This window comes from Geomicrobium sp. JSM 1781026 (genome assembly GCF_041949955.1).
Classification (GTDB): Bacteria; Bacillota; Bacilli; order Bacillales; family Marinococcaceae; genus Geomicrobium_A.
Window position 1 is genome coordinate 1 of the sequence record NZ_JBHFQF010000008.1, and the last position, 210,051, is coordinate 210,051.

215 protein-coding genes, 4 tRNA genes, 1 pseudogene and 2 riboswitches are annotated in these 210,051 nt (G+C 44.9%); of the genes and pseudogenes, 71 read left to right on the forward strand and 149 right to left on the reverse strand.

The genetic code is table 11. The annotated features are described in order from the left end of the window. Window positions 1-831 precede the first annotated feature (831 nt). The 6 genes from ACE1TF_RS14420 to ACE1TF_RS14445 all read right to left on the reverse strand — a co-directional run bounded on the left by ACE1TF_RS14420 (window position 832) and on the right by ACE1TF_RS14445 (window position 5,210). The gene (locus ACE1TF_RS14420) at window positions 832-1,548 is read right to left on the reverse strand and encodes a 3-ketoacyl-ACP reductase (protein ID WP_375017758.1); all 717 of its coding nucleotides are present in this window, start codon (window positions 1,546-1,548) and stop codon (window positions 832-834) included. A 72-nt stretch (window positions 1,549-1,620) separates the two neighbouring features. Further along, window positions 1,621-2,337 (reverse strand): 3-ketoacyl-ACP reductase, encoded by a 717-nt coding sequence (locus ACE1TF_RS14425; protein WP_042398218.1) that lies wholly within the window; start codon window positions 2,335-2,337, stop codon window positions 1,621-1,623. Between the two features lie 48 nt (window positions 2,338-2,385). Next, window positions 2,386-2,565 (reverse strand): hypothetical protein, encoded by a 180-nt coding sequence (locus ACE1TF_RS14430; protein ID WP_042398215.1) that lies wholly within the window; start codon window positions 2,563-2,565, stop codon window positions 2,386-2,388. Window positions 2,566-2,575: 10 nt separating this feature from the next. After that, window positions 2,576-3,457, reverse strand: coding sequence for an NAD(P)-dependent oxidoreductase (locus ACE1TF_RS14435; RefSeq protein ID WP_375018100.1), 882 nt, complete (start codon window positions 3,455-3,457; stop codon window positions 2,576-2,578). 51 nt (window positions 3,458-3,508) lie between these two features. Beyond that, window positions 3,509-4,252 (reverse strand): type I methionyl aminopeptidase, encoded by a 744-nt coding sequence (map, locus tag ACE1TF_RS14440; RefSeq protein WP_042398212.1) that lies wholly within the window; start codon window positions 4,250-4,252, stop codon window positions 3,509-3,511. A 118-nt stretch (window positions 4,253-4,370) separates the two neighbouring features. Next, window positions 4,371-5,210, reverse strand: a complete 840-nt coding sequence (locus tag ACE1TF_RS14445) for an aldo/keto reductase (protein ID WP_375017760.1) — start codon at window positions 5,208-5,210, stop codon at window positions 4,371-4,373. A 122-nt stretch (window positions 5,211-5,332) separates the two neighbouring features. On the opposite strand from ACE1TF_RS14445, the gene ACE1TF_RS14450 reads away from it, so the two are divergent. Further along, the gene (locus ACE1TF_RS14450; RefSeq protein ID WP_375017762.1) at window positions 5,333-6,415 is read left to right on the forward strand and encodes a DUF3500 domain-containing protein; all 1,083 of its coding nucleotides are present in this window, start codon (window positions 5,333-5,335) and stop codon (window positions 6,413-6,415) included. Here the strand turns inward: ACE1TF_RS14450 and ACE1TF_RS14455 are convergent. Beyond that, window positions 6,345-6,938 (reverse strand): histidine phosphatase family protein, encoded by a 594-nt coding sequence (locus ACE1TF_RS14455; protein WP_375017764.1) that lies wholly within the window; start codon window positions 6,936-6,938, stop codon window positions 6,345-6,347. The genes ACE1TF_RS14450 and ACE1TF_RS14455 overlap by 71 nt on opposite strands. Window positions 6,939-7,016: 78 nt before the next feature. On the opposite strand from ACE1TF_RS14455, the gene ACE1TF_RS14460 reads away from it, so the two are divergent. Continuing rightward, complete coding sequence (locus tag ACE1TF_RS14460; RefSeq protein ID WP_375017766.1) at window positions 7,017-7,964, forward strand: MBL fold metallo-hydrolase; 948 nt, start codon at window positions 7,017-7,019, stop codon at window positions 7,962-7,964. Between the two features lie 107 nt (window positions 7,965-8,071). Here the strand turns inward: ACE1TF_RS14460 and ACE1TF_RS14465 are convergent, their stop codons facing one another. Next, complete coding sequence (locus ACE1TF_RS14465) at window positions 8,072-8,590, reverse strand: type 1 glutamine amidotransferase domain-containing protein (protein WP_042398207.1); 519 nt, start codon at window positions 8,588-8,590, stop codon at window positions 8,072-8,074. Window positions 8,591-8,870: 280 nt separating this feature from the next. Here ACE1TF_RS14465 and ACE1TF_RS14470 point away from each other — a divergent pair, with 280 nt between their 5' ends. From ACE1TF_RS14470 to ACE1TF_RS14500, 7 genes are all read left to right on the forward strand, one after another. Beyond that, complete coding sequence (locus ACE1TF_RS14470; RefSeq protein ID WP_042398204.1) at window positions 8,871-9,803, forward strand: ABC transporter permease; 933 nt, start codon at window positions 8,871-8,873, stop codon at window positions 9,801-9,803. A gap of 1 nt (window position 9,804) precedes the next feature. After that, window positions 9,805-10,749: an ABC transporter permease gene (locus ACE1TF_RS14475; protein WP_042398201.1), complete on the forward strand. Its 945-nt coding sequence runs from the start codon at window positions 9,805-9,807 to the stop codon at window positions 10,747-10,749. A 4-nt stretch (window positions 10,750-10,753) separates the two neighbouring features. After that, window positions 10,754-11,779 carry an ABC transporter ATP-binding protein gene (locus ACE1TF_RS14480; RefSeq protein ID WP_042398198.1) on the forward strand — a complete coding sequence of 342 codons (1,026 nt, stop codon included), beginning with the start codon at window positions 10,754-10,756 and terminating at the stop codon, window positions 11,777-11,779. Window positions 11,780-11,795: 16 nt separating this feature from the next. Further along, window positions 11,796-13,460 carry a peptide ABC transporter substrate-binding protein gene (locus ACE1TF_RS14485; protein WP_375017769.1) on the forward strand — a complete coding sequence of 555 codons (1,665 nt, stop codon included), beginning with the start codon at window positions 11,796-11,798 and terminating at the stop codon, window positions 13,458-13,460. Window positions 13,461-13,550: 90 nt separating this feature from the next. Next, entirely contained in the window at window positions 13,551-14,528 is a 978-nt protein-coding gene (locus ACE1TF_RS14490) for an ABC transporter ATP-binding protein (protein WP_375017771.1), read from the forward strand. Then, window positions 14,518-15,969 carry an amidase family protein gene (locus ACE1TF_RS14495; protein ID WP_042398196.1) on the forward strand — a complete coding sequence of 484 codons (1,452 nt, stop codon included), beginning with the start codon at window positions 14,518-14,520 and terminating at the stop codon, window positions 15,967-15,969. The genes ACE1TF_RS14490 and ACE1TF_RS14495 overlap by 11 nt, the downstream gene beginning before the upstream one ends. Window positions 15,970-16,093: 124 nt before the next feature. Next, the gene (locus ACE1TF_RS14500) at window positions 16,094-17,368 is read left to right on the forward strand and encodes an S-layer homology domain-containing protein (protein ID WP_375017773.1); all 1,275 of its coding nucleotides are present in this window, start codon (window positions 16,094-16,096) and stop codon (window positions 17,366-17,368) included. Between the two features lie 233 nt (window positions 17,369-17,601). Here the strand turns inward: ACE1TF_RS14500 and mscL are convergent, their stop codons facing one another. The 4 genes from mscL to ACE1TF_RS14520 are packed head-to-tail and all read right to left on the reverse strand — an operon-like array spanning window position 17,602 to window position 20,120. Then, complete coding sequence (gene mscL / locus ACE1TF_RS14505; RefSeq protein ID WP_081829042.1) at window positions 17,602-18,084, reverse strand: large-conductance mechanosensitive channel protein MscL; 483 nt, start codon at window positions 18,082-18,084, stop codon at window positions 17,602-17,604. A gap of 41 nt (window positions 18,085-18,125) precedes the next feature. Further along, window positions 18,126-18,542 carry a PaaI family thioesterase gene (locus tag ACE1TF_RS14510; protein WP_304412686.1) on the reverse strand — a complete coding sequence of 139 codons (417 nt, stop codon included), beginning with the start codon at window positions 18,540-18,542 and terminating at the stop codon, window positions 18,126-18,128. Between the two features lie 16 nt (window positions 18,543-18,558). Beyond that, window positions 18,559-19,866: an acetamidase/formamidase family protein gene (locus ACE1TF_RS14515; protein ID WP_042398184.1), complete on the reverse strand. Its 1,308-nt coding sequence runs from the start codon at window positions 19,864-19,866 to the stop codon at window positions 18,559-18,561. A 17-nt stretch (window positions 19,867-19,883) separates the two neighbouring features. Beyond that, on the reverse strand, window positions 19,884-20,120 hold the full coding sequence (locus ACE1TF_RS14520; RefSeq protein ID WP_042398182.1) for a hypothetical protein: 237 nt from the start codon (window positions 20,118-20,120) through the stop codon (window positions 19,884-19,886). A gap of 224 nt (window positions 20,121-20,344) precedes the next feature. Between ACE1TF_RS14520 and cls (ACE1TF_RS14525) the strand changes: the two genes are divergently transcribed. Further along, a complete protein-coding gene (gene cls / locus ACE1TF_RS14525; protein ID WP_042398179.1) occupies window positions 20,345-21,787 on the forward strand; it encodes a cardiolipin synthase in 1,443 nt (480 codons plus the stop codon). Between the two features lie 19 nt (window positions 21,788-21,806). On the opposite strand, the gene ACE1TF_RS14530 is transcribed toward cls (ACE1TF_RS14525), so the two are convergent. From ACE1TF_RS14530 to ACE1TF_RS14590, 13 genes are all read right to left on the reverse strand, one after another. Continuing rightward, complete coding sequence (locus tag ACE1TF_RS14530) at window positions 21,807-22,619, reverse strand: carbohydrate ABC transporter permease (protein WP_042398176.1); 813 nt, start codon at window positions 22,617-22,619, stop codon at window positions 21,807-21,809. A gap of 17 nt (window positions 22,620-22,636) precedes the next feature. Then, window positions 22,637-23,569, reverse strand: coding sequence for a carbohydrate ABC transporter permease (locus ACE1TF_RS14535; protein WP_375017777.1), 933 nt, complete (start codon window positions 23,567-23,569; stop codon window positions 22,637-22,639). Further along, entirely contained in the window at window positions 23,570-24,832 is a 1,263-nt protein-coding gene (locus ACE1TF_RS14540; protein ID WP_375017779.1) for an ABC transporter substrate-binding protein, read from the reverse strand. A 21-nt stretch (window positions 24,833-24,853) separates the two neighbouring features. Then, window positions 24,854-25,816 carry a Gfo/Idh/MocA family protein gene (locus ACE1TF_RS14545; RefSeq protein WP_375017781.1) on the reverse strand — a complete coding sequence of 321 codons (963 nt, stop codon included), beginning with the start codon at window positions 25,814-25,816 and terminating at the stop codon, window positions 24,854-24,856. 15 nt (window positions 25,817-25,831) lie between these two features. Continuing rightward, a complete protein-coding gene (locus ACE1TF_RS14550) occupies window positions 25,832-26,653 on the reverse strand; it encodes a sugar phosphate isomerase/epimerase family protein (RefSeq protein WP_375017783.1) in 822 nt (273 codons plus the stop codon). A 14-nt stretch (window positions 26,654-26,667) separates the two neighbouring features. Continuing rightward, window positions 26,668-27,636 carry a Gfo/Idh/MocA family protein gene (locus ACE1TF_RS14555; protein WP_375017785.1) on the reverse strand — a complete coding sequence of 323 codons (969 nt, stop codon included), beginning with the start codon at window positions 27,634-27,636 and terminating at the stop codon, window positions 26,668-26,670. After that, entirely contained in the window at window positions 27,633-28,655 is a 1,023-nt protein-coding gene (locus tag ACE1TF_RS14560; protein WP_375017787.1) for a Gfo/Idh/MocA family protein, read from the reverse strand. Before ACE1TF_RS14560 ends, ACE1TF_RS14555 begins: the two co-directional genes overlap by 4 nt. Before the next feature lie 26 nt (window positions 28,656-28,681). Further along, window positions 28,682-29,848, reverse strand: coding sequence for an ROK family protein (locus ACE1TF_RS14565; RefSeq protein ID WP_375017789.1), 1,167 nt, complete (start codon window positions 29,846-29,848; stop codon window positions 28,682-28,684). A gap of 204 nt (window positions 29,849-30,052) precedes the next feature. Further along, window positions 30,053-30,505, reverse strand: coding sequence for an ASCH domain-containing protein (locus tag ACE1TF_RS14570; RefSeq protein WP_375017791.1), 453 nt, complete (start codon window positions 30,503-30,505; stop codon window positions 30,053-30,055). Between the two features lie 14 nt (window positions 30,506-30,519). Continuing rightward, the gene (gene thrC / locus ACE1TF_RS14575; RefSeq protein ID WP_375017793.1) at window positions 30,520-31,773 is read right to left on the reverse strand and encodes a threonine synthase; all 1,254 of its coding nucleotides are present in this window, start codon (window positions 31,771-31,773) and stop codon (window positions 30,520-30,522) included. Window positions 31,774-31,861: 88 nt separating this feature from the next. After that, window positions 31,862-31,990, reverse strand: a complete 129-nt coding sequence (locus ACE1TF_RS14580; protein ID WP_255357839.1) for a hypothetical protein — start codon at window positions 31,988-31,990, stop codon at window positions 31,862-31,864. Between the two features lie 182 nt (window positions 31,991-32,172). Next, window positions 32,173-33,873, reverse strand: a complete 1,701-nt coding sequence (locus ACE1TF_RS14585; protein WP_375018102.1) for a BCCT family transporter — start codon at window positions 33,871-33,873, stop codon at window positions 32,173-32,175. Window positions 33,874-34,223: 350 nt separating this feature from the next. Further along, window positions 34,224-35,099, reverse strand: coding sequence for a cation diffusion facilitator family transporter (locus tag ACE1TF_RS14590; RefSeq protein ID WP_375017796.1), 876 nt, complete (start codon window positions 35,097-35,099; stop codon window positions 34,224-34,226). Window positions 35,100-35,334: 235 nt separating this feature from the next. On the opposite strand from ACE1TF_RS14590, the gene ACE1TF_RS14595 reads away from it, so the two are divergent. Continuing rightward, window positions 35,335-35,640 (forward strand): hypothetical protein, encoded by a 306-nt coding sequence (locus ACE1TF_RS14595; protein WP_042398154.1) that lies wholly within the window; start codon window positions 35,335-35,337, stop codon window positions 35,638-35,640. 1,518 nt (window positions 35,641-37,158) lie between these two features. On the opposite strand, the gene ACE1TF_RS14600 is transcribed toward ACE1TF_RS14595, so the two are convergent. Next, window positions 37,159-37,527: a DnaJ family domain-containing protein gene (locus ACE1TF_RS14600; RefSeq protein ID WP_042398153.1), complete on the reverse strand. Its 369-nt coding sequence runs from the start codon at window positions 37,525-37,527 to the stop codon at window positions 37,159-37,161. Window positions 37,528-37,542: 15 nt separating this feature from the next. After that, window positions 37,543-38,304: a sulfite exporter TauE/SafE family protein gene (locus ACE1TF_RS14605; protein ID WP_375017799.1), complete on the reverse strand. Its 762-nt coding sequence runs from the start codon at window positions 38,302-38,304 to the stop codon at window positions 37,543-37,545. Window positions 38,305-38,427: 123 nt separating this feature from the next. Between ACE1TF_RS14605 and ACE1TF_RS14610 the strand changes: the two genes are divergently transcribed. The 5 genes from ACE1TF_RS14610 (at window position 38,428) to ACE1TF_RS14630 (ending at window position 41,695) form a co-directional block, all read left to right on the forward strand. Beyond that, the gene (locus ACE1TF_RS14610; RefSeq protein ID WP_375017801.1) at window positions 38,428-38,781 is read left to right on the forward strand and encodes a YojF family protein; all 354 of its coding nucleotides are present in this window, start codon (window positions 38,428-38,430) and stop codon (window positions 38,779-38,781) included. 13 nt (window positions 38,782-38,794) lie between these two features. Further along, a complete protein-coding gene (gene bshB2 / locus ACE1TF_RS14615; protein ID WP_375017803.1) occupies window positions 38,795-39,451 on the forward strand; it encodes a bacillithiol biosynthesis deacetylase BshB2 in 657 nt (218 codons plus the stop codon). A 208-nt stretch (window positions 39,452-39,659) separates the two neighbouring features. After that, complete coding sequence (locus tag ACE1TF_RS14620; protein ID WP_375017805.1) at window positions 39,660-40,115, forward strand: hypothetical protein; 456 nt, start codon at window positions 39,660-39,662, stop codon at window positions 40,113-40,115. Window positions 40,116-40,223: 108 nt separating this feature from the next. After that, window positions 40,224-40,574: a hypothetical protein gene (locus ACE1TF_RS14625; protein ID WP_375017807.1), complete on the forward strand. Its 351-nt coding sequence runs from the start codon at window positions 40,224-40,226 to the stop codon at window positions 40,572-40,574. Between the two features lie 53 nt (window positions 40,575-40,627). Then, entirely contained in the window at window positions 40,628-41,695 is a 1,068-nt protein-coding gene (locus tag ACE1TF_RS14630) for a DUF3900 domain-containing protein (protein WP_375017809.1), read from the forward strand. Window positions 41,696-42,835: 1,140 nt separating this feature from the next. Here ACE1TF_RS14630 and ACE1TF_RS14635 read toward each other — a convergent pair. Continuing rightward, window positions 42,836-43,273 (reverse strand): GNAT family N-acetyltransferase, encoded by a 438-nt coding sequence (locus ACE1TF_RS14635; protein WP_042403848.1) that lies wholly within the window; start codon window positions 43,271-43,273, stop codon window positions 42,836-42,838. A 270-nt stretch (window positions 43,274-43,543) separates the two neighbouring features. On the opposite strand from ACE1TF_RS14635, the gene ACE1TF_RS14640 reads away from it, so the two are divergent. Next, window positions 43,544-43,927, forward strand: a complete 384-nt coding sequence (locus ACE1TF_RS14640; protein ID WP_042403845.1) for a hypothetical protein — start codon at window positions 43,544-43,546, stop codon at window positions 43,925-43,927. On the opposite strand, the gene ACE1TF_RS14645 is transcribed toward ACE1TF_RS14640, so the two are convergent. Then, window positions 43,912-44,646 carry a MerR family transcriptional regulator gene (locus tag ACE1TF_RS14645; RefSeq protein ID WP_375017811.1) on the reverse strand — a complete coding sequence of 245 codons (735 nt, stop codon included), beginning with the start codon at window positions 44,644-44,646 and terminating at the stop codon, window positions 43,912-43,914. The genes ACE1TF_RS14640 and ACE1TF_RS14645 overlap by 16 nt on opposite strands. A gap of 165 nt (window positions 44,647-44,811) precedes the next feature. Between ACE1TF_RS14645 and ACE1TF_RS14650 the strand changes: the two genes are divergently transcribed. The 3 genes from ACE1TF_RS14650 to ACE1TF_RS14660 all read left to right on the forward strand — a co-directional run bounded on the left by ACE1TF_RS14650 (window position 44,812) and on the right by ACE1TF_RS14660 (window position 47,180). Beyond that, the gene (locus ACE1TF_RS14650) at window positions 44,812-46,068 is read left to right on the forward strand and encodes a transferase family protein (RefSeq protein WP_042403844.1); all 1,257 of its coding nucleotides are present in this window, start codon (window positions 44,812-44,814) and stop codon (window positions 46,066-46,068) included. Window positions 46,069-46,139: 71 nt separating this feature from the next. After that, on the forward strand, window positions 46,140-46,730 hold the full coding sequence (locus tag ACE1TF_RS14655) for a DUF6320 domain-containing protein (protein WP_375017813.1): 591 nt from the start codon (window positions 46,140-46,142) through the stop codon (window positions 46,728-46,730). Window positions 46,731-46,742: 12 nt separating this feature from the next. Beyond that, window positions 46,743-47,180, forward strand: coding sequence for a GNAT family N-acetyltransferase (locus tag ACE1TF_RS14660; protein ID WP_052364093.1), 438 nt, complete (start codon window positions 46,743-46,745; stop codon window positions 47,178-47,180). A 44-nt stretch (window positions 47,181-47,224) separates the two neighbouring features. Here the strand turns inward: ACE1TF_RS14660 and ACE1TF_RS14665 are convergent, their stop codons facing one another. The 4 genes from ACE1TF_RS14665 to ACE1TF_RS14680 all read right to left on the reverse strand — a co-directional run bounded on the left by ACE1TF_RS14665 (window position 47,225) and on the right by ACE1TF_RS14680 (window position 52,932). After that, window positions 47,225-49,489 (reverse strand): alpha-amylase family glycosyl hydrolase, encoded by a 2,265-nt coding sequence (locus tag ACE1TF_RS14665; protein ID WP_375017815.1) that lies wholly within the window; start codon window positions 49,487-49,489, stop codon window positions 47,225-47,227. A gap of 20 nt (window positions 49,490-49,509) precedes the next feature. Continuing rightward, window positions 49,510-50,778 (reverse strand): extracellular solute-binding protein, encoded by a 1,269-nt coding sequence (locus tag ACE1TF_RS14670; protein WP_375017817.1) that lies wholly within the window; start codon window positions 50,776-50,778, stop codon window positions 49,510-49,512. A 248-nt stretch (window positions 50,779-51,026) separates the two neighbouring features. Then, window positions 51,027-51,572, reverse strand: coding sequence for a GNAT family N-acetyltransferase (locus ACE1TF_RS14675; protein ID WP_375017819.1), 546 nt, complete (start codon window positions 51,570-51,572; stop codon window positions 51,027-51,029). A 142-nt stretch (window positions 51,573-51,714) separates the two neighbouring features. Further along, window positions 51,715-52,932 carry a DUF418 domain-containing protein gene (locus tag ACE1TF_RS14680; protein WP_375017821.1) on the reverse strand — a complete coding sequence of 406 codons (1,218 nt, stop codon included), beginning with the start codon at window positions 52,930-52,932 and terminating at the stop codon, window positions 51,715-51,717. Window positions 52,933-53,067: 135 nt separating this feature from the next. On the opposite strand from ACE1TF_RS14680, the gene ACE1TF_RS14685 reads away from it, so the two are divergent. The 4 genes from ACE1TF_RS14685 to ACE1TF_RS14700 all read left to right on the forward strand — a co-directional run bounded on the left by ACE1TF_RS14685 (window position 53,068) and on the right by ACE1TF_RS14700 (window position 54,403). Next, window positions 53,068-53,295, forward strand: coding sequence for a VOC family protein (locus ACE1TF_RS14685; RefSeq protein ID WP_375017823.1), 228 nt, complete (start codon window positions 53,068-53,070; stop codon window positions 53,293-53,295). A gap of 66 nt (window positions 53,296-53,361) precedes the next feature. Further along, the gene (locus tag ACE1TF_RS14690) at window positions 53,362-53,604 is read left to right on the forward strand and encodes a (4Fe-4S)-binding protein (RefSeq protein WP_375017825.1); all 243 of its coding nucleotides are present in this window, start codon (window positions 53,362-53,364) and stop codon (window positions 53,602-53,604) included. After that, window positions 53,604-53,885: a GNAT family N-acetyltransferase gene (locus ACE1TF_RS14695; RefSeq protein ID WP_375017827.1), complete on the forward strand. Its 282-nt coding sequence runs from the start codon at window positions 53,604-53,606 to the stop codon at window positions 53,883-53,885. The genes ACE1TF_RS14690 and ACE1TF_RS14695 overlap by 1 nt, the downstream gene beginning before the upstream one ends. A gap of 17 nt (window positions 53,886-53,902) precedes the next feature. Next, window positions 53,903-54,403 carry a GNAT family N-acetyltransferase gene (locus ACE1TF_RS14700; RefSeq protein WP_375017829.1) on the forward strand — a complete coding sequence of 167 codons (501 nt, stop codon included), beginning with the start codon at window positions 53,903-53,905 and terminating at the stop codon, window positions 54,401-54,403. Between the two features lie 46 nt (window positions 54,404-54,449). On the opposite strand, the gene ACE1TF_RS14705 is transcribed toward ACE1TF_RS14700, so the two are convergent. From ACE1TF_RS14705 to ACE1TF_RS14740, 8 genes are all read right to left on the reverse strand, one after another. After that, complete coding sequence (locus ACE1TF_RS14705) at window positions 54,450-56,705, reverse strand: hypothetical protein (protein ID WP_375017831.1); 2,256 nt, start codon at window positions 56,703-56,705, stop codon at window positions 54,450-54,452. Between the two features lie 44 nt (window positions 56,706-56,749). Continuing rightward, window positions 56,750-58,132 (reverse strand): hypothetical protein, encoded by a 1,383-nt coding sequence (locus tag ACE1TF_RS14710; RefSeq protein ID WP_375017833.1) that lies wholly within the window; start codon window positions 58,130-58,132, stop codon window positions 56,750-56,752. A 66-nt stretch (window positions 58,133-58,198) separates the two neighbouring features. Continuing rightward, window positions 58,199-59,569, reverse strand: a complete 1,371-nt coding sequence (locus ACE1TF_RS14715) for an ABC transporter substrate-binding protein (RefSeq protein ID WP_375017835.1) — start codon at window positions 59,567-59,569, stop codon at window positions 58,199-58,201. Window positions 59,570-59,590: 21 nt separating this feature from the next. After that, window positions 59,591-60,424 carry a carbohydrate ABC transporter permease gene (locus tag ACE1TF_RS14720; protein ID WP_042422840.1) on the reverse strand — a complete coding sequence of 278 codons (834 nt, stop codon included), beginning with the start codon at window positions 60,422-60,424 and terminating at the stop codon, window positions 59,591-59,593. 12 nt (window positions 60,425-60,436) lie between these two features. Further along, complete coding sequence (locus ACE1TF_RS14725; RefSeq protein WP_375017838.1) at window positions 60,437-61,324, reverse strand: carbohydrate ABC transporter permease; 888 nt, start codon at window positions 61,322-61,324, stop codon at window positions 60,437-60,439. A gap of 86 nt (window positions 61,325-61,410) precedes the next feature. Then, window positions 61,411-62,151, reverse strand: a complete 741-nt coding sequence (locus ACE1TF_RS14730; protein WP_375017840.1) for a sugar phosphate isomerase/epimerase family protein — start codon at window positions 62,149-62,151, stop codon at window positions 61,411-61,413. A 13-nt stretch (window positions 62,152-62,164) separates the two neighbouring features. Further along, entirely contained in the window at window positions 62,165-63,163 is a 999-nt protein-coding gene (locus tag ACE1TF_RS14735) for a hydroxyacid dehydrogenase (protein ID WP_375017842.1), read from the reverse strand. 87 nt (window positions 63,164-63,250) lie between these two features. Continuing rightward, complete coding sequence (locus tag ACE1TF_RS14740) at window positions 63,251-64,033, reverse strand: AraC family transcriptional regulator (protein ID WP_375017844.1); 783 nt, start codon at window positions 64,031-64,033, stop codon at window positions 63,251-63,253. Window positions 64,034-64,157: 124 nt separating this feature from the next. Between ACE1TF_RS14740 and ACE1TF_RS14745 the strand changes: the two genes are divergently transcribed. Then, a complete protein-coding gene (locus ACE1TF_RS14745; protein ID WP_375017846.1) occupies window positions 64,158-64,787 on the forward strand; it encodes an alpha/beta hydrolase in 630 nt (209 codons plus the stop codon). Between the two features lie 1,034 nt (window positions 64,788-65,821). Here ACE1TF_RS14745 and ACE1TF_RS14750 read toward each other — a convergent pair. Genes ACE1TF_RS14750 through dhaK form a run of 4 tightly spaced genes read right to left on the reverse strand, consistent with a single transcriptional unit; the run spans window position 65,822 to window position 68,307 of the window. Beyond that, window positions 65,822-66,337, reverse strand: coding sequence for a GNAT family N-acetyltransferase (locus ACE1TF_RS14750; RefSeq protein ID WP_375017848.1), 516 nt, complete (start codon window positions 66,335-66,337; stop codon window positions 65,822-65,824). Between the two features lie 5 nt (window positions 66,338-66,342). Next, the gene (dhaM, locus tag ACE1TF_RS14755; RefSeq protein ID WP_375017850.1) at window positions 66,343-66,726 is read right to left on the reverse strand and encodes a dihydroxyacetone kinase phosphoryl donor subunit DhaM; all 384 of its coding nucleotides are present in this window, start codon (window positions 66,724-66,726) and stop codon (window positions 66,343-66,345) included. Continuing rightward, the gene (gene dhaL / locus ACE1TF_RS14760) at window positions 66,726-67,325 is read right to left on the reverse strand and encodes a dihydroxyacetone kinase subunit DhaL (RefSeq protein WP_375017852.1); all 600 of its coding nucleotides are present in this window, start codon (window positions 67,323-67,325) and stop codon (window positions 66,726-66,728) included. The genes dhaM and dhaL overlap by 1 nt, the downstream gene beginning before the upstream one ends. Then, window positions 67,315-68,307 carry a dihydroxyacetone kinase subunit DhaK gene (gene dhaK, locus ACE1TF_RS14765; protein WP_375017854.1) on the reverse strand — a complete coding sequence of 331 codons (993 nt, stop codon included), beginning with the start codon at window positions 68,305-68,307 and terminating at the stop codon, window positions 67,315-67,317. Before dhaK ends, dhaL begins: the two co-directional genes overlap by 11 nt. A 133-nt stretch (window positions 68,308-68,440) precedes the next feature. Between dhaK and ACE1TF_RS14770 the strand changes: the two genes are divergently transcribed. Beyond that, window positions 68,441-68,938: a histidine phosphatase family protein gene (locus tag ACE1TF_RS14770; RefSeq protein WP_375017856.1), complete on the forward strand. Its 498-nt coding sequence runs from the start codon at window positions 68,441-68,443 to the stop codon at window positions 68,936-68,938. Here ACE1TF_RS14770 and ACE1TF_RS14775 read toward each other — a convergent pair. Then, window positions 68,900-69,445 carry a GNAT family N-acetyltransferase gene (locus ACE1TF_RS14775; protein WP_375017858.1) on the reverse strand — a complete coding sequence of 182 codons (546 nt, stop codon included), beginning with the start codon at window positions 69,443-69,445 and terminating at the stop codon, window positions 68,900-68,902. The two genes, ACE1TF_RS14770 and ACE1TF_RS14775, sit on opposite strands and share 39 nt — an antisense overlap. A gap of 37 nt (window positions 69,446-69,482) precedes the next feature. After that, window positions 69,483-69,710, reverse strand: coding sequence for a hypothetical protein (locus tag ACE1TF_RS14780; RefSeq protein ID WP_375017860.1), 228 nt, complete (start codon window positions 69,708-69,710; stop codon window positions 69,483-69,485). 83 nt (window positions 69,711-69,793) lie between these two features. Beyond that, window positions 69,794-69,895, forward strand: a riboswitch (TPP riboswitch). An 89-nt stretch (window positions 69,896-69,984) separates the two neighbouring features. Between ACE1TF_RS14780 and ACE1TF_RS14785 the strand changes: the two genes are divergently transcribed. Genes ACE1TF_RS14785 through ACE1TF_RS14805 form a run of 5 tightly spaced genes read left to right on the forward strand, consistent with a single transcriptional unit; the run spans window position 69,985 to window position 73,663 of the window. Then, window positions 69,985-70,611 carry a thiamine phosphate synthase gene (locus tag ACE1TF_RS14785; RefSeq protein ID WP_375017862.1) on the forward strand — a complete coding sequence of 209 codons (627 nt, stop codon included), beginning with the start codon at window positions 69,985-69,987 and terminating at the stop codon, window positions 70,609-70,611. Beyond that, on the forward strand, window positions 70,592-71,710 hold the full coding sequence (gene thiO / locus ACE1TF_RS14790) for a glycine oxidase ThiO (protein ID WP_375017864.1): 1,119 nt from the start codon (window positions 70,592-70,594) through the stop codon (window positions 71,708-71,710). Before ACE1TF_RS14785 ends, thiO begins: the two co-directional genes overlap by 20 nt. Next, entirely contained in the window at window positions 71,679-71,882 is a 204-nt protein-coding gene (gene thiS, locus ACE1TF_RS14795; protein WP_238544818.1) for a sulfur carrier protein ThiS, read from the forward strand. The genes thiO and thiS overlap by 32 nt, the downstream gene beginning before the upstream one ends. A 3-nt stretch (window positions 71,883-71,885) precedes the next feature. Further along, window positions 71,886-72,650 (forward strand): thiazole synthase, encoded by a 765-nt coding sequence (locus tag ACE1TF_RS14800; RefSeq protein WP_375017866.1) that lies wholly within the window; start codon window positions 71,886-71,888, stop codon window positions 72,648-72,650. Beyond that, entirely contained in the window at window positions 72,647-73,663 is a 1,017-nt protein-coding gene (locus tag ACE1TF_RS14805; RefSeq protein WP_375017868.1) for a ThiF family adenylyltransferase, read from the forward strand. Before ACE1TF_RS14800 ends, ACE1TF_RS14805 begins: the two co-directional genes overlap by 4 nt. A 101-nt stretch (window positions 73,664-73,764) precedes the next feature. Here ACE1TF_RS14805 and ACE1TF_RS14810 read toward each other — a convergent pair whose 3' ends face one another. The 8 genes and pseudogenes from ACE1TF_RS14810 to ACE1TF_RS14845 form a co-directional block, all read right to left on the reverse strand. Continuing rightward, a complete protein-coding gene (locus tag ACE1TF_RS14810; RefSeq protein WP_375017870.1) occupies window positions 73,765-74,658 on the reverse strand; it encodes a hypothetical protein in 894 nt (297 codons plus the stop codon). Between the two features lie 136 nt (window positions 74,659-74,794). Continuing rightward, window positions 74,795-74,938: pseudogene (locus ACE1TF_RS14815) on the reverse strand (SDR family oxidoreductase); the annotation flags it as partial. A 238-nt stretch (window positions 74,939-75,176) separates the two neighbouring features. Further along, complete coding sequence (locus ACE1TF_RS14820; protein ID WP_375017872.1) at window positions 75,177-76,343, reverse strand: chromate transporter; 1,167 nt, start codon at window positions 76,341-76,343, stop codon at window positions 75,177-75,179. A gap of 109 nt (window positions 76,344-76,452) precedes the next feature. After that, on the reverse strand, window positions 76,453-76,959 hold the full coding sequence (locus tag ACE1TF_RS14825; RefSeq protein WP_375017874.1) for a hypothetical protein: 507 nt from the start codon (window positions 76,957-76,959) through the stop codon (window positions 76,453-76,455). Continuing rightward, complete coding sequence (locus ACE1TF_RS14830) at window positions 76,946-77,863, reverse strand: DUF2207 domain-containing protein (protein ID WP_375017876.1); 918 nt, start codon at window positions 77,861-77,863, stop codon at window positions 76,946-76,948. The genes ACE1TF_RS14825 and ACE1TF_RS14830 overlap by 14 nt, the downstream gene beginning before the upstream one ends. Window positions 77,864-77,877: 14 nt before the next feature. Further along, a complete protein-coding gene (locus ACE1TF_RS14835) occupies window positions 77,878-78,702 on the reverse strand; it encodes an ABC transporter permease (RefSeq protein ID WP_375017880.1) in 825 nt (274 codons plus the stop codon). Window positions 78,703-78,717: 15 nt separating this feature from the next. Next, the gene (locus tag ACE1TF_RS14840) at window positions 78,718-79,632 is read right to left on the reverse strand and encodes an ATP-binding cassette domain-containing protein (RefSeq protein WP_375017882.1); all 915 of its coding nucleotides are present in this window, start codon (window positions 79,630-79,632) and stop codon (window positions 78,718-78,720) included. Further along, window positions 79,625-80,701, reverse strand: a complete 1,077-nt coding sequence (locus ACE1TF_RS14845) for a C45 family autoproteolytic acyltransferase/hydrolase (RefSeq protein WP_375017884.1) — start codon at window positions 80,699-80,701, stop codon at window positions 79,625-79,627. Before ACE1TF_RS14845 ends, ACE1TF_RS14840 begins: the two co-directional genes overlap by 8 nt. Window positions 80,702-80,836: 135 nt before the next feature. On the opposite strand from ACE1TF_RS14845, the gene ACE1TF_RS14850 reads away from it, so the two are divergent. From ACE1TF_RS14850 to ACE1TF_RS14860, 3 genes are all read left to right on the forward strand, one after another. Continuing rightward, complete coding sequence (locus tag ACE1TF_RS14850; protein ID WP_375017886.1) at window positions 80,837-81,778, forward strand: glycine betaine ABC transporter substrate-binding protein; 942 nt, start codon at window positions 80,837-80,839, stop codon at window positions 81,776-81,778. Window positions 81,779-82,249: 471 nt separating this feature from the next. Then, a complete protein-coding gene (locus ACE1TF_RS14855; protein WP_375017888.1) occupies window positions 82,250-82,513 on the forward strand; it encodes a hypothetical protein in 264 nt (87 codons plus the stop codon). A 25-nt stretch (window positions 82,514-82,538) separates the two neighbouring features. Then, on the forward strand, window positions 82,539-82,823 hold the full coding sequence (locus ACE1TF_RS14860) for a hypothetical protein (protein ID WP_375017890.1): 285 nt from the start codon (window positions 82,539-82,541) through the stop codon (window positions 82,821-82,823). Window positions 82,824-82,841: 18 nt separating this feature from the next. Here ACE1TF_RS14860 and ACE1TF_RS14865 read toward each other — a convergent pair whose 3' ends face one another. The 3 genes from ACE1TF_RS14865 to ACE1TF_RS14875 all read right to left on the reverse strand — a co-directional run bounded on the left by ACE1TF_RS14865 (window position 82,842) and on the right by ACE1TF_RS14875 (window position 84,217). Continuing rightward, window positions 82,842-83,237: a hypothetical protein gene (locus tag ACE1TF_RS14865; RefSeq protein WP_375017892.1), complete on the reverse strand. Its 396-nt coding sequence runs from the start codon at window positions 83,235-83,237 to the stop codon at window positions 82,842-82,844. Between the two features lie 28 nt (window positions 83,238-83,265). Continuing rightward, complete coding sequence (locus ACE1TF_RS14870; protein WP_375017894.1) at window positions 83,266-83,658, reverse strand: VOC family protein; 393 nt, start codon at window positions 83,656-83,658, stop codon at window positions 83,266-83,268. A gap of 124 nt (window positions 83,659-83,782) precedes the next feature. Beyond that, window positions 83,783-84,217: a MarR family winged helix-turn-helix transcriptional regulator gene (locus ACE1TF_RS14875; protein WP_375017896.1), complete on the reverse strand. Its 435-nt coding sequence runs from the start codon at window positions 84,215-84,217 to the stop codon at window positions 83,783-83,785. Between the two features lie 110 nt (window positions 84,218-84,327). Here ACE1TF_RS14875 and ACE1TF_RS14880 point away from each other — a divergent pair, with 110 nt between their 5' ends. After that, window positions 84,328-85,371, forward strand: coding sequence for an NADH:flavin oxidoreductase/NADH oxidase (locus tag ACE1TF_RS14880; RefSeq protein WP_375017898.1), 1,044 nt, complete (start codon window positions 84,328-84,330; stop codon window positions 85,369-85,371). 62 nt (window positions 85,372-85,433) lie between these two features. Here the strand turns inward: ACE1TF_RS14880 and ACE1TF_RS14885 are convergent, their stop codons facing one another. The 8 genes from ACE1TF_RS14885 to ACE1TF_RS14920 all read right to left on the reverse strand — a co-directional run bounded on the left by ACE1TF_RS14885 (window position 85,434) and on the right by ACE1TF_RS14920 (window position 90,851). After that, window positions 85,434-86,213 (reverse strand): SDR family oxidoreductase, encoded by a 780-nt coding sequence (locus ACE1TF_RS14885; RefSeq protein ID WP_375017899.1) that lies wholly within the window; start codon window positions 86,211-86,213, stop codon window positions 85,434-85,436. Between the two features lie 247 nt (window positions 86,214-86,460). Beyond that, the gene (locus ACE1TF_RS14890) at window positions 86,461-87,330 is read right to left on the reverse strand and encodes a GNAT family N-acetyltransferase (protein WP_238544726.1); all 870 of its coding nucleotides are present in this window, start codon (window positions 87,328-87,330) and stop codon (window positions 86,461-86,463) included. Between the two features lie 11 nt (window positions 87,331-87,341). After that, window positions 87,342-87,665 carry a YqfO family protein gene (locus tag ACE1TF_RS14895; protein ID WP_375017901.1) on the reverse strand — a complete coding sequence of 108 codons (324 nt, stop codon included), beginning with the start codon at window positions 87,663-87,665 and terminating at the stop codon, window positions 87,342-87,344. A 13-nt stretch (window positions 87,666-87,678) separates the two neighbouring features. After that, window positions 87,679-88,560, reverse strand: coding sequence for a YitT family protein (locus ACE1TF_RS14900; protein ID WP_375017903.1), 882 nt, complete (start codon window positions 88,558-88,560; stop codon window positions 87,679-87,681). A gap of 194 nt (window positions 88,561-88,754) precedes the next feature. Beyond that, window positions 88,755-89,354, reverse strand: coding sequence for a CHRD domain-containing protein (locus ACE1TF_RS14905; protein ID WP_375017905.1), 600 nt, complete (start codon window positions 89,352-89,354; stop codon window positions 88,755-88,757). A gap of 368 nt (window positions 89,355-89,722) precedes the next feature. Then, the gene (gene hepT / locus ACE1TF_RS14910) at window positions 89,723-90,130 is read right to left on the reverse strand and encodes a type VII toxin-antitoxin system HepT family RNase toxin (RefSeq protein WP_375017907.1); all 408 of its coding nucleotides are present in this window, start codon (window positions 90,128-90,130) and stop codon (window positions 89,723-89,725) included. Next, on the reverse strand, window positions 90,120-90,530 hold the full coding sequence (gene mntA, locus ACE1TF_RS14915) for a type VII toxin-antitoxin system MntA family adenylyltransferase antitoxin (protein WP_375017909.1): 411 nt from the start codon (window positions 90,528-90,530) through the stop codon (window positions 90,120-90,122). Before mntA ends, hepT begins: the two co-directional genes overlap by 11 nt. A gap of 99 nt (window positions 90,531-90,629) precedes the next feature. Continuing rightward, complete coding sequence (locus ACE1TF_RS14920) at window positions 90,630-90,851, reverse strand: hypothetical protein (protein WP_375017911.1); 222 nt, start codon at window positions 90,849-90,851, stop codon at window positions 90,630-90,632. A gap of 110 nt (window positions 90,852-90,961) precedes the next feature. Here ACE1TF_RS14920 and ACE1TF_RS14925 point away from each other — a divergent pair, with 110 nt between their 5' ends. After that, the gene (locus ACE1TF_RS14925; protein WP_375017913.1) at window positions 90,962-91,420 is read left to right on the forward strand and encodes a hypothetical protein; all 459 of its coding nucleotides are present in this window, start codon (window positions 90,962-90,964) and stop codon (window positions 91,418-91,420) included. 20 nt (window positions 91,421-91,440) lie between these two features. Here ACE1TF_RS14925 and ACE1TF_RS14930 read toward each other — a convergent pair whose 3' ends face one another. From ACE1TF_RS14930 to ACE1TF_RS14950, 5 genes are all read right to left on the reverse strand, one after another. Beyond that, window positions 91,441-93,090: a YndJ family protein gene (locus ACE1TF_RS14930; protein ID WP_375017915.1), complete on the reverse strand. Its 1,650-nt coding sequence runs from the start codon at window positions 93,088-93,090 to the stop codon at window positions 91,441-91,443. After that, complete coding sequence (locus ACE1TF_RS14935) at window positions 93,087-93,503, reverse strand: GNAT family N-acetyltransferase (RefSeq protein WP_375017917.1); 417 nt, start codon at window positions 93,501-93,503, stop codon at window positions 93,087-93,089. The genes ACE1TF_RS14930 and ACE1TF_RS14935 overlap by 4 nt, the downstream gene beginning before the upstream one ends. A gap of 10 nt (window positions 93,504-93,513) precedes the next feature. Continuing rightward, on the reverse strand, window positions 93,514-94,710 hold the full coding sequence (locus tag ACE1TF_RS14940) for a class I SAM-dependent rRNA methyltransferase (RefSeq protein WP_375017919.1): 1,197 nt from the start codon (window positions 94,708-94,710) through the stop codon (window positions 93,514-93,516). Between the two features lie 1,182 nt (window positions 94,711-95,892). Continuing rightward, entirely contained in the window at window positions 95,893-96,447 is a 555-nt protein-coding gene (locus ACE1TF_RS14945; RefSeq protein ID WP_238544725.1) for a class D sortase, read from the reverse strand. A 23-nt stretch (window positions 96,448-96,470) separates the two neighbouring features. Next, window positions 96,471-97,430, reverse strand: coding sequence for a hypothetical protein (locus ACE1TF_RS14950; protein ID WP_375017921.1), 960 nt, complete (start codon window positions 97,428-97,430; stop codon window positions 96,471-96,473). A 200-nt stretch (window positions 97,431-97,630) separates the two neighbouring features. Between ACE1TF_RS14950 and ACE1TF_RS14955 the strand changes: the two genes are divergently transcribed. Next, a complete protein-coding gene (locus tag ACE1TF_RS14955) occupies window positions 97,631-98,593 on the forward strand; it encodes an NADP-dependent oxidoreductase (RefSeq protein WP_375017923.1) in 963 nt (320 codons plus the stop codon). Between the two features lie 22 nt (window positions 98,594-98,615). Here the strand turns inward: ACE1TF_RS14955 and ACE1TF_RS14960 are convergent, their stop codons facing one another. The 12 genes from ACE1TF_RS14960 to ACE1TF_RS15010 all read right to left on the reverse strand — a co-directional run bounded on the left by ACE1TF_RS14960 (window position 98,616) and on the right by ACE1TF_RS15010 (window position 107,129). After that, the gene (locus tag ACE1TF_RS14960) at window positions 98,616-99,179 is read right to left on the reverse strand and encodes a beta-class carbonic anhydrase (protein ID WP_375017925.1); all 564 of its coding nucleotides are present in this window, start codon (window positions 99,177-99,179) and stop codon (window positions 98,616-98,618) included. A 56-nt stretch (window positions 99,180-99,235) separates the two neighbouring features. Next, the gene (locus tag ACE1TF_RS14965; protein WP_375017927.1) at window positions 99,236-101,299 is read right to left on the reverse strand and encodes an ATP-dependent helicase; all 2,064 of its coding nucleotides are present in this window, start codon (window positions 101,297-101,299) and stop codon (window positions 99,236-99,238) included. Beyond that, window positions 101,283-102,137 (reverse strand): aminoglycoside 6-adenylyltransferase, encoded by an 855-nt coding sequence (locus ACE1TF_RS14970; protein WP_375017929.1) that lies wholly within the window; start codon window positions 102,135-102,137, stop codon window positions 101,283-101,285. Before ACE1TF_RS14970 ends, ACE1TF_RS14965 begins: the two co-directional genes overlap by 17 nt. A gap of 52 nt (window positions 102,138-102,189) precedes the next feature. After that, window positions 102,190-102,360, reverse strand: a complete 171-nt coding sequence (locus ACE1TF_RS14975; protein WP_193744102.1) for a hypothetical protein — start codon at window positions 102,358-102,360, stop codon at window positions 102,190-102,192. Window positions 102,361-102,382: 22 nt separating this feature from the next. After that, entirely contained in the window at window positions 102,383-102,583 is a 201-nt protein-coding gene (locus tag ACE1TF_RS20470) for a hypothetical protein (protein WP_483867163.1), read from the reverse strand. 3 nt (window positions 102,584-102,586) lie between these two features. After that, on the reverse strand, window positions 102,587-103,111 hold the full coding sequence (locus tag ACE1TF_RS14980; RefSeq protein ID WP_483867164.1) for a cytochrome c biogenesis CcdA family protein: 525 nt from the start codon (window positions 103,109-103,111) through the stop codon (window positions 102,587-102,589). 509 nt (window positions 103,112-103,620) lie between these two features. Beyond that, window positions 103,621-104,292, reverse strand: a complete 672-nt coding sequence (locus ACE1TF_RS14985; RefSeq protein WP_375017931.1) for an AIM24 family protein — start codon at window positions 104,290-104,292, stop codon at window positions 103,621-103,623. An 89-nt stretch (window positions 104,293-104,381) separates the two neighbouring features. Further along, window positions 104,382-104,759, reverse strand: coding sequence for a hypothetical protein (locus tag ACE1TF_RS14990; RefSeq protein WP_375017933.1), 378 nt, complete (start codon window positions 104,757-104,759; stop codon window positions 104,382-104,384). 3 nt (window positions 104,760-104,762) lie between these two features. Then, complete coding sequence (locus ACE1TF_RS14995) at window positions 104,763-105,968, reverse strand: MFS transporter (protein WP_375017935.1); 1,206 nt, start codon at window positions 105,966-105,968, stop codon at window positions 104,763-104,765. Next, on the reverse strand, window positions 105,944-106,213 hold the full coding sequence (locus ACE1TF_RS15000; RefSeq protein WP_375017937.1) for a hypothetical protein: 270 nt from the start codon (window positions 106,211-106,213) through the stop codon (window positions 105,944-105,946). Before ACE1TF_RS15000 ends, ACE1TF_RS14995 begins: the two co-directional genes overlap by 25 nt. After that, entirely contained in the window at window positions 106,210-106,533 is a 324-nt protein-coding gene (locus tag ACE1TF_RS15005; protein WP_375017939.1) for a CHY zinc finger protein, read from the reverse strand. Before ACE1TF_RS15005 ends, ACE1TF_RS15000 begins: the two co-directional genes overlap by 4 nt. Continuing rightward, window positions 106,530-107,129, reverse strand: a complete 600-nt coding sequence (locus ACE1TF_RS15010) for a hypothetical protein (RefSeq protein ID WP_375017941.1) — start codon at window positions 107,127-107,129, stop codon at window positions 106,530-106,532. Before ACE1TF_RS15010 ends, ACE1TF_RS15005 begins: the two co-directional genes overlap by 4 nt. Window positions 107,130-107,299: 170 nt before the next feature. On the opposite strand from ACE1TF_RS15010, the gene ACE1TF_RS15015 reads away from it, so the two are divergent. Both ACE1TF_RS15015 and ACE1TF_RS15020 read left to right on the forward strand, forming a co-directional pair. Continuing rightward, window positions 107,300-107,875, forward strand: a complete 576-nt coding sequence (locus ACE1TF_RS15015) for a TetR/AcrR family transcriptional regulator (protein ID WP_375017943.1) — start codon at window positions 107,300-107,302, stop codon at window positions 107,873-107,875. 75 nt (window positions 107,876-107,950) lie between these two features. Next, the gene (locus ACE1TF_RS15020; protein ID WP_375017945.1) at window positions 107,951-110,221 is read left to right on the forward strand and encodes a YhgE/Pip family protein; all 2,271 of its coding nucleotides are present in this window, start codon (window positions 107,951-107,953) and stop codon (window positions 110,219-110,221) included. Between the two features lie 773 nt (window positions 110,222-110,994). Here ACE1TF_RS15020 and ACE1TF_RS15025 read toward each other — a convergent pair. Further along, on the reverse strand, window positions 110,995-111,684 hold the full coding sequence (locus ACE1TF_RS15025) for a cyclase family protein (protein WP_375017947.1): 690 nt from the start codon (window positions 111,682-111,684) through the stop codon (window positions 110,995-110,997). Window positions 111,685-111,869: 185 nt separating this feature from the next. On the opposite strand from ACE1TF_RS15025, the gene ACE1TF_RS15030 reads away from it, so the two are divergent. The 8 genes from ACE1TF_RS15030 (at window position 111,870) to katG (ending at window position 120,615) form a co-directional block, all read left to right on the forward strand. After that, window positions 111,870-112,604 carry a GntR family transcriptional regulator gene (locus ACE1TF_RS15030; protein ID WP_375017949.1) on the forward strand — a complete coding sequence of 245 codons (735 nt, stop codon included), beginning with the start codon at window positions 111,870-111,872 and terminating at the stop codon, window positions 112,602-112,604. Continuing rightward, window positions 112,601-113,761, forward strand: a complete 1,161-nt coding sequence (locus tag ACE1TF_RS15035) for an iron-containing alcohol dehydrogenase family protein (protein ID WP_375017951.1) — start codon at window positions 112,601-112,603, stop codon at window positions 113,759-113,761. Before ACE1TF_RS15030 ends, ACE1TF_RS15035 begins: the two co-directional genes overlap by 4 nt. Next, the gene (locus tag ACE1TF_RS15040) at window positions 113,754-115,502 is read left to right on the forward strand and encodes a thiamine pyrophosphate-binding protein (protein ID WP_375017953.1); all 1,749 of its coding nucleotides are present in this window, start codon (window positions 113,754-113,756) and stop codon (window positions 115,500-115,502) included. The genes ACE1TF_RS15035 and ACE1TF_RS15040 overlap by 8 nt, the downstream gene beginning before the upstream one ends. After that, on the forward strand, window positions 115,499-116,422 hold the full coding sequence (locus ACE1TF_RS15045) for a bile acid:sodium symporter family protein (protein WP_375017955.1): 924 nt from the start codon (window positions 115,499-115,501) through the stop codon (window positions 116,420-116,422). The genes ACE1TF_RS15040 and ACE1TF_RS15045 overlap by 4 nt, the downstream gene beginning before the upstream one ends. Next, entirely contained in the window at window positions 116,419-117,375 is a 957-nt protein-coding gene (locus tag ACE1TF_RS15050; RefSeq protein ID WP_375017957.1) for an SDR family oxidoreductase, read from the forward strand. The genes ACE1TF_RS15045 and ACE1TF_RS15050 overlap by 4 nt, the downstream gene beginning before the upstream one ends. Before the next feature lie 102 nt (window positions 117,376-117,477). Beyond that, the gene (locus ACE1TF_RS15055) at window positions 117,478-117,624 is read left to right on the forward strand and encodes a hypothetical protein (RefSeq protein WP_375017959.1); all 147 of its coding nucleotides are present in this window, start codon (window positions 117,478-117,480) and stop codon (window positions 117,622-117,624) included. Between the two features lie 153 nt (window positions 117,625-117,777). Beyond that, the gene (locus ACE1TF_RS15060; RefSeq protein ID WP_375017961.1) at window positions 117,778-118,197 is read left to right on the forward strand and encodes a hypothetical protein; all 420 of its coding nucleotides are present in this window, start codon (window positions 117,778-117,780) and stop codon (window positions 118,195-118,197) included. A 201-nt stretch (window positions 118,198-118,398) separates the two neighbouring features. Continuing rightward, window positions 118,399-120,615: a catalase/peroxidase HPI gene (katG, locus tag ACE1TF_RS15065; RefSeq protein WP_375017963.1), complete on the forward strand. Its 2,217-nt coding sequence runs from the start codon at window positions 118,399-118,401 to the stop codon at window positions 120,613-120,615. Between the two features lie 188 nt (window positions 120,616-120,803). On the opposite strand, the gene ACE1TF_RS15070 is transcribed toward katG, so the two are convergent. Beyond that, complete coding sequence (locus ACE1TF_RS15070; RefSeq protein ID WP_375017965.1) at window positions 120,804-121,373, reverse strand: GNAT family N-acetyltransferase; 570 nt, start codon at window positions 121,371-121,373, stop codon at window positions 120,804-120,806. A gap of 158 nt (window positions 121,374-121,531) precedes the next feature. On the opposite strand from ACE1TF_RS15070, the gene ACE1TF_RS15075 reads away from it, so the two are divergent. The 3 genes from ACE1TF_RS15075 to ACE1TF_RS15085 are packed head-to-tail and all read left to right on the forward strand — an operon-like array spanning window position 121,532 to window position 124,793. Then, window positions 121,532-122,707, forward strand: a complete 1,176-nt coding sequence (locus ACE1TF_RS15075; RefSeq protein WP_375017967.1) for an MFS transporter — start codon at window positions 121,532-121,534, stop codon at window positions 122,705-122,707. Window positions 122,708-122,731: 24 nt separating this feature from the next. Continuing rightward, window positions 122,732-123,640 carry an AhlS family quorum-quenching N-acyl homoserine lactonase gene (gene ahlS / locus ACE1TF_RS15080; RefSeq protein WP_483867165.1) on the forward strand — a complete coding sequence of 303 codons (909 nt, stop codon included), beginning with the start codon at window positions 122,732-122,734 and terminating at the stop codon, window positions 123,638-123,640. 13 nt (window positions 123,641-123,653) lie between these two features. Beyond that, window positions 123,654-124,793 (forward strand): zinc-dependent alcohol dehydrogenase family protein, encoded by a 1,140-nt coding sequence (locus ACE1TF_RS15085; RefSeq protein ID WP_375017969.1) that lies wholly within the window; start codon window positions 123,654-123,656, stop codon window positions 124,791-124,793. A 297-nt stretch (window positions 124,794-125,090) separates the two neighbouring features. On the opposite strand, the gene ACE1TF_RS15090 is transcribed toward ACE1TF_RS15085, so the two are convergent. The 11 genes from ACE1TF_RS15090 to ACE1TF_RS15140 all read right to left on the reverse strand — a co-directional run bounded on the left by ACE1TF_RS15090 (window position 125,091) and on the right by ACE1TF_RS15140 (window position 135,612). Then, a complete protein-coding gene (locus tag ACE1TF_RS15090; protein WP_375017971.1) occupies window positions 125,091-126,497 on the reverse strand; it encodes an amidohydrolase family protein in 1,407 nt (468 codons plus the stop codon). Continuing rightward, window positions 126,487-128,340: a TRAP transporter permease gene (locus ACE1TF_RS15095; protein ID WP_375017973.1), complete on the reverse strand. Its 1,854-nt coding sequence runs from the start codon at window positions 128,338-128,340 to the stop codon at window positions 126,487-126,489. Before ACE1TF_RS15095 ends, ACE1TF_RS15090 begins: the two co-directional genes overlap by 11 nt. A 13-nt stretch (window positions 128,341-128,353) precedes the next feature. After that, window positions 128,354-129,373, reverse strand: coding sequence for a TAXI family TRAP transporter solute-binding subunit (locus ACE1TF_RS15100; RefSeq protein ID WP_375017975.1), 1,020 nt, complete (start codon window positions 129,371-129,373; stop codon window positions 128,354-128,356). A gap of 63 nt (window positions 129,374-129,436) precedes the next feature. After that, on the reverse strand, window positions 129,437-130,720 hold the full coding sequence (locus tag ACE1TF_RS15105; protein WP_375017977.1) for a hypothetical protein: 1,284 nt from the start codon (window positions 130,718-130,720) through the stop codon (window positions 129,437-129,439). A gap of 62 nt (window positions 130,721-130,782) precedes the next feature. Next, on the reverse strand, window positions 130,783-131,403 hold the full coding sequence (locus ACE1TF_RS15110; RefSeq protein WP_375017979.1) for a DJ-1/PfpI family protein: 621 nt from the start codon (window positions 131,401-131,403) through the stop codon (window positions 130,783-130,785). A gap of 62 nt (window positions 131,404-131,465) precedes the next feature. Beyond that, complete coding sequence (locus ACE1TF_RS15115) at window positions 131,466-131,756, reverse strand: DUF5316 family protein (RefSeq protein WP_375017981.1); 291 nt, start codon at window positions 131,754-131,756, stop codon at window positions 131,466-131,468. A 20-nt stretch (window positions 131,757-131,776) separates the two neighbouring features. Next, a complete protein-coding gene (locus ACE1TF_RS15120) occupies window positions 131,777-132,091 on the reverse strand; it encodes a hypothetical protein (RefSeq protein WP_042401821.1) in 315 nt (104 codons plus the stop codon). A 58-nt stretch (window positions 132,092-132,149) separates the two neighbouring features. Further along, a complete protein-coding gene (locus ACE1TF_RS15125; protein WP_375017983.1) occupies window positions 132,150-132,950 on the reverse strand; it encodes a nucleotidyltransferase domain-containing protein in 801 nt (266 codons plus the stop codon). A 13-nt stretch (window positions 132,951-132,963) separates the two neighbouring features. After that, a complete protein-coding gene (locus ACE1TF_RS15130; protein ID WP_375017985.1) occupies window positions 132,964-133,671 on the reverse strand; it encodes a class I SAM-dependent methyltransferase in 708 nt (235 codons plus the stop codon). 13 nt (window positions 133,672-133,684) lie between these two features. Then, complete coding sequence (locus tag ACE1TF_RS15135; protein WP_375017987.1) at window positions 133,685-134,359, reverse strand: type 1 glutamine amidotransferase; 675 nt, start codon at window positions 134,357-134,359, stop codon at window positions 133,685-133,687. Window positions 134,360-134,637: 278 nt separating this feature from the next. Continuing rightward, window positions 134,638-135,612: a tRNA dihydrouridine synthase gene (locus tag ACE1TF_RS15140; RefSeq protein ID WP_375017989.1), complete on the reverse strand. Its 975-nt coding sequence runs from the start codon at window positions 135,610-135,612 to the stop codon at window positions 134,638-134,640. A gap of 251 nt (window positions 135,613-135,863) precedes the next feature. Between ACE1TF_RS15140 and ACE1TF_RS15145 the strand changes: the two genes are divergently transcribed. Both ACE1TF_RS15145 and ACE1TF_RS15150 read left to right on the forward strand, forming a co-directional pair. After that, a complete protein-coding gene (locus ACE1TF_RS15145; protein WP_375017991.1) occupies window positions 135,864-136,943 on the forward strand; it encodes a tetratricopeptide repeat protein in 1,080 nt (359 codons plus the stop codon). Then, a complete protein-coding gene (locus ACE1TF_RS15150; protein WP_375017993.1) occupies window positions 136,940-137,449 on the forward strand; it encodes a TolB-like translocation protein in 510 nt (169 codons plus the stop codon). The genes ACE1TF_RS15145 and ACE1TF_RS15150 overlap by 4 nt, the downstream gene beginning before the upstream one ends. 260 nt (window positions 137,450-137,709) lie before the next feature. On the opposite strand, the gene ACE1TF_RS15155 is transcribed toward ACE1TF_RS15150, so the two are convergent. Beyond that, a complete protein-coding gene (locus ACE1TF_RS15155) occupies window positions 137,710-137,994 on the reverse strand; it encodes a hypothetical protein (protein WP_375017995.1) in 285 nt (94 codons plus the stop codon). 155 nt (window positions 137,995-138,149) lie between these two features. On the opposite strand from ACE1TF_RS15155, the gene ACE1TF_RS15160 reads away from it, so the two are divergent. Both ACE1TF_RS15160 and ACE1TF_RS15165 read left to right on the forward strand, forming a co-directional pair. After that, window positions 138,150-138,692, forward strand: coding sequence for a PadR family transcriptional regulator (locus ACE1TF_RS15160; protein ID WP_375017997.1), 543 nt, complete (start codon window positions 138,150-138,152; stop codon window positions 138,690-138,692). Next, the gene (locus ACE1TF_RS15165; protein ID WP_375017999.1) at window positions 138,685-139,503 is read left to right on the forward strand and encodes an SDR family oxidoreductase; all 819 of its coding nucleotides are present in this window, start codon (window positions 138,685-138,687) and stop codon (window positions 139,501-139,503) included. Before ACE1TF_RS15160 ends, ACE1TF_RS15165 begins: the two co-directional genes overlap by 8 nt. Window positions 139,504-139,539: 36 nt before the next feature. On the opposite strand, the gene ACE1TF_RS15170 is transcribed toward ACE1TF_RS15165, so the two are convergent. Further along, window positions 139,540-139,782, reverse strand: coding sequence for a hypothetical protein (locus tag ACE1TF_RS15170; protein ID WP_375018001.1), 243 nt, complete (start codon window positions 139,780-139,782; stop codon window positions 139,540-139,542). Window positions 139,783-139,870: 88 nt separating this feature from the next. Then, complete coding sequence (locus tag ACE1TF_RS15175) at window positions 139,871-140,437, reverse strand: flavodoxin family protein (RefSeq protein WP_375018002.1); 567 nt, start codon at window positions 140,435-140,437, stop codon at window positions 139,871-139,873. Window positions 140,438-140,549: 112 nt separating this feature from the next. Between ACE1TF_RS15175 and ACE1TF_RS15180 the strand changes: the two genes are divergently transcribed. Continuing rightward, complete coding sequence (locus ACE1TF_RS15180; protein WP_375018004.1) at window positions 140,550-141,434, forward strand: LysR family transcriptional regulator; 885 nt, start codon at window positions 140,550-140,552, stop codon at window positions 141,432-141,434. A gap of 891 nt (window positions 141,435-142,325) precedes the next feature. Here ACE1TF_RS15180 and ACE1TF_RS15185 read toward each other — a convergent pair. Both ACE1TF_RS15185 and ACE1TF_RS15190 read right to left on the reverse strand, forming a co-directional pair. Then, window positions 142,326-142,454: a hypothetical protein gene (locus ACE1TF_RS15185; RefSeq protein ID WP_255343595.1), complete on the reverse strand. Its 129-nt coding sequence runs from the start codon at window positions 142,452-142,454 to the stop codon at window positions 142,326-142,328. 1 nt (window position 142,455) lies between these two features. After that, window positions 142,456-143,550, reverse strand: coding sequence for a tetratricopeptide repeat protein (locus ACE1TF_RS15190; protein WP_375018006.1), 1,095 nt, complete (start codon window positions 143,548-143,550; stop codon window positions 142,456-142,458). Between the two features lie 237 nt (window positions 143,551-143,787). Between ACE1TF_RS15190 and ACE1TF_RS15195 the strand changes: the two genes are divergently transcribed. After that, window positions 143,788-144,177, forward strand: a complete 390-nt coding sequence (locus tag ACE1TF_RS15195) for a nucleoside 2-deoxyribosyltransferase (protein WP_375018008.1) — start codon at window positions 143,788-143,790, stop codon at window positions 144,175-144,177. A gap of 265 nt (window positions 144,178-144,442) precedes the next feature. Further along, window positions 144,443-144,679 carry a hypothetical protein gene (locus ACE1TF_RS15200; protein WP_375018010.1) on the forward strand — a complete coding sequence of 79 codons (237 nt, stop codon included), beginning with the start codon at window positions 144,443-144,445 and terminating at the stop codon, window positions 144,677-144,679. Between the two features lie 62 nt (window positions 144,680-144,741). On the opposite strand, the gene ACE1TF_RS15205 is transcribed toward ACE1TF_RS15200, so the two are convergent. The 3 genes from ACE1TF_RS15205 to ACE1TF_RS15215 form a co-directional block, all read right to left on the reverse strand. Further along, window positions 144,742-145,056 carry a hypothetical protein gene (locus tag ACE1TF_RS15205; protein WP_375018012.1) on the reverse strand — a complete coding sequence of 105 codons (315 nt, stop codon included), beginning with the start codon at window positions 145,054-145,056 and terminating at the stop codon, window positions 144,742-144,744. Beyond that, on the reverse strand, window positions 145,046-145,606 hold the full coding sequence (locus tag ACE1TF_RS15210; RefSeq protein WP_375018014.1) for an RNA polymerase sigma factor: 561 nt from the start codon (window positions 145,604-145,606) through the stop codon (window positions 145,046-145,048). Before ACE1TF_RS15210 ends, ACE1TF_RS15205 begins: the two co-directional genes overlap by 11 nt. Before the next feature lie 113 nt (window positions 145,607-145,719). Continuing rightward, complete coding sequence (locus ACE1TF_RS15215; protein WP_375018016.1) at window positions 145,720-146,190, reverse strand: immunoglobulin domain-containing protein; 471 nt, start codon at window positions 146,188-146,190, stop codon at window positions 145,720-145,722. 215 nt (window positions 146,191-146,405) lie between these two features. On the opposite strand from ACE1TF_RS15215, the gene ACE1TF_RS15220 reads away from it, so the two are divergent. The 3 genes from ACE1TF_RS15220 to ACE1TF_RS15230 all read left to right on the forward strand — a co-directional run bounded on the left by ACE1TF_RS15220 (window position 146,406) and on the right by ACE1TF_RS15230 (window position 148,240). Then, complete coding sequence (locus tag ACE1TF_RS15220; RefSeq protein ID WP_375018018.1) at window positions 146,406-146,717, forward strand: hypothetical protein; 312 nt, start codon at window positions 146,406-146,408, stop codon at window positions 146,715-146,717. Window positions 146,718-146,984: 267 nt separating this feature from the next. Beyond that, window positions 146,985-148,079, forward strand: coding sequence for a tetratricopeptide repeat protein (locus ACE1TF_RS15225; RefSeq protein ID WP_375018020.1), 1,095 nt, complete (start codon window positions 146,985-146,987; stop codon window positions 148,077-148,079). A gap of 2 nt (window positions 148,080-148,081) precedes the next feature. Further along, window positions 148,082-148,240: a hypothetical protein gene (locus ACE1TF_RS15230; RefSeq protein WP_193744098.1), complete on the forward strand. Its 159-nt coding sequence runs from the start codon at window positions 148,082-148,084 to the stop codon at window positions 148,238-148,240. A gap of 136 nt (window positions 148,241-148,376) precedes the next feature. Here the strand turns inward: ACE1TF_RS15230 and ACE1TF_RS15235 are convergent, their stop codons facing one another. Beyond that, window positions 148,377-148,652: a hypothetical protein gene (locus ACE1TF_RS15235; RefSeq protein ID WP_375018022.1), complete on the reverse strand. Its 276-nt coding sequence runs from the start codon at window positions 148,650-148,652 to the stop codon at window positions 148,377-148,379. A gap of 462 nt (window positions 148,653-149,114) precedes the next feature. On the opposite strand from ACE1TF_RS15235, the gene ACE1TF_RS15240 reads away from it, so the two are divergent. After that, on the forward strand, window positions 149,115-149,414 hold the full coding sequence (locus tag ACE1TF_RS15240) for a hypothetical protein (protein ID WP_375018024.1): 300 nt from the start codon (window positions 149,115-149,117) through the stop codon (window positions 149,412-149,414). A gap of 131 nt (window positions 149,415-149,545) precedes the next feature. On the opposite strand, the gene glmS is transcribed toward ACE1TF_RS15240, so the two are convergent. The 11 genes from glmS to ACE1TF_RS15295 all read right to left on the reverse strand — a co-directional run bounded on the left by glmS (window position 149,546) and on the right by ACE1TF_RS15295 (window position 159,349). Continuing rightward, on the reverse strand, window positions 149,546-151,348 hold the full coding sequence (gene glmS, locus ACE1TF_RS15245) for a glutamine--fructose-6-phosphate transaminase (isomerizing) (RefSeq protein ID WP_375018026.1): 1,803 nt from the start codon (window positions 151,346-151,348) through the stop codon (window positions 149,546-149,548). 366 nt (window positions 151,349-151,714) lie between these two features. Next, window positions 151,715-153,061, reverse strand: coding sequence for a phosphoglucosamine mutase (glmM, locus tag ACE1TF_RS15250; protein WP_042401776.1), 1,347 nt, complete (start codon window positions 153,059-153,061; stop codon window positions 151,715-151,717). A gap of 44 nt (window positions 153,062-153,105) precedes the next feature. After that, on the reverse strand, window positions 153,106-154,344 hold the full coding sequence (locus ACE1TF_RS15255; RefSeq protein WP_042401774.1) for a CdaR family protein: 1,239 nt from the start codon (window positions 154,342-154,344) through the stop codon (window positions 153,106-153,108). Further along, the gene (cdaA, locus tag ACE1TF_RS15260) at window positions 154,337-155,158 is read right to left on the reverse strand and encodes a diadenylate cyclase CdaA (protein ID WP_042401772.1); all 822 of its coding nucleotides are present in this window, start codon (window positions 155,156-155,158) and stop codon (window positions 154,337-154,339) included. The genes ACE1TF_RS15255 and cdaA overlap by 8 nt, the downstream gene beginning before the upstream one ends. A 396-nt stretch (window positions 155,159-155,554) precedes the next feature. Continuing rightward, the gene (locus ACE1TF_RS15265; RefSeq protein WP_375018029.1) at window positions 155,555-156,178 is read right to left on the reverse strand and encodes an anti-sigma factor family protein; all 624 of its coding nucleotides are present in this window, start codon (window positions 156,176-156,178) and stop codon (window positions 155,555-155,557) included. A 17-nt stretch (window positions 156,179-156,195) separates the two neighbouring features. Next, window positions 156,196-156,759 carry an RNA polymerase sigma factor SigW gene (gene sigW / locus ACE1TF_RS15270; protein ID WP_042401767.1) on the reverse strand — a complete coding sequence of 188 codons (564 nt, stop codon included), beginning with the start codon at window positions 156,757-156,759 and terminating at the stop codon, window positions 156,196-156,198. A 256-nt stretch (window positions 156,760-157,015) separates the two neighbouring features. Beyond that, window positions 157,016-157,089 (reverse strand) — tRNA-Gly (locus tag ACE1TF_RS15275). A 47-nt stretch (window positions 157,090-157,136) separates the two neighbouring features. Then, a tRNA-Gly gene (locus ACE1TF_RS15280) sits at window positions 157,137-157,211 on the reverse strand. 8 nt (window positions 157,212-157,219) lie between these two features. Further along, a tRNA-Tyr gene (locus tag ACE1TF_RS15285) sits at window positions 157,220-157,304 on the reverse strand. 72 nt (window positions 157,305-157,376) lie between these two features. After that, window positions 157,377-157,451 (reverse strand) — tRNA-Glu (locus tag ACE1TF_RS15290). Between the two features lie 1,370 nt (window positions 157,452-158,821). Next, entirely contained in the window at window positions 158,822-159,349 is a 528-nt protein-coding gene (locus ACE1TF_RS15295; RefSeq protein ID WP_375018032.1) for a GNAT family N-acetyltransferase, read from the reverse strand. Between the two features lie 106 nt (window positions 159,350-159,455). On the opposite strand from ACE1TF_RS15295, the gene ACE1TF_RS15300 reads away from it, so the two are divergent. Next, window positions 159,456-160,193, forward strand: coding sequence for a phosphorylase family protein (locus ACE1TF_RS15300; RefSeq protein WP_375018034.1), 738 nt, complete (start codon window positions 159,456-159,458; stop codon window positions 160,191-160,193). Between the two features lie 51 nt (window positions 160,194-160,244). Continuing rightward, window positions 160,245-161,273, forward strand: a complete 1,029-nt coding sequence (locus tag ACE1TF_RS15305) for an enoyl-CoA hydratase/isomerase family protein (RefSeq protein WP_375018036.1) — start codon at window positions 160,245-160,247, stop codon at window positions 161,271-161,273. A 516-nt stretch (window positions 161,274-161,789) separates the two neighbouring features. On the opposite strand, the gene ACE1TF_RS15310 is transcribed toward ACE1TF_RS15305, so the two are convergent. The 12 genes from ACE1TF_RS15310 to ACE1TF_RS15365 form a co-directional block, all read right to left on the reverse strand. After that, window positions 161,790-162,362, reverse strand: a complete 573-nt coding sequence (locus tag ACE1TF_RS15310) for a TetR/AcrR family transcriptional regulator (RefSeq protein WP_375018038.1) — start codon at window positions 162,360-162,362, stop codon at window positions 161,790-161,792. Continuing rightward, window positions 162,359-162,985, reverse strand: coding sequence for a GNAT family N-acetyltransferase (locus ACE1TF_RS15315; protein WP_375018040.1), 627 nt, complete (start codon window positions 162,983-162,985; stop codon window positions 162,359-162,361). The genes ACE1TF_RS15310 and ACE1TF_RS15315 overlap by 4 nt, the downstream gene beginning before the upstream one ends. Before the next feature lie 157 nt (window positions 162,986-163,142). Next, window positions 163,143-164,600 (reverse strand): CoA-acylating methylmalonate-semialdehyde dehydrogenase, encoded by a 1,458-nt coding sequence (locus ACE1TF_RS15320; RefSeq protein ID WP_375018042.1) that lies wholly within the window; start codon window positions 164,598-164,600, stop codon window positions 163,143-163,145. Next, complete coding sequence (locus ACE1TF_RS15325; protein ID WP_483867166.1) at window positions 164,597-165,502, reverse strand: NAD(P)-dependent oxidoreductase; 906 nt, start codon at window positions 165,500-165,502, stop codon at window positions 164,597-164,599. The genes ACE1TF_RS15320 and ACE1TF_RS15325 overlap by 4 nt, the downstream gene beginning before the upstream one ends. Window positions 165,503-165,518: 16 nt before the next feature. Further along, window positions 165,519-167,177 carry an acyl-CoA dehydrogenase family protein gene (locus tag ACE1TF_RS15330; protein ID WP_375018044.1) on the reverse strand — a complete coding sequence of 553 codons (1,659 nt, stop codon included), beginning with the start codon at window positions 167,175-167,177 and terminating at the stop codon, window positions 165,519-165,521. A 483-nt stretch (window positions 167,178-167,660) separates the two neighbouring features. Further along, the gene (locus ACE1TF_RS15335; protein ID WP_375018046.1) at window positions 167,661-169,418 is read right to left on the reverse strand and encodes a sigma 54-interacting transcriptional regulator; all 1,758 of its coding nucleotides are present in this window, start codon (window positions 169,416-169,418) and stop codon (window positions 167,661-167,663) included. A gap of 5 nt (window positions 169,419-169,423) precedes the next feature. Beyond that, the gene (locus ACE1TF_RS15340; RefSeq protein ID WP_375018048.1) at window positions 169,424-170,998 is read right to left on the reverse strand and encodes an acetate--CoA ligase; all 1,575 of its coding nucleotides are present in this window, start codon (window positions 170,996-170,998) and stop codon (window positions 169,424-169,426) included. 1,234 nt (window positions 170,999-172,232) lie between these two features. Further along, on the reverse strand, window positions 172,233-173,054 hold the full coding sequence (locus tag ACE1TF_RS15345; RefSeq protein ID WP_375018050.1) for a DODA-type extradiol aromatic ring-opening family dioxygenase: 822 nt from the start codon (window positions 173,052-173,054) through the stop codon (window positions 172,233-172,235). Continuing rightward, a complete protein-coding gene (locus ACE1TF_RS15350) occupies window positions 173,055-173,258 on the reverse strand; it encodes a 4-oxalocrotonate tautomerase (protein ID WP_042403432.1) in 204 nt (67 codons plus the stop codon). A 10-nt stretch (window positions 173,259-173,268) separates the two neighbouring features. Beyond that, window positions 173,269-174,057 (reverse strand): 2-keto-4-pentenoate hydratase, encoded by a 789-nt coding sequence (locus ACE1TF_RS15355; protein WP_042403430.1) that lies wholly within the window; start codon window positions 174,055-174,057, stop codon window positions 173,269-173,271. Window positions 174,058-174,069: 12 nt separating this feature from the next. Next, complete coding sequence (locus ACE1TF_RS15360) at window positions 174,070-174,846, reverse strand: 2-keto-4-pentenoate hydratase (RefSeq protein WP_375018053.1); 777 nt, start codon at window positions 174,844-174,846, stop codon at window positions 174,070-174,072. Between the two features lie 16 nt (window positions 174,847-174,862). Next, on the reverse strand, window positions 174,863-176,335 hold the full coding sequence (locus ACE1TF_RS15365) for an aldehyde dehydrogenase (protein ID WP_375018055.1): 1,473 nt from the start codon (window positions 176,333-176,335) through the stop codon (window positions 174,863-174,865). Window positions 176,336-176,513: 178 nt separating this feature from the next. On the opposite strand from ACE1TF_RS15365, the gene ACE1TF_RS15370 reads away from it, so the two are divergent. Together ACE1TF_RS15370 and ACE1TF_RS15375 are read left to right on the forward strand one after the other, a co-directional pair. After that, entirely contained in the window at window positions 176,514-177,302 is a 789-nt protein-coding gene (locus ACE1TF_RS15370) for an IclR family transcriptional regulator (protein ID WP_042403427.1), read from the forward strand. A gap of 25 nt (window positions 177,303-177,327) precedes the next feature. Further along, entirely contained in the window at window positions 177,328-178,248 is a 921-nt protein-coding gene (locus ACE1TF_RS15375) for an amidohydrolase family protein (RefSeq protein ID WP_375018057.1), read from the forward strand. Between the two features lie 48 nt (window positions 178,249-178,296). Here ACE1TF_RS15375 and ACE1TF_RS15380 read toward each other — a convergent pair whose 3' ends face one another. Genes ACE1TF_RS15380 through ACE1TF_RS15405 form a run of 6 tightly spaced genes read right to left on the reverse strand, consistent with a single transcriptional unit; the run spans window position 178,297 to window position 185,709 of the window. After that, window positions 178,297-179,508, reverse strand: a complete 1,212-nt coding sequence (locus ACE1TF_RS15380) for a 4-hydroxybenzoate 3-monooxygenase (RefSeq protein ID WP_375018059.1) — start codon at window positions 179,506-179,508, stop codon at window positions 178,297-178,299. Window positions 179,509-179,538: 30 nt separating this feature from the next. Next, on the reverse strand, window positions 179,539-180,999 hold the full coding sequence (locus ACE1TF_RS15385) for an aldehyde dehydrogenase family protein (RefSeq protein WP_042403424.1): 1,461 nt from the start codon (window positions 180,997-180,999) through the stop codon (window positions 179,539-179,541). A gap of 28 nt (window positions 181,000-181,027) precedes the next feature. After that, complete coding sequence (locus tag ACE1TF_RS15390; RefSeq protein WP_375018062.1) at window positions 181,028-182,332, reverse strand: TRAP transporter large permease; 1,305 nt, start codon at window positions 182,330-182,332, stop codon at window positions 181,028-181,030. Further along, window positions 182,322-182,825: a TRAP transporter small permease subunit gene (locus tag ACE1TF_RS15395; protein ID WP_375018064.1), complete on the reverse strand. Its 504-nt coding sequence runs from the start codon at window positions 182,823-182,825 to the stop codon at window positions 182,322-182,324. Before ACE1TF_RS15395 ends, ACE1TF_RS15390 begins: the two co-directional genes overlap by 11 nt. Before the next feature lies 1 nt (window position 182,826). Then, window positions 182,827-183,939 (reverse strand): TRAP transporter substrate-binding protein, encoded by a 1,113-nt coding sequence (locus ACE1TF_RS15400; RefSeq protein WP_375018066.1) that lies wholly within the window; start codon window positions 183,937-183,939, stop codon window positions 182,827-182,829. A gap of 33 nt (window positions 183,940-183,972) precedes the next feature. Further along, window positions 183,973-185,709, reverse strand: coding sequence for a thiamine pyrophosphate-requiring protein (locus ACE1TF_RS15405; RefSeq protein ID WP_375018068.1), 1,737 nt, complete (start codon window positions 185,707-185,709; stop codon window positions 183,973-183,975). A gap of 110 nt (window positions 185,710-185,819) precedes the next feature. On the opposite strand from ACE1TF_RS15405, the gene ACE1TF_RS15410 reads away from it, so the two are divergent. Further along, the gene (locus ACE1TF_RS15410; protein ID WP_375018070.1) at window positions 185,820-186,701 is read left to right on the forward strand and encodes a LysR family transcriptional regulator; all 882 of its coding nucleotides are present in this window, start codon (window positions 185,820-185,822) and stop codon (window positions 186,699-186,701) included. A 631-nt stretch (window positions 186,702-187,332) separates the two neighbouring features. Here ACE1TF_RS15410 and ACE1TF_RS15415 read toward each other — a convergent pair. From ACE1TF_RS15415 to nagA, 7 genes are all read right to left on the reverse strand, one after another. Then, window positions 187,333-188,331: an NADP-dependent oxidoreductase gene (locus tag ACE1TF_RS15415; RefSeq protein WP_042403417.1), complete on the reverse strand. Its 999-nt coding sequence runs from the start codon at window positions 188,329-188,331 to the stop codon at window positions 187,333-187,335. A gap of 397 nt (window positions 188,332-188,728) precedes the next feature. Further along, entirely contained in the window at window positions 188,729-189,958 is a 1,230-nt protein-coding gene (locus tag ACE1TF_RS15420) for a D-alanine--D-alanine ligase family protein (RefSeq protein ID WP_375018072.1), read from the reverse strand. Window positions 189,959-189,979: 21 nt separating this feature from the next. Then, entirely contained in the window at window positions 189,980-191,578 is a 1,599-nt protein-coding gene (locus tag ACE1TF_RS15425) for a Mur ligase family protein (RefSeq protein ID WP_375018074.1), read from the reverse strand. 4 nt (window positions 191,579-191,582) lie between these two features. Beyond that, window positions 191,583-192,353 carry an alpha/beta fold hydrolase gene (locus tag ACE1TF_RS15430; RefSeq protein WP_375018076.1) on the reverse strand — a complete coding sequence of 257 codons (771 nt, stop codon included), beginning with the start codon at window positions 192,351-192,353 and terminating at the stop codon, window positions 191,583-191,585. A gap of 232 nt (window positions 192,354-192,585) precedes the next feature. Further along, complete coding sequence (locus ACE1TF_RS15435; protein WP_375018078.1) at window positions 192,586-193,305, reverse strand: GntR family transcriptional regulator; 720 nt, start codon at window positions 193,303-193,305, stop codon at window positions 192,586-192,588. Next, entirely contained in the window at window positions 193,305-194,051 is a 747-nt protein-coding gene (nagB, locus tag ACE1TF_RS15440) for a glucosamine-6-phosphate deaminase (RefSeq protein WP_375018080.1), read from the reverse strand. The genes ACE1TF_RS15435 and nagB overlap by 1 nt, the downstream gene beginning before the upstream one ends. Then, window positions 194,048-195,217: an N-acetylglucosamine-6-phosphate deacetylase gene (nagA, locus tag ACE1TF_RS15445; RefSeq protein WP_052364023.1), complete on the reverse strand. Its 1,170-nt coding sequence runs from the start codon at window positions 195,215-195,217 to the stop codon at window positions 194,048-194,050. The genes nagB and nagA overlap by 4 nt, the downstream gene beginning before the upstream one ends. Before the next feature lie 126 nt (window positions 195,218-195,343). On the opposite strand from nagA, the gene ACE1TF_RS15450 reads away from it, so the two are divergent. Both ACE1TF_RS15450 and ACE1TF_RS15455 read left to right on the forward strand, forming a co-directional pair. Next, window positions 195,344-195,622: a hypothetical protein gene (locus ACE1TF_RS15450; protein ID WP_375018082.1), complete on the forward strand. Its 279-nt coding sequence runs from the start codon at window positions 195,344-195,346 to the stop codon at window positions 195,620-195,622. Window positions 195,623-196,470: 848 nt separating this feature from the next. Continuing rightward, window positions 196,471-197,844, forward strand: a complete 1,374-nt coding sequence (locus ACE1TF_RS15455) for an MFS transporter (protein WP_375018084.1) — start codon at window positions 196,471-196,473, stop codon at window positions 197,842-197,844. Here ACE1TF_RS15455 and ACE1TF_RS15460 read toward each other — a convergent pair. Together ACE1TF_RS15460 and thiD are read right to left on the reverse strand one after the other, a co-directional pair. After that, a complete protein-coding gene (locus ACE1TF_RS15460) occupies window positions 197,825-198,886 on the reverse strand; it encodes a DNA glycosylase AlkZ-like family protein (RefSeq protein ID WP_375018086.1) in 1,062 nt (353 codons plus the stop codon). The two genes, ACE1TF_RS15455 and ACE1TF_RS15460, sit on opposite strands and share 20 nt — an antisense overlap. A gap of 66 nt (window positions 198,887-198,952) precedes the next feature. After that, the gene (gene thiD, locus ACE1TF_RS15465; RefSeq protein ID WP_042430169.1) at window positions 198,953-199,780 is read right to left on the reverse strand and encodes a bifunctional hydroxymethylpyrimidine kinase/phosphomethylpyrimidine kinase; all 828 of its coding nucleotides are present in this window, start codon (window positions 199,778-199,780) and stop codon (window positions 198,953-198,955) included. A 74-nt stretch (window positions 199,781-199,854) separates the two neighbouring features. Further along, a riboswitch (TPP riboswitch) is annotated at window positions 199,855-199,956 on the reverse strand. Window positions 199,957-200,045: 89 nt separating this feature from the next. Between thiD and cls (ACE1TF_RS15470) the strand changes: the two genes are divergently transcribed. Next, window positions 200,046-201,494: a cardiolipin synthase gene (gene cls, locus ACE1TF_RS15470; protein ID WP_042404287.1), complete on the forward strand. Its 1,449-nt coding sequence runs from the start codon at window positions 200,046-200,048 to the stop codon at window positions 201,492-201,494. A gap of 9 nt (window positions 201,495-201,503) precedes the next feature. On the opposite strand, the gene ACE1TF_RS15475 is transcribed toward cls (ACE1TF_RS15470), so the two are convergent. From ACE1TF_RS15475 to ACE1TF_RS15485, 3 genes are all read right to left on the reverse strand, one after another. Continuing rightward, window positions 201,504-202,742: a DNA polymerase IV gene (locus ACE1TF_RS15475; protein WP_375018089.1), complete on the reverse strand. Its 1,239-nt coding sequence runs from the start codon at window positions 202,740-202,742 to the stop codon at window positions 201,504-201,506. Between the two features lie 816 nt (window positions 202,743-203,558). After that, entirely contained in the window at window positions 203,559-204,677 is a 1,119-nt protein-coding gene (locus ACE1TF_RS15480) for an ABC transporter permease (RefSeq protein WP_375018091.1), read from the reverse strand. Next, the gene (locus tag ACE1TF_RS15485; RefSeq protein WP_042404285.1) at window positions 204,674-205,423 is read right to left on the reverse strand and encodes an ABC transporter ATP-binding protein; all 750 of its coding nucleotides are present in this window, start codon (window positions 205,421-205,423) and stop codon (window positions 204,674-204,676) included. The genes ACE1TF_RS15480 and ACE1TF_RS15485 overlap by 4 nt, the downstream gene beginning before the upstream one ends. A 138-nt stretch (window positions 205,424-205,561) precedes the next feature. Here ACE1TF_RS15485 and ACE1TF_RS15490 point away from each other — a divergent pair, with 138 nt between their 5' ends. Together ACE1TF_RS15490 and ACE1TF_RS15495 are read left to right on the forward strand one after the other, a co-directional pair. Continuing rightward, window positions 205,562-206,269: a LytR/AlgR family response regulator transcription factor gene (locus ACE1TF_RS15490; RefSeq protein ID WP_042404284.1), complete on the forward strand. Its 708-nt coding sequence runs from the start codon at window positions 205,562-205,564 to the stop codon at window positions 206,267-206,269. A gap of 10 nt (window positions 206,270-206,279) precedes the next feature. Continuing rightward, window positions 206,280-206,990, forward strand: coding sequence for a GHKL domain-containing protein (locus ACE1TF_RS15495; protein WP_375018094.1), 711 nt, complete (start codon window positions 206,280-206,282; stop codon window positions 206,988-206,990). A 412-nt stretch (window positions 206,991-207,402) separates the two neighbouring features. On the opposite strand, the gene ACE1TF_RS15500 is transcribed toward ACE1TF_RS15495, so the two are convergent. The 3 genes from ACE1TF_RS15500 to ACE1TF_RS15510 form a co-directional block, all read right to left on the reverse strand. Then, on the reverse strand, window positions 207,403-207,666 hold the full coding sequence (locus ACE1TF_RS15500) for an IS30 family transposase (RefSeq protein WP_483867167.1): 264 nt from the start codon (window positions 207,664-207,666) through the stop codon (window positions 207,403-207,405). 328 nt (window positions 207,667-207,994) lie between these two features. Beyond that, a complete protein-coding gene (locus ACE1TF_RS15505) occupies window positions 207,995-208,330 on the reverse strand; it encodes a helix-turn-helix domain-containing protein (protein WP_375018096.1) in 336 nt (111 codons plus the stop codon). Window positions 208,331-209,104: 774 nt separating this feature from the next. Beyond that, the gene (locus tag ACE1TF_RS15510; protein WP_375018098.1) at window positions 209,105-209,938 is read right to left on the reverse strand and encodes a hypothetical protein; all 834 of its coding nucleotides are present in this window, start codon (window positions 209,936-209,938) and stop codon (window positions 209,105-209,107) included. Window positions 209,939-210,051: the final 113 nt, after the last annotated feature.

A 210,051-nucleotide genomic window follows, 5' to 3' on the forward strand; every position in this document is an offset into this window, starting at 1 on the left:
AAAGGTTTATATCCGTCGACGCCTTCTAGATACTCTCGGACGACACGCGCTTTTAAATCATCACTATATTTAGTCATAGGAACACCCCAAACGTTAGTTTTAGCTCTAACTTTTGGGGTGCAGCACCTCAAAAATCTCCCGCCGTGTTTTCTATGTAGTCCAGACGATAAGGGCGACATCGGTTCGGTGCTGCCTCCTGGCTACGGTGTGTGGAAAGAAGTCCAAATGCCCCATATATTCATTTAAGTGACATTTGAGAAAGAAAAATCATGTTTTTAAACGTGAATGCGCACATAAACAGTGTCAACTGTCACAAATATTGCGATTTGTGACAGTTGCGTGCCGAAAGTGCCCAGTATGATGGCTGAATTGTCACATACTTGACCAGCCATCACATGCTTGTGCGAGGTGGTGAGCCTCGGTCACGACCTTTTACCCTTCGGTAAACGTTTTTCGTGTTGCCCGCAACCCTTGAAGTGACGAACAACGAAGTTGTCAAAGTGATATGCACTTCAACAGTCAATAGGTAGGCGTTTGCCTGCAAAGACCGATCTCGGTCATCCGATTCAGTGAATTTCTTTCGTTCCACTTATAGAGAAGTATTTCTGAACAAACGCTACTCCAAGATCGGTAGAGAACTTCTACACGCTCTCCTCCGTGTAAATCCAACACCGTAAGCAGGAGTCAGAAAAGAATAAATCTCCAGATCCCTAATATTCCGGTCCAAGAACCCGAACGATAGCGAAAAATGTCTCCACCTCTACCCCGTTGCGTAATTAAAAAAGCGGATGTCTACTATGAGACATCCGCTCCTTTGATGGGGCTCTTTCTTTACGGGTTGGTTGCCCATAACCCTGCTGTTTTCACAAATACTCTTGGGTGCAATTTCAACTGCGCAGTAATTAGCTCCGCTAAGTCCTCTGGCTGCATCGCTTTTTCTGGATTCCCATCGGTAAGATTGTTTTCTATGGCTAAGTCAGTAGCAACTGTACTCGGTGTGAGCGCGGATACACGAACGTTATGCTTTCGCACTTCGAGCATGAGTGATTCGGTGAGTCCCATGACTGCATACTTAGAGGCGCTATACGCACTCGTCGCTGGTGCACCTTTCGTACCTGCTGTTGAGGAAATGTTGATGATGTCTCCTGCTTGTTTCTCGATCATATCTGGAAGCACAATGCGCGTCGCATTGTATACACCTTTCAAGTTCACGTCAATGATCTCTTGCCATTCTTCTGGAGTAAGGTCTAAAAAGCCACCAAACTTTCCAATTCCAGCATTATTAATAAGAATATCAATCGTCCCGAGATCATTTTTAATGTGCGAAAAGGCTTCTTCCATTGCGTTTAGGTCACTCACATCGGCTGAGGCGGCAGAAACGTTAACGTCGTATTGCTTTAGTTCTTCAGCCGTTTTTTCTAAGTTTTCAAGAGAGCGCCCAATTAACCCTACATGGATGCCTTCTTTTGCAAAAGCAATCGCAGTTGCACGGCCAATGCCTCGTCCTGCCCCTGTAATCACTGCTGTTTTATTCGTTAATGTTTGCATTGTTTCAACCCCTTTGTATTTCTTGCGAACCACAGTGTACCCTAGTTTTGGCGGTTTTGTCTAAAATCATGCTTACCGTGGGTTCGTTGCCCATAGCTCGGATTGTTTCACGAACATGCGAGGATGTAACATGAGCTGAGTAACAATCACATCGGCTACATCTTCGGCTTGCATAAATGCGTCCTCTGTATTTTCCTCAGGCTCACTGCCGCCAAATCCAGTAATGACTTTACTCGGATTGATCGTTTGTACACGAATGTTGTGTGGACGCATCTCTTGCATTAACGCTTCTGACAACCCTCTTAATGCGAATTTAGATGCACTGTATACACTTGATCCTTTCGTTCCCCGTAGACCAGACGTTGACGCAATGTTGACAATGTCCCCACGGTTCTTCTCAATCATGCCTGGCAGTACCGCTTGTGTTACCCGGAATACACCTTTCACATTAACATTTAAAATGTCTTCCCAATCTGACTCGGTCAGTTCAAGAAACGGGGATGATTTTCCTGCGCCTGCATTGTTAATGAGAATATCGACGTCGCCAATGCTTGCTTTAATGCGAGCAACAGCGGCTTCAACGGACGTTGCTTCGCCAACATCCATGACTTCTGTTACAACGTTCACTTCATAAGTTTCGAGCAAAGAAGCGGTTTTAAGCAGCTTGTCCTCTGTTCGTCCAACTAGAACAACGTGAACCCCTTCTTCAGCAAGCCGTTTTGCAACGGCTTGCCCAATCCCTGAACCTGCTCCTGTGATGAGTGCTTTTCTTCCTTGTAAGCTTTGCATGAAACTCTCCTCCTTAAAATGAAAAGGCTTGCGGAGTTCGCAAGCCTTTTATGATTGTACGTGCTTCATGATTCGGTACATGCCGAGAAATAGATTGATTTGCGCCAAACTGAAGAAGATAATCCACAATAGGCTTCCGAAATACATGATGACTGCTGAGACAATCGTCAACATCACGGCTGTTATAAATGGCAGTAGTACCGTTTTATCTTTAAAAATCTCTTTCATTTTGTTCTCCTTATTGCCATAGCTTGTACACAGCTTGTGTACCGCTGTTTTCTTCCCCTTTCAAAGCGAGCTCGTCATAGAGACGCTTCGCAAGTCGAAGTCCCGGTAAGTCATGGTCCATGGACTCTAGCTCTTCAAGTGCTACGTCCATATCTTTAATGAAATGCTTCACATAAAAGCCAGGCTCAAAATCTCCATTCAGCATTCGTGGGGCTAGGTTGTTTAGCGTCCAACTGCCACCAGCCCCCGAAGAGATGGTGGAAAGTACCTTTTGTTCATCCAGACCTGCTTGCTTTGCATAACCAAGCGCTTCAGCCGCACCAATCATACTTGCAGCAACCGCAATTTGGTTGCACATTTTCGCATGTTGGCCGCTCCCTGCCGGACCGTGTCGTTGAATGTTGCTGCCCATCACTTCAAAGAGAGGAAGAGAAGCGTCATACACGTCTTCATCGCCACCGACCATAATTGTAAGTGCGCCATTTCTCGCACCCACGTCACCACCAGATACAGGTGCATCCAGAGCAGCACACCCTCGCTCCTTTGCCGCTTTTTCAATTTTAACAGCTAATGATGGTTTGGAGGTAGTCATATCAATGAACGTTGTGTGTGCATTAGCTGAATTCAACAACCCTTCTGTGCCAAAATAAATATCTTCGACATCTTTAGGGTACCCAATCATCGTAATGACAACATCAACATCTTGGGCCAGTGCTTGGACAGAATCTTTCCAAGTTGCACCACCATTAACGAGCTCGTCTGCTTTTGACGGCGTCCGAGTGTAAACACTTACGTCAAAACCCGCATCCATCAAGTGTTTTGTCATGCTTTTACCCATCACACCGATTCCGATAAATCCAACCTTCTTCATGCTACCCCTCCGATTATTCAGTAGATTACGACGATTGCGTTGTTGAGCGCGCCCGAACCCGGGCGCGCTTCCTTACGTGACAATGATCGGTTCATCTTGTGTAACGATAATCGTATGTTCTTTTTGAGCGACGTATCCTCGTTCTTTTGTAAGCAACGTCCATCCATCGTCTTTTTCATAGATCTCTTCAGCCTTAGTCGATACAAACGGTTCATAAGCGATAACAGAACCATTCGTGAAAACTTCTTTATCCCACGGTATATAGTAGTTAAAAATATGATCAGGTTCATCGCGCAAGGAAGAACCTACACCGTGACCCGTGAGGTTTTTGATCACTGTATACCCAAGTTTTTTTGCTGTACGGTGAACAGCGCGACCTACACCGTTCATTTTCGCTCCAGCTTTAAACTTCTGAAGACCCGCATCAAATACAACATCCGTCGCCTTCAGCAGCTGTTCCAACTCTTCACTCTTCGTCTCCCCAGCAATCAATGACTTTCCAGTATCCACCCAATAGTCGTTATACGCTCCGGACACGTCGATATTTACGAGCTCTCCGTCTTGGATGACTCGATCACCAGGAATGCCATGAGCCACTTCTTCATTTACACAGATGCACGTGTAGCCTGGGAAGTTGTACGTACTGATCGGTGCAGAAATGGCACCGTACTTTTTGAACATTCGCTCGGCTATTTCATCTAACTGTTTTGTCGTGATGCCTGGTTTAGTGTGGGCAATCATTTCATCTCTAATTTCTGAGATGACTTTCCCTGCTTCTTTTAGTCCGTGTATATCTTTCTTAGATGTCGCAATCATCGACCGGTCTCCTTTATTCATCGCTGTGGACTATTGTATCCTATCCGTTCATTTGCAAACAACTGATGCGATTACAAACGATACACATGTCACCAACGATGAATCTTTTGTATTCGATTTAGATTCTCTCGTACACTTCGTCAGGGTCCGGTCCTCTTCTCGCATCTTGATTTAGTGCATCGATGCGATGCATGTCTTGTTCTGTTAATTGAAAGTCGTAAATGTTCGTATTTTCATAAATTCGTGTTGGCGTCACTGATTTCGGAATGATGACCGAGTCTTGTTGCAAATGCCAGCGTAATGCCACTTGTGCGGCGGATTTATTGTGATTCTTTGCAATCTCTTGAAGAACGGGATCTTCAAGGACAATTCCCCGTCCGATTGGACTCCACGCTTCAAACACAATATCTTGCTCATCCATGTAATCTTTTAGTGCGTATTGCGTCAAGTATGGGTGGCATTCCACTTGGTTAATCATCGGTTTGACGTTTGCTTTCGTAGCTAACCGTTCCAAGTGATCAACTTGATAGTTGCATACGCCAATGGCTCTTACTGTACCTTCATCATACAATCGCTCTAGTGCTTTCCACGTATCGAACAGATGCTGTCTACTCGGCCAATGCACGAGTAAAAGATCTAAACGATCCAGCTGCATCTCATTCATCGAACGTTCAAACGACTGGAGCGTGTTGTCATACCCTTGATGGTCATTGTGAATTTTCGTTGTCATAAATAAGTCGTGTATAGACGGTGATGTTCCTCTTAGTTGCTCAGCAATTAGCCGTTCATTCTCATAGAGTTGAGCCGTATCAAAAGATCGGTACCCAGCATCAATGGCTGTTGTAATCGCGGTCTCTGCCTCCGAAGGTTCATTAATGAGATAAACCCCAAAACCGTGCTGCGGCATCATGACGCCGTTATGAAAACGAACAACATCTTTCATTGATTCATTCGACATTAATCAACCCTCCTCTAATCATCGATATACTTTTCATTATATCTTTCTTCGCCTTTAGATTCCAAGCATGTTGTTCTCAATTTTTGGAAATACTAACATTAAATCTTTTAGGAGGCATGGTCATGTTTAAACCGATCTTGTTCACCGCTACTCTATTACTCACCACAATTGTCACAACACACGACAATGACGACAATGGCGTTTCCATACATAAGGCACAATCAGAAGAAACCGCACAATTGATCGAAATGATTGACGGTTCTTTTGAACAACCTGTTCCTGATTCCCCATCAAAAGCAGCTAAGGCTTTTCTTTCAACCCTCTCACTTGAAGACCAGCATCGTGTTCAGCTTGATTTCAAGGAAGAGACAGCGATGAATTGGGATAATGCCCCTATTCATGAACAAACGAGAAATGGCGCTTCTTTTGAAGAGCTAAATGCAGAAAATATTCGTGCCGCATTACAGCTCATTCGTTCCACACAAAGTGAAGACGGGTACAAACAGCTTACAGACGTAATGAAAGCCGATGCGTTTTTGCACACCGACAATACCGATGATACTCTCGGTGCCGGGCTTTATTCGATTTCCATACATGGAACCCCTTCTGATGATGATGTTTGGATGCTTCAATTTAGCGGTCATCATCTTGCAAAAAACATCGTTATTCACGAGAACGTCGCTCATGTTACCCCTCAATTTCTCGGGGTAGAACCCGGTCAGTTTACGTGGTGGGATGGGGAAACTTATGAACCCCTTCACGATGAAAAAAACAGCTTACAGACGTTATTTGATTCTTTAAGTGAGGAGCAAATCGATGCGGCAAAACTCGGAGAGCTACATGAAGATATTGTTCTAGGTCCAGAGAAAGACAACAGCTTCCCAGAAAAAATGGGAATCGCATACAGCGCGCTTTCCGCTCAGCAGCAGGAACTCTTTAAAGACGTAGTGACTACTTGGACAGCTGCTTCTCCTGAAAGCGAAACCGTACATGCTTACCTCGAGGAAGATGCGCTTAATGAAACAACTATTGCTTGGTCTGGTCACTCTGACATGAATGAACCTAGTGCTTACGCAAGAATTGATGGTCCAAGAGTATGGCTAGAATGGTCTGCAAAAGAAGGAGCTTCTAACGCTAGCGATTCTCATTTCCACACGGTTTGGCGGGATAAACAGTTTGACTATGGTGGAGCATTTGTGGACTAATCGTCCAAGCACCTTCAGCTTTGTCTAAACGATACAATGCCGGCATTGGCATGTTCAGCCAATGTCGGTAATTGTATGCCCGATCGAAAGAATAGAGCAACAGGGTGAGAATGTTTCCGTGTGTTGAAATGAGTGTCGAACCCGTTTGTGCGTGTGCAAAAAAACCATCAACAATACGACTTGTGCCTACTTTATTGGATTCACCGTCAGGAAATGAGAATGATGGTTCTGCCCACATCTGCTTGACTACTTCAGTAAAATTTTCAATATAGCCTTTTCTGATGAGACGTTCTCGAAACCGCTCATCGTAAGTAATCGGCAACCCTTTCTTTTCCGCAACAGTTTCAACCGTTTGAACCGCTCTTCGGTAAGGGCTAGACACAATCGCTGTAATTGAAATCCCTTCAAAATAATCATCGAGGAGCTGGCGCTCTTTCATTCCTCTTTCCGATAATTCACGCGTTCGTTCATCGGCTTGATAATTAGCATGCGCATGACGAACAAGGTAGATTGTCTGATCCATTTCTATGCCTCCATAGCGATATTCATGATAGAATATACTGTATATTTCGCTTTCATTGATTGCAAGGAGGAACTTCTTTTGATTTTGATACACCCGATCTATTCAACAACCAAGTCTTCATTAAAAAGCATTAACTTTTACATCATTGAGACGGATCGGGATCTTTTACTGCTCGATGCGGGCTATCCTACAGAAACATGTTGGGATGATTTGCAAAGTGAATTACATCACTTAGGACACGAAGTTACGGATTTGAGTGCAATTCTACTTACTCACCACCACCCTGATCATGTCGGACTCGTAAATAGCATTAGAGACAAAGTGGAAATTCCTTTATATGTCCATGAAAAGTCTACATCTCGATTGCGGCGTGAGCCGAGCTTTATGGACATGCGCATCGCTTTCTATGAACAACTCTATCGTGAATCTGGTTGTGGTGACGTTGGCAAGGAGCAAATTCAACATCTGCTCGCGTCATTAGATGCAAATGCCGGTAAAGCCATTGACGGGGAATTGACGTATGTGGATGTGGAGCAATCACTTTTTGGATTTGAGGTGTTAGAAGTGCCAGGTCATGCACCCGATCAGATTGCCTTTCAATATCGCGATTTGCTCATCAGTGGTGATTTGCTCATTGGCCATATATCCAGTAATGCGATTGTTGAACCAAACGAGGATGGAGAACGGATCCAAGCACTCAGTCAACACGTGCAGTCATTGCAAAAAATTGCAAACACCAATGTGAATACGGTTCATCCCGGTCATGGTTCAGTAATCACTGACCCTAAAGCGCTCATTCACGAACGGCTTGAAGGGGTCAAAAGAAAAACTGACGCCATTCGCGATTTGCTTTACACATCACAACAAACAGCTAGTGACGTGGCAAAGCAAATGTACGAGAAGCGTTACAAGAGCCAATTCCCCCTCGTCATGTCAGAAATCATTGGTCATTTGGATTATATGGAGCAATTGCACATGGTTGATAAGGAGTATAAGCACGGTGTGTACATGTACTCTGCCCGTTAATCAATTCAAAGCTTGTCAACGTATCGGCTTTAGCTAGGCTGAAAGTTTTTACTTTCGAAATGCAAATGCCCTGCCGCCTGTTATTCAGGGGGCAGGGCATTTATTATTTAAGATTCGAGCACTTTTAATGACTCCCGGTTAAATGCGGGTAAATCATCTGGTGTTCGACTCGTGACAAGATTTCCTTGGCAAACGACAACTTCTTCATCTTTAAAGTTTGCGCCTGCATTTTTTAAGTCCGGTACGATCGGTTTCACACCAGTTACAGTTCTTCCTTTTAATACGTCTGCATTAATGAGCAGTTGTGGACCGTGGCAAATGGCCATAATCGGTTTTCCTGCATCTGCGAATGCTTTCGTAAAATCAACAAAACGGTCATCGCCACGCAAGATGTCTGGTGAAAATCCTCCAGGTAAGAGCAACGCATCAAATTGCTCTGGCGAAACGTCGTCAATGCCTTTGTCGATTGTCACTTTCGTTCCATCTTTCTTGCCAGTCACTTCATTGCCTGCTTTTTTCTCTATCGTTACAATTTCATGTCCTGCTTGTTCAAGGTTTTTGGCTGGATCTGTAAACTCACTGTCTTCAAAAAGATCTGTGATGAGTACTGCTACTTTCTTTGCCATTGTATAATCAACCTTTCTATGCATGATCGGTTAAAGGCTACTGCCTTATTAGTCATGTCCTTCCCTGAACATACAACTCTTAAACAATTGATTTATCAAAAGTAAATTGATAACGTTTCATTATACATGGATAGCAAATCTATCATGAAAGTTAGCAATATTCACTGAAAATGAATTGACTTGGGCGTCTACTTCCATTATTGTAATACTATCAAGACGCCATTTTCTCAATATTCTCATTAAAAACACACTCCATGACGAGAAAGGAGGAAACAATGACTTGCTTCAATTTATAGGAAAGCGCTTTCTTTGGCTACTCGTGACATTATGGGTCATCATTACAATTACTTTTGTTCTGATGCAACTAGCACCCGGCAGCCCACTAGATGTTGATGATGTCGGCATGTCGGAACAAGCTCGTGAGAATATGATGGCACATTATAACTTAGACCAACCCGTGATTATGCAATACTTTACGTACTTAACGAACGCCGTCACGTTTGATTTCGGACCGTCGATGGTCACGCGTTCAAGAGAAGTCAACGATATGCTCATTAGCGGTTTTCCTGCATCGTTGCAGCTCGGGTTTGTGACGTTAATGTTTGCGGTGATTTCAGGCATCATTCTTGGTGTTCTCGCTGCGCTTCGACACAACCGAATGATAGATTATGCAACCATGTTTATTGCAATTATTGGAATATCAATTCCGAACTTTATTCAAGCTATGTTATTCATCCAGTACATAAGCACACAATTTGACTTCTTTCCAACCGCTCAGTGGGGTACGTGGCGGCATATGATTTTACCCGCACTTGCACTTTCTTCTGGACCGATGGCCATTATTGCCCGGATGACTCGTTCCAATATGCTCGAAGTGTTAACCGAAGATTACATTCGTACGGCAAAGGCGAAGGGCTTATCTGCTTGGCAAATCGTCGTAAAGCATGCGTTAAGGAATGCTTTACTTCCCGTCATCACCATTCTTGGTGTACTTGTAGCGAGTATTTTCACAGGAAGTTTTGTAGTTGAAAGAATTTTTGCAATTCCGGGCGTAGGTCAATATTTTGTCGACAGCATTACGAACCGAGATTATCCGATGATTATGGCGACAACGATTATTTACAGTACGATTTTTATCGTCATGATGTTTATCGTTGATGTTGTTTACGGCATTATCGACCCAAGAATACAACTTCATAAGAAGGAGGAATAACATGGAATCAAAGCGTAAGGAAACAAGCCCTTCTCGCGTTCCTGATGACTTGTTTGTTCCTCTTCCGAAAGAACAACAGGTCGATACTAGGCAGCAAAAAGGCGATAGTTATTGGCGAGATGTAATGGGACGGTTATTTTCAAACAAACTGGCGACACTCGGTTTAATTCTCATTATCCTTCTCTCCATTATGGCAATTATTGGTCCGTGGCTAACGGAACATACTTATCGCTCTCAATCCATTTTGGAATCGAATACTTCACCTAATGGCACGTATTGGTTCGGTACTGACGAGCTAGGGCGAGATGTGTTTACGCGGGTTTGGTACGGTGCACGTGTGTCCTTATTTATTGGACTCGCCGCTGCCGTCATCGAATTTATTATCGGTGTTACGTACGGAGGAATTTCAGGCTACCGCGGTGGACGTGTAGACAATGTCATGATGCGTATTGTTGATGTGCTTTACGGGCTACCGTACTTGCTCGTTGTTGTACTTCTCATGGTTGTGATGGGTCCTGGATTGTTTACAATTATTGTCGCCCTTTCTATTACTGGCTGGATCGGGATGGCTCGACTCGTCAGAGGGCAAGTGTTGCAACTCAAATCATCTGAATACGTCCTTGCATCAAGGGTACTCGGCGGTAGCAACTCAAGGATTATTCGCAAGCACCTCTTGCCGAATACGTCCGGCCCGATTATCGTTTCGATGACCCTCACGATTCCATCAGCGATTTTTGCTGAAGCGTTTCTTAGCTTTTTAGGTTTAGGCGTTCAAGCACCTGTAGCAAGTTGGGGGACGATGGCCAATGATGCATTAGGGGTCATTCAAACCGGTTATTGGTGGCGATTGTTTTTCCCGGCCTTCTTTATATCATTAACGATGTTTGCGTTTAACGTATTCGGTGACGGATTACGTGATGCACTCGACCCTAAGATGAGGAAGTGAAACTATGGCTGATCGAACGAATCCGGAATTGCTTCTAGAAGTAGACAACCTACACGTTTCCTTCTCCACAAAGCGCGGGGAGGTCCAAGCGGTTAGAGGCGTTAGTTTTTCCCTATCAAAGGGCGAAACACTTGCTATCGTTGGCGAATCAGGCTGTGGTAAAAGCGTCACCGCGCAGAGCATCATGCGCTTGATCGCACAACCTCCAGGCAAATATAAAGAGGGAAGCATTCGATACAAAGGCAAAGAATTGACAACATTGTCGGAGAAAGAAATGCAAAAACTTCGTGGACTCGAAATGGGCATGATTTTTCAAGATCCGATGACTTCCTTAAACCCGGTCATTACCGTCGGTGAGCAAATCCGTGAAGGGCTTATGAGACACCAAAAGATCTCTAAAGCAGATGCAACGAAAGAAGCCATTGAAATGCTTCAACTCGTCGGCATTGCTGACCCAGAAAAACGAATGAAACAGCACCCTCATCAATTTAGCGGTGGGATGAGGCAGCGCCTCATGATTGCGATGGCGCTTGTTTGTAAGCCAGATATCCTCATTGCTGATGAACCGACAACCGCGTTGGATGTCACCATCCAAGCACAGATCATTGATCTTTTCAAAGAAATACAACGTAAAACTGGCGTTGCGATCATTATTATTACTCATGATCTAGGGGTTGTTGCGCAAATTGCCGATCGCATTTGCGTCATGTACGCTGGCAAGATTGCTGAGACCGGGACGAGTGCTACTGTTTTCCAGCAACACCAACATCCATACACTGAAGGCATCTTAAAATCGGTCCCCCGTCTTGACGGTGACCGAGACCAGCCGCTAATTCCAGTGCCGGGCACCCCACCAAACCTCATGAATCCACCAGAAGGTTGTCCGTTTTATTTTCGTTGTGAGTATGCCATGAAAGTGTGTAAAGAGCACGCTCCACCAGAGTCAGACCTCGGGCATGATCATTATGTCCACTGTTGGTTGCAAGATGCGCGCGCTCACTCTATACAAGCAAGTCGTCAACACACATAACTAAGGGGGAATTTGTATGAAAAGGAAATGGTTTGTTTTACTATTCGCAATGCTTCTCAGCATGGTACTTCTTCTCGCTGCATGTTCAGGTGAGGAAACCGATTCTGACGGAGACGATACGTCAACAGACGATGGCGAATCAGAGGCTGATGATGCCGCTGATGATGTTGGCGACAATGTGCTCGTCATGAACAATGGTCAAGAGCCAACGTCTCTTGATCCACCGATTGGTAACGATGAGTATTCTTATACGATCCTCAACAACACAGGTGAAGGCCTCACCCGCCTGGCACAAGACGAAGCTGTTCCTGAACCTGCGATGGCAGAAGATTGGGATGTATCAGATGATGGATTAACGTATACATTCTATATTCGCGACGGGGTCGAGTGGTCAAACGGTGAACCTGTAACTGCCCACGACTTTGAATATTCGTTTAAGCGTTTAGCTGACCCTGACACAGCGTCTGGGGCTGCCCAACATTCTTACTGGATTGCCGGTGCTGAAGCATTTAACGCTGGAGAAGGTGACGAAGAAGACGTTCAAGTAACAGCGATTGACGAACAAACGTTGGAAGTTGTAATGGAAAACCCTACTGACTTCTTCCCTTCAATCACTGCGATGCCACAACTTTTCCCTGTACATCAAGAGACGGTTGAAGATGATGCAAACTGGGCAGGAAGCATCGATACGATCGTAACAAACGGTCCGTTCAACATGGTAGAGTGGGACCACGACGTTCGAATTGTACTTGAAAAAAATGAAAACTATTGGGATGCAGACAGTGTAAACCTTGACGGTGTGCAGTTTGAAATGGTCGATGATTCTTCCACTGCTTACCAACTCTACGAGGATGGCACATTAGATATTGTCGACATTCCAGCAGACATGATGGAGACGCTTGTTGATAGTGAGGATTCATTCGTAGCCCCTCGTGCTGGAATCGAGTTCCAACGATTTGATGTGAATGAAGAACCGTTCCATAACAAAAAAATTCGCCAAGCGTTTAACTATGCGATTGATAGTCAAGTGATTGTTGATCAGATTATCCAAGGGAATGAAAACGTTGCTCACGGGTTTGTGGCGTACGGCTTCTTAACGCCCGATGGCGATGACTACCGTGATCATGTTGAAGATTTCTATGCGTATGACCCAGAACGTGCGGTACAACTTTTGGAAGAAGGTATGGCGGAAGAAGGCTATGACGAGTTGCCAACGGTTACGCTTTCTTACAACACTTCTGACCAACACAGTATCGTATCTCAAGCGATGCAAGAGATGTTGTTAACGAACTTAGACATTGATATTGAGCTAGAGAATAGTGAGTGGTCTGTATTCCTAGAAGCTCAACAAAATGTGGACTTACAATACTCTCGCTCTTCGTTCCTCGGTGGTTATAATGATCCGATTAACTTCTTAGACGTATTCACAACGAACAATCCGATGAACCGGACCGATTTCTCAAACGAAGAATACGACGCACTTATCAATGAAAGCTACACAGAAGAAGACCCAGATGCTCGTTTTGAATTGCTTTATGAAGCGGAAGCGATTCTTATGGAAGAAGCTCCAATTGTACCTCTGTACTTCTATAACCATACGTTCTTGTATAAACCTGAAGTAAACGATGTTGTCCGTCATGCTGTAGGGTTCGTAGAACTAAAATGGGCGAGCTTAGACTAATCCTTCATAGGGTGTCCGCATGCGGGCACCCATGCTTTATCCTTCCGTCGGTTTTGTAGATACAAAGAGACTAGGTTAGCAGGTGAAAACATGACAGCGGAAAAACTACTGGAAGTCAAAAATTTAAAAAAGCATTTTCACGTCGGTAAAAATCAAGTTCTAAAAGCCGTGGATGACATTTCCTTTGACATTTATAAAGGAGAGACATTTGGTCTTGTCGGTGAATCTGGTTGTGGTAAGTCAACGACCGGAAGAACAATCATTAACTTGTACAACAGCAGTGAAGGTCATGTGCAATTTAACGGTCAAGAAGTGGCTCATATCCGTGGCCGGAAACGAAAAGATTTCAATCAAAAGGTGCAAATGATCTTTCAAGATCCATACGCTTCCCTAAACCCTAGGATGAATGTTGCGATGTGTATCGGTGAAGGCATGGACATCCATAAGTTGTACCCGGGCAAAAAACGTGAGAAGAGAATTCACGAATTACTAGAAACAGTAGGACTGCAAAAAGAACATGCGAGCCGTTATCCACACGAATTTAGTGGTGGGCAACGACAACGGATCGGAATCGCACGTTCTCTTGCTGTAAATCCTGAATTCATCATCGCTGATGAGCCGATCTCAGCGTTGGATGTTTCAGTCCAAGCCCAAGTCGTTAACCTTATGAAAAACTTGCAAAAAGAGCATAACCTGACATATTTGTTTATTGCGCATGATTTAGCAATGGTTAAACATATTAGTGACCGAATTGGTGTGATGTATCTTGGTAATCTCGTGGAAATGACGACGAGTGAAGATTTATATCGAGAGCCATTGCACCCGTATACGAACATCTTGCTATCAGCCATTCCAGTACCTGACCCTTCTATTGAACAAACACGAGATCGAATTATCGTAAAAGGCGAGGTACCGAGTCCTGTCAATCCACCAAGCGGTTGCGTATTCCGTACCCGCTGCCCAGAAGCTATGGACATCTGTTCACAAATGAAACCGGTGTGGCAAGAAGCAAAACCTGGACATTTTGTCGCTTGTCATCTGTATGAGGAGACATCACATGCTCGCTAACTACTGGCACGAAGAAACAACGATCCATGATATTCATGAAGCTTTTCTCGCGGGCACGCTTACAGCTCAGAAGTTAACGATGTACTATATGGAGAGAATTGCACTGTTTGACCAAGATGGACCGTGCATTAACGCTGTGCTTGATATTGCACCAGACGCCCTCACCATTGCAAAAACGTTGGATCAAAAGTTCAAACAATCCGGTCTTACGGGTCCATTGCATGGCATTCCTATACTCGTTAAAGACAACATCCAAACCGGCGATGCGTTGTCTACAAGTGCAGGGACAACTGCACTCAAAGATTGGAAAGCCGCCAATGATGCGTTTCTCGTTAAAAAGCTTCGCAATGCCGGTGCTATCATCCTCGGCAAAGCGAACATGACTGAGCTCGCACACCGCATCGGTAAAGAAGGTATGCCAAACAGCTTTAGTAGCCGGGCAGGGCTTGTTCTTGCCCCTTACGGACCAGATACTTTTGATGTTGGCGGAAGTTCTTCTGGTTCTGCCGCTGCAATCGCCAGCAATTTCGCCGCTGTGAGCATTGGTACAGAAACGTCTGGTTCACTACTCAATCCAGCAGCTAGAAATGCTCTAGTAACCATTAAACCTACGTATGGTCTCATCAGTCGCTCTGGCATCATCCCGCTGTCTTATTCACAAGATGTAGCGGGCCCACTAACACGGACCGTTGCCGATGCAGCGATCGTTCTCGACACGATCGCCGGTGTGGACGTAGATGATCCGACGACGCACGGCGTTCCAGGTTCACCGACAAAATATAGTGAGCACTTGGACGAAGACGGATTGAAAGATAAGCGAATCGGCATCTACCGAGGAGCCATCCCTGAAGATATGACCCCTCATGTGAACGATGTCCTTTATGAATCCATCGTTCAAACGGTTGAATCACTTGGGGCAGAAATCGTTGAAAACATTGATATTCCCGATATTCATAAGCAGATTCCGTCACTACTTCGTTATGAAATTAAACATTCACTCACTACATTTTTTCAAACAGCAACACCACCAACAAACTTTCAAAACTTCGATGAACTGCTCGCTTATTATTTTGAACATGCTTCTGAGCAACCGTATGGGTTTGACAGCTTACTATCCGGTACCGATCGAAAAGAAGAGCTCGCAAACCGGGAATGGCTCTTACAAAAAATCAAGAACGAAGGGTTACATGATGAAGAGAGCATCGAAAACACGATCGCACACTACAACCTGGATGCGATTTTGTTCCCTAGTGCCACTGGATTTGCAGTTGGCGCTCGTGCTGGTCTCCCGTCCGTAGCGATTCCGGCTGGCTTCATGCCAAATGGTCAACCTTTTGGAGTAACCTTTACAGGACGAGCATTTCATGAGCGCACCTTGATTGAAATTGGATCTAGCCTGGAACAGGCGACCCGACTACGTAAGCCACCTGTATTTTCATAACGCATATATCTCTAGACCTTTCTATTGGTCTAGAGTTTTTCGTTCATTAATTTAAAGAAAATTATAAGAACTTATGGCATAATAGAGATATATGCTTTTATACCTACATGTGAGGAGCAATGTGATGAAAAGAACCGTAACAGCCGCCATGGCAATGAGTGCTCTAGCTCTCGTGCCACAAATGACAATTGCCGCAGAATCCCCGACGTTTTTAGATGTGAATGAAAACCACACTCATTATGGAGCAATTGAGAGAGTTGCAGAGTACGGATTTATTAATGGATACTCCGACGGTACATACCAACCTCAAGCGTCCATAAGCCGAGGTCACGTTGCCGTGATTATTGCAAGAGCATTGCAACTTGATCTACCAGATCAAAACACACTGCCAGACAACCTTTTTGCAGACGTTACGAACGAACACCCGCACGCTGCAGCAATTTATGCCGTTCAAGAAGCGGGCATTATGAATGGTCGTGAAGGAAACACAATATTCGCACCTCATCAAGACATATCTCGGGAACAAATGGCTTCGGTTCTCGTGCGAGCTTTTGAACTAGAGCTCATTGTTGAAGGAGGGAATCAGGAACCAATTACCGATATTGACCGAGCAAGCGAAGCCCATCAAGCAAATATCGGAATCCTCTCCCAACACGAGATTACACGAACGAGTGATGGAAACTTCCGACCTCGAGAAAATGTGAGCCGTGGACAATTTGCTACGTTTATTGACCGTTCACTGAGCGTTCAATACACGGAAGCTCTCGGCATTACAAGAGTTCAGCAAATCGACCGAAACACATTTGATGTCCACTATACCGAAACAATTGAGAACTTATCTCCGGATAACTTCTCCTTCACGAACGATCTCGACATATTGGATGCCACACCGATGGAGGACATTGCAGTCATTCGCTTAGTGACGACAGACGATACGTTTGGCATTGAATACACACTCTATTATCAAGAAGGTAGGTTGAGTTTTTCGTTTATTGGTAATGGTGGTAGTGACGTCGAAGGCATGATGCCGGTCGGTACATTGATCAGCGATGTAAAAAAGGTAAAAGGCACCCCACGAGTGGAAGATTGGTTTATGGGAGGAGCTTACATCTTCTATGACCAAAATGGCTATTTCTATGACGGACTAGCAAACAACCCTACAGTCAATGGTTATTGGATCGGTAACCCAACGACCGATATTTTCGGAGCACATATTGGCATGACTCCTACTGAATTGAATCAACATTTCGGCACAGTTTCAGAAGGTGTGAGGCTAGATAGTGAAGGCGGGATGTACGCCTATAACTATGAAACAGAAGATTATGCACTTACGTTTTACGCAGATGAGCGTGGCGGGAAAACTACAGACGCCATTATTCAAAGTAAAGAACACCGCTAAAGCTAGGTTGTTTCTCTGACCGATGCTTACTCGAGTAAAAACCTTCCTAAAGCACTGTCTATGGGAAGGTTTTTGTTGGTTTACGAGGTGTGCGAAAAACACATCATCGAAATTGGAAATCTTACTATTGAAGATTTCACCTAAAAAATGGCTCGTTTCTAATTAAATCAGCTTAAATAAGTTCAAACGCCAATGACACACACCAATGTCAAAAACGAGCGTCGACCGTTTGGTCAGCGCTCGTCTTTTGGTTGTTCCTCGGCAGTTTCAATCTCGTGATCTTCTGAACTAGCTGGCTCGACATTCTCATCCTTAGTTGATGTTTGTTTTTCTTCTTGCTCAGCATGGAGAAGATCGCGAATTTCTTTGAGATACAGCTCAGTAGCCGTTGGTTCTTCTGGTGCTGGCTCCTCTTCTTCATTAGCGCGCTTCTTCATAAGTTTAGTAGCCACTTTTACAAAAATAAAGATGGCCATAGCGATAATAAAGAAGTCTACAATCGCTTGAATGAACAGGCCGTACTCCACTTGTGCTTCTCCAACACCGATGACGAGTGTCGAAAAGTCCACACCACCAAGAATGACTCCGACGAGTGGCATAATGATATTGTCCACAAGTGCGCTAACAATTTGTTGAAATGCGGTACCGATAACGACAGCGACCGCCAAGTCAATCACATTTCCTTGAGCGATAAAAGCTTTAAATTCTTTCCACATACACGTCTATTTCCTCCACAGCATTTGATTCAGTGTTTATTCTACTCTTTTTTATCGATCACTGCCATTGTACAACGGGATGTGCAGATGAGTTTATCTTGTTCATCGGTAATTTTGATTTCCCAAATCATCGTTGTTCGACCTTTATGTACAGGAATTGCCGTCGCATACACTTCCCCTTCCTGCTTACTGCGAACATGATTTGCATTAATCTCTAACCCGACGGGTATTTTTTTTGACAAGTCGATGTTGATTGCCGTCCCGACCGAAGCAGCTGTTTCGGCCAAAACGACTGACACCCCGCCGTGAAGAATTCCAGCCGGCTGATGCGTTGCTTTTGTAATTGGCATCTTCAAGACGAGCCGGTCAGGATCGGTTTCAATAAACTCGATATTCAAATGGTCAATAATCGTGCCCGAAATACGCCCGTCGATATTTTCAAAATAGTCTTGTCCCACTTTCATTACCACCTTGTTATAATGTGTACTGCTCCGTAACATAGTTGAGAATTCCTGTGCGCTCTAGTTTCTCAACCGGGTAGAGAAACGTTACCGTGACGACCCCTGGGTGTCGGCCAATTTCAATGGAACCGTTCACTGTCGCTCGGTTCATCACCTCGGGGACTGTAATGCCTAAAAACTCGGCAGCACGAGCTAAACCGTTTTCTGTAGCCACATTCAGATCTTCGCCTGTACCGATAAATGAAATGGGCAGACTCTCTTCGAGCTGTTGAGGAATGTTCCACTCCAACGCTAACGCTTCGGCACGCGCCCGCTCGGCTTCATTGATCGGTTTTGCCAAATAAGGCAAATCTTCTTCCACTGGAAGAAGGATGGGGCCAGATGTGTGTACCCCTTTTATCACTTCCACTTGTAATGTAACGATGCCTGAAACATCGGTCGTATGCCCAGCAATCTCCCCATCCCCTTGCATTGCATGCATGTCACCAAGATACACGCCACCACCAGGAACTTTAACAGGGCAAATAATTGTGGCGCCTGCGCGCAACCGGTTTATGTCGAGATGTCCATCGGTACGTTCTTCGAGTTGTTCCTTCGTCACACTGTATTCGTGGGGAGCGTCTACGAGAAAACTGCCAAAGTCACCCGCATTATGTGAATCTGGTAACACTCTTGACGGAGTGGTCCCTAGCTGCCCAAGAAATGGTCGTAATCTGGCAATCATTCCGACAATATCATGAGGAGCAAAAGTGACGACGGGGTTTTGAACGGAATTTTCAGGTTTAGCCATATAGTGCTCACCTTCTCGTGCAATTCTCTCCGCCACTTCCTTATTAACAGTAATTCCGATATCTTTTGTATCATTAAACGTCATCGTATATCCATTCGTAAAGGTGAACGGGGTGACATCTTCACCGCATTCTACGCAACGAATCGCCCCATTGCCAATGCCATCAATCTTCGTGTCTGGGTGGTCCGTACCACAGCCAGGACATTTCGCTGCGACAAAAGGATCACCTAAAAATCGCCCCTCAACTGTCTGATCATTCCCAGAAGATGTGGCAATTGATGTCGGGTGAATTGAAACAATACGAATCGCAATGGCATCACCTACATCCGCTCCTTCTACGTACACCGGCTCGGTCACTTCGTGCCCACCACGTAAGCTCGGTGTAATCATCGGACCCCAACAGCCAGGCGCTGTGTTCGCAACGATATATCCACCACTTTTTACTGGACCGAGCATCTCATTCGACGGATCCAAAAGACCATTTGTGAATGTGTTGACATAAACGGTTTGATGCGCATTCGTATCCTTCATGAATGAACCCTCCTGTTTTATGTTACGTATTCTATCGTATTGGTCACATCTTCGACATGAAGCACTTGCCCTGTTTCATCAATCGTCTCAACCGTTCCTTCAATGTCTTCGGAAAGGGGTGAAGTTGCGGTCTCGTAGTATCCGAATACAGTCGTACCTTGCTTTTCTTTTGTATCGGAATCGGTATACGTGAGTTGAGTAACTGAACTAAGCGCAAGTAATGAAGTAATCATTCCTGTTGTCATTTTATTCATGGTCAACCATCCCCTTCTAAAGGTTATACGTTCACTGTACAAGAACGATCTGAAGTTCGTCTGAAGTTGAGGTGAAAAACCATGAAGATTATGTGAAAATAAGCAACTGGAGTGATTCTTACTAAACTATTCGACAAAACTCGTGATTTCCCTTGCACGATTGTGATTAAAAACGATCCACACAGGGAAATGTTGAAACAGTGAGGGAAAGGGTGAAAAGAAGCATGTCTTGGCCTGCAATTGTTTTTTTAAGCATCTTACTTTTAAATATTATTTTTGGCCTTATTATTATTTTTCGAGAACAAAAAAGTGCTCAGGCAACATGGGCATGGTTAATGGTTTTATTTTTTATCCCTGTCATCGGGTTAATCCTTTACTTTATCTTTGGCCGTGAATTAAGAAATAGTTCTTGGAATGAGAATGCGTTGTTCAAAACAAACAGCTTACTTCTCCATCAAAGAGAGGCATTTCAAGAAGACACATTGTACCGGAAGTCACCGAGCATGGACGGCCTGGAAAGCCTTATCTATATGCATCTTACGCACAGTCATGCACCGCTGACATACGCGCAGTCCGTCGACCTTTTGACTGACGGTGACCAAAAGTTCGCTTCCCTTTTCCAAGATATTAAAGACGCGACGAACTACATTCATTTGCAATATTTCTCCATTAATACAGATGAGCTTGGCGATACGCTCATTTCACTGCTCACTGACAAAGCAAAACAAGGCGTACAAGTCATGTTGTTGTACGATGGACTCGGTTCATACAAGATTACGAAGCGCTATTTGCGTGACTATTTAGAAGCAGGCGGTAGGGCACGCGCGTTTTTCCCGCCGCGCTCGATGTTCACGTACGGCAGTTTAAATCACCGAAATCACCGAAAGCTCGGAATTATCGACGGAAAAGTGGGGTACCTTGGCGGATTTAATATCGGGGATAAGTACAACACGGAAGATAGCGCGCTCGGCTATTGGCGAGATTCTCATTTGCGCATGACCGGAAGCGCCGTTCACCATCTGCACGATCAATTTATTTCGGATTGGAATAAAGGAAAGAAGTACAGGTCAAAAGCTTTTGAAGATTATGCCGTTCCGGTCTCCTCATCATTAAAAGGCGGTGTACCGATGCAAATTGTTGCAAGCGGGCCTGGCTTTGAGACCGATCAAGTGAAAAATGGCTTCATCCAAATGATCCAGAATGCGAAGAAATACATTTACATTCAGACGCCCTATTTCATTCCCGATATTGGTTTACTTGATAATTTACGGGTCGCGATTTTAAGTGGGATTGACGTTCGCATCATGATTCCTAACAAGCCCGATCATCCGTTCATTTATTGGGCAACGTACTTTCATATCGGTGAATTACTTCGTCTCGGTGCAACGATTTATATTTATGATCGCGGCTTCCTGCATGCAAAAACGATGGTCGTCGATGACCGAATTAGTACAATTGGAACGACGAACATGGACGTACGCAGTGTGAGTCTTAATTTCGAGGTGAATACGTTTATGTATGACGAAGACATGGCCATAAAAATGAAGTCAACGTTTCAAGATGACATCATCGACTGCCATGAATTAACATTGGAAGAATATGAACAACGCTCCAATTGGGTTCGAATTAAAGAGAACATTGCCAGGCTGCTGTCTCCGTTATTATAAACGAGCAGCAGCCTGATGTTTATCTGCGCACACCACCGAGTGAAATGCCGGCGATCAAATGTTTTTGTAAGAAGATAAACATGATGAGCATCGGAATGGTAGAGAGGAAAGCCGCTGCCATCAGAAGTGGAAAGTCTGTACTATACTGGCCTTGGAAAGAAGCAATTCCGACCGACAACACCCGCATGCTTTCCGAGTTGGTCATGACGAGCGGCCAAAGGAAGTCATTCCAAGAGTTTAAGATCGTAAAAATGGCGAGCGCCACAAGCGCCGGTTTGGCATTTGGTAAGATGATTCGCCAATAGATTCCCCAATGGGAACAGCCATCTATAAGAGCAGCCTCATCCAACTCTTTTGGAATGCCCATAAAGAATTGCCGAAGCAAGAACACCCCAAATGCGCTAAACATGCCTGGTACAATCAATGCGTAAAACGTATCTACCCAACCAAATTCTGTGAGAAGTGCATAGTTAGGAATTAAAATGACTTGCATCGGTACCATTAAGACAGACAAAATGAGAATGAAAATCGTATTCTTAAATGGAAACACAAGACGGGCAAACGCATAAGCCGCCATTGAACAGAGAAGCAGTTGTGCGAGTGTGCGCCCAGCTGTCATTAAAAACGTATTTATATAATAGAGAAAGAAGTCCGCACTTTCGAAAACGGCTAGATAATTTGAAAACTGCGGATCACTCGGCAATATTGTTGGAGGTATTTGAACCGATTCCACATACGTTTTTAAAGATGTAGAGATCATCCAAAAGAAAGGAACAACCATGATAACCGCGCCAACAATCAAAATTAAATGAATCCAGATTTTACTTTTCATGGTTCGTACCCCCTTGTTTACGCATCATAATGCACCCATTTTTTCTGTCCCCAGAACTGAATAATTGTGAAGAGGAGAATCATAAGGAATAAAATGAAGGCTTGAGCGGATGCATACCCCATTTGACTTAACATAAATCCAGATTCATACACGCCGTACACAATCGTCCGAATCGGATTGACGATCGCAGGTGTGTCACCGATCATGACGAAAATTAGGTCAAACACTTGTAAAGACGTAATCATTGAAGTAACCGTCACAAAAAAGAGTGTAGGTGTAATTAACGGAAGGGTAATCTTAAAGAAATGATTCATTTTTGACGCCCCGTCAATTTTGCTCGCCTCGTAATAGGTTGTGGATACCCCTTGTAAACCGGCGAGAATCAAAATGACACTGTTACCGACCGTCATCCATACGTAGACGGCAATAACCGAAAGAAGGGCGATGTTTGGATTAAAGAGCCACTCTGGTTCAGGTAAACCGATGATTCCAAGTACATAGTTAATCAGACCAAACTCGGTGTTATAAAGCCACAACCAGACCATTCCTACCGCTACAGGCATCGTCACGACGGGCAAGAAATACAATGTTCGATAAATGATCATGCCTTTAATTCGTTGATTGAGCAAAACCGCAATCATCGTAGCCAACGTTACGGTGACAGGGACAGCCACCCCTGTAAAAATGATGGTGTTTACGAGCGAACGCATGAAGATATCACTATTAAAAAGAGCGATGATGTTATCTAACCCTGCAAAAGATGGGTCAGTGAGCCCGTCCCAAAACGTAAAGGCGAGTCCAAATGAAGCAAGGGCAGGCATCATGTAGAAAGTGAACAGCCCGAGAAACACTGGACCGACGAACAACACTGCCCATAACCTATGGTCGTGCAACTTCTTTTTCTTCGTGTGCCGAGTACTTGTACGGTGCTCCGTTGCCACGTTCGCCATCTACTCATCCCCCTCTTCCTCGACATCAATACCTTCTTGAAGTATTTGATCCATTTCGTTGGCAACCGTTTCTAACGCTTCTTCAATCGTCTTCTGACCTAAGAAAGCGCCTTGAATCTCGGTTTGTTCGACACGTTGCCACTCGGCTGTATTGTTTGACACCGGGTAAGGAGCACCGGTTTCTTGTGCCTCAAGAAATACTTCTAAATTGACCGATGGGGTGGACTCCAACCATCGTTCTCCTTGTGAAATCATCGCCGGTGTGGAAAAACCGCTGTCGGCAATTTCTGCATTTCCAGTTTCGCTTGTCAACTCACGTAACAAGTCCCAGACAACATCAGGGTCAACGACATCTTCGTTCATCGCCCATCCAATGCCATGGATGATGGAAGCATCTTCTTTATGACTGGGCAAAGGAGCCACTTCGACTTTATCTCCAAGTGTCTCAACGACCTCACCGAGCATTGGTGACAACTCTGGGTACATCGCGACCATCTCAGATTGAAAAAGCTGTGTCATTGCTGATTCAATTTGCATGCGTACGCCAGGCGAGATTCCTTCTTCAATGAGGTGCTCTGAAAATTGCAACGCTTCTAAGGCAGCCTCTGTACCAAAGCCTGAATACAGTCCATCATCACTCACAATTTGGCCACCTGCCTGATGAATGAGGTTGTAATACCCTCTTTGATTACTCGTAATGGTTGCCCCGTAGCCGTAAACTCCTGCTTCTTCGTCTGTTAATGCTGCCCCGGCTTCTTCTAAGTCATCCCACGTCCATGTTTCATCTGGATAGTCGACACCTGCTTCATCAAACATTTCCTTGTTGTAAACGAGCGCAATCGCATCGACAAAATAAGGTGCGGCATATAAAGAGTCTTCATAGCTATATAATTCAACAGCATTCTCATAGTAGTCTTCTTTATCGTACTCAGCGTCCGCTTCAACGAATGGATCGAGATCTTTAATTAACCCAGAATCTGCATAGCGATGAAAGTTGACGGCATTCATCCAAAAGAGGTCTGGACCACTGCCTGCACCCATGCTTGTACTTAGATTCGTCCAATATTGTGCGAATGGGGTATATGTAACTTGCACATCAATGTCTGGGTGAATCTCATTAAAGGAAGCGATGGCGGCTGTTACCGCATCATCGGCATCCTCATCCCACAGGGCAATTTGCAACGTATCTTGCGTGCGTTCTTCACCTGAACAAGAAACGAGCAACACGCTAGCTGCACACGCCAACCCGATTTTCTTACGCATATCCACCCTCCTTATAATTGACTAGATGTGTATCATTTTGCCGGTCTGAAAGGATTGATTCGCTGCAAGTGTGACGGCAAGTGTGTCTACACCTTCTTGATACGAAGCTTTGACGAGTGTCTGATCTCCTTGCCGCACGGCTTCGATGAACGCTTGATCCTGGGCTTTATAGAAATCTTCATACGATGAAATCGTCTTCGTATCATCTGCGGTGACATAGGTTAACGTACGACCGCTTACTTCAATGCGAAATCCGTTCCCGAGAAGCTCAATGCCCATGCGATGATCCGGCTGCGTAAATGTACTCGTTAGATTGGCGATGGCTCCTGAGTGAAGGCGCATGTTTACTGAACTCACATCTGGAATATCCAATCCTTCAATGTGTTTGGAAACCGTTAGCGCCATGTCAGCACTGACGGTTTTAACGTCTCCTGCGAGGTAGCGAACAAGGTCAACAATGTGCGTGGACTGTTCAACTAATTGCCCCCCGGACTTTTCTTGATGCCGATACCACGGTGTGTTAACAAACGAACTCAAGTATTGACCTCTGACCATCGCAACTGTTTGATTACCGAGTAGCTCTTTCGCCTTCGCTACGAGATCCCAATACCTTAAACAATATCCCGAGGCATTAATAATCCCTGAAGATTCAATCATTTTTGCTTTTTCTTTTGCCCGAGACAATTCGAGTTCTACCGGCTTTTCTACCATCAGATGGATGTTACGAGCGACAACTTTTTCTTCCAATTCACTGTGCGCAAACGGTGGTACACAAAGAAAAATTGCGTCCAAGTTCTCGTTATCCATCATCTGCTCAGCATCTGCATACGCTCGCGCATTGTATTCAGAAGCTGCTCTTTTTGCAGCTTCTGTTTGAATATCGGTAACCGCAACAATCTTGGCATGTTCAATATCGGCAATGTTTTTCATGTGCACACGTGCAACACCACCTGCACCGATAAAACCAATTCCAAGTCTGTTCATACAATCCTCCTTAACTCACTGACCAAAAATGACATCCATATGATGGGCCGTGTCTATCGCCAACGCTTTGGCTGATGTGTCATACGGGCTAAGTTCTGCCACGATCGTGCTGTCATAACCAATTTCTCTAAGAGCATTCGCCACCTTTTTCCAATCCACATCTCCAGATAACAGGTTGGTAAACCCTGTAATGTTCCCCGTACTCGTCTTAAAATCTTTAACGTGTACTTTCAAAATGCGCTCATTCAAAATTTCAATCCACTGCTCTGGATAACCAAACTGCAATACATTACCGACGTCAAAATATGCACCGACAAATGGGGATTCACAACCGTCAATAAACGCTGCCATCTCCAATGGAGACAGTAAGAAGCGATTCCATACATTTTCTACACCGATGGAAGTATTCGATCGTTCAGCGTAAGGTGCCAACTCTCGTAAGGCCGTTTGGGAACGCTCATAACAGTCACGATAGGATACATCTTTTGTAACAACGCCTGGGACGACGAGGATCGTCTCCATCTCCATCACGTCAGCCAAGGCCAACATCTTTCTCACGACCTCTTTGCCTTCTTCACGAAGGTTTCCATCATTTGCTGATAATGGAGTTTTCCATAAAAGTGCGGTCGATAAGCTCCGCAATTGAATAGCATAACGATCCGCCAACCGTTTGATGGCCGTCGCTTCTTCGGCTGTCGTTTCCATTGTTAGGCCGACTCCGCCTGGCTCTCCAACATTCAGCTCCACAACACCCATGCCGGCTTCTTTCGTCCATAAAAACACATCTTCAAGCGGTGTACCTTCTGGAAAACACCATTGATTGAGTCCCGTTTGCATGTCAGATGCCTCCTTTACGTAATGGCTATAGGTCGTTTTTGTTTGCTTGATTCATAAGCCGCCAATGCGACTTCTACCGTGCGTAGCCCATCCTCCCCTGTGATGGAAGGTGCAAGGTCTTCACGAACTGCACCGACAAAATCCTTAACAAGTGCTGCATCCATATCATCGCCCCAAAACGTCCATTGGAGTCCATTGCTGTGATACACATCGAATTTCTGAGCAAAAGCATCGACAAATAACGTTCCATCCGTTCCTATAAATTCAATTGTGACATCACCCCACGTCGGAAAATTACTCGGACGTGACCAACTGCAATCCAGCGTCGCAAAAGATCCGTCCTCCAACGTCATCGTTAAGATGCCACTGTCGTCGATCGCGCTCTTCGCAGATTGTTCAATTTCGGCATACACGTGTGTAAATTCTTTCTCTGTAATCCAGCGGATAATATCTGCGACGTGTACGGTATGGTCCATTACAGCTCCGCCGCCGGAAGACGATTTGTCAACAAACCAACCGCCTGGGTTTTTGCCGCGATTCGTCCCCTTAATGGCGACAATCTCTCCTATTTTACCTTCTTGAATGACATTTCTAGCACGCTTAATCGCTTCATTAAAACGAACAGGGAACGCGGTTTGCAATAAGACCCCTGCCTCTTTACAAGCGTTAATCATCGCTTTCGCGTCTTCTGCTGTAGGAGCAAGCGGCTTCTCGCAAAGCACGGCCACACCTGCCAAAGCTGCCGCTTCTACATGCTCACGATGACGGCTGTTTTCTGAAGTGATGATCACAGCATTGACGCTCGCCTTTAACAATGCATCGTAGGAAGAAAAGTACTCTGTTTTAAAACGATCAGCCGCCGCTCGGCCACGCTCACGGTCATCATCTGCAATTCCGACAAGTTCAACTTCTGCCATATTTACGAGCGCATCGGCATATGCATTCGCATGCCCATGAGCAAAGCTTATAATTCCTACTCTCATGACGACTTCACTCCTTCTGCAGTAATTTCCACAACGTCACCATCGGCAATAGATGCAAGTGCAGCATGCGAAATCACGACGGCTTCATACGCATCTTCAGCAGTGACGACCGGTTCGGAACCGGTTTCAATGCAGGATATAAAATGTCTAAGTTCTCGGTCATACGGGGAGAGTTGTAACGGGCTTTCTGGGACAGCAACTCCAGCACCACTCCCTTCAGTCTGGTGAATTTCTGTTATGACGGCTTTTTGTTTTTGACTATCGTAATCAATGACTCCATCGGTACCGGAGAACTCAAAAGCCGTGGAAAACTGGCGATGCGCCCACGTTCCTTCCACATGAGCGATGACGCCACTTGCAAACCGCAATGTCACCAATGCATAGTCCCGTTTTTTCTCATTTACGCCTTTGGCTCCAGCAATGCTCTTTGCATACACCCGTGTAACATCTCCAAAACACCAGCGTAAAAAGTCAAAGTCGTGGATAATTGTATCGAGAACAAGTCCACCGCTCCTTGAGTAGTCACTGTACCAATCACTCGGTACTTGCGGGAATGCACCACCACGCCTTGTCCGAACAACGTTGATCTTGCCAATCGCTCCTGAATCAATCACTTGCTTTGCTTCAACGTACTCTTGGAAAAAGCGGACGACATGTCCAACAAATAATTGAACCTTCTTTGCTTTGCAATAATCAATTAACTCTCTCGCTAATTCTGGTGTTCTTGCGATCGGCTTCTCACAAATCACATGAATGCCCGCATCAGCGGCTTGCTTGACGTATTCTGGGTGCTCATCGGTCGGTAGACAAATGGAGACCACATCAATACGTTCGTTTAATTGTGTGAGCGCTTCTTGAAATGTTTCATAATTATTTGTTTCATAACGTTCTGAAAACTGTTGGCGCTTTTCTAGATTACGGTCCACGACTCCAACAAGTTCTGCGTCAGGCATCTCATAGATCGCTTTCGTATGAACCGAACCCATCGTTCCTAATCCGATAACAAGTGTACGTTGCATACGTTCCCCTCCTAATAATTGATTTGCTATTGAGCTAATGGAATTTGATCAGAACAAGCGACAGATAGTGCCCCAAAGAGTTCAACTTCCTCACTCAAAGACGTAAGTTTAATATTCGTTTTGCTAGCTAGCGCCGGCAACTTCCTCTCTTCTACAATTTGTTGAACTCTCGTGACCAACTGATCATTCCCTTGTACGACTTTGCCGCTTAATACAATCGTATCCGGGCTTAACAAGTGAAGAACATTAATAAACGCGGTTGCCACATATTCCGCGACTTCATTGTTAATGACAATGGAAAGAGGATCGTCGTTTTGCACGGCTCGAATAAACATTTCCGGTGTAATCTTCTCATATTGATCATCCACCCATTCATGTAGGCACGTCTCTGATCTTCTTGCCATTAATAAGGAAATGATTCGGCCTCGTATAGCCGGCCAACTCACATAGCTTTCTAAACAACCACGGTTGTTGCATGAGCACAACACCCCATTTTGAACGACGGTCATATGTCCAATTTCTCCTGCCGCACCGTGTTGACCTCGATGAATGGAGCCGTTGACGAGTAAGCCTCCACCCACACCATCGCCAATCGTAACGTAGAGCATATTCTCTTCATGCAAAGCGCCCATGTAACGCTCCGCTGTAACAAATGAATTCGTATCGTTCTCGATATAAATAGGGACCGCGTAAAGCTGTTGAAGCGATTGCTTTAATGGGTACTCATAAATTTTAAGTTGTGCGTTGTACAGCACTACACCACGATCGGCTTCAATGACACCTGGCAAAATGACCGAAATCGCCATACAATCGTCCAAATGAGCGATAAATTGGTCGAGCTGTTGTAAAAAATTCTGAATGTACGCTTCCCCAGTTAACGACTGCACACTGCTCGTAAATCGATCAAGAACAATGCCTCCAAGCGACACTTTAGCAAACGTCATCGTATGATCTTTTAAAGAAGCACAGATCACATATCGAATATCATCATTCACTTTATAAAGCAGCGGCTTTCTTCCACCTGTCGAGTGACCGATGCCATCTTCTTGAATGAAATTGTTTTCTAATAGGTTTTGAACGACCGTATTTACTGTCGTTGCACTCACATCATTTTGTACACTGATGAGGTTTTTTGATGCTTTTCTCTGTAAACGAATAGTATGAAACACTTGCGATGCAATTCGATTCAGCATGCGAACACGTATCCACTCCTTTCCCGATCTTTTAACATTAACTTTAAAAAGTATAGTACAGGAAGTCGGTTTAACTGTCTAGTATTTTTCTGAATAGCATAAAATTTCGGTGCTAATGACGACCTAAGACCCAACTTCCAACAGACACAATAAAAAGTACATAATAAAAACGTCACAAGGGGGTTCCTTGCGACGCTAATGATCTTACCTAGTCATACACAACTCAAATCGTTCACATACGATTAACATCGTTGGGTCAAACGTTCGACCATACGTTTCAAGTAGATTAGAAAAATATCGAACATGTCCATCATGCCAATACGAGTAACTTAAATCACCTTCTCCTTCAGCGCGAGCAAATTCTTCGTCAACTTCGTTAAATGGGATGAATTCAACAGATGTCTGACGGGTAATGACGTGCGGCTCCCCCGCTCCATTGAGAATGATATTGTACCCTCCCACTTCTGGGATTGCCTCATCATCAATTTCATATAAAACATGAAGTGAGCAAGTTGCTGTCTTTTTGCCTGCAAGTACAAGTCCTAACAATTCATCGGCCATATCTGCCCCACTGCCAAAACTCCACGCTTCTGGAAGGTTTTCAGGCGCATTCGGGTTTTGCTTCTTGTACTCGTTCCAAAATTGTTCAATCATCATTGATTCATTTCTCTCTATAGTTCTGCTGCGATTTCTTCTTTTGTTAGTAGCGTCTCAACAATCGGGTTGCTAAACACATGTTGTTCGGTATGATATTTCTTTAAGACGTCTGTATCTTTCAACATATTTCCAGTTAGAATACATAACGCCTGCTCTTCTTTATCAATAGCTTGGTGATCGACGAGCTTTTTGAGACCGGCAACTGTCGCCGCAGATGCGGGTTCGCACCCTATACCACTTTGGTCAATGACAGCTTTTGCATTGAGAATTTCTTCATCGGTAACTGCAACGGTTACTCCGTCAGTTTCCTTTAGCACCCGCGCTGCTTTTTTCCAGCTCGGCGGGTTGCCAATATTTAACGCACTGGCAACGGTATTTGGCTCACGTTCAGGCTCATATGGTGAACCTGTCGCCATCATCCGGTGAAAAGGGCTTGCCCCCTCCGCTTGCACAATTGCCACTCGTGGCAGTTTGTCGATAAATCCTAGTTCGTATAAGTCTTGCAAGCCTTTGCCTAGAGCTGTACTATTGCTAAGTGCTCCGCCTGGAACAACGATCCAGTCAGGCAACTTCCAATTTAAATATTGGGCGATCTCAAAGACAATGCTTTTTTGGCCTTCGATGCGAAACGGATTAATGGAGTTGCATACATAAAGACCAAGTTCCTCACTGTATTGCTGCAAAAACTCAATACCTTCATCGTATTTACCCTCTGTACTAAATACTTTCGCCCCGTAAGCGATCGTTTGCATCACTTTGTTCATCGAGATGTTCTTATTCGGGACGAACACGTATGATTTACATCCTGCCATTGAACTGTACATCGCAAGCGATGATGAAGTATTGCCTGTAGACGTACACGTAAATTTATTATATCCAAGGCTTCTTCCGTGAGAAACTGCAACCGCCATGCCATTATCTTTAAAGGAACCACTTGGATTTTCACTTTGAGCTTTAAGTAAGACGTTTTCTTTCATCCCTGTATACGTACGCACCTGTGCAGACTGATATAGCCCGGTATTCCCTTCGTACTTCGTCACCATGTGTTCCTCTTGTACTTCAGGGAAAATCAGTTCTTTGTAGCGCCACACTCCGCTTGCTAATGGCGTCATTCGCTCAGCTAACCGTTCTTGGAACGTATGTTTTAATTTTTCTGTATCCACACCATTAAAGTTATGGACGATGTCAAAAAGCCCGCCACATTCACATTGGTATTGAAAATCATCCATTGAGTATGTATTTTTGCAATCGACACATTGTAATTTCATGTTGAGCAGACGCCACCTTTGCTTTTGCTAGTTCCTTCTAGCATAAGAAAGGTTGTTTCATAAAGCAATGGATATTTTCAGAATTGGATTATTGTTTTAATTCGATAACTTCGGATGGTTGCTTGTTATTCACATTGTTTTGATTTGCTTCGACACTGCAACTGGCCGCCATTGCAATTAGCAAAGAAAATGCAATGAACCATTTATTCTTTCTCATCCGTCAGAGCTCCTTTGTTCTTCCTAGTGGGTCTGTCGCTCTCTGCGGGTAAGGGTTACACTTTTTTCCAATAAATAATGAAAACAACGTGTCAAATAAAAAAAGCGTGCAAGGAGTTAAGATCATCCTTACACGCTTTTTATTAATCAACCAGATACCGACTGAACGTACTAGCTGGCACGTTATTTCTTATCTTCGGATTCATCCTCGTCGGTTTCTTCATTTTCTTCTTTTGCTTCTTCGTCTGCTTCATTTAATTCTTCTTCTGTATCGTCGACCATCTCTTCGGGCATTCCTTGCTCAAACTCTTCACGTTTTTCTTTGAGCTCTTCTTTTGACTCCTCAAGGAATGTCGGTTCATATTCTTTATGCTTACTCTCAAGCCTTAGAATGTCGTACTCGCCACTCAATGCTTTGAGTAAGGACACCGCCATCAGCAAGACGACAAATGTGAACGGGAAGGCGGCAATTAACATCGCCATCTCTAATGCTTGCAATCCACCTGACAGAAGCAATGCAGCCGCTGTAGCAGAAAGGATCACACCCCAGATTACTTTAACTTTAACTTGAGGATTTAGTCGACCACCGGTCGTTAACATCCCTAAAACAAAAGTCGCTGCATCTGCCGATGTAATAAAGAATGAGGAAACAAGCAAAATCGCGACACCCATAATGACAGGGCTCCACGGATATTGCTCTAAGAAAGCAAAGAGGGCAACTTCATTCCCTTGATCGCTAATGATGTCGTACAATCCACCACCGAGTGCATTGTCCATCTCAATAGCTGCAACGCCAAAGATGGAGAACCATACGGCACTAAACAACACAGGCACGGCGGTTACACCGATAACAAACTCGCGAATCGTCCGCCCTCTAGAAACGCGGGCGATAAATGTACCTACAAACGGAGACCAACCGATCCACCAAGCCCAATAGAACAAGGTCCAGTCATTTAAAAACTCACGATCCCCTTCAAAAGCATTCATTCCAAGCGTCATGCTAGGTATATTCTGAATGTAACTTCCTAGCGTCGTTGTGAAGGATTCCATCATCTGAATAGATGAGCCTAAGATGAATACTAATAGCATTAAGGCAATCGCAACTACGATGTTCATCCAACTTAAGTAACGAATACCTTTATCAACACCGGTCGTTGCTGAAACGATAAAGATGACAGTCACAACGAGAATAACGATCATCGTCGTCGTCGTTGTATTATTAATGCCGTCAAATGTGTAACTTAGACCGGCGGTAATTTGCGATGCACCTAGACCTAATGAAGTCGCAATACCAAAGATCGTCGCAAACACTGCAAGTATATCAATACTATGTCCAAGGCCACCTTGAGCGCGCTGACCAATAAGTGGTGTAAATGCCGAACTAATGAGTGCAGGTGCTTGATGACGGAACTTGAAATACGCAAGAGTCAAGGCAACAATGGCGTATGTAGCCCATGGATGGAAACCCCAATGAAAAAGTGTGTACCTTGTTGATTCTTCCACAGCAGCCATCGACGCCGGATCGACTGAAGGCGGATTATGGAAGTGGGTAAGTGGTTCTGAAATTCCGAAGAATACAAGTCCTACACCCATCCCTGCTGTAAAGAGAAATGCAAACCACGTAAAATAACTGTATTCCGGCTTTTCATCCGGCTTTCCTAATCGAATTCTCCCGTAAGGGCCGAATACGAGAAACAACGCAAGGAGCACAAATAACGTCGTCCCGATAATGTATACCCAACCAAAATTACTTGCTAAAAATCCATCAATAAATCCTAATACTGCCTCTACATTGTCAGGAAGGAAAACTCCCCAAAGAATAAAAACGCCAGCAATCGCTAGAGAGACCCAAAAGACAATACTTAATTTGCTATTTTTCACAATAAACCTCCTCTAGATCGTCTTTGGAATATTATTAACCAATTTGGATTGAAAAAAGACGGTAAATTATGTACAACCCAAACGAGTATGTCGTTCATATCCTCTCCTTTTTACGTGAAAGTATGAAACAACAGTTATAGGTGTTTCCCTTTTTTCAACCGACTTTAAACCTATATTCGACAAATCTTTCCATATGTCAATGAGCACAAGCGACATTTTCTCACATGTTTGTGAAGTTGTAAACATGCGAATCTTGCTGTAAACACTTACATCCTTGCCCTGTATATTCATTTATTTTTTCATAGACCCCGAAGTCATTACTTCATCTATTGAATACGCTTTTCCGTTGTTCGTTACTTTTTACGTTTAGGTTCGACATGCACATTTGTATGATCAATTTCATGTTCATTTTTTAAGTTGTTTTCAATCTGAGTAGCGATTTCATGACTATCTTCTACACTCAGGTGGGGTTCGACCTCAATAACGACGTCAGCGTGGATCGAGCTACCTAGCTTTCGTGCCCGAATCATCTTCAATCCATGTACATGTTCTAATTCTTCAATCGTCGCACGGTACGGCGTTAAATCTTCTTCGTGAAACCCATCTGACAGTGAGTGGGCCGCATCACGAAAAATGTGCCAAGCTGTATAACAAATCACAAGACCGATGATGAGTGCAGCTAATGAATCGACCCATCCTAAATGAAAATACGCCGCAATAATCCCAATAAATGCCCCAACGCTAACAAATGCATCCACGCGATTGTCTTTTGATACAGCAAGTAGCCCTTGGCTATTAATCTTCTTGGCGAGACGTTTGTTATACCACGATACGGCAAACATTATCGCTGCCGCTCCGATCGCTACCCAGGCTGCAATGAGGTTCGGTGATTCAGTCCTCGTCTCTCCAAATAATGATGTTCCTGCCCCCCATAAGACTTGGAAGCCAACAACCATAATGATAAACGCTGCAAGTAGTGCTGCAATGCTCTCAGCGCGAAAATGCCCGTAAGGATGGTCCTGGTCTGGAGGCTTTTGCGAAATCCGAAGCCCAATGAGGACAGCAATTGAAACGACGATATCTGCCGCATTGTTATAGCCATCTGCTATTAACGCTTGAGAGAAAAACATGTAGCCAATTGTGAGTTTCACTCCAGCTAGACCAAGGTACGTAGCAATGCTTAACCAAGCACCTTTCTCCCCTTCTCGCAATCGTTCATATCGTCCCATTAGTCATCCTCCTCCAACAGACTATGTATATGCATCGTAGCAATCGCTATATGAGTGGGTCTACAGCAACGTTCTTCGCTACCCGCAGACAAGTTGATGCACATATATATTGTTGCAAGTGGGCAAAAAACTATGCACCGTTTTTGTACTCTTACATCATCATAGCTTCCATTCCGTGTTTTTATTTGAAATAATCTAAATTATATATTCTTACGGTGCATAAGGAGGGGTTACAATGTATCATCTCATTATGATCATAAACGTCATCATTACTTGCATCGTTTCACTATTATTTAGTTCTTGGTTCGCTGCAGGATTTATTTCTGAGAGCAACAGTCCGGAAACCTTTGTCGCACCGGAATTTTTCTTCATCATGGCTGTATGGGCAATTGGTTTGGGCTTGTACGTTGTTAGAGCTATCGTAAAGAGTAATTCTCCGGCGTTAAAGCTTAGCTTAACCATCACGTCTTTACTGCTTATGTGGGGCGCACTGCCGATTGGAGCGGAGTTGGTCACAACGATTCTTTTACCTTTACGCTGAATTCGATGCATCATTTTTTACGCAATATACGGTAGGTGTCGAGCGTAGTTTGTCGCATTTGTTGTAAGCCAACAGAATTTTGACATCAACATACGATAAACTAGAGATATTCATCACGAGCCTAATGGTAAACGAGCGGTTAACGCTAAAAGCTCAACGTCACCGACGATCGATGTTCATCGTTCACCGTAGATGTAGCAAAGAATGGCTTCTATGACTGGTCGTAGTGTCCAAATTTTATAAATTCCGTTCAGTTTCACCATTGAGGACCTCTAGTCCGAAAACGTCGCCTATTCAGTACCGTTGATTGGAATGAACGGCGGTGACGCTTGCGAAAGAAGCTCCAAGGCTAGACCCCGCAGCTCGTAAGAAGTTCACTGAAAAAAGGAAATGGAAAAATGTATAACAGTGTTTTGTTTGCTAAAAATAGAAAATCCCACGTAGACCCTGTCTATGATGGAATTTACTTCAATGAGGAACAATTTTTATCAGAAATCCCCACATAGAAAGGCGATATTCCCACATAGACGGTTCTATGATGGGATAATTTGCGATTGCAACGCTCCATGAATATAGAATGAACTAAACAATTTCCTAAATGTACAATTGTTGCTTTCTACTGCAGGTGAATGCACTCCAAAGCATAAGGGGACATCGGCGCTGTGTCTACTTTGGATGGAGGCTCGATATTGGTAATTTCTAGGAGATCGGTGATCTAGACCACGCCCAAAATGGTCTAGATCACGGTTAAAAGGTCGATTTCCACAAATACTTGACGATCTTTATAGAATGAACTTAAGATTTTCTTCACTTGCACTGTTGGGTTGGAGGGTTGGAGGGGTAGCGCGGTGCCATTCTGCGCGCTAGTTTCCCCCATCTACGCGCAAGTTTGCGCTTTTCACCGATTTTAGCGCCGATATCATCAAACTTGCGCGCAGTTTGTTCTAACTTGCGCGCAGATTCCAAGCTAAGTGCCAACGACACGTCGGCCCCGCCGGGGGCCGAAACGCAACCGCACTAGGTTCGGCGCGAACCGCGCCGACGTCTTGTGGGTACTTCGGTTCGGGGATGTGCACATGACTTTGTGAACTGTTCCCTAGTTTATGAGAATACACCGCTTTTCCTGCGAATTTCTTCAACTTGAGAACAGCTCGGTCCCAACTTGAGCACAGTTTCCACTTTACCAAGCTACCCATTGATTCTAAAAGAAATTCTTTAGTTCAACCTATCTAGTTGAAATCCCCACACGAGCCGGACCCGCTGGTTCGCGTTAACGAGTAACTTAGGGAGTGAAACGCTTTTGTTCAGTGACCTTGCCGTAAGACCGAGGAGTTTAGGCTGGTCTTCCTGTAGTTGAAATCAAAAACTCAATAGCCCACATCAGGAAATTCTCTAGAGTCCATCCTAGATCGTATCTGTAATTAAATTTGTCTAACGCCTACGAAACATATCATCCCTTGCAAACTCCAGATTAGAATAAACACTAAAAAAGGCCGCCCACGTATCGGACCGCCTCACCTATTTCCATTTTTCATATTGACGTTCCATTGATTCGGCGAAGATTCTCATCTTCTGCAGTGACGGAACGGGTACCATTCGGTTGTACTTTTTAATCTTTTCGTTTACTTCACCGAGCCGTTGCTCCTTTTGCGACTCTGTGAGCACTTTCTGCTCGTCAATGACTGCTTTAATATCGTCGCGAATCTCATGCTGAAACTCGAGCCAAGGCGGGACATAGTTGGCATTTTTCAAGATCCCGTTTAACGTATCGCCCTTTAAATACTCGTCTGACAATGGTTTTCCGTGCCCTTTTAGCTTGTGGAAATCTTCTTGCTCTTTTGCTTGGCGAATTGAAGATTCGACTTTTCGATCCCACTTATCCGACATCTGTACACCCCACTTTTAAACTAGTGCTTCATAAAGTAAACGTGCAGCCATGACTAGAACCGTAGCAAATAAAATCCACTTAATCCATTTCGTTTGTGAACTCATAATAATCTGGCTTCCAATCCACGCGCCCGTTGCATTTCCTAATGCCAGTACGAGGCCGAGCCACCAGTTCACTTCTCCATTTAAGCCAAAAACGAGCAGTGACACGAATATGTACGCACCCGTTACTAACACTTTAACACTGTTCGCATGAATAAACGACAATTGAAAAATAAACATCGCTGTAAGTACGATATAAAACCCTGCACCAACTTGAATGAATCCACCATAAAACCCAATCGCTAAAAATAACAAGGCGCCTAACGCTTTACGGTTTAGCGAGAGGTTCATTTCTTTTCCCGACCGTTTTGTCGGGTCCCAAACGATAAAAAATATCGTGACGACCATCGTGATCGCTAAGATGATTTGAAACAATCCATCGCTAATATTTACCGCTGCCATCGATCCAAGAATGGATCCAACGATTGCAGGCAACACCACGAGAGAACTCACTTTCGTTTCAAGCTTCCCGCGCTTTTTAAAGGCTAACACCGATGTGATGCTTTGCACGACGATGGCTACACGATTTGTTCCGTTCGCTTCCGATGATGGTAATCCTAAAAAAATCAACATTGGCAACGTTAGGAGTGACCCACCAGCAGAAACCGTATTAATCACCCCGGCTACAATGCCGACAATAAATATAATGAGATACGACCACAATTGTAAATCCACATACATCCCTCATATCTTCGCTGTTCGTTTACTATATCACACAAATCTCAAGCTCAGAATTGGGATTTTGTCCGCACAACGTATATAATACACGAAAGAACTGTTTAGACTGGAGGCAATACTGTGAAACCAATCAATGCTAAAGACGTTCAGCGTCTCATTGAAGAATACGCTGAAAAAGATCTTTACTTGCACTTGGAAACGACGAACGGCGCGTATGCTTCGCACTTTGATCAATCATTTTTCTCCGCTAGTGCATACATTCGCAATGCCAACGTTCAGTACAAGCAAGGAAAAATACGCGGCGATGGTCCTTACCGCGTCGGTTTAGAACTGCCAATTGGCTGGATCTACGGCGAGGGGCTCACCCACTACGAAGTTAATGAAAACGGACAATTCATTCTTGCCGGCCTCAATCAAGACGGAAAAATTGCGGTCACACTTGAATTGTCTGAGCAACCGTTTCAATATGACTAAGGAGGAATTGAACATGCACGATGAAACACATGTCCTTGTCATTTTTCCACATCCGGACGACGAAGCTTTCGGGGTGTCCGGGACGATGGCAGGACAAGTTGCCACAGGAACACCGCTCACTTACGCTTGCCTTACTCTCGGTGAGATGGGGAGGAACGTTGGGAATCCGCCAATCGCAAACCGTGAATCACTTCGCGAGATTCGCGAGCGGGAGTTACTTGCAGCGGGAAAAGCGATGGGACTCACCGACCTACGAATGATGGGTTTTCGTGATAAAACATTGGAGTTTCTTGAAGATGGCGTATTGGAAAGGGTTGTAACGGACCTTGTACAAGAATTAAACCCTTCCGTCGTCATCTCATTTTATCCCGAACACGGTGTGCACCCTGACCATGATGCAACAGCGGAAGCTGTTAAAAATGCTCTAGCTGCAATGCCAAAAGAAACACGCCCACGGTTTTGGGGCGTGGCGATCACAAAGGACAACCCAGATGTGGTTTACTCGATCAAACCGTATATCGAACAAAAAATTCAAACGTTAAAAGCTCATTACTCGCAGTTCGGCGCGACATTTCCTGAGCATGAGCGGTTATATCGCGAAGGAAATAAAGAGGCCGTGGAACGTCTTGAGAATGAACGATTTCACACGTATACGTTTGATGATGAATAAATTCTAAAAGCGAGAAGCTGTCATTATTTTGACGGTTTCTCGCTTTTTTGTCGAATTCTACTTTCTATGAAAACCTTCTCCCCGATAGACATTTCGCGTTTTGCGACCGTGCAATGCTAGAAACCGTCGATTTGTGTAAAAACTTATTTAGAGGGGATGTTCAGTTCTTGGAGAAATGTGTAATAACAAGAGAGGGAAGGTGAGAGGATTGCTGAAATGGGTACCGTTAAAAGAACAAAATTCGTACGAACGTAAACTTCTGAAGACGATGAAACGACTAAAAATTAAAGATTTCCAATTTAACTGGGACCGAATTGGCTGTTCGATTGATTTCCGGTATCAGCAAAATTCCTATCGAATGGAACATTCTGTGCAGAAAGCACGACGCAAAGGCATCATTTTAAGCAATGGCCTTGACTGTCTAGCTGAACTCACCCAATCGCTGACGATGCTAGCAGAAATTATTGAACGAGGAAACTATGATCTCGAGACTTGGATTAGGGGAATGCAAGTCGTTACTGAAGAGGAATCTTCTGATTACGATGAAGAGTTCCATGTTCGGTATCGACCGTTAGACCAAGATACTCTTGCTCCATTTAATGCTAGTACGAATCTAACCAACTTTGAACGAAACCAAGCGGTTCGTGATGCCGCTCGCCACTAACAACACAATCATTTATGGCTGTTCAACAAAGCGTTGAACAGCCAAACGTTTACACCTCACGTTTGAACTCCTCCACAAATGGAAAAACCATTTCTAGGAGGTTTTTTAATGAGAGCGATTACTGTGACTGGCGCCATTCTTATGATTACTGGATGGTTTGCCCTCGTTGAATTTGATACATTTTCGGAAGAACAACGCAAAGAAATTCTTCAAAAAATTAAAACAAGCCCGTCCCTCATTTTACTCATCGGTCTAATGCCTCTCGGTATACTCATCAACATTGGAGGAGCATTTCTCGGTTCAATATTTTTGACGGTCAGTGGCGCTACGCTAATTTTCATCCAAGGGATGATCGTCTCCACTCTCATCCTTAGACGGAAACGTTGGAAAGGAATTCTACTTCTTTCTGTCATTTCATTGCTTGGGATCTTTATTTATATTCCATTATTCATCCATTGATTTGTCCCTTTTCTGTGCGTATACTTGTTGCGTACATCAAGAGGTGGGATTAAATGGAGTTTAATGTGAAGTTTCTATCATTTTATGTGATTGAAGTTGAGGGTAGTGGCGATGACGCGAGCCGTTACTATAAACATTACCAAACCTTAGACCAAGACCAGTTTGACGAAAGTGAACTGAAGGACTTTCTCGACGGTGAGTTAAAGAAAATTGTCAAACGAAAAGCAGAGCACCATCCGAAGTCTGATCAAGTACCAACGAAAATTGGGCGGTTTCTAACAGAGGCCGACTATCCTCTTGATTCGAACCCGAATTACGCGTTGTTTCAAAAGACGATCCGTGCAGAAACGAGCGACGTTTTCACCGAACATAGCAACGCCTTCGCAAAACTATACACGGAGACTGCTGCGGTTCGTGGCGGTGTATTTCTCGTCGCTTCCGCTGTGCCTAAAAAGTATTTTTCCGACGAGTTCGTTTTCATCTTAAAATGTGATTTCGAACCAAAAGTGGCGTCCATTAGCGATGAATCGACGCTTTTGCGAAAGATCGAGTACGCCATCACTACGAAAAATATGAAGTCGATTCAATATCCGTTCATGATTGAAGAAGGAATGGTTCAACCTGCGGAGCTGAAGATTCACCAAGCCTCTCATGCTCGTTACTTCCAAGACTTCCTCGCATTTGTTGAGTACGGAGACAGCGTCCCCGTCATGATGAGAGAACAGGTGAAGGAAATGATGACCGAGCACATTTCAGAGAGCTTTACAGAAGAAAGCGAAGAGAAAGTGAACTGGGAGCGCTCCCTCGATGAGTGGGAAACGAGCGATAAGCGTGAAATCAATGAGCACCTTGAAACCCATCAAGTCGTCGAAGCATCCGCGCAAATCGTTGAACAAACCCCTGAAGCCCGGATTCAGGTAAAGCTCGGTGAAACTGAAGTTAAAGGCTTGCTTGCCGACTTTGGCGAAAGCTTACACATCGCAAAACTAAACGGACGATATGTACTCATCGCCGAAGCCGATGAGCTTACATTCGAAAAAGGCGCTACACCCGTCGAGTTTTACAAACCTGAAGACATCTATTCCTTAATTAAAAAGATGAATGACCGCTCTGCCGACTAAGTCTATAAAGAATAAACGTAACATTTTCCTAATTACTCAGTTTGTTGTTGCTTTCCACTGCAGGCGGATGGTTGCAGTCCGGAGTACAAGGGCAACATCGGAGGTCAAAAGGCGACCACCGTGTTTTCTAGGCAGTCCAGACTATAAGCGCAACATCGGTGGCTAAAAGACAGCCACCGTGTTTTCTTTACACTCCAAAGCACAAGTGCAACATCGGTGGCCAAAAAACAGCCACCGTGTTTTCTATGTACTCCAGACTATAAGTGTAACATGGTGCAGCCTGTGTCTACTTTGGATGGACACTAAGTATTGGTATTTTCTAGGAGATCGGCGATCTAGATCATGCCCAAAATGGTCTAGATCACGGTAAAAAGGTCGATTTTACCAAATACTTGACGATCTATATGGAATGAACTTAGCATTTTCTTGATTTGCACTGTTGGGTGGGGGGTAGCTCGGTGCTATTTTGCGCAGTTTGTTCCAACTGGAGCGCAGATTCCAGTCTGAAGTGCCAACGACACGTCGGCCCCAGCGGGGCCGAAGCCAAATCGAACTCGGTTCGGCGCGGCTCGCGCCGACAGGATGCTCGGTACTTTGGGGCGGGGATGTACACGTGACCCGGTAATCTATTCCCAAGTTTGCTCATTCTACTCCCTATTTTATGAGAATAAACTGCTTTTCCTGCTATTTTTACCAACTTGAGAACAGTTCTGCCTCAATTCGAGAACAGTTCCACTTTCAGAAGCTTACTATGGGTTCTTGAAGAAATTCTTTCGTTTAACTTAACTAGCTCGCCGTTCTCCTAAAAATCCACAAACGGTGTACAACCAAGCGTTTATGTGAGTAAAAACCACCTCAACCTATGTAGAGAACAGAACCAAGCCCAAATTCCTCCATATACTTGAATGTCGGGGTTTGCCTCTATCATGGCCCGCTCAAATCGATGCGGAAACAAACGTGACGGTTCATGTAATTTAAATGATTTGCCAGTGTAAAGTTCAATCCAACAGAGAACATTTGTTATTCTCTGGAGAAGAAGCCTTTTTGGCGCTCTCTAACGGACTGCCCGTTTTCTGCCAAGCACTAGAAACCCTTCTTTACCTAACATAACCGGGCAGACCCCACCGTACTTGCACCCAGTTACTCGACTACCGAAAGTCTAAGACGTTCGGTGAAATCTCCTACTTCAACGACATTAAATCCGTGTTTTTTGTATAAAGGAATGGCTTCGCTTCCTTTGAACACGTGCAGTGTGAGGTTTCGCCCATTCTTTCTCTGCTCACGGATAATTCGCTTTAATACGTCTGTTCCGTACCCATAACCTTGGAACTTTGGGTACAGATAAAAGTGCTTGAGCTCATCTTCCCCACCTTCACCTGGTTGTACTGAAACACAACCAATTTCATCATTTTCAATCATCAGTATCGATGTGTATTGCGGCTGAAAAGCTTTGGCGAAATAATACTTCGTTCGATCTACATCAATTTCGTGTCGCTTGAAATCTTCAGCCATCACTGTCGTCCGCAGTGCTAATAGCTTATCAAAATCATCTGCCGTCGCCTGCACATATGTAATCATGAAACCCCTCCTCATCCCTTTTATCTATTTCCCCTACAACCTCGGTCATACACATTATTCATGGTTTAGTTTTTATCCAGATAAATCTGTAGTTTGTCCTCTACACAATCAATAACCGAACATTTATAATAGTCAGTGAGTCACCTTCGCACGACTTACTTACCTCAAGCTGTTACTTCTTCAAACCCTCAACTTTGCGATCCTTTATCCCCAACCTTTTGCCCTTTATGCACACCTGTCCTTGGAATACGAAAAAGACGAGGTGATTATTTGGGATTAGATATGTATTTAGTCGTTGAAAAGAGAAATGATTTTGATGGTGTATACCATGAAGAGATTGCTTATTGGCGCAAAGCCAATCACATTCATCGCTGGTTTGTTGAGAACGTTCAAAATGAACAAGATGACTGCAAGATGTACCCTGTCAGCCGAGAACAACTTGAACACTTACTTCACGTATGCTCGGAGACGTTAAATGACCCCTCCACTTCCCATTACACGTTGCCCGCCCTAGCTGGTCCTTTTTTTGGAGAGACTTCCTATGACGAATGGTATTACCAAGATGTTTCGTATACGGCACAAGTGTGCAAAACCATCTTAGCTTTGTTTAACTTTAAAAGCGATGCTCGGCTACTTTATTACAGTTGGTGGTGAGGCTTGTCCCTCACATGCATAGCAGCAGTAATGAATTCCACAACCTCTTTAGTCATTGGATAGAACAGGATACTTTCACTCTCATTGGCAATCATGTCCCACGTTTTGCCAAGGAATTGCTCATCCTCACCATACATCTCGTACGTGCCCTCTAGCCAACGGTCAAGCAATTGCTGAGCTACGTTAGAAGTCGGCAATTCGTGAAGATTAGAACGAATGTCTTGAATAAGCGCGAGCCATTGCTCTTCCGACTGTTGATCATAACTTATAGAAAGCATTCTTTCTTTTTCCTCATTATTAAGGTATTGGTTCAATGTATCGTCCGCAGGCATCACCCCTTCTTGATAAAGATTCATCACTTGAAAAATGACAGCCCAGTTTACGTCATGTTCAACTTTCACTGAGTAGAGCACACTGCGAATCGCTGTTTCAATTTGGGTTAGCCGTTCTTTTTGTTGTTGCACCATTCGCATTTGCCTGGATAATTCAGCTTCCCACGTGGTTGTTCGTTCATTCATGAACGTCTGTATCGTCTCGAGCGACAGCCCTAAAAATTTCAGCGAGAGTATTTTCTCTAGTCTGAACACTTCTTCATCACTATATAAACGATGCCCTCCCTCTGTTTTGTTATGAGGAGATAGTAAGCCAATCTGGTCGTAATAATCTAACGTACGGATGGTGACTCCCGTTTTTTTGGACAGTGTGCCGATCGTGTACATTGAATTCACCCCTGTTTTAACCTTTACTCATTCCCTATCATTGTACAAAACGTGTCAAATTGAATTGATCAGCTCTTTTGTTTGACTATTTTTTCTCGAAATGTGAATGTTGTTAGCGAGTTGGAAATGCTATGATAACAATAAACACATTCGGGGGAGTGCATGATGGACCAGTGGTATAAAATTGATAATGCCGGGAAAGTCTTTCATGCTGTATCTGAACGTGCGAATTCATCTGTGTTTCGCATTGCGATGATCATGAACGAACACGTACAACCGGACAAGCTGCAAACCTCATTGGATCATGTAATGAAGCGATTTCCGATGTTCGCAGTGAAATTAGGTCGTGGCGTGTTTTGGGATTTTCTCGTTGAGAACGACAAGAAATTATTCGTTAAAGAAGAATCGACATTTCCGTGCTCACCTGTCGACCCGATTGAGACGAACGGGTATTTATTTCGCGTGCTCTATTACAAAAAGCGAATCTCTGTAGAGTTCTTTCATTCGGTAACGGACGGTACAGGAGCACTTGAGTTTCTAAAAGCACTCGTCTTTGACTACTTGAATCAAACGGGTGAACAACCGAACAATGACGGTACAGTCATTGATGTATCGGGTACACCTAGCGAGTATGAGCTTGATGATAGTTATCAGAACTACAAGTCTAGCGATTCATCGAAACGAACGAAGGAAGAAAACGCCTACCAAATAAAAGGAAAACCGATTGAAGAGACCGTAGTGATTCACGGGGTGATGAGTGCACTTGAACTACGAAAAGCAGCGAAAACAATAAATGGTACAATCACTACCTACCTTACTTCGGTCTTAATTATGAGTATTTATCGTGAAAAGCTCCGATTTCGAAACCGTAGTGAACCAATAAAAATTGCCATCCCCGTGAATTTACGGTCGATTTTCCCTTCCAAGTCATTGCGTAATTTTTTTGCGGTCGTGAATGTTGGAATGGAAGTGACCGAAGAAACATCACTGGAAATGATTCATACAGAAGTTGTAGAACAATTAAAGAAAAAAACAGAGCAAGAGAAGTTGCAGCAAGGTTTGAACCACCATGTGAAATTGCAAAACATGCTCACCGCACGGTTCGTGCCAGCGATATTGAAATATCAAGCCATTCGCTACGGCTACAAAAGTTACGGGGAGCGAACGAAAACGCTCACGCTCACGAACATCGGCAACATTTCTTTGCCAAAAGACGTGAGCACAGCGATTGAACAGATGGAAATGGTGATGTATCCAACGAGAAAAAGCCCCATAAACGGGGGAATATGCTCAATTAACGACCGCTTTGTTATTTCTTTCGCTCGGTCGATTGAGGAAAGCGATGTGATCCGTGCTTTCTTCACGCAACTTGTGGAAATATCAGGGATCGATGTCGAAGTTTACTCAAATGACGGAGGATGATTTCCTTGCAGCATTGCGAACACTGTCAAGTGCAAACTCAACAGCAAGTCTGCCCACTATGCAGCCGGAAATTGACTGAAGAAGAACAACTCGCCGATCATTATCCGGTCTACCATAATCGCTCAAAACAACGATACATGAAACAGAAAGTCACACTATTTATCGCTCTTTTAATCATTAGCGGCTCTCTGTTAATTAACCTGCTCACAACACCGGACGTGCTCTGGGTATTTTATATTGTTGGACCTGTGCTGTACGTACTTCTTCTCGTCAATCACACGATACTCTCCCGTGCACACGCAGGTTCAAAAATTATATTTCAAGTGCTCGCACTATCGGCGATGCTCATTGTACTCGATACTGCTGCAGGTGCGACCCGTTGGTCGATCCACTACGTCATCCCTTTTCTCGTCATCAGTGCAACATTAATCGTTACGATTATCATTCTAAACAAACCGATGAAGTGGCGAGAATACTTAGGGTACATGATGACGATGATCGTTCTTGGCTTTATGCCTGTTTTATTGTTCTTAAGCTCTCTGTCGCTCGTCTTATGGCCGAGCGCAATCACTGCACTTTATGCGCTGCTTACCCTTATTGGCATGGCACTATTCGCAAATCGTACGATGCGTAATGAATTCGTCCGACGGTTTCATATTTAAGGAGTGCTTTTAATGAATGTACGTCTAGCAACAGCAGATGACGCTTGTTACCTAGCTGATTTGATGACCCAATTAGGCTACCTAACGAACACTTCACGTATGGAACGACGTTTACAAAAATTCTCCACACACCCTGATTATCGAACTTATGTAACTCACGAACACCACTCCAAAGAAATACTCGGCATGATTGGCCTACATGCGAGCATGTATTATGAAAAAGACGCGACATATGTTCGTATCGTCACCTTAGTCACCGATGAGAACCATCGCGGAAAAGGTATAGCTTCTAAGCTCTTATGTGCTGCAGAGGATTGGGGCAAAAGCTTCGGGGCAGACCAGCTTTTTGTCAATACAGGCAACCGCAACGAGCGTCTGCCTGCACAACAGTTTTATGAGTCACAACAGTTCATACAAATCGCCAATGGTTGGGGAAGAGCGCTAAATTAAAAAAGCAGCAGGTTTTGTATACCTGCTGCTTTTTTATTTATTGATTAGTTTCGAAAGACATCCGTTTCAGTAAATTTAACATCTGAGAAATTTGAAGGAGTATCGAGCGTACGATTTGTGCCACTTTCCCAAATAACATCACCTTGCTCGTTCTTCTTAATAAACTTATATTCAATTTCTTCATTTATCGGTACGCTTACCGGTAAAAACCAGTAAGGATGTTCAGGATTAAGAAACGCCTCAGTCGATCGATCCGCATCCCAACTTCCTAGTTCTGGTATGTTTCCAACTACATGAATTGTCTCCCCAAAATTCGTGTTCGCTTCAATATTAAAGACAACTTGGGTTTGTTCACCACTTAACTTATGGAAAGTAAAAGCATTACTTGTTGTTGCTCCAGATTGAAGGGTAATGGATACATCACCCGCATCTAATCCTGTTGGCACTAGAGTGACCAATTCTTGATCACCTCGATCAATAACTTCTGCTTCTACGTCACCGAACCAAACACTCGCTTCTGAGAGGTTTTCTCCATATAAGTGAACACGGTCTCCTGCCACGCCCATTGTAGAAATGACATCCCCAATCATCGGTTGCTCACTTGAATGATTGTTATAAGACCATACAACAGAAGCTCCACCTGATAATTCAAAACTTGGCAATTGGCCGTCACTGACTTCAACACTTTGTCCATCTAACAACCCACTTAGAACATCTTCATAAGTGTCATTAGGCAATTGAGTCGGAACTGAGGGCACGTTAAACGCTTCATCTGGATGGCGGTTAATGGCTACAACGACTGTATAATCATAGAAACTACGCTCATAAACGAGTACGTGTTCGCTACTATAGCGTATGTTCGTCAAACCGTAAGCAATCGCTGGGTTCTGCTGTCGAAGTTCAGCTAGAGATGAAATGGTTTGAAATGCTACTGTATTTTCATTAAATTCTGTTTCTCTTTCCATGAACACTCGACCCGCAATATCACTTGCATCATCGGAGTCCAGATATTGTTCTGTGCCATAGTAAATATTAGGAACACCTCTACTCGTCATTAAAGCGACGATCCCTGCGTGATAAGGCCTATCATTTTGTTGTGTATACCTAAATCTAGTCACATCATGATTATCAAGAAATGTTACAGCTTGATTTTCATAAGAATAATCTTGTTCTGTTTTCACAAGCATATCTCCAAAATCACTCATAGATTCCGAGAAATTTCCGAAAGCATTGGCGGATGCTCGATACCATTCAAAATCGAGGTTGTTCACGCCAGTACGATCTGGAAAGCTAACGTACTCATCATATTTTTGATCCGGTCTACCAATAAAAAATTCCCCAAATTGTGTTATTGGACCGTTGTTATTTGAATCAATTCTCTGCTTAAATCCCTTCATAAAAGCAGGGTTTAAATGAAGCGTTGCATCGTGTCGAATACCATCAATCCCGGTGTTAGCCCAAAACTGCACTGCATCATCTAAATGTTGAATTACCGCAGGATTCTCATGATTGAAACTTGCTAATGAACCAAGATCTTTGTAACGGAATCCGTATCTAGATTCATCATTACCTCGATCACCAATTCGGTAAAACCAATTAGCGTTTAAACTGCCATTTGGATCAGCTAACAGCTGTTCTGTCCTCCCGTTAACGACAGTTGGTTCACCGTCATCATCAAACATATACCTCCCATTTTCGTCCCGATTTGGTTCGAATAGCTGCCCATCTTCAGGTACGTTACCGATGGTAGGATTTTGCCAACGACTTGTATGGTTAGAAACAAAATCTAGTACCACTTTAATTCCGTTGTTTTGCAACTCATTTTTCATATCCATAAAATCTCTCATAGATCCAAAATGCTGATTCGTTTCAAAGAAATTTCGGGCGTGATAGCCGTGGAAGCTCGTCCAGCGATCAATGCTTCCATCGGATTGATAGTCCAATATTTCTGTATCTCGATTACTGTATGGCGCGGAAATCCAAACAGCAGTAATGCCCATTTCCTTTAAATAAGGTATTTTTTCAACGATTCCTGCAAAGTCTCCACCTTGGTAAAGCTTTAAATCCTCTCCCGTCCCATCAAATAATGTCGGATCAAAACCTTCTGGCACATTGTTGTTCGAATCTCCATCAACAAACCGATCCGTTACGATTTGATAGATTGTATCCCTTGAGGTAACAGGTCCAAGATTGTCTCCGACAGGTGCATTAGGTGAAGAGATTGCTGCTTGCCCAACGTCTACCAGGGTTATTGTAGTAACCAGGAAAACTACAGTGATACATTTCATAAGTTGAATAAGTCGTTTCATCGATTAGCTCCTCTTATGATTTAATTCATCGTGTCAATATCTTGTTGAATTTGCTCCACTGCCTCCGTCATAATCTCTTCTGCATCTTCACCATCTGCTAAGAACAACATCGCATCCCCCATTGCCCCAAATACTGGATCAATCTCAGGTACATTTGGCATCGGCTCTCCATTTACAATTTGCTCTGCAAAACCTGACATCAATTCGTCATCCGCTATTTCTGGTGCCTCTAATAACGTTGATACGGCAGGCATTTCGCCAGTAGCTATATAATAAGACATGTTCTGCTCATCTGACGTAAGGTGAAGCATAAGGTCTTGCGCCCAATATTGATGTTCAGAATAAGGGGATAAGAGCCATGACTTAAACCCAACAAGTGACGAAGCTGGCTCTCCATTTTCTAAAACAGGAAGTGGAGCTGAGCGCAAGTTCTCCTCACCAATGGCTTCACCATAAGGGTTGATATTCCAAGGACCTGTGTGCGAAACGCCAATCTTGCCTTCTGCAAATAACCCATCTTGAATTTCAGGGTTGATCGATGACGGAATCAAACCATCTTCAAACAGAGACTGAAATCGCTTGGCGCCTTCAATAGCACCATCATTTGCTAAGCCAACGTCTCCAACATCGTAACCGCTTTCATTTTCTCCAAATATATAACCACCGTAACCTGTAATAAATGAATGAGAGTAATAATAGATGGGAACAGTCAGGAACCCATATTCATCGTTCCCTGCGTCTGTCAGCTCTTCAGCGATCAGTAACAAATCTTCAATCGTCTCAGGAGCTTCTTCAACGAGCTCCACATTGTATAATAAAGCTGCCGTTTCTGAGACAAATGGTAAACCGTATAATTCCCCTTCATAGGTCATCGCCTGTAAGCTCTCTGGAGTGAATCGTTCGAGTTGCTCTTCATCCAAATCTAGAGGCTCTGCGAGACTTTGCACAGCAAGTTCACCGGTATAATCATGGGGCTTAAAGTATATGTCAGGCCCTGTGCCTGCTGGTCCATCTAGCGCAATGTTCTCGGCTTGGTCATCATAATTCATCCGTGTCAACTGAACTTCAATACCTGTAGCTTCGGTATACTCACTTGCCATGTCTTCAATGGCATTGGCTTGCTCATCATTGTCATGAATCCACATATGTAGCTGATCTGGTTTATCAGGTTCTGCACCTTCACTTTCAGTATTGTCTCGGTCTTCAACACTCGCTTCTTCTTCACGATCCGGGGCACATGCCATGAGCAATAAGCAGCCCGTCGCAATCAAACCGTAGTGATACTTCATATGAATCTCCTCCCTTTTTTCGTGCAAACGATTGCAAAAAATTCAAAATGTTATAACTCATTTTATTAGACCATACATATTATCCTTTGTCTATCTATATATGGTAGCGCTTGCAATAAGAATGATTCAAACAACTATAATGCAATTCCTCAATTCATTAAGCTCCTGAGGAATTGCAAAATAAAAGCAGCTAAAAATTCCCCAGCCCTTAAATAAGTGCGCTGAGCTAACCTCAAGTACAAAACAATTTATCCACCCAACCACCGTTTTGCATTCATACTATATAAAACATGTTTAGACAATCGGTGCGTAGGTGCGATGTTTGGGTGTTGGAATGTCTTCTCAAAGGCAAAATTCAAGCGTTCCATCACGCGTATGGACGGTTCGTTCGTACACGCTGTGAAGCTGTAAACATCTGTAAAGCCTAGCTCACTGAAGCCATTGTTTAAGCACGCGGTTGCCCCTTCAGTAGCTAGCCCTCTTCCCCAAGCCTTTGGGGATAAGCGCCAGCCAATTTCAATACACGGGGTGAAATCAGCGGGGAAGGTGGCGTGATGAAAGCCGATAAATCCAATGAATTGTCCGGTTTCTTTCCAGTCTACGGCATACAATCCGTAGCCGTATTCGCTCATTTCTTCAATGATACGTTTTTGTAGATTTGCTGACTCTTCCACTGATAGCGTGCTCGGGAAATGTTCCATCACCTTCGGGTCACTGTTGATCGAGTAAAAAGGATCGGTGTCCCCGTCTTCCCAATCACGTAACCGTATTCTAGGTGTTTCAATATGAATCACTCCGATCCCTCCTTCATGTTTCGTCATGGCCAAACTTTATATTCTGCGCTCTAGTTCGAGAAATAAGTGGTCTTATAAATACAACCTTGCGAACTTGCGCGCACAACCCGTAAACTAGAGCGCAGATTTCGGTCACAAGTCGTTACCCGTTGCTGCGTCCATACGTCCACTTTCTCCACACGTATTCCATTGGACCTTGGTTGAATTTCTTTAAATACAGTGTGCTGAGGATAACTTGAACGACAAACAGTCCAACACCGATGAGAAATCCTACTCCTTCGCCTACTTGACCGTACAGCCCAAAGCCAAAGCCATAAAAAACGAAAACGAGTACGATGCTTTGCAGAAGGTAATTGGTGAGTGCCATTCGGCCGGCGTTTGCGAATGGCTTCAACATTCGTTGCCATGTTTCTTTTTGGGTGAGAAGCACGAGCGATGAGACGTAGAACAACATGAGAATCGGCCCTGCCAACATATTTAACCCTTGGGCTAATCCAAATCCAACTGCACTCGGTAGCGGCGTGAAATTGTGGATGAGTGCGGTAACGACAATTGTTCCTAACAAACCTGCCCACAAGCTATGCACCCAAATCTTCTTCCACACCCGAGCGTACTCCTGAGCGTTTTTAAACATCCCCTTCTTCCCAAAATATAAACCGAGCAGGAAAAGAGGAAGAATGCCTGGGATGCCCATTAACGCATTAAAGAACATGAGCAAAATGTCTGGCAAGCGCGCCAACCACACTTCCGCATAACCGCCGCCGGCCATCTGCTCTGCTAATGCTACGTCGTATGCTTTCATTTCAGAAAGCGATGTTAGCCCTGCGGATTTGGAAATCTGTATTCCAAATCCCCCGAGGACATTTAGTAATGTGAACAGAACCGTCGCACTAACAAGGATGCTAACCGCCCAAATTAAAATGGTCCTTGGCGTTCTTGACACGAAAGCTAGGAGCAAGAACCCTGTCACTCCGTATGTAAACAAAATATCTCCGGACCAGATCATGACGAGGTGAACGAGTCCGATGACGATGAGAAAGACGAGGCGTCGCACGAAGACGCGCGTTGCATTCACATCTTTTTGAAGCAACCGATGATAAAAGATATAAAACCCAAGCCCGAACAACAAACTAAACATCGGGTAAAATTTTCCGTCAATAAATGCGGTCGTAAATAAACGTGCTGCCGCATCAAACCCACCATCTGGCAACACATACCCTTGCACTAACATTAACTCACTCGTAATACCTTGTGACTTGAAATACGACATGTTGGCTAAAACGATTCCCAGAAGTGCAATCCCCCGAATGATGTCGAGTGATTGAATTCGTTCGTTCGCTGCTAATCCTTGTTGTTTCATGAAATACTCTCCTCTCTATGTATCTATACTATATCTTGCTCACCAATAAAAAATCCGAATCTTAAGCTTTTTTTAATAGAGGAATTTGTGGACGAATCTCGAATGAGTAATCATTAGACAGGAGCGTGAAACATTATGTTAGAACGTGTCGATACGATTTGTGTTACCGTCAAAGACCTCCAAGCGTCCATACGCTGGTACCATGAAAAACTACAGTTCACGCTGTTGCACCAGGGTGAACAATATGCAATCTTAGGCTTTGGCGATCATTCAGCGCCTTTCACAATTGAAGAAGATGCGGATCAGCGATTTTTCACATTTTATGATCCTGACGACAACAAAATGCAAGCTTGTTTCTATTAACCCGGTGTCGTTTACCTCTCAATCAAGAAGGGTAAAAAGTATACTAAAAGTAGGAGGTATGAAAACATGAAAAGTACAGACCTTAAAGAACGTGGCTTTAAAGAATACTATGGTGAAAAGATCAATGTCTACTTTAATAAAGACATGTGCGAACACGCGGCAGAATGTGTCGGAAACTCACCAGACGTTTTTGATACAGAGCGACGACCTTGGATTCTTCCCGACAAAGAGAACCCTGAACAAGTCGAACATACGGTCAAATTATGCCCAAGCGGTGCCCTCCAATACATTCATAAGGAGTCTTCATAATGGAAATCAAGCGACAAGAACGAAAGCATGTGATTGAGAATACAGACGGGGAGATGCTTGCTGAGATCACTTTTGTTCCTTCAGGCAGTTCTATGGTCATTATTGACCATACGTATGTATCTGACGAAATGCGTGGAAAGGGGACGGCTTCTAAGCTAGTCGCTTCCGTGGTGGATGAAATGAGGCAGCAAGGGAAGAAGATCATGCCACTATGTCCGTTTGCTAAAGCAGAGTTTGAACGACACGCAGAATACGAAGATGTGCTACACAAAAAAGATTAAATTCAGGGAGTCGAATCATGTCAATTATTCAATTGGATGCACGTTATAGTAACATATACCGTTCGTTACGATTAGAGTCATTAGAACAATGTCCAGAATGCTTTGCATCAAGCGTTGACGAAGAAAAGAGCCTGAATTTAGAAGCGTTCCAAAACCATTTGTTTCGGGATGACCTTGCCACTTTTGGTGCTTTCGATCACGAGAAACTTGTTGGCATGACAACCCTTGCAATGAATGAGCAACAAAAGCTGACACATAAAGCGACCTTGCTTGCCGTCTATGTTACACCTGAGTACAGAGGAAAAGGATACGGCGCACGTCTGTTGGAAAGCGCCATTGACTTGGCGCGAGAAAAAGTCGCTATTGAACAAATACATGTCACGTTAGCAACGAATAACGAAGCCGCCCTTAACATTTACCATCGTTTAGGTTTTGAACAATACGGAAAGATGAGTCGTTCTATGAAGCTAGGACCCGACGTATATTGTGATGAATTACAACTCGTTTTACATCTATAAATCAAGCGCTTGGCCCCATCGACCTTGATGGGGCCAAGCATATTGCCTAAACGGTAGGACGGTGATTGATGACTCGTTTTCTTAGAAGGTTTGCACCTGTAAATCCAGACGCAAAGTACAACTCGTTATGCTCATTAACGGTCATAAGGTGAACGTCGTTTTCAATGAGGCGGTGATGCAACGTTTCTGGATCAATTACTGTCAACTTCCTGCCTGCCGTCGTATAGATGAGTCCGTCCGGAGCAAATCGCAAATGAAATGGGCGCCATTTGCTTGCACTGAAATTACTTGAGTAGATGACTCTACTTTTCACAATTTCAAGCGTGTCAGGATTCATTGCAAACACCGTTCCATCCATTAGCCCCCAAATGAAACCGTCTGGACCGACCGCAAGTTCTCCGATCATTTTTGGTCGCATATCGCTGCCAGAAACGTTCGGGGTGAGTACCGTCTCGACTTCGCCTTTCTCGACATCCCAAACAAACAGCTTCGCATGATCTTCGGTCGGCACTGACCCATCTCCACCCCAAATTGATGTACCTCCGTACACCTTTCCATTTAGATACGCTAGACCAACAATGCTCTGGTTTTGTACGACATGACGGTGAACGTCCCAACGATCATTTGTTTCATCATAGATTGATAGCGCACCACCAAGCTGACCGTAATCTGGAATGGTTCCGACGAATAAATGATCGTCCCCAGACGTTAACGTAAACGGGCGGTCTTGGGCTTCACCAATCGCTTTGAACATTTCTGGATTCGTACCAAACTCAAACGGTTCGGAAGGGTTGTATCGATAGATTCGCGCTTGCCCATACGTACCGAAATATACGTTACCATTCATAAAGCCAATGCCTTCAGATTGTTGCATATTCTCCACGCTATGAAGAATCTCTTCAGCAACAGGGTCATAAATCGTCATTCCCCGATGATAACCACCCATATACACGTTGCCATCAAACCCGATTTCTATCGAATGAATAGGCACCCCTGTCGGAGCGGCGTCAATCGTCAAAAATTGAAATTCACCGGATCCAGGCTTATATTCAAACGCTTCTGCAAGACGATTTAATCCGATGAGAACGTACTCGTCTTCTTTCTTCAACCAGCCGAGAGACCGCATATCCGCATCAGACAAGTTGCTCACATTAGAAACAGCATGCTCTTTGTTTTCTTCCATATTGTAATAGTACAATCTCGTCCCTCTCGTATAATAAAGATCACGCTCATTATTAGGGTTTGGAGGGGAGATTTCATTTCTGTATCGTAACGTTTGCAGCAGTTCATGGGTCTGTTCATCAATGACGAACACTGTACAACAGCCGGAACGAATGAACAGCTTGCCTGCGTACACTTCAATGTTCGCAATAATGCCTTCTTGTCCGGCATTAGGAATCGGTACTTCATCGCGGTCTCCTGTTTCACGATCAATTCTCACGACACCCGCTGTCATACCAATACCTGCATAAATGTAGCGATCCGTCGCACCAATGCCACGAACATACTGATCTGTTTCACTCATACGGCCAAGATTCGTAAACGTTCCACTGGCAATGTCGTATTCAAACACCATAGCGCTCGTCATCGTTCCTCCGTAAATTTTCCCATCCTCTGTTGCGGCTAAATCCCATACCCATGGCTCAGAAGGGTTGGTTCCTAAATTTTCAATGCGTTGTTCTACGCGATCGTACCGATACAACATGCGGTTGCTCGTGCCGGAGAAATACACGTTCTCATCTGACCCGATGGCAATGCCCCAAGCCGTATCAATACCTGGGATGCGTTCGTCAAAGATACGCTCACCTGTGTATAAATCAATCACTTGAAAAAGCGCAGGATCTCCATTCGTTGCAAAGAACAACTCACCGTACTCATTTTGAACAGCATTGGATGTAATCGTGCTCAGAACCATATCCCCCAAATCTTGTTTATCCTCGGTATCCAGTTGCAATTGACTCTCCCAGCGAATGTTCAAGTTACGCAAATTCGCCGCCGCTGCCACTCCTGCCGTGATGGACAAAGAAGCGGTCACGGCGTTTTCTGGTGCTCGGCCGTACACATACACGCCCATTCCTTCTCTAGCATCAATATTCGCACTTCGAAATGGCGTGCTTGCGGATTCTACCGTCGTTCCTTCTTCATCAAAATAGTTCATCTCCAGTTCTACAGAACCGCTTTCCATAACAAGGTCGGCACCTAAGCGGTAAAGCTCATGGGCACTAACCTTTGCTTGCTCACTTGTGAGCGTAACTTCTCCGTCTATAAAATCAACGGATACGATGTGTAATGACTCACTCATGCTAATCACTCCTTTTCTCATAAAGAGTGATACGTCGTTTATTTTCAACGATCGGTCTTACTCATTTTTAAAAGACGGGTCCATGAAGCTTGCAATGTGTTGAGGCGCTCGTGTAAATATTCCATGTACGCTTCCTCATAGGTATCATTTATATCAGCGATCTGCTGCTTGGCGATGTGCAACTGCTCAATGACGCGCTCGGCGAGTGCCTCATTTTCAATGGTTACGGGCGGATCAACGACACGGTGCGGGAACAGCGGGACGTTGAATGCTGTGAATGCGCTCAAAATGTGTTCGAGTTCGGCGTTCATAACGTTGAATGTCCGTACGTCTGTTTCGCCCCACACCGCCCGTGAGAACGCGTAACTATTTTGCGCTTGCAAGTCGTACCATTTCTTGTTGTAAAATGGATCATCCCCCGAATACGGAACGACAAGATTAAGCATTCCTTGTACACCCACGGCGTGATACTCGGCTGCATCTTTTTCGATACGTTTTGGGAGCGGGGGGAACAGGTCGGTTTGCATGAAATGATCGCTATAGTATTCAAATACGGTAACATCATTCGTGGCAAGCCAGTTCGATAACGCTCGGTCCCCGCGCTCGTCTGGTGCTGCGTTCATATGATAATCACGCCCCCAGTAGGCGAATAACGTCGGTAGTTCACTCGATGTGCTCGCGCGTTTCTCTAGCAACCGCCAATCCAACCCGGCATTATACGCAATATGCTCGACAGGGATATCGAGGGCCTCATCCATTCGTTCACAAAAGCGAATATAATGCGCGAGATCGACCGCACCCGCAATATCCCGTGGCCACAACGATACCTTTGAAATGAGCGGGTTGTCTTTTACATACATTTGTAGCTGCTCAATAAACGCTTGCTCGTACTCGAGATCCCCGACTTCACCGTACAATGAAAACTTCTGATTCAAATAATCGATGCTATGTCCACCTAACGTTACCCGGAGTCCACGGCGCTGTAACTCTGGAGCTGCTCGTTCTTTTACTTCGTCCCATACGAGAAACGTAAAAAACAGCTCGTTTAGTTTTTGTTTCGCTGCCCAATCAATGGAAGCGACAATATAATCGGCATCAAAGTTCACTTCAAATACGAGACCGCGACGTCGGAACTTAGGATGGGAGTGAATGCGAACATCACTCAGTTGCGCGGTCGGACCTACAAACTGCGCGCCTCGATTTGGGTATGGCCACTCCACGCCTAGCACGAGCCGCAAAAAATCGTATACCCCGTATAGTAGGGCCCGCTCACTACCTGCTGTCAGCGTCCACTGTTGGGCACCGGATTGGATCAGAATTTGTTCTGTTTCAAACCGATCGTCTAATTTCATCCGCAAATCCGGTAACGCATACATTGCTTTCATGCGTTTCAACTCTTCTTCAGCAAACGTCCGAGGTGTTGTCATCTTTTCTTCACCCTTTCATGCAAAAATGACCGAGACGACGTTGGTTCGTCTCGGCCAAAACTTCCATTAGCGATCTTCTAACCATTGCTCACTTTCTGCTTGGGCATTTTCTAATGCGTCCTCAGGCTCTGTCCCTCCGGTGAGTGCATCTTCAACCGCCGTTTGCAAAATATACCTTGGTTGCGACGACGACCATGGATAACGAGGCGTCCAAGGACTCGCTGCTGCCTCTAGTACCCCTTCCATCAATTCGAGCTCTTGAATGCTCGCCCAGTCACTTGCGGCTTCAACGACGGGCACGCCGCTATGTTGTTCCCACATGAACTCTTGGAAAAAGTCACTTGCCGTAAATTTTAGAAACTCAAAGGCGATGTCTTGGTTTTCACTATCTGCGGCAATGGAAAGTGGACTGCCTGCGAACATACCACCAATGCCCTCATCGTTTTTAAACTCTTGCACGACATGAATTCTGTCTTCTAACCCTTGGGCTTGCACTTGTTGTATGATCTCGGCGGATTCGGCGTGAAGACGAATGGCGATGTTGTTGTTTTCGGTCATCCATTGCTCATTGCCTTGAGCACTCATGTTGCCATCGGGTGTGAATTCATTGATGTCAACTAACCACTCTAATCCAGTGACCATCTCATCTGAGTTAAAGGCGAATTCAATCTCTGACCATTCATACCCTTCTCCCCACTGCCCGTTTTGACCTTCTGCGGCATTGACGAGCTGGAACAACGTACTGTGCTCTCCAGAGAACCAAGCGCCGTAATTTTGTTCACCGGTCACTGGATTTTCTCCTGTCATCTGTTCCGCTTTTTCAAGAATTTCTTCCATATCTGGGTAATCGGACAGCGGTTCTACTCCCCATTCTTCAAACAATTGCCCGTCGTAGGCAACAAATCGAGAGTCACCAAAGGCAGGCAAACCGTAAATGGCTAAGTCATCATCATCTGGACCTTGGGTGAGCCAACCTTCTACTTGATTATCGATATACACATTCAAATCAAAACCGTCTTCATCAATGAGCGGTTGGAGTGGTTCTAACATGCCTTGGGCTGCGAAATCATTAATGCCTGGCATCTGATAAATATCGGCTTCACCACTGCTCATCATCGCTTGAGTGTTTGCCACGTGATTGCTCCACGGCATAACGATAAACTCGACTTCAATATCAGGGTTTTGCGACTCAAATTCGTCTTTAATGACTTCTAACCCTTCGACTGTTTCCCCTGTAATCGGGTCCGTTGTCGAAGACATTTCATAACCGCCTATGAGCGCTACCCGTAGGGTATCCGCGTCTCCTGAGGACGAACTTTCACCATCCCCCGTTGCATCATTTCCTGAGCCAGCGTCTTCTTCACCGTTGCAAGCAGCAAGCGTGAGTGCGGCTACAGCGCCAACCATCCCTACCTTTCTCATCCAACGTTTGTTCACAATAAACCCTCCCCTAAGTTTTTATTCTTTGATTCCGCTAAGTGCAATGCTTTGAATAATGTATCGTTGTAAAAAGAGAAACAACACAATAATGGGTAATACACTCATCGTCGCCAGCGCCATCGTCATCCCTGCGATTTGCGTCTGATTTTGTTGTGAGAAACTGGCTAAAAAGAGAGGGATCGTCTGTAAGCTCTCCGAATTGATGACAACGAGCGGCCAGAGGAATTCATTCCAATTGGACATGAATGACAAAATCACGAGAGTGGCAGTAATCGGACCTGCGAGCGGCAAGTAAACTCGGAAAAATGTTTTAAACTCTCCTGCTCCATCAATGCGAGCTGCTTCTCGCAACGTGTCTGGCAATTGATCGAAATACTGCTTGCATAAGAAGATACCTAAACCGTACAAAATAGTCGGTAAAATTAATGGCCAAAACGTATTAATGAGATTCACTTGATTAAACATTTGGTAAAGCGGTATTAAACGCGCTTCAATCGGTACCATCATCGTGGCGAGCACGAGGATGAATAGAATTCGTTTCCCTTTAAACCGGCCTTTGGAAAACGCATAACCCCCAAGAAGCGCTGCGGATGCTTGAATCGCGACCGACACAAACGTGACAAAAGCTGAATTCATGTAGGCACGAAAAATTCTTCCATTCTCAAACACGAGTTCATAGTTGAAGAGCGCCGGTTCGTCCGGAATGAGAGATGGAGGAAACGGAATTTGTATATTGGCAAGCCGGTCAAAGCTGACCGTAATCATCCAAATAAAAGGAGCAATAACGATGAGCCCAAAAACGAATAGAAACACCGTGATAAGAGCGTTTATGATTTTACGTCGTTTAGCCACCGGTCTCCCCCCTTACATTCTCACACGTGCTAATCGAAGGTTGATGAGCGTAAGCACAAGTATGATGATAAAAAGAATCACTGTTGCTGCTGAAGCGATTCCAAATTCAAAGCCACTGAATCCTCGTTCGTAGATGAACAGCACCATCGTCTGCAAGGAGCGACTCGGACTTCCTGACGCACCACCAAAAACGAACACTTCGTTGAAACGTTGCAGTCCAGCGATCCAACCGATGACGAGTAAGAACGCAAATGTTCCTCCCATATTCGGAATTGTAATGAAGAACCATTTCTGCAAACCACTCGCCCCGTCAATGTCAGCCGCTTCATACAACTCTGAAGAAATCGCTTGTAAGTTCGCGAGACAAATGATGATTACGAACCCGAGCCAATGCCAGACGGTGAGGAGAACGACGCCACCTTTGGCACTATCAGGGTGAGATAACCATGAAGATGTCGGTAACCCGAGTGAATCAAGAAAGTAATTGAACAACCCCATTTCCGGGTGCAACACAAAGGAAAAGATCATTGCTGCTGCGACCATTGAAGTCACGTGCGGCAGGAAAAATACTGATTTAAAAAAATTTTGAAATCTCGTAATGCTATTAATTAATGACGCGATAATAAACCCGAGCGGAATGGCAATAAGCAATTGGAAAAACGCAATATAAAACGTGTTGTACACCGAATTCCAAAACGATGACGAAGTCAGTACTCGTTCGTAATTGCTGAATGCGACCCACGTTTCACTCGTCCCAGATGACCGAAAGAAACTAAGTCGAAACGATTCATATACCGGGTAGAGAATGAAAAGCACAATCCCAACAATCGTCGGTAGTAAAAACAGATACCATATGTAGGATTGGCCTGATTTCTTCTTTTTAGGCACCGTTGCCGTCATCTCCATCCCCCCTTAGTTGTCTAATCGTTATACATGATTGTAAAGAATGAGCCTGGCATTGTCTTACTAGTTTCGGCTTACAGTTCTCATTTTCGGCTAAGCCATTTCTTCAATACACGAGCATCATCTAAAAATTGTTGATCATCGTTGCCCCGCACAAATTCCAATAAAAAATATCGGTCAGCACCGGCAAGTTGATCAATGTAACGTTGCCAATTTTCGGCACCGTCTCGAAGCGGGAGACGTGTCGTATCCTTCCAGTGAAAGACGTGTACGTGACGGGTCCAAGTGTGCAACTGTTCAATCGACGCCATCCGCTCTTCGTAGGAAATACTTTCTGCTGGTTGCCAATACAAGCGGACATTTTCGTGATTCGTTTCATTCATTAATCGCTCGGCGCTTTTGGGTGTGTCAGTCAGTGTCCCTTTATGATATTCAACATCCACTCGTATCCTGGAAGCACAGGCCCTTTCCCCAATGTTTATAAGGTCTTCAGTCACAATTCTCCGTTCTTCCTCACTCATCGTGTCAGAGCCTTTGGCCCCTGCCCATACTCGAACGGAAGGTGCTCCTAATGCACGTGCGGTATCTACTATTGGCTGAACGTCTTCGCCTTTTCCGACAACATAATAGGAGCCGTAAGAGCTAACCTCTAACTTCGCCGCCTCGGTCTTTTGTTTGACTTGTTGTGCGTGCAGAATGTCTCCAGGCTTCACATGCACATCCGCTCCCCATTCAATTGCATCTAGGCATACTGATTTTGCAATCTCGATAACTTCATCCACTGTTTTATGGCGAAATGTAATGGAACAAACTCCGATTTTCATACGACGGTCTCCTTTATGCTTGAATATGGGACTGGGCTCGGGTGACTTCATGTTCCAGTGGCACGCCCGCTTGATAACGTAAGTATTCTTCAACCATAAGCGCGCCCATCCGTTCACATTCTCGTTCTTCACTGCCTGCGATGTGCGGCGTCACAATCACATTGTCTAACTTCCACAACGGATCATTACGTAAGGGAGGTTCTGGGTCTGTCACATCCAGCACGGCAGTCAAGTCTCGCCGTTCACCGAACACACGCACGAGATCCTGCTGACGAATAATTTCACCCCGTGCCGTATTAATAAAACTGGCATTGGCTTTCATAGATTGGAAGTGGTCACCGTGAATCATGCCTTTCGTTTCCTCAAGCAGCGGTGCGTGTAAAGATACAACATCAGATTCTGCGAAAATCGCCGCTAACGTCGCGCGCGTAGCCCCTGCAGCTCTAATCTGTTCATCGGTTGCATATGGATCATACACTTGAACATTCACATCAAACGGTTTGAGTCGCTCGCATACGAGCTTTCCGACTTTACTTAAAGAGATGATGCCAACGGTTGAACCGTATGCACCTGCAATTTCACGGTACGGTTTAGGCGGAAACGATTGATATTCCTTTACACGTCGGGTCATCGACCATCCTTGTTTTAGAGCAAATAGAATTTGTGAAAGCGTATATTCTGCGACAGGAATCGCATTTACGGAGTTTGCAGATGAAAATTGAATACCTCGTTCCCAAGCCGCTTCTGTCACGATCGTGCGCAAGGAACCAGCAGCATAAAAAAACGCTTTCAGTTTTGGGGTTGCCTGCAGAAACTGCTCATCGAGCGTCGGGCCACCCCATCCTGAGAAGATGACTTCCACCTGTTTCAGCGCTATTTCATGTTTATAAACATCCGCAGCGTCCATCGGTGCACGAAGCACGTGGCTTGTTATGTTAATGCGGTCACGGTCAGATTGGGCGTATACTCGCTTTAAAGACGATAAATTCATAATGTACAGACTATTAATCATACAATCTCTCCTATCTATACACAGTTAAACAAATCAATTGTGTACTGTCTTACTGAATTAAGAAACGTTTCTTATTTTCAGAACGTATTATTGATAGATCTTGTCGTTCTGATGACGGTACGCATTCGGAGGCATACCTACGGCATTCTTAAAGATTCGATAAAACGTTGACACCGATTCAAACCCTACTTCAAAACAGATTGAAATAATATCTTTATCCGTATTTAACAATAGATTTTTGACGACGCGGATGCGAATTTCCGTTAAGTACTGCATTGGAGTTCGGTCATACCGATCTTTAAAAATCGTTTGGATGTAGCGTTTGCTCACATTCATCATGCTCGCCATATCTTCAGCACTTTCAATATCAAAATAACGCTTATCAATATACTCTTTTAAACGTTCAGCAAGACCGGTGTCCGATTGTTTCCGCTGATCATCTGTTGTTCGTATGATAAGCACAAGAATCTCCATTAAATGTGCCTGGATAATTAAAGACTGAAGTTCATCGCCATAACGCTTTTCATAGAGCATTTTCCGAAGCAATTGTTTAAAGTCATTGCACTCGTACACGTTCAGATTCAGAACAGCTGATGTTAAAAACGCTTGGGGTAACAAGATATTACGACCATTCTCCTCGAGATCGAGTTCCGTAAAGTCTAGAACAAGGTTCGTCATTTTCGTTTCCGCATGAATGGAATGTAACTGACGTGGAGCGATGAGAATCAAGCTGTCCTTTTTAATCAGTTGCCGCTCATGTTGGAAACCACAAACACCTGAACCTTCTAACACGTACAAGATCTGAAAGCGATCGTGCGAGTGTTCTTTAACCGAATCGCGTTCCTTATGATTGCTTTCATAGATGTTCAAGAAACTCACCCTTTCTATTTGTCCATAAAAAGCAACGACACTAAAAAACTTACCCTTGTTCTTTTTCTTCGTCTAAAGGTAACGTATACTACAATTAAAGACGTCAACAAAGGAGTCGGTAAACGTGAAGAAGCTATCTGTCCAAACAAAAGCAGAACGCTCCATCGACTACACGCACGTACAAAATGGCATGAAAGGCATCTGTTTTATGTTTTCAGGGCTTGGTTATACGTATGACAAACCCCTGTTTCACTATGCCTCTATGCTCATGAAACAAAAGCAAATCGACTTTGTTCATATCGAATATTCATATAGTCCAGAATTATTCGAATCGGATTTCGAGACGATTTTAGAAGAGATGATGAACGACGTCTCCCCTGTTGTTGATGACATTCTGCGGGAAGGTCATTACCAAGAAACCATTTTCCTCGGTAAGTCCATTGGTACAATTCCGCTCATCGGCGGACTGTTAGAAGATGAACGATTCCACAATGCCAAGTGGATTGCCCTTACCCCGCTCGTGAAACTTGAACCTTTAAAGGAGTCATTACTCGCCACGAAAAACCGAAGTCTACTCGTCATTGGCGACCAAGACCCACATTACGATGAAAAGATTGTGCAGCAGTTACAAGGATCGCATCAAGTCAACGTCGTTTCCCACGCCGATCACTCACTTGAAGTGGAAGATACAGCCACGTCCCTCCAAATTCTGAGTGATACCGTACAAACAATAGCGGATTGGGTGAACACATAAAAATGAGGGCACGGCTCATTGCCGTGCCCTCATTTTTATACGTTTTAGAAGGGGCGGGAAAGTGGACTTTTAGTTCAGAGGTTCATCACTCTACTGTTATTTCTTTAAGCATCTGTAAGTGTAGCCCAAGCCTCCGATGAGACGGTTGAAGCTGGGGATGTTAGAGCGTCGTCCATAAAACCGTCACGTTCGCTTCCGCATCGAGTTGCCCGAGCAACCCTTGCATCAGAGTATACACAGATGTTTGATTTTACTGTATACCGAAGTTGAGGAGGTATTTGCTCACAAAAACCGCTAATTGTATAACCGTTAGGGAATTTTAGCAGATCAGTGATCTATATAGAATGAACTTAACATTTTCCTAATTGCACAGTTTGTTGCTTTCCACTGCACGCGGATGCTTACACTTCAGAGCATAACGACGAAACGGTTCACGTTTCGGCCTACTGGTCACGGTGTGGAAAGATGCCCAAATGTCCCATATATTCATTAATGTGACACTTGAGAAGGAAAAATCATCATTTTAAACGTGGATGCGCACATAAATGGATTCAACGGTCACAAATCCCGATATATGTGACCGTTGAGGGCCGAAAGCCGCCGGTTTGAGGGCTGAATTGTCACATAAGTGACAGGAGATCACATGCTTGTGCCAGGTGGTGACCCTAGGTCACAACTTTTTACCCTTCGGCAAACGTTTTCCGTGTTGCCAGCAACCCTTGCAGTGACGAACAACCATCGGCACCGAAGGTGCCGATGGTAGACTGAATTGTCCTCGGCATGACTCATGCCGACAGCTTGTTGGCGTTTGAACGAAATCGAGAGGGGTAACTTGGCAGAAGCTTTTTCATACCTAGTATGTGCTGTTAGCAGTAACCGGATAAGCGCAAGTATGCCTCGCTAGGTATCACAATCTAAAGACAGGCGTCTCTAAATACCGGGTATCCCTGCACCTGGCGCTAGATCTAAGGGAAAGACAAAAATACTCTGAAACTTTAGGGCACTGTGCTCAGCACAGTGCCCTAAAGTTTGTTTTACGTTTGCCATTCATGACGGAGCATGCCGTATACAACATGGTTGTGGTAGGTTCCGTTGACGTTTTCTACTTCTCTTAGTGTTCCTTCAGCGGTAAAGCCTAGCCTTTTAGGGATGGCTTGGCTCTTGTCATTCCCTTCGGCTGCTCGTATGTCGACTTTATGCATGGCCAATGTTGAGAAGGCACGGTCAACTAATGTTCTTGCTGCTTCGGTCATTAACCCTTTTCCTTGATGCACCTCACCGAGCCAGTATCCGATGTATGCCGTTTTGTTCTGCCAATCAATGATGTTGAAGCTGATGACACCCACAACTTGATCTTTTTCTAAAATCACATACGTCTCGCCTTTTTTATCGTTCATGGCGCGCAGTGAGCTTTCAATAAACCCTTCAGTATGTGATACGTTTGTCGTTCGGTCCACCCACGGTAACCACGTGCGCAAGTACTCTCTGCCCGTGTGAGTGAGCGCAAATAATTGTGGGGCGTCTAATAGGGTGATTTTTCGGAGTGTCACAGTTGTCAACGCCCTTTCTTATACCCAGCTTCTGCTTTTTCTTTCACTTCTTGCAAGTTGGAACCAAGCCCTGCGGTGATGACCGCCACATATCCTGCTTCGATCAGCGGAGCGTCACTAATTTCAATCGTGCGATCAGGGTACATTTCTTGGACAATTTCTGCGTTCATCTTGGCACTACCGATATCGTAAAAGACGAGAACCTCTTTCTGTTCATCGATTCGCTCAATCACCGGTGTGATGCGGTCAACACTTGTGCCAATTTCTCCATCTTCGAGGCCACCGACAGCGATGACCTCCACTTCGGCATTCGCTTCTGATAGTAGTCTAGACGCTCCTCGTGCCAGTTCTTCAACGTGAGAAAGTAGTAGAATGGTTACGTTCGACATTAATCATCGGCTCCTTTCATAACCCGAGCCAGTGCTTGAAAAAGATAATAGCTTGAGACCGCGCCAGGATCAAGGTGTCCAACTGAACGCTCACCGAGTAAAGCCCCTCTGCCACGTTTCGCTTCTAACGCTTTCGTGCGCTCCATTGCATCGCGAGAAACGTCAGCTACTCGGTCCCAATCAAGCCCATGCTCACGAACCGATTCACCAACAGCCGACCACACATCAAGCAATGTTGCTTCTCCAACTTCAGCCTTACCGCGCTTAGCGATTCCTTCTGATGCACTCTCCAAACCGTTGCCCCAGTTTACTTCGTCCTTAAACGAGGCGCTTAGTCGCATAAAGCCCGTCCCGAGCAATGGTCCTGATGCCCCTCCAACTTTTGAAATGAGCGTCATCCCGATTTTTTGAAGTGTCGTGGCGAATGTCTCGCCTTCCCAGTTTGGGAGTTCCTCGACAACCGTCTGAAAGCCACGGTTCATGTTCGTACCATGATCCCCATCACCTACTGCCTGATCGAGTGCGGATAGTTCTTCTTTATTGTTTTGAATCAACTCGTATGTTTCTTTCATCCATTCGTGCAATTGTTCAGTCGTCATTGCCCGCCTCCGTCCATGTCGTTGTTTTTGCTCGTGCATACAATAGTTGCAAGAGTTCGTCATCGACAGTAAGCAACGTTAGCGACACACCAGCCATATCCAAACTCGTCATATAGTCTCCAACATACATTTTCTTCAACGTGACCTTTCGTTTCTCAAGTTGCTCACGAACATCTTTTGCGAATACATATTGTTCCAGTAAAGGTGTACTGCCCATGCCATTAATAAGTGCCACGTACGATCCGTTCTCATCAAGCTCTTCTAACGTATGTTCGGTAAGCAGTTGCGCGATCTCCGCTGATCGCATCACTTCCCGTCTTTCCATCCCTTGTTCTCCGTGAATGCCAATGCCAACTTCGATTTCGTCAGTCGCAAGCGAAAAGCTCGGTGTCGAAGATGACGGCAATGTGCATGCTGACAATGCCACGCTCATACTCCTCATCTGCTGAATTGCCTTCTCCCCAAGCTGTTTTACTTCTACCAATGATTTTCCAGCTTCTGCTGCAGCACCGGTAATTTTATGCACAAGAACGGTTCCAGCAATTCCTCTCCTTTTCGCAAGATCATCGACGGCTACATCATCATTTACGATAATCATCTCGGTCTGAATACCTTCTGCATCCGCCATTTCTTGAGCCATTTCAGCATTCATAACATCGCCGTTGTAATTTTTGATCACAAGTAACACACCGCTTCCACTGTCCGCTGCCTGTATTGCGGCGAGAAACTGATCGGCACCAGGTGACGTGAACACCTCACCCGCGATTGCTGCATCTAACATGCCTGGACCAACATAACCCGCATGAGCCGGCTCATGGCCACTGCCGCCCCCACTAATGATGCCAACTTTGTTTTTGGCCTGATCAATACGTGTGACCACATTTGTGCCATCAATTCTCGTTAACGAATCACCGTGAACGGCGATAAACCCTTGCAAAAACTCCTCTACAATTTGCTCGGAATCATTCATTAGTTTTTTCATGAATGGCGAGACCACCTTTCGTTTTCGTAAATTATCTCATTAGATGCTAGACCCGTAAACGATATGCAAAACATTTCGAAACTTCGCTTCGGATCAATTCGTAGTAAGGACAAACACTCAAGGAGGCCATTTCATGATTTATCTCGTTCGACATTGTCGTGCAACCGGGCAAGAGCCCGATGCACCGCTCACCAAAGAAGGTGAACAACAGGCGAAGAATCTTGCTGCATTCTTTCATAAAAAAGAAGTGTCTCGCATTGTAAGTAGCCCTTACGCGCGGGCGACGGCGACGATTGCACCGTTTAGTGCTGCGAGCGGCGTTCCGGTTCAAATCGATGAGCGACTCAAAGAGCGGGTACTGAGCAAAGAACCGATGGACAACTGGCTCACCCCGTTGGAGCAGAGTTTTCTAGATCCCGACTACGCGTGCGTTGGTGGTGAATCGGCTAGAGACGCGCTCACGAGAGGACGGGCTGTGCTGGACAGCCTTCCAAAGCACACGGTTGTTGTGAGCCACGGCAATCTGTTGGCCCTTCTATTAGGGTTCGGTTTTGAAGAGTGGAAGCAAATGAAAAACCCAGATGTGTTTGTGTTAGATGCGGGTCGTGTCGAGCGAGTAATCCCGTTTTAATAGACTCATCTGCACAATATCAAAATACTCTCCATTTCGATAGACGGCTTCGCGCTTTATGCCTTCTCGTGTGAAGCCGAGCTTTTCATATAGTTGTAATGCGGCAGTATTAAATTCAAACACTTGCAAATTCAAACGATGCAGGTTCATTTCCAAAAAGCTATACGCTAGGAGGAGACCGAATGCTTCACGTCCATACCCTTTGCCCCAGTAGTCTTTGTCACCAATATCAATGATGCATTCTGCGTTACGGTTTTTCATATCAATTCCGATCAGTGATGTGACACCGATCGCCTCATTACTCTCGCGATCAACAATGATATAACTCTTTGAGTGGGGCGAACCTAGCATGACTTTTTCAACAAACTTTTCGGTTTCCTCAAGCGTATACACATCTAAATAAGGATTCGTCGTTTTCATTACATCCAGATCGTTGCGCCAGCGGTGATACTGTTTGGCGTCGTCGATTGTCATCTTCCGCAGTCTCACTCGTTCAGACTTTAACATGCGACCCGCTCCTTTTCTGTCACTAAGTGTAGGTACATTATTTCTTTGGCATCTGATAAGTGAGCCGATTTGGCGTTTCACTGCTCAGGCGCTCAAATATATGACTCACCACTTCTTGTGCTCGCTCCGTTGTTTCGTACTTCCCGAGCATACTGCTCCATTCTGAAAACGAACCTTTACCGAGTACGCCTTCTACATATTTTCCTTTGGTAGTGATTTGTTGTACATGAAGAATGGATTTCTTATTTTGAGACTGGATCCACATGTCTTTTCTCCTCTCTCTCTACGTGACGTTTGACGAACAATTGTCTTCATTGATAAGATAACATAAAGATACTTGATTTATAAAAAAGCTACTAGGGGTGCCCGCATACGGGCTGAGATGAGGAAACTCAAACTCTTGAACCTGAACTGGTTGATACCAGCGGAGGAAAGTAGAATGTGTGACCATGCATGGGTACCTACTATGTGACATTCGTCGATCTTTTCTCCAAAGAGGTCGGCTTTTTTGTGTATACAAAAGTAGGAGCGTGAGACCGATGTCTTGGCACTTAGTAACTGACGCACAACTTCCATTTCATATGCAAATACGCATTCTTAAACAATGCGTTCCTCATATTACGACGATTCACGTGAGGGACAAACAAGCCTCATTGCAACGTTTGAAACAACAGATTGACCATATGCTTCGCTTAGGGCTTAGAACAGACCAAATGATCTTGAACACACATGCCGAAGCTGCTGCAGCTTGGGGGCTAAAAGGGGTGCACTTGCCCGCAAACAGCGGCTATCGCATTCAGGAGCTTAAAGCGAAACATCCAGATTTGATGATTGGTGTGTCTGTCCACTCTAAAGACGAAGCACTCACGCAGGCTGAAGAAGGGGCAGACTACCTCTACTTCGGTCACGTCTTCGAAACGAACAGCAAATCGGGAATCACCCCACGAGGGTTGGCACAGCTAGAAGATATCACACAACACATGAGCGTACCTGTCTATGCGATTGGTGGGATTACACCTGAAAACTTACGAGACGTACAAAAAGCTGGAGCCTCTGGTGTTGCCATCATGTCCGGAGTATGGTCATCCGAAAACCCTCGAGTGGCTTCCCAAACTTATGAACAGTACGGGAAGGATCGTGCGACCCATGAAGCATCCAACGTATGACCTGCTTATTGTCGGTGCAGGCATCATTGGCTTATCCACCGCTTATTATGCAGCCAATCACGGGCTGAAAACGGCGATCATCGACCGAGCTCAGCCGGGTTCTGGCACAACAGCTGCCGCAGCCGGAATGCTCGGAGTGCAAGCAGAGTTAGAAGGGCCGTCCGAACTTTATCCGCTAGCCAAACAGAGCCGCGAACTATACGCGCACCTGAAAGATGAATTGGCTGAACTTACCGGTACAGACATTGGTTGGACACGCTCAGGCGCACTCAAACTTGCCTTTGATCAAACCGAAATGAGTCACCTAAAGAACATCCAATCGTGGCAAAAGCGCGAAGGGGAACACGTTGAGTATGTGGACCAAGAAACATTGCAACGCATCGCACCCGCTGTTTCGCCTGAAGCGATCGGCGGATTGCACTTCCCGAACGAGGCGCATATCCAACCCGTTCAAACCGCGCGGGCGCTCACACAAGCCATCGTCTCGAAAGGCGTCGACCTGTACTTGGACACAACTGTAATCAAACCACTCATTAATGGTGTAGAGACGACATCAGGCACCTTGCACGCCGACCAGCTCGTCATCGCCACAGGCGTAGACACCTTGCCAGAACTGGATGCTCTTTGGGACGTGCATCCGATAAAAGGGGAAATTGTGAAGGTAATGACCGATCGAGCAGCCGTGCAACAGACGCTCTTCTATAAAGGAATGTACGTTGTTCCAAAGCCAGATGGGGAGCTAATTCTCGGGGCGACGTCCGAAGCCTCGCGCAACCGAGACGTCACGGTGCACGGCGTTCAACAATTGCTCAGTCAAATCACAACGCTCATCCCTTCTCTAAAGCATGCGAAAATTACGAACATGTGGGCAGGACTTAGGCCACAATCGACAACAGGCCTTCCTTTCATCGGTCCACACCCCGCTCAACAAAACTGTTGGCTTGCTGGCGGACACGGGCGCAACGGCATTCTACTCGCACCGATCACCGGCAAGCAAATCGTACAACAAATCATGCAAGATTCTGTTGCGTTGCCAACATTTCAACCGAAATATGGAGGGATCCCACATGGAAGTCACCATCAACCAACAAAAGCGTGAACTGCCAAACCACGTGACCACTATTGAGCAGTTGCGTGAACATTTCGGACTGCAAAACACGGTCGTCATGATCGAGCATAACGGCGCGGCACTATCTGTCGACGAGCAAAACGATACGCATATTACTGCAGGTGACCAGATTGAGATGGTTCGCTTTGTAGGAGGAGGATAAACGATGTTAACGATCGGAAACTACACATTCACGTCGCGTTTATTATTAGGTACAGGGAAATATCCAAATGCCGATATTCAAAGGGAAGCCGTCAAAGCATCTGAAACGAACGTGCTCACATTTGCGCTAAGCCGCATTGACCTAGACAATATCGGACCTGATCCGATTGAACAATTGGACCGGAATGACTTTACACTTTTGCCAAACACCGCAGGCGCAAAAACAGCTGAAGAGGCGGTTCGATTAGCTCGCCTCGCGAGGTCTTCAGGCATTTGTGACATGATTAAAGTCGAAGTGATTGGTGACCCGCCAACGCTTTTGCCCGACCCCGTTGAAACGTTAAAAGCTACCGAGATTTTGCTAGCCGAAGGATTTACCGTACTCCCGTATCTGTCAGATGACCCGATGCTCGCACTTCGAGCTGAACAACTCGGTGCACATGCAATCATGCCAGGCGCTTCGCCAATTGGGAGTGGCCTTGGCATCACCAACCCGTACAACTTGCAACTGATCATCGAAAAAGCAAACGTTCCGGTCATCGTTGATGCCGGCGTCGGCGCCCCACATGATGCGGCCGAAGCGATGCAATACGGAGCGGATGCGGTGCTGTTGAACAGTGCGGTGTCAAAAGCGAATGACCCGGTTAAAATGGCTGAAGCGATGAAGCTTGCCATTCAAGCTGGACGCCTCGGCTTTGAAGCTGGACGCATCCCCGCACAAAAGTATGCAAGTGCGAGCAGTCCCCAGGAAAGCTGGGCGAAGAAATGACACGCTATAGTCGTCAAGAACGCTTTAAGCCCATCGGTGAACAAGGGCAGCACAAAATCCGAGCGTCTCACGTCTTAATCGTTGGCGCCGGAGCCCTCGGTACAGCTGCGGCTTCGACCCTTGTACGCTCCGGCATCGGCACGTTAACACTCGTGGACGGAGACTTTGTTGAACTTCACAACCTTCAGCGTCAACAATTATTCACCGAACAAGACGCCGACGATCATCGTGCTAAAGTGAAAGCCGCCGCAGAGCGGCTCAGACAAATTAATTCATCGGTTCTTATACACGAAGCTTTTGCCGAACTAAATGCAGCAAATGTCGACGAGCATATCCAAAACGTCGATGTGATTGTGGATGCAACAGACAACTTTGCAACGAGAATGCTCATTAACGATGCGGCGAGGAAGAACCGAATTCCTTGGGTGTACGGAGGTGTATCGGGGAGCTATGGCGTTTCAATGCCTTTCTACCCTGACCAGTCTCCGTGTTTTCGCTGTTTATCTCCTTATATTGGAGAAGATGAGGATTGTGACACGAACGGGGTGTTAGCGACGGGCATCCAAATTGTCGCCGCTCATCAGGCGACACAAGTGCTGCGAATGCTCGTCGGAGATGTGCAGACGCCGAAGTTGTACACGTTTGACGTGTGGAAGGCGGAGTCTTCTTACGTTGCAGTTGCGAAGTTGGCGATGATTTCATGCGAAACGTGCGGCCCGGAGCCTTCGTACCCTGCGCTCCGTGAGCGCCCTCGGGAGAAGCATATTCAATGGATGTGCGCGCGGACGGGGGTGCAAGTCCGCCCTGCTCAGGCTTTACAACTAGATTTCCCGGATAATCTAAATGCGGACAAATGGCAGTATAAGCGCTTTCCTGATCTATCGACATTCCGTAAAGACGGACGGCAAGTCATCTTGTTCAAAGATGGAAGGGCGATGATTCGGGGGGTGCAAGATACGGAGGAAGCGGAAGCCATTTATGATGAAGTAGTGGGGCTAACTATACCTTCTTGAAATATCCATGCCGTGTACAGTCGACTACTCATTATAAAGGACTGCCTCCCTTTTAGGCAGTCCTTATACTTTAAGCCAATTTTCTTATTGCGATTATATATTTATAATTGGGTAAGTGCCGCAATCCATGGAGTTAAATTTAAGCTCACATCACTCGTGCTTAATATTTCTCCACCAACGAGAGGGTTGGATACGTTCTGTTCTCTAAAGTTTATTGGTGGTCCTTCAACAACCGACCCATAACCAGCGGTGAATCCTCCATATGCAGAACCGTTGTCTTCATCTTTAATAATAAGATAATACGGTGTATCTACTTGCATTAAATACGGAGTTACTAACGGCAACACGAACAAACCGCCTGGTAATTGCTCTGTAAAGTTCGCTGTTGTTGCAACAACTTGAGCCGTAGCATTTGACGTAGGCAAGGCAATCGCTAATTGGAACTGCCCGGGTACTCCCGATTGCGTAATATAACAAGCGAGACGGTCAACAACGACAGGGTCTTCACTGTTGTATATAATTCCTCCTAGCAATTCATTATTCCCAGCCCCTACGTTAAACGGAATTTGTGTGTTGACTGTTCCGAGTGTAGTTGTTTGTAAAAAAACCGAACCACTGCCCCCACCACCCGTCGGGCCCGTGCCGGGTGCTCCTGTCGGACCCGTTGCTCCGGTTGGGCCCGTGCCAGGTGCTCCTGTCGGACCCGTTGCTCCGGTTGGGCCCGTGCCAGGTGCTCCTGTCGGACCCGTTGGTCCGGTTGGGCCCGTGCCGGGTGCTCCTGTCGGACCCGTTGGACCGGTTGGGCCCGTGCCAGGTGCTCCTGTCGGTACGGTTGGACCTGTAATTCCCGTTGTTCCCGTTGGAAATGTTGGTGTTGTTGGCGTTGTCGGGACCAATCCACCTGTACTTACACCTAATGACCCATTGATTAAGTTGTTATTTATTCGAATAGAGGACTTTGAATGATTTCCTAAGTGACAGTCTTTTTCTTTCATGAATATCCTCCTATGCTGAACTTAATAACAGGATATGTAATGGTATGGCTTTTGTTAGCTTCTAAGCATTATACTTTATTCTTAGACATTAAAAACTAGCCAAATTATCGTATAGATTTGGCTAGTTTTTGTTCCTTTATTTCGCAGTATAACCATCGTCAACAGCTAGTTGAGCTCCTGTAATGAATTGTGCTTCATCGGAAGCGAGAAACAAAACGGTGTTTGCCACGTCAATGTGTCCACCTTGAAGACCAATGGAATGTTTGGCGCCTATTTTATTTTTATAACTTCCAAGCCCTCCTTTCCCCGAGCCCCAAGTTCTTTCACTAGCGGAGTGAGAACCGTTCCAAGATGTACTGAATTCACACGAATTCGGTCCGGTCCATAGCTAATAGCGTCTTCATGTAGTGGGAATGAGGATGTCGAAGGCGCTTGTTCGCGTTCTGCGTCCACGTTCATTTAATATATACTGGAATTTGGTGATCTAGATCACTTCCTACCAACTGTTACTCCTCCATCTATAACAAAACTGCCCCTCCTATAGCTCCGGTTAAAACGATCAGCCACGGCGGCAATTTCCAGTAAACGAGCATAAAGAACAGAATAGCCGCAAATGCGAATTCGAGAGGGCCAACGATTGCGCTTGTCCATATTGGTGTATAAAACGCAGCGATAAGTATGCCGACAACTGCGGCGTTCACACCCATTAACGCTGCGCGCGCCGCGTCGTTATGGCGCAGTGTATTCCAAAATGGTAACGCCCCTAGAATAAGCAGAAAAGCGGGTAAGAAGATTGCCGCCGTTGCGACGAGTCCCCCCGCCCATCCTCCGAGATCTGCTCCAATGTAGGCGGCGAATGTGAACAATGGTCCCGGCACAGCCTGAGCCGCACCATAACCCGCCAGAAAGCTTTCTGCACTAATGAGACCCGTCGGAACGAACTCTCTTTCTAAAAGAGGTAAAACGACATGTCCACCACCAAAAACGAGCGCGCCTGCACGGTAGAAGCTATCGACGACGCCGATCCACATGTTCGTGCTTAGCTGGCTGAGCATAGGTAAGCCAAGGAGCAGCACGACAAACAATGCTAGGCAGATCGCACCAAACCGGCGTGATAGTGGAAGCGATAAGTTCACCGTCTCTTCTTTTGCTAACCGCTCCCCTCGATATAGACAAAAGCCGACGACTGCAGCAGTGATGATCACGACGATCTGAATCATAAAGTGAGGAATTAAAAGTGTGAGTACGAGTGCACCGAGAGCGATCGCTTTACAAGTCATGTCTGGTGTTAAGTTGCCAGCCATGCCTAGAATCGCATGAGCAACGACGACAACAGCTACAATTTTTAAGCCTTGAATAAATCCAGCATCAAGCACTCCGTAAGATTGGGCAATGTACGCGAACACGATGAGCAACACGACAGAAGGCAGTGTAAAACCAACAAAAGAAACAAACCCACCGACAATTCCCCCTCGTGCAACGCCGATGCCGATTCCTACTTGACTACTTGCAGGTCCTGGTAAGAACTGACTTAACGCAACGAGGTCAGCGTAGCTTTTCTCATCCATCCACTGCCGCCTTCTCACATATTCTTCATGGAAATAGCCCAAGTGAGCAACGGGCCCTCCAAACGATGTTAATCCGAGTCGAAAAGATACAATTAAAATTTCTAAAAGCTGGCGCACAATCTGTCTCCTTTTACGCAATATAATACAAACGGTAAACGACGCTTCGCCCCCGATCAATTCTTTCTAGAAATCTTAACAAAAGCTTTACATCTTGCCGGCCTCATAATTAATGATTCGAAATTTTAAGCAAATAGTAGACAGTCACAAGAGGATACACAAGACCTATGATAGGTGCAACCGCAAACAGGTAAACGTTCACACCGAGGCTGACGAGCAGAAATTCGATGAAGATTGGCAACGGAAGTAATGCCGTGATGAATGCGAGCCATGCCATAAGGTGGCGCAAACTCCGGTAAATCGGCTCAGCATTCTCTTTAGTAACAGGCGTTGGGATGTTCGTCCATTTGGTATACGGATTTAACCACCTTCGCAACATGAGTAACAAAAGAGCAAGGACTGTAAACGTAACACTCATCCATAAATTGGAACTGGGCGCTCCGTAACTGTACCCATTGATCCCCCAATGAACGACGACAGGGCCGGAGAACACGAGCCACATCCAGATCGAGCCTCCCCATAATAAAAGGAGGCTGCCCACCACACCGGCAGTCAACCTTCTTTCAATTGGGCGGATTACATAGTTTTGATCTAGTTGCTTCTTAGCGCTTAGCACCCGTCCCACCTCCATAAAAATCAAACATATCGGGATCGACGTTTACATGAGCAGGGGCTTCGTGCGCGCGCCCAGCCGCTCTTAAAAAGATGTACGTTTGCTCATTCTCGATCGTTTCGCTGTGCCCGCGCTCATAAAGCAGCGCTTTCCCTAGAATGTATTCTTTTTTGCCTGATTCACTCAGTACGTTTTGTTGGATGAGGTACCCCCACATGACAAGTGCTGATACGATTAAGCCCGCACCTGCGAAGGCAAATCCATTGCTTTGTGCAAAAAAGAAGACGACGCCGACGGATGCAAAAGCAATATTTGCGAGTGTATTGGCGATGACGACTGGGCTTTGCCGGTTGAACCAGCCGCGACGAAGAAATCGCTCTTGATATAATTTCCCTTGTTCTAAATAGGCACGTTTGAAGCGCTCTTGAAAGGCTTTGTCCTGTTTTATTCGGGATTTGACTCGCTCCGGTTCAAATGTACCTGGTGTCTCACTCAATTTGGTGAACACGAGCTGAACGAACGGTTTTTCGTAATCGAAAAGCCCTTCGTCATGAACGAGAACAAAAACCCCGTCCCGTTCCTCGACATGGCCACGCCGAATGAGGTCGACGAAGAGCGCGTGTTGTACGTTCGGGGTAAACAACGCTTTTCGTTTCGTGATGAGCGCCAGCTCTACCGGATTACGTTCGTTAAGTGCTTCAGCGGCTCCGGTATAGTTTTTCGATTCACGGGGCGTTCGCTTAAATTGGAAAAGCGCCACGAGTAAGTAGATGAAATAGAGTGGAACGGTGATGAGCACAAGCGTCGTCATCGACGCGTCCTGAAAGCCATCAGCCGCAGCTTGCGCCCCAGGAACGCAGCCACTGGCGAGCACAATGAAACTTAGCGGTACAATTCGTTTACTCAAGAATATCGTCCTTTCTAAGAGTTAGATCGGCTAAAGCTAAATGTAGCAAGAATGATGAGAATGGTCGTAAATCCAACAATGAAAAGAATCTCTCCTGCTGGTGTTACAGGGATGCCAAAGAAATCCAGGTTTAACCCCATTTCTTCATACACTTCTGCACTCAAGTTCTCCACATCAATCATAATATGTTTCATTAAGTCTACGCCGTATGTAACCGGGTTTAGTGTGACGAGAAAATCGACCCATGCCGGCATATTGTTTAATGGAAATAATGCCCCTGACAAAAAGATCATCGGCATCACGAGCGCATTAACGACGAGTTGAAACGCTTGTGTTGATTTTAAAATGCTCGCCACGAGTAATCCTAATGACGCAAACGTACACGCCAGCAAAAACATGACTGGCAAGACGAGGAAAAACGAAACTAAATCAATACTTACGCCGAGTACTGGCATGAGAATAAATAGCATCAACCCTTGCATAAACGCGACCGTTGCTGAGCCGAGCATCTTCCCAATCGCGATGTTCACCCGGGAAACGGGCGAGACAAGTATTTCTCGCATGTACCCAAAATCCCGATCTTGAATGATCGATAGTGATGAAAACACCGACGTCATGAGTAACGTCATGGAAACGATGCCGGGAAAGATAAACTCGACATAATTAAACTCAAGGTCCCCGCCGACAGCTGAACTCATCAACGATTCCATAGAGCCGCCCATACCGACACCGAACACGATGAGCAATAAGACCGGCATCGTCATCGAACCGAACAGTCGGGCTCGATCTTTAAAAAACTTCAAGACGTCACGCTGCCATATGGCAATCATTCCTTCCATATGCTCCCCCTCCTTCTAGTCTCTAATCGCTCTTCCGGTAAATGATAGAAACACATCATTGAGCGTCGGCTTGCGGATGTCCAAACCGGTCAGTGGTGTTTCTAGTTGCTTTATGAAGTCCGACACGAATGCGTCACTATTTTCGACTTTGCAATGAATCGTATCTTCAACAATCGTAGCGTCAACCACATCAAACTTTGTTTGAATTTCTTCAAGAGCACGCGCATTATCCGCTGTCGTGAGCTCAATAATATCTCCACCAAGCTGCTGTTTTAACGCTTTAGGCGTGTCTATTGTAATGATCTCACCGCGATCCATGATCGCCACCCGGTCACTAATTTCCGCCTCATCAAGATAGTGGGTCGTAAGAAACATCGTAATGTTCTCTTTCTCTTTAAGTTTGAGAATGTAATCCCAAATGTGAGCTCTCGTCTGTGGGTCGAGGCCAACCGATGGTTCGTCAAGAAACAATACTTTCGGATAGTGCAATAACCCTCTTGCGATTTCTAACCGGCGCTTCATCCCTCCGGAGAATTTCTCAACGGTACTGTTTAGGCTATCGGTCAAGTCAACGATCTCTAACACTTCATCAATCCGTGCCTTTCGTTTTGACCTCGGCACACGGTACAACTTGCAATGAAGCATCAAGTTCTCTTTAGCCGTTAATTTTTCATCGAGTGTATTCTCTTGAAAAATAATTCCAATGCTCTCGCGAACTTTGTTTTTATGTTTAGTCACATCATACCCATTGATAATGACAGAACCGCCAGTCGGCTTGAGCATCGTTGAGAGAATGTTAATCGTCGTGCTCTTCCCTGCCCCATTCGGTCCGAGAAATCCGAAGATTTCCCCTTTATCCACTGTAAATGTACTGTCTTTGACCGCCTGAAAGTCTTTATATGATTTGCTTAAGTTCTTTACTTCAATCACGACGCTCACCCTTTCTGCGGAACCAATCTGCATTCTCATCCATATGAACAAATGGTAGGTCGGTATCAACAACTCCGTGCACCTTTGCGCCTTCTGCATCGGTCCCGAACAACCACGATTCAAAGTCAAATTTCTTCGGTGTCTGATTCCCTCCAATGCCAATCCAAGCACACATCTTCTCCGGCTCATAAAGGGATGTGTGAATCGTCCCTGACCAACTGCTATATTTTAGGGAAAAAATGTCTTCTTCAGGTGAGTTTAATAGTGCGAACGCATCTTCAGCTGTTTGCACATCCGCCTGTTTCATTAGATCTAGACGCCGGTGGGAATCATCTAAGTTAAACCGGTTCTCTTCGGTTAACCGTTCGAAATGGTTCGTACACGCATCTGCAGACCGGGCTTCTACACCTCGCGGTGAACTTTCGATAACGACCATTCCGTCGGTCTGGTCGTAGACGATATAGCTAAACGAGTGGCGATGAGGCATGGCACGTACACATTCTACCGCTTCGGTTACATCTGCACACGTCTCAAGAATGATGCGACCAATCATCGTGCAGATGAACCCGTCCCCTGGCTTCTTTCGGTTCGTCAAGTTATAGCCCATCGCCAGTCCTTTTTCATTCATGCCATCCATTCTACCGGTAATTCGTTGACTCGGTCCAATCGTTGCGTAGCCCCCATCTGTCGGCTGGTAAAGCACATAACGGCCATCATACGTTTTTGGATGATAGTCGTAATTACGTACAAGATATGTATCACCAGACAGGATGGAACATCCGGAGCGCTCATCGTTCACCCGGTAGCCGCCAAACTCTTGCAACACTTTTTCCATCGACCAATCCAAGCTGTCGCGAAGACCGTTCAGCTCTTCCCAAATGTGTGGCGCCAATTTCATGAATACTTCTTTCGTCTCTTCGACATCAATTTGAAACCTAGGTTGCCGGACTTTCCATTGATTCTCGCGATTCACAAGCGTGAGTGAACGCCTGAGTTTCTCACCTTGCAGCACTCCAAAATCATAGTGACTGCCACGGTATTGAATGAGATCACTATATACTTCCTTCATTTGATTTCCTCGCTTTGTGTGTCGTTCTCTCTATTGTAGAGCATTTACCTTGATAGCTGAAATATATCGAATTACTTGTAATTCTCTTCCAATCTAGTATGATTTAAAGATACAAAAATATCATTGGGGGTCAAAATGAAAAAATTACAAACCATTCTAGCAGTTGGTGCTACCGCAGTTCTACTCACTGCATGTGGAGACGACACAGACGAGACAACTGAAGAAAATGATGGCGCAGAAACTGAAGAGAATGGCGAGGACAACGTTGAGGCAAGTGATAGTGAACCTGCAGGTGGTCCAATTTCTATCAGCCATAACAACTACGCAGAAGGTATTGTAAAAGCCGAATTTTTCCGACAAGTTCTTGAAGAAATTGGTTACGAACCGACAACCTCTCTTGTAGAGAAAGCATTCTTGTTCTCTGGCTTAGAAAACGAGGAGATTGATTTAGGGATCTCTGCTTGGCTACCACACACGGATCAACAATTCCTCTCTCTTGACTCTGACAATATTGATACGTACGAAGAGGGTGTCATGTATGAAGGTACAGAAATGGGACTCGTTGTACCCGAGTATATGGAAGACTTAAATACAATTGAAGATTTGAACGACTACGTGGATGAACTAGATGGCATTATTACCGGTATCGACCCTGGCGCCTCCCTTTCCGACATTACACAAAACGAAATTCTTGATCACTACAACTTGGACGATTTCACATTACAAACCTCTTCAGAACAAGCCATGATTGCAGAATTAAACAGTAAATACAACAATGAAGAGCCGATCGTCGTTACCCTTTGGAGCCCACACTGGACATTCGGGGAATACGACATGAAATATTTAGAAGACCCTGATCTCATTTACGGAGAAGGCGACAACATGTACTACATGACCCGCCCTGGTCTTGGCGATGAAGACCCAGGATTAATTGAATTCATGAACCGCGTCATCTTTACCGATGACCAACTGTCAGAAATGCTCGTCCTGTTTGCCGAACTTGACGACGAACAAGCCGCCGCCGAGCAATGGATCGAAGATAACCGCGATCTCGTTGATGAGTGGATCGAAGGCTAAAGTATTTGGAGAACCCAATTTGAGTCACCATTCTCCTAAGTAAATTCAAAACCGATTCACCCATCGGCACCTGGGGTGCCGAAACAAAACCGCCTCTTACATGTCAACATGTAAGAGGTTTTTCAATTAGGGGGGCGGGCTAGGCGTCGGGGTGATCTAGATCATGATACTCCTAAATTATCCCAGGGAGGTGACGGGCAGAGGGTGTATTGATTTTGTGTACCGATTTTCGGTACTATGCTTCCAGCATTTGGATTCCTGATGCCGGTACCTGGCTCTTTTCGGTACTACACTTCCAGTATTTGGTTTACTAATGCTGGTACCTGGCTTTTTTCAGCACTACGCTTCCAGCATTTGGATAACCAGTGCCGAAATATATACTGCCCATATTCAGTGGGGAAGGGGATGAACAATTCCCCGAGTTAAGGGAGACGTGATGCAAATGTTTGTATAGCTTGTAGTAGGGTATTGATGAGTAGAATACGTATTCTAGGAGGGATTTCCTTGCATTACGGAGAGCACGCCATCCACGCACATTACATGACGATCTTAATTTTTTTCTTTTTAGGCATCATGTTCTTGTTACTGTATCCACTATTGAAAGAACGGAGCAAAGCGCTAGGTTATACCGCACTCACGAGCGGACTTGTAATAATGCTTTGCAGTCTGTATTTCGTCATTAAACATATGAGTGGCAGCGGCGAAGAGGTATTGCGATTATTCCGTATTTTCTAAGCGGGAACGCTAAGGTGGGGATCGGATGAAATCATTAAAATGGAGTGCAGTTACGCTATTTATTGTCTTATGCATTCTTACAGTGATTAAGCTTTATCAAACGTTTACGTACGAATACGGTGACCCGATCGATTCTTGGGTAAACGTGGCATTTTCGCTCGTTGCTGCGCCTACGTCTTTCCTCGCCATCTTGCATGCGTACGTAAATCCTGCAGATCGGATGAACAAAGGATGGTTTATTGCTTTTTGCCTCATACCCGCGGTATTTTTAATTAGTGGAATTCATTCGTTAGTGCTGATGCTGAATTGAAGGCACGTTATTAACCCCTCATTTCAGCACATGGTACGATTTCATCTCTTTGACTACACCTTTATTGGAGGCACTTGAAAAGGTAAGCACTTCACAAAAATAAAGAGCAGAATCGTCTTGATAATGGACAATACCATCAATGGATGCAAATTTCCCGTGGGTAATGACAAATGAAACCTGAACGTCAGTTAACTGTTGATCGTTCTCATCCAAGCGGCTCACAATCTGGTCGACGCCACGTAACTCTTCACTCGTTGCAATGTTGATCCAAACAGCCGATTCGCTCACATTCGTACGAATCGTATCCTCGTCCTTCGCTAAGAAAGCTACGATCAAGTCAATGACAATCTTTTTTCGTGGGGCATTATCGCACCCCTTCGGAATGGTCATTGTGACATTCGTTAATGGATCCAAACCCAGATCACCTCCACAAATCGCATGGTTATGACGGACTAAGCTCGCTCCATACGTCGAATTTATTCCCATTTGGATCAAAGAACACAAAGTTTCGTCCAGCATGACCCCGGTTTTCAATGTGTCTAACCTTAATATCATTCTCTTTAAATTCTTTATGCAAAGTTTTTAACGATTCCAATCCGTTTACTTCAAATGTTAAAGAAAAGCATTCCTCACCATAAACATCAATAAAATTAGACGTTTGGCCTTCACTTGACTTAACTAAGAACATACTTTGGTTAGCAAGGTTTAATATCGCTTTATCCCCATCTATATATGTGAGGTTTGCGCCTAATTTAACCGTATACCACCGGGCTGATGATTCAACATTGGCTACGGGAATGTACGTCGTTCCAACTCTTACTAATTTTTCGTCCAAAATTGTTACCTCCACTTGTAGTATTCCTTGCTCCGTTTGCCTTTAAGTGAATCCGATCTTCTTTATGTTCAACATATTAAGGCTACAGTCCACCAATCATGCAACTCTCTCCACACACGGCCCATCACGGTTTGCTTAACGAAAGAACATGCGCCAAGTCTTCTTCCGTTAACGAGTGATTTAGCTTTTGTTCTAACGTGCTATGAAGTTGCATTAATAGCTCTTTCCCCGTTTTTGTTAGGCGAATCGCATATCCTCTTTTATCATGATCTAGGGAATGCTTTTCAATAATGTTCAATTGCTTGTATTTAATCAACCGCACAATCATTCTAGACAGCGCACTTGGGCTTAGTTCCATCAATGTTTGCAATTGCGATTGTTGCAATTCTCCTTCGTCAGCTTCTCCAAGGAAGTAAAGCAAGTAAAAATCATTCATTCCTAATTGATACTCTTCCATTAAAGTGTGATTCATTGCTTTTAAAATTCTCGTATGAAATTTCGAATAGTTCATCCAAGCATCAATAATGTTAATTTCCTCCACCTCCATTCTTAAACTCATGTGCTAGCCATATAGACCGCTATACTTACAAAAATATAATGATTGTTTATAATTCTATCATACGGGTATATATTTGCATGCGCAAACAAATAAATAACAGGAGTGATTGAATGTCTCTAATACAAACACCTTATACACTAAAAGGTCTAAAGCTAAAAAACCGGATTGTTATGCCTCCGATGTGCCAGTATTCGGTAGAAGCCGAAGATGGGGCTCCTAATGATTGGCACTTTGTACACTACGTATCCCGAGCTGTCGGTGGTACAGGTCTTATGATTATGGAAATGACGGGTGTAGAGCCTGACGGACGAATTACGGATCAAGATTTAGGCTTATGGGACGATGCTCAAATTCCTGCGTACGAACGAATCATTACGGAAGTTCATAAGCATGGCACGAAAATGGGTATTCAAATTGCACATGCAGGCCGGAAAGCCGAAGATGCTCCTCAACCCGTTAGCCCATCGAGCATTCCAGTTGACGTTATTCCAGAAGAAACGAAGAATGGCACATTAACTCCTCCAAGAGCATTGGAGACACATGAAGTAAAACGGATCATATCAAGTTTTAAAGAAGCGGCAGAGCGTGCCGTAAAAGCAGGGTTTGATACGATTGAGTTGCACGGTGCCCATGGGTATTTGATTCACCAATTCATGTCACCTAGTATTAACAACCGTACAGATGAATACGGAAACTTATCCAAGTTTGGTGTGGACATTATAAAAGCTGTAAAATCCGTTATGCCAGAACAGATGCCCTTAATTATGCGGATTTCAGCCATTGAGTATATTGATGGCGGGTATGACGTCGATCATTCCATAAAAATAGCAAAAGAGTATCAAACCGCAGGCGTAGACCTCTTCCACATCTCTACAGGCGGTGAAGGGCTGCCAGGGAAAAAGAAACCATTGAATACCCCTGCTTATCAAGTGCCTTATGCTAGGAAATTTAAAGACAACCTGAATGTACCGGTCATCGCAGTAGGAAGGTTAGAAAACCCACAAGTGGCAGAGTCTGTTCTTTCAAACGGGGATGCTGAATTAGTAGCCATTGCCCGCGGGATGCTGAATGACCCTTATTGGGCGATGCACGCCATTAAAGACATTCATAAAGACGTCACCCCTCCAAAACAGTATGGTCGGGCAATTCGATAAACACATACGGGAGCAAGCATCATTTGCTCCCGTATCATTTTTTGTAAAGAAGCACCCAGAGCCTACTTCCCTAAAAAACCACCTTCACAGCGGATTGTTTGTCCGGTTAACCAATATGAATCATCACTCGTTAAAAAGGCAATCACTTTTGCTACATCTTCAGGTTTTCCTAATCTGCCGGCAGGAAATTGAGCGAGCAGATGACTTTTCGTGTCTTCGTTCATCCACCCCGAATCCGTCGGGCCAGGATTGATCGAATTCACAGTGATTCCTATTGGAAGAAGTGCTACAGATAGGGGCTCAGTAATGGCAATGGTCATTCCCTTCGTCGCAATGTATGCTAAATTGTTAGGGTCTGGCCCTCCAGAAACAAGGTTAATAATTCTACCTTCGTGCTTGTTCTGAAATGATTTTTCATATTGTTTTGCAAACTCAACAGATAACATCAATGTTCCTCGATTATTCACTTGGTAATGTTTATCTAAAAGATCCGTATTCAAAGTACGGAAATCCGTTGGCGATTCATACGTCGCATTATTAGCTAGGATGCTCGGAGGTCCTAGCGTTTCTTTCACTTCGTTTAACAGTGTTGCGGGTGCCTTGTCTACACGTAAATCAAGAGACATATGTTCTGCTCTTACGCCAAAACTTTTAAGCTGGTCACATAATTTATCAGGGAAATCACGCTCTTCCCCATTTCCCTCTATCCGATCAAATGCCGTCCAATGTGTAAAAAATACGTCAACTCCTGCTTTTGCAAGAGAAAGGCAAACGGCCGTACCAATGCCGCTTGCGCGACTCGCACCCGTCACAATGGCTACTTTTCTATTCATTGATTGCATAACGAACCCCCTTAAAATTGGGACGAGCAACTAGGCACGTCTAAAAGTGAATTTTCCCTTTTTACATCGTTATCGAATCGTTGCCATATAAATTCTCCTTTGAGTTTCAATATTTAATACATTTTCATCATTTGAGTATCCTTTTTGGTGCCGCCTCTACCTTCCAATAGGCACTAAATAGAGTGCAGTGAGATTTTTATTGTCAGGTAAAGAAAGTACCACCACACATCTCATTCACGTAGGAGTACTACCCAAAGATTTGTGCTGCAATGGCATACAGTTGACCGTTTCTTTGGGGCATTTGGTCAGCATTGTTGATCATGAGTTCAGGGGTTCTCACCTTCTTAAATCCACTTTGTTGCAGTGATTCTTTGATATGATCAATCGTGTTTGCCGGCACGTCAATCCTTAAATTCCCTTTATGGAGACGCGCAAGTTCATGGATTAACCGGATTGCCGTAATTGAATCAGCCGCAACAATGGGGCCAATCGACAAATTCTCTGACCCTAGAATAGATAGGCCGAACCCTACCTTTTCACCTTGTTCATTTCTTGCTACTAAAGATTGTTCGGCTTGGTTGATTCTAGTCATGAGAAATTGACCTCTTTGATCTCCAAAAGCCGCGGCGTCTAATTGAATAATTTCTTCTAAATCTCGCTCTTCAACATTCTCAATCGTTATATTTTCTGCATTTGCTATTTTTAGTGGAACATACTTATTGCTTATATACTTATGCACAAAATCAACCGTCTTAAATTCTAAACGCTCATACAATGGCTTTCCTTCATCCGTGGAAATAAGCATAACCTTCGTATGTTGAGCTGTTAAATCCATACACCGTTTCGTAACCTCTTTTGCTAGTCCAATCCCTCTATAGTTAGGGTTCACAATGACCATACCGATTGAAGCTATGTAAGAATCATAAGTAATGATTGCAGCGCTTGAAACAATCGTTCCGGTCACGTTTTTGTGCCCGAAAATGGCTCCAGACGCTAAAACTGTATCAATTTCTCTCCTGTCATAATCCCAGCCAACAGATTCAGAAAGATCAATTAAACCTTGAATATCTGATCTGTCAAATCTACATATCTCTAGATGATCTTGAATAGAAATCACCTCCCTACTTGTTAGATTGTGAATAACGGCAAAACATGAATAACTGGTTCCTCATACGGGTGAATATCTTTTATAACTCTCTTCGCTACCCCAACACGATCAGCTTTACACGTAAATTCTACTCGACACTCTTCTCCAAAAGAAACTTTTCCTTTCGTGCCACGATAAGGAGTCGATGATTCTAACGGACGCCAATAGCCTTTTACATGAACATAAGACAGTACATGATCATAATGACCAACATTTAAAAGACCCGCATCGTTTAATTCATCCCGCAGCTTTATAATATACTGCTCAGGGATTAATACTTCAAATTTTACGTACGTAAATTCCATGATTCATCTCCTCTTACTCAGTTTTGTTTCCTTGATCTTCTTGGCTCTCTTCTACTTGAAGCTCGGGCTCGGGCTCTTTATTAACAAAAAACGTACCCCCAGACACGTCCTTCACATTATTAACGACGACAAAGGCATCGCTATCAACTTCACTAATGATCTTCCTTAACTTTACAACTGTATAATTTTTGACGATGATATAGAGAATATTATGTTCATTATTCGTATAAACGCCTGACCCCTTAATGTATGTTGCACTTGAAGAAAGTTCTTCGGTCACTCTTTGAGCAATTTCTTCGTTTTTCGGTGAGATGATGTTGAACGCCTTTTTAGAATCAACACCCCCGATAATATAATCGGTCGTCAGCTTACCGACAAACAACCCAATAATCGTATAAAGTGTGTTCAGTACGCCGATAATTATAACACCAGCTAATACAACGACCACATCAGAGATAAAGGTAACCAGTACAACATTCCAACCGAATTTCTTTTTCAATACAAGGGCAATCGTCGACCCCCCACCGATGGAACTGCCTGCATAAAGAATAATCGCAAACCCAATCCCCATAAAAAATCCATAAAAAATCCCGCCTACCAATCCATCTCCCACCGGCTCACCAAACGACTCAGTCAAAAAGGTGAAGAAGGAAACCAAAACGACCGTGAGTGAACTTTTCATTAATACTGACTTCGAAAGATGCTTATAACTAACGAGCAGAATAATGATAAAGCCGAGGAAATTAACGACTGCAGGCGAAAAAGAAAAAGCATGATAAAGAAGAAGGGCGATCCCTATGAGCCCGCCATCGGCAATTCCATTTGGCATCCCGAGAAATGAAATGCTAATAGCAATTACAATTGATCCTAATAAAATAAGCAAAATATTTTTCATAAAAATCCTCCTGATGTAATGACGTGTCTACATAGCGGAACCTCTTGCGTGGACGGATTCCTCCTTTCCATTTTAACAGAAACGAAAATGATACCTTGCCGCTCCCGATGAGAACGTCCGCAAAATAAAAAAACGCAGCTGCCAGGAAGCTAGTGCTTCCTGGCAGCTGCGTTTCATTCATGTGTTGTTCTTGATTAGTTAAACAAGAACCCTGTAATATTCGCCCAGATAGACGCGAACCAGTTTCCTGAGCTTGATCCGCCCATCCCCGTTTGCGGCATATCTGTCGGCATGTTCGCTTTCTCCATTGCCGCGTCTTGTGCATACTCATCTAACTGTCCGCGAATCTCACCTTCTGGGTATTCTTCTGTATGAAGGTTCGCATAAACTTCACCAGCGACGAGCGCCATTGAGAACTCTTCCCACGTTAAATCTCCGACTAAGTCGTCAGCATATAACGTACCTGAAGCCACGTCACCGTTGTAATCCATCGGCTCATCGTTCTCAAAAAGGAATAATTCTACCGGTCCATCTTCACCCGCAGCACCACTATGCAAGTGACCCGCCGTTGCTCCGTACAAATGTTCCGCGTGAATCCAGTATTCTAACGAATCTCCGTCTTCACTGACCTCAAAATGCGCCTCTCCCATTGCGTCGCTTTCAACGTCCATCACTTCATTCTCAGGGCTAAGTTCAACTAAAAACTCTCGGCCTTCGTGATCGGCTGAAGCTGTTCCAGCAAATCCAGTGACAGCTAAAACGCCAGCCAATGGAAACACCATTGCTTTTTTCATCGTAATATCGCTCCTTTTGAATTTAGTGAAATCACACTCGGCTAATCGCACACATCCACCAGCCAATATGTAACCTCTTACCTAGATAACGAACGATTCACGACAATGGATCACTCATTCAAGAAAAAAGTTGTAAATTTTTGGGATACGTACGTAAGCGGAGGGGAGAGGGGGCGGGGTTGTCGAAAGTGTGCACTTTCGTGTCGAATATGTGCACAATTTTGTCGAATGCGTGCACATCGTTGTCAAAAACGTGCACTTCGCTGTCGAAAGTGTGCACAACCTAACTTCTGGCCTATGTAACAGACGTTTAAGCCCCACTCCGAATCCAAAGAAACGTCGGCACTACAGGTGCCGACGCCTATGTTTCACAAGCCTTTTACAATTTGTTTTGTATATTGAATGAAGTCTTCCATATGGTGCTCTATGATGCTTTGCATAATATCCAGGTTTAACTTTTGGTAGTCATGAATTGCTACATTCCTAAACCCAATCATTGATTTCATGTCTTTTGCAGTCTGTGCGTGAATATATTCATGCTTTTCTAATAGATCAAATGCTTCCCGGCTCGTTTGCGGCAAACCAAGTTTGTGTATTGATACGATGTGCATGGCTAAATCAATTGACGCTTCACACGCACGCTGTATATTTAGAATAATAGAATCTTGCTTCGTAAAATCAAATAAGCTTTTGGGGTTATCTTCATATACTTCTTTAACTCTCTTCATGCACCGCTCAATCGTTGTTACTTTATTCAGCACCACATCACTGCTCATATATGGACCCACTTTCACGTATTCTTTTTATAATTTCATAACGTTCTTCGTTGAGCTTCACATACATACTTAGTGCAGTCATTTGTTGTTGCTCAAAAAAGTCTTGTTCCTCCACATACACCGACTGAGCAGAAGTATACACTTCAGCTCTAAAAACCGTTGATGCAGATTGAAGATCGATGATGTCAACGTCACGATCAATAATTTGGGCGAATTCCTGTGCGATCATGAATACATCATAGGAAGAAAGCGTACTGTCCACTTTAGGATAGTATGCAATATCTAGATCACTCTCATTACGGTCCGTCCCCTTTGCCGTTGAGCCAAAAACGAGAATAAACCGAGCATCTAGCCTTTCAACCAAGTGCTCCCGGATCGTCTGGATTAAATGCATATCCATGAGCCGCAGCCCCTTTCCTTCTTCAATTATACCAAAATTATTTTACCATTAAACGATAAGACTAAAAAAGCCCACCATAAGTGGGCTTTTTACGTAATCTTAACTAATTAACAAATAGTAGGTCGTGAACAACAGTCCAACCGCAAATAAGATGATGGATAACCAACAAAGCGCGCGTCCGAGTCTTACAGCTAGGTCATCCGTCTTAAAATAGATTAATCCTACGATACCGAGTATGATCCCTAACGGCAAAAACATGATGCTTGCGATACCGAGTAAAACAATGATCACCCGGTCTTTGGCAACCGTTTGTATCGTCATCGACTCCCCACCTTTTTTTATTATGAGTCCCTTTCTGGTTAATTTTTCCTATATGCATTCATATGATTTAACGAGTGGAAGTATACAACTTGTCGGTAGGAGGGAGTCCATTGCATCACTTAAAAAGAAAACCCTTGTCGTATATTGTGATATCTTTTATCGCTCTCATCACCATCATGCTTGTTGCCTCTTTCATCGTTTCTTCGCAAACAGAAGCTTCTTTAAACCTTCACGGGGATTATGCAGAGCATGAAGACCATAGCGCTATACTCGGAATTGAGCCACTTCAAAGTGATCAGTCGGAAGTTGATACGTTCAGAGTGTACAGAAATGTCGGCACGTACTCGCTAGAATTTTTAATTGATGTGTCCACTGTAGACGAGCAAATTATTGATGCTTATGAATTGAATTACAGAATTTTAGGGGGCACATTCGGAGACGCTGAAGTTGTTGCTAGTGATCAACGAGCATCTTTTCAATCAACCATTCAGGTGTTAGGAGGGCTCGGTAGCCACGACACTTCTTTGCATGTGGACATTCAAGATGATGAATTAATTGTTACGTACTAACCGATGAAAAAAACGAGCCATTACGCTTCTTCAGCAGAAGCGTTGATGGCTCGTTTTTCGTGTAATCGGTAGTGAATTGTCAGAAAGCGTATGCCGAATAGTTTGAGTTGTTGTTTGGCTTGCAGTCTATTTTCTTCAAGTGCTTGAACGTGAAATGTCTCATATAATGGTGTGCGGACGGTGAGTGGTCCGAACGTCAAATAGATGCCTTCTTCGCCTTCAACGGGTCGGCTAGATAGGATGAATCCGTCTGTGTTGTCGTTCGCTGGTCGCAATATACCGGTCATTGTCCCGAAGGGTAAGGGCAGAGCGATGTTCATAAATGAATGGTTTGCCCGGTGTTGCATGCTGTATACAGCAGTGAAAATGGCCTCTTCGGTTGCCGCATTTCGACGGAGCCATGCACTCGCATAGGGTCGACCGTCTTCTGTTGGATCAATCGGAAGTACACGACCGGTCATTTCCACTCCACCAGAAGGAACGTTCAATTGCCCCATGCGCCGAGTGATGGCGTGAACCATTGGTTTTAATGGGCGAATCCAGCCTGCCCACTGAACATCGGCGTGCATGTTGTACGATTGCGGGTCGGCATAGAATTTCTGAATGTTCGGGTGCATCGTTTCTGAATCCCCAACGAAACGATGCCAGTCGTGAACGAGCTTCGCGCGATGTGTTCCAGGAGGCCAATCGCCGTTTCGAATCGGTTTGTCGCCGACATATCCACGGGTTCGCAGTCGACTGACTTCGATCGTATGCACATCTGGACGAGCGTGTGTTTGCCAGATAACGAGCACCGTTAAGAGTGAAAATACGGTCGCATTGATTGCCCCGTGCCAAGTCACCATCCACGGGATGTCCACAATCATTGTACCGGTGTATAATCCGTAACTGTACAGCACACTAAAACTAGACGTACATAAAAATACGAGTGCAGCAATTGCCATTACGACGCGAACCCACCCGGTCAAATCTGTTCGACGTGTTGCATCAATGAACCACCAGACCGAGAATCCAGCGAGTGCGAGCCAATAAAAGACGACCAGATAAAATTCCAGTGGTGGCCCTTGATCAATACCGATCGCGATTAGCACCGGACCGATGGCGAGCATACTTGCAAGAGGCGGCCAAACGATCGGGACGGATCGCTTTTGTCGCAAGTGTCTGACGTACAGTCCGGCAATGATCAACAATAAAAAGGATGCATAATGAAAATGGACAGCTGTGAGCCACACAATCACGTCAGAGTACGGCAACCATGACGACGCTCCAGATACGGATAACACGAGCCAACCGCCACCAACCGGCAAGTAAACGAGTGCAAGATTGATGAGCATTTCCTCGCTCCGGAACAATCCGTAGCGAAGTTGTCGTACAAATCCAAGTACGCCAATCACGAGTGTGAACACGAGCCAAATTCCAGCAAGAATTGTGCTCTCGAGCACAACAGCGAGACCTCCAGCGACGGCAAATAGCAATGACCAGCGCCCCGCCTGATTGAGCCACCGATCCGCCGATATGCCGGTGGACATAGGGACGATGTAGTGGAGAAGAACAGGTACCCATACAAATATTGCGAGCAATAACGCCAGCTCAATGAGAGAAACGGAGAACAGTACAGAGAACCCGAATACGAGAATTAGACCGATAATCGCTCTTATGCCTACACTCATAACTGTTTTCTAAGCATAATCATCACTTCTCCCTCTTGATTTAGGTGGGTGCCATAAATCATAAAGCCTGACTGGATGTTGAGGATGAGCATCCCCTGCCATTTGTTCATCGTTTTCGTTTCTACTGTCGTATACTTGTGTTGTTTTACGTATTCGTGTTGGGCTTTCATAAGTTCCTTCCCAATGCCTTGCCCACGGCTTCGTTTATCTACACCGCCAAGCCAGCTATAAAATGTACGGTCATTTTGTGGATAACCGATTTTGTACCCGACAACCCGATCACCGATCGTAGCTACGGTCGTGATTGTTGCGGGCTTTTTTGACAAACGATCTTGTAAACAGTCTCCGAATATTTGTTCGTGCAGTTCTAGCACCCCGACTTCTGGTTCGTTGGCTGTATGGTAAATGTTCACGTGTTTCCCCCTATTTCTTTTGTATGAATAGGACTTTCAAGTAGTTGCCTGCAGGGTATGCGCCGCTCGTCTTAAAATCTTCAGGCACACCGCGCGTTTCCAGTAGTTCATAGGCTTGGTTGCTGTTTTTAAACGCTTCCTGCACAAATCCTTTGAATTTCTTCAACGACACGTTGCTTGCGTTCGTGGATGCAACAATGACCCCGTTTGGGGACGTAATTGCAATCACTTCTTCCAGCATGGCTCGGTAATCTTTGGCCGCACGGAACGTTTTCTTTTTTGAGCGCGCAAAGCTCGGCGGATCAATAACGACGACGTCAAAGTTGAGTGATTTCTTCTTTGCGTATGACATGTAACGAAAAACATCCATCACGACAATGTTCTGATCATCGGTCGGAATGCCATTAACGAGAAACTGCTCTTCTGTTTTCTCGAGGCTTCGATTCGCGAGGTCAACACTCGTCGTTTTCGTTGCCCCGCCTAGAGCAGCGGCGACAGAAAATGCGCCGGTGTATGAGAACAAGTTCAATACATGTTTGTCGTAAGCATAATGATCGCGAATTCGCTTTCGGACTTCACGCTGGTCGAGAAAGATTCCTGTCATCGGGCCATCGTTTAGGTTCACGGCAAAGTGCATACCGCTCTCCTTCACGAGCATCGGAAATTCTGCCGGCGTACCCGCAACAAAATCATCTTCCCCGGTATATTTGCCGTCTGTCGCAAAACGCTTTTTCTCATAAATGCCGTTCACATCATCGAGTGTGAGTAAAGATTCAATCACCCAATCTTTGAATGTATACATGCCTTCACTAAAAAACGTCACGACGTAGTGATGGTTATACCGATCAATCGTGAGTCCACCAATTCCGTCCCCTTCCCCGTTAAATACGCGAAAAGCGGTCGTCTCTTCATCTTCATACGAACGTTTTCGAAGACGGACAGCTTCTTCAATTTTACTTTGAAAAAATGATGCGGTGATGTCTTCTCCCTCGTCCAATGAGAGTACCCAGCCGATCCCAACATTTTGCTTCCCGTAATACGCACGGGCTACAAACTTCCCCCGGTCGTCGGTGATGTGGATCACATCCCCTTCAGTTAACGCATGGTTCGTTGCTTCAAAGTCTTCTTTATGTAGTAGCGGATTTCCGCTTTTTAATCGTTGAATAACCGTTTCATCCACGGTTAGCTTTTGATCTTTTCGATTCATGTGCTCACCTCACCGCACATTATAGCACGGTTGAAAAGAGACTGCTCGGTGTTGTCGAAAGGAATAGCGAATGCACTTCGTGATGATACCCTCATAGGGATACAGTGGTTGTTGTAAAAATAACGTCTCAAATTCTTCGATGCTTATTATTGCGGTTATCACTGTATTGATCATCGCGCACATCAAAGCTCTCATCATAGAAATCGTCTAAATAGGGTGAACTGCTGTTGAGTCTTCAGCACGAGGGGCAGCGCGGTGCTGGGGGCCATGTTGCGAGGTAGTTTGCCTAGTTTAACGATTGATGCAGGATGCTCCAACTCCTCTGAACATATAATGCTAAGAAACAAGCAACCAGTCGGCCCCAGCGGGGCCGAAACGAAGCCGGTATCCGTTCGGCGCGGCTCGCGCCGACGTGTTGCTGGAACCATGAGCAGGCAGCAGGGCTAAAATCTTCCCATAAAATCTCCTATGGAATGATTTTTCTTCTTTTTCGCGCTTTGTTGGTTCAAACCCTACCATAGAAACGAAGAATCTTACCATAAACAAAACAGTGGTAAGATTTCAGCTAAACCGGCTCTCAAATTGGAGGAAATCCAACCAAAGCCGGGAGACTTTTAAACGAAACCTTGAGTAAATCCAAGCGAGCACTGAAAAAACGCTTCACTCTTTGCGCTAGTCATTAACGCAAATCACAGAGACCGATTTATGTGGGGGATTTCACTAATACGGAGAGTTGCGATCGCGCATTTTCCTATCATAGAAAGCGTGAGGCCAGGAGGGCTGTGCGGTACAAAACGCAGAGACCACGGAATTTTGTGCCGGAGAGAGGGGCTGTACGGTACAAAACGCAGAGCCCACGGAATTTGGTGCCGGCGGGCGCAAAAAAATAACGTCTCTCTTCCTAAATTAATCGTTAACGCGACGTATTGGGTCCGATCTATGTGGGAATTTCACTAATACGGAGCGTTGCGATCGGTAAGAATTCCATCATATCACCGTCTATGTGGGGATCTAGACTTTCTATGTGGGGATTTCAACAAAAAATGGTTCTCTATTAAAGAAAATCCCATCATAGACTGCTTCTATGTGGGATTTTCGATTGATTATAAACGAAACACGGTTATACGTTTCCAGTGAGCTAACAAGCAACCAAATAGGGGCAATGCGCCACCTGCCCTTACCTTAATTCGGCTCTTTCACTGGCTTCGCATAAATTACATAGCGCTCCGGTGCTGCACCAAGTAGTTGAAACGGATAACATGTGGACAGCACGAGCACTTCTTCCCCCATATTGCGGATGACCGTCGTATCGTCTTTGTCGACGATTTCATGGTCGACCATCTCATATTGAAACGTGCCGTACGAGAGCTCCACGATGAATTCATCACCATTTTGGAGTTCACCGAAATTGCGAAAGGCTGTATCTCGATGGCCAGATAACAAGATCTGCTCTCCTTGCCCAGGCCATACCGTTGATGTCATATGACCGACGCCTTGTGCAAGCATCTCTTCTTCGGTGCCTTCTACAATTGGAAGGGTAACGTCAAGAGTGGGTATACGAAGTACACCAACAGATTCGCCTAACTGTGGGCTGAATTCCACGGCTAGTTCTTCATCGAGTTGTCCCTTACTTTTTTCTAAATTCTGTACTGCCGCCCCTAGTGCTTGGTCTGTATTCACCTTCGTTGAGGCCCAGTCATAAGCTGAAACCCCGACGAGCAAGAGACCCGCAATCAAAAGCGTCGTCCCGAAAAGTTTCCTCACGAAGCGCTTACGCGACGGAATCTAAGCATAGCGCCAAGGAGCAATGCTAACAATCCCGCAAAGCCAAAGTTGTATATATTCGTCGATGTATCCGGAAGTCTTTCCCCACCAGACTCTACAGTGGAGTCTACTGATTTTACGATTTCAGGCGTGTAGGCAACTGGTTGTGATTGAACAGGCTTGGATTCTTTTACAGGTGACGCACCTCCGTCAACCGGCGCGCCTCCTTCATCCCAACAGTCTTCGTCCCAATCCCAATCAATGTCATCTAAATCATAATACCACCATAACATCTCTAAAAAGTAGTCCAGCCAATCTTCACTTAAATGCAAGAACCAAAGGGTTAACTCTTCTTCACTTAATGATTCCCAGTAGGCAATCCAACGTTCTGCTTCTGCCTCTGTCCAACTGTCTGGCGCTGGGCCTGTTGGAATCCATAAGTCATAATCAACCTCGATCAGTTCCCAGTCCCCATGAAAAGGTGGGGTTGGCTCACTTGGTGCTGGAGCACCTGAGTCAACATTCTCTTCTTGATCTTCTTCGACAGGCGTCACTGGTTCAGGCTCTTCAACAACAGGTTCGCTTACTTCAACCTCTTCTTCAACACCTTCTAAAACCTGATCTTCTTCCTCAAGAACATCCTCTTCAACGACCGGTTCCTGATCTGTTTCTGGCTCTACGAATTCGGGTTCATCAACAACGAACTCAAATTCCTCCTCCACGACTTCTTGCTCAATAACCGGAGATTCCTCTAGAGTTTCTTCAACGTCAACAATGCCCGCTTCTTCTTCCGCTGCGATTGCATCCAGGGTATCGGATTCTGCATTCGCATAACCGTCTGTAAGCATGAACGGTACGATTGCACAAGCCGCAAGTGCGGATACTGTGTTCCATCGACGTCGTTTTCTTTCCCCTCTCTTATGTAATCCCCTACCGTGAAGACTGACTTTCCTCATCTTCTTTTTCCTTCTTCCCATTGTGTAATAAGAACGGCTTCATATGAAGCTGATCTTATTATAATGAATTTCCAGAAAAAGTCACTACTTTTCAGAAAAAATATTTAAATATTTTTTCTTCCTACGAAAAATTCTGGATGTTCGCCTATACGTGTAAGTATCCAAAAAGGTGGGTAGACCCTAATTAGGAGGTTTTACACATGAAAGGAATTGGCATTCATCAATACGGAGACGAACGCGAACTTACAGTCGTCGATATGCCCGAACGGGATGTTGGCGCAAATGAAGTTCGCATATCAATACGCGCAAGCGGAGTGAACCCGATCGATTGGAAACTTCGTGAAGGATATTTAAAAGATGCACTCTCATTCACCCCGCCGCTCACGCTCGGTTGGGACGGTGCAGGAGTAGTCGTTGAGACAGGTGAGTCAGTGAACAAATGGCAAACAGGTGATGAAGTCTACTTTCGACCAGAGCTTACCGAATACGGAACGTACGCTGAAGAAATTATTGTAGAAGAAGCATTACTTCAGCAAAAGCCTACTGAACTGTCGTTTGCTGAAGCCGCTTCACTTCCGCTCGTTGGCCTCACATCCATCGAAGCCCTCATGAATATTGCCCGTGTTCAAAAAGGTGATTCTGTGCTCATTCTCGGCGGTAGTGGCGGTGTCGGAACGGTAGCCATTCAAATTGCCAAAGCAATTGGAGCTACTGTGACGGCGACATCCAGTGACAAGAACCGTGCGTTCACAACTGCCCGTGGTGCTGATCACGTGATCGCTTATGATCAGGATGAAGTCATTGATGGTGAGTTCGACGTGTTGTTTGACGCTGTTGGCGGTGAGCCTTACAAAAAAGCGATCAGCCACGTAAAAAATGGCGGTGTCGCTGTGAGCATTGCAGGTGGTGTCAGCCAAGACGAAGAAACCATTAAAATTGAGCAACAAAAGCTCATTCAAGTGAACGAAATGTTCATGCAACCCGATCAAGAAAAAATGAAGCAATTAAACGATTTCGTTACCGCACACCAAGTAAGCCCGGTGCTTTCCCATACGTATCCGATGACCGTCGAAGGAGCTAGAGACGCTCATCAGGATAGCGCAACGAACCGGACGAAAGGGAAAATCGTGCTCGTTCGAGACGAAAATACACCCGTGCAATAAAGAATGAAGAAATCCGCCAAATTTATTCGGCGGATTTCTTTTCGCCGTTTACGACGAGTTCGAGTTTGCCTGTGCCCGGGTCAATAACGAGACCATGCACGGGGATTCGCTCTTCGAGCAACGGGTGATTTTTAATCATGCTTACGCTGTTTCGCACACTGTCTTCGACGCTATCAAACCCAGTGAGCCACGTTTTTAACTCAATGCCCGCGTTCTCTAATGTGGCGACCGTTGACTTCTCGGCGTTTGCTTTCTCTAGCAATTCTTCTGCATTGAGGCTTGCCATCCCACAATCATGGTGCCCAACGACGTATACTTCCTCTGCGCCAAGACTATGAATGGCGACAAGTATGCTTCGCATAATCGAACCGAACGGATGGGACACGACTGCTCCAGCATTTTTGACGATCGCCGCGTCTCCGTGTGCGACGTTCATAGCTTGCGGCAACATTTCAACGAGGCGCGTGTCCATACACGTTAATATGACAATCTTCTTATCTGGATATTTCGTCGTATTATAGGAAAGGTACTCCTCTCCATCGACGAATTCACGGTTAAATTCCATTACTTTTTCGAGGTGTGACATGGACGTTTCCGCCTCCTTATATTTTTTATAAGCGTACAATGAATTTGAGCGTTTGGCTATGCTTTTTGCAAGATCGCACGCTCAATGCAAAACTGTTTGAGGAACTCTTTCTCGCCATGTTCGTGGAAGTCAATGCGGACGCTTTCCTTCGTGTAATCAATGATGGTGCCTCTGCCGAATTTATTATGGATTACTTCGGTATTCACTTCGAAATCCCCATGATTCAACGCCCCTGCGGGAACGTCTATAATCGACTTCAACTGTGAAAAGAACGATGAGGGTGTGCCTGATGAGAGTAGCTCCAAATGCTCCCGGGCTCTCGTAATTCCAACATAAAATAATCGAACCGCTTCTTCCATCAAGGCAGGGTCATTGGCATCTTCTTTCGTTGGCAGCACATCTTTATTTACGTCCACAACATACACGCAGTCGAATTCCAACCCTTTCGACCGGTGCAATGTCGAGAGAGTGAGCACCTCATCGTGCTTTTTGAACTTGGATTCTTTCATGATCTGCTCAAGTCGTTGCAGTCGATTGGCAAAGGCTTTTAATGTCGGCAATCCTTTTGCAATTTGCTTGAGCGCGTCCAATACTTCCGTCGCCCGCTCAAGGTTAAATCCTAGCGCTTCTGACGTTTTTGCCATCGTCTTTCGATAGCCAAGTTCTTGTTCAATGATCTTAATCGCCGCTTCAGGTGACAGCTTGTTTACTTGATCAAAATGGCTTTTCGCTTCTTTTAGCCGCTTCACTTGATACTGTTCTGGGCTGTTTTGAAGCAAGCGATCAAACGCACACGCTCCCGAGCCTTCCGCTTTTAACTTCTGCATCTGCACCTTTTTAATATAGCCGTTAAATTTCATATAAATCTTCTCCAGCACATCGACACGGCCGGTATGGTAGGAGAAACGCATGAAATTCAGAACATCTTGCGTCACCCAATGCCGGAGGAACTTCGTATCCACTTCCTTCATATAGAAAGGAATGTGATTGCGTTCCAACATATCGACAATCGCAACAGCCGATAAGTTGTTCCGATAGAGGATGGCGAGCTCTTTATGATTGTCATTGTCTGTCACAGCCCGCTCGAGGTGTGAAATCTGAACTTGTCTTTCTTTGAAATGATGAAAAGAAATCGGTGCGGCTTCTACATTCTCAGTGTACATGTTCTTTTCATAACGGTTTTCGTTTCTTTTAATAAACGTGTTCGCTGCTTTAACAATTTGCGAAGAGGAGCGATAATTTCGGTTCATCGTAAGAACCGTTGCGTCTGGGTACGTGTGCTTGAAATCGAGCAAACGACTCACATCAGACCCTCGCCACATAAACACAGACTGATCGTCATCCGCAACGACACACAAGTTGTTATGAGGCTTGGCGATGATTTCGACAATCGAATGTTGAATAAGAGAATTGTCTTGGCTTTCATCGGTGAGTACGTAAGCATACTGCTTCTGATAGCGCGTCCGAATGTCACGATCTACGTGCAAGACTTCATACGCATACACGAGCATGTCATCAAAATCGAGCAGCAACGTTTCCGCTTCATTTTTTTTGAAAGATTCATAGGCAAGGTACACGTCTTTCGCCGCGTCCACGCTGCACTTGACTGCCGATAGCTCTGCTTTTGGGGTCATGCGATTCTTCACATACGTAATGTATGTCGCAAGCGACTCCATCTCATCTTCGGTAAGCTTTTTCCCCGTCACCTTCGTATACAGCTGAGCGAGTAGCCGTTTTTTTTCATACATTCCTTCGGTTTTACCTTCGATCACCTGAAACGATTGGCGTTGTTTCTGAAAGTATTCACGAACGATCCGAAATGCGAAGCTATGAATCGTTGAAAAGTGAACCCGGTCGCGCGTCATGTTGGAGAAAAACTGGTCAAAGCGATCCGACATGTCTTCAGCACCAGCACGACTAAATGTAACCGCCATGATGGATGAGGGCGCGACTTGCTTCTCCAGTAGCAAATAACCGATCTTCATGTTCAACGTCGTCGTCTTTCCAGAACCTGGGGTGGCGAGTAAGAGAAGCGGACCATCCGTCTCATACACCGCTTGCTTTTGGACGTCGTTTAATTCAACCCCCGTTGCTTGTCGCATTCTAGCGAAGAAATCCACGGTTACCCCTCCTTACATACGCCTCGACACGTTCACCTTCATCGGTGTGACGTGAATAATAATTTTGTTTCGCTACCCGGTCCGATAGTGCGCTAAATAAAACGAAACTTCGCTCCAGCGCGCGCCACACATCCGCTTTTTCACCCGTAGCATACGTTTCGACGAGTCCTGCCCATTCTTCTTCATCGGCATACTGTTGGATGTACTTTCCACTTTTTCCGACATTCACTCGATACGCATAATCATGACCGATTCGCCACACGAGCATTTGCATCAACACGACCCGTAGCTTATGCAAGTGATCGTGGGCATAGAGAATCTCATCACGCCAAAGCCCCTTCGCCACATACGTACTTAACCAATAAAACTCATTACAACAGTCACCGTAAGAGCGCACAGTTGGGGGTGTGACCCAGTACATCCGCTCTGATGGAGCAGGAAGCGTACCGATACGCTCATCTTTATCGAGGAGCATGACGGTTAGCGTGTCCTCATCCACATACGCTTCCAACTCCGAGGCGGGGGTAATCGTCAAATCAATTCTCGTCCCATCTGTAAATAGCATGAGAAACGAATAACGCCCTTCAAGCTCTTGGGGGTATAGCTCCATATCTTCAGGTGTCTGCATAATGAGGCGCTCACCAAATACGTGAAGCCAATCGTGCTTCTTCGTATACGCGTTCATCTCCGTGACAAAGTAGACGATATCATAGTCTTGAAATCGATCGGTTGGCGCGTTCGGGTTCGTCCTCGAACCGTTCATCCCGACCGCTCGAATGCCTGAATCCTCTTCAGCCACCTGTATAATCATGTTCATCATCTGTTCAACTGATCGCATCCGTGTACCACGTCCGTTCTGTTCAATGCCTCTAGTATAACATCGAACACTTTTAAGACGGTGGAGGATTCTCTTGGGATTTTTCCATTGTCTTGTGCATGTCGTGTAGCTTCAGTAGAATGAGTCCGAGCATAATAAACGTTACAAACTCAGCCGTGAAAAGTGCCACGATCGCAAGCGCAATCATGACGATAATCTCGATCGCACGATTGTTTGAAAACATCATAAAACCTCCAATTTACAATTTATAACCAGCCTGGTGAAATGCGTGCGAGGAAGTTGGAGAGATGTTGGAATTGTCCGGTAAACAATAACACCCCTAGCACGACAAGTAGGCCGCCGCTCACTTTTTGAATGCCAGGTAACCAGCGATTCATGCTGCTTAACCGATTAATCGATTGCGAGAAGACGAGGGACACAACAAAAAACGGAATGCCTAGCCCCATTGATTAGAGCAACAGCATGCCCATGCCTGCCGCCATCTCACCCGCTAACTGACTAGAAGCAATACTTAGCACCGAAGCGAGCACAATGCCGACACACGGCGTCCACCCCGACGCAAATACAAGCCCAAATCCAAATGAACCTAAAAAACTAGATGAACGTTTCGGTTTACCGAACCGCTTTTCCGTGAACAACGCACGAATTGAAATGACGCCTGTCATTTGCAACCCGAAAATAATAATTAAAATGCCGCCGATCTGCTCCAACACCCCTGAATACATCGAGAAACCTTGGCCAATAAACGTCGTAGATGCCCCGAGCAACAAAAAAATGACGGTAAAACCCATAATAAATCCAGAACTTCGAACCATTATCGTACGTCGATCCGTATGTACAGCACCATCGGCAATCGTCCCGCCCGTCAATTGCGCAATGTACGCGGGCACAAGTGGAAAAATACACGGCGAGAAAAACGAAACCACACCCGCCACAAACGCCAGCCCCGCCAACCCGAATGTAATCTCATCCATCCACGCACACCCCGTTTCATTATTCTTAATTTAAAGACTACACGTCCACAACTCAATGTTCAATGCATGAACTATGACGAAAGGATGACGTTTCAGCAGGGGGGAGGAGGAGATCGGTGCTCGCATCGTACTGGGGAGTCGAAACGCCAACATGGTTTGGGCACCGATGGTTTCTAATTGCCTAGGATTTTTGTAGGGAAAACTTGAACCGTATGTTCCAGGGTGATCCTTTGGGGTTCAAGGGAGATGTCCTTTTAAGTGACAATCCGCCCCTCAAACAGGGCGCTTTCAGGTGGAACTGGCCCATTTTTTTGTGAACGTTCGCGAGGTTAATGGAATCATTCAGATATCGCTCGACCAATCGTCTCAAAAATTTGTTTATGAGGCGGTGAGAGGCCCCCATCAAATGTATGCCTATATGGTGAAGATCCTATCGTTCTACTGACCGGATTCGTTCTGCCTATACAAAAAAAGACGCTGTCTATTTCGACAACGCCTCGCTTTTACTCTTATTCTTCTGCTGATTGAACGATTACGAACCCGTCCCCTTTAAATGACATCTGGAACGATTCGCCACTACCGCGGCCAATGAACGTTCTGAAGTTAATATCGGTACGTATGTCTGGCTCTAAGTGACCGGACCAGGCGACGGTTGTGCTTGGGTCGGTCATGACTGGTTTGTCTTCGTTCACGCGAATGGTGAGTGGTTCGTAATGTGATGTAATCGCAACGAGCCCGCTACCTTGTAAAACGACATAAAAGAGACCATTCGACATCATGCCCGCAACCCGGCGCATCATTTTGATGTCCCACTCTACTGACGGCTCAAACGCAAGCAAATCATTGCTATTAACGGCGATCGTGTCATCATTTAGTTCCAAGATGGTGACTCGTTTTCCTTTGTCTGCAAGGTACAACTGCCCCTGGCCTGTCGCTTTCATAAGCGTGCCGCCTTCGCTCGTAAATGCTTTTTTAAACATTCGACTAGTGCCGTGTTCCATCATGCGTTCACGCTCAAACTTAATGGAACCGTTGTACGACACCATCGATCCAAGCTTCGCCCACACCATTTCTTCCAAGTTCACTTCCAAGATTCTCGGCGTTTCCAGTTGAAAATAATCATTACTTTCATTCTCTTGTTCTGTCTGTTCAATGAATTCTTTAATCGAATATTTACTCAACTCAACCACTCCTCAATTACTTTGTATATACCACACTGAGAGTGGTTTTACACCTGATTTTGGTTTCCCTTATCACTTCCATCTTCCCCCTACTCCCGATTCTGAAAGAACCCGGCCATAATGAGCAGGCCGCTCGCAACGAGAAGAAATGCGGATGTGCCTTCTAAATGAAAATAAGTGCTGTTTGGCAAAAATCCGACATATGGCATGAGGTAAATGGCAATAAAGACGAGCGCTCCCGACCAGGCGATGTAAGAAAATGGACGGATCTTGAACTTTCGAACGTCGATAAAGATCAGACTTAAGAAGACGCCTATGAACAGTTGTAAAATTGAAGCGGTTGTCAGGAGTCCAACCACATCAAAGCTTATTTCTGATTGCTCTCTTACGGAAGCTAAGATTTCGGTGTACACAGCTAAGAAAATGATGATGAGCACGAGTACACCTACACTATACAGATGTCGCATAATTTAACTCCTCCTCATTTGATAATGTAAAACGAAAAACAAGATGGACACAATCGCCATAAGTGTGGCTAATGTGAACCAAGCGACTTGGAAACTGCCGGTCACATCGGTGATGAGTCCGAATAGTGGTGGACCAAGGATCACTCCCCAAGCTCCGAAGCTTGTCGTAAACCCACTTGCTAAGCCGCTTTGTTCTTTCGGTACAACTTCGGTTGCGGCATTGAGCCAGATGCCGTTATAGCCTGCGATTGAAAAGCCGAACAGGATAACTGTAGTGACGAGCAGTATAACCGGAGGTTCTGCAGGCAACATTCCCATAACGAGGGCACAGCCAGCTGAAATGATCGCGATGACACAAAGGATAATGAAGCGATTGCCATGAAAGATTTTGTCGCTAACGATTCCCCAGATGATGCGACCCGAGGAGCCACTAATCTCTGATATGACGAGCAACATGCCGGCAAGAACGAGTGGGATGAGCAAAACTTGATTCGTATATAAGATGAGATAGGTGTTCAGTGACATTTGACCCGCACTCAATGTGCCTGCACCAACTGTGATAAGTAACAAATGACGGTTCTTCCCGACAGCAACCATCTGTTTCCACATTCCTGCGCTCGTGGTGAATTTCTCTTTAGGTGGATCTCGATAAAATAAATAAGCAATCGTGCCTCCGATGATTAAAACTGCGGCAGAAATGAACAGCACCGGTCGCCAACCGAACTGATCAGAAAGCGGGACGAGAAGGAATGCAGCGAGTGCAGAACCGGCGGTCACGCCCATTTGCTTAATGCCCATCGCTGTGCCGCGATTGGTCGTTTCAAACCAATCGAGTATTCCACGGGTCGAAACGGGGTGATACGCTCCGTAACCAATTCCACCAATCGCCATAAAGGCGAGAAGTAATATGAAATGAAACGTGACCGATACGAGCATGAAGCTAATGCCAAGCGTAAGACTTAGGACTAGAATTAGCCGCTTTGTCCCTACTCGGTCAACGAGTATTCCAAAAGGAATCGAAGCAACAAATTGACCGAAGAACAGTGCCGCTGGGAGCATGCCGATCTGGGCATTCGTTAATTGAAGGGAGTCGCCAATGAATACACCGAGCGGAGAGACGCTTCTCCCAATAAAAGCAATTAAGATTTGACCGATAAATAACCAGATGAGCATTCGCCACGGGTTCATAACCGTAGGCCCTGATTCCATTCGTTTTTCTCCTTGTCAAAACAAATAAAGGTGATTGTCTGTTCGCGCTGTTCTTTCCCGACGGTATTCACGGAAATGTGCTTTGCGTCGATACGCCTTACGAATACTAGGTAACCGTTTGCCCGTTGAGCATCTTCACCCCCTCGCCAGACCAGGTCGGCTGGCTCATCAAACCCGCTTATCACGTACGGTTTTACCATTTGTGGACGACCTGCAACATGGTTGTCTCTTCGAATGACGTTCACGTATGGTCCTCCTCAAAATAATAGTGATAGTGATATTTACAGTTCTCATTCCACAACGACGAACACCGCGGGCAATGGGTATGGTTCATATACGTTTGAATCGTATGCTCGGTTTTACATGCCCCACAATAAATAGCACGTTCATCGCGTTCGTTTGTTGCCCACGTGCGACGCCGGTGCGACTCACTCTCTTCGTGACAATGTATACACGGATAATACCGACCACAACATGCAAATTTTATTGCAATAATATCTGTTGGTCCGTCGTAATGAACACATCTCGTCTCTTCATCTAATACTTGCCCGTGAATGTGAATCATTGCTCATTAATATCCGTTTGCTTTAATGACACATACACAATAAACACATAATCATTTTGTTGGATAAGGCTTTGAATGTGTTCTTCCTCATACCATGTCTCAACGACTTGGCTAGAATCGAACCTTGCGAACAGCGGGCTTTTCTCCCCTGTCTGCTTAACCTCTGGGGCGTATACTGTCGTCAATCCTTGCACACTGTCAATTGGTTGTTCCATCGTTGAATTGATTGAAGACATACCATAGTGACCATCTTCTAACCACCGGATCATCAATTCAACCTCTTGCTCATCCCCTACTGTCGTCGTGTTATAACCGATCATGAGATCTTCAAGGTCGAATGGGGTCTCCCTAATTCCTGTAGAGACAGTGCTTTCATCCACTTGCTCCCCTTCTACGTACACTTCATAGGATACTTCCATTTCCGTAATATCCTCATGAAGATCTTCCCCAGCAAAAAACGCATAGCCGTCAAGAATAAGCGGCATAAATTGCTTCTCGTCGTCTGTTTGCTCACGCACTTCCACAGTATCTTCAGATACCGAATCACCACATGCGACGAGTAACATGAGCAATACGAGCAAACCAATTCGCTTCATCGGGTCGTTCCTCCTGTATGTATCGTTCTATTGTTCTAATTATTCCGACATATCTATCATACAATGCTTTTCGATTGAAAGAAACCTTTGCACGTCTTTAACCGTCATGATACACTTAATTGACCATTTTAGTATTTTGGTCATTTTCAAACGGAAAGAAGTGGCGGTCTGTGATTGCAAATAAACGTCAATCCATTAAAGAGGCGGCGAAACACGCATTTTCTCTATTTGGATACAAAGGGTCTACGGTCGCACATGTTGCGAAAGTCGCGCACGTCGGCAAAGGTACGATTTACACGGAATTTAAAAACAAAGAAGAGCTGTTTGAAGCGGTCATGGACGACTTACTTGCTGACTTGAAAGACTTGTTTGACAGTGTATTGCAGCACGATGGCCCCACTCTTCATACGTTACACAAAGCGCTCTACGGCGTCATGCAATATCGCAAAGAACATAAATTGTTGGCTCAACTGACAGAGGAAGTAAACATTTACGGAACACACGAAGCGGTTCAAGCCATTGCTCGTGTCGAACAATTTATTCTATCGACGCTAGAACAAGCGGTCGAACGCGGTGCAGAAAAAGGGCGGCTTCGCATTGCTGACGCGAAGATTACGGCATTTACGATTTATAAATTGTATATGGCGTTCATCGTCGATTGGGAGCAAAAAGAAACACCCCTTACAGAACAAGAATTGTATGACGTATTTCGGAACCATATTTTTGATGGCATCGCGATCCAATAAGCGTAGCGATGTTTCTTTTTTACAATAAAATGACCATATTAATAATTCGGTCATTTGGTTTTAGGAGGAAGGAAATTGCGAGGATATATAGATGAATGGCGAGCCATTCTTTCGGATAAAAAGATGAGTATTGGGATTCTTGGGATCATGGTCATTCCCGTATTATATGGGGCGCTGTTATTGTGGGCGTTCTGGGACCCATACGGAGAGATCGAAAATTTGCCTGTTGCGATCGTGAATGAGGATGCGGGGGCACAGATTGATGATGAACATGTAAATGCAGGAGAAGAATTTGTCGATACACTACTGGAAAATGAAGATTTCCAATGGGAAGTGACCGATGCCCGGCATGCGGAGCGTGGACTCGAGGATTTTGACTATTACTTTTACGTTCACATCCCTACTGATTTCTCTAAAAATGTGACGAGCATTCGTGATGAAACGCCTGAACAAGGGGTGATTCATTACAACATTAACGAGGACATGAGTTTTGTCGGTGGGCAACTCGGCTCGGGAGCAGTCGATGAGATGGAGCAAGAGCTCCAGCGTACGCTGACGGAAACGTATGTAGACGTTGCTGATGACGCGTACAGTACGCTAACAGAAGCGGTTGCTGACTTGCGAGACGGCGCAGAAGAGATTGCTGACGGTACGACCCGGGCTTTTGAAAATATGGAAACGCTCGTAAGTGGGTTGGATGAGTTGGAGTCAGGTTCAGAAGAGTTGGAAACAGGGCTACACGAAGCGTCAGCCGGTGTTTCACAGCTTCACCAAGAGGTAAACAGGCTGATTGAGCGGTATGAGTCGAGCGAGGAAGTAGACCGGATCGGCAGCCGACTGGATGAGTTGGAGCGTGAGACCGCACAAGCGATTGGTTATTTGGAAAGTGAGTCGTTCAGCGATATGATGCGCGCGGTTTCAAACCTCGAAACGACGTGGCAAGAAACGAGAAGCACACTTAGTGACGCTCAACAGACGTGGAATGAATGGGAAGAACAGCTGGAAAGTACTCAAAGTTCCATTGAAACTGCGGCAGAAGTGCTTCAACAAATTGAGGATGTGAACGAGAGTGTACAGCTTGTTGGTGATACGGTCGATGAGCAGCTTCAAACGATCGAAGATCGGCTTGACGCGTGCGAAGAGCAAGCGGTATGTGAGGAATTGGAAGGTGTTCACGCTTCCTTGCAATCGTTATCCAATGAATTGGAGGAACGCACAGATCGTGTCGATACACTTACAACAGATGTTGAGCAAATGTATGCCGATGCCTCATCGACGCTCTCTGACGGCAGAGCTGAAATTGAACAATGGGTCGCTGAAGTGAATGCGAGTTTCGAAGCTTTGGCGTCTTCATTGCCAGGCGGGTTAGGCACAGGCGGTTTTGATGAATTTGAGACCGTTGAAGATTTAACGACCACACTTTACAATTTGCAATCGGCTCTCCAGCAAACCGATGACCTTGTCAATACAATTGAAGACACATTTGCTGAAGCAGCGTATGCAATTTCAGACCTGAATGACGGAATTGAGCAGCTTGATGACGGGGCGTCCGAACTGCACACCGGTGTGCAGGGTGCGTACACCGGTAGTGACGAGATTCGTGAAGGCATTCTTGATTTAGATGACGGTGCCCTAGAATTATATGAAAATCTGATCACGCTCAGTGACACGCTGCTCGACAACCAGCTGAATGAAGAGCAACAAGCATTGTTTCACTCACCTGTACAGTCAGCATCAGAAGAGCCTTTAAATGAATACACGTACGGGGAAGGGCTAGCCCCATATTTCTTATCGCTTGCGTTATACGTTGGTGGCCTAACACTATCGATCATTTATCCTTTTCGCACCGCACTAGCAGACCACCAAACGAGTTGGCGTTGGTTTTCTGGAAAGCTCGGTGTCGTTTGGACCGTAGCTACTGTTCAATCGGCCGCGTTGCTTGCCGCCGTATTCTTATGGCTAGATCTTACAATCTCAAATCCGGTGTGGTTCAGCGTATTTCTCTGGTTTTCTAGCCTCAGTTTTATGGCCATCATCTTCATGCTCGTTGCCGCACTCGACAACCCCGGGCGATTTATCGGCATCATTCTTTTAATTATTCAACTCGGTGGTAGCGGTGGGTCATTCCCTGTTGAATTGGTTCCTGCTCCGTTTCAATGGGTGCACCATCTTCTTCCGATGACGTACTCGGTCTTTGGCATGAGAGCAACCGTGCATATGGAACGACCAGAACTTCTTGTAGATACTTGGCCGCTTCTCCTTATGCTTGTCATTTCAGTAGGCCTTGCGTTTCTCTATTTCTTCTTGGCGCACAAGAAGAAACAGAAACAAGCAGAAGATGAATAAAGGTAGGGACCCATATCCTGTCGGAGCTTCTCGTGCCGACGTGTTGTGGGTACTTCGGGGCGGGGATATACAGGTGACCCAGTAATCTGTTCCTAAGTTTGTTCATTCTGTTTCCTAGTTTTACGAGAATCGACCGCTCTTCCCTCCAACTTGAGAACAGTTCGGCCGCAACTCGAGCACAGTTTCCACTTTACGAGGCTTACCACTAGCCCTTGGAGGAATTATTTCGGTTAACTTGTATAAATCGCTTTACAACACCGCAGTTCACCTCTAACTGGGCAATCTATGAACGTTCGTTTCGCCACCGAACGTTCCCAATGTTTATTCATAAAACATGAAGTGCTAGCAACAATCGGCACCGGAGGTGCTGAAGATAAGCTGAGCAGTTTTCGGCATGACTCATGCCTACATCTCGCTAGCCTATGTGAAAGAAAAGATCTTAGAATTTCTTACGGCGAGTGAATGGAACAGAGGTTTGATGCAGTTACGACATCAAGTACTAGTGAAATTCAATAATGCAGCTTAGGTCGCCCATGAAAAATGTTGAAAAGCATACTCGTTATCGGCGCGCTCCGGGGGAGCGGGGTCGACAGGTTACTTCGGATTTGCGCGCTAGCGCGCAAATTGGAGGGTGATTAGGCAACGCGAGGTGCGCGAGCGTGCACATTTTCGACACCAATGCGCACGCTTCCGATAACAGAGCGCACGTCACAGCGGTCAGTTCTGACAAGTCCGTGATATTCGTGAAATTACGTTGCAACGCCCTTTATTTTTTAACTTTCCACTTCAACGATTACGTTTACGAGTGACGCATCCATACCGCGAATGCGGAGCGGTGCTGCAAATGCAGACCTAAGTTTCTCGCCGATGAGGGGTGCTGGGTTTATATCTTCATAGATGAGTAAAGAACGTTCGCTGAAATCCCGCTTTGTAAGCAGCGCGTTGTGCACGGCGAAGTGATTTTCTGGTGCATCGGTCATGTTCTCGATGCTAATCGTATCAATTGCAACGGCTTTGCACACAGGTAGTGACGTCCGGATGAATTGTGCAGCCTCGACAGATAGCGCAGGGAATCCATTCGAGTACTTTACGAAATCCTCATTGCGGTATTTCCAATATCCTGTATTAAAGATCAACAGATCTGACCTCTCCAACTGCTCCCCTGCTGCTTTTAACATATCTACAGTAATGTATTCATTTTCCCCAAGTTCAACATCAAGCAGCAATGGGGATTCATAAATAAAGTCTTCAATCGGAACTTGATCAATACCACGATCGTTAGAATCATGGTGAAAAGGTGCGTCCACATGAGTGCCCGCATGCAAGTACATTTTTAGTACACTTCCATTCCATGGGTCTCCGTTCGCAATCCGTTCTCTTTCGTCCACCTCTGTTTGTGGCAAACCCGGGTAGACCGGCATTCCTTCATAAATCGGGTACGCCAATTCAACGTATTTAGCCATTTATTCTCACTCCTAACTCTAAAATGCTATCCATTAATGCTACGTCTAGTGTATACATTTATCGTCATTTGTACATGTTCAAAAAATAAATTTCATAATTTTCTTGTAAATGCAATCGCTTACATATATACTTTTGTTCAACTGGTACGGACGTCATGATGAATCCAAAGAAAGGAGGATGGTGAGTGGACCGTTCAAAAAGCCTCGCCCCCCTTCATTTTCAAATTAAAACGACACTTCGCGATGAAATTCGCTCCGGTGTTTACGTTGAAAAAATTCCGAGCGAACGTGATCTGATGGCACGTTTCTCTGTCAGCAGAACGACGATTCGTGAAGCCGTTACACACCTCGTGCAAGATGGTGTATTGACGAAAGTCCACGGCAAAGGAACATTCATCTCTCAATCTCCACCTGTTCAAGAATGGCTCGATTCTTTGAGCAGTTTAACGGAAACGGTAGAAAACATGGGGCGCAAACCAGGAGCTCTACTGCTTGATCACGGTTTCGTTACCAAAGAACCGAAGATTTCCAGCTATTTGCAATCAGACCACTTGTATTACATTAAGCGTCTTCGCACAGTCGATGGTGAACCAATGGCCATTGAGCGTCATTTTTACGAAGTGAACCTTGGTCTCGCTTTAGCGGAGTTTGACCTGAACGAGGCTGTTATCTATCAGCTACTAGAAGACGAATTGACCGTCGACCTTTACGAAGCAGAACAAACAATTTCAGTGAAACCCGTTCAACATTGTGACGCCATAAACCTTGACCTTGGTTCTCATCAGTATGCACTTCACGTCGAACGATTAATGACAAATCGTTACACAAAGCCAATTGAGTATTACCTGGCTACTTTTCACCCTGATCGGTATGAACTCAGAATGAAGACACAGCGAAAAAAAGGAGGCGAACGATTTTGAATGATTTATTGATCCCGCGAATCATTCGCTCAGGTGCGGGACGGCGCCATGAACTTCATACCTTATGTGAGCGACTTGAAATTAGACGACTCCTCATTGTCATGAGTAAGTCCGTTGCCTTTGTATACGAAGAAGAGCTAATTGAACAGTTTAAACGAAGTGCAATCACAGTTAATTTCTTTCTAAAGCCTGAAGGTGAGCCGACGATGGAACATGTGAACCAGGCCGTCGAACTCGTTCACGAATTAGACATTGACGGCATCTGCGGATTGGGTGGGGGTAGCGTACTGGACCTTGCAAAGGCGGTGTCCGTTTTTGCACTTGACGATGAGTTGCGCCTTGATGATGTTCCGCTAAGATGGAAGGTTCAACGTCTTCCCCTTATCGCAGTCCCTACAACAGCAGGAACTGGCTCTGAAGCTACGAAAGTGATGGTCATTACAGATAAGCAGGCAGGCGTTAAGAAAAATCCAGCCCACCCTGACTTAATTCCAGATGTCGCACTCTTAGACCCTGAATTAACTAGTCAGCTGCCTAAACGACCGGCCGCATACGCAGGACTTGACGCATTAGCCCACGCGATTGAGGCGTATTGTTCCACAAAAGCATCCCTTTTCTCCAACCACTTTGCTGAGCAAGCGATTCAGTTATTTCGGCAATCGTTTAAACGCTCACTCGATGAAACATCCGAAATGGTTGCACGAGAGCAAATGCTTATTGCCAGCTGTTACGCAGGGATCGCCTTTTCCAATTCATCTACGAATCTCGCCCATGCGATGGCACGGCCACTCGGCAACGCGACCGGAATGCCACATGGACTCAGTGTCGCCTTGCTCTTACCGTACGTCGTAAGTTTCGGCGAACAAGCGCTCGAACAAAAGCATCGCCACATCGCTCGTTTACTCGGAAACACAGAAGAAGATTTACTCGCTGAACTACAGTCTCTTAATGAATTTGCCAATATTTCTACCGATGCAAGAACGTATTTACACCACCAAGTTCTCGTTGAAGAGCTTGTGTCTCAAGCTTTACAAGGCAATGGCATACGCACAAACTGCCGAGTGCCTACACAAGAAGATATCTATCATATTTATGAACAAATACTTACTCTCACCCAAAACGAACCAATAAAAAAAGGAGGCGTCATGCATGGCTGAAATGAGCGGTGGAGCCGTAGTTGCAAAAATGTTAGGTATAGAGGGAGTGGATACACTCTTTGGAATTATTGATGGAACGTATTTCGGTTTGTACGCCAACTTGGAAGAGCACGGTATTGAATTAGTCACTCCAAGGCACGAAACGAGCGCCGCTCATGCGGCTGGAGCGTATGCACGAGTGACAGGAAAGCTCGGGGTATGCATGGCGAGCAACGGTCCAGGTGTGGCCAATATTCTACCTGGTATCGTCGTCGAAGAAGCGGAAGGCAACCGCGTGCTCGTAATTACGAGCGCACGTAGAACAGGCATTATGTATCCAGATCGAGTCGGCACGTATCAATGCTTTGATCAAACGAATGTGATTTCACAAATTGCTAAATGGAGCGAAGCGGTTCCTTCATTTGACCGAATTCCAGAAATGATGAGACGTGCCCTTCGAAAATGTTATGAAGGACGCCCTGGCGTTGTGCACATTGACATTCCCGAAGACATTTTAAACACGAAAGTGAAAACCTCTGTCGAGTTCTGGGCTCCTCACCAATATCGCTTGCAGCAATTTGGATTAGCTTCCGATAAACAAATCGAAGAAGCGGCTGAGCTTCTAATCGACGCGGAATTTCCTGTTATTCATGCGGGTAGCGGGATCATTCACGCAACAGCATACAAAGAGCTTGAAGCCGTCGCTGAGCAGCTCCAATCTATGGTGACGACGAGCTGGGCGGCACGTGGGGTCATGCCAGAGAGCAATCGCTTAATGATGCCGATGGTGCACATCGAAGTGAATAACAATATTAGAAACGATGCAGATGTTGTACTCATCCTCGGTTCCCGAGTTGGGGAAACCGATTGGTGGGGGAAAGCACCGTACTGGAATAAACAGCAAAAAACGATCCAGGTTGACATTAACCCCGAGATTATCGGCGCGAACAAACCTGTAGATATTGGCATTCAAGGAGACATTAAAGATTTCCTCACACGTTTATCGCTTTACTTACAAACAAACAAAAAAAGCATCAAAACTGAGCAGCGGGACTCCATAATACAAAAACACGTCGATGATAAACGAAAACATCGAAAAAAACTCAACGAAAATGTTGAAGACTTATCTGTTCCAATGAACCCAGCAAGCATTCCCGCCATTAGCAATACTGTCTTCCCAAAAGACTCAACGGTCGTCATTGACGGTGGGAATACAACGATTTGGACGAATTTCTACTACCAGTTTGAAACACCTGGAGCCACCCTTTCCACCTACAAGTTCGGCATGCTAGGGGCTGGCGTTGCACAAGCCATTGGTGCTGCAGCAGCCGATCGCTCGAAGCCGGTATGCTGCATTATTGGTGACGGAGCCATGGGTTTTCACCCGCAAGAAATTGAAACGGCCGTTAGAAACAACTTGCAAATCATTTATCTTGTCGTTTGTGATCAGCAATGGGGGATGGTGAAGATGAATCAACAATTTTCGTTGAAACCATTGAAAACCCTCCTCAAAAAATCATTAAGTGAAGAAGAAACCATTAATGCGGACTTAGGGTTCATCCAATTTGATAAATTGGCGGAAAGTATGGGGGCTCACGGAGAATACGTGAACGATGCGAAACAGTTAAAAACAGCGATTGAACGATCTCTTGCTACGGGCAAATGTGCGGTCATACATTGTGAAGTTGACCCGGTCAAACATATGTGGGCCCCAGGTCTCCGCTACTTTAAAGACATGCATCAGGAGCCGAAAGGAAAATGACCGGAATCGATGAAATTGCGATAAATTTCAATGAAACCGCTACGACATTAATGAACATATTGATTGGGTTCATAATGTTCGGTGTCGCTTTGGATCTGAAGCTATCTGACTTCAAATATTCTCTGTCCAAACCAAAGCCAGTGCTCATTGGACTCACTTGTCAATTTTTCTTACTTCCAGCCTTAACGTTTTTGCTCGTCTTAATCATTCAGCCAATGCCTAGCATTGCCCTTGGTATGTTTCTAATCGCCGCATGTCCAGGAGGGAATTTATCTAACTTCCTTACGTATCTCGCAAAAGGTAACACTGCTGTCTCTATTACGATGAGTGCGATCTCAACGAGTGCTGCGATCATTATGACTCCGTTAAATTTGCTTGTGTGGAGCTCGTTCTACGCACCTACACGTGAGATCTTGCAAACGGTTCGCATTGATCCTTTGGAGATTCTAAACATTATTGTCATTTTACTTGGTATCCCTCTCGTTCTCGGCATGGTCGTCCGCGCACAATTGCCATTGCTAGCCGACCGAGCCGCACCTTGGGTGAAACGTTTCGGCATCATCTTTTTCATTTTATTTGTTGCCGGGGCATTGAGTTCTAACTTCTCTTTGTTTCTGCAATATATCGGAATGGTATTTTTTATCATCCTACTCATGAACGCTGTTGCATTAGCAACCGGGTATGGGTTTGCCAAACTTTGGGGGCTACCTGAACAAGACCGACGTGCGATTTCCATTGAAACAGGCATTCAAAATTCTGGATTAGGGTTAATTCTTGTGTTTAACTTCTTTGACGGTCTCGGTGGTGCGGCATTCGTTGCGGCTTGGTGGTCAATTTGGCATATCCTCTCAGGTTTGACGGTCGCTACGTATTGGTCAAGACGCAGTCCAAAGAAATTCAAAGGAGGTTTAAGCGCATGACCATTCTTGTGACCGGCGCTTGTGGCTATTTAGGCAAGCAATTGATTGATCACCTCGTTCACGAACAGGAGCATTCTAACATTGTCGCAGCTGATATTCGTGAGCCTACCTCTGTTCACTTCCCTGAAGGTGTGACGTATGTGAACATGGATGTTCGGACGAAAGAAGTTGAAGACGTGTTCAGTCAGTATTCTATCGAGACCGTCGTTCACCTCGCCTCCGTCGTCACACCAGGAAAGAATAGCAACGCCCAATTTGAATATGACGTAGATGTGCGCGGAACAGAAAGAATACTCATTGCTTGTGTGAAACATCACGTAGCCCGCATTATTCTTACATCGAGCGGGGCAGCGTACGGATATCATCCTGACAATCCAGAATGGATCAACGAGGACACACCGCTTCGTGGCCATGATCGTTTTGCCTATGCAAAGCACAAGCGATTGGTCGAAGAAATGCTCGCAACTTATCGTTCTTCCCATCCTGATCTGCAACAAGTCATCTTTCGAATCGGTACAATTCTAGGCGACGAAACGAAAAATCAAATTACTGATCTGTTTGAAAAACGTTTTCTAATTGGTGTTCGTGGCTCAAAGAGCCCTTTCGTTTTCATATGGGACCAAGACGTAGTCACCTGTATTCGAAAAGCGATAACCGCTGAACACAGTGGCATTTACAATGTCGCCGGAGACGGGCGACTGACCATTGATGAGCTGGGGGAATTGCTAAATAAGCGTGTCGTTCGCTTACCTGCGCGTATGATTGGTTCAGCACTGTTCGTGCTCAAACGACTGAAACTTACACAATACGGCGAGGAGCAAGTTGACTTTCTTAGGTATCGCCCCGTGCTAAGTAATGAACGCTTAAAATCCGAGTTTGGATATACGCCGACCTATTCGACAAAAGAAGTGTTTCAGAACTATTTACAACGGCAATCATTTCCCGGGAAATGATGCGACAGCATTTTTTGACAACTTGCAACATGACATTTCGTTTCACATCCTCTAAAATGGGGAAGCTATACCATACAGAGATGCTTCCAAGGAGTGACACAGATGGACATTGTAACAATACTTGTCATAGCGATTATGGTTATTTTTATCTTTCCTATTTTCATGCGTGGCGTCGGTTGCCTCATTCGAGGTATTGCCGGCGGTGTGTTGATTGCTGGTGCAATCATTTTGCTCATGATGTTATTGTGACCTCGTGATCAGTATAGGCAAGCGAACTTAAACCTATCATCCATTTATATGATGGGTATTAGGTTCGCTTGCGACTGTTCGACTACAGAAACGGTATGTTACAATAAATTCAAATTGTTCTTATTTTTCTACCTTTACGAGGAGGGCTCGTGAATGAAGGTCCGATGGCTTGTCATTGGGATACTCCTGCTCACAATCGGCATCGCCCTTTTTTTCTTATTTCCAAGAACGACGACGTTTGGTGAGGAATTGTATGAAACGATTACGACAGAGCAATTTACATCGGTTAGCATGTACGAATTGCATGACACAGACCCCATCACCGTTCAGATTGAAGGAAGTGAGAATGTCACCCGTTTTCTTCAACCATCCAGTTCTATGGAAATGGTTCAAGTGAGCGCCCCGCCAACAGATGTTAGGTACAGCTTAACGATCGTAAGCTATGATACTGGTCAAACGTATTCATTACTCGTATCGGAAGCAGAGATCAGTTTAGAGAACAGGAACTATGAAATTGCGAGTGATAACGTGCTTTTTCAATCGATTTCTGAACAGCTCGGCAACGCTGAATGAACCTCTATGTTAACCATTAACCGAGCATAAAACGACCTGTCTAACGCTTATATTAATAGCTCTAAGTTAAAACTCTTTTTTACAAAACATGCATATTGCTTTTCATTATGCTCTCAGTTTATTATAATTATAATGTGAGAATCGTTATTTCCATTTCAAAATTTCATACTTATTCCAAACAAAAGAGAGGGGAATTTTTACATGGATGCAAATAGCAATACTGGTAAGTGCCCGGTGACACACGGGAGCACGACCAACCCATCAACAACTGGAACTCAAAATAAGGATTGGTGGCCAAACGCACTTAATCTTAACATTCTTCAGCAACACGATACGAAGTCGAACCCAATGGATGAAGACTTTGATTATACAGAGGAATTTCAAAAGCTTGACTATTTCGCGCTGAAAAAAGACCTCGAAAACTTAATGACGGATAGCCAAGACTGGTGGCCTGCAGATTATGGTCATTACGGCCCGTTCTTTATTCGTATGTCTTGGCACGCTGCAGGTACGTACCGTACATTTGACGGACGTGGTGGAGGAGCGACTGGTTCTCAACGTTTTGCTCCATTAAATAGCTGGCCAGATAACGGTAACTTGGATAAAGCGCGTCGTTTACTTTGGCCAATTAAACAAAAGTACGGCAACAAAATCTCTTGGTCTGACCTTCTCGTGCTCACAGGAAATGTAGCCATTGAATCGATGGGTGGAAAAACCGTTGGATTCGCTGGCGGTCGTCCAGACATTTGGCATCCAGAAGAAGATGTGAACTGGGGACCTGAAACGGAGTGGCTCGGCAATGACCGTTACCACGGAGATCGCGAGCTTGAGAATCCTCTTGCTGCCGTGCAAATGGGGCTTATCTACGTAAACCCTGAAGGTCCAGACGGTGAACCTGATCCCCTTGGAAGCGGAAGAGATATTCGCGACACATTCCGCCGCATGGGAATGACAGATGAAGAGACCGTTGCGCTTACCGCGGGTGGGCATACGTTCGGAAAATCTCACGGTGCCGGAGATGCAGACAAGCATGTCGCTGACGACCCAGAAGCTTCACCGATGGAAGCTCTTGGCTTAGGTTGGGCAAACAGTTACGAATCAGGAAATGGCCCTTACACGATTACTAGTGGCATCGAAGGCGCATGGACGCCAACACCAACGAAGTGGGATATGACGTATTTTGACCTACTTTTCGGTTACGAATGGGAACTAACGAAAAGCCCTGCAGGCGCTTACCAATGGGAAGCCGTTGATCAGAAAGAAGAAGACATGGCTCCTGGTGCTGCAGACAGCTCAAAACGCGTACCGACGATGATGACAACTGCTGATATGGCGATGCGCATGGACCCAGAATTCGAGAAGATTTCCCGTCGTTTCCACAGTAACCCTGAGGAATTTGCGGATGCATTTGCGAGTGCATGGTTCAAGCTTCTTCACCGTGACATGGGCCCAAGAGATCGTTATCTAGGTCCTGAAGCACCAAAAGAAGAGTTTATTTGGCAAGATCCAATTCCAGCCGTTGATTACGAACTAAGCGAGCAAGAAATCGATCAACTAAAAGCGACTCTTCTAGATTCAGGTCTCACAATTAGTGAGCTCGTGACAACGGCTTGGGCATCAGCAAGCACGTTCCGCGGCTCTGATATGCGTGGTGGAGCTAACGGTGCAAGAATTCGTCTCGCTCCTCAAAAAGACTGGGAAGTCAACGAACCAGAAAAACTCGATAAAGTTCTTTCTGTACTTGAAGGCGTACAAAGCAAGCTCGACAAGAAAGTGAGCCTTGCTGACCTGATTGTACTCGGTGGTTCAGCTGCTGTTGAGAAAGCAGCGAAAGATGCTGGCGTTAATATTCGCGTACCGTTTACACCAGGACGCGGAGATGCGACTCAAGATCAAACGGACGTGGAGAACTTCGAAGTATTGGAGCCATTTGCAGACGGCTTTAGAAACTACCAGAAGAAACAATATAGCGTAAGTCCTGAGGAACTTCTCATCGACAAAGCTCAACTATTAACACTTACTGCCCCAGAGATGACCGTCCTCATCGGCGGGTTACGTGTTCTTGGCGCCAACTACGATGATACCGACCACGGAGTGTTCACAGATTCTGTCGGTACACTTTCAACAGATTTCTTTACAAACTTGTTGGATATGAACATTGAATGGAAGCCAGTTGACCACAACCTATATGAAGGTCGGGACCGCAAAACAGGCGAAGTCGTTCGTACTGCAACGAGAGTAGACCTCGTCTTCGGTTCAAACTCTGTGCTTCGCGCACTTTCAGAAGTGTACGCACAGGCGGACAATAAAGAGAAATTCGTCAATGACTTCGTTCAAGCTTGGGTGAAGATCATGGACGCTGACCGCTATGATGTGAAAGTCAGAAAGGCGACAGAAAATGTTGCCGCTGTGAAGTAAATTATAAAAACCGCCGAGCATACGGTATGCTCGGCGGTTTTTTGGAGTTGTGTACGTCTTGTCCCGATCGATCTAAACCGCTACATAAAGCACTCTACGTGGGAATTCCACTAGTAAAAGAGACCATTCCCCTTGCTTAATCCCTACGAAAAAAAGGTGTCAAAAATCGCCACATTAGAGTGGACGCTTTACTCTGGTCGTCCAAGTTCTTTAATGAGATAGTCATAAACGAGTTCATCTGATTTATGCGTCTTTTTGTAATGATAGCCTAATTGCTTATAAAGTTTGTCTGCCCCATAGTTATCTTCTCTAACTGATAAAGCGGATCGGTTTGTTGTCTTCAAGGCTTCTGTTTCAGCGTGTTCAATTAATTTCGTTCCTAGTCCTTGCCCACGCGCCTCGGCACTGACGGATAATAGACCGATGTAATACTCTGGACTCGGTTCTTCTTTTCCGGGAGGATCGGTTTTACCACTTGGATAATGCGCCTTAACATATTCCATGACTGGTTTGAAAAGGGCTTCATCTTGTTCACCTGGATAATGAACGACGATTCCATTGACACGCCCGTTGTTCTCATGCACATCGGTACATTGATAGCTAAAGGCATTGGCTTCGCTTTTGAAAAAGTGGCGAATTAACTGGAGGCGTTCTTCTTGTTCTGCATCACCTGTCCACCGCCGAATATGTGGTTCAAACACTACATCGACAAGGCGTGCAACTTGTTCTGCGTCATCTCTGGATGCTTTTCGAATCATGATGAGTTTCCCTGCTTTCCTATGTTGTAAATCAGTACAACCTTATCGTACCATTGATCTGTGCAATTCAAACATCCTAGATAAAGCTTTGTATTTATTGAAAAATTCTGATTCATGATACAATCACTGTATTGACTGGACACGGAGGTATGAATATCATGCATAACCGCTGGGTAGCTCTAATTGTCATCGTTGTTGCGCAATTGTGTGCGTTAAGTGTTTGGTTTAGCGCTTCTGCCGTCTTGCCGAGCCTTCAAGAAGAATGGGGATTATCGGTGGACCAAGGTTGGGTTGTGACCGTTTCTGTGCAGCTCGGGTTTGCATGTGGAGCAATCGTTTCAGCACTACTCGGTCTTGCTGATCGTTACAATCCGAAACGAATTTTTATGGTAGCGAGCATTGCCGCAGGTGTTTTTAATGGACTGCTCATATTCAGCTCTACGCTCGAGCTCGCACTCGTGTTGCGCTTTCTCACCGGCTTCGTGCTCGCAGGAGTCTACCCGATTGCGATTAAACTCGTCTCTTTATGGTTCCAAAGCTTTCGAAGCATAAGCATTGGAATTTTGATCGCGGGGTTAACACTCGGTTCTGCCCTACCTTACTTGTTGCTCGGCTTTCAAACGAATTTACTCTGGCAAACGACGATTTTGATAAGTTCTGTTCTTGCGATCATTGCTGGTTTGGCACTTTTTGTATTACTTCCAACGAAAGAGGCACAAGCTTCGTCTTCGAAGTTTTCGTTTCGTAATATCCACTATGTAGTAAGAAACCGCAAAGTTATGTATGCCAACTACGGCTACTGGTTTCATATGTGGGAGCTGTACGCCATGTGGACGTGGCTTCCGTTTTTTCTAATGGCAAGCTTGACCAATTCCGACTCGTCTTATAGTTATTTAATCGCCTTTGTTGCCATTGGTGTATTTGGTGGGGTTGGAAGCTTTCTTGGCGGCGTTTGGGCGGAGAGAATAGGTAAGGTACGGTTCACCATCATTGCGATGACTACGAGCGGTATTTGTGCTATTCTAATCGGCTTGACATTTCAACAGCACCCTTTCCTTACAGCTTTCGTTGCGATCATTTGGGGCGCATCGATTATTGCTGACTCTGGACAATTCTCTGCTCTCGTATCTGATTATGCTAGCCCCGAATACGTCGGCACTGCTTTAACGATGCAACTAGGCGTTGGCTTTTTACTAACAGCTGTTTCTATTTACCTTGTCTCTGTATTCGTTCCTGTAATTGGCTGGGGAGCGGTGTTCTTAATCGTCTCGATCGGTCCTTTGCTTGGCGTTTTTGCCATGCTTCGTCTTGAGAGAATGACCCAATCCACGTAACTGCATTGCTTGACAACAATCGAAATGAGCGTAATAGTTATAATTGCAAGACATTTATTACACTATTTCGAAAATGGAGGGGTCGTTTTGAACTATCATAAGGCAAGACCGAAGCTTTACGTAATGGATAACGGAAGATTGTCCATGGATGCCAATCTATTAATTGCCGGCAGTAATCAAGCAACAAACGCTGAACCGGAAAAGCCGAATGAAATGGTGAAGTTTCCGATTTATACGGTGTTGATTGATCATCCCGAAGGAAAAATTCTATTCGATACGGCATGCAACCCTGATTCAATGGGTTCAGAAGGTCGTTGGCCTGATGCTGTTCAAGTCGGCTTTCCTTTAGATCAACCTGAAGAATGCTATTTACCTCATCGTTTAGAGCAGTTAGGTGTGCGACCCGAAGACATCTCGTTTGTCGTATGTTCACATTTGCATATGGATCATGCTGGCTGCTTGGAGTTGTTTACACGTGCAAAAATCATCGTGCATCGAGATGAATTGAACGGAGCGCTAAACGTTTATGCTCACCGAGAAAGCTCAGGAGCTTATATATGGGATGACATCGATGCTTGGATGAAAAATGGTCTCATGTGGGAGCCAATCGAACCCGACAAAGCATCAATCAAACTAGCCGAAGGTGTTGAAGTGTTGAACTTCGGTAGTGGACATGCCTGGGGAATGCTCGGCTTGCAAGTAGAGCTCGAAGAGAAAGGCACCATCATATTGGCATCTGACGCATTATATACAAAAGACAGTGCTGGACCACCCTTACGCCCGCCAGGCATTATTTATGACAGCATCGGTTGGCAAAGATCGGCAAATTACATTAAAGCGTTAGCTAAAGATCGTGATGCAGATATTTGGTACGGACATGACGCCAATCAATTTGAAGCATTCCGCAAATCAACCGATGGCTACTATGAATAAGGAGGATTCATTTATGGTCAAGTCTAAAGCCGCCGTGTTATATGAAAGCGGTTACGATATGCCATACGTCAAGTCAGAGCCGCTAAAGATTGAGACCGTCACACTGGCGAGCCCCGGTCCAAACGAACTGTTAATTCAAGTGCGCGCCGCCGGTCTTTGCCACTCCGACCTATCTGTCATTAATGGCAGCCGCAAACGGCAAACGCCGATGGTTCTCGGTCACGAAGCTGCTGGTGTCGTCACAGAAATTGGGGAAAACGTCACTGGTTTTGACGTTGGAGATCACGTCGTATGTGCGTTCGTCCCAAGCTGCGGGCAATGCCTTCCGTGTAAAGAGGGCCGGCCAGCACTTTGTGAACCTGGTGCAGCAGCTAATAACGCCGGTGAAATGTTCTCCGGTGGCACACGCATCCAAAAAGAAGACGACACCGATGTGTATTCACATATTGGCATTTCCGGATTCTCCGAATACAGTATCGTGTCCACCAATTCAGCAATCAAGATCGACCCCGATCTTCCTTTTGATCAAGCCGCCCTGTTCGGATGTGCCGTCATTACTGGTCTTGGCGCTGTCATCAACACAGCTGCAGTCAAGCCAGGCACAGATGTCGCCGTCGTTGGGCTAGGTGGAATCGGAATGAATGCGGTGCTCGGGTCGGTATTAGCAGGCGCAAAAAGCATCATCGCTGTTGACTTGAACGAGGAGAAACTCGCACATGCAAAAGAGCTAGGCGCCACCGCCGTATACAACGCTTCCGACGATGATGTGGTGGAGCAGATCAAAGCCGATACCTCTGGAGGCGTCCATTATGCCTTTGAGACTGCCGGTGTTGTGCCTGCAATGAAAACGGCGTACAACATCACTCGGCGCGGCGGTACGACGATTACAAGTGGCTTGCCAGATCCTAAAGATGAATTCTCGTTCCCGCAAGTCGTTTTAACTGCCGAAGAGCGGACGATTAAAGGATCGTACTTAGGAAGCTGCGTACCTGCCCGAGATATTCCAAGGTATATTTCTTTGTTTAAACAAGGCAAATTACCTGTCGACCAACTCATTGGCGAGAAGATTGCACTTGAAGATATCAATGAAGGTTTTGACCGGCTTCACGCTGGCAAATCACAGCGCATTATCGTTGAGTTCCCGTCAACCTAAAAAGCGACCTACAGCATTTTGCTGTAGGTCGCTTTTCAATTTAACTACAGGTGATGATGTCGACCTATCCAGCAAGCAGGAAGTTCGCCAACACTCTTGTGATCACAATGAAAGCATCCATGGATGGTGACAAGTAAATTACTCATATGAATAATGTTTTCTTGTATATCGTCTTCGTAAGATTTCAAGAGCATTATAGAAGCAGTAAAGATCTTTTTATAGCGATCCATTACAAAATATCATTATAACCTAGTGCGATAACTTTAATTTTAATCGATTGATATTCACTCTTTTCAATTATTGATACATCGTGCTGTTTGCGATGTTGGCAAGCGTATAAGGAAGGTTCTTTCGTTTTGCTGTTTCTACACCTTCCTCTGTGCAAAGAAGTGTTCCTCCATCTTGTAACGTGAGTCCATCTTTCATATTTACTTTTCCACCAACGAGGCTCAATGTCGCTGCAGAAGTTTCACCATCAAATACAGTTATATCAGCATCTGCACCAACTCCTAGGTGACCTTTTCCATTTAGACCGAACATCTTGGCCGGATTGCCTGATATTTTTTCAACCATCTCTTCAAGGGATAAATAATCAAGCTTCACAAGTGAATGCATCCTTGTAAGCAGATTGTTACGAGGAATCCCACCTCCATCGGTCGATTGAATAGGGATGATAAAATCGCCACCTGGCTTTACTCGTTCCACGGCGCAGCCGACCGCAATGGTAGGTAAGTTCATTGGAAAGCTTAGCCCCGTGTCTGTCCCCATTTGTTTCCAGTGTAGAAGTGCCTCTTCATATTGAACGAGGTGGTTCACACCTCCCTGCTCTTTATGAACCCTTGCGAATCCTGTACGAATCGCCTCTTCAAGGCCCTCCTCTGTCACTTCAAAACCAAGACGATAAAGGCTCATCTTTGTAACGCCACTTTTAGGGATTCCCGTTTCACAGTATCCACTCGTTCCGTTGATTACCGCCATGTGAGATTCTGGATAGACATTCGGGTTGTCCATCAGTAGTTGAAGTGCTTCTTTCAATTCTTCTAATGGATGATCAACGTTTCCTCTACAATACGCATTAATGTGTGCGAGAAGTAACCGTTTGTTTTTCGCGAGTTCAATCGCCTCGCGCATCCCTGTCATATCACTTTTTGATGCTTTAGATCCTGCGTGAAATGCAACAATTGCTTTACGGTTGTTCGCAATCGCCATGGCATTTTCTGTCGCTTCTGGAGTTAATGGGTAGTGCCCCCCCATTAGTTTGATACCGAGTGCCCCTCCATTTAGCGATATTTCTAGTTCTTCTTCTAGAGTGGAGGTGGACGGGGCATCGGTTTTAATTCTTCTCCCAGATAGACCTGGGATAATCCCTTCAATTCCACCTACATTCAACCCAGAGCCATACGCGGGTAAATCTTCAACAATATCCATAAATGGACCGGCAAAATCAATAGCTGTCGTCACACCTGTTTCTGCCATCATTTTATAGCCAAGAGGCCCTCCAAGTAATCTCGTCGTATGCATGTGAATGTCAATAATACCAGGCATCACGTAACGACCCTTCGCATCAATAATATGATGGGCTTCATTCAATTCTTCACTAACTGCCGTTACTTTCCCCTGATCGATCCCAATATCTAATCGTCCAAACTTCTGATTTTTTGGATCAATAAGTACCCCGTTTTTCAAGATGATTTCATGTTTCATGAACAAGTCCTCCATTCATAATCTTTCGTTCATTCTTTTTCTGTAAGAAATAAATGATTAAAAAGAGCACACCAGCCACTAAGTTAATGGTATACACAGGAACAAGAAGTGCAACGGATAATCCAAGCATCAGACATTGTAAAGATAAGGTTAATCTCTGATTCAAATAACCGTGCAATCCACTTACAAGTGCGATTAATCCAAGAATGACTGCGCTGTATGTGAGTCCAAATTCCCACCATGGGACGTCATCAATACCAACGAGCATGGGACGATAAAAGAATAAAAGTGGGATGATAGGTAATGGAATTGCAATTCTTACAGCATATAAACTAGTTTTAAAAGGATCGGCCTTTGCAATTCCTGCACCCGCATAGGCAGCAAGTGCAACCGGTGGTGTGACATTTGAAAGTTGACTAAACCAAAACACCATAAGGTGCGTAATTAAGAGCGGCACACCTAATTCACCTAAACTCGGGCCGGCAACGGTGACAAGTACGATATACGCAGCGACAACGGGCAAGCCCATTCCGAGAATAAATGACGCGGCTGCCAATAATAAAATTGCAAGAAATACACTAGTACCTGCAAATGTCATCATCGTACTCGAAAATTTCAATCCAGACCCTGTTAATGAAATTAACCCAACGATCACCCCTGCACAAATTGTCGCAGATGAAATGTTAACGGCACTTTTCGTTCCATCTTCCAGTGCTTGCAACAGCGGGGAAACTTTAAATCTAGTTTGGATAAACATAATAAGAAAAAGTAGCAGTGTTCCACTCGCAGCAGATAGCGCAACACTAAAGCCAAGTGTGAACATAACGACAATTAACACGATCGGTAAAAAAAAGTGAGCGCCTTCCCAGAAGGTCTTCCAAAAGCGTGGAATCTCTTCTTTTGGAAGACCAGAGATCCCTTGCTTCTTGGCTTCAATATGAACAAATGAATAGACGGCAATATAATAAGCAATGACTGGTAATACTGAAGTAATCGCAACAATTAGAAACGGTGTGCCGGTATATTCACTAATTAAAAATGCTGCAGCTCCCATAATTGGAGGAACCATCTGGCCACCGGTTGATGCAGAAGCTTCAATTCCTGCCGCTACATGAGGCTTATAGCCAAGCCTTTTCATAAGAGGAATGGTCAATGAACCTGTCGCAACTGTGTTCGCAACTGCACTTCCAGACATACTGCCGAACAATGCACTTCCTACAACCGCCATCTTTGCAGGACCACCGATCAGCTTACCAGCAATCGCTTTTGCTAACTTCAGAAAGTAACTTCCCGCTCCACTTACTTCCAAAGAAACACCAAACAAGATGAAAATAAAAATTAACTGTGCCATGATGCCGATTGGTGTTCCAAACATTCCTGCCGTCGATAAAAAGTTATACACAGCAATCCTTTCAATTGAATAACCCGCATGTCCGAAATAGCCTGGTATGTAGGATCCGAGCACCCCGTATAAGATGATTGCCACGGTTATAATCGGTAACGCCCAACCAATCGTTCTTCGTGTAATATCAAAAATGATCAGTAAGGTGATAAAGCCGAGAATGATATCGGATGTAAGTGGTACGCTAAGGCGCCAATGCAATTCTGTCATTTCTATTAGCAAATAGACCCCAAGCAATAATGACACAAACGCTAGAACCACTGCCATTACTCGACTAATGGCTCGTATGGATTTTTGAAGGACAATCAAATAAATTAAAAACGCCGCACCTGCAAAATGAATCACCCGGAGTTCAAATGTACCGACTGAACTGAAAAAAGCTTCATATAAATGAAAGAGCGCAAACAATATTGCAAACCAGCGAATGAGCCACGAGAGCATCGTTCTTTCCCCCTTATTCATCGTAATACCTCGCTGCCCCTGGATGAAGATCAGCAATGTCTGACACATCTCCACTAATGTTCCATTGATTGATGGCTTGGTTTGCTTCACCAAGTCTTTCTTGATTCTCATCTAGCAATTTTGTAATAGAGTAAACGATGTCTTCAGGCATATTCCGATTTACAATGAGTAAAGAAGGAACTTCAATCGTTGAGGTAGGATCTCCGTCTCCACCATACGCGTCACCAGGTATTGAAATTGGATCAAAAAAAGGAGAAGATTCTAATAATAATTCTTGTTCTTCTTCAGTTAAAGAGACTAGTCTAATACCCGTTGATACAGCCATCTCTTGAATGCTGGATGCCGGATAATCTCCGATCCAAAAAATGGCATCTACACTTCCATTACTCATGGCATCAGCTGCATCCCCAAACGCTAAATATTCCACACTAGCAAAGTCTTCATAGGACATTCCTAACGGAGCTAAAATGGATGGGACAATGGACTCCGTACCGGAACCCCGCGCACCAGGATTTACAATCCTTCCTTCTAAGTCAGAGAAAGAATTGATTGAAGAAGATTCTCGTACGACAAGATGCACTTGTATCGGTCTTGCTTCAGCAATAATCGTTAGATTTTCTGCCTGAAAAGGAAAAAAGCCGTCCCCTTCTTGAAATTCACTGACAGCAACAGCGGAAGTAATTCCAATTGCATTATGCTGGTTTTCTAAAATGTAAGCATTTTGATGCCCACCAGAAGTGGCTTCTACTGTCACCCGTAAATCATTCGTTCGATTGTTCACCAAATCAGCAATAGCTGAACTTTGGCTATAAAACCCTCCCCCTAATACACTACCGAGTATCGTTACATCACGAACATCGCCCACTTCTGCTTCCACACTATCTGTATTTTCATAAATATTATGAGGCTGTCCACAAGCAGCAACAATAACTACAAGTATAGATAGATAAAGAACTCTTAAGACGTTGTTTATTTGTGACACTCCCTTCAATTTAGGAAATAATAATGTCATGACCTTTTTTAAACATACCACAGTTACTGGCGAAACGTAACACTATTGTCAGAATATATATCGTTAAAGCTTTTCAATGATATGTAACGTGTAATAACGCCGTTTTCGACCTTTCTCAAACACTTGATCTTGTTTTGCCAACGTTGCATATCCTTTTTCAGTAAGCATCGCCAAAATCCTTCGTGCACTCCTTAATGAACAATCATAAGCGTCGGCAAAATCATATGCTGAGATATTTTTCCCACGATAGTGTTCATTAATCCGGGCGATCTTATCAACGTATGGTACTTGCAATCCTATTTGCTCGCTTACTTTAACAAGCTTATTCTCATCGTATCGTGCAGTGAACGGATTCATTTCTTTCGAATTACGAAGCATGAGATGCCCATTTATTTTCCTTACTGCTACAGTGCTCCCCCCATGTGTCTGAGCCGCACGTAGTGCTAGGCGAGCATTGTTATTTGCCTCAAGAGCGGTATTCCCTTCACCCACACCAAGGCTTACAGAAATTGAGAATGCTTTTTCGATCTTTCGCAATAATAATATTCGTTGCTCTTGTGACGTGTCTGTCAAAAACTCACCTTTCGTTCCGTAAATAAAGTATTCGTGTTCTCCTCCATAGCTTACGGAAGCATATGTTTGTCTCCCATAGTCCAACACCTTCTCATATAGTTGCAGCTTTAATTTTTGCCGATCATACACCGTCCACTCATCGATTAAACGGTCCATCTGGTCAATACGAATGATACCTATACTAATCTGTGCATCATCAGACCTCGCGTGTTCAATCTCTAAGATGAGTAACTCAAATGTACGGCTAATTGAGTGAGAGGTTGGCACGACACGAAAGCACGGGATATTTTCACGCCTTAATTGATCGTAAGTAGACAATAACGCCGTAATACAATAGTCGACATTGCCTTGTTTGTAATTGTCTAAATGAAATTGGACATCGTTTGATTCATTGATATAAATCTCATGAAAAGGCAAAGATAGATCATTCATAATTTCCATCACTTCACTAGGAGTAAAAATATCAATACTGAACCGATTCATTTGTAGTTGGTGATGATAAGAAGCATGAAATAACGCCCGGTGTAAAGTCGTACTATCATGCTTCACATAACGAATGGGTACATAAGATTGCCAGTTCGCCTGTATAATTTGATAAGGCAGAATCCCCGTGCAGAGAAGGCCATCAATCTTATGCGCCACCTTCTCCACTTGCGGAACGATATCTTGGTGATGCTCGTAATAGATTGGAATAATCTGTTCTATATCATAATGCTGGGCGGCAACTCTTGCTTGTTCCATCGAATCTTCTGGTCCTAAAACACCAATAATCACTAGCCTATCTCCCCTACAACCGTCTTCTCCTAACAGTAGAGAACCAACGCAAAATATTCAAGTTAACGCTCCCACTCAAACTCAATGGTTTGTGCCGAACGATTGGCCATCTCCTCATCGAATAGTGTGCGGACAAGGTGCAAGCTCATGTGTATGCCTGAAGAAACACCCCCGCTCGTGACGACCGATCCTTCATCAACATAGCGGACACCTGTTTTCACTTGCACATTTGGAAACATTTGCTCGAGCCATTTAGTTGCGACACGGTTTGTTGTCACACTTCGTCCTTCTAACAATCCTGCCTTTGCCAAAAAGAAAGCGCCCGTACAAACTGAGGCTACTTTCTTCTCTTTATGGCTGGCAATCCAATCAACGGTCTCTTCATCGGCTAACCCACGTTGAATTGCTTTTAATGGACCTCCAGGTACGATTAAAAGATCAAAATCCGGACACGTAGTGAAAGAAAAATCAGGCGTGACGTTTAATCCATTGTGGACTGCAATGGCTGCTCCATCTTTTGATACCGTTCGCACTCGGAAAGGCTTACGTTTTAAGCGATTCGTGAAAAGTTTCTCCACATCGGCTTCAGCATAGGTCGATAAATTAAACACTTCATAGGGACCCGCAAAATCTAAAGCATCCACATCATCAAACAGCAAAATTATGACGTTGATTTCTTTCATGTTCATCACCTCTTTAAATCAATATACCCCATATGGGTATATTGAGCAACAAGAACGAAACTTTAAAATTGCCCGATCATACTTAAGATGAGCGCAACAAAACTTGGTAAGCTAAAGAGAAATACGCGTGTAGACCAATTTGTTTTAAGGTTTCGCTCACTCGTTGCTTCACGGGTGAAACTCTCCCCCGGCGCCGCTTTTACTTGGAAAGCACCCGAGATAATGCCGCCTAAAATGATGCCACCGATACCCATTACACCGAGTGGCACGATGAGCCACTCGATTTGTTGAAAATAAATATAGGACAGATAAATGACGGCTGATAGGAACAATCCTAATCCAAACGAAATCATTGTAGACCTCCCGTTTCGAACTATAATACTCTCATAATCGTATAAGTGAGGCATGCACCCATAATGATGATGAGTATGACGTTTCCTTTGATTACCCGTTTAGGGATTCCTCCTTGACGCTTTAACTTGATTATCTGGAAAACGGCAATTATGCAATAGGTGATTGAAACCAGAATGACAATATAAGCGACAAACTGCGCGTAAGGGGTGAACAACTCAATAATTATCCCTAGTAAAACTAGCGTGATAATGACTAGAAACGCATAATAGAAAAACGGATGATGATGGAATTCTCTCTCGACGAAATGTCTAAAGCGCTCATTTAACGTTTGCATGGAATTCACCACCTATGAATATTTTTTAATTTTCTTGAAATTATACAAATGATACAAACTAGTATTTCGATGCTTCTTCGTGAAAATGTTCCTCCAGCCATTCTCCTTCCGTTATCAAAAACTGCCGCACCTCATCAATGTTTTGCGGCGGTGTGTCTACCCATTGGAGGAGCGTATCGAGGGTCGACTGTTTCTCTGGCAAATAGGTGATGACGACCTCGGCTTGTTCATGTAGTTTTGTTGTCCAGATTTGAGAACGAGCTTTAATCATGGAATAGTATGTGCGTATTAGTTTCTTCGAAAAGCTTTGCACAACACCTGGCAATTCCTGTTTTGAAGCGGTATTTAGCCTGTTCTTCACACGTTGGAGTGATGCCCCGATATCCCCATTAAAACGTATGGCCAGTTCTGGTGTGAGCGCATACGGTCCAAAATGATCCCTGAGGTCGTCGCCATACACATTGACACTCATTTCTTTAATAAAAGCTTGTTCTTCGTACGTAGATGGGTCCATCACTTCATCATATTGCGCAAGGGAAAACCCTATATCACGAACGAGCTGCTTGTAATCATCGGACAACTGTTTCTCTAACTTCCGTAGACGTTCGTTCTCTTTTTCGGTAAGTGACTTAGTAAACACTACGATAAGATCAAGGTCTGATGTGACAGGTGTTGCATCCCCTCTCGCCACGCTCCCATACACGTAAATGCTGTGTAATTGCTCTTTGAATTGCTTGGACAACCGCTGAACTGAATCTTCAATACAACCCACGTAGCGAGATGAAATATACTGTTTTGATACATCACTCACGATATACCCGTCATGACTCAGTCCATACCCTCTTTTAATTTTTTTCATTGTGCTCTCCTTTTTAAAACGAAGTTCTTGCTTTCACAATAAGAAAATGTGGATGGGTGTTCAAATATTGGTACGCACGTTCATGAGTTTCTTTCATTTCCTTAAGCGGTTGAGGTTCAATAAGTGACTCTAATCGAAAAAACTGCGTCGTATCATGAATGATCTGTTGCATCGGTCTGCGATAAAAGCTGACATCAACCGTAATTGACGGCTTTTCCCACGTGTCTGTTAAGAGCGTTGTATCAAAATAATCAGTGCTTCCAAACTTTGTAAAATCCATAAAAGGGTGGTGCACAGAAAATATGAGCGTGCCATTCGGTTTTAACATCCGTTGGAATTCGGAAAACGTCGTCGTCCACTCTTCCACATAATGAAGGGTCAATGAGCTGATAATAATGTCGAATGTATGATCAAGAAACGGAAGCTCTTCTTTAAGGTCATGACAAAGAAACGTAACGCCGCCTACGCGTTCTTCGGCAGCGCTCACCATCTCAGGGCTCACATCAATGCCGGTCACAACCGCTCCAAGGTCCGTCAACTGAGAGGCGTACCAACCAGCTGAACATCCGGCATCGAGTACACGTTTGCCTTTAAGGCAGCTGGGGAGTGCTGCCATCATCGCCGGCCGCTCATAAAGAGCATTATACGGACTCGTTTGATCAATGTCAGATTGATACGTGGCTGCAAGTCGATCGAAGACCGCTTTTGGATCGTGCTTCATAGGATCCTCCTGTCTAAACGAGTGTTAGCCAACGGCGAAACAAATGTGCGGCCCAGCTTTGCGCTTCTTCTAGTTCACTATCATCAATTTTTTCTACACGCGGGTTTTGCTGTCCAAAATGTTCGACCCACTCACTAGCAATACGGGCATTCACTTCTGGATGAAATTGCAACGCATACGTGTTGCTTCCAATCCGAAAAGCTTGTTGTTCACATACATCTCCTCTACAGAGCTGCACAGCCTCTGTTGGTAGGGAAAATACATCTTCATGATATTGCATAAACTTCATTCGTTTCGGCAAATCAAAAAATAACGGATCTGATTGCGCAATTGAAGCTTTATGTATCAACGTTAATCCAAATTCCTTTGTTGGCATACGGGTAATCGCAGCCGAGAAAGCACTAGCAATCATTTGTCCACCCAAACATATACCTAGAATAGGTTTGCTTTTTTCATGAAACATTCGTATTAGCTGTTCGGTGCTTTCTATAAATGGATAGAGAGCTGCATCGTTAACACTCATCTCTCCCCCTAGAACGATGAGCGCTGTAAACCCGGCATCACTCGTTGGCAGCGCATCCCCTCGCTCAATTTGAATGGACTTATAAGGAATTTCCCCTTCGACTATATACGTTTCTAAATCGCCTAACGGAGAAATGTTGCTCGGTTGAATTACGAGTACAGTCAATGGATGTTCTCCTCTCTACGGTGACAGTCCTATTTATCGTATCACGTTTTTCTCGAGAATTTAATGAACTATCAGATTTTTATATACTTAAAGGTGGGCAGAGAAGGTTGCCCAGGTGCATTAAGTACGAGGGTATTCCTGTCCTAAATCTCCGCTTTTGACGTAGCTATGCACCCATAACGAGTGTCAATCCTCATCCACCACCACTCTTGCCTATTCCATCGAATATTGTGCAAAACAAAAAAACTCCTAAAGGCACTATGGCCTGTATAGGAGTTCTATACCGTCTCTGCCGCTTCTGCTTGGAACGCATCCAGGAGCGAGCGTACTTCGTCGGTTGAGTTGGAGTTCATGAGTTGGTTACGCAAATCGCTGGCACCACGGAAATCACGCACGTATATTTTGAAGAAGCGATGCAGCGGCTTGAACGCTCGTGATTCGACTTGATGATATTTGTCGTGCAAGTCGAGTTGCAGACGCAACAGGTCGAGCAATTCTTCGCTCGTATGCTCTCTCGGTTCTTTTTCGAACGCAAATGGGTTTGTGAAGATGCCACGACCAATCATGACACCATCTACACCGTATTTTTCAACGAGTTCTAATCCGACTTGTCGATTCGGAATATCTCCGTTAATGGTGAGTAACGTGTCTGGTGCAATCTCATCACGAAGCTTCTTGATCTCAGGGATGAGCTCCCAATGTGCTTCGACTTTACTCATTTCTTTCTTTGTTCGTAAATGAATGGATAAGTTCGCAATGTCTTGTTTTAGGACGTGGGTTAGCCAGTCCCGCCATTCGTCGACATACGTGTACCCGAGCCGAGTTTTCACACTGACTGGAAGCCCTCCTGCTTTCGCTGCCTGAATGAGTTCAGCCACTACATCCGGCCGACGAATGAGGCCGCTCCCTTTGCCATTACCTGCAACATTTTGCACGGGGCAACCCATATTCAAATCGATGCCACGAAAGCCTTCTTCTGCCATGCCAATACTCATTTGCTCAAAGAGCTCGGGCTTATCTCCCCATATATGCGCAACCATCGGCTGCTCATCTTCAGTAAACGTCAACCGTCCACGGACGCTTTGCTTCCCTTCCGGATGACAGTAGCTTTCAGAGTTCGTAAACTCTGTAAAAAACACATCCGGCCTTGCTGCTTCACTCACGACGTGACGGAATACAACATCGGTCACATCTTCCATAGGCGCAAGGATGAAAAACGGTCGTGGCAATTCACGCCAGAAATTGTCTTTCATACTCATCTCTTTCCTTTCGTAACGGTAGTGCTCTATATTTAGACTTCTATTTCATACAATTTAATTTCTTGCCCGCATCATTGTACCATATCAGGTGATAGGATTCACGCACCGTATCGCTCTATATAAAACGGTAATCATAAGCGAGCTAATGTAAGTAACGAATAATAATGTAAAAATATTGTAAATAGCATTCGTTATGTGATACAATAAATTAAATTATTAGTATAATCTGAATCGGAGGTTATTTCTTGAATCAAGACACAATACATTTCATTTCACTTATTAGCGATTGGTATCAGGCAATTATACAAAAAGACATTCAGAAAGCACAGAGGCTTCACTTGTTAATCAAACAAATGAAAGAGTACACTGCTACAGACCGTGATGTCTATAGGTATTATAAACTTGCTGATTTACGCTACTCATTAGGTCTAGAAATAAAAAATCGAAAACTTGCTGAAAAGAAAATTTCTGACATGGAAAATTGTATGACACGAAATCGTCAGTTAAACACTCTTTTTACATACCTTACTGGACAATATGAATTTAGAAATGGCAGCTTTGAACAAGCGTTGCGACATTATCAAGAGGCAGAGGATTCCATACAATTACTTAGCAACCCTTATGAAGTCGCAGATTTTTACCACAGGCTTGGCGAATGTTACTATCGAACTAATCAGAATAATGAAGCTATTGATTATTTAAAACGGGCAATATCTATATTTGAAAAGAACAGAATTTATGAATTAAGGCAGTTAGATAGCCAATCTCTCTTAGCTTCCGTATATACTGATAATTATGATTTTAACACTGCTGAACAACTTTTTAACCGTACATTGAATCGAACAAGTGAGTATTCATTTATTCACCCTATTGCCCTGTGTAATTACGCATTAAATCGGATCAAAGTACAACACTTCGATAAAGCGCTTGAAACATTTGAAAAATCTTTAACTTACAGTGAACATCATGACTCGTATATCGGAACGAAAAATAAGTACCAATTGGCTTTACTCTATATAAGAAATAGTAAAATCGATCAAGCACTAAAATATGCTCGGTTGGTTAAATTCGAAGCCCAATTAAATAACTACGATAACTATTATATACGCTATTGTTTTATCAGTGCATTGATAAAACAGGACAAGAACAGAGCCATAGAAATTATTAATAAGTTGAAATCACTTTCTGATTCTGATGCAGAGGAGATGATAAATGAGGTTTTGGAGGTGATCGGGGACCAGAATACCACTATTGCAAGGACAATGCAGCAGATTACATCAGATATTAAACTAAATGTATATCAAAGGAGTGTATTTAGCACATGAAAAAGTTCACAATAGCTATGGCATTTATTTTAGCATTCGCTTTTAGTTCAGCAGACACCTCTCTTGCATCCGAAATAGAACCTCTAGGAAAAGGCGAATCTGTCTTCAGCATCTCTCCTGACGGCAAAGGTGAGTCTGTTTTCAGCATTTCCCCTGATGGCAAAGGTGAGTCTGTTTTCAGCATTTCCCCTGATGGCAAAGGTGAGTCTGTTTTCAGCATTTCCCCTGACGGCAAAGGCGAGTCTGTTTTCAGCATTTCCCCTGATGGCAAAGGTGAGTCTGTTTTCAGCATTTCCCCTGACGGCAAAGGTGAGTCTGTTTTCAGCATCTCTCCTGACGGCAAAGGCGAATCTGTTTTCAGCATCTCCCCTGATGGCAAAGGTGAGTCTGTTTTCAGCATTTCCCCTGATGGCAAAGGTGAGTCTGTTTTCAGCATTTCCCCTGACGGCAAAGGCGAGTCTGTTTTCAGCATTTCCCCTGATGGCAAAGGTGAGTCTGTTTTTTAAACCCCTTCACTACCTCCATCTATTATGATAGAGATAGTTTTCTATTGTAAACGTTACTAGCAAACTACCTAACATAGTGATTATGTTAGGTAGTTTGCTAGTTTAATGAGAGTATTCTATTTCAAAACATTACATGCCTCCATTAAGAGGCCCAGAAATAGCCTACATACACCTCGCACTCCACTTCACCAACAAAATACCACTTCACACTAAACCCACCACATAAAGCATGCGCCTACCAACCGATGGTCACCATACCCTTAAATGAGAAGGCTAATTCCAATAACAATACCAACGACAATTGCGAAAAAGAATACGTACCGAATCGTGCTTTGCTTCGTTGTCATCGCTCGTTCTTTCGTCCGCGGCGGTACAATCGGAATGAAGATCATCGATAATATGAGAATTGTGACCGCAACCGTTACGATTTGCAACAAGTCAATGTTCATGTCAAGCACCCAAAATAATCCGAAAGCGATCGGGATACCAAGCGCAATTCCCCCCGCTGCTTTTAGTACGTGTCCACCATATTCTTTGGCACTCATTCGAACACCCTCTCCATTCAATTGAGAAGTTCTTATACTTACACGTACCTCAAATGAATTCTAAATAATCAGACAGTAGCTTTTCTCGCATTTGCCCTTTATACTAAAAAATGAGTACTTTAATTAAAGTACTATATTTCTATGGAGGTGTGCAGATGTCTGTTCAACTCTTCATCCTCGGGCAGTTAATGGAAAGCGACACATATCCTTATGAGTTAAAGAAAAAACTATCCGAGCCGATTCCCCTTGATCGTTTTGGCGGAATAACGGAGAGCAAATTGTATTATCACTTCGAATCATTAGAGAAAAAAGGATTCGTTGCACGTACTGAGGTTGTGAAGGAAGAAAATCGGCCTGATAAGCAGCTATTTCGAATTACGGAGCAAGGAAGGCACTCATTGCCGAAACAAATTTATTCTTTGTTTGAGAGATCCGAAGACATTCAAGGAATGATTGTGGGACTGTCAAATCTCCACCATGTCGACACAGATCAAGTGATTGCGATTCTCCAGAAGAAAATCGATAAAATAAATACCGATTGGCAAGAAATTACACAATATCGCAATCACCCAATCGACAGTGTTGAAGAGTTACGCTTGTTTCTAGACAGCTATCTCGTCAGTCACCATGAACATAAGATTACTTGGTTAGAAAACTTAATTCACTGGTTAAAAACAGGAGGGTATCCGAATGAATAATGTTTACGTAATTACAGGTGGTACAGGCGGTATGGGAAAGGCGACGGCTGAGCAGGTTGGTTCACTTGGCACGGTTTTGTTAGCGGATATGAATGAAGCGCGGTTGCAAGAAACGAAACAGCATTTACTTGAAAAAGGGATTACGGATGTTCATTACCAAACGGTTGATATTACGAATCGTCAAGACGTACAAGCATTGGCAGATCGTGCGGCTTCTTTAGGGAAGTTACGGGCACTCATTCATACGGCTGGGGTCTCTCCGACAATGGGAGATGCAAGGCAAATGCTTAACGTCAATCTTGTTGGCACAGGTATCATTTTGGACAGCTTTTACCCACTTGCAGAAGAAGGAACTGCGGTCGTTTGTATCTCATCGATGAGTGCTCACAATCCGCCAAAAGAGGGACCATACACTCCGTTACTAAAGCAACCGTTAGCAGAAGATACGGTTGAACAGCTACTTCCAATGACCGAAGATAATTCTGGCAGTGCTTACGCTTTATCGAAGTTGGGGGTACTGCTTATTGTGGAAGAACAAGCGCTCGCTTGGGGGAAAAAAGGCGCACGGATCGTATCCGTTTCACCGGGCTCAATTAATACGCCAATGGGCAAGCAAGAAGCAGAAGGCCAACCGATGATGGCAAAGATGCTGGACGTGACGCCTTTGCAACGTTTTGGTGAGGCTGAGGAAATTGCCTCAGCCGTCACTTTTCTAGTTAGCGATCAAGCTTCATATATTACTGGAACAGATTTACGTGTCGACGGCGGAACAACCCCGAGCGTCGCAAAAATGCTTAAGGAACAAGGGTAAATTGACAGCCAGGATAGATGAGGTGCTACGAGCACTTTATTTATCCTTTTCTTTGCTCGTAATGACCGCAATGACTAGCAATGCAGCTCCCCCGAATGCAAGAACGATGCTCAGAAAATAAGGAACAGTACCAGAGATTTGCGATAGCGTAGCGAGCAAACGAGACTCAGAATAATCCCCAAGATGAGGCGAATACGTAGCTATGGCCACGTGCATGAAGCCGAGTAGCATCAAACCACTAGCAAATAGTAAGCTGCCGATTACTGTTAAGTATCCCAATTTAAACACCTCCAAATTTATAGGGGGATTTATGCCCGCATACGATCACGACTCGCACTAGTTACCATTGTTATGCTAAGCATTGAGGTCAGCCGCGAGCAATTGCTTGATTCTGAAGGTGATCACGCAACACGTCGGCTTGTGCCATTGCCATTCGGTCGTCATGAATGTCGCCGGGTTTACTGGCGTGACCGATGATGTATGAAGTAAATGACTGTACACCTAAAAATTGAAACGCCAAGTTGAACTGCTCGATCATCGGTAATGCTTTTAACCGAGGGTTATCTCCCCCAACAGTGACGACGATTGTTTCCATCTTTTGCAAACTTGTTTTCAATTCCTCTCCGTACCGCTCATCCCGAACTGCTCCGCTAAACCGGTCGATCATATTTTTCATCGGACCGCTCATCCCGTACCAATATAAGGGCGTAGCAAAAATAATCAGATCACTCGTTAAGCATAGATCAACAATTTCCTTGAAATCGTCATTCACAGGATCAAAGCCACCCTCGTCATGCCGTTGATCAATAATCGGCTGAATGTTCAAGTCTGACAAATAAACACTCCGATGATCGATCCCTTTCATCATGCGCTCCACGAGCAATTCTGTATTGCCCATACGACGTGTGCTCCCATAAATCGTTGCAATTCTCATCCAAATCCCTCCAAAGAACTTTGTTGTTTCTTCATAGTACGGTATACTATCCATTAATAAAAACGAATAATTATGATGTTATCTATTACTATTTTCGATTTAGAGGTGTTGTATGGATATTAAACAATTAACAACGTTTCAAGAAGCGGCCGAAAGCCTGAACTTGACGCAAACTGCGAAGAAACTGAAATACTCACAATCCAATGTGACCGCACAAATCAAAGGTTTAGAACAAGAGCTTGGCGTACCTCTATTTGAGCGACTTGGGAAACGCATCCACCTCACCGATTCAGGCCATACCTTTAAACGGTACGCAGATCAGATGATCGCGACAAATCGAGAAGCGAAACTCGCTTTACACGATGATGAGAGGTCCGGAACGATCATTGTCGGTGCTCAAGAGAGTCAATGTACGTACCGACTTATGCCAATTTTGAAATCGTTTAAAAAAGCCTATCCAAAAGTCAAAGTCATTTTCAAACCCGCCCACTCCGACGAACGAGCAAGGCAGCAAATTGTAAACGGCGCTCTCGACATTGCATTCATCATGGACCGCTCAAAGCCTGCAGCACAATTGAACACGGAGACACTTATAGAAGAGACACTTGTGCTCGTTGCCTCACCAGATCATCCGCTTACAGAGAATTCGCATATCTTTCCGAACGACTTACGAGACGTCACCGTCCTGTTAACAGAAAAAGGGTGCTCTTATCGAGAGATTCTAGAGCAATTCATACAGCCGCAGGGCATAGAACCAAACAATCAAATCGAGTTTGTTAGTATAGAAGCGATCAAACAATGTGTGATGGCTGACCTTGGCATTGCGATTCTACCTAAAATGGCTGTAACTCGCGAGCTATACAATGGGGAAATGAAAGCACTCGCTTGGACACCTCCCATCGCCCCGATGTACACCCATCTAGCATGGCATAAAGATAAACGCCTCACCGTGCCGCTTCAAGCTTTTATGAATCTGACGAGAGCGGCATTTATTTAACTACCCACCGCCTTCCAGTTTTTGCAATGGAAGGCTCTCTTGTTATTTACTTTATGTCACGCTAAACGTCCAAAACGATTCTTATTAGATAACACAACAAAATGAAGAGATCGATTATATGCCCGTACCCAAAGAACGTATCCTGTTTTCATAATCACCCAAAGACATGATCACCTGTGCTAGCTTGATGTGAGAAATTCAAGCGAGTGAGAACTTTTTTCATATGTACAATCCAATAATGGAATGGTTATTTAGTCTATTGATCATGGTGTTTTTTTATCATTTTTGTTTACATACTCTTCTAGATGTTCACGTTTAATAGGTTCATAGCCTATACATTCAAGTGCATCGTAATTGTGATTGAGAATATAGCCTTTTAGTGGCATTCTACTTTGCCAAGATTGTAGCAACAGAATTTCTATTGAACGTAAGCTCGCAGTAAAAAAACCTTCCGTGCTCTCCCCAAGTCTAGCTGCTACCTATTTTCATACTAATCCATGAGGTCTTCTATACTTTGATTGTTAAAGACGTAAATACGATAGTCTTTAGACGGAAACTTTAAATAATCATTAAAGTAATATGAGTTTGATTCATGGGTGAAACAAGTTCCAAAGTCCATCCACTCGTCTGAGCTCCCTCGCTTTATATCATCCAAGACAGTTGGATACATACCATACACTAATGGCTCGCTCCCCACGTGGAAGCATTTTGTAAACTCCGTCCAATTTTTAGTTCATCGCTAACCCTCTTAGTGTTTGAGAAATGCACACTAAACAAATGGTACAAATACATTGATCATTAACTTCCTAAACAAGCCCTCTAATTATAAAGTGCAAAACGTCGATCGACGTCTTGCACCTGTTAAACATAAATAGTTGGCACTCCATACATTTAAAGAAAATCGTTTTTGTCTTGTGGAGAGACGATGTTCTCTTTAGCGAACACTGTATCATCCGTTGTAGCAGAACTTCCAACAAACAAAGCGACAACAACCAACACAGCAAATACTTTTTTAGTCATACTATTCAGCTCCTATTAGATAATTTCCTTTAGTCGCTTGCTGAGAAATATGCAAGTACGAAAGGGCTTTCTCATAATTCTCATTTAATTTGTAGTAATTGGATAAGTCTTCTGCTAATTCATTCATCTCAAAGAAAAGATGGTGCTCTTTTAATATCATAAAACCTCGATTAATTAATGATTCGTCAACTGTTCTTTCTAAATATAGACCACGTGTGACAGAGCACCTAGCTACATATTCTCTTAAACCTAAAGAATGGTCTTCTAGTTCTTTTTCTACACGTTCCAATAGTTCCTTCCCTTTATCATAAGCCCCTATTTTTAACAATGTATTTGCTAAATTATAACGTGTCTTAACACCGATGATTGTGTTCTTTTGACCTCCTGTGTCTAAAGCTTCACTATACAGATTGATTGCTTCATCAAGCCTTCCGTGGCGATATGAGTTGTTCGCTTTCCCACGAATAGCAAGAGATTTTGCGTAAGGTTCTTGCGTAGCTAACATAATCGCTTGATTCGAGTATTTGTCCGATCTATCGTAGTTCCCTGCTTCTGAATAAACACCAGACTTTAACATCAAAGCATTAATTTTTAGCTTCGTATGTCTTTGTGAGTTCTTAATCATTTCAAATGAATGATTAGCATAACTCAAAGCAGTTAAATTTTGATCCAATCGATAATATACGTGTGCTTGCCTAAAATAAAATTCTGCTTGCTCATTTATACTTACGTAAACGAGATACTTTTCGGCTTCTCGGTAATATGACAAAGCTTCTATGTATCTTTCTGTATTTGTTGCCAGCAGTCCCTCCATATAGTTATAAAGGTAATTTAGTGTGTTGTCTGTTTCTTCAACATCAACTACCTGAGCTGATATTTGGCCATCTAGCCGGTGTAGAATCTGATTTGCAAGCATTTGATGTTTAAAGTTTACTAAATCATAGTATGAAGTTACTTGTTTTGATATCGTATTGAATCGCATTAATTCAGTGATCTGGGCTTGCAATTCTTTAGCCTGCTCCAATTCATAATCAGACAGTAAATTTAACCACTCCCCAATAAGTGTTACCAACTTATTCTCTAATTCTTTAGACAAAAACCAACACCCTTTCAACCAATTGAATAACTGAATACTAAGAAATATTCCCCATTATCTACTCTACACTATACAGATCAAAATTGCACTTTATATTCTAAATTTATAGATAAATATATTTTTTCTTCACTCCTTATTCAGAAATAAAAACTAATCTTGAACATATACAATATACAGTGCCAGCTATTATGGAGGGGATTATGTCTACATACATTTATTTAGCTTCGGGTTTCTTTAATGAACAGCAATTGCAGAAAGTTGAAATTACCGAGGACATTTTGCGTTGGAAAGGACTTCGGCTGTTTAGTCCCACGAGAGCATCAGAATGAACAATTTGAATTCGGGTCACTGGAATGGCGCAGCGTCACCTTCGATGACGACCGAGTAGCGATACGATACGCTGACGCCGTCGTCGCCATTTATGATGAGCAAGACCCTGGCACGATGTGGGAAATTGGGTATGCCTATTCACACGAAAAACCGATCATCATCCTCCATACTATTTCTGAACCCGTCAATATCATGATTACCGAAAGCCTGCACGCTTACCTTCGCTCCTTCAAAGAACTACAAATGTATTCTTTCAAACAATTACGAACCATCCCGTATCGAGGAGAGGTGACATAATATACTGATTTATGTTAATCTTACAGACAAATCGTTAACACGTGGTCACGGAGAATGACTAAAAGCTTGAGTACTATTGTATAAATGTTCAATTTAACACTTCCGAACATGTGGGTGACTCGCATGATGTTCTATCCTTAGAAAAACGGTAGCATTCGTTCTTGGCAATATCGTATTCTTTCTTGATTAAGTATCTTGGAATGCTAAGAGTAATCCCACTGCTCACTACTACCATTAAGGTAAATATGACATAAGAGGCTTTATGATGAAAAGGAGTGAGTCAACATCGACCCGAAAAAAGCTCCGATCACTCGCACAACGATTTAAATGGTTAGCCATTGCCTTTGGCTCAATCACCGTAGTCATTGCATTTATGAATGTATTTCAAATCGGGAAACGAACGATCGACGCTCAATCGTCCGCAGCTTTGGGTATCAGCTGCTTAGCATTGTCCTTCGCCTTAAAAGGACATGCGCAAAGAAAGATTAACCTACAATCATAGCCGTTTATTTAAATATCATCTTGCCAACGCAATCAATCTACATAGGTGGAGTATGCGACTATTTACTCTACCTCATCTTCTTCTGGGTTCATATGAATCTTCTCTTCCTCTTGTTCATTTCCTGAAGGCCCTTCCTCATCCCCTGGTGACCAGATCGTGATGGGCGCAATCATGAACAGTAGCACAACGACTGCTGGTATAGGAATAAAGATCTTTTTCAAAAAAGTGCGCCGACGATGTTGCTTTCTAGCTTCTTTCACTGCTTCGTGTGCATAAGCCAAGCCTTTCATTCGCGCTTCTTCTTTCATTGACGGCTTCCTAGCTGTCAGCTTTGATTTAAAGGACTTCCAATCTGTAGGTCGCTGCTCATCCTTCATCCTGCTCTGCCTCCTTACGTGCGAGATCCATCAATTTCTTCTGCGCCCGATACTGGAGCGCCTGAACCGATTTGTATGAACGCTTCATCACTTCTGCTGTTGACTCTAGAGAGTTCTCCTCCACAAAACGAAGGAATAGTACCATGCGGTATTGTTCAGGTAACTGCTGTAACAACGAGATCGTTTCATCGTAACTTTCCTTTGCTGTAACTTGTCGGTCAACAGACGCCCGTTGTGGCATCCTAAGTTCTAAGTCCTCTAACCTTTTTTTTAGAAAACGTTGACGTTTCTGTTTCCTGGATTGGTCTATGATTGCACGGTAGGCGATTGAGAATAACCACGTTTTAAAAGAAGATTGCCTCTTAAATTTATGTAAACCCTGCATTGATTTCCAAAAAACCGTTTGCGTTAACTCTTCTGCATCGTGGTAATCTCCGAGATGAACATAAGCATAGCGAAAAACCGAGTCCACATACTTAAAATATAGTTGCTCAACTGCCCCATCATCCCCGCCCAAAGCTTGCTCTACAAGAATATCATCCTCATACATCGTAGCTACCCTCCCTCTTTGGTTTAGACGCTTAATTGCATTTATTATTGCATTTTGTTTCAAAAATCAAAAACCAAGTCAATAGTAATTGACTTGGTCGACATTTATGCTGCTTACATATCTCTCCATCCACTAAAAACTACATTAACATTATCTAAGTTCTGTATAGCAAATTGGTAGTCCTGTGTTTGTGTTATATTCATTGTTCTTGTACTCGACCCCCCAGAATCAGTGAGATAGTAAAAAGTGCCGTCACTACCAACCGCACCAATTCTAGCATCGTTAACTCCAGTCCATGTCAAATTCCAATTTATTGTGCTTCCCTCTATTTTACTAGCAACGGTAGAAAAAACAACGCGTTGGCCTGATTGGATATTCTGGCTAATATTTAATACATCATCTGGTAATATTTGATCGTCATCCAATATAACTAATTCTTCTAATTCCTCTTGAGTTAGTTTAACACTACTTGGATTTTCACTGTCGTACATTGCATTAACATTATTCGAGAACCCCATGTTTAAAACAAACAATAGCGCTAGAGCAAATGACCCTGTAATTATACACCTCTTTACGAATGTCAATATGACAACCTCCCTTATTTTATTTTCAAGCCCTACCAGTTAATACCTCCTTCCCAATATTTAAGTAGGACTCTAACTAAAATCTACCATATTCTTATTTATTTTTCAAATATGAATTTTTAGAAAATATTTTTTTAAAAATAAACACAACAAATGATCTAAGCCTGCGTCTAAACATTTGAGGGCTTTTAAAAAATATCTAGGAGGATTAGATTATGTCAAAATGGCTTCTTTACCCAACAACGATCATCAGTAGTGCACTCCTACTTGGAATCTCAACAGATGATAAAGCCACCGACCCCGCTGAAATTTCCAATGAAGTTGAGGCTACTGAAGTGGAAGTCGTACCGATTGAAGAAGCGACATCAGAAGAGATCCAAACCCATCAGAATCGTTTTTCAGAATCAACAAATGCGGACAGTGTACAGGTAAATTCATTTGGGTACGACACGGTAACTGAAGAGCCTGTCAAAGTAACCGCACTGGAAGAAGCAGAGGAAGTGATTTATCGTGAAGTTACTGATTAAATGAGAATAGTTTGGCCTAATCGATCCCTAGCCAATTTTTGCTAGGGCTCTTTGTCTTTACAAAGCGAAAATTTTATTCCCTCCCGATAGAAATTCTAGTTCCTCATTCAACTTCAAATATATACCTTGTCAATATTTGTCTAATTTTAGCTATACAGAGAGAAAAATCGTTAGAAATTGCAATTATTGTAGGAATATAAATGTAAATCGCTTATCATATACACTAGAAAAGCACTAGACCTTTACGTCTTATATGTAGGTGAAGCCATGAATCAAAACTCACAAATTGCGTTGCTAGATAAAATGAAAATGTGGTTTAAGTTTGTCGGATTGTTAGACATTGATCAAGCGGAACAATACCGCTCTAGCATTCGTTCTAAATTACAGAACGAACCATTACCAGAAGCCTTTGAGTCGATCTACAGCCTTGTTGAATTTCGCCACCAATTAGTGATCGGTACTTTGCGAAATCATCCTATCCGGCAAAAAGAATACTTGGTTGATGCTGTCGGAGAAATGTTTTTTAATGATTTTCACAAGTACCTGTTCTTCTCAAACCAAGGAATCATACATTTTAACAATAATAATTATATGACCGCTTTGGACTGCTACCGTGAGGCAGAAACAGCACTTATTGATCTTGACTCCATTGAACAGGCCAACTTCTACTATCGGTTCGGGCAAATCTATTATCGACTTCATCAAAACATTGCTGCCTTTAGTTACTTCGAGTCGGCAGCTTTCATCTATGAATTAGAACCGCCATTACGTTATAAACTTGCAAACTGTCAAAACTACATTGCAGCAATCTATTCAGAGTTAAGTCAGATAGAAGATGCAGAGCGGATGTTTTTAAAGGCAATGGAAACCTCAAAGGGGATCACCAACACAACAGGGATCGTAAAGCGCACATATGGACTACACCTAATGCGTTATAAGCATTACCACCATGCGAAGCAAGTCATAATATCCTCTCTTGATGATATGAGTAATAACACGACTCTCCAAATAAAATCGAATTTTAATTTAGCTGTCATTCATATACGATTAGGAGAGATCGAGCTTGGTCTTACTAAGTTATCCGCACTAAAAAGCTCCCTTAATCGATTTCATCTTGTCGAACAACAAGCAAAACTTATCATTCTTGAAGGATTATTCCATAAAATGGGGGTGTGCTACGAAACGATTGATCAAGGAATAGATATGATGGTTGAACGTGAATTGTATTTTGAAGCTCATGAAGCTTGTGAGTCTGTCTCTGAAATACTTGAGTCACAATTTAATCAGACGAGCAAAGCGCTAGTATATTTACGACAATCCATGGAATTTGCAAGAAAATTAAACCATATAGGGGGTAGCTAATCATGAAAAAAATTAGTTCATCATTATTCGTATTAGTGCTTGCGATAAGTATGTTGTCGGGATTCTCATCGATGGACGGGTCGTTAGAAGACGGGGTAAGCACGAACTCTATATCGGTAAACGATGCAACTCCGGATGATAAAGCTGATGGCGAAGATTAAAAACCAGGAAAGAGGAAGCATCTGTTCTAAGATTGTTTCCTCTTTTTTTGCAACAATATCTTTAAATGTATTCATCTTCTTTTTTCGGATGGCCCGTTACATTCACGACAAGGACTAGCTAATGCAAATAGAAACCTCAGTTATCGCCACTCTCCATTTTGAAAACCATGACCCCAGTAGCTATGAGTGATCCTACAATAATAACAACACTCACGATCGCCGTCCACGTTTCTCCTATCAACCCTTCCAACAGTGGTCCTAGCAATAGAACAACGCCAACAACGATGAGCATGGGTCCAATTGTTTTTGCTACTCGGTCTCTAGAGCTCGTGACTAGATCTTCTGAAAAGCCAACCCAAATGAATGAGAGCAAGTGTAACTTCTTCTTTACACCAATTAAAAATCCTATCATTATCAAAAATACTCCTAGTATATATGCGATGGCACTCATAAAACTGCCCCCCTTTGCGCAATTGAAGATGCTCGTTTTTGAAGTCTTTTTGCATCATTCCGTGTGCTAAGCTTCTCTCTAACTACGGTTTTACTCCCAGAAAAGATTCAAAATAGTCAATCATCCCCTTCACAAAATTGAACTATGCTAAATATAGATCCCATTAAGTTATTCATGATTTTTTAAAGCCCTCCCTCTTTGCAAACTTTCTCGTTACGCTCTGCAAAGCGAGTTAAATGCTTAATACCATTGAAGTTAATCCGTTGTTTTATCGATGGATGTGAATGGGTATTGGTTTCTAACAAACAGTATGTCTTCTTACCAATTTAAGCTGGCCTTTTTAACACCTCGAGTTCTTTAAGTATCTTGATTGGGTCACCAACTAACCCGCACTGAAAAGGGAGGTTTCCAATACGTAAACTGTTGCCATTAATCCTAATAATTTTTTTAGTCGCGTGTAACGACGATGACTTATCCATTTTCTCTGGTAATGTAACGGAAATAACGTCCGCAAACAATAATTTTAAGTGGGTTTATGTTGAACAAGAAAATGAAGGGAATGAAGACGAAAATACCATTATCTTCTCCGTTCCACCTGAGATGCATGAAGAAATTGAAGTAGGTGATGATATTACCGTTTACTATGACGAGTTTGTCGGCAGAAATGATTCTTTACCGCCGCAGCAATTTGGCGTTGAGAGAATTGAGTTCACTGGGAATTGATGATTGCACCCTACCCCCAAGCCGCTCAGCTCACAAACCGAAATGCGGAAAGCCCGAATGACGGGGACTGACTTGCGTGATCTATAATTATTAATGAAAAAAACCGCCCGCAAAGCGGACGGCTCACTACTTTATTCTACGGTAACGCTCTTAGCGAGGTTACGTGGTTTATCTACGTCACAGCCGCGGTGAAGGGCTGCGTAGTAAGAAATGAGTTGGAGCGGGATGACGGATACGAGCGGTGTCAAGTAGTTGTGCACGTTCGGTACAACGACTTGGTCATCTGGGCGGTGCGTGCCTTCCATGCTGACGACGCACGGGTTGGCGCCGCGGGCAACGACTTCTTGGAGGTTGCCGCGAATGTTCAGGTTGACGCTCTCTTGAGTAGCCAGTGCGATGACCGGTGTTCCTTCTTCGATGAGCGCGATCGTGCCGTGCTTTAATTCGCCACCGGCAAAGCCTTCGGCTTGGATATATGAGATTTCTTTAAGCTTTAGTGCGCCTTCTTGAACGACGTGATAGTCAAACCCTCTTCCGATAAAGAAAGCATTGCGCGTCTCTAGCAAGAAGTCGCGGGCGATCTGCTCCATGTCGTCTTTGGAATCGGTGAGTGTCTCCATGGCATTGGCAACGATGCTCAATTCATGGATCGCATCAAAGTCACTGTCAATCCCCGCTGCTTGGGCAGCATCCATCGCCAAGATCGATAATACCGCCATTTGCGCCGTGTATGCTTTCGTTGAAGCGACGGCAATTTCTGGACCGGCATACGTGTACAAGGCGTGATCAGCTTCACGGTCAAGTGTTGAGCCAGGAACATTGGTGATCGTTACTGACGGATGTCCCGCTCGTTTGACGTTTACGAGCACGCCGCGGCTGTCTGCCGTTTCTCCACTTTGAGAAATGAAGATGAACAGCGGTTGTTTTGACAAGAGTGGCTGGTTGTATAGAAATTCGCTTGCGATATGCACTTCAACGGGAATACCCGCAACATTCTCAAGCAATTCTTTACCGACAAGGCCAGCGTGATAACTCGTGCCCGCAGCAATAATATAAATACGGTCCGCTTCAGTTACAGCTGAACGAATATCTTTGGACAGTTTAATCTCATTGTCTTCATCTTGGTACTGCTGGATGATGTTTCGGATGACGAATGGCTGCTCATCGATCTCTTTGAGCATGAAGTGTGCATACGTCCCTTTCTCCGTGTCGCTCTCATCCAATTCTGCTTCGAATGATTCGCGCTCAACCGGCGTACCGTCCAGCTTTTTGATTTGGACTCCATCACGATTTAAGATGACCATTTCTTCATCGATCAGTTCAACAAACGTTTTCGTCACATGAAGCATCGCCATTGAGTCAGAGGCGACAACGTTGGCTTCGTCGCTAAGACCAACGAGCAACGGGCTCTTGTTCTTACCGACATAAATCGTGTCATGGTCCTCTTCATCAAGAAGGGCAATAGCGTAAGATCCTTCCAACAAAGCAAGCGTTTTTCGGAACGCTTCTTCTGTACGTAAGCCTGTTGCCGCAAACGTTTCGATAATCTGTACAATGACTTCTGTGTCTGTGTCACTGACAAGATTCACACCTTGAAGATACTCAGCTTTGAGCTCTTCAAAGTTCTCAATCACACCATTGTGTACGAGTGTATAGCGCTCCGTTGTACTTTGGTGAGGGTGCGCATTCGTAATGTTGGGTACACCGTGCGTCGCCCAACGTGTATGACCGACACCAATTGTGCCTTTCGGGTCTTGAATGTCTGCTTTTTCACGAAGGGTCGCGATGCGTCCCTTTTCTTTCACAACTTCTACGTGCTCGTCTACGATTGCGAGCCCTGCAGAGTCATATCCGCGATACTCAAGCTTTTCCAACCCTTTTAATAAAATATCTTTCACCGCTTGTGATCCTACATAGCCTACGATTCCACACATAAATGATTCCTCCATTATGGGGACGAGGACAATGCTGTTCACTGGGGACAGTTGTCACACGTCCCCGCTCCGTTTATTTAAATTCACATGTGCCAATGTGTGTTCTTTGTACGAAAAGTCGCCTCTTCGTTTTCAGTACACGCTTGCGGTCGTGACATACAACCGGGAGGTATCCGCCGATGTTCGATAAACCTCCTCCTCGTCAACTGTTTTATCTTCGTCCAAAACAGTCCGGGCGCTTATGAATCTTTTTTGTATGACCCCGATGCTCCTTTCTATGTTTGAATAACATGGCAATCGTACTACACGTTTGAGACGAGCGTCAATCAAAAAAGGGCTGAGTAGAAATCAGCCCCACAGTTAGTGTTATGACTGATTTCCGAGCTGCTCTTGAATGACTGCTGAAATCTCGTTTACATATTGTACGCATAGTGCGTCACTTTCTGCTTCGACCATCACACGAACGAGTGGTTCAGTCCCAGACGGACGAACGAGAACTCTGCCATTCCCATTCATTTGCGTCTCGACAGCTGCAATGATTTCTTTCACAGCATCGTTGTCTTGAACTGCGTGTTTATCAACGACACGAATGTTCTCTAATCTCTGTGGAAAGGTTTGAACTTCTGCAGCGAGCTCAGAAAGTTTCTTGCCTTTCACTTTCATGATATTCACAAGTTGCACAGCGGTTAACATGCCATCGCCCGTTGTTGTGTGATCGAGGAAAATAATGTGCCCAGATTGCTCACCACCAAGGCTGTATCCACCTTCACGCATTCTTTCCATCACATATTTATCACCAACGGCTGTTTGCGTTGACTGAATACCTGCTTGGTCTAACGCTTTGTATAACCCAAGGTTACTCATGACCGTCGTTACAATGGTATTGTGGGCAAGCATCGCTTCTTCTTTCAAGTACTTCCCGCAAATATAAAGGATCTTATCGCCATCTACGAGCTGTCCATTTTCATCAACAGCAATGAGGCGATCCGCATCTCCATCAAAGGCAAGCCCAATGTCGGCTTCTTTCTCACGCACGAGTTGTACGAGCTTTTCAGGGTGGGTAGAACCCACGCCGTCATTAATGTTCGTTCCATCTGGACTATTACCGATGGTGGAAATGTCTGCGTCTAAGTCTGCAAACATCCTCGGTGCGACAGAAGCAGCTGCACCGTGTGCGCAATCGAGGGCAATGTGGATGCCTGTAAACTCTTCATCACTCGTTTGTTTTAAATATTGAACGTACTTCTGGACACCTTCGTAGTAGCTACTTACACTTCCTAGACCGGTGCCTGTCGGACGTGGGAGCGTGTCTTCTTGATCAACAAGGGCTTCGATTTCTTCCTCTTGCTCTCGTGACAACTTAAATCCATCACTGCCGAAGAATTTAATGCCGTTGTCTTCTACTGGGTTGTGTGATGCGGAAATCATAATCCCTGCCTCCGCATTCACAGCTTTCGTAAGAAAGGCAACACCCGGTGTAGTGATGACACCAAGCTTCATAACTTCTGCACCAATCGAGAGCAGCCCTGAGACTAATGCGCCTTCAAGCATTGTTCCAGAAATTCTCGTGTCTCTCCCAATTAGCACTTTCGGCTGCTTGTCATCTTTGGCCAACACATACCCACCGGCACGCCCTAAGCGGAACGCTAACTCCGGGGTTAACTCTGTGTTTGCTACACCTCTTACACCATCTGTGCCAAAATACTTACCCATTTCAATATCTCTCCTTCATGCTTACCCTGTTATAAACTATTCAACTAATCGCTTTCTGTTATCTCAACAGGCACATCATCGATCTCTACCGAGTAATCAAAGTCATTTGGACCCTCGATTTGAATAGGTTTACGCGTTTCCCCAGTTTCCAATTGTTCATCCTCAAAATCGATATACAGGCGTAAGTTCTCTTCACTAAACTCCTGTAATTCCTCTTCATCCCCATGTACGTTGACTGTATATGTTTCAGCTTCTCCTGCGGGTATTGCCGCATCGAATCCCGCAGGCAGGTTATCGAAGTCAAGTGGCATTTCTATACTCATCACATCTTCAGCATCTGTCACTTCAATTTCAAGTGTGACCACTTCCGGCCGAACGTGCTCTACACCATCTGGAACGGGCACTTCGACTTCCCGGACTTCACTTTCGGTCACACCCGACAAATCAAGCGTTCCTAAAAAGATGGATTCAATATCTTCGATTTGGTCGATTGGGCCATAAATCGTCGCCGTTTCTGTATCGATGCTCATGTCAATGAGTTCGAGTCCTTCCGGCAAGTCTCCCTCGATGTCATAGTCAAGCGCCACTTCAGCGGAAGGACGTATGATCGGAACTTCAACTTCTACTGTCTCTGGTGCCACATTCGTATCCAACTGTTCACCATATGGACCATACACAATGACATCAACCGTTTGCGTAATCGTCTCTTCGGCACCCGCAACATCAATGAACGCTTGCAGTGAACTAATGTTGTCCAGAACAGAGGCGCCTGCATTGACTTCAACTTCTCCTGGCGTAACTTCTGGCTCACCAACAGTATGTCCTTCTGCTATTTGATCTTCATTCATTAATTCCACTTCCACCGGAAGCGTGACCGACTGCCGTTCTTCAAGTACGACTCGCACCGTATTCGGTTCGACGCTGACCGTCAACCCACTCGGGAAGTTCGCCGTCTCTACATCTACTGTGTGAACCCCTTCTGCATACCCTTCCAAATCAACATAAATCTCATAGGAAGGGTTGGTTACTTGGAATAGCGTCAGCGCACTTTGTGTTCCTGACACCCTTACGTCAATGTCATCATCAATCTCCGCAATCGCATACTGCTCATTGTCGTAATACACTTGGAGCTCTGCTTCGCTGAGGGAGATCTGCTCGGTACTCATAACTGGCGTCGTACCTGGATTTCCAACATCTTCAAGGTTGACGAATAGAAAGAGCATCGTTGCAATAAGCAAAGAAACAAACTTTAAAAACCAGTGATTATTGAAGAGCCTATCCATCTTTTCGCCCTCCCCATTGCCAGAATGATGCATTCGATGACTTCGTATTTTTTAGAAGTTGATTTTCCAACATTTTCCTTATCGTATCATCGTCCAAATCCCGGTGCAATTCTCCGTTTTTCGTTACAGAAATTGCTCCTGTTTCTTCAGAAACCGTTATTGTAATTGCATCGGTTACTTCACTCACACCAATCGCAGCCCGGTGTCTTGTGCCAAGTTCTTTTGAAATAAACGGGTTCTCAGAAAGAGGCAAATAACAAGCCGCTGCTTCCAATATGTTGTTCTTAATAATCACCGCACCGTCATGAAGCGGGGCGTTAGGCATGAAGATATTGGTGACGAGCTCTGTAGAAATTTGAGCTTTCACTGGCACACCCGTTTCAATATAGTCGTTCATTCCCGTTTCATTTTCAATGGAAATCAAGGCGCCAATTCTACGCTTCGCCATGTATTTCAATGACTTCATTAATGCTTCAATCGTGTTAACGGAATTCTGCTCTTCTGGTGTTGGGCCTCGTCCGAATAAACGCCCTCTTCCTAGTTGCTCCAATGCTCTTCGCATTTCAGGTTGGAAGATAATAATAATGGCGAGGACTCCATACGTAATCACCAAGTTCATAATAAATGACATCGTATGTAAACCGAAGAAGTTACTCAGAAAACCGGCAGCTAGAATAACCGTAATTCCTTTTAGTAATTGTACCGCTCTTGTACCACGTACAATCGAAATTAATTTATAGACAACAAACGTAACGAGCAAAATATCAACAATTCTGCGTATCCACGTTAAAAGTTCGAAATCCTCACCAAACATTGATCTTCCTCCCATTAGGATATAAACGAGAAACCTCGAGAGGTTAGCACGCAACCATTATAACATAGCTGAAACCCGATGTTATCATTTCCAATGCGCCGCCCCATCTTCAGTATATCTCTGGCAAGTTTCTCCTATCCCTCCTGATTGTAGAAACGAGTTCCACTACACTTATTCCTACGACAATCGTAATCCCTCGTTACACGATTTTCCAATAAAAACCGCCTAAAACTACGGAATTTTAGCGGAAGAATCGTGAGAAATTAACGCATTTCGTTTTTTGGAGGATTTAGAAGGAAACACAAAAAAGCGACCCGGCACAATTCGTACCCGGATGCATTTTTGTACATTCTTCCCGCTCAATGGGGAGTGATGCACGAACGCATCACTCCATGCTTACGAATCGTCCCCAGTCGTCAAGCCTGAGAAAAGCGATTTCGTCTCGTACCAAATCCACGAAAGAATTTCATTAATCTCTTCGACATTGCCCGCAACATTGCCAGCAGATGCCATATATTGTTCACCATTAATGACGGTGAGATCACCATCTACTTCACCTTGTACGTCAACATTCCCATTCGTAACCGTTAAGTCTCCTGCAACGGTTTCGCCTTCAGGAATAATGACGGTGTTCGTTTCATAATTCACATGCACGTCGCCAGTCGCTCCTCGGACCATGACGTCATCTCCACTCATGCCGGACCAGTTTACCCATACCATCGAGGACATGAGCACAAGGAATACAGAAGCCGCCACGAGCATCGGGTGGTTTCTTGACCAGCGCTTCCAAGCAACAGAGCGTTTCTTTCGTTTCGGCAATGCATCCATCACGCTTTCTGTAAACCTACAAGGCGCGGTAATATGTGAAGCGCTCTGTACGAGCGCAATTGATTTCTTCACTTCATCATAATGGGATTTGCAATCTCCGCATTCACGCAAATGCTCATACAGTTGCATTCGCTCATCCCGGGTTAAGTCACCATCGAAATATCGCTGAATACGCTCACTGCTGCAGCTCATGTTGCCTTTCCCCCTTACTACCATTTTTTCAATCGCTTCCTTAGTGCCTCTCGTCCACGATGAACGTGGGTTTTTATCGTACCTACAGGAAGATCAAGAATTTCACTCATTTCCTGCAAGGAGAGGTCTTCCATATACTTAAGAATAATCGCAGCGCGATATTTAGGAGGAAGTGCATTGATTTCTTCTTGAATCGACGCTTGCCATTCAAGGGTCACGACTTGCTCATCTGGAAGGGCGTCTGTTGCCGCCAATTGCGAGTACCCATCCAATCCTTCCGTCCCGCTCACCTCAGCATCTAGCGAGTAGTCCGGCTTTTTCTTTCGGAGCTTGTCGATACTTAAATTGGTAGCAATTCGAAACAGCCACGTCGAAAACTTCCGATTGGTATCGTACCGGTCGATGTTCGTGTAGGCACGGATAAAGGCTTCCTGTGCAACATCCTGTGCTTCTTGGGCGTTGCCGACCATGCGATAGGCTATTTGATATACTTTATCTTTATACGCTTCAACAATTTGAGCAAAAGCCTCTGGGTCTCCGGCCTTCACTTCCTTTATGCATTGCTTTAACCAATCGTCCATCCCTATCCCGCCTTACGTCCGTTCTGTATGATTACGTCCCTGTCTATGTATAGGTTTCATTTATTTTTTTGATTGTATAAATAGTAAAGAGGTCTTCACTATTCACAAAATAGTTCGCAACCTTCTTAGTGTACCACGGGATCAAAGGGTGGGTATCATCTTAATAATTTTTTAAAAAGGGAGAGACCTTTTCGGTTAGTAAAACATAAAAAAGAGAGCGGAACAAGGTTGTTCTACTCTCTTGAGTTCATATGTATGGAGCGGGTGATGGGAATCGAACCCACATCATCAGCTTGGAAGGCTGAGGTTTTACCACTAAACTACACCCGCAAATTGGGAACATTTACTATGTTATCACAAAACGATTCGTTAAGCAATGGAGCGGGAGACGGGATTCGAACCCGCGACCCCCACCTTGGCAAGGTGGTGTTCTACCACTGAACTACTCCCGCATGTGAAATGGTGGAGGGGGACGGATTCGAACCGCCGAACCCTGAGGGAGCGGATTTACAGTCCGCCGCGTTTAGCCACTTCGCTACCCCTCCATAAGAGTATAAGTAAATGATAAAACCAGCAAAATCGTTTGCTGGAGCCTTTATATTGCTATAGATAATTATTGGTGACCCGTGCGGGATTCGAACCCGCGTTACCGCCGTGAAAGGGCGGTGTCTTAACCCCTTGACCAACGGGCCGGACGCTTACGTCTCTTGCTGACAAAATATATTATATGATCTCCACAACGAAAATGCAATAGTTTTTCTCAAAAAAAATTTATACATTTGTTTAGGAGCAAAATAAATCATTGATTTCGCAGCTAAATGCTTGAGGAGACAAGTTTTTTTGTGACTAGATAGAGATTGAACTTTCGATTTACCGCGCGTACAGTGCTTGGTGTTTGAGGTAGATATTTATACAAGGACGACAGAGACACCCCCGTTTGTCATCGAAAAATACAATAGCTAGCATGAGCTAGCTGAGCCGAATTATGTGAAGGGTTCCATTTGGCGTGAGCATATCATTATTCTGTAGTGCGATTTCTATATAAACTGCACTCAAGAAATTCACTAGTGCTTGAAATTGTAACTCATCAAACCTCCTTACCATTCTCTCGGCATAAAAATTCTGCGACTCTTTTCTGCCATAAAGACTAGTGAGATATCTTCATGAGTCACTCCAGCGTCCGGTCGGTGTATCTTCGGCGCCGGTGGGGCCGATAGTTGCGAACTCCAGAGGTTTATATGAATAAACAGCGTTGACGTCCTTAGAAACGAACGTTCATAGACTAGCGAGCATCAGCTTGACTGCGGTGTTCTAAATCGACCTATATAAGTTGAACGAAAGAACTTCATTAAGAACCAATGGTAAAATTGGAAAATGGAAACTGTGCTCGAGTTGCAACCGAACTGTTCTCAAGTTGAGGAAAATCGCGGGGGAAGCCGTCTATTCTCATAAACTAGGGAACAGAATGAGCGAACTCGGTAACAGATTACCGGGTCATAAGTACATCCCCGCCTCGAAGTACCCACAAGACGTCGGCGCGAGCCGCGCCGAATCGAGTGCGGTTTCGTTTCGGCCCCTGCGGGGCCGACGTGTCGTTAGTACTTCAGCCAGAATCTGCGCGCAAAATGGCACCCAGCACCGCGCTACCCCCTCCACCCAACAGTGCAAATCAAGAAAATGCTAAGTTCATTCCATATAGATCGTTTTGGGGTGTGATCTAGATCGCCAATCTCCTAAAAATAACCAAATGTTATGCAGTTAGAACTGTTGCTGAGCACACACTACCTCAACATCGGTAGAGAGCAGGTGAAAACTTAAAATCAAATTTCTAATACCTGGATGTCGGAAGTTCCTATTCGCGTGGCTCGCTCGGTTCGATGCTGAAGCGAACATAGCAGCTGCGTAACATTATTTAATTAAAATATTAATAAGCAGAGTTTCAATTATTTATTTCTCAAATCAATAAAAATCTTACCATTGCACGAAGTGCGGTAAGATTTACGCTTCTAACCTCGCGCAAGCGGCAATTCTATGTTCAAATACTGGGCTATTATTTCCTCGATCAGCTCTTGTGTTCGTCCATGAGTAAACCCATCAAAACCGTGTCTTCATACTGTCCGTCCACCCATTCATTGTCACGAAGCGTACCTTCAATCTGAAACCCGCACTTCTCATAACATTTGATCGCCCTAATGTTGCCTGCCCACGTGTCTAGTTGGAAGCGACGAACCGCAATGGTTTTATGCAAATACTCTACAAGCAGTTGCATCGCTTCGCTACCAAATCCTCGGTCCCAATAATCACGGTCACCAATAACCATACCAACCGTGCAACTGTTCGTTAATGGGTGGTACTCGCGGTAATCACAATACCCGATAAACCGATCTTCATGATAGATTGAATAGATTCTTCCTTTTTCTAGTGAATTGGCTTGTTGGTAATGAGTACCATACCAGCTTTCCATTTGCTCAATCGTCAGACCTGACCAAAGGTGGGCATTCGTTCCTGCCGCAAGCTTGGCAAGTAGCGGATCGTTCCTCCACTCAATCATCGTCTCTAACTCTTCTCTTTTTGGTGCTCGTAACTCCACGTGGTTTCCTTTTATCATTTGCGGTTTGGACCCTCATTTCCACTAATTTTCTGATAATATAGTAAGTGTACATCATCTTTATAATTTTCTACAATCGGGGGTCATCATGGCATTATACGGAGAGTTTAAAAAGGAAGATTGGCTTCGCTCGTTGAATTTACAAGAGTCGGACATTCCAACTTCGACAATTATTCATGGAGAGTTTCTTCATGAGACGAATTTGCTTTATTGGGAAGGTACGCTCGATCAATCTCGTGCACCAGCGTGGAACTTAAGATTTGGTAATATGAAGAACAAAAATATCGCCTATGCAAATGTGTATGGCAGTCCGATGGCAGCCACGGTTGTGCACCCTCTCGCCATTTGTGGCTGTGAACGATTCATTCAAACCGGCTACTTCGGAGGACTACAGGCTGACTTAACCTATGGAGAAGTCTTGCTCGTAACATCTGCGGAAAAAGACGACGGCGTGTCGGATAAGTACGGGCCTGCGAAGACGAGCCCAGCACTGTTGGAAGCTGCCCAAGCGTTTTGTGAAGAAAATAACATTGCTTACCGACTAGGCTCAATTGTCACGACAGGTAGCTACATTTATGAAACGGCACCGATGATTGAACGCTGGGCTGCTGTTGGTCATACCGGTGTTGAAATGGAGGCGGCTGCAACGCTTGCCATTGCTGCTCAATACGGGCGGGAAGCGATTGCTGTGTTAAGCATGTCAGACCACTTGCCAAGTCAACATACGTTTTACAATGCGACAGAAGAACGAGCCAAGTTAGAAGAGCAAGCCGAAGAGAATGTTCGTCGCATCGCTAAACATTTGGCAACGCTTACTCGGGCATAGACCTTGCATTGATATACCATGATGCATACTACGGAAAAGGAAGTGAAAAGAATGAGCGTTAACGTTCACGTAAATGATCGAGGGTTGGCTACTTTGGAATTGGATCGACCGAAAGCAATCGGTTCCCTTAATCATGAAATGGTCCAAACGATTCAAGAGCAGCTTGAACATTGGAAGAACGATGACCACGTCAAAGTAATTCTTCTAAAAGGAAACAGCGAAAAAGGTTTTTGCGCAGGCGGTGACATTAAGACACTCGCAAACGCGAATAAGAGCGACGAAGATTTTGAGCGAGCCCGTCAGTTTTTCCTCGATGAGTACGCGCTGGATGCTGATATTGCCAACTACAAAAAACCGATCGTTGCTCTCTTGCACGGTGTCGTAATGGGTGGTGGCGTCGGCTTGTCTCAAGGAGCAAGTCACCGCATCGTCACGCACAATACGAAGTGGGCCATGCCAGAAATGAACATTGGCTTCTTTCCAGATGTCGGCGCTGCTTATTACCTAAATCAAGCTCCTGGTTACTCCGGAACGTACCTTGCTTTAACCGCTAAGGTCATCCCAGCAGAAGATGCTCTCTACATCGGTGCCGCAGACTATTACGTCGATGATGTCACCTGTGTAGAAGAAACGCTTCGCAGTAAGAACTGGATGAACATTGATGCGCCAAGAGAAACACTCGATCAACTGCTCAAAGACGTGAGTGAAGAACCGAAACCGAGTGCACTCGCCGCCAAGCAAACACTCATCGATGAATTCTTTCATTTACATCAAGTCGAAGACATCGTGAAAAAGCTACGCGACTCTGGCGGAGAATTTGCAATGAAAACCGCTGACACGCTTGAATCGAAATCTCCCGTTTCTTTAAAAGTAACTTTGCGACATATGCTAGAAAGCGCACACCAGCCACTGGAAAAGGTATTGGAAGCGGACGCGACTCTGGCGATGAACTTCTTAAAAGCAGACGACTTCTACCGAGGAGTCGAGTCTGTTCTTATTAAAAAGGACAACAATCCACAATACACGTACCGCACATTGGAAGAAGTTAGTGAAGATGTGGTAGATCAATACTTCAAATAAAGGCAAAGTGCAGGGATTGCAGGGGCGTGGGTGTTCGGTAGTTGGTGTGCGCTTCGGTGTCGATTACGTGCACTCCCTTGTCGAAAGCGTGCACTCTGGTGTCGAAAGTGTGCACTCCGGTGTCGATTACGTGCACTCTGATGCCGAAAGCGTGCACTTGCTCAGCGGAGGGTGCGCGGGCGGGTTAGGGCTCGATCGGGCGGGGTGGATTTGTCGATTATGTGCACTCCGGTGTCGAAAAGGTGCACTTCCGTGTCGATTGCGTGCACTCTGATGTCGAAAAGGTGCACTTCCGTGTCGATTGCGTGCACTCTGATGTCGAAAGCGTGCACTTGCTCAGCGGGGGGGTGCGCGGGCGGGTTAGGGCTCGATCGTGCGGGGTTGATTTGTCGATTATGTGCACTCCGGTGTCGAAAAGGTGTACTTCCGTGTCGAAAGCGTGCACTTGCATTTTCTTTCTCGAAAATTGCTTTGTTCAACGGATATCGAGCGCTACTTTGTAGCGCTCGATATTCATTAACTGCTTGTTTCTGATGTTGAAGGTAAAATGCCTTGAAGCACAATTGCTTTTAGCTGCTCCATCCCTTCCTCGAACGTTACGTTATGTTGCTGTAAATATTGAGTGTCCAACAAATTTAGGAGCATCTCTTCTAACAGTGTCTTCAGCACCGTCACATAAGCCGTTGGAAACTTCGGCTCAACCAACTCAATAAACGGATCCCAAACAGCATTTAATTGGTTTGCAACTTTCTCATGTAAAGCGGGGTATTTCTTTTCTAACTCGTCCGCATGTTGAATGATGATGCCTATGTCATAATTGACTGGCAAAGAAGCGAATACTCGCTCGATCTTCTCCGCTTCAGATAACGTGTGATCGTTCACAATCGTTCGGTCAATCGCTTGGATGTCACGGAACACAAAGTCAATTGTCCGGCTAAGCAATTCTTCTTTGCTAGAGAAGTATTCATATACCGTGCGCTTACTCGTGCCGAGCGCTCGTGCTACTTGCTCTGTCGTAAAGCGTATGCCGTTTTCAGCAATTACACCGATAATGGTGACGTAGATGGCGTCATTCAGTTCCTTTGTCATCGCTTTGCCCCCTCATCTACCTGTTTGACCATGCGATACACCGCAAACGGCTTTTGGTCAGACTGATGAACGATGTGAAAACCAACACGCTCATAAAGTTTACGTGCTGCTGGATTGTTTTGGTCTACGGTGAGTGAAAGCTTGTCTAGCCCTTGTTCGCGTGCAAACTGCTCTGCCTTATGAATGAGCATCGTACCAATCCCTTTTCCACGGCTTTCTGGCAACATCGCCAACGTACCGATATGAAACTCACCTTCTTTTGCTTCTTTTAATCGGAGCATGGACCTGAAGTCTTTTCGATTCTTTAAAGAATGAATCAAGAAGCCGAGATGACGATATCGTAAAATCTTAACCGCTGTCGGAAAAAGCAATCGGTCCATCGTTTTCGCAGGATAACACGTCATCAACCCTAGGATACGGTTGCCTTCCTTTGCAACATACGCATATTCGTGACTAAAACGGTTGTTACGTGCTCTCCATAACTTCAACATCGTGTCGTCGATAACACGTTGATTGTTTGACCCTACGACTGTTTTCGTAAACGTATTGAGCGCCATCGCATTTAATTTCGCCCCTACAGAAGATGTGGGTTCTGCTTTTTGAATCGTTACTTCTGTCGTCATCTTCATCACCTCTTGGTACTGTATTTTAAATTATAGTACCATCTACTGAATCAAATAAACAATACCTCGCGAAAACTCCCAGAAGTTGACAACGAAAGAACGTCTTTCATTCAAAAAAATAGCCGAGAGCAGTTGCCCTCGGCTACTCATTTTCAATTTAGAACCAGCGTTCTGTGACGACTTTCTTTCTTGTATAAAATTGAACACCGTCTTTTCCGTTTGTTCCAAGATCTCCAAAGAATGAGGCTTTGTTCCCGGCAAACGCGAAGAATGCCATCGGTGCGGGCACGTTCACGTTAATACCGACCATCCCCGCATCAATTCGGTCTCTGAACAGTTGCGCTGATTTTCCACTAGACGTATAGATGACCGCTCCATTTGCGAATTTTGAGGCGTTCGTGACTTCAATCGCTTCATCCAAGTCTTTGACGCGAACGACGCTAAGCACGGGCGCAAAGATCTCATCTTGCCAAATTTTCATTTCTTGCGTGACATTATCAAAGATCGTTGCTCCAACGTAGTAGCCACTCTCTTTTGCATCGCCCTTTTCACGCCCGTCTACGACAAGGTTGGCGCCTTCTTGCACGCCGGAGTCGATATACCCAACGACGCGTTCTTTATGGGACTCGCGAATGAGAGGTCCGACGAAGTTCTCTTCGTACCGCCCGTCGCCAACTTCAAGGGAGCGAGTACGTGCAGTGAGACGCTCCATAAACTCATCGGCAATGTCTTCAGTTACCGCCACAACGGAGCAAGCCATGCAACGCTCCCCGCTACTACCGAATGCCGAACCAATGACGCCTTCGATCGTTTTATCCAAGTTGCAGTCAGCCAACACCGTCGCATGGTTCTTCGCACCTGCAAGAGCTTGCACGCGCTTACCATGAGCTGTACCGGTTTCATATACGATCTTCGCTACCGGCTCAGACCCGACAAACGAGATCGCTTCAATGTCTTCGTGTGTCAGAATGCGGTTGACGACATCTTTTGCACCGTGTACGAGGTTTAGCACGCCCTTTGGAAAACCTGCTTCGTAAAAAAGCTCAACGAGACGCTCTGCAAGCACTGGTGTCCGTTCTGACGTCTTTAATACGAATGTATTCCCGCAAGCAATGGCGAGTGGGTACATCCAAAGTGGCACCATCATCGGGAAGTTAAACGGCGTAATCCCTGCTACGACCCCTAGTGGATAGCGCCAAATGGAGCCGTCAATGCCTCCAGCAATACGAGGCAGTGCATCACCCATCATTAAGTTTGGCGCAGATGTAGCGAGCTCCACAACTTCAATCCCTCTTTGTACTTCGCCGTGGGCATCTTTTAGCGTTTTGCCGTTTTCGAGCGTAATAATTTCTCCTAGCTCTTGGCGGTTTTCGTTTAAGAGTTGCAAATAACGGAACATGTAACGTGCCCGCTCCGGAACTGGCACTTGTGACCAAGTCTCGTACGCTTCTTTTGCCGCCTGAACCGCGCGGTCGACATCTTCACTTGTCGAGATCGGAACTTTGGCAATTTCCTCACCTGTCGCTGGATTTGGAACCGACTCATACGTCCCACCCACCGTTTCTTGCCACTGGTCATTAATGTAATTTTTCATTGTTTTTACTTCTGTGATCATTTTGAACTCTCCTTTACAGATTGGAATGAAATGTCTTGGTCTCCGACGCGTTCATACAATACGGCCATATCGCGATCGCCTAACCCTGCGTCTTCTGCTTCTTCATACACATCAATGAGCGCATCGGTGATTGGTAAGTGCAACCCTTCTCTTGTCATCGTCTCTTTCACGAAGTTCAAATCTTTCCGCAATAAACTTAGCGTAAAGCCAGGGTTGTAGTCGTTGTTTGCAATAAACGTCTTGTAGTTTCGTTCATAAATTCGGCTCTGCCCGTAACTCACATTCATCACATCAAACAACGCGTCCAAATCCATGTTCTGTTTCTTCGCGAGCGTAAGTGCTTCACTTACCCCAGCAGTATAAAAACCGATGAGTAAGTTGTTGATGAGCTTCGTCATCGTTCCGCTAATGATTCGCTCATCGACGTGGAAGAGGTTCGCCCCGAGCACGTCCATGACGGGTGTCGCTGTATCAAACGCGACTTTCGGGCCGCCGCACATAAACGTGAGCGTCCGGTTTTCAGCGCCTACGACGCCTCCGCTGACAGGTGCCTGAAGAAAGAGCACTTCACGTTTCTTAGCAGCTCCTTCTACTGTTTCATTGTTCTCCGGTGCAACGGTGCTCGTATCCATGAGCAACACATCGTCATGGGCGTTTTCAATTAATCCTTCAGCACCTAAAAACACCGATTCGTAAGCTCGTGCGGACGGCAAGCTCGTAATGACCATATCACATTCTGCAGCCAATGCGGCTATAGACGCGCCAATGCTGCCGCCCGCATTTTCAAACGCACGTTCAGCTTCGGCATTCAAATCAACCCCAACGACTTGATACCCCGATTCAATGAGATTCTTTGCCATCGGCATTCCCATGTTCCCTAACCCAATCCAACCAATTTTCATTTCGGATCCCTCACTTTTACGAAATATAGTTTTTAGCTTCAATTACTCGTTCACTAATCTTTCGCTTCACTTTCGTCAGGTCACTTCGTTCTGGCGTTCGACTTTGTCGTTTTACACGATTCGCCTCTTCCGGCTGATCAAGTGCTAACCAAAGTCTCGTCATGTTACTCTCGACGTTCTCATAGCCCTCTTCACAAATCACTCGGGTCATCCATTCTTTTAGCTCGGTCGGGTGCTTGACCGTTCGTGTATACGATGACCGCATCACAGCTACGGTTGCAAACGAGTCTGCGACCATCCGTAACACTTCTTGCTTTTCAGAAACTTCATCGGTGAGAGACAGCCCTTCTAAAACTTCAGACATAATTCTTTCTGTAGCCGCAATCCATTGCCCGTTGACATCCGTGTCACTGATTGGATTCTCATTGACGTGAACGTCTTGCTTGAGCAAAGCTTTTGCTGATGCCATACGATTGATTTCATTTGTCCCTTCAAAAATCCGGTTAATGCGGGCATCCCGGTACAGTCGCTCAACCTCATACTCTTGCATAAAGCCATAACCACCATGAATTTGCACCGCTTCATCCGAAATTTCCCCTAACACTTCTGAGGCATAGGTCTTACACATCGCACAGTCTGGGATGAACGCCCGCACGATCGAAGACGAATTCATTCCCTCTGAGGAGGCAAGTGCATTCTCTACACTTCCTGCTGTTCCATAGGCGAAGCTTTCAACCCCAAATAGTGCAGTATTCATATTCGCTAACTTCTCTTGAATGAGCGGAAAGTTCACGAGTGATTGCTGAAATTGTTTTCGCTCCAAACCATAGTTGACCGAAAGCTTTAACGCCCGCTTTGATGCACCAATGTTGTTAAATGCTAATTTTAGTCGAGCGAGGTTTAAAGTGTTCAGCGCAATCTTGTGTCCTTGACCGATTTCGCCGAGCACACGATCTGGATTTACAACGACATCCTCAAGCAAAAGCGTTGCCGTTGATGAACCATTGATGCCCATCTTCTTCTCTTCTGGCCCGAGCGTTACACCGTCTTGTGTTCTTTCTACAATAAATGCGGTCATTCCTTCATCCGAATTCGCAAACACCACATACACATCGGCAATATGCGCATTCGTAATCCATTGTTTCTCACCGGTTAATTGCCATACACCGTCTTGATCATTCCACGTCGCTCGTGCTTTTCCTTTCAACGCATCTGAGCCTGCTGAGGGTTCAGTCAGTGCGTATGCCCCTACCCATTCTCCGGACCCGAGCTTTGGCAAATATGTGGCTTTCTGTTCTTCTGTTCCATAATAAATGAACGGCGTCGTGCCAACGCCCGCATGAATATTAAACGCCACACTAAACGAGCCACCGCCATTGCCAATCCCCTCTGCAACGAGTCCAGCAACATGCTTCCCAAGCCCAAATCCTCCGTACGCTTCTGGAATTTCAACCGCCTGCAAACCGAGAGAACCCGCCTCTTGAAAGGCATCTTTGGCAAACGTATAGTCATGCGTTTCCGCCTGTTCCATATTGGCAAGAATGGTATTCGTGACAAACTTCTCTGTCGTCTTCTGAATCATTATTTCATCGGTAGAAAGGTCTTCTGGCGTAAACGCATCTTGCATGCTCTGTAAGCTACCGCCCCACATTGGCCTTGAATATTTTGTTTTCATGCTCACGTCCTCCTCGTCATCTATATAAGTTGAACTAAAGAATTTCTTCACAAACCATTGCTAGACCAACCGTTAAAGGCTAAAATTCATCGACTTTGAGATCGATCTTCATTTTTTACAATAGACGTAGCAAGGATGGTGATATACTGCTATTGACATCCAAAGTGTACGGATCGAGTTGTAATGCCAATATTGAGCGACCCCAGTTCAGTAACGTCGCTAATTCACAACATTTGCTTGGAACGAAAGGCGGTGACGCCTGCGGAAGAAGGGCCGAGACGAGACCCCGCAGGTCGTTAGACCGAGGAGGCTCGGCCGGTCCTCCGCGGCAAGCATCCGCCTGCAGTGGAAAGCAACAATAAACTGCGCAAGGAGGAAAATGTTTAGTTCATTCTATATAACAAACTGCAAAAGATATGCCAATAACTCCTTCGAACTCGAGAGCGTTGGCACTGTTTAAAATGTCTACATGTCTAAACACTTTTACATCATCGATCGTTGAAAGCGAGACATTTTGTTGTACAGCGTTGCTCTAGAAATTCCGAGTTTCTTTGCCGCTTTCGATTTATTGCCATCCACTTCTTGCAAAGCCGCTTCAATTTGTTCCTGCTCATACTCTTGCACTTGCTCTCGGTTCATCTCTTGCCATTCGATATAAGGAACAGAAGCCGCCTCATCCTGAAAGGTCCGCAATTCACCTGGCAAATCCTCAATTGTAATTCGATCATCATCACAAAGGTGAAACATGCGTTCCACGACGTGTATGAGCTCTCGTACGTTTCCTGGCCAGTCGTACTGGAACATCCGCTCAATCACTGCTTTATCCATCGTCCGCTCTTTCGCACCATTGTCACGACTAAGCGTTTTGAGCTGATGCGCGATGATTAACGGGATGTCTCGCTTTCGCTCCCGTAGCGGCGGAATGGGAATATCGATTACATGTAACCGGTAATACAAATCGGCTCGGAACTTCCCTTGCCTGATCCTTTGTTTCAAATCTTGATTCGTTGCGGAAATTAACCGAAAATCAACCGGTGTCGGAGACGTACTGCCTACCCTGTCAATCTCTTTGCTCTGAAGTGCTCGCAGCACTTTCGCTTGAGCCTCAAGCGGCATATCCCCAATCTCATCAAGAAACAACGTTCCCCCATGTGCAAGTTCCATCTTGCCGGGCTTGCCTTCACTCTTTGTGCCCGTAAACGCCCCTTTCACATAGCCAAACAGCTCGGACTCCAAAAGGTTTTCAGGGATCGCGGCACAATTGACAGCAACGAATGGCCCTTCTCCTCGAGCACTCATATTGTGAATTGCTTGGGCAAACGGTTCTTTACCAACACCAGACTCTCCTGTAATTAAGACAGAAGCTGTTGTTCTCGCCGCTTTTCGACTCATTTTCTTGGACTCGGCAATCTTCGCGCTTTCCCCGATAATGTCTTCAAAACGAATATCCGGAATGCCTCGCTTCTTCTCGACAACCGTCTCCTGCTCAGGTTTGCTGTAATCCAAAATGTCCATCCGCTCTAACGTTTCCAAAAGCTCCTTTTTCCCTTCATACACGAGCATCCCCACCGCGCCAATCACCTTACCGTCTCGCCACATCGGCAAGCGATGCACAACCAGTTCTTGTCCTTGCAAGCGATGCGCCTGACTTCGCTCAGGAACACCCGTCTTCAAGACAACAGGCAAACGCGTATTCTCAATCACCTTCTCAACCGCTCGGCCGATCGCTTCCTCTTTCGTCACACCAACAAACCGGGCGTACGTATCATTGAATAATTGAATGATCCCCCGCTCATCAACAATCACAACCCCCTCATAAGCGGTGTCTAAACTTAGCTTCATCCAATCAATCGCCTGACGAGCCACTTCCTCTTGTTCCTCAATATAACGGTAGAACGCAAACCATTCATCCCGACCGACAATTCCGAGCAACGTGCCCGTCTTCTCTTGAATCACATAGAGAGGACATTGCTTACTCGATCTTAAGGAAAAATCCTCTCCTACGGAAAAGAATTCAGTGTTCATGACGTGCTGAACGTGGACGTTTGCATCTTCAACACGAAGGCAATCGCGAATTGTGATGATTCCGACTAACTTGCTGGCATCTACAACAGGAACTTCACCATCGGCGACTTCGGCCATGACAGGAAGTACGTCACGGATACTGTCCGTAGGTGCTACTGTACGTGGAGCAATCCTCATCCACTGGCCACTATGGTCACGCGAACTTCTTTGCCCCACTCAAATCACCTCTTCGCTTTCGTATGATCACTTTCATTCCTTAATGACACTCGTCGAATTTTTCCTGACGTTGTTTTAGGAAGGTCATCAATAAATTCAATTTTTCTTGGGTATTTGTACGGGGCCGTCAACCTCTTCGTATGATCTTGCAATTCTTCTACAAGCCCATCATACGCTTTGTCCTTAAGCACGACGTAAGCTTTGACGATATTGCCCCGAATTTCATCAGGTTCAGCAACAACTGCACACTCTTTTACCGACTCATGTTTCACAAGTGCGTCTTCGACCTCGAACGGGCCGATCGTATATCCTGAGCTAATGATGATGTCGTCGCCGCGACCGACAAACCATAAGTACCCGTCCTCATCCCGGTACGCTTGGTCTCCGGTAATGAACCACTCACCACGATACGCAAGTGACGTGCGGTCCGGATCTTTATAGTACGACTTAAATAAAGCGGGTGAACTTTTATGCACACCAATGTCACCAACGATATTATCAGCACAACGCCCACCATAATGATCAACCACTTCGACCGTATTGCCTGGCGTCGGCACGCCCATTGAGCCAGGGCGAACTTCCATACCTTCCAACGTTCCAACGAGCAGTGTGTTTTCCGTTTGCCCATACCCATCTCTCACATTGATATCAAATGCGTCCAAAAACGCATCAATAACCGGACGGTTTAACGGCTCACCTGCAGAGACTGCACTTTTTAAGTGAGGAAGCTTGTAACTTGCGAGCTGGTCGACCTTTGCCATTAAGCGATACTCGGTTGGGGTACAGCAGAGCACGCGAATCCCCTCGTTCTCTAAAAGAGAAAGATACTTTTTGGCATCAAACGGCCCATCGTACACAAACGCGGTCGCACCGAGCATAATTGTTGAAAGAAACGGACTCCAGATCCACTTTTGCCAACCCGGTGCTGCCGTTGCCCACACGAGATCATTCTCTTTCGCACCGAGCCAATTTTTCGCCGCGGTCTCTACATGGGCGTACCCCCAACCGTGTGTATGGGCAACACCTTTTGGATTACCGGTCGTCCCTGACGTATAGGATAAAAACGCCAAGTCTTCACGCGTCGTTTCGCTTCGTATGAGCGTATCACTTTCCCCGTCAGCTAACTGCTCCAGATCTAACCAGCCGCTCCCTTTCTCTCCGATTAGAAATTGGCGTTCCCGCGCATCATAATCTCCGGCAATTTCGTTTACTTCCGCAGCCGCTTTTGCAGATGCAACGATGGCGCGCGCCTCTGAATGCTCAAACCGAAACTGGAGGTCCTTCGTTCGCAGCATCTCTGAACACGGAATTGCAACAAAACCTGCTTTCAAGCAGGCGAGATACGTCACGTACGCTTCTGGTATGCGAGGCAAGCTAATAATGACACGATCACCTTTTTGTAGACCATGATTTTGGAGAACACGCGCATATTGATTTGCCCGCGAAACTAGCTCACTGTATGTGACATCTTTCTTTTCACCCGCTTCATTCAACCAGCGAATGGCTAACTTCCCTTCCTCACCTGCAAATTGTTCGACGTCATCAGCAATGTTGTAATCATATGGTGCAATCAAATCCATGATTCATCTCCTCCTTCATTTCAAATTCACCTTTAGTCAACCCAAAAAGTAAGCGTTTACAATTCGAGCGGTTTTTCAACCACCTCCATTAATCGTTAGAGGTTACGTCTTGTGTTGTCTTCAGTCCTTTTACTATGCAATAGTTGTGCCAATAATTATTAGTTGTGGTTGTATAACTGTTTAGACATTCGGTGTATAAATTCCTTCATAAATTCAAAAAAATCTCGGCTGAGCGATTCATCCCAATCGTTTATAGACGACCGAAAAACCGGATGGTCCTTGCAAGACATCCGGTTTTTACACACATCCATTTCGGTTCTAGGTAAGTTGAACGAAAGAGTTCCATCGAAAACCAATGGTGAGCTTGGAAAAATGGAAACTGTGCTCGAGTTGCGGCCGAACTGTTCTCAAGTTGGGGGAAATCGTAGGAAAAGTGGTCTTTTCTCATAAACTAGGGAACAGAAGGAGCAAACTCGGGAACAGATTACCGGGTCTCCTGTACATGCTCTTCCTGAAGCACCTACAAGATGTCGGCGCGAGTCGCGCCGAACCGAGTAGGGTTTCCATTTCGGTCCCGGCGGGGCCGACGTGTCGTTGGCACTACATCTTGGAATCTGCGCGCAAGTTGGAACAAACTGCGCGCAAGTTTAGGGAAATCAACGCTAAAATCAAGTCAAAAGCCCAAACTTGCGCGCAGATGGGGGAAACTCGCGCGCAGAACGGGCGTTCGTCGTGCCCTCATGTGCCGCCATCCCCTGCGGCAACAGGGTCAGAGAACCATGCTTTGCATTTCCAAGCCAAAAACCGAACAAGATGTCGGCGCGAACCGCGCCGAACCGAGTAGGGTTTCCATTTCGGCCCCGGCGGGGCCGACGTGTCGTTGGCACTTCAGCCTGAAATCCTACGCTCCAGTTGAAACAAACTGCGCAATTAGGAAAATTTTAGGTTCACTCCATATAGATCGTTTTTCACGACTTCCGGCATCGGAGATGAGGAGGGTGGCTTGATTTTGGGATTTTCTAGGAGATTGGCGATCTAGATCGCCTCCCTCGCTCCCCTAGCCCGAACGACCTAGACTCCTCGATTAAACAGCTTTCCTACTTACGCTCGGGACGAGGATACCGAGTGGGGTGCCTTCTGTGGCAATCGACGTTAGTCATGATCGCTTTAAAAAAACGCCTTGCCCCAATTATGCGATTGGGGCAAGGCGTTTTTTTCTGATGCGTTACGTTCGTTATACTTTCGTGGCGCTCTTTTCTTTTTCAAAGGTGATGATAGCGTTGCCGCTACCTGAAGACTGAGCGTAAGCTTTGAAGTCAGGCTTATACTCTTCGTCAATGATGCCGAGCATCATCGCTAAGTGTCGGCCACCACCTTCGACGCCTGCGGTGTTTGCGTATTGTGGGAGCATCGTCTGCATAGATTGCAAGTCACGTTGCATCGTGTAATCGATAAATTGTTTATCCAACGCTTGCTCAGAGATGGTCGGCATGTTGATGCGCCCTCTCACGAGGTTGTGGGCAAGTGCTCCACTGAAGATGAATACGGTCTTCTTTCCAGATTCATCTATAACCGAGCGAATGACTTCTCCCCATTGCCTCGTTTCATCTAGTCCTGCCGCTTCGGCAATGAACAGACTAATGACGGGTACGTCAAGTTTCGGCAACAAATAGCGCAGTGGCACAACCGTGCCATAATCCCAAACGTACGTCGGGTCGTCGACTGCAGTAACAGGGATCCGTGCACTTTTCCCAGCACGAACCATCTCGTTTGCAATCTCTCGATCACCCTTATATTCATACGCCACATCTGAAATGATGTCCGGGCATTCAAAAGCGGTTAAAATCCCCTTATGCTCAGGTGCAACGTCTACATAATGGTTGAATGTTGAGATCCAATGGCAAGACACGATGCAAATGAGCTCAGGATTGATCTCTTCGATGTCTTTAGCAATCTGATCCATTTCCTTAACGAGATTCTCTTGGAATGGAGGAATGTTCTCTCGATGGCAAATGCTAGGTACGTGAGCTGCGAGCACACCTAATTCAACTGACATCTAGTTCGCCTCCTTGGATTTCTTCTTGGACACACTTTCACCGGCAATGCCCCAATGTGTCGTCGGCATCTCGTTGACGAGAACCCGAACGTTTTCAATCGGAGACTCGAGTGTTTCGGCCGTTGTTTTCGTTAGTTCATGAATGAGCTTTTCAATTTTTTCTTCACTGCGCCCTTCCATGATCGATACTTGAATCAATGGCATATGATCCCTCCTAGTCTATGAAAGAGAACTTTACTTCACCTAGTTGATCAATGGAGACACCAATTTGATCTCCGGTTTCAGCTAAGATTGCTTCAGTAATTGCCCCTGATAGTATGATTTGGCCTTTTTTCAATTTCTCGCCTTTTTTCGCTAGCATGTTCACGAGCATAGCGATGGCATTCGCTGGATGACCTAATACCGCGGCGCCTGCTCCTCCTGCTTTCACTTCATCATTGATTGTAATGGTTGCTCCTAGAAGATCAAGTTCCAAGTCTTGTTGATTTGGGACACGCTCCCCAAATACAACTTTTGATGACGATGCGTTATCCGCAATCACATCCGGAAGGGTGAATTCAAAATTTTTGTAGCGACTGTCGATAATTTCTACCGCAGGAATGAACGCGGCTGTCGCTCGCATAACGTCTGCAGCAGATACACCTGGTCCTTCCATGTCTTCTCCAAGTTCAAAGGCGATTTCTGCTTCGACTTTTGGATGAATGAGTTCTTTCATAGAGACTTGACTCTTGTTGTCATGAACCATATTGGAGAATACATACCCGTAAATCGGCTCGTCAACGTTCATTTGCGTCAATTTCGCCTTACTCGTCAGTCCCATTTTAGGACCGACAATGGTGAGTCCTTTGTCAAGTTTCATTTGTACAAGTTGTTCTTGTACAAGATAGGCCTCTTCAATCGTTAAATCAGGTGCCATCTCTTTTGTTACTTTTACTGTATCTTGAACATTCTCTTCACATGCCAACAGATGGCTTGCTAGATCTTTTTGTAAAGTTGTCGTCATCGTATGATCCTCCTAAGATTTCGCAAAGCGAACGTTTACCTCGCCTAGATGCGCTAGTTTCGCAGTGAAATGATCACCTGGAGCTGCTTCAACGGCCGCGGATAGGGCGCCTGATAAAATCGTTTCCCCAGCTTTTAGCTCTTCGCCATACTCTGATAATTTGTTTGCAAGCCACGCAACACACGTTGCGGGGTCGCCCATTGCCAGTGCGCCGACACCTGTTCCAACAATTTCACCATTTTTGTAGAGCACCATGCCTACAGATTTGGCATCCACATCACGTGGTGCTGTCACTTTATTGCCGAGCACATACAGACCCGAAGAAGCGTTATCCGCTATCGTGTCAGGAAGGGTAATCTTCCAATCTTTAATCCGGCTGTCGACAATTTCAATGGAAGGAACGAGATAATCTGTCGCTTCAAACACATCGGCTACTGTAACATTTGGACCTTGCAAGTTTCGCTTCAGTACGAACGCAATTTCTGCTTCAACTTTCGGTTGCATCGTTTGATTGGTTTCGACTACACCATCATTTTGAATGAGCATATCTGAGAACAACACACCGTAATCTGGCTCATTCACACCGAGAAGCTGTTGCATCGGCTTGGAGGTAAGACCGATCTTGCGACCGGTCTGTCTTGTTTCTTTTGAATCTTTTAACTGAAGAAACTCGGTTTGAATTTGATACGCATCCTCAACCGTTAAGCCTTCATGAGTCGCGGTTAGAGGTGGGATCGACACTCTCGATGTGGCTGCTTGATGCAGATCCTTAGCAATTTGTGCATGCATGTTGACCCGTTCCTCTCTATAATTTAATCGTTACGTTCTTTAACTCTGAGTAGAATTCAAAGCTATGAATACCGCCTTCACGACCGACACCACTTTGCTTCATACCACCAAAAGGCGTTCGTAGGTCACGTAAGAACCACGTGTTCACCCAAATAATTCCTGCTTCCACAGCATCGGCAACACGGTGGGCACGTCTTAAGTCATTCGTCCAAATACTTGCCGCCAAACCGTAATGTGTATCGTTCACTTGACCGATGACCTCATCTTCAAGATCAAACGGAATGACCGTCACGACCGGTCCGAAGATCTCTTCTCTTACACAACGTGAGCTACGGTCTAGACCGGTAATGATCGTCGGGTTGATGTAATACCCTTTATCCATTCCTTCAGTCACTTGCCCGCCTGTCAAAAACTCTCCGCCTTCTTCTTTTGCAAGTTCGATATAAGAGAGCACACGCTCATAGTGTTCTTTCGAGATCATTGCGCCGAGATTTACATCCGCATCAAACGGATTGCCGACTTTTAGTTCTTTTGTTTTCGCAGCGAACTTCTCTAAAAACTCATCGTACGCTCCGCGCTCCACATAAATTCTTGAACCACATAAACAAACTTGTCCTTGGTTAATAAAGCTTGATTTAATCGTTGTCTCTACGACTTCATCAAGATCAGAATCCGCAAAAATAATGTTTGGGTTCTTTCCACCAAGTTCATAGGACAACTTCTTCAACGTTGGTGCAGCTGCTTTCATGATTGCTGTTCCCGTTGACGTTTCCCCAGTGAACGTAATCGCATCTACATCATCATGTGCCGAAATTGCTTCCCCTGCTGATCCTGGACCAAACCCATGAACGACGTTAACAACACCGTCTGGAACACCTGCTTCTTTGCAAATTTCTGCAAGTACTGTCGCGGTCATTGGCGTCCATTCTGCAGGTTTCATTACAGTTGTATTTCCTGCTGCAAGACAAGGCGCGAGCTTCCATGTTAATAACAGGAGTGGCAAGTTCCACGGGTTGATCATTCCGATCACACCGACTGGCTTACGCAAAGCGTAGTGCAACGCTTCCTGGTCTTGTTGGTAAGCTTCAGTCCCGAGCGTCGTCATATAATCTGCAAAAAAGTGGAAGTTGTACGCTGCACGCGGAATATCTATCTTATTCGCTAACCATAACGGTTTTCCTGTATCAAGCGCTTCCAATTTCGCCAATTCGTCTTGTCGTTCTAGAATTAAATCACCGATACGTCTTAAAATTGCTGAGCGCTCATTGGTGGTCATCTCTTTCCAACGACCATTTAACGCTCTTCTTGCTGATTGTACAGCTAAGTCTACATCCTCTTTCGTACCTTCGGCTACCGTGCCAATGACTTCTTCTGTTGCTGAATTTATATTGTTGAAAGTTTTGTTGGATACGGACGGTTGATACTTGCCATTAATAAATAGCTGACAATCAATTCCTTGTACTTTTACATCTGTTGACGTTGTACTCATGTGATAACCTCCTAGTTATTCTCTTCTTACTTCGTAGGTTACGTTATAAAAGTACCTTATAAAACATCTTTGTTCTTCTATGCGGAACTATTTTTAATTTTTTTGAATTTCTTGCCTTTATTCTTTAAACTTCTATGCTATAGTCTAGTTACAATTACTCGAGAAAGGAGTTCACCCGATGGAAACGGTTATAAATAAAAAGCGAGATTACACACTTTCTTCTGTGCGCAACGCGTTGCGTATTATGCATTGCTTTTCCATGGATGAGCCAGAACTTAAACTTACTGACATTTCGAAACGTTTGAATCTTGGGAAGAGTACCGTGAGTCGGATGATGGCCACATTGCAGCAAGAAGGATTTATTGAAAAAAATCCAGACAATCAACGCTTTCGTCTCGGATTGTCGATCCTCTCTCTTGCGAGCGTATGTACGTCAACGTATGACATTCATCAAGAGGCAGGACCTGTTTTGCATGAATTGACCGAGCGGACGCAAGAAACCTCCCACCTCGCGATTTTGGACCAGCATGAGGTGATCTATTTGCAAAAGGTCGAAAGCAAACACCAAGTCCGAGCGTTCACCCATATCGGAAAGAGAAACCCGGCCTATTGCACAAGCTCAGGAAAAATCTTGCTCGCGTATCACGATCATGAAGAACGTCTATTACAAGCTGTTGAAGGTGACGGTTTTGTCGCCCATACAAAAAATACAATCACAACAGTTGATGAACTCCGCGACGAGCTTCGTGATGTCCGCGCTAAAGGCTACGCAATTAGTTTGGAGGAACTGTCTGAAGGCGTTGCTACAATCGCTGCGCCGATTCGAGATTATACAGGCAAAGTGATTGCTTCAGTCAATCTCATCGGACCGGTTCAACGTGTGAACCAATATACGATTCATACGCATACACGCAGAGTGGTTGACGCCGGCAAACAGATTAGTCGAAAACTAGGATTTAGACAATAACCATTACATTTAGGAGCTGTCCGTCATGATTGATTCTCATACACATTTTATACCAGAACAAGTACAACAATGGATTGAAGAGAACAAAACACTCATCAATGCGAAGTGGATCAAAAAAAACGAACAAACAACCTTACTTTCCATTAACGACAAATGGGCATTTCCATTAAATGAAAATTTCACACGCACACAGTCGTTTACAGCGGCGTACTCATCCTTTCGTAAAGCACTCGTTTCCCCTGTACCTCAACTGTTTCTTTATGATCAACCCGTTGATGTGACGAGTGAGCTTGTTCAAGTGTACAACGACGCGCTCGTTCATTTAAAAGCGAAAGATGCCACGTTCGAAGGATTGGCTACGTTATCTTTACAGTCACCTGAGCAAGCGGCCAAAGAATTGGAACAAGCGATCCAACAAGGGTTGAAGGGAGCCATTGTCGGCCCAGGGTTTGGGGAACGAACGTTGGCTGACTCTTTCTTTGATCCATTGTTCGAAGCGGCGAATGCAACTCAAGCTGTTCTGTTCGTTCACCCCCTTCTGCATAGCGATCCACGTCTTAACCATTCAAAACTGCCGAACCTCATCGGCGTGCCGTGGGAAACGACCATTGCTGCTGCGAACCTTATTGTGCAAGGCGTTCTTGACCGCTATCCGAACATCACCTTTCTATTGGCTCACGGTGGTGGGTTTCTTCCTTACCAAATCGGGAGAATGTCCAAAGGGTTCCAATCATGGGAAAATGAATTCGCAAAGCTCCAGCGAACACCACTTGAATATGCGGCTTCCTTCTATTATGACAGCGTCCTTTGGGATGAGCGCACGTTAGACTATTTGCTCGAAATTGCCGGAAAAAACCAAGTGATCCCTGGTTCAGACTTTCCGTTTGAATTGAATGATTGGAAAATCGATCAACATAAATTAAATCAAACACCAAGTTTCCTTTAACAAAAGCTGGGTTGTTACGCACATAACATGCATAACAACCCTTTTTAGTTATGAATATTGCGGAGCTAGCGCGCGACCCCATTCAATCGGCAAACCTGTATAGTTTTCCGCTAACGAGCGTTTCGCGGCTTCCGATGATACTAAATAATGAAATTCACTCTCTTGAATTTTTCGTTCAAACTTCGTCTTTTTCACGTCTGTATGAAGAAGGGTCGTCATGAACGATGAGAAACGTTGAGCTTTCCAAATTCTTTGCAAAGCGATTTCTTCATAACGATCCAATAAATTTTCACTGCCATTGTGATACCGCTCTTTTAAACCTTCGGCAAGAATTTGGATATCACTAATCGCTAGATTCAAGCCCTTTGCACCGGTAGGAGGAACGATGTGCGCAGCATCACCAGCAAGGAACAAATTGCCTTTGCGCATCGTCTCGCACACATAACTTCTCATGGAAACGATGTTTTTGGAAACGATTGGACCATCCTTTAATTCTTTTCCGTCACCAATATCTGAACGCTTCTTCAGTTCTGTCCAAATCCGATCATCTGACCAAAGATTGATGTCGTCTTTTCGATCCACTTGCAAATAAAAACGTTGCAGTGTAGGCGTGCGGGTACTTAATAGCGCAAACCCATTTTCATGATTCGCATACACCAGTTCATCACTTGCGACCTCTGTTTCGGCTAGAACGCCTAGCCAACCGTAATCATACAGCTTCTCATACTCTGAACAGTCCGACTCGGTAACCGTTTCACGGCACGGTCCGTGAAAACCATCACACCCTGCAATATAGTCACACGTAATGGTTTCTTCTGAAGCACCCTTTACCGGAGTGTATGTTACGTACGGTTTATTTGAATGAATGGCGTGGGTTTTTACTTCATTGACTTCAAAATGAATCGCTGCCCCATCTTCAATCCGCGCTTTGAGCAGATCTTTCAATACTTCGTGCTGCGGATAAACAACGACCTTCTTCCCACCCGTCAACGACGGAAAGTCAATGCGTTCGCGTTTTTGACCGAACTGTAGATAAATGCCTTCATGCTCAAATCCTTCATGCTCAATTCGAGTACCCACACCGGTTTCTTTCAATAAATCAACGGTCCCTTGTTCTAAAACGCCCGCTCTGACCGTCTCCTCAATTTCTTTGCGTGATCGTTTTTCCAATATAATGGAGTCAATTCCATTTTGAGATAATAAATGTGAGAGCATTAACCCTGCAGGCCCCGCACCAATAATGACAACATTCGTATGCATCCTTCTACACTCCTATCTTTGTTATCTGTTTTAGAATGGATATTTACGCGTTTCTTCTTGAACGGTGACCCATTTTGGGTTTGTGTACTCTTCAACAACCCATGGGTTTCCAAACCTCCCAAGGCCACTTGCTTTGTTCCCACCAAACGGTACATTTGGAGCATCGTTCACTGTTTGATCGTTAATGTGGGTCATCCCCGCATCCAGTTCTAGTGCAAGTGTTTCTGCTCGTTCAAAATCACTCGTAAAGATGGCTGAACTTAAGCCGTACGACGTATCGTTTGCCAAAGAAATCGCCTCTTCATCAGACTTGGCGCGAATCATCGTAGCAACAGGGCCGAACACTTCACTTTGGGCGAGTTCAGAGTCGTTTTGAACGTCAGTAAACACATAAGGAGTGATGACATTTCCAATCTGCTCTCCTTCTAAAGCGAGTGTAGCTCCTTCTTTTTTCCCTTGTTCAATAAGTGCATTCACTTTCTTTAACTGATCTTTATTAATGATTGGCCCGATAATCGTCTCAGGGTTCGTTTGGTCACCGTATGGAATCTTTTTCGCCCGCTCGACAAACTTCTCAACAAACGAATCGTAGACCGCGTCGTGAATGATCATGCGATTAATAATCATGCAAATCTGTCCTTGGTGAATGAACTTCCCAAAAATTGCAGCATTCACTGCTTGGTCAACATCTGCATCTTCGAGAACGACGAATGGGCTATTTCCACCTAGTTCTAATGCGACTTTTTTCAAATTGCGCCCAGCGGTTTCGCCAATTTTCTTACCTACTGCCGTTGAACCGGTGAAGCTAACCAACTCAGCAAGGGGATGGTCAATCATCCCGTTCCCTATTTCCTCAATATCTGTGAGCAACATGTTAAAAACACCTTTAGGTAATCCCGCATAATCAAAAGCTTTTGCAATCATAACACCACCGCTAAAAGCAACTTGAATATCCGGCTTGTGAACGACCGTATTTCCAAGGGCAATTGCTGGAATGATGCTTCTCATCGACAAATTCATTGGGAAATTAAACGGTGAAATGGACGCCACAACACCGAGAGGTGTCCGGTATATTTTGCTCTTTTTTCCCGGAACATGATTAGACACTTCGTGCACATGCTCCAATTCGTGAACATAGTTTAATGACTCTTCGAGAATTTCCATCGTGAGGCCGAATTCTACATTCGCTTTTAAGACAGAACCTCCGGTATCCTTGGAAAGCATAAGTACAATTTCGTCTTTGTTGTCTTTGAAGTATTCAATTGCCTTTTCGATGTATACTTTTCGTTCGTCTGCTGGCGTTTTGGCCCAAGATTTTTGTGCATGTTTTGCCGCCTCAAAAGCTTGCTCTAGTTGTTGTTTTGTTGCTAGTGGAATGCTCGCAATCACTTCATCGTTATAAGGGTTTACGTTATCAAACGAGCGGTCACTACCCCCGGCTACCCATTCTCCGTTCGTGTAACTTTTCGCGTACTGTTCGTAATTTTCCATTGGCTAATCCCGCCTCTCTTTTCATTAGCTACTGCATTAAATTCGGTAGTGTAAGTACTATTTGTGGGAACATAACGAGAACCGCTGTAAATATAACCATCGCAATTAACATCGGTACGACACCTCGGAAGATCGTCTGCACAGGAATATCGCGAACGACACCGTTAATGACAAACACGCTAATTCCAAGCGGTGGTGTGATGACACCCATGTTAAAGACCATCACCATAATGATGCCAAACCAAACCCCGTCAAACCCAAGTCCCGTCACGATTGGATACACAATCGGCAACGTCAAAACGAGGATCGCAATACCTTCAAGAAATAACCCGAGCAAGAAATAGACAACGAGCAATATCGCAATAATGACAAATGGGGAAACGTCTAGACCGGTTACGAAAGACGTTGCCGCTGCAGGGATTTGACTCATTGCTAAAAACTGACTAAACAAGCCCGCGCCAATCAAAATTAAGAAAATCATCGCCGTAAGTCGCAACGTCTCATCAACAGACTCTAGCAATTTTTTGAAGTCTAATTTTTTTGTGAGTAAAGCGACGACGAGTGCACTAATGGCTCCAACGCCACCGGCTTCGGTCGGCGTGAAGAACCCCATGTAAATACCGCCCATACTTATAAGGAAAATAATCGCAAACGGCCAGATTTCTGAAAGTGAGAGAAACTTTTCTCTCCAGCTCACCTCATAGTCGGTACTCGGAGCAAGTTCTGGTTTTCTTTTCACTTGAATATAGACGACTGCCATAAACGTAATCGTGAGCAGAAGCCCCGGTACGACGCCCGCGATGAGTAATTCACCGACCGGCTCCATCGTTAAAATGCCATACAATATGAGAATGACACTTGGCGGAATTAAAACACCGAGCGTCCCGCCTGCTGCGACACATGCGGAGGCTAACCCCGGATGATACTTATACGATTTCATTTCAGGGATGGCGACTTTTGCGAGTGTTGCGGTTGTCGCATTCACAGAACCGGAAATGGAGGAGAAGATCGCCGATGCGCCGATCGTCGCCATGCCAAGCCCGCCGTTCACTTTCCCACCCCAATTGTTTACTGCTTTGAAAAGGTCTTTCGCCAAACCACTATAGGAAAGGAACATCCCCATCAAAATAAACATCGGCATCACACTTAAACCGTAGTTGCTTGCCGTTCCGAATGCACTCATGCCCAGTTGCGCTAGAGCAACATCCAAGTCGAGTAACTGCCAAAATCCGAAGAATCCGACAAGAAGTAGTGAAACCCCTACCGGTACGCGCAACAATAACAAGACGAACAAACCAACGATGGCGATCACACCAATAAACTCAGGACTCATCTTGACCGACCACCTCTCGGACAGATTTCAAGAAATCAAGAACGATGGTGAGCACAAATATCGCGAGTCCTATGCCCCCGGTAATTATGAAGGCAGATACCGGCAACCCTAGATCCCCCGTTACTGTAGAAGAGATTTGCACAGAGTACGTAAACGTCTTCCACGTCATGAGCGCTAAGATGACGAGCATCACACCGTAAGTAATGAGTGATAACCATGCTTGGAAACGTCTCGGGAAACGCTCCACGAGGAAATCTATAGAAATATGTCCTTTTTTCACTTGCGTAAACCCAAGGCTCAAAAATACGATCAACGCTAGTGCCATATACGTTAGCTCATGTGCACCAGTAATCGGTTGCCAAAAGAACCTACCTACAACATCTAAAAACGTGAGCGTCATCATCGCAAGCAGGATTACGCCTGCGATAATCGCTGCAATTTTATTAATTTGTAATACTACGGTTTCAAAACTAGAAATTGTCCGGTCGAGCACCTTACTCTGCCCCCTCATCTCTTAAACGGATCGCATCATCAAGAATTCCTTGACCATCATACCCGTCCGCTTCCATATCTTCGACCCATGCTTCATAGAGCGGAAGCACCGGTTCTTCCCAGACACCCATCTCCTCTTCTGGAATGGTATAAATCTCAACACCCGCTTCCTCTGCGGCAATAAAGCCTTCAACTCCATCATGGTCATACACTTCAGCCGCTTTCATCGCCATGTTTTCGCCCATAATTTCGTCGAGTGAGTCTTGATCTTCAGCTGACAGTTCATCCCATGTTCCAGGGTTAATGACGACAAACAAACTGCTCGTGTAGAAATTCCCTTCCGTGATGTATCCGGTTACATCTGCAAGCTGAAAATTTGTCACAACCGAGGCCGGTGCTAACGCTCCATCAATGACACCACGTTGCATCCCTTCATATACATCACCCATCGGCATAGACACTGGAATGGCACCGTATGCCTCTAGAATGTCCCGTGCTGCCGGGGAAGGGGTTCGTATTTTTAACCCTTTAAGGTCTTCAGGTGAATGGATGGGTGTATCGGTCGTAAAAATTTGCGCAGGATCATTTTTGAAAAGCCAACCTACCCGCGCCCCTTCATGCTCAGCTTCAATTTCAGGGTACTTTTCATACAGTGACCACAAAATCTCTGTTCCTTTTGTGCCGTTCTCCCCCATAAATGGCAGCTCAGTGACACCGGTTACAGGAAAGCGCCCTGGCGTATACCCGTGTAGCGCAATAGACATATCAGCCACACCATTGACGACTAAGTCGTAATGATGATCCGCTTTCGACAACGCATTGCCCGCGTACAACGTGCCCGTCACCCTGCCGTCGGTTGCTTCTTCTACTTCTTCAATAAATGGATAAAACACATCCGTATGCTGCGGGTGAGGACCTGGCATAAATGATGAAAACGCAAGATCAACCTCATTCACCGTCTCCCCACTCGTTTCTGCTGTTTGACAGCCAGCTAACAAAACAAGTGATGCAAAACTAGAAATGGCTAGTAAGCGGTTACATTTCATACCCTTCACCTGAATGCCCCCTTTCTTCGTTGATTTTAGTGTAGCGAAGTCTTGTACAACATCAAACACTGTTGTTCTCCTATGCGCAACAATCTGAATTTTTTAACGTCCCGTCACACGCACATCGACTACAGCTGATCTTCCACCTTTTACAACGTTAATCGCTTCAGTTAACGCTTGGGTCAGTTCGTCTGCATCGTTGACACATACCGCATAGGCGCCGCCAGCTGCTTCTGCAACTCCTGATAAATTCGAACTCGGGTCAAACATTGTCCAGAATTGATTTGTTTCATGCGCAACACCTTCAGGGTGCACACCTAATGTGGAGAACTTCGGTGCATTCCACTGTTCGTTATTGAAAATAACGGTCAAAAACGGCGCGTCATATTTTCTCGACATCCAATGTACTGGCGTTGGATTGCTAAATACATACGATCCATCTCCAGTTAAGCTCACGACGAGACGGTTTGGTGAAGCAAGTTTCGCACCGACTGCCGCACCACCGTTCCAACCTAAAGAACTGGCGCCTAGGCTATAGTACGACCCAGGTAGTGAACGTGGAATATGTTGATTCACAGTCGTAAAGTTGGTAATCGCTTCACTCATGACAATAGCGTCTTCATCTAGAACTTCACGTAGCTTAGCCGATAGGAGCTCAGGTGTAATTCTTCCATCACTTGAAACGACTTCTTTTTGTTTCCAAGCCTCGCGCGTTTTCTCATGGTGTTTCATAACGGCTTCATGTCGGTCAGTGATTCTTTCATAGTTTAATTCTGTCCGCGCAATTTTCTCATTCAACTGTTTCAAGAATACAAGACTATCCGCTTTAATAAATTCATTGGACGGAAAATACCATAAAGGTGTTGTTTCCTTGAGTGGATCCATATCAATATAATAAATATCAGCATCTTCTTGAGGACGGTTCGTTAAAGGAATCCACGGTACGTCGCTATCAATAACGAGAATCACATCCGCTGTCGTTACATAAGGGTCTTCAAAACTTTCATTCCAACGATAACCTACGTGTAGCGGGTGCTCTGCTGGGAAATTCATACGACTCGGTGCAGATTCAAGCACAGGAATACTTAGCGCTTCTGCTAGTTTCACGAGTTCATGCACCGACTCTTCCTGTCTACCGATATAAGAAGTTACAATAAGCGGTCGTTCTGCTGCCGTTAATTTCTCAACCATGTCATTGAGCTTTTCTTTAGCAACTGCTTGGGGGGCGAGGCCCTTCCACTTTGAATGATTAAGGCTCACCGGTTCGCTTGATTCTTCTAAAACTTCTCTCGCCGCTGTTAGGTAGACTGGACCTTGCGGATCACTCACAGCTAGCTGCTTCGCACGGTGCATCACTTGTTTAATATTTTTCCCAGTGCGAATTTCGTAAGCGTGCTTTGCATAGTTTCGCACAATCCCTGACTGATCATGGGCATCTTGGAGCCAATGAATGTATTCGTTGCGGCTACCAGGCAACTCACCTTCTTGTGTAAGCGGTGACATTCCAGCGAAAATAATGACCGGTATTCTTCCTTTAGCTGCATTATGTACGGCTCCGCCAAGATTTTGTGTCCCACAATCCACATGTATAATGACGGCTTGGGGCTCACCTGTCACTTGGGCGTACCCATGAGCGGCACTGAGAGCCACCATCTCATGCTGACAAATAATGACTTCAGGCATTGAGATGCCTTGTTGCTTAAAATGAGCAAGACTTTCAATAATGGCCGGATGATCGCTTCCAAAGTTTCCAAAAATATAAGAAACACCCATCTCTTTGAACGCTTCGAGCATTGCATCCGCACTCGTATATAATTTTTCTGTTTTCGTAATTTCCATCGTGGAATCTCCTCCTTACGTTTGTGTTCAGAATTGTATCACAGCTATACAAACTTATATAATATAATTATAATAATCAAATATATTAATAACATATAGGATGGGATAATATGGAAATTAGACACGTCCGTTATTTCGTCACTGTCGTACAAGAAGGACAAATAACGACCGCTGCCCAAAAACTCAACATGGCGCAACCGCCCCTTAGTCAACAAATCCGACGTTTAGAGAAAGAAATGGGCACACAACTGCTCGTCCGTGTCGGAAAAAAATTCCTGCCAACAGAGGCAGGGGAACTATTGTACGAGCGGGGCATTGAACTGCTTAAAGAATTTGATGACGTCGTCGACATCGTCAAAGATACAGGCGAAGGATTACGAGGCACACTTCAAATTGGGTGTGTGAAATCATGCCTTCATCATTTACCAGCGACCATTCGCTTCTTTCATGAACAGTGGCCAAACGTACATATTCAAATCCTTTCAGGAGACCCTTTTCAGTTAGCCGCTTCGATACATGATCGCGAGATTGACGTCGCTCTCGTCCGTTCTCCTCATCCACACGATCAACTACATTTCACCCCATTGGATGAAGAGGAACCCTTTTATTTTATCACAGCAAAGCATCAATGGATTGCGACAAACAGACAAACCGTAACAATGAAAGAAATTGCCGGATTGCCGCTTTTCGCCCTGCATCGCGTAAAAGGCATTGGCATATATGAGCTCGTACACGAAGCCTTCAAACATCACGGACTCACTCCAAATTACATATGCGAATCCCCGGATGCGACAACATTACTCACGCTCGTCGAAAGTGGATTAGGCGGAATTATGCTTCCAGAAGCTGTCTTGTCTACATTCTCTAAAGATAACTTCTCCATCTACCGAATTACAGATTGCCATGTGACGACCACCACCGCATTGATTACCCCGAAAGACCGCCACATCTCCAGGGCCGCCCAGCACTTTAAAGACCTTTTAGTGCAGTGAGTGAGGTTGAAGCGATGTGGGTGGGCGGCAGAAAACGGTCTATATGATTACTTACCCATATATGACATTAGCGTGAGGTGAAAGAAAGTCACTCACCCTTCACATTCAAATGCCAACATGCAATCGGCATGAGCCATGCCGATGAAAGTTCGGTTTATTTTCGGCACCTTGGGTGCCGATAGTTGCTAGCTCTTGAGGTTTATTTGGGTAAACAGGGGGAAGTTCGATGGAGAAACGAACGTTCACAGATTGCCTAGTCTGATGTAAACTGCGGTGTTCTAAATCGATCTAGATCGCAGATCTCCTATAAATTCCCAAAAATGAACATCCATCGCCACCGCCGGTGTTGAAATTCGTGAAAAACGATCTAGATCACCAGGAAAACGATCTAGATCGCCCAGTTTCTGGTAAAATCCACTTTTTTAATGCGATCTAGATCGTTTCGGGCGTGATCTAGATCGCGGATCTCCTAGGTATTACCAAAATGATGCGGAGATGTTTGGGCGAGCAATCCCCACCCCATCCACGTATACATCCTCGAAGTTTCACATGTCCGGGCCTCCCGCGATCACTCCCCCCCATTTAAAAAACGGATGTCCAATATTGGACATCCGTCAGATAGTCAATCTTTTTATTCGGCTACTTTGACGAGTTGTTTCCCGATGTTCTCGCCTTCAAAGAGGCCGAGGAAGGCACGGGGTACGTTTTCAAAACCTTCATGAATGGTCTCTTCAAACTGAATATCTCCGTTTTTTAGCCCTTCGGCTAGTGCTTGGTAAGCTTCTTTATATTTGTCAGCGAAGTCAGCAACGAGAAATCCTTGCATCTTCACTCTCGACTTAATCAGGAAGGATTGGACACGAGGTCCGAAGTTTTCTTCTTTTTTTGTGTTGTTGTAGGCGGATATAGCACCGCAAACGGGTACTCTGGCAAAGGTGTTTAATCTTGGCCAGATATGATCACTGATTTCTCCGCCGACATTTTCGAAGTAGACGTCAATGCCATCTGGACACTGTTCATCGAGCGCGTGCTCCAAATTGTCTTCTTTATAATTGATGGTCGCATCAAAACCGATGGAGCTTAGGTAGTCTTGCTTCTTTTTGGAACCGGTAATGCCAATGACGCGAGCGCCTTGTTTCTTGGCTAATTGGCCAGCTACAGAGCCGACAGCTCCAGCAGCACCAGAGATGACGACGGTTTCGCCAGCTTTGGGTGCACCGATTTCATACATGCCAAAATAGGCGGTGAGTCCTGGCATCCCGAGCACGCCAAGGGCATGTGAAGCAGGGGCGCCGGCAAGTTGTAGCTTGCGAACATTCTTCCCTGCTGTTGTGTTGTATTCAGCCCAATTGAGGGAACCTGTGACGACGTCACCTTCGGCTAACCCTTCTGACTTTGACTCCACGACTTCAGCTACGATGCCACCGTTAAGCGGTTCGTCAACTTGAAAAGGTTCAACGTAAGACTTGGCTGATGACATTCTGCCACGCATATATGGATCGACGGAAAGATACAGTGTTTTTAGTAACACCTCTCCGTCCTTTGGCTTTTGAACTTCCGCTTCATGAAAATAAAAGGTATTTTCGGTTGGAACACCAACCGGTCGTTCTTTTAGTCGTATTTGTTTCATTGTGAGCACCTCCGTCCAATCACTATTCCTTCAAATACGTAAGTTTAAACCATGCCTACTTGTTGAGTTATGCTTGGAGGCTTCTTGTCGTACAACAATATGCTCCTTTATATTTTAACTCTCGTTTGAAAGCGCCTGAGGTAAAAATCTCCCCATTAAATCAACTGTGGTAAGGTTTCTCTTAATTTATGAGGGATATTACTGCAAATCTTACAATAGAAAGCCCAATGGTACGATTTCAGCCTAAAATGCGGGCAATGCGGAGAGAATCTTACCATGAGAACGCGCCCTCCCAATCGAACCCCCGCTCGTCCATGTTAAATAACATCGTACAAAAGCGACACCCCCATTCATGAACAATGACTGGGGGTGTCGCTTTTTATATTTTTCATCGTGCTTATTTCTTACTTCCACCTTTGCTTCCGCCTTTTCCACCACCGCCGCCTTGCAAGGAGAACAGGTTGGAATCAATGGAAAAGGTGAGGCGTTCGCGATCGCGCTGGCGTTTTAATGCTAGCTGGATCATGTCATGTGTGAGTGTCTGAAAGTCTTTGCCGGCAGGCTCCCACAAGTAGAAGGAAAGGGACCCTGGAATTGTGTTAATTTCATTCACGTAGACGGAGTCGGTCGTTTCATCGATCATGAAATCGATGCGCGATACGCCACCACAACCGAGGGCTTTGAATGTGCGCACTCCTAGTGATTGGATTTCTTCTGTGCGTTCATCAGAAACCGGAGCAGGGATGATGCGATCGGTGCTTTCCATTCCGCCACTCGTCCCTTTTGAACCTCCACTTGATTTGCTGCCGCCGTTTGAACTGCCTTGATATTTATCTGCATAGCTAAGGATTTCTTCTGTCTTTAATACTTCTTCGAGTACCGATGCTTCAGCGTGCTCTGTGTCTCCGAGAACTGAGCAGTTAATCTCCTTTAGTTCCCCGATGAGTGGTTCAATGACGAGCTTACTAGCGTATTCTAACGCTTCTTCTACAGCGGTCTCTAGCGATGTGCGGTTTCTAGCAATTCCAATGCCAACACTGGAACCGAGGTTCGCGGGTTTGACAATCGCCGGGTATCCCAACTTCTCTTCGACTTGGGTAACAACGGCCTCCATGTCTTCATCCCATTCGCGCCCATAAAACCATACGTCATCGAGCACAGGCAATCCTTCATTACGAAGAACTTGCTTCATCGTGATTTTGTCCATACCCGCCGCAGAAGCCCCAACGTCACAACCGGTATATGGGATGTTCATGAGTTCAAATAACCCTTGCAAAACCCCATCTTCGCCGAATGTTCCGTGGAGAACTGGAAACGCGACATCAATTTGACCCGCTTCGCGTTTGCCAAATCGTGGTACAGGCAACTTTTGCAAAATGATGCCACCATTTTCTGCGGCAATCGGTGTGACGACCGTTGATTCTTGCAAAAGGTTCTTCAAGTCTTTGTACGCTTCAATATCAAGCAGTGATTCCCCTGTATACCACGTGCGGTCTTTACTAATATAGATCGGAACCGGTTCATAACGGTCCGTGTCCATCGCATGAATGGCTTGGAGTCCTGAAATGACCGACACTTCATGCTCTACAGAAATCCCGCCGAAAAAAACACCTACTCTAGTTTTCATCGCATTCATCTCCGTTCAGTCTTACTCTTCAAATGTGTCCGGCAAGTCATTCTCTAACAGAACGACGGAAGGTTCCGTGGCCGTCACGTCTCGCATCTTCGCGAGTGCATCTTGCAAATTCGACGCGACATAATACTTGTCTTCTGAATACCCCGCTTCTTGAAGTCCATCTTGCAGCGGGATGGTCTGCTTTTTACCGACAAGGATAATGTAATCACACACATCTGCAGCATGCGTTGCCAAACGTTTATTCAATTCATATTCACGATCGCCAAGTTCGATCATCCCTGGCGTAATCAATATTTTCTTCTCGGGCATGTATCCGAGAACTTCTACTGCCATCTTTGATCCTGATGGGTTCGAGTTGAAACTGTCATCAATAATCGTGAGTGTATCGCTCGTTCGTTTCAGTTCAAGTCGATGCGCAACAGGGGCAACACCTTTAATCGCGCGGGCAATGACGTCAAGCGGAATATTCTTCTCCGCACCAATGGCAACCGCAGCAAGGATATTATAAATGTTGTGACGCCCGAGCAGTTTCGTTTGAATCTCAACACTCGTTCCGTCATATTTTTCGACAGTAAACGTCGTTCCTTTACCTGAATACGTGATATTCGTCGCCCGGTAGTGTAAGTCTTCAGCATCGATTCCGTAATACATCGTGCGTACACTATTCACTTGCGGATACGCGCGGATGTTGTCGTCATCTTTATTCAAAAATGCCGTCCCGTCGTGCGGCAGTGTTTCAACAAGCTCAAACTTCGTTTTCTTAATTGTTTCCAACGTCTTAAATGTCTCAAGATGCTGTTCACCGATCGCCGTCACGATCCCGTATTTCTGGTTAACGAGTGTACAGATTTCTTCAATGTCGTGCTCTTGCTTGGCACCCATCTCAGCAATAAAAAGATCGTGGTACGGCTTTAATTGTTCACGAATGGTCCGCGTGACGCCCATCTTTGTGTTGTAACTTTCAGGTGTCATTAACACATTATATTTGCTTGCGAGCACCGCTTTTAGGATATGCTTCGTACTCGTTTTCCCGTAACTTCCAGTTACCCCAATGACTTCTAAGTTCGGCATGTCACGTACGATCCGCTCGGCATCGTGGAAGTAATATTGGTTAATTTGTAACTCAATCGGCATCGTAATGACGTTCGCCACCATGACGATAAAGTACGCAAGAAATGTTGCAACCGCAAGGATTGCAATGAATAGACCCATCGTAAACGTGCCACCAGCGCTCCACCAGAACGCACCTAAAAAGATGAGCAAGTAAACGAGACCAATGGCCGTTAACAGTCGCTTCACTCTTGATGTATAGACGAGCTTTTTCTTCTCTTCAGTCTGAGGGCGCAGTGCAGTCAATGATGCAAACACGATAATTGCCCAAGCAGCAATCACGTAAAAGGATATGTTTTCAGAGAGCGGCAGTGCGATCAAAGACAAGAGTGGCAACAAATCCCATAAGCGAAATGCTTTCTTTGTATTTCCTTTCATCCAGCGGAAATAACGTTCATTACGATATGAGTTGAGCTGCAACATATGGACATTCCGTTTCAGACGGATGATTGTGTATAATGCCCAGGCAATGGCAAGTAGTAGGATGAGCAGACTTTCCATATGTTTAGATGGCCTCCTTGTCTTTTTCGAGGAAATGATTAATGACAATCAAAAACTCTTGGAGGTTATCGAGGTATGAAAAATGCCCTGCACCTTTAAGGACGACCAGTCCAGCGTTAGGAATTAACTTCTCCATCTTTTCACCGTCGGAAACAGGAGTGTCATCATCCTTCTCCCCCCATACGAGTAGGGTTGGGACCGTGACCTTTGGCATAAGATGCTGCAAATCTTCATTGACAACCCGCACGAGTGTCTGTTGCATCACCCCGGATGCGTTTTGATAATCGGTTGAGCCGACCTTTTTCTTCATACTAGAGAGAATCTCTTCTTTACGTGATCGAAGGCCCGGTAAGCTCAGTATTTTCTTTGCCGTTTTAAATGAATAGACTTTCATATAGTAGTTCAGTTTGCGTTTCGGTTTCACACCGGCACTGTCAACGAGAATGACTTTGTTTACCGGATGTTCAGACGCATAGCGGATCGATACACGCCCACCATTGGAATGACCGATCAAAATTGGATCTTCTATGTTTTGTTTCAGTATAAATTCTCTAAGCATTTTCGCAAAGTCATCTGAACCCCAAGGCTTTGGTGGCTCTTCACTTTCTCCAAATCCGGGAAGGTCGATGGACCATACTTTAAAATGTTGTTCAAGGTTTCGATGAACTGGGCCAAAGGCTTGAATATTGGCTCCCCAACCGTGAAGGAGCAGGACGTCTTTTCCTTCGCCCGAGCAATGGAAATGAACCTGCTTTCCATGAATATCTATAAACACGTTATTACGCCCCATTCTATTGTTAAAGCATGCGTGCAGACGACGCTCATTCTCCTATCATAACACAGCACATACTTCGTTGGCTTTTTATTTTATTTTACATGATGCCAGTGAGTAACAAAAGAAGATTTGCTTCACTTTCAGCGTATGTCACGAATCGTTCACTGTTGAACAATTCTTGATTCACTTTATCAAAAAAATAAGCCCCGCCAAAGATGCGGAAGGCTTATTTCTATCGGGATAGTGTCTGGAAAAACGTATAACGGTCGCCTCTGTACACAGAATCGACAAACTCAAAAGCTTCTCCTGTTTCTAGGTATGATGTTTGTTTCATTCTCATCACGACGCTGCCTTCAGAAATACCTAGCCGTTTCGCTTCCTGTCTTGTAGCTACACTTGCTTCGAACGATTGCTCTGCAGAGACAATCTCGAAACCTGCACGCTCTACCGCCGAATAAAATGACGACTCGACGTCGGTTCTTTTTAGTGTAGGAAAAAGGGATCGCGGAATCCACACCGTTTCGATGCACATCGGTTCTTCATTTGCGAGGCGGACTCGTTTAATTTGAACAACTTTTGCACCTTCTGCCACGCTAAGTTGTATGGTCACCTCGCTCGGAGCGCTAACCTCTTCAAAAGCAAGAAAGTGACTGCCTGGTGAGAAGCCCCGCTCGCGCATCTCTTCGGTAAAACTCGTTAAATCTTTCATGACGTGCGTCATTTTTTTGGCACTTACAAACGTGCCTTTGCCTTGTTGCCGGTACAAGATGCCTTCTTGGACGAGGTTGTTCAACGCTTGGCGAACGGTCATGCGACTAATGCTATAACGCTCAGCGATCTCTCGTTCAGGAGGTAAAACTTCGTGTTCTTCTAACTCGCCTTCCTGAATTTGCTCTTTCATGCTTTGTTCGAGTTGATAATAGATGGGGATTTTCGATTGTTTATCAATCATCACTTCGTCGCCATACTCTCATCCAACTCCACAGCGGCTGCTTCGTCAATAAATAGCGTCACTTTCGGGTGGTTTTGCAATACTGTCGCTGGATGGTTTGGATTTGGCGCCTCACTGATCATTTTTCGCACTGCTTCCGCTTTATCCGCCCCAGAGACGAGAACGAGAATTTCTTTTGCTTCTAAAATTGTCGAGATGCCCATCGTAATTGCTTCGCTTGGCACTTCTTCTAATGTGTCAAAATAACGGGCATTCGCTTCTCGCGTCTGCTCATCGAGTTCGATGCGATGCGTACGTGAATCAAACGACGTATTCGGTTCATTAAAGCCGATGTGTCCGTTGTGCCCGAGACCGAGTATTTGCAAGTCAATTCCTCCGCTCAACTGAATCTGCTGCTCATAGTTCAGACATTCTTGTTCAATGTCACGAGCCTTTCCATTTGGCAGATGGGTGTGGTCTGTACGCACATCCACATGGTCAAACAAGTGCTTCTTCATATACGCATGATAGCTTAGTGGGTGGTCATCGTTAAGACCGATATACTCATCGAGATTAAACGTCGTCGCATGTTGAAAAGATAACTCTCTCCGGTAATATTTTTCAACTAAATAGCGGTACATCCCTTCAGGTGTGCCGCCAGTGGCTAAACCTAACACAATTTTAGGATTGTGGAGCATTTTTTTTGCGATTTGTTCGGCAGCTGCTCCGCTCATTTCTTCATAATCTTTCATCACATATACGTTCATTTTGACCCCTCCTCAAATCGCAATTGTCCCGCGCACCAAGTCTCTTGCAGCACGTCTTGCCCAAACAGCACAACATCGGCATCAAAGCCCGCCGCAACGTTTCCTTTTCTATTAGAGATGTTCAGCGCTTTTGCTTGGTTCCAAGACGTCATCTTGGCAACGTCTTCCCACGATGCATCCGTAAACGTGCGCATGAGCCGAACAGCATCGTTCATTCGCAAAACACTGCCTGCCAACGTGCCGTCTTCAAGCGTCGCTTTCTCACCGTGCACACGTACCGTTTGTCCCCCTAAATCATAATCGCCATCAGGCATTCCTTTCGCGCGCATCGAATCGGTAATTAAGAACAAACGGTCCGAACCGATGGCTTGAAATGCGCTCCTCACCGCTCCTGCCTTGCTATGCATCCCGTCAACAATCAATTCACTTTTTAATGAAGGGAACGTAAACGCTGCCCCGACGACACCTGGCGCCCGGTGGTGCAGTCCTGGCATGGCATTGTACAAATGAGTCACGTGCATCGGTTTATCTTGAACAAGTTGCTCCAACGTTTCGTAATCAACGGTCGTATGTCCAATCGATGCGATCACTCGTTCATCGTTGCATTTTTGCAAAAGTTTGTTTGCGCCTTCGATCTCGGGGGCGAGCGTAACGATCCGGATTGTACCGTCGGCAGCTCGTTGGAACTCTGCAAACATCTCTACGTCTGCACGTTCTATATGCTGGAGCGGTTGAGCGCCACGCTTGTCAGGGTGAATAAACGGGCCCTCTAAATGCACACCTAGTAACTCAGCAGACCCAAGCTTTTTCACCGACTGGGCACACTGCTGGAGCGCTTGTACAGTTCGAGCCTTACTGCTCGTTATCGTTGTCGCTAAATAGGCGGTCGTTCCTTCCGTCGGCAATTTTTCTCCGAGGGTTGTGAACACGTCTTCGGTTGCGTCCATCACATCGACACCGTAGCCACCGTGAATGTGCACGTCAATGAATCCTGGCAACGCTGTCGTATCGTCATCATACGTGCGGACCGGAATATGTGCAGGAAAACTCGTTTTGTCGTTCTTACCAACATAAACAATCTTGCCGTTACGCATGTGAATATACGCGTTGTCCATAAACAAACCATCCGAAACGACATTCAATCCCGCTAGAATTACTTCCCGCAACGCTCTCACCTCTTTTCTTGTAACATATCACTATGACTTCTAGTTGTCTAGACCAATATTTTTATGTTTTAACGATGGACATGCCGGGAACACTCCTTGTAGCGACAATGAAGGAGGAAACAATTCATGAAAGTAGATGCACTATATATGGATGGTGGCAAAGCCATTACATTTCGCACAGGAGAATTAAACGTAACAGAAAATGATCAATGGAACGGCGTATTTCACGCAGTTGATGAGCAGAACTTGATCTTTGATGCCGTCAGCTCTAAGAAAACCTTTGACTTTAAATTCGAAACGAGCGAAGGTACGTTCGAAGGACCTGCCTTTGTTTCTGATATTGATAGCGAGAAAACAGAGAACATCGTTTATATTCAAAGCACAGGCAACCTGAAACAGAAATAATGATAAACCCCGTCTAAACACAAGTGTTTGGACGGGGTTTTTGTATGGCGCGGGGCAAAACTCTGCTCAAGTTGAACAAATCTGCGCTAAGCCTTTTCCTGATTTGCACAGTTGATTGTTGCTTTCCAATGGAGGAGGATAGTTGTACTCCAGAGCACAAGGGCAACATCGGTGGCTAAAAGACAGCCACCGTGTTTTCTATGCAGTCCGGACTATAAGTGCAACATCGGTGGTCAAAAGACGACCACCGTGTTTTCTATGTACTCCAGAGCATAAGGACAACACGGTTTACTTTTCTGCCTACTGGCTAAGGTGTAGAAAAAGAAGCCCAAATGTCTCATAAGTTCATATTTGTGACAGTTTGGAAAGGAAAAGTCATCGTTTTAAACGCGGATGCGCACATAAACGGAGTCAACGGTCACAAATCGCGATATATGTGACCGTTGAGGGCTGAAAGTGCCCAGTTTGCGGGCTGGATTGTCACTTAAGTAAGAGGTCATCACATGCTTGTGCCAGGTGGTGACCATCAGTCACGTCTTTTTACCTTTTGGCAAACGTTTTCCATGTTGCCCGCAACCCTTGCAGTGTCGACGTGAGATGAACTTCAACAGACAATACGTAGGCGTTTGCCCGTAAAGACCGATCTCGGTCATCCGATTCAGTGAATTTCTTTCGTTCAACTCATATAGTTTCGGGAAAATTGCTGTTTTTTCAGTGGGCAACGAGGAACTAGAGCGCAGACGACAGGGCGTTCATAACCACACTCATGCCTTTTATTTTGATTTACGAAATGTTTTCCGTGTTCTTCTCTTCAGAAAGCGGTATCATGATGATGAAGAGGTGGAATTATGGATAGCCAAAGAAAGAAAAAACTTGTACTCTTACTCGCGATTTTACTTACATTTACTGTGATTAATGGAACGATGTTTAACGTAACCATTCCCGATATAGCCGAAACGTTCGGGCTCTTGCCTTCGCAAGTCAGTTGGGTAATGACTGGTTACATTCTCGTATATGCGATTGGGTCGGTCATGTACGGAAAGCTTGCGGACATGGTGCCGTTAAAGACGTTACTTACAGTTGGAATTCTTCTATTCTCGCTCGGATCCGTGCTCGGGTTTTTATCGCCCAACTACGGAACACTACTCGCCGCCCGCATTCTCCAAGCTCTAGGTGGCGCCGCTATCCCAGCCCTTGGCTTTATCATTCCGTCTCGCTATTTTGATACCGATCGAGGGAAAGTGTTCGGGATTATTTCGTCAACGGTGGCCTTTGCTTCAGGGATTGGTCCCATTGCTGGTGGCATGATTGGCGGGGTGCTTGAATGGCGATACTTGTTCCTCGTGCCGGCGACGGCTTGCTTAGCCATTCCGTTATTCCGCAAATGGTTGCCTGACGAGCGTGTACAATTCCAAAAAATTGATTACATTGGTGCAATCCTCGTCTCGGTATTTGTCTCGACGTTACTGCTATTTGTCACGTTGTTCGTCTGGTCATTACTGTTTGTATCGATCTTGTCGTTTTTAATACTCGCTTTTCATCTTAATCGAAGCGACGTGCCGTTTATCGACCCGGCATTACTCAAAAATCGAAAATACGCCATCACCTTACTCACAAGTTTTTTCGGTACGAGTGTGATGTTTGGCCTCATCTTTGTATTGCCGATTATGATGCGTGACCTTTATGACACAACTACGATTGGCATCGGCATGGTGCTGTTCCCAGGGGCAATGGCTGCAGGAATTCTCGGTCGCTACGGAGGTATGGTCATTGACCGGCGCGGAAGTGTGTATGTACTAAGGATCGCCCTCATCGTCATTTCCATCGGCGTATTTCTAATTAGCGTGTTTACCGGCTTCTCCTTATGGCTCGTTGCAGCAGCTGTATTTGTCGCATACATCGGTTTTCCACTGCTGCAAAGTGCAACCGCAAACCTTCTATCCACATTGCTTGATCGGCAAACGACAGGCATTGGCATGGGGCTGTTTAACTTATGTAACTTCATATCGGGTGCGTTTAGCAGTGCAATTTTCGGGAGCTTGCTTGACACTACGAGCGTGACGTATTCAATTAACCCGTTGAATCCTCACGGACCTCATTCGATTTATAGCAACCTTTACTTTGCGCTCTCCCTCATTGCCGTCGTTGCACTCGTCTTGTTTCTTTGGATTTATTATGATCGATCTAAAAAAACGACTACGACTAGCGCTCCGCTGTCGTAATCGTCAATTCCCGCGCACCGAGCGATTGGGCGAATTTCTCAAGGGCGGAAACGACCATGTCGTTTTCGCCCACACCTTCATACGTCGTCATATAAAGTCGACCGTTTGCCCGGTCAAAATAAGGATCAACCTTGCCAATGAGCGTGTCTCCGACGAGAACCGGCATCGTATAGGGACCGTACATTCTTTTCGTTTTCGGAACATAGATTTCCCATCGGTAGAAAAAGTCAAACAACTCCTCCACCCGTTCCCTTCGCCACAACAAGTTGTCCAATGGGGATAGGAAGCGTACGTGTTCATGAACGTCCGCGTGTTCACAAGCGACAAGTTGCTCAGCGTCTGCTTCCAGCACATAATACGGGCGGTCTACCCCCTCGATCTGCACTTCAAAGAGCTCACGCTTTCTTTTGCGTTCGGCTAACGTTTCTTTACGCGCCTGCGCATTTAACTTTTGCCAACCTAGTCGCGGATCTCTCGCGTCAAACAACCGGTACGCCCGCAAATATTTGTCCATAAGCAAGGCGTCTGCTTCTTCGATGCTAATCATGTCTGCTTCTTTTTGAATCGCTTCGGGAATCCACTGATCTGTTCGGGCATAATGCCGAATTGACTTTTCCCGGCCACTCACTTGAATGTCACCACATTCAAATAAAATGCGTAACGCATGGGTCGTTTCTTTCGTTGACGCACGTGTTGGATGGTCCCAACCGCCGACGACTTTTCGCTCCGCCAAAAATGCCGTTGCGGGAAGAGGTCCTTCCTGCTGGAGTCGATCCAAAATATCTGCAATCGATTCGCGGTAGTTTCCCCGCTCTCCCCGCCATTGTTCTTGTAAACGCACCCGCTTTCCTTTTAACAACGGGTAATCTTTCATCGGTAACAGGCACGCTGCATTTGCGAAGTATTCAAACGCACGCTTTTCACCTAAAGCATCTGTATAATTCGTCACACTGTATTCTTTTATTCGATTCATTAACACAAGGTGATGGTTCTTTTCAACGACACTGACAGGATCCAATTGTACCGCTTCGAGTTGATCCAATACGTCATCAACGCTTCCGAGTGGTTTCGGGAGAAGCGACTGAACTAAAAAACGCCTTGCTGCGTGCTACTTACTCCAATGTCTGCCATCACGCTTCCTCATTTCTTCCCAGCGATGCCCCCAATGATTGGTCGGCCCTTGACCTTGTCCGAGCTCCAACGGATTGGAAATGGCACTCGTAATAAAGGTTTTCCCACGAGTGATACTCTCTTCCATGTCTAACCCTTCAGCAAGGCCAGCTGCAATTGCAGCTGCATACGTACAGCCACTTCCGTGTGTATGCACCGTATCAAACCGTTTCGCCGTATATTTTTTGAATGCGTGCCCATCATACAAATAGTCATCGGCTTCTCCTTTATAGTGCCCTCCTTTAATGAGAGCAGCGCGACAGCCGTATTCTTCAACGAGCATTTTCCCTGCTCGCTTCATGTCTTCTACGGTTGTAATTGTAAGTCCTGTTAACGCTTCAGCTTCTGGCAAGTTCGGAGTCACAACTGTTGCAAGAGGCAATAGCTGTTCTCTAACCGCCTTTCTGGCGTCTTGAGAAATAAGCTCATGGCCACTTGAGGCAACCATGACGGGATCGAGCACGAAATGATTTACATCATATTCTTGGAGCTTCTTTGCGACAAGCGCAATCACCTCTGGGTTTGATAGCATTCCTGTTTTCACAGCGTCAGGGCGAATATCGTCAAACACGACATCAATTTGGCTTTCGACGAAATCAAGATCCATATCGACAAATGAAAACACACCGGTCGTATTTTGGCTCACAACGGACGTAATGACGCTCATGCCAAATACACCTAGCTCCTGAAAGGTTTTCAAGTCCGCTTGAATCCCCGCTCCACCTGTTGGGTCTGTTCCTGCAATCGTTAATGCTTTTGAAATCATTCGTTATCCTCCAATACTATAGATGCGCAAAAAAGAAAAAGCCCCTGAACGCACAGGAGGCTTGACACATACTACACAATCGTCAGCCACTTTCCTCCGCCGTTTTTCGGATCAGGTTCAAAGGGTTTCCGTTTAAACATCTCTCAGCGCTTACTCGCGCACCCCTAGTGGTATATTTTCATCCATTTTAGCATACATCTTTTAGGATGTGGCAATCATTACATGGTACGATATGGATGAACATTGGCTCATAAGGAGGTTGTTAATGGATATACTGCCGATTATTCTTAGTTTACTCGTTTTTTTGAATATGATTCTTGCAGCAATCATTGTATTTATGGAGCGCAAAGACATCCATGCAACATGGGCCTGGTTATTAATCTTAATGTTTCTTCCCTTTATCGGATTTGTTTTATATCTTATACTCGGCCAAAACTTGAGCCGAAAACGGCTTTTCAATTGGGATGGCATTGAGAAGATTGGCCTTAAAGACAGTATCGATGCACAGCTTCGCACACTTGAGGACAACACGTTTGCCTTTCGTAATGAAACCGAACAAAACAACAGCAACTTAATTACGATGCTCTTGCGCAGTGACGGAGCATTGCTTACACAAAACAATGATATTGACGTGTTTACTGATGGCGTTGACAAGTTCTCTGAGCTTCTAGCAGACATTGCGACCGCCAAAAATCATGTGCACATGCAGTATTACATCTTCCGAAATGACTTAATCGGGAAGCGGATCATTCATTTGCTCACCGAAAAGGCTCAAGCTGGCGTGCGTGTGCGCATTCTGTACGACGATATGGGTTCAAGAAAATTAGCACGAAAACATTTTCGTGAACTGATCGACGCAGGTGGCGAAGTTGGGGTATTCTTTCCTTCGCGTATTCCCTATATGAATTCCCGACTAAATTATAGAAATCACCGAAAAATCGTCGTCATTGACGGGAGTATCGGTTACGTCGGGGGATTTAACGTTGGTGACGAATACCTAGGCCGCACGAAAAAATTCGGGTATTGGCGTGACAGTCATCTTCGGATCCGAGGCTCCTCAGTTAAAGCCTTGCAGACCCGGTTCATTCTTGACTGGAACCAAGCATCAAAGGCTCATGAAATTCATTATGATGATCTTTATTTTCCTCCCGTCAAATCAAGGGGTGACATTGCCGCACAAATCGTTTCTAGTGGTCCAGATACAGAAGCTGAGGAAATTAAAAATGGTTACATTAAGCTCATCACTTCTGCACGAGAATCGGTTTATATTCAGACGCCTTACTTAATCCCTGATTCAAGCCTGCTTGATGCGCTTCGAATTGCGGCTCTTGCTGGTAAAGACGTTCGCATTATGATCCCAAATAAGCCGGACCATATCTTCGTCTATTGGGCAACGTACTCTTACATGGGTGAACTATTAAAAACTGGCGTCCGCTTTTTCATCTACGATGCTGGGTTTATTCATGCCAAGATGATTGTCGTTGACCGAAGTGTCGGCTCCATCGGAACCGCAAACATCGATGTGCGCAGCTTCCGATTGAATTTCGAAGTGAATGCTTTCATGTATCACGCAGCATTAGGTGAGAAGCTGGCCGCCATCTTTGAGAACGACCTCCTTCACTGCTCAGAAATGACCGCTCAACGTTATCATGATCGTAGCCTTTATATTCGCTTTAAAGAATCTGTCAGTCGTCTGTTGTCTCCAATTCTTTAAAACGCTTCTTTATTTATAGTGACCGCCCAGTTTTTGTGAACGAATTAATGCTTGCCCGCCTTCGGTCAATGATACTGCCCGTAATACAGTCGCGGACCCGTAGCGGTTTTTCAGCCCGTCGATCGTGAAATTCAAACGCTCGCGGTCGACATCGTCTGTAAACAAGCTGAGCTGTCTCGCCTCATCGCTCACGAGCCCATCTAACCCAATACCTAAGCTACGAATGGCGTCACGATTCCAATGGGTCAAAAACAGTTGTTTGGCGGCCCGGTAGATGACACCTCCGTCATTCGTAAGCTCAGGCAACTTCACTTGACGGTGAAACCCAGACGGCATTTGAAAATGATTGTGCCCGCGGGCGCCCATCGTTACCGTTCCTCCAAGACACCCGTTCGCTCTCACGCGCCGCGCAACTTCATCCGCAAGTTCCATAAGCACCGTATGAATATCATCCCAACTTCGATAGTCTTTCGGTAACGTCATATGATGACCAATCGCTTTTCTCCGGACGTGCGTATCCAGCTTGACCGGTGATTCGTCTTCACCATGCGCGGTGCGCCAAAGGAGCTCCCCATTGATGCCCCACCGCTTCTTCATATCCGTAAGCTCAGCACCAGCAAGCTGCCCAATTGTGCGGATGCCCATATCGCGAAAGTGCTTCCCCATTCGCTTCCCTACGCCAAATAGTGAATCGATTGGTAGCGGCCACAGCCGTTGCTGCAAGTTCTCAGGATGCAAAAAGAAAATTCCGCCCGGTTGCTTTTTGGAAAAATGGTCGCACGCCATCTTCGCCATCACTTTATTCGGGCCGATTCCTACTCTTGCAACCATCCCGGATTCTCTCCTCACCTTTGTGATCACTTCTTCGGCAAGATCTTCCGGGCTGCAATTGTGACGGTGAATCGCATCCGTCATATCGACAAAAATCTCGTCAATGCTGTACGGTTCCACTAAATCTGTGTACATTTCAAGCGAACTGGCGATGGCGACGGACACATCTAAGTACAGTTGCATGCGTGGCTTGAGCACAACTAAATGAGGACATTTCATCTCCGCTTCCCAGAGCGCCTCGGCAGTCTGAACGCCCCATTTCTTCGCAACCGGACAGGCCGCAAGAATAACCCCACTGCGGATCTTCGGGTCACCAGCAACGACGACCGGCTTGTCATCCAAATCCGGGCGAGACAGCTTCTCCATGTTGGCAAAAAACGATTGCATATCGATGAGAAATACGACACGATCTTTCATGATGACTCACCCCACCTTTGATATATACAGTATACCAAACGTACGTTCTTATCACACTAGAAAATTTTATGCGATCATACACCGACAGAGTGGGGGAGGATAAGGCGCTCGGGCGGAAGGAGCGGGTGCACATCGGTTGACCTGCGCGCAAGTTTGCTACGGATGGCAGGAAAAGAATGAAGAAAACGAAAACAGGAGAGCTGATCTAAGACTGGGCGGAAGGACAAACGACCGATCTCGCCACGAGCATGGAAACTGTTACCGAGTTCAGGCGAAGCGACAATAACAATAGATGAAATGGGCAACTTGAGCACAGACCTCCGGGCGCGAGAAGCACCGCTGAAAGGGTGACGGGATATCGAGCTGACGACCGTCGGCACCAAAGGTGCCGAAGCCAGAGCGCTGTGAGCAAAGTGCACGGTCGGTGTGCAATACATCTGCGCGCAAGTTGAAGCAAACTGCGATCAAGTTTGCGAGAAACGATAGAAAATGACCCGAAAACGTGTAAACTTGCGCGCAAAATGTAAAAACTAGCGCGCAGATTGCGCGTCCAGACGTAGTGAGCCGCCCGCCAGGAGGCGGGCAACCGAACGCCCTTATCCTGAAAATATCCCAAACCCCATCATAAAGCGGGCTATGGGGGAATTTCTAAGCAAAAGTAGCCATGGTACGACTTGAATCCCCACATAGAAGTCTAAAAATCCAACATAGGCGGGTTTATGTTGGATTTTTGGGTACGTTTCGACTTATCGCCCCTACAAATACCCACATAAAAAAAGCCCACCCTCTTGGTCGGGTGGGCTAACTTCATTAACGTTACACATGACCAAGAGCGTACCGGTCTTTTTGAAACATTTTAATTGCGATCCATAGCACAATTACGGTTGCCACCAAGTTTGAGCCAATCGTGGCAGTGTACTCTGGCAAACCAATGACAGATGTGCCCGCCGTGATGCCATAAATTAAGGCACTCACGTTCAATGCAGGTACAAAGAACATCCAGATCGACCAGCTAGACAACGGCGCTGTAAGTAAATAGATTGGTGCGGCAAGCCAGGCGAACATTACAGGTGTAGACATGTTTTGCGCATCTTTGTACGAAGCGGTTGAGACGCTGATGACGACGAGCAAAGCGGCATTAAGCGCAGCAAAAGCAAGCAGCGATAACGTCAAGAACAGAGCGATCGACAGCAGTTGATCACCGGCAATGATAACCCCACTTTGGTGAAAGGCGTTTGCGAATAGTACAGACCCAGCAAACACAATCACACCACTAATGAAATTAATAACGGTGATGACCACCCATTTCGATATGACAATTTGTGATCTGCGTAGCGGTGCCATTAAGAGTGATTCCATTGTTTGCTTCTCTTTTTCGCCAGCAAACAAATCAACCGCCGCTGGAAAACCTGCCATCAAAACTGTAATGAGCAAGATGAAGGTGAAAAAGTAAGCAACGGACGGAACCGAACGCTCATCAACTCCGATCGGCTCACTGTCCCAATTGTAGACCGTCAACTGTTCCTCACTCAGTCCGGCAGACTGAAGAACGTCACTGCGATGAGTTGCTTCATACTGCTCCCAAACATTCATCAGCTCTCGTTCCACATGAGAAACAACCGGACTCGCATAGTCCCCTTTCGCGGTGAGTTGCTCCTCATCGGCTTCAACCCACAAGTCAATATCACCATCTTCTAACAACGCTTCACCACGGTCCGTTTGTAAGAAGTGCCAATCCTCGTGGGACTGCTGCAAAGCTTCAGAAAGTTCATCATCCAAATCCGGATCGAGACCGACAATAACATCATCTGTCCCAGCGCCGCCTAAAAAGAAAATCATGACAAATACGAGAAGTACGGGCGCAAAAACACTCAGCAGGAGCGTACGCTGATCGCGGAGCGCATCCTTCATTTCTTTTTTTATAATCGCGATCATTTCACACGACCTCCTCTAGCCAAGGTCGCCATCATGATCATATTCAAATTATCTGTTTCTTCGTGAGCGTATAATTCCTCCATCGATCCGTGGAAAAGCAACGACCCTCGATGTAGGATCATGACACGATCACAAAGCATTTGTACTTCTTCCATGAGATGGGTGGAAAAAACGATCGTCCGTTGTTCACTTTTGAGCTGTAGCACCTTCTCACGGAACATGTTTGCGGACGTGATGTCCAGTCCTGTCGTCGGTTCGTCAAACAGATAGAAGGACGGGCTATGTATCATTGCCCGGGCAATCGCTACTTTCTGACGCATGCCTTTAGACAGTTTCTCCACGCGCACATCGAGAAAATCGCGCATGCCGAGTTCATTGCTCAACTTCTCAATTCGTTGCTTTGTTTCTTGATTCGGGATTTTGAAAAGAGCCGCATAGTATTCCAAATGCTCACGGGCGGTCATGCGGTTGTATAAGCCTGTGTCACTTCCAAAGTGGACACCGATTGATTTACGCAACTCAATATGGTCCGGCGATTGCACGTGTCCGTCAATTTTCACTTCGCCATTGGAAGGCACATAAAGACCCGATATAATCCGGAGCAACGTCGTCTTTCCAGCCCCGTTCTCCCCAAGTAAAGCTGTCACTTTGCCAGGTTCAATGGTGGCTGTAATTTCCCGAAGTGCTCGGTAACTTTGTCGTTTTCGTTCTTGAAACACTTTATCGACTGATGACAACTCAATCATATGAAAGCTCCTTTAGGTTCTACTTTCTTTATTCTAGTATATCCGAAAACAGGTTGCACTCTGCAATTCCGTCGTTAAACGGGCATATGATGTCATGTTTCTGCTATACTAATGAAAAAAAGATAAAGTAGGGGTAGCATGATTCGAATCGGCCTGCTTGACGATAATCCAAACGACCTACAAAAAGTTGAGGATTGGCTGAAAACACAACCAGACTGTCACGTCGAGTGGCGTTGCCATACCGCATTGGAAGCGTATCAATTGTTGAAACATTCCAGCATTGATCTGCTTATTGCCGATATTGAGATGGAAGGACTAACCGGATACGAACTCGCCGAACGTCTGCGGGCTCGTGGGGTAAAAGTTGAAATTATTTTCGTTACCGGTCACTCAGGATTTGCCGTTCATGCCTTTGATTTGGACGTGTGTGATTATGTACTAAAACCTCTCACACCTTCAAGAATGGAAAAAGCATTGAATCGTTATCGCAGCCTCTCCCACCAAACCGACGGTCACCGAATGACCATTCAATTACAAGGGGAGATCCGGGTCGTAAACGAAAATGACATTTTGTTCATCGAACGGACCGGTCGGTCTTCAACCGTACACCTTACCGATGATGAGATTGTCACCTACCAATCATTGCAGGAACTAGAGGCCGAATTGCAAAGCTCTACCTTTTTCCGGACCCATCGTTCCTTTATTACGAACCTCTCAAAGATTACTCAATTCGTACCTTATACGAAGCATTCACTAGAAATTCAATTTCAGAACAGTGACAAGCATGCACTCGTCACGAAAAAAAATCTAAAAACGATTCAAGATCAATTTCCGATCTTATCCTGAGGTGTCCACGATGGCTGCTATTTTAAGTATACTTCTCGTTGCGGCTTTGCTCCTCATCGTATTCCTTTGGCGACAAAAGAAACGCATCATCCAAGATGCAACCGAGTTTCAACAGCACGTCCAAGCTTTGCACGAGTCATTAAAGCAAGAACAGCATGACCAGCGCACACATTTTGAAGTGCTGGCGAGACTTGCGAAAAAACATGAGTTCCAGCAAATTACTGACTACATTCACTTACTTCAAAATAATAACGAGGACCGTGCCAGTGCGTCTGCGGGTGGAGCCATCGGCGCCGCCCTCGCTTATGTGAAAACGAAAGCAAACGAAGATAACATTCGCGTAAACGCGTCCATCAAGGCGGATCTCTCGCAAACACTGCTGAGCCCAGGCAAGGAAATGCAGCTCATGGTCAACATCTTCAGCAATGCGCTGGAAGGGGCGCGTCTAAGTAAAGAATACGTGAGTGAGCCTTACATTGAGATCGAAGTACGCAAACAGTTTGGCATTATTATCGTTGATGTGAGCAACAGCTCTGCCCCGATTCCCATTGATGTTCGGGAACAATTATTTCCTAAAAGGCATCCGACCATCAAAAAGCGGGGACTAGGTACATACTTAATCCAAAACGCTGTCAAAACTGCAGAAGGTTCCCTCCATTTTCATGTCGACGATCACACCTTTCATCTCGCCATCCGCCTGCCGAGTGTGCAATCAAAGTAATTTTTGCTGAAAGATCTGAGAATGCAAGAATAGCAAGGATTGGTAAATCCAATCTGTCACAACTGTATAGCAGTCCACATTATAGAGCGGTTAAGGTATGCCTAGAGAAGCGTTTAATACCTTTCAAACTTTTTTGACCTTTGATCCGTCGAATTGAGAATTGAGGATCTTATGAAATATCGAGCTACGGGAGACTAATACGTGCAGATTTCTTGCATTGTATAAAGTCTTTTCCCATCCTTTTCATTCAGAATTATAATTCCGTCAAATGCAAGTATAAATGCAACACCTTAGATTGTCTGGTGTGTCAGTGTTTCAATGGAAAGGGGTTTTCCTTCCAAGTGGCGGGCTAGCCCGTCACTTGGATCGCGGTCGCAAAGACCTAACCAGGCGTTTGATAGCCCAGAATCTTTCATGGCAGCTTGTTGACCCACTTTTCAGCCTGTTCAATATTTTTGTCCGGAACGGAGTGGATCGCTTTGCCCTTAGGAATAAAGCGGCGCAGGAGCTCGTTGTGACGCTCATTTGTACCGCGCTCAAACGCCACATACGGATGGGCAAAATAGACACGGATGCCTTTAGATTGACAGTAGGTGTGCAGGTCGCTGAATTCATTTCCATTGTCTGCTGTGATGGTTTGAAAGAGCGAAGAGGCTCGATCACCGTAACCGACCAACACCTCGGTGAGTGCAACATTGACGGCAACCAGCGAACGATCTCTTTGCGCGTCACACGCTCGGTGAGAGTCAAAAGAGCCGGTCCTTTTTCACGTGTGCTCCGTACGGCATCAATCTCCCAGTTGCCCAGCGTTTGGCGTGCGTTCACATCGCGGGGGGGTTCCTCTATACTTAGGTCCAGCACCTTCTTGCGCTTTCGAGATCGCTTCTACTTGGGGGAACGGCGCACTTTTACGGGCAGATCGATGTTTTTGATTGAAAGCACCCCTTCTTCAATGTAGGTATAAAGCGTCTTCGTGCTCGGAATGGGGCCGGTCCAGGTTCCCTTCATTTTCGCGCGTCCGACACACGCATCGGGCGGTGAAACGGGCGTGCGGCTTCTAGCAAACGGCTCCGCTTACGCCTATAATGCGAGCGGTTTTTACGGTAAACGCGTGTGCCGATGTCTGGAAAATAAACATGAATCCTTTTCCAACTAGAGTCCCGATGCGCAACCGTGCCACGCTTTAACGCGTGCGAAATCATACTGGGGGAGCGGTTCTGGGCTTCCCCGATTTGTCGGACGCCCAATCTTTGCTTTTGATAGCCGTTAATCTCACCCCGCTCTTCAGCCGAAAGGTGCGAAAACGTACGCTTTTCTGTGCTAGAATGAGGGTGAGTCATTAATAAGACCCCCGTATCTCATGAGTGTTTTCGTCAACTTTCATGATACACGGTCTTACCATGGGTCTTCTAATTTTTAGGGTGTTGCATTTGATTTTACAATAAAGCGGTTTGTGCACTCCTCCCACCTCCACTGCTTCCAAGATTACTACTGTTCAGCCCTTCATCCTTTTGGACTACTATGGCTTTGCCTAACTTCTTACCATTCATCACACCATCAATGGTGTAATTGTTCCTGTGGGAATTTCCTTCCCTCTTGTCGAGAACCCTGGTAAGACCTCCCTGGGTAAGAGTGATAACTTTCCTCCCATGTAGCCGCTGCATTTACCGTAAAAGATTCGGTCAGTATGGGACTTCGTTTTGTAAAGCAAACTCATCCTTTTCTATTCAGCCTTATATCCAGTTCCTGTTCGTCACCTCGGGATTTTGCTTCCGGCTGCTTCCTTCAGATTCCATCTCACGATAGACACCCGTGCCTTCCACTAACAGTTCCTACTGCCAAGCCTGTAGTGGACTTTCACCACCAAGTTGTTAGAAATGCCGGGTACACAATATAATACCCCACTATGTTAGTAACTCAAGCTAACATAGTGGGGTATTAACCTTAAAACACAAGCTAGTTATTAAGCTTTTTTAGGTGGTAATTTTAGCATTTACACGAACGTAACAATAACTTAAAAGGCCTACCAATAACCGCTGAAGGGCTTAATTATAATGCTCTCCCCTCATTAGACCCTTTAACATATTTAATATATTGTCCGTCGTACTGACAAATTAAAACCAATCTGCTCCAAAGTTTGTATTAGCGTGGCTAAATGGGGAACCAGACCCGGATCCCCTAGAAACTGTCATATAGTGCTCTGCACCCTGTCCAGTTCCCGCTGCTGATGCAATATATTCATTTGACCAAGGCAATGACAAATAGGACCATGAACCCGCAGTTACAGTTGTCGAAACATTATCGGGATTAATGTAATCACCATTTAAGTTTTCACCAGCTGCTGATGCAGTAAGCGAGGCATCTGAAACTATAAATCCATGATCATTTATAGTATATTGTGCTCGCCACTCACTAATCCTGTAAAATGATACGTTGTTTTGAGTAGTTGATGCCTCTACATATGCCCCTACAGTTGAAGTAACTGTACTACCTTCATTTCCTAAAGGTTCGTCAGACCAACTAAATGTACCATATCCATCCTGAAAATACTCTTCCGGTAAATAAGCAACATCAGTAACAAGAAAAACATCATTTTCTTCGTTAGTTTCTATATCTAATAATGTGTGACTCTTCTCTACCACTGTAAAATTTGGCATGTTTTCGCCTTCGAAGGTTGCATTATAATTCATAGCATTCGAGACGAAACCATCATTTAAGATTGATTGTGATTCCTCATTAATTTGATTATTACGATAAATATCTAAATATTCCTCAAAAGTTTCTGCTGTTTCATATACTTCCACAACCTTTTGATTACTTGATACAGCAGGCAAGTTTTCAGAGTCTACATCCGATATAGCACCTGTTGAAACGCTCCCCAATAAAATCGCGGACAAGAAAATTTCACTCAAATTTGACCTCTCCCAACATATTTGAATCAATTTCATAAGTCTTCCTCTTAAAAAAGCACAGATAAATCCTATCAGAATAAGGTTGCTCTCAAAAATTTAAGCGTGATGTTCGTTCATACGTTCCGTCAGGCGATCACAAGCAAGTTTTG

Coding starts and splice junctions, on each gene's coding strand:
- ACE1TF_RS15195 (WP_375018008.1), top strand. CDS start 143,788: ATGAACAGCAATTGCAGAAAGTTGAAATTACCGAGGACATTTTGCGTT.
- ACE1TF_RS15130 (WP_375017985.1), bottom strand. CDS start 133,671: ATGAAGCACGATCCAAAAGCGGTCTTCGATCGACTTGCAGCCACGTAT.
- ACE1TF_RS14555 (WP_375017785.1), bottom strand. CDS start 27,636: ATGAGAGTAGGAATTATAAGCTTTGCTCATGGGCATGCGAATGCATAT.
- ACE1TF_RS14975 (WP_193744102.1), bottom strand. CDS start 102,360: ATGTTTTCAAACAATCGTGCGATCGAGATTATCGTCATGATTGCGCTT.
- ACE1TF_RS15435 (WP_375018078.1), bottom strand. CDS start 193,305: ATGATTGATAAACAATCGAAAATCCCCATCTATTATCAACTCGAACAA.
- ACE1TF_RS14665 (WP_375017815.1), bottom strand. CDS start 49,489: ATGAAACGACTTATTCAACTTATGAAATGTATCACTGTAGTTTTCCTG.
- ahlS (WP_483867165.1), top strand. CDS start 122,732: ATGAGCGTAATAGTTATAATTGCAAGACATTTATTACACTATTTCGAA.
- cls (WP_042398179.1), top strand. CDS start 20,345: ATGTCTTGGCCTGCAATTGTTTTTTTAAGCATCTTACTTTTAAATATT.
- glmS (WP_375018026.1), bottom strand. CDS start 151,348: ATGTGTGGAATCGTAGGCTATGTAGGATCACAAGCGGTGAAAGATATT.
- thiO (WP_375017864.1), top strand. CDS start 70,592: ATGAAGCATCCAACGTATGACCTGCTTATTGTCGGTGCAGGCATCATT.
- ACE1TF_RS14855 (WP_375017888.1), top strand. CDS start 82,250: ATGAGTAGAATACGTATTCTAGGAGGGATTTCCTTGCATTACGGAGAG.
- ACE1TF_RS15495 (WP_375018094.1), top strand. CDS start 206,280: ATGGCTGCTATTTTAAGTATACTTCTCGTTGCGGCTTTGCTCCTCATC.
- ACE1TF_RS15350 (WP_042403432.1), bottom strand. CDS start 173,258: ATGCCATTGATTCAAGTATCGATCATGGAAGGGCGCAGTGAAGAAAAA.
- ACE1TF_RS15305 (WP_375018036.1), top strand. CDS start 160,245: ATGAGCGTTAACGTTCACGTAAATGATCGAGGGTTGGCTACTTTGGAA.
- ACE1TF_RS14500 (WP_375017773.1), top strand. CDS start 16,094: ATGAAAAGAACCGTAACAGCCGCCATGGCAATGAGTGCTCTAGCTCTC.
- ACE1TF_RS14565 (WP_375017789.1), bottom strand. CDS start 29,848: ATGCTGAATCGAATTGCATCGCAAGTGTTTCATACTATTCGTTTACAG.
- ACE1TF_RS14670 (WP_375017817.1), bottom strand. CDS start 50,778: ATGAAGTATCACTACGGTTTGATTGCGACGGGCTGCTTATTGCTCATG.
- ACE1TF_RS14520 (WP_042398182.1), bottom strand. CDS start 20,120: ATGAATAAAATGACAACAGGAATGATTACTTCATTACTTGCGCTTAGT.
- ACE1TF_RS15345 (WP_375018050.1), bottom strand. CDS start 173,054: ATGTCAGTTGAATTAGGTGTGCTCGCAGCTCACGTACCTAGCATTTGC.
- ACE1TF_RS20470 (WP_483867163.1), bottom strand. CDS start 102,583: ATGGGGCTAGGCATTCCGTTTTTTGTTGTGTCCCTCGTCTTCTCGCAA.
- ACE1TF_RS14650 (WP_042403844.1), top strand. CDS start 44,812: ATGGACCAGTGGTATAAAATTGATAATGCCGGGAAAGTCTTTCATGCT.
- ACE1TF_RS14645 (WP_375017811.1), bottom strand. CDS start 44,646: ATGTACACGATCGGCACACTGTCCAAAAAAACGGGAGTCACCATCCGT.
- ACE1TF_RS14990 (WP_375017933.1), bottom strand. CDS start 104,759: ATGCGACATCTGTATAGTGTAGGTGTACTCGTGCTCATCATCATTTTC.
- ACE1TF_RS14900 (WP_375017903.1), bottom strand. CDS start 88,560: ATGAAAAATATTTTGCTTATTTTATTAGGATCAATTGTAATTGCTATT.
- ACE1TF_RS14835 (WP_375017880.1), bottom strand. CDS start 78,702: ATGGAAGGAATGATTGCCATATGGCAGCGTGACGTCTTGAAGTTTTTT.
- mntA (WP_375017909.1), bottom strand. CDS start 90,530: ATGGATATGCATTTAATCCAGACGATCCGGGAGCACTTGGTTGAAAGG.
- ACE1TF_RS15450 (WP_375018082.1), top strand. CDS start 195,344: ATGAAAGTAGATGCACTATATATGGATGGTGGCAAAGCCATTACATTT.
- ACE1TF_RS14445 (WP_375017760.1), bottom strand. CDS start 5,210: ATGTCGAATGAATCAATGAAAGATGTTGTTCGTTTTCATAACGGCGTC.
- ACE1TF_RS14810 (WP_375017870.1), bottom strand. CDS start 74,658: ATGAAAGAAAAAGACTGTCACTTAGGAAATCATTCAAAGTCCTCTATT.
- mscL (WP_081829042.1), bottom strand. CDS start 18,084: ATGTGGAAAGAATTTAAAGCTTTTATCGCTCAAGGAAATGTGATTGAC.
- ACE1TF_RS14725 (WP_375017838.1), bottom strand. CDS start 61,324: ATGACGGCAACGGTGCCTAAAAAGAAGAAATCAGGCCAATCCTACATA.
- ACE1TF_RS14785 (WP_375017862.1), top strand. CDS start 69,985: ATGTCTTGGCACTTAGTAACTGACGCACAACTTCCATTTCATATGCAA.
- ACE1TF_RS15185 (WP_255343595.1), bottom strand. CDS start 142,454: ATGACTAAAAAAGTATTTGCTGTGTTGGTTGTTGTCGCTTTGTTTGTT.
- ACE1TF_RS14685 (WP_375017823.1), top strand. CDS start 53,068: ATGTTAGAACGTGTCGATACGATTTGTGTTACCGTCAAAGACCTCCAA.
- ACE1TF_RS14880 (WP_375017898.1), top strand. CDS start 84,328: ATGTCTCTAATACAAACACCTTATACACTAAAAGGTCTAAAGCTAAAA.
- ACE1TF_RS14455 (WP_375017764.1), bottom strand. CDS start 6,938: ATGGATCAGACAATCTACCTTGTTCGTCATGCGCATGCTAATTATCAA.
- ACE1TF_RS14660 (WP_052364093.1), top strand. CDS start 46,743: ATGAATGTACGTCTAGCAACAGCAGATGACGCTTGTTACCTAGCTGAT.
- ACE1TF_RS15375 (WP_375018057.1), top strand. CDS start 177,328: ATGATTGATTCTCATACACATTTTATACCAGAACAAGTACAACAATGG.
- ACE1TF_RS14845 (WP_375017884.1), bottom strand. CDS start 80,701: ATGAAGGAAGTATATAGTGATCTCATTCAATACCGTGGCAGTCACTAT.
- ACE1TF_RS14805 (WP_375017868.1), top strand. CDS start 72,647: ATGACACGCTATAGTCGTCAAGAACGCTTTAAGCCCATCGGTGAACAA.
- ACE1TF_RS14875 (WP_375017896.1), bottom strand. CDS start 84,217: ATGAGTTTAAGAATGGAGGTGGAGGAAATTAACATTATTGATGCTTGG.
- ACE1TF_RS15235 (WP_375018022.1), bottom strand. CDS start 148,652: ATGATAGGATTTTTAATTGGTGTAAAGAAGAAGTTACACTTGCTCTCA.
- ACE1TF_RS14705 (WP_375017831.1), bottom strand. CDS start 56,705: ATGAGTGAGTCATTACACATCGTATCCGTTGATTTTATAGACGGAGAA.
- ACE1TF_RS15200 (WP_375018010.1), top strand. CDS start 144,443: ATGAAAAGGAGTGAGTCAACATCGACCCGAAAAAAGCTCCGATCACTC.
- ACE1TF_RS15025 (WP_375017947.1), bottom strand. CDS start 111,684: ATGGCTAAATACGTTGAATTGGCGTACCCGATTTATGAAGGAATGCCG.
- bshB2 (WP_375017803.1), top strand. CDS start 38,795: ATGCACGATGAAACACATGTCCTTGTCATTTTTCCACATCCGGACGAC.
- ACE1TF_RS14850 (WP_375017886.1), top strand. CDS start 80,837: ATGAAAAAATTACAAACCATTCTAGCAGTTGGTGCTACCGCAGTTCTA.
- ACE1TF_RS14535 (WP_375017777.1), bottom strand. CDS start 23,569: ATGGCGAACGTGGCAACGGAGCACCGTACAAGTACTCGGCACACGAAG.
- ACE1TF_RS14980 (WP_483867164.1), bottom strand. CDS start 103,111: ATGGATGAGATTACATTCGGGTTGGCGGGGCTGGCGTTTGTGGCGGGT.
- ACE1TF_RS14895 (WP_375017901.1), bottom strand. CDS start 87,665: ATGGAATTTACGTACGTAAAATTTGAAGTATTAATCCCTGAGCAGTAT.
- ACE1TF_RS15100 (WP_375017975.1), bottom strand. CDS start 129,373: ATGACATTATTATTTCCTAAATTGAAGGGAGTGTCACAAATAAACAAC.
- ACE1TF_RS14590 (WP_375017796.1), bottom strand. CDS start 35,099: ATGGGACGATATGAACGATTGCGAGAAGGGGAGAAAGGTGCTTGGTTA.
- ACE1TF_RS14480 (WP_042398198.1), top strand. CDS start 10,754: ATGGCTGATCGAACGAATCCGGAATTGCTTCTAGAAGTAGACAACCTA.
- ACE1TF_RS14970 (WP_375017929.1), bottom strand. CDS start 102,137: ATGCGATCAGTTGAACAGATGATGAACATGATTATACAGGTGGCTGAA.
- ACE1TF_RS14960 (WP_375017925.1), bottom strand. CDS start 99,179: ATGTCACACCTCGAAAAAGTAATGGAATTTAACCGTGAATTCGTCGAT.
- ACE1TF_RS14735 (WP_375017842.1), bottom strand. CDS start 63,163: ATGATTAATAGTCTGTACATTATGAATTTATCGTCTTTAAAGCGAGTA.
- ACE1TF_RS14570 (WP_375017791.1), bottom strand. CDS start 30,505: ATGATGATTGAACAATTTTGGAACGAGTACAAGAAGCAAAACCCGAAT.
- ACE1TF_RS14430 (WP_042398215.1), bottom strand. CDS start 2,565: ATGAAAGAGATTTTTAAAGATAAAACGGTACTACTGCCATTTATAACA.
- ACE1TF_RS15095 (WP_375017973.1), bottom strand. CDS start 128,340: ATGCTCTCGTGGCTCATTCGCTGGTTTGCAATATTGTTTGCGCTCTTT.
- ACE1TF_RS15085 (WP_375017969.1), top strand. CDS start 123,654: ATGGTCAAGTCTAAAGCCGCCGTGTTATATGAAAGCGGTTACGATATG.
- ACE1TF_RS14930 (WP_375017915.1), bottom strand. CDS start 93,090: ATGAGTGTAGGCATAAGAGCGATTATCGGTCTAATTCTCGTATTCGGG.
- map (WP_042398212.1), bottom strand. CDS start 4,252: ATGATTGCGACATCTAAGAAAGATATACACGGACTAAAAGAAGCAGGG.
- ACE1TF_RS15160 (WP_375017997.1), top strand. CDS start 138,150: ATGTCTGTTCAACTCTTCATCCTCGGGCAGTTAATGGAAAGCGACACA.
- dhaM (WP_375017850.1), bottom strand. CDS start 66,726: ATGTCGAACGTAACCATTCTACTACTTTCTCACGTTGAAGAACTGGCA.
- ACE1TF_RS15390 (WP_375018062.1), bottom strand. CDS start 182,332: ATGAGTCCTGAGTTTATTGGTGTGATCGCCATCGTTGGTTTGTTCGTC.
- ACE1TF_RS14515 (WP_042398184.1), bottom strand. CDS start 19,866: ATGAAGGATACGAATGCGCATCAAACCGTTTATGTCAACACATTCACA.
- ACE1TF_RS15070 (WP_375017965.1), bottom strand. CDS start 121,373: ATGATTCGAAAAGCATCCAGAGATGACGCAGAACAAGTTGCACGCCTT.
- ACE1TF_RS14800 (WP_375017866.1), top strand. CDS start 71,886: ATGTTAACGATCGGAAACTACACATTCACGTCGCGTTTATTATTAGGT.
- ACE1TF_RS14780 (WP_375017860.1), bottom strand. CDS start 69,710: ATGTGGATCCAGTCTCAAAATAAGAAATCCATTCTTCATGTACAACAA.
- ACE1TF_RS14950 (WP_375017921.1), bottom strand. CDS start 97,430: ATGAGGAAAGTCAGTCTTCACGGTAGGGGATTACATAAGAGAGGGGAA.
- ACE1TF_RS15005 (WP_375017939.1), bottom strand. CDS start 106,533: ATGATTCACATTCACGGGCAAGTATTAGATGAAGAGACGAGATGTGTT.
- ACE1TF_RS15120 (WP_042401821.1), bottom strand. CDS start 132,091: ATGCAAACGTTAAATGAGCGCTTTAGACATTTCGTCGAGAGAGAATTC.
- ACE1TF_RS15180 (WP_375018004.1), top strand. CDS start 140,550: ATGGATATTAAACAATTAACAACGTTTCAAGAAGCGGCCGAAAGCCTG.
- ACE1TF_RS15110 (WP_375017979.1), bottom strand. CDS start 131,403: ATGAAAGAAATCAACGTCATAATTTTGCTGTTTGATGATGTGGATGCT.
- ACE1TF_RS15360 (WP_375018053.1), bottom strand. CDS start 174,846: ATGCATGCACAAATTGCTAAGGATCTGCATCAAGCAGCCACATCGAGA.
- ACE1TF_RS14475 (WP_042398201.1), top strand. CDS start 9,805: ATGGAATCAAAGCGTAAGGAAACAAGCCCTTCTCGCGTTCCTGATGAC.
- dhaK (WP_375017854.1), bottom strand. CDS start 68,307: ATGAAAAAACTAATGAATGATTCCGAGCAAATTGTAGAGGAGTTTTTG.
- ACE1TF_RS14560 (WP_375017787.1), bottom strand. CDS start 28,655: ATGCAACGTACACTTGTTATCGGATTAGGAACGATGGGTTCGGTTCAT.
- ACE1TF_RS14860 (WP_375017890.1), top strand. CDS start 82,539: ATGAAATCATTAAAATGGAGTGCAGTTACGCTATTTATTGTCTTATGC.
- ACE1TF_RS14885 (WP_375017899.1), bottom strand. CDS start 86,213: ATGCAATCAATGAATAGAAAAGTAGCCATTGTGACGGGTGCGAGTCGC.
- ACE1TF_RS14625 (WP_375017807.1), top strand. CDS start 40,224: ATGAGAGCGATTACTGTGACTGGCGCCATTCTTATGATTACTGGATGG.
- ACE1TF_RS15050 (WP_375017957.1), top strand. CDS start 116,419: ATGACCATTCTTGTGACCGGCGCTTGTGGCTATTTAGGCAAGCAATTG.
- ACE1TF_RS15210 (WP_375018014.1), bottom strand. CDS start 145,606: ATGTATGAGGATGATATTCTTGTAGAGCAAGCTTTGGGCGGGGATGAT.
- sigW (WP_042401767.1), bottom strand. CDS start 156,759: ATGGACGATTGGTTAAAGCAATGCATAAAGGAAGTGAAGGCCGGAGAC.
- ACE1TF_RS14775 (WP_375017858.1), bottom strand. CDS start 69,445: ATGTTAAAGTCTGAACGAGTGAGACTGCGGAAGATGACAATCGACGAC.
- dhaL (WP_375017852.1), bottom strand. CDS start 67,325: ATGACGACTGAACAATTGCACGAATGGATGAAAGAAACATACGAGTTG.
- ACE1TF_RS15370 (WP_042403427.1), top strand. CDS start 176,514: ATGGAAACGGTTATAAATAAAAAGCGAGATTACACACTTTCTTCTGTG.
- ACE1TF_RS15225 (WP_375018020.1), top strand. CDS start 146,985: ATGAATCAAAACTCACAAATTGCGTTGCTAGATAAAATGAAAATGTGG.
- ACE1TF_RS14425 (WP_042398218.1), bottom strand. CDS start 2,337: ATGCAAAGCTTACAAGGAAGAAAAGCACTCATCACAGGAGCAGGTTCA.
- thrC (WP_375017793.1), bottom strand. CDS start 31,773: ATGAAATTACAATGTGTCGATTGCAAAAATACATACTCAATGGATGAT.
- ACE1TF_RS15045 (WP_375017955.1), top strand. CDS start 115,499: ATGACCGGAATCGATGAAATTGCGATAAATTTCAATGAAACCGCTACG.
- ACE1TF_RS15090 (WP_375017971.1), bottom strand. CDS start 126,497: ATGAAACATGAAATCATCTTGAAAAACGGGGTACTTATTGATCCAAAA.
- ACE1TF_RS15220 (WP_375018018.1), top strand. CDS start 146,406: ATGTCAAAATGGCTTCTTTACCCAACAACGATCATCAGTAGTGCACTC.
- thiD (WP_042430169.1), bottom strand. CDS start 199,780: ATGATTTCAAAAGCATTAACGATTGCAGGAACAGACCCAACAGGTGGA.
- ACE1TF_RS15325 (WP_483867166.1), bottom strand. CDS start 165,502: ATGAAAATTGGTTGGATTGGGTTAGGGAACATGGGAATGCCGATGGCA.
- ACE1TF_RS15040 (WP_375017953.1), top strand. CDS start 113,754: ATGGCTGAAATGAGCGGTGGAGCCGTAGTTGCAAAAATGTTAGGTATA.
- ACE1TF_RS15060 (WP_375017961.1), top strand. CDS start 117,778: ATGAAGGTCCGATGGCTTGTCATTGGGATACTCCTGCTCACAATCGGC.
- ACE1TF_RS15175 (WP_375018002.1), bottom strand. CDS start 140,437: ATGAGAATTGCAACGATTTATGGGAGCACACGTCGTATGGGCAATACA.
- ACE1TF_RS15380 (WP_375018059.1), bottom strand. CDS start 179,508: ATGCATACGAATGTTGTCATTATTGGTGCGGGGCCTGCAGGGTTAATG.
- ACE1TF_RS14680 (WP_375017821.1), bottom strand. CDS start 52,932: ATGAAACAACAAGGATTAGCAGCGAACGAACGAATTCAATCACTCGAC.
- hepT (WP_375017907.1), bottom strand. CDS start 90,130: ATGAGCAGTGATGTGGTGCTGAATAAAGTAACAACGATTGAGCGGTGC.
- ACE1TF_RS15140 (WP_375017989.1), bottom strand. CDS start 135,612: ATGAAAGACAATTTCTGGCGTGAATTGCCACGACCGTTTTTCATCCTT.
- nagB (WP_375018080.1), bottom strand. CDS start 194,051: ATGAACGTATATGTGATGAAAGATTATGAAGAAATGAGCGGAGCAGCT.
- ACE1TF_RS15505 (WP_375018096.1), bottom strand. CDS start 208,330: ATGACTCACCCTCATTCTAGCACAGAAAAGCGTACGTTTTCGCACCTT.
- ACE1TF_RS14955 (WP_375017923.1), top strand. CDS start 97,631: ATGAAAGGAATTGGCATTCATCAATACGGAGACGAACGCGAACTTACA.
- ACE1TF_RS14710 (WP_375017833.1), bottom strand. CDS start 58,132: ATGACAACACCTCGGACGTTTGCTGAAGAAGAGTTGAAACGCATGAAA.
- ACE1TF_RS15420 (WP_375018072.1), bottom strand. CDS start 189,958: ATGAAAACTAGAGTAGGTGTTTTTTTCGGCGGGATTTCTGTAGAGCAT.
- ACE1TF_RS15165 (WP_375017999.1), top strand. CDS start 138,685: ATGAATAATGTTTACGTAATTACAGGTGGTACAGGCGGTATGGGAAAG.
- ACE1TF_RS15415 (WP_042403417.1), bottom strand. CDS start 188,331: ATGAAACAAATACGACTAAAAGAACGACCGGTTGGTGTTCCAACCGAA.
- ACE1TF_RS14940 (WP_375017919.1), bottom strand. CDS start 94,710: ATGAATCGAAAAGATCAAAAGCTAACCGTGGATGAAACGGTTATTCAA.
- ACE1TF_RS14490 (WP_375017771.1), top strand. CDS start 13,551: ATGACAGCGGAAAAACTACTGGAAGTCAAAAATTTAAAAAAGCATTTT.
- ACE1TF_RS15480 (WP_375018091.1), bottom strand. CDS start 204,677: ATGATCGCGATTATAAAAAAAGAAATGAAGGATGCGCTCCGCGATCAG.
- ACE1TF_RS15315 (WP_375018040.1), bottom strand. CDS start 162,985: ATGACGACAGAAGTAACGATTCAAAAAGCAGAACCCACATCTTCTGTA.
- ACE1TF_RS14545 (WP_375017781.1), bottom strand. CDS start 25,816: ATGAACAGACTTGGAATTGGTTTTATCGGTGCAGGTGGTGTTGCACGT.
- ACE1TF_RS15310 (WP_375018038.1), bottom strand. CDS start 162,362: ATGACAAAGGAACTGAATGACGCCATCTACGTCACCATTATCGGTGTA.
- ACE1TF_RS14595 (WP_042398154.1), top strand. CDS start 35,335: ATGTATCATCTCATTATGATCATAAACGTCATCATTACTTGCATCGTT.
- thiS (WP_238544818.1), top strand. CDS start 71,679: ATGGAAGTCACCATCAACCAACAAAAGCGTGAACTGCCAAACCACGTG.
- ACE1TF_RS14600 (WP_042398153.1), bottom strand. CDS start 37,527: ATGTCGGATAAGTGGGATCGAAAAGTCGAATCTTCAATTCGCCAAGCA.
- katG (WP_375017963.1), top strand. CDS start 118,399: ATGGATGCAAATAGCAATACTGGTAAGTGCCCGGTGACACACGGGAGC.
- ACE1TF_RS15425 (WP_375018074.1), bottom strand. CDS start 191,578: ATGGAAAGTCTGCTCATCCTACTACTTGCCATTGCCTGGGCATTATAC.
- ACE1TF_RS14540 (WP_375017779.1), bottom strand. CDS start 24,832: ATGCGTAAGAAAATCGGGTTGGCGTGTGCAGCTAGCGTGTTGCTCGTT.
- ACE1TF_RS15510 (WP_375018098.1), bottom strand. CDS start 209,938: ATGAAATTGATTCAAATATGTTGGGAGAGGTCAAATTTGAGTGAAATT.
- ACE1TF_RS15300 (WP_375018034.1), top strand. CDS start 159,456: ATGGCATTATACGGAGAGTTTAAAAAGGAAGATTGGCTTCGCTCGTTG.
- ACE1TF_RS14630 (WP_375017809.1), top strand. CDS start 40,628: ATGGAGTTTAATGTGAAGTTTCTATCATTTTATGTGATTGAAGTTGAG.
- cdaA (WP_042401772.1), bottom strand. CDS start 155,158: ATGTTTGGTGAGGATTTCGAACTTTTAACGTGGATACGCAGAATTGTT.
- ACE1TF_RS15385 (WP_042403424.1), bottom strand. CDS start 180,999: ATGGAAAATTACGAACAGTACGCGAAAAGTTACACGAACGGAGAATGG.
- ACE1TF_RS14695 (WP_375017827.1), top strand. CDS start 53,604: ATGGAAATCAAGCGACAAGAACGAAAGCATGTGATTGAGAATACAGAC.
- ACE1TF_RS15155 (WP_375017995.1), bottom strand. CDS start 137,994: ATGAGTGCCAAAGAATATGGTGGACACGTACTAAAAGCAGCGGGGGGA.
- ACE1TF_RS15410 (WP_375018070.1), top strand. CDS start 185,820: ATGGAAATTAGACACGTCCGTTATTTCGTCACTGTCGTACAAGAAGGA.
- ACE1TF_RS15485 (WP_042404285.1), bottom strand. CDS start 205,423: ATGATTGAGTTGTCATCAGTCGATAAAGTGTTTCAAGAACGAAAACGA.
- ACE1TF_RS14485 (WP_375017769.1), top strand. CDS start 11,796: ATGAAAAGGAAATGGTTTGTTTTACTATTCGCAATGCTTCTCAGCATG.
- ACE1TF_RS14920 (WP_375017911.1), bottom strand. CDS start 90,851: ATGACGATACAAACGGTTGCCAAAGACCGGGTGATCATTGTTTTACTC.
- cls (WP_042404287.1), top strand. CDS start 200,046: ATGGATATACTGCCGATTATTCTTAGTTTACTCGTTTTTTTGAATATG.
- ACE1TF_RS14770 (WP_375017856.1), top strand. CDS start 68,441: ATGATTTATCTCGTTCGACATTGTCGTGCAACCGGGCAAGAGCCCGAT.
- ACE1TF_RS15365 (WP_375018055.1), bottom strand. CDS start 176,335: ATGAGTACAACGTCAACAGATGTAAAAGTACAAGGAATTGATTGTCAG.
- ACE1TF_RS14700 (WP_375017829.1), top strand. CDS start 53,903: ATGTCAATTATTCAATTGGATGCACGTTATAGTAACATATACCGTTCG.
- ACE1TF_RS14465 (WP_042398207.1), bottom strand. CDS start 8,590: ATGGCAAAGAAAGTAGCAGTACTCATCACAGATCTTTTTGAAGACAGT.
- ACE1TF_RS14495 (WP_042398196.1), top strand. CDS start 14,518: ATGCTCGCTAACTACTGGCACGAAGAAACAACGATCCATGATATTCAT.
- ACE1TF_RS15355 (WP_042403430.1), bottom strand. CDS start 174,057: ATGACGACAACTTTACAAAAAGATCTAGCAAGCCATCTGTTGGCATGT.
- ACE1TF_RS15475 (WP_375018089.1), bottom strand. CDS start 202,742: ATGAAAGATCGTGTCGTATTTCTCATCGATATGCAATCGTTTTTTGCC.
- ACE1TF_RS14550 (WP_375017783.1), bottom strand. CDS start 26,653: ATGCAAACGGGACTCAATCAATGGTGTTTTCCAGAAGGTACACCGCTT.
- ACE1TF_RS14730 (WP_375017840.1), bottom strand. CDS start 62,151: ATGAAAATCGGAGTTTGTTCCATTACATTTCGCCATAAAACAGTGGAT.
- ACE1TF_RS15125 (WP_375017983.1), bottom strand. CDS start 132,950: ATGAAAAAAATTAAAAGAGGGTATGGACTGAGTCATGACGGGTATATC.
- ACE1TF_RS14635 (WP_042403848.1), bottom strand. CDS start 43,273: ATGATTACATATGTGCAGGCGACGGCAGATGATTTTGATAAGCTATTA.
- ACE1TF_RS15055 (WP_375017959.1), top strand. CDS start 117,478: ATGGACATTGTAACAATACTTGTCATAGCGATTATGGTTATTTTTATC.
- ACE1TF_RS15320 (WP_375018042.1), bottom strand. CDS start 164,600: ATGATCACAGAAGTAAAAACAATGAAAAATTACATTAATGACCAGTGG.
- ACE1TF_RS14580 (WP_255357839.1), bottom strand. CDS start 31,990: ATGAGAAAGAATAAATGGTTCATTGCATTTTCTTTGCTAATTGCAATG.
- ACE1TF_RS15150 (WP_375017993.1), top strand. CDS start 136,940: ATGAAAAAGTTCACAATAGCTATGGCATTTATTTTAGCATTCGCTTTT.
- ACE1TF_RS14690 (WP_375017825.1), top strand. CDS start 53,362: ATGAAAAGTACAGACCTTAAAGAACGTGGCTTTAAAGAATACTATGGT.
- ACE1TF_RS15010 (WP_375017941.1), bottom strand. CDS start 107,129: ATGAAGCGAATTGGTTTGCTCGTATTGCTCATGTTACTCGTCGCATGT.
- ACE1TF_RS14420 (WP_375017758.1), bottom strand. CDS start 1,548: ATGCAAACATTAACGAATAAAACAGCAGTGATTACAGGGGCAGGACGA.
- ACE1TF_RS15230 (WP_193744098.1), top strand. CDS start 148,082: ATGAAAAAAATTAGTTCATCATTATTCGTATTAGTGCTTGCGATAAGT.
- ACE1TF_RS14905 (WP_375017905.1), bottom strand. CDS start 89,354: ATGAAAAAAGCAATGGTGTTTCCATTGGCTGGCGTTTTAGCTGTCACT.
- ACE1TF_RS15115 (WP_375017981.1), bottom strand. CDS start 131,756: ATGATTTCGTTTGGATTAGGATTGTTCCTATCAGCCGTCATTTATCTG.
- ACE1TF_RS14995 (WP_375017935.1), bottom strand. CDS start 105,968: ATGGAATCAGGGCCTACGGTTATGAACCCGTGGCGAATGCTCATCTGG.
- ACE1TF_RS15205 (WP_375018012.1), bottom strand. CDS start 145,056: ATGAAGGATGAGCAGCGACCTACAGATTGGAAGTCCTTTAAATCAAAG.
- ACE1TF_RS14450 (WP_375017762.1), top strand. CDS start 5,333: ATGTTTAAACCGATCTTGTTCACCGCTACTCTATTACTCACCACAATT.
- ACE1TF_RS15330 (WP_375018044.1), bottom strand. CDS start 167,177: ATGAAAACAAAATATTCAAGGCCAATGTGGGGCGGTAGCTTACAGAGC.
- ACE1TF_RS15455 (WP_375018084.1), top strand. CDS start 196,471: ATGGATAGCCAAAGAAAGAAAAAACTTGTACTCTTACTCGCGATTTTA.
- ACE1TF_RS15255 (WP_042401774.1), bottom strand. CDS start 154,344: ATGGATAGGCTCTTCAATAATCACTGGTTTTTAAAGTTTGTTTCTTTG.
- ACE1TF_RS15490 (WP_042404284.1), top strand. CDS start 205,562: ATGATTCGAATCGGCCTGCTTGACGATAATCCAAACGACCTACAAAAA.
- ACE1TF_RS14530 (WP_042398176.1), bottom strand. CDS start 22,619: ATGAAAAGTAAAATCTGGATTCATTTAATTTTGATTGTTGGCGCGGTT.
- ACE1TF_RS15405 (WP_375018068.1), bottom strand. CDS start 185,709: ATGGAAATTACGAAAACAGAAAAATTATATACGAGTGCGGATGCAATG.
- ACE1TF_RS15075 (WP_375017967.1), top strand. CDS start 121,532: ATGCATAACCGCTGGGTAGCTCTAATTGTCATCGTTGTTGCGCAATTG.
- ACE1TF_RS15265 (WP_375018029.1), bottom strand. CDS start 156,178: ATGAGCTGCAGCAGTGAGCGTATTCAGCGATATTTCGATGGTGACTTA.
- glmM (WP_042401776.1), bottom strand. CDS start 153,061: ATGGGTAAGTATTTTGGCACAGATGGTGTAAGAGGTGTAGCAAACACA.
- ACE1TF_RS15340 (WP_375018048.1), bottom strand. CDS start 170,998: ATGGATTTGATTGCACCATATGATTACAACATTGCTGATGACGTCGAA.